This is a genomic window from Acidobacteriota bacterium (assembly GCA_016196065.1).
Lineage (GTDB): Bacteria > Acidobacteriota > Terriglobia > Terriglobales > Acidobacteriaceae > Acidiflorens.
This window is the reverse complement of record JACPYL010000010.1, coordinates 1,211,103-1,441,788: the sequence shown is the minus strand read 5'-3', so window position 1 is coordinate 1,441,788 and position 230,686 is coordinate 1,211,103. Positions and strand designations below refer to the sequence as shown.

General features: G+C 56.7%; 186 protein-coding genes, 2 tRNA genes and 1 other RNA gene (2 of these 189 only partly in view). 82 read left to right on the top strand and 107 right to left on the bottom strand.

From position 1 onward, the window contains the following. Positions 1-1,449, bottom strand: the 5' portion of a protein-coding gene (locus tag HY010_09270) for a patatin-like phospholipase family protein (GenBank protein ID MBI3475910.1). 759 nt of this gene lie to the left of the window's left edge; 1,449 of the gene's 2,208 nt are visible here — the first part of the coding sequence; it begins with the start codon at positions 1,447-1,449; its stop codon lies off the left edge, out of view. 156 nt (positions 1,450-1,605) lie between these two features. Then, on the bottom strand, positions 1,606-3,096 hold the full coding sequence (locus HY010_09265; protein MBI3475909.1) for a hypothetical protein: 1,491 nt from the start codon (positions 3,094-3,096) through the stop codon (positions 1,606-1,608). A gap of 115 nt (positions 3,097-3,211) precedes the next feature. Here HY010_09265 and HY010_09260 point away from each other — a divergent pair, with 115 nt between their 5' ends. From HY010_09260 to HY010_09250, 3 genes are all read left to right on the top strand, one after another. After that, a complete protein-coding gene (locus tag HY010_09260) occupies positions 3,212-3,409 on the top strand; it encodes a hypothetical protein (protein MBI3475908.1) in 198 nt (65 codons plus the stop codon). 83 nt (positions 3,410-3,492) lie between these two features. Further along, a tRNA-Arg gene (locus tag HY010_09255) sits at positions 3,493-3,569 on the top strand. An 81-nt stretch (positions 3,570-3,650) separates the two neighbouring features. After that, positions 3,651-4,373, top strand: a complete 723-nt coding sequence (locus tag HY010_09250) for a DUF4197 domain-containing protein (protein ID MBI3475907.1) — start codon at positions 3,651-3,653, stop codon at positions 4,371-4,373. A gap of 106 nt (positions 4,374-4,479) precedes the next feature. Here the strand turns inward: HY010_09250 and HY010_09245 are convergent, their stop codons facing one another. From HY010_09245 to HY010_09235, 3 genes are read right to left on the bottom strand one after another with little or no spacing between them, the layout of a single operon-like run. Further along, complete coding sequence (locus HY010_09245; GenBank protein ID MBI3475906.1) at positions 4,480-5,343, bottom strand: M48 family metalloprotease; 864 nt, start codon at positions 5,341-5,343, stop codon at positions 4,480-4,482. Continuing rightward, entirely contained in the window at positions 5,340-5,567 is a 228-nt protein-coding gene (gene thiS, locus HY010_09240; GenBank protein MBI3475905.1) for a sulfur carrier protein ThiS, read from the bottom strand. Before thiS ends, HY010_09245 begins: the two co-directional genes overlap by 4 nt. A gap of 57 nt (positions 5,568-5,624) precedes the next feature. Beyond that, positions 5,625-6,212 (bottom strand): hypothetical protein, encoded by a 588-nt coding sequence (locus HY010_09235; protein ID MBI3475904.1) that lies wholly within the window; start codon positions 6,210-6,212, stop codon positions 5,625-5,627. A 149-nt stretch (positions 6,213-6,361) separates the two neighbouring features. Here HY010_09235 and ndhC point away from each other — a divergent pair, with 149 nt between their 5' ends. The 13 genes from ndhC (at position 6,362) to HY010_09170 (ending at position 20,180) form a co-directional block, all read left to right on the top strand. Continuing rightward, complete coding sequence (gene ndhC, locus HY010_09230; protein ID MBI3475903.1) at positions 6,362-6,757, top strand: NADH-quinone oxidoreductase subunit A; 396 nt, start codon at positions 6,362-6,364, stop codon at positions 6,755-6,757. Next, positions 6,757-7,254, top strand: a complete 498-nt coding sequence (locus tag HY010_09225) for an NADH-quinone oxidoreductase subunit C (GenBank protein MBI3475902.1) — start codon at positions 6,757-6,759, stop codon at positions 7,252-7,254. Before ndhC ends, HY010_09225 begins: the two co-directional genes overlap by 1 nt. Before the next feature lie 3 nt (positions 7,255-7,257). After that, entirely contained in the window at positions 7,258-8,469 is a 1,212-nt protein-coding gene (gene nuoD / locus HY010_09220) for an NADH dehydrogenase (quinone) subunit D (GenBank protein MBI3475901.1), read from the top strand. A gap of 16 nt (positions 8,470-8,485) precedes the next feature. Continuing rightward, positions 8,486-8,968: an NAD(P)H-dependent oxidoreductase subunit E gene (locus tag HY010_09215; protein ID MBI3475900.1), complete on the top strand. Its 483-nt coding sequence runs from the start codon at positions 8,486-8,488 to the stop codon at positions 8,966-8,968. 79 nt (positions 8,969-9,047) lie between these two features. After that, on the top strand, positions 9,048-10,367 hold the full coding sequence (gene nuoF, locus HY010_09210; protein MBI3475899.1) for an NADH-quinone oxidoreductase subunit NuoF: 1,320 nt from the start codon (positions 9,048-9,050) through the stop codon (positions 10,365-10,367). A 56-nt stretch (positions 10,368-10,423) separates the two neighbouring features. Further along, positions 10,424-10,783 (top strand): four helix bundle protein, encoded by a 360-nt coding sequence (locus HY010_09205; protein ID MBI3475898.1) that lies wholly within the window; start codon positions 10,424-10,426, stop codon positions 10,781-10,783. 39 nt (positions 10,784-10,822) lie between these two features. Next, positions 10,823-13,177: an NADH-quinone oxidoreductase subunit NuoG gene (nuoG, locus tag HY010_09200; GenBank protein MBI3475897.1), complete on the top strand. Its 2,355-nt coding sequence runs from the start codon at positions 10,823-10,825 to the stop codon at positions 13,175-13,177. A gap of 36 nt (positions 13,178-13,213) precedes the next feature. Beyond that, on the top strand, positions 13,214-14,266 hold the full coding sequence (gene nuoH / locus HY010_09195) for an NADH-quinone oxidoreductase subunit NuoH (GenBank protein ID MBI3475896.1): 1,053 nt from the start codon (positions 13,214-13,216) through the stop codon (positions 14,264-14,266). A gap of 29 nt (positions 14,267-14,295) precedes the next feature. Then, positions 14,296-14,865 (top strand): NADH-quinone oxidoreductase subunit J, encoded by a 570-nt coding sequence (locus tag HY010_09190; protein ID MBI3475895.1) that lies wholly within the window; start codon positions 14,296-14,298, stop codon positions 14,863-14,865. Further along, positions 14,862-15,164, top strand: a complete 303-nt coding sequence (nuoK, locus tag HY010_09185) for an NADH-quinone oxidoreductase subunit NuoK (GenBank protein MBI3475894.1) — start codon at positions 14,862-14,864, stop codon at positions 15,162-15,164. Before HY010_09190 ends, nuoK begins: the two co-directional genes overlap by 4 nt. Then, entirely contained in the window at positions 15,161-17,131 is a 1,971-nt protein-coding gene (gene nuoL, locus HY010_09180) for an NADH-quinone oxidoreductase subunit L (GenBank protein MBI3475893.1), read from the top strand. The genes nuoK and nuoL overlap by 4 nt, the downstream gene beginning before the upstream one ends. Further along, positions 17,128-18,645, top strand: a complete 1,518-nt coding sequence (locus HY010_09175; GenBank protein MBI3475892.1) for an NADH-quinone oxidoreductase subunit M — start codon at positions 17,128-17,130, stop codon at positions 18,643-18,645. Before nuoL ends, HY010_09175 begins: the two co-directional genes overlap by 4 nt. A gap of 2 nt (positions 18,646-18,647) precedes the next feature. Continuing rightward, positions 18,648-20,180, top strand: a complete 1,533-nt coding sequence (locus HY010_09170) for an NADH-quinone oxidoreductase subunit N (protein MBI3475891.1) — start codon at positions 18,648-18,650, stop codon at positions 20,178-20,180. A gap of 16 nt (positions 20,181-20,196) precedes the next feature. On the opposite strand, the gene HY010_09165 is transcribed toward HY010_09170, so the two are convergent. After that, positions 20,197-20,907, bottom strand: coding sequence for a hypothetical protein (locus tag HY010_09165; GenBank protein ID MBI3475890.1), 711 nt, complete (start codon positions 20,905-20,907; stop codon positions 20,197-20,199). Between the two features lies 1 nt (position 20,908). Further along, positions 20,909-21,844: an ABC transporter ATP-binding protein gene (locus tag HY010_09160; protein ID MBI3475889.1), complete on the bottom strand. Its 936-nt coding sequence runs from the start codon at positions 21,842-21,844 to the stop codon at positions 20,909-20,911. Between the two features lie 144 nt (positions 21,845-21,988). Here HY010_09160 and HY010_09155 point away from each other — a divergent pair, with 144 nt between their 5' ends. From HY010_09155 to HY010_09120, 8 genes are all read left to right on the top strand, one after another. Further along, on the top strand, positions 21,989-22,156 hold the full coding sequence (locus tag HY010_09155) for a Flp family type IVb pilin (protein ID MBI3475888.1): 168 nt from the start codon (positions 21,989-21,991) through the stop codon (positions 22,154-22,156). Between the two features lie 217 nt (positions 22,157-22,373). Further along, positions 22,374-23,405: a 3-deoxy-7-phosphoheptulonate synthase gene (aroF, locus tag HY010_09150; GenBank protein MBI3475887.1), complete on the top strand. Its 1,032-nt coding sequence runs from the start codon at positions 22,374-22,376 to the stop codon at positions 23,403-23,405. A gap of 249 nt (positions 23,406-23,654) precedes the next feature. Further along, a complete protein-coding gene (locus HY010_09145; GenBank protein ID MBI3475886.1) occupies positions 23,655-25,661 on the top strand; it encodes a PAS domain S-box protein in 2,007 nt (668 codons plus the stop codon). A 2-nt stretch (positions 25,662-25,663) separates the two neighbouring features. Then, complete coding sequence (locus HY010_09140; protein MBI3475885.1) at positions 25,664-26,140, top strand: response regulator; 477 nt, start codon at positions 25,664-25,666, stop codon at positions 26,138-26,140. A 260-nt stretch (positions 26,141-26,400) separates the two neighbouring features. Beyond that, positions 26,401-27,318, top strand: coding sequence for a GHKL domain-containing protein (locus tag HY010_09135; GenBank protein MBI3475884.1), 918 nt, complete (start codon positions 26,401-26,403; stop codon positions 27,316-27,318). Beyond that, positions 27,315-27,749, top strand: coding sequence for a response regulator (locus tag HY010_09130; protein MBI3475883.1), 435 nt, complete (start codon positions 27,315-27,317; stop codon positions 27,747-27,749). Before HY010_09135 ends, HY010_09130 begins: the two co-directional genes overlap by 4 nt. 134 nt (positions 27,750-27,883) lie before the next feature. Further along, entirely contained in the window at positions 27,884-28,300 is a 417-nt protein-coding gene (locus tag HY010_09125; protein MBI3475882.1) for a rhodanese-like domain-containing protein, read from the top strand. A gap of 9 nt (positions 28,301-28,309) precedes the next feature. Continuing rightward, a complete protein-coding gene (locus tag HY010_09120; protein MBI3475881.1) occupies positions 28,310-28,828 on the top strand; it encodes a TlpA family protein disulfide reductase in 519 nt (172 codons plus the stop codon). 25 nt (positions 28,829-28,853) lie between these two features. On the opposite strand, the gene HY010_09115 is transcribed toward HY010_09120, so the two are convergent. From HY010_09115 to HY010_09070, 10 genes are all read right to left on the bottom strand, one after another. Continuing rightward, complete coding sequence (locus HY010_09115; protein MBI3475880.1) at positions 28,854-30,701, bottom strand: ABC transporter substrate-binding protein; 1,848 nt, start codon at positions 30,699-30,701, stop codon at positions 28,854-28,856. 5 nt (positions 30,702-30,706) lie between these two features. Beyond that, positions 30,707-31,189, bottom strand: a complete 483-nt coding sequence (locus tag HY010_09110; protein MBI3475879.1) for a hypothetical protein — start codon at positions 31,187-31,189, stop codon at positions 30,707-30,709. A 35-nt stretch (positions 31,190-31,224) separates the two neighbouring features. After that, the gene (locus HY010_09105) at positions 31,225-32,337 is read right to left on the bottom strand and encodes a regulator (GenBank protein MBI3475878.1); all 1,113 of its coding nucleotides are present in this window, start codon (positions 32,335-32,337) and stop codon (positions 31,225-31,227) included. Continuing rightward, on the bottom strand, positions 32,334-34,223 hold the full coding sequence (locus HY010_09100) for a beta-propeller fold lactonase family protein (GenBank protein MBI3475877.1): 1,890 nt from the start codon (positions 34,221-34,223) through the stop codon (positions 32,334-32,336). The genes HY010_09105 and HY010_09100 overlap by 4 nt, the downstream gene beginning before the upstream one ends. Continuing rightward, positions 34,224-35,855 carry a CRTAC1 family protein gene (locus HY010_09095; protein ID MBI3475876.1) on the bottom strand — a complete coding sequence of 544 codons (1,632 nt, stop codon included), beginning with the start codon at positions 35,853-35,855 and terminating at the stop codon, positions 34,224-34,226. It abuts the gene before it with no gap. A 1-nt stretch (position 35,856) separates the two neighbouring features. Further along, positions 35,857-37,209, bottom strand: coding sequence for a hypothetical protein (locus HY010_09090; protein ID MBI3475875.1), 1,353 nt, complete (start codon positions 37,207-37,209; stop codon positions 35,857-35,859). Further along, positions 37,209-38,054: a 3-deoxy-7-phosphoheptulonate synthase gene (gene aroF, locus HY010_09085; GenBank protein ID MBI3475874.1), complete on the bottom strand. Its 846-nt coding sequence runs from the start codon at positions 38,052-38,054 to the stop codon at positions 37,209-37,211. Before aroF (HY010_09085) ends, HY010_09090 begins: the two co-directional genes overlap by 1 nt. Positions 38,055-38,232: 178 nt before the next feature. After that, complete coding sequence (locus tag HY010_09080; GenBank protein MBI3475873.1) at positions 38,233-38,856, bottom strand: class GN sortase; 624 nt, start codon at positions 38,854-38,856, stop codon at positions 38,233-38,235. Next, entirely contained in the window at positions 38,853-40,949 is a 2,097-nt protein-coding gene (locus tag HY010_09075; GenBank protein MBI3475872.1) for a marine proteobacterial sortase target protein, read from the bottom strand. The genes HY010_09080 and HY010_09075 overlap by 4 nt, the downstream gene beginning before the upstream one ends. Before the next feature lie 256 nt (positions 40,950-41,205). Further along, complete coding sequence (locus tag HY010_09070) at positions 41,206-41,820, bottom strand: porin family protein (GenBank protein ID MBI3475871.1); 615 nt, start codon at positions 41,818-41,820, stop codon at positions 41,206-41,208. A 341-nt stretch (positions 41,821-42,161) separates the two neighbouring features. Between HY010_09070 and HY010_09065 the strand changes: the two genes are divergently transcribed. The 6 genes from HY010_09065 (at position 42,162) to HY010_09040 (ending at position 50,895) form a co-directional block, all read left to right on the top strand. Continuing rightward, entirely contained in the window at positions 42,162-44,216 is a 2,055-nt protein-coding gene (locus HY010_09065; protein ID MBI3475870.1) for a sigma 54-interacting transcriptional regulator, read from the top strand. Between the two features lie 175 nt (positions 44,217-44,391). Continuing rightward, positions 44,392-44,706: a hypothetical protein gene (locus tag HY010_09060; GenBank protein MBI3475869.1), complete on the top strand. Its 315-nt coding sequence runs from the start codon at positions 44,392-44,394 to the stop codon at positions 44,704-44,706. Then, positions 44,703-45,305, top strand: coding sequence for a hypothetical protein (locus tag HY010_09055; protein MBI3475868.1), 603 nt, complete (start codon positions 44,703-44,705; stop codon positions 45,303-45,305). The genes HY010_09060 and HY010_09055 overlap by 4 nt, the downstream gene beginning before the upstream one ends. A 138-nt stretch (positions 45,306-45,443) precedes the next feature. Beyond that, entirely contained in the window at positions 45,444-46,571 is a 1,128-nt protein-coding gene (locus tag HY010_09050; GenBank protein MBI3475867.1) for an efflux RND transporter periplasmic adaptor subunit, read from the top strand. After that, positions 46,572-49,655 (top strand): efflux RND transporter permease subunit, encoded by a 3,084-nt coding sequence (locus HY010_09045; GenBank protein MBI3475866.1) that lies wholly within the window; start codon positions 46,572-46,574, stop codon positions 49,653-49,655. A 214-nt stretch (positions 49,656-49,869) separates the two neighbouring features. After that, positions 49,870-50,895: a VWA domain-containing protein gene (locus HY010_09040; protein ID MBI3475865.1), complete on the top strand. Its 1,026-nt coding sequence runs from the start codon at positions 49,870-49,872 to the stop codon at positions 50,893-50,895. A gap of 90 nt (positions 50,896-50,985) precedes the next feature. Here the strand turns inward: HY010_09040 and HY010_09035 are convergent, their stop codons facing one another. The 10 genes from HY010_09035 to HY010_08990 form a co-directional block, all read right to left on the bottom strand. After that, on the bottom strand, positions 50,986-51,324 hold the full coding sequence (locus tag HY010_09035) for a P-II family nitrogen regulator (GenBank protein ID MBI3475864.1): 339 nt from the start codon (positions 51,322-51,324) through the stop codon (positions 50,986-50,988). Between the two features lie 79 nt (positions 51,325-51,403). Continuing rightward, a complete protein-coding gene (locus HY010_09030) occupies positions 51,404-53,026 on the bottom strand; it encodes an ammonium transporter (protein MBI3475863.1) in 1,623 nt (540 codons plus the stop codon). Then, positions 53,001-53,279, bottom strand: a complete 279-nt coding sequence (locus tag HY010_09025; protein ID MBI3475862.1) for a hypothetical protein — start codon at positions 53,277-53,279, stop codon at positions 53,001-53,003. The genes HY010_09030 and HY010_09025 overlap by 26 nt, the downstream gene beginning before the upstream one ends. A gap of 188 nt (positions 53,280-53,467) precedes the next feature. After that, positions 53,468-54,796 (bottom strand): outer membrane beta-barrel protein, encoded by a 1,329-nt coding sequence (locus tag HY010_09020; protein MBI3475861.1) that lies wholly within the window; start codon positions 54,794-54,796, stop codon positions 53,468-53,470. A gap of 461 nt (positions 54,797-55,257) precedes the next feature. Continuing rightward, positions 55,258-56,358 (bottom strand): ABC transporter permease, encoded by a 1,101-nt coding sequence (locus tag HY010_09015; protein MBI3475860.1) that lies wholly within the window; start codon positions 56,356-56,358, stop codon positions 55,258-55,260. After that, the gene (locus HY010_09010) at positions 56,355-57,308 is read right to left on the bottom strand and encodes an ABC transporter ATP-binding protein (GenBank protein MBI3475859.1); all 954 of its coding nucleotides are present in this window, start codon (positions 57,306-57,308) and stop codon (positions 56,355-56,357) included. Before HY010_09010 ends, HY010_09015 begins: the two co-directional genes overlap by 4 nt. Then, positions 57,305-58,162 (bottom strand): ABC transporter permease, encoded by an 858-nt coding sequence (locus HY010_09005; protein MBI3475858.1) that lies wholly within the window; start codon positions 58,160-58,162, stop codon positions 57,305-57,307. Before HY010_09005 ends, HY010_09010 begins: the two co-directional genes overlap by 4 nt. Continuing rightward, positions 58,162-59,115, bottom strand: a complete 954-nt coding sequence (locus HY010_09000) for an ABC transporter ATP-binding protein (GenBank protein ID MBI3475857.1) — start codon at positions 59,113-59,115, stop codon at positions 58,162-58,164. The genes HY010_09005 and HY010_09000 overlap by 1 nt, the downstream gene beginning before the upstream one ends. Positions 59,116-59,135: 20 nt before the next feature. Further along, positions 59,136-61,763 (bottom strand): FecR domain-containing protein, encoded by a 2,628-nt coding sequence (locus HY010_08995; GenBank protein MBI3475856.1) that lies wholly within the window; start codon positions 61,761-61,763, stop codon positions 59,136-59,138. Continuing rightward, entirely contained in the window at positions 61,760-62,323 is a 564-nt protein-coding gene (locus HY010_08990; protein MBI3475855.1) for a sigma-70 family RNA polymerase sigma factor, read from the bottom strand. The genes HY010_08995 and HY010_08990 overlap by 4 nt, the downstream gene beginning before the upstream one ends. Positions 62,324-62,534: 211 nt before the next feature. Between HY010_08990 and HY010_08985 the strand changes: the two genes are divergently transcribed. From HY010_08985 to HY010_08955, 7 genes are all read left to right on the top strand, one after another. Further along, complete coding sequence (locus HY010_08985; GenBank protein ID MBI3475854.1) at positions 62,535-63,938, top strand: galactokinase; 1,404 nt, start codon at positions 62,535-62,537, stop codon at positions 63,936-63,938. 125 nt (positions 63,939-64,063) lie between these two features. Then, on the top strand, positions 64,064-64,819 hold the full coding sequence (locus HY010_08980) for a DeoR/GlpR transcriptional regulator (protein ID MBI3475853.1): 756 nt from the start codon (positions 64,064-64,066) through the stop codon (positions 64,817-64,819). A 290-nt stretch (positions 64,820-65,109) separates the two neighbouring features. Further along, the gene (locus HY010_08975; GenBank protein ID MBI3475852.1) at positions 65,110-68,532 is read left to right on the top strand and encodes a TonB-dependent receptor; all 3,423 of its coding nucleotides are present in this window, start codon (positions 65,110-65,112) and stop codon (positions 68,530-68,532) included. A 158-nt stretch (positions 68,533-68,690) separates the two neighbouring features. Further along, complete coding sequence (locus tag HY010_08970) at positions 68,691-70,856, top strand: SUMF1/EgtB/PvdO family nonheme iron enzyme (protein MBI3475851.1); 2,166 nt, start codon at positions 68,691-68,693, stop codon at positions 70,854-70,856. Between the two features lie 40 nt (positions 70,857-70,896). Beyond that, a complete protein-coding gene (locus HY010_08965; GenBank protein MBI3475850.1) occupies positions 70,897-72,003 on the top strand; it encodes an alkaline phosphatase family protein in 1,107 nt (368 codons plus the stop codon). Positions 72,004-72,056: 53 nt separating this feature from the next. Beyond that, on the top strand, positions 72,057-72,896 hold the full coding sequence (locus HY010_08960) for a c-type cytochrome (GenBank protein ID MBI3475849.1): 840 nt from the start codon (positions 72,057-72,059) through the stop codon (positions 72,894-72,896). A gap of 20 nt (positions 72,897-72,916) precedes the next feature. Then, positions 72,917-74,506, top strand: a complete 1,590-nt coding sequence (locus tag HY010_08955; protein MBI3475848.1) for a PQQ-dependent dehydrogenase, methanol/ethanol family — start codon at positions 72,917-72,919, stop codon at positions 74,504-74,506. Between the two features lie 115 nt (positions 74,507-74,621). Here HY010_08955 and HY010_08950 read toward each other — a convergent pair whose 3' ends face one another. The 7 genes from HY010_08950 to HY010_08920 all read right to left on the bottom strand — a co-directional run bounded on the left by HY010_08950 (position 74,622) and on the right by HY010_08920 (position 82,203). After that, complete coding sequence (locus HY010_08950) at positions 74,622-76,199, bottom strand: hypothetical protein (GenBank protein MBI3475847.1); 1,578 nt, start codon at positions 76,197-76,199, stop codon at positions 74,622-74,624. Between the two features lie 32 nt (positions 76,200-76,231). Further along, complete coding sequence (locus tag HY010_08945) at positions 76,232-77,203, bottom strand: carbohydrate kinase family protein (protein ID MBI3475846.1); 972 nt, start codon at positions 77,201-77,203, stop codon at positions 76,232-76,234. Positions 77,204-77,317: 114 nt separating this feature from the next. Continuing rightward, positions 77,318-78,001: a bifunctional 4-hydroxy-2-oxoglutarate aldolase/2-dehydro-3-deoxy-phosphogluconate aldolase gene (locus HY010_08940; protein ID MBI3475845.1), complete on the bottom strand. Its 684-nt coding sequence runs from the start codon at positions 77,999-78,001 to the stop codon at positions 77,318-77,320. 38 nt (positions 78,002-78,039) lie between these two features. Next, positions 78,040-79,161 carry a sugar kinase gene (locus HY010_08935; protein MBI3475844.1) on the bottom strand — a complete coding sequence of 374 codons (1,122 nt, stop codon included), beginning with the start codon at positions 79,159-79,161 and terminating at the stop codon, positions 78,040-78,042. Continuing rightward, entirely contained in the window at positions 79,158-80,483 is a 1,326-nt protein-coding gene (locus tag HY010_08930) for an MFS transporter (GenBank protein MBI3475843.1), read from the bottom strand. Before HY010_08930 ends, HY010_08935 begins: the two co-directional genes overlap by 4 nt. After that, the gene (locus tag HY010_08925; protein ID MBI3475842.1) at positions 80,476-81,327 is read right to left on the bottom strand and encodes an IclR family transcriptional regulator; all 852 of its coding nucleotides are present in this window, start codon (positions 81,325-81,327) and stop codon (positions 80,476-80,478) included. The genes HY010_08930 and HY010_08925 overlap by 8 nt, the downstream gene beginning before the upstream one ends. Positions 81,328-81,426: 99 nt before the next feature. Beyond that, positions 81,427-82,203, bottom strand: coding sequence for an RraA family protein (locus HY010_08920; protein ID MBI3475841.1), 777 nt, complete (start codon positions 82,201-82,203; stop codon positions 81,427-81,429). Between the two features lie 119 nt (positions 82,204-82,322). On the opposite strand from HY010_08920, the gene HY010_08915 reads away from it, so the two are divergent. From HY010_08915 to HY010_08875, 9 genes are all read left to right on the top strand, one after another. Next, positions 82,323-82,790, top strand: a complete 468-nt coding sequence (locus HY010_08915) for a RidA family protein (GenBank protein ID MBI3475840.1) — start codon at positions 82,323-82,325, stop codon at positions 82,788-82,790. A gap of 229 nt (positions 82,791-83,019) precedes the next feature. Beyond that, positions 83,020-83,985: an SMP-30/gluconolactonase/LRE family protein gene (locus tag HY010_08910; GenBank protein ID MBI3475839.1), complete on the top strand. Its 966-nt coding sequence runs from the start codon at positions 83,020-83,022 to the stop codon at positions 83,983-83,985. A gap of 314 nt (positions 83,986-84,299) precedes the next feature. Continuing rightward, positions 84,300-87,938 carry a TonB-dependent receptor gene (locus HY010_08905; GenBank protein ID MBI3475838.1) on the top strand — a complete coding sequence of 1,213 codons (3,639 nt, stop codon included), beginning with the start codon at positions 84,300-84,302 and terminating at the stop codon, positions 87,936-87,938. A gap of 190 nt (positions 87,939-88,128) precedes the next feature. Beyond that, complete coding sequence (locus HY010_08900) at positions 88,129-90,027, top strand: hypothetical protein (protein ID MBI3475837.1); 1,899 nt, start codon at positions 88,129-88,131, stop codon at positions 90,025-90,027. Positions 90,028-90,184: 157 nt separating this feature from the next. Further along, positions 90,185-91,042: a c-type cytochrome gene (locus HY010_08895; protein MBI3475836.1), complete on the top strand. Its 858-nt coding sequence runs from the start codon at positions 90,185-90,187 to the stop codon at positions 91,040-91,042. 101 nt (positions 91,043-91,143) lie between these two features. Beyond that, on the top strand, positions 91,144-92,433 hold the full coding sequence (locus HY010_08890; GenBank protein ID MBI3475835.1) for an aminotransferase class V-fold PLP-dependent enzyme: 1,290 nt from the start codon (positions 91,144-91,146) through the stop codon (positions 92,431-92,433). A gap of 43 nt (positions 92,434-92,476) precedes the next feature. Further along, a complete protein-coding gene (locus HY010_08885; GenBank protein MBI3475834.1) occupies positions 92,477-93,733 on the top strand; it encodes a RidA family protein in 1,257 nt (418 codons plus the stop codon). A 205-nt stretch (positions 93,734-93,938) separates the two neighbouring features. Continuing rightward, the gene (locus HY010_08880) at positions 93,939-95,126 is read left to right on the top strand and encodes a hypothetical protein (GenBank protein MBI3475833.1); all 1,188 of its coding nucleotides are present in this window, start codon (positions 93,939-93,941) and stop codon (positions 95,124-95,126) included. After that, entirely contained in the window at positions 95,123-96,775 is a 1,653-nt protein-coding gene (locus HY010_08875) for a PQQ-dependent dehydrogenase, methanol/ethanol family (protein MBI3475832.1), read from the top strand. The genes HY010_08880 and HY010_08875 overlap by 4 nt, the downstream gene beginning before the upstream one ends. Before the next feature lie 494 nt (positions 96,776-97,269). Here HY010_08875 and HY010_08870 read toward each other — a convergent pair whose 3' ends face one another. The 4 genes from HY010_08870 to HY010_08855 all read right to left on the bottom strand — a co-directional run bounded on the left by HY010_08870 (position 97,270) and on the right by HY010_08855 (position 98,918). After that, positions 97,270-97,767 carry a hypothetical protein gene (locus HY010_08870; protein ID MBI3475831.1) on the bottom strand — a complete coding sequence of 166 codons (498 nt, stop codon included), beginning with the start codon at positions 97,765-97,767 and terminating at the stop codon, positions 97,270-97,272. Between the two features lie 383 nt (positions 97,768-98,150). Further along, positions 98,151-98,227, bottom strand: a tRNA-Met gene (locus tag HY010_08865). A 109-nt stretch (positions 98,228-98,336) separates the two neighbouring features. Next, positions 98,337-98,648 carry a peroxiredoxin family protein gene (locus tag HY010_08860; GenBank protein ID MBI3475830.1) on the bottom strand — a complete coding sequence of 104 codons (312 nt, stop codon included), beginning with the start codon at positions 98,646-98,648 and terminating at the stop codon, positions 98,337-98,339. 9 nt (positions 98,649-98,657) lie between these two features. Further along, the gene (locus tag HY010_08855) at positions 98,658-98,918 is read right to left on the bottom strand and encodes a redoxin domain-containing protein (protein MBI3475829.1); all 261 of its coding nucleotides are present in this window, start codon (positions 98,916-98,918) and stop codon (positions 98,658-98,660) included. Positions 98,919-99,093: 175 nt separating this feature from the next. On the opposite strand from HY010_08855, the gene HY010_08850 reads away from it, so the two are divergent. After that, positions 99,094-100,863: a long-chain fatty acid--CoA ligase gene (locus HY010_08850; GenBank protein MBI3475828.1), complete on the top strand. Its 1,770-nt coding sequence runs from the start codon at positions 99,094-99,096 to the stop codon at positions 100,861-100,863. A gap of 417 nt (positions 100,864-101,280) precedes the next feature. On the opposite strand, the gene HY010_08845 is transcribed toward HY010_08850, so the two are convergent. Genes HY010_08845 through HY010_08835 form a run of 3 tightly spaced genes read right to left on the bottom strand, consistent with a single transcriptional unit; the run spans position 101,281 to position 106,689 of the window. After that, positions 101,281-104,310, bottom strand: a complete 3,030-nt coding sequence (locus HY010_08845; GenBank protein MBI3475827.1) for an efflux RND transporter permease subunit — start codon at positions 104,308-104,310, stop codon at positions 101,281-101,283. Continuing rightward, the gene (locus HY010_08840; GenBank protein MBI3475826.1) at positions 104,307-105,407 is read right to left on the bottom strand and encodes an efflux RND transporter periplasmic adaptor subunit; all 1,101 of its coding nucleotides are present in this window, start codon (positions 105,405-105,407) and stop codon (positions 104,307-104,309) included. The genes HY010_08845 and HY010_08840 overlap by 4 nt, the downstream gene beginning before the upstream one ends. Next, positions 105,400-106,689, bottom strand: coding sequence for a TolC family protein (locus HY010_08835; protein ID MBI3475825.1), 1,290 nt, complete (start codon positions 106,687-106,689; stop codon positions 105,400-105,402). Before HY010_08835 ends, HY010_08840 begins: the two co-directional genes overlap by 8 nt. 17 nt (positions 106,690-106,706) lie before the next feature. On the opposite strand from HY010_08835, the gene HY010_08830 reads away from it, so the two are divergent. From HY010_08830 to HY010_08815, 4 genes are all read left to right on the top strand, one after another. Further along, positions 106,707-107,480, top strand: coding sequence for a thiazole synthase (locus HY010_08830; GenBank protein ID MBI3475824.1), 774 nt, complete (start codon positions 106,707-106,709; stop codon positions 107,478-107,480). A 216-nt stretch (positions 107,481-107,696) separates the two neighbouring features. Continuing rightward, a complete protein-coding gene (locus HY010_08825; GenBank protein ID MBI3475823.1) occupies positions 107,697-109,781 on the top strand; it encodes a DUF1929 domain-containing protein in 2,085 nt (694 codons plus the stop codon). Positions 109,782-109,917: 136 nt separating this feature from the next. Beyond that, positions 109,918-111,063, top strand: coding sequence for a histidinol-phosphate aminotransferase family protein (locus tag HY010_08820; protein ID MBI3475822.1), 1,146 nt, complete (start codon positions 109,918-109,920; stop codon positions 111,061-111,063). A gap of 57 nt (positions 111,064-111,120) precedes the next feature. Next, on the top strand, positions 111,121-111,978 hold the full coding sequence (locus HY010_08815; GenBank protein MBI3475821.1) for an FKBP-type peptidyl-prolyl cis-trans isomerase: 858 nt from the start codon (positions 111,121-111,123) through the stop codon (positions 111,976-111,978). A gap of 86 nt (positions 111,979-112,064) precedes the next feature. Here the strand turns inward: HY010_08815 and HY010_08810 are convergent, their stop codons facing one another. The 4 genes from HY010_08810 to HY010_08795 form a co-directional block, all read right to left on the bottom strand. Then, positions 112,065-112,820 carry a hypothetical protein gene (locus HY010_08810; GenBank protein ID MBI3475820.1) on the bottom strand — a complete coding sequence of 252 codons (756 nt, stop codon included), beginning with the start codon at positions 112,818-112,820 and terminating at the stop codon, positions 112,065-112,067. Positions 112,821-113,197: 377 nt separating this feature from the next. Continuing rightward, a complete protein-coding gene (locus HY010_08805) occupies positions 113,198-114,235 on the bottom strand; it encodes an aldo/keto reductase (GenBank protein MBI3475819.1) in 1,038 nt (345 codons plus the stop codon). Between the two features lie 349 nt (positions 114,236-114,584). Further along, positions 114,585-115,547 (bottom strand): Ig-like domain repeat protein, encoded by a 963-nt coding sequence (locus tag HY010_08800; GenBank protein MBI3475818.1) that lies wholly within the window; start codon positions 115,545-115,547, stop codon positions 114,585-114,587. Between the two features lie 266 nt (positions 115,548-115,813). Next, on the bottom strand, positions 115,814-116,611 hold the full coding sequence (locus HY010_08795) for a DUF11 domain-containing protein (GenBank protein MBI3475817.1): 798 nt from the start codon (positions 116,609-116,611) through the stop codon (positions 115,814-115,816). 438 nt (positions 116,612-117,049) lie between these two features. Between HY010_08795 and HY010_08790 the strand changes: the two genes are divergently transcribed. Beyond that, entirely contained in the window at positions 117,050-117,622 is a 573-nt protein-coding gene (locus HY010_08790) for a sigma-70 family RNA polymerase sigma factor (protein ID MBI3475816.1), read from the top strand. Next, on the top strand, positions 117,619-120,486 hold the full coding sequence (locus HY010_08785; protein ID MBI3475815.1) for a protein kinase: 2,868 nt from the start codon (positions 117,619-117,621) through the stop codon (positions 120,484-120,486). The genes HY010_08790 and HY010_08785 overlap by 4 nt, the downstream gene beginning before the upstream one ends. Before the next feature lie 18 nt (positions 120,487-120,504). Here the strand turns inward: HY010_08785 and HY010_08780 are convergent, their stop codons facing one another. The 3 genes from HY010_08780 to HY010_08770 are packed head-to-tail and all read right to left on the bottom strand — an operon-like array spanning position 120,505 to position 124,447. Continuing rightward, positions 120,505-122,718: a S9 family peptidase gene (locus HY010_08780; protein ID MBI3475814.1), complete on the bottom strand. Its 2,214-nt coding sequence runs from the start codon at positions 122,716-122,718 to the stop codon at positions 120,505-120,507. A gap of 44 nt (positions 122,719-122,762) precedes the next feature. Next, a complete protein-coding gene (locus HY010_08775) occupies positions 122,763-123,752 on the bottom strand; it encodes an ornithine cyclodeaminase family protein (GenBank protein ID MBI3475813.1) in 990 nt (329 codons plus the stop codon). Beyond that, complete coding sequence (locus HY010_08770) at positions 123,749-124,447, bottom strand: DUF1905 domain-containing protein (GenBank protein ID MBI3475812.1); 699 nt, start codon at positions 124,445-124,447, stop codon at positions 123,749-123,751. Before HY010_08770 ends, HY010_08775 begins: the two co-directional genes overlap by 4 nt. 356 nt (positions 124,448-124,803) lie before the next feature. Here HY010_08770 and HY010_08765 point away from each other — a divergent pair, with 356 nt between their 5' ends. Continuing rightward, positions 124,804-125,682, top strand: coding sequence for a hypothetical protein (locus HY010_08765; GenBank protein ID MBI3475811.1), 879 nt, complete (start codon positions 124,804-124,806; stop codon positions 125,680-125,682). Between the two features lie 13 nt (positions 125,683-125,695). On the opposite strand, the gene HY010_08760 is transcribed toward HY010_08765, so the two are convergent. The 3 genes from HY010_08760 to HY010_08750 form a co-directional block, all read right to left on the bottom strand. Then, positions 125,696-126,268, bottom strand: a complete 573-nt coding sequence (locus tag HY010_08760; GenBank protein ID MBI3475810.1) for an NADH-quinone oxidoreductase subunit B — start codon at positions 126,266-126,268, stop codon at positions 125,696-125,698. Between the two features lie 82 nt (positions 126,269-126,350). Further along, a complete protein-coding gene (locus HY010_08755) occupies positions 126,351-127,121 on the bottom strand; it encodes an enhanced serine sensitivity protein SseB C-terminal domain-containing protein (GenBank protein MBI3475809.1) in 771 nt (256 codons plus the stop codon). A 24-nt stretch (positions 127,122-127,145) separates the two neighbouring features. Further along, the gene (locus tag HY010_08750; protein MBI3475808.1) at positions 127,146-128,168 is read right to left on the bottom strand and encodes a zinc-binding dehydrogenase; all 1,023 of its coding nucleotides are present in this window, start codon (positions 128,166-128,168) and stop codon (positions 127,146-127,148) included. A 113-nt stretch (positions 128,169-128,281) separates the two neighbouring features. On the opposite strand from HY010_08750, the gene HY010_08745 reads away from it, so the two are divergent. Further along, on the top strand, positions 128,282-129,157 hold the full coding sequence (locus HY010_08745; GenBank protein MBI3475807.1) for an XdhC family protein: 876 nt from the start codon (positions 128,282-128,284) through the stop codon (positions 129,155-129,157). Between the two features lie 104 nt (positions 129,158-129,261). After that, positions 129,262-129,843, top strand: coding sequence for a class IV adenylate cyclase (locus tag HY010_08740; GenBank protein ID MBI3475806.1), 582 nt, complete (start codon positions 129,262-129,264; stop codon positions 129,841-129,843). Positions 129,844-129,896: 53 nt separating this feature from the next. On the opposite strand, the gene HY010_08735 is transcribed toward HY010_08740, so the two are convergent. The 4 genes from HY010_08735 to HY010_08720 form a co-directional block, all read right to left on the bottom strand. Further along, positions 129,897-130,367 carry a hypothetical protein gene (locus HY010_08735; protein MBI3475805.1) on the bottom strand — a complete coding sequence of 157 codons (471 nt, stop codon included), beginning with the start codon at positions 130,365-130,367 and terminating at the stop codon, positions 129,897-129,899. 155 nt (positions 130,368-130,522) lie between these two features. Continuing rightward, on the bottom strand, positions 130,523-133,522 hold the full coding sequence (gene secA, locus HY010_08730) for a preprotein translocase subunit SecA (protein MBI3475804.1): 3,000 nt from the start codon (positions 133,520-133,522) through the stop codon (positions 130,523-130,525). A gap of 94 nt (positions 133,523-133,616) precedes the next feature. After that, positions 133,617-134,039, bottom strand: a complete 423-nt coding sequence (locus HY010_08725; protein MBI3475803.1) for a PIN domain-containing protein — start codon at positions 134,037-134,039, stop codon at positions 133,617-133,619. Then, positions 134,029-134,250: a hypothetical protein gene (locus tag HY010_08720; protein ID MBI3475802.1), complete on the bottom strand. Its 222-nt coding sequence runs from the start codon at positions 134,248-134,250 to the stop codon at positions 134,029-134,031. Before HY010_08720 ends, HY010_08725 begins: the two co-directional genes overlap by 11 nt. Before the next feature lie 104 nt (positions 134,251-134,354). On the opposite strand from HY010_08720, the gene HY010_08715 reads away from it, so the two are divergent. Further along, positions 134,355-137,123, top strand: coding sequence for an AMP-binding protein (locus HY010_08715; GenBank protein ID MBI3475801.1), 2,769 nt, complete (start codon positions 134,355-134,357; stop codon positions 137,121-137,123). 126 nt (positions 137,124-137,249) lie between these two features. Here the strand turns inward: HY010_08715 and HY010_08710 are convergent, their stop codons facing one another. Together HY010_08710 and HY010_08705 are read right to left on the bottom strand one after the other, a co-directional pair. Beyond that, positions 137,250-138,296: a 2-oxoacid:ferredoxin oxidoreductase subunit beta gene (locus tag HY010_08710; GenBank protein MBI3475800.1), complete on the bottom strand. Its 1,047-nt coding sequence runs from the start codon at positions 138,294-138,296 to the stop codon at positions 137,250-137,252. Further along, on the bottom strand, positions 138,296-140,134 hold the full coding sequence (locus tag HY010_08705; protein ID MBI3475799.1) for a 2-oxoacid:acceptor oxidoreductase subunit alpha: 1,839 nt from the start codon (positions 140,132-140,134) through the stop codon (positions 138,296-138,298). Before HY010_08705 ends, HY010_08710 begins: the two co-directional genes overlap by 1 nt. Before the next feature lie 227 nt (positions 140,135-140,361). Between HY010_08705 and HY010_08700 the strand changes: the two genes are divergently transcribed. Further along, positions 140,362-141,222, top strand: a complete 861-nt coding sequence (locus HY010_08700) for a DUF1080 domain-containing protein (protein ID MBI3475798.1) — start codon at positions 140,362-140,364, stop codon at positions 141,220-141,222. Here the strand turns inward: HY010_08700 and HY010_08695 are convergent. After that, positions 141,219-142,178 carry an acetyl-CoA carboxylase carboxyltransferase subunit alpha gene (locus HY010_08695; GenBank protein MBI3475797.1) on the bottom strand — a complete coding sequence of 320 codons (960 nt, stop codon included), beginning with the start codon at positions 142,176-142,178 and terminating at the stop codon, positions 141,219-141,221. The genes HY010_08700 and HY010_08695 overlap by 4 nt on opposite strands. Positions 142,179-142,335: 157 nt before the next feature. Further along, positions 142,336-145,851 (bottom strand): DNA polymerase III subunit alpha, encoded by a 3,516-nt coding sequence (gene dnaE, locus HY010_08690; GenBank protein ID MBI3475796.1) that lies wholly within the window; start codon positions 145,849-145,851, stop codon positions 142,336-142,338. A 147-nt stretch (positions 145,852-145,998) separates the two neighbouring features. Here dnaE and HY010_08685 point away from each other — a divergent pair, with 147 nt between their 5' ends. After that, the gene (locus HY010_08685) at positions 145,999-146,241 is read left to right on the top strand and encodes a hypothetical protein (GenBank protein MBI3475795.1); all 243 of its coding nucleotides are present in this window, start codon (positions 145,999-146,001) and stop codon (positions 146,239-146,241) included. A 5-nt stretch (positions 146,242-146,246) separates the two neighbouring features. On the opposite strand, the gene HY010_08680 is transcribed toward HY010_08685, so the two are convergent. Beyond that, positions 146,247-147,875, bottom strand: coding sequence for a CCA tRNA nucleotidyltransferase (locus tag HY010_08680; protein ID MBI3475794.1), 1,629 nt, complete (start codon positions 147,873-147,875; stop codon positions 146,247-146,249). A 251-nt stretch (positions 147,876-148,126) separates the two neighbouring features. On the opposite strand from HY010_08680, the gene HY010_08675 reads away from it, so the two are divergent. Next, positions 148,127-148,654: a hypothetical protein gene (locus HY010_08675; GenBank protein ID MBI3475793.1), complete on the top strand. Its 528-nt coding sequence runs from the start codon at positions 148,127-148,129 to the stop codon at positions 148,652-148,654. Between the two features lie 3 nt (positions 148,655-148,657). On the opposite strand, the gene HY010_08670 is transcribed toward HY010_08675, so the two are convergent. Further along, positions 148,658-149,314: a hypothetical protein gene (locus HY010_08670; GenBank protein MBI3475792.1), complete on the bottom strand. Its 657-nt coding sequence runs from the start codon at positions 149,312-149,314 to the stop codon at positions 148,658-148,660. Between the two features lie 315 nt (positions 149,315-149,629). On the opposite strand from HY010_08670, the gene fliB reads away from it, so the two are divergent. Then, positions 149,630-150,856: a flagellin lysine-N-methylase gene (gene fliB, locus HY010_08665; GenBank protein MBI3475791.1), complete on the top strand. Its 1,227-nt coding sequence runs from the start codon at positions 149,630-149,632 to the stop codon at positions 150,854-150,856. 82 nt (positions 150,857-150,938) lie between these two features. Continuing rightward, positions 150,939-151,943 (top strand): UDP-3-O-(3-hydroxymyristoyl)glucosamine N-acyltransferase, encoded by a 1,005-nt coding sequence (gene lpxD / locus HY010_08660; GenBank protein MBI3475790.1) that lies wholly within the window; start codon positions 150,939-150,941, stop codon positions 151,941-151,943. 4 nt (positions 151,944-151,947) lie between these two features. Here the strand turns inward: lpxD and HY010_08655 are convergent, their stop codons facing one another. The 9 genes from HY010_08655 to HY010_08615 all read right to left on the bottom strand — a co-directional run bounded on the left by HY010_08655 (position 151,948) and on the right by HY010_08615 (position 161,941). Next, complete coding sequence (locus tag HY010_08655) at positions 151,948-152,661, bottom strand: 1-acyl-sn-glycerol-3-phosphate acyltransferase (GenBank protein ID MBI3475789.1); 714 nt, start codon at positions 152,659-152,661, stop codon at positions 151,948-151,950. 9 nt (positions 152,662-152,670) lie between these two features. Further along, positions 152,671-154,092 carry a UDP-N-acetylmuramate:L-alanyl-gamma-D-glutamyl-meso-diaminopimelate ligase gene (gene mpl / locus HY010_08650; protein MBI3475788.1) on the bottom strand — a complete coding sequence of 474 codons (1,422 nt, stop codon included), beginning with the start codon at positions 154,090-154,092 and terminating at the stop codon, positions 152,671-152,673. Between the two features lie 65 nt (positions 154,093-154,157). After that, on the bottom strand, positions 154,158-155,105 hold the full coding sequence (locus tag HY010_08645) for an LD-carboxypeptidase (protein ID MBI3475787.1): 948 nt from the start codon (positions 155,103-155,105) through the stop codon (positions 154,158-154,160). 12 nt (positions 155,106-155,117) lie between these two features. Then, positions 155,118-155,885, bottom strand: coding sequence for a diaminopimelate epimerase (gene dapF / locus HY010_08640; protein ID MBI3475786.1), 768 nt, complete (start codon positions 155,883-155,885; stop codon positions 155,118-155,120). Positions 155,886-155,905: 20 nt separating this feature from the next. Further along, positions 155,906-156,610, bottom strand: a complete 705-nt coding sequence (locus tag HY010_08635) for an MgtC/SapB family protein (GenBank protein ID MBI3475785.1) — start codon at positions 156,608-156,610, stop codon at positions 155,906-155,908. 72 nt (positions 156,611-156,682) lie between these two features. Then, positions 156,683-158,356, bottom strand: a complete 1,674-nt coding sequence (locus HY010_08630) for a hypothetical protein (GenBank protein MBI3475784.1) — start codon at positions 158,354-158,356, stop codon at positions 156,683-156,685. A gap of 94 nt (positions 158,357-158,450) precedes the next feature. Further along, positions 158,451-159,374, bottom strand: coding sequence for a sugar kinase (locus HY010_08625; protein ID MBI3475783.1), 924 nt, complete (start codon positions 159,372-159,374; stop codon positions 158,451-158,453). A gap of 132 nt (positions 159,375-159,506) precedes the next feature. Next, on the bottom strand, positions 159,507-160,367 hold the full coding sequence (locus HY010_08620) for an S-methyl-5'-thioadenosine phosphorylase (protein MBI3475782.1): 861 nt from the start codon (positions 160,365-160,367) through the stop codon (positions 159,507-159,509). 134 nt (positions 160,368-160,501) lie between these two features. Beyond that, complete coding sequence (locus HY010_08615; GenBank protein MBI3475781.1) at positions 160,502-161,941, bottom strand: hypothetical protein; 1,440 nt, start codon at positions 161,939-161,941, stop codon at positions 160,502-160,504. A gap of 86 nt (positions 161,942-162,027) precedes the next feature. Here HY010_08615 and HY010_08610 point away from each other — a divergent pair, with 86 nt between their 5' ends. Further along, the gene (locus HY010_08610) at positions 162,028-162,657 is read left to right on the top strand and encodes a class I SAM-dependent methyltransferase (GenBank protein MBI3475780.1); all 630 of its coding nucleotides are present in this window, start codon (positions 162,028-162,030) and stop codon (positions 162,655-162,657) included. 22 nt (positions 162,658-162,679) lie between these two features. Here HY010_08610 and HY010_08605 read toward each other — a convergent pair whose 3' ends face one another. Together HY010_08605 and HY010_08600 are read right to left on the bottom strand one after the other, a co-directional pair. Next, on the bottom strand, positions 162,680-162,997 hold the full coding sequence (locus tag HY010_08605; GenBank protein MBI3475779.1) for a hypothetical protein: 318 nt from the start codon (positions 162,995-162,997) through the stop codon (positions 162,680-162,682). A gap of 6 nt (positions 162,998-163,003) precedes the next feature. Further along, positions 163,004-164,074: a 3-isopropylmalate dehydrogenase gene (locus HY010_08600; protein MBI3475778.1), complete on the bottom strand. Its 1,071-nt coding sequence runs from the start codon at positions 164,072-164,074 to the stop codon at positions 163,004-163,006. Positions 164,075-164,143: 69 nt separating this feature from the next. Here HY010_08600 and HY010_08595 point away from each other — a divergent pair, with 69 nt between their 5' ends. The 5 genes from HY010_08595 (at position 164,144) to HY010_08575 (ending at position 168,891) form a co-directional block, all read left to right on the top strand. Beyond that, the gene (locus HY010_08595; protein MBI3475777.1) at positions 164,144-165,163 is read left to right on the top strand and encodes a folate-binding protein YgfZ; all 1,020 of its coding nucleotides are present in this window, start codon (positions 164,144-164,146) and stop codon (positions 165,161-165,163) included. A 70-nt stretch (positions 165,164-165,233) separates the two neighbouring features. Next, a complete protein-coding gene (locus tag HY010_08590; protein ID MBI3475776.1) occupies positions 165,234-165,818 on the top strand; it encodes a DUF1844 domain-containing protein in 585 nt (194 codons plus the stop codon). Continuing rightward, a complete protein-coding gene (locus HY010_08585) occupies positions 165,818-166,591 on the top strand; it encodes an MBL fold metallo-hydrolase (GenBank protein MBI3475775.1) in 774 nt (257 codons plus the stop codon). The genes HY010_08590 and HY010_08585 overlap by 1 nt, the downstream gene beginning before the upstream one ends. 38 nt (positions 166,592-166,629) lie before the next feature. Next, positions 166,630-167,574, top strand: a complete 945-nt coding sequence (locus tag HY010_08580) for a bifunctional riboflavin kinase/FAD synthetase (protein MBI3475774.1) — start codon at positions 166,630-166,632, stop codon at positions 167,572-167,574. Positions 167,575-167,604: 30 nt separating this feature from the next. Continuing rightward, positions 167,605-168,891 carry an MFS transporter gene (locus HY010_08575; GenBank protein MBI3475773.1) on the top strand — a complete coding sequence of 429 codons (1,287 nt, stop codon included), beginning with the start codon at positions 167,605-167,607 and terminating at the stop codon, positions 168,889-168,891. Here the strand turns inward: HY010_08575 and HY010_08570 are convergent. From HY010_08570 to HY010_08555, 4 genes are all read right to left on the bottom strand, one after another. Further along, positions 168,839-169,354 (bottom strand): DUF2569 family protein, encoded by a 516-nt coding sequence (locus HY010_08570; GenBank protein MBI3475772.1) that lies wholly within the window; start codon positions 169,352-169,354, stop codon positions 168,839-168,841. The two genes, HY010_08575 and HY010_08570, sit on opposite strands and share 53 nt — an antisense overlap. 54 nt (positions 169,355-169,408) lie before the next feature. Continuing rightward, positions 169,409-170,362 (bottom strand): EamA family transporter, encoded by a 954-nt coding sequence (locus tag HY010_08565; GenBank protein MBI3475771.1) that lies wholly within the window; start codon positions 170,360-170,362, stop codon positions 169,409-169,411. After that, complete coding sequence (locus HY010_08560; protein MBI3475770.1) at positions 170,359-170,760, bottom strand: OsmC family protein; 402 nt, start codon at positions 170,758-170,760, stop codon at positions 170,359-170,361. The genes HY010_08565 and HY010_08560 overlap by 4 nt, the downstream gene beginning before the upstream one ends. 105 nt (positions 170,761-170,865) lie before the next feature. Continuing rightward, complete coding sequence (locus tag HY010_08555; GenBank protein ID MBI3475769.1) at positions 170,866-172,287, bottom strand: cation diffusion facilitator family transporter; 1,422 nt, start codon at positions 172,285-172,287, stop codon at positions 170,866-170,868. Between the two features lie 127 nt (positions 172,288-172,414). On the opposite strand from HY010_08555, the gene HY010_08550 reads away from it, so the two are divergent. Both HY010_08550 and HY010_08545 read left to right on the top strand, forming a co-directional pair. Continuing rightward, positions 172,415-173,485, top strand: coding sequence for a peptidyl-prolyl cis-trans isomerase (locus HY010_08550; GenBank protein ID MBI3475768.1), 1,071 nt, complete (start codon positions 172,415-172,417; stop codon positions 173,483-173,485). Beyond that, positions 173,485-174,537 (top strand): NAD-dependent epimerase/dehydratase family protein, encoded by a 1,053-nt coding sequence (locus tag HY010_08545; protein MBI3475767.1) that lies wholly within the window; start codon positions 173,485-173,487, stop codon positions 174,535-174,537. The genes HY010_08550 and HY010_08545 overlap by 1 nt, the downstream gene beginning before the upstream one ends. A 66-nt stretch (positions 174,538-174,603) precedes the next feature. Here the strand turns inward: HY010_08545 and HY010_08540 are convergent, their stop codons facing one another. From HY010_08540 to HY010_08495, 10 genes are all read right to left on the bottom strand, one after another. After that, positions 174,604-175,272, bottom strand: a complete 669-nt coding sequence (locus HY010_08540; GenBank protein ID MBI3475766.1) for a ubiquinone/menaquinone biosynthesis methyltransferase — start codon at positions 175,270-175,272, stop codon at positions 174,604-174,606. Between the two features lie 83 nt (positions 175,273-175,355). After that, positions 175,356-176,450 carry a 3-dehydroquinate synthase gene (aroB, locus tag HY010_08535; GenBank protein MBI3475765.1) on the bottom strand — a complete coding sequence of 365 codons (1,095 nt, stop codon included), beginning with the start codon at positions 176,448-176,450 and terminating at the stop codon, positions 175,356-175,358. A gap of 95 nt (positions 176,451-176,545) precedes the next feature. Next, entirely contained in the window at positions 176,546-177,448 is a 903-nt protein-coding gene (locus HY010_08530; GenBank protein ID MBI3475764.1) for a TerC family protein, read from the bottom strand. Positions 177,449-177,956: 508 nt separating this feature from the next. Next, entirely contained in the window at positions 177,957-179,405 is a 1,449-nt protein-coding gene (locus HY010_08525; protein MBI3475763.1) for a M20/M25/M40 family metallo-hydrolase, read from the bottom strand. A 132-nt stretch (positions 179,406-179,537) separates the two neighbouring features. Then, positions 179,538-180,299, bottom strand: coding sequence for an ABC transporter permease (locus HY010_08520; GenBank protein ID MBI3475762.1), 762 nt, complete (start codon positions 180,297-180,299; stop codon positions 179,538-179,540). Continuing rightward, positions 180,283-181,218 carry an ABC transporter ATP-binding protein gene (locus HY010_08515; GenBank protein ID MBI3475761.1) on the bottom strand — a complete coding sequence of 312 codons (936 nt, stop codon included), beginning with the start codon at positions 181,216-181,218 and terminating at the stop codon, positions 180,283-180,285. The genes HY010_08520 and HY010_08515 overlap by 17 nt, the downstream gene beginning before the upstream one ends. Beyond that, complete coding sequence (locus HY010_08510) at positions 181,215-182,225, bottom strand: ABC transporter substrate-binding protein (protein MBI3475760.1); 1,011 nt, start codon at positions 182,223-182,225, stop codon at positions 181,215-181,217. Before HY010_08510 ends, HY010_08515 begins: the two co-directional genes overlap by 4 nt. Next, on the bottom strand, positions 182,218-182,715 hold the full coding sequence (locus tag HY010_08505; GenBank protein MBI3475759.1) for an Rrf2 family transcriptional regulator: 498 nt from the start codon (positions 182,713-182,715) through the stop codon (positions 182,218-182,220). Before HY010_08505 ends, HY010_08510 begins: the two co-directional genes overlap by 8 nt. Before the next feature lie 243 nt (positions 182,716-182,958). Continuing rightward, positions 182,959-183,717: a Stp1/IreP family PP2C-type Ser/Thr phosphatase gene (locus HY010_08500; GenBank protein ID MBI3475758.1), complete on the bottom strand. Its 759-nt coding sequence runs from the start codon at positions 183,715-183,717 to the stop codon at positions 182,959-182,961. Between the two features lie 190 nt (positions 183,718-183,907). Beyond that, the gene (locus tag HY010_08495) at positions 183,908-184,426 is read right to left on the bottom strand and encodes a hypothetical protein (protein MBI3475757.1); all 519 of its coding nucleotides are present in this window, start codon (positions 184,424-184,426) and stop codon (positions 183,908-183,910) included. 176 nt (positions 184,427-184,602) lie between these two features. On the opposite strand from HY010_08495, the gene HY010_08490 reads away from it, so the two are divergent. Further along, positions 184,603-185,184 (top strand): hypothetical protein, encoded by a 582-nt coding sequence (locus tag HY010_08490; protein MBI3475756.1) that lies wholly within the window; start codon positions 184,603-184,605, stop codon positions 185,182-185,184. A gap of 14 nt (positions 185,185-185,198) precedes the next feature. Here the strand turns inward: HY010_08490 and HY010_08485 are convergent, their stop codons facing one another. From HY010_08485 to HY010_08465, 5 genes are read right to left on the bottom strand one after another with little or no spacing between them, the layout of a single operon-like run. Continuing rightward, positions 185,199-186,080, bottom strand: coding sequence for a polyphosphate kinase 2 family protein (locus HY010_08485; GenBank protein ID MBI3475755.1), 882 nt, complete (start codon positions 186,078-186,080; stop codon positions 185,199-185,201). A 9-nt stretch (positions 186,081-186,089) separates the two neighbouring features. After that, the gene (locus HY010_08480) at positions 186,090-186,812 is read right to left on the bottom strand and encodes a hypothetical protein (protein MBI3475754.1); all 723 of its coding nucleotides are present in this window, start codon (positions 186,810-186,812) and stop codon (positions 186,090-186,092) included. A gap of 26 nt (positions 186,813-186,838) precedes the next feature. Next, the gene (locus HY010_08475; GenBank protein MBI3475753.1) at positions 186,839-188,428 is read right to left on the bottom strand and encodes a hypothetical protein; all 1,590 of its coding nucleotides are present in this window, start codon (positions 188,426-188,428) and stop codon (positions 186,839-186,841) included. A 58-nt stretch (positions 188,429-188,486) separates the two neighbouring features. After that, complete coding sequence (locus tag HY010_08470; GenBank protein ID MBI3475752.1) at positions 188,487-190,241, bottom strand: HAMP domain-containing protein; 1,755 nt, start codon at positions 190,239-190,241, stop codon at positions 188,487-188,489. A 35-nt stretch (positions 190,242-190,276) separates the two neighbouring features. Continuing rightward, complete coding sequence (locus HY010_08465) at positions 190,277-191,017, bottom strand: response regulator transcription factor (GenBank protein ID MBI3475751.1); 741 nt, start codon at positions 191,015-191,017, stop codon at positions 190,277-190,279. Positions 191,018-191,284: 267 nt separating this feature from the next. Between HY010_08465 and HY010_08460 the strand changes: the two genes are divergently transcribed. Continuing rightward, complete coding sequence (locus tag HY010_08460; protein MBI3475750.1) at positions 191,285-192,424, top strand: hypothetical protein; 1,140 nt, start codon at positions 191,285-191,287, stop codon at positions 192,422-192,424. Between the two features lie 33 nt (positions 192,425-192,457). On the opposite strand, the gene HY010_08455 is transcribed toward HY010_08460, so the two are convergent. After that, positions 192,458-194,911: an alpha-galactosidase gene (locus tag HY010_08455; GenBank protein ID MBI3475749.1), complete on the bottom strand. Its 2,454-nt coding sequence runs from the start codon at positions 194,909-194,911 to the stop codon at positions 192,458-192,460. A gap of 63 nt (positions 194,912-194,974) precedes the next feature. Here HY010_08455 and ssrA point away from each other — a divergent pair. From ssrA to HY010_08440, 3 genes are all read left to right on the top strand, one after another. Further along, positions 194,975-195,343, top strand: a transfer-messenger RNA (tmRNA) gene (ssrA, locus tag HY010_08450). 158 nt (positions 195,344-195,501) lie between these two features. Continuing rightward, entirely contained in the window at positions 195,502-196,065 is a 564-nt protein-coding gene (locus HY010_08445) for a TetR/AcrR family transcriptional regulator (GenBank protein ID MBI3475748.1), read from the top strand. 138 nt (positions 196,066-196,203) lie between these two features. Next, positions 196,204-196,974: an SDR family NAD(P)-dependent oxidoreductase gene (locus HY010_08440; protein MBI3475747.1), complete on the top strand. Its 771-nt coding sequence runs from the start codon at positions 196,204-196,206 to the stop codon at positions 196,972-196,974. A 154-nt stretch (positions 196,975-197,128) separates the two neighbouring features. On the opposite strand, the gene HY010_08435 is transcribed toward HY010_08440, so the two are convergent. The 13 genes from HY010_08435 to HY010_08375 all read right to left on the bottom strand — a co-directional run bounded on the left by HY010_08435 (position 197,129) and on the right by HY010_08375 (position 215,523). Then, entirely contained in the window at positions 197,129-198,670 is a 1,542-nt protein-coding gene (locus tag HY010_08435; GenBank protein ID MBI3475746.1) for a tannase/feruloyl esterase family alpha/beta hydrolase, read from the bottom strand. Between the two features lie 138 nt (positions 198,671-198,808). Continuing rightward, positions 198,809-200,401: a carboxylesterase family protein gene (locus HY010_08430; protein MBI3475745.1), complete on the bottom strand. Its 1,593-nt coding sequence runs from the start codon at positions 200,399-200,401 to the stop codon at positions 198,809-198,811. 62 nt (positions 200,402-200,463) lie between these two features. Beyond that, positions 200,464-201,426 carry a creatininase family protein gene (locus HY010_08425; GenBank protein MBI3475744.1) on the bottom strand — a complete coding sequence of 321 codons (963 nt, stop codon included), beginning with the start codon at positions 201,424-201,426 and terminating at the stop codon, positions 200,464-200,466. Next, on the bottom strand, positions 201,407-202,330 hold the full coding sequence (locus HY010_08420) for a creatininase family protein (protein MBI3475743.1): 924 nt from the start codon (positions 202,328-202,330) through the stop codon (positions 201,407-201,409). Before HY010_08420 ends, HY010_08425 begins: the two co-directional genes overlap by 20 nt. 51 nt (positions 202,331-202,381) lie before the next feature. After that, a complete protein-coding gene (locus tag HY010_08415; GenBank protein MBI3475742.1) occupies positions 202,382-203,899 on the bottom strand; it encodes a carboxylesterase family protein in 1,518 nt (505 codons plus the stop codon). Positions 203,900-203,953: 54 nt separating this feature from the next. Beyond that, positions 203,954-204,865, bottom strand: coding sequence for a carbohydrate kinase (locus HY010_08410; protein ID MBI3475741.1), 912 nt, complete (start codon positions 204,863-204,865; stop codon positions 203,954-203,956). A 27-nt stretch (positions 204,866-204,892) separates the two neighbouring features. Next, positions 204,893-206,071, bottom strand: a complete 1,179-nt coding sequence (locus HY010_08405; protein MBI3475740.1) for an esterase — start codon at positions 206,069-206,071, stop codon at positions 204,893-204,895. Between the two features lie 21 nt (positions 206,072-206,092). Next, complete coding sequence (locus HY010_08400) at positions 206,093-207,409, bottom strand: SGNH/GDSL hydrolase family protein (GenBank protein ID MBI3475739.1); 1,317 nt, start codon at positions 207,407-207,409, stop codon at positions 206,093-206,095. 16 nt (positions 207,410-207,425) lie between these two features. Continuing rightward, positions 207,426-208,220: a Nif3-like dinuclear metal center hexameric protein gene (locus HY010_08395; protein ID MBI3475738.1), complete on the bottom strand. Its 795-nt coding sequence runs from the start codon at positions 208,218-208,220 to the stop codon at positions 207,426-207,428. Between the two features lie 106 nt (positions 208,221-208,326). After that, a complete protein-coding gene (locus HY010_08390) occupies positions 208,327-209,190 on the bottom strand; it encodes a Nif3-like dinuclear metal center hexameric protein (protein ID MBI3475737.1) in 864 nt (287 codons plus the stop codon). Positions 209,191-209,256: 66 nt separating this feature from the next. Continuing rightward, on the bottom strand, positions 209,257-210,354 hold the full coding sequence (locus HY010_08385; GenBank protein MBI3475736.1) for an alpha/beta hydrolase fold domain-containing protein: 1,098 nt from the start codon (positions 210,352-210,354) through the stop codon (positions 209,257-209,259). 89 nt (positions 210,355-210,443) lie between these two features. Next, complete coding sequence (locus tag HY010_08380; protein MBI3475735.1) at positions 210,444-214,013, bottom strand: TonB-dependent receptor; 3,570 nt, start codon at positions 214,011-214,013, stop codon at positions 210,444-210,446. A gap of 403 nt (positions 214,014-214,416) precedes the next feature. Next, positions 214,417-215,523, bottom strand: coding sequence for a GntR family transcriptional regulator (locus HY010_08375; protein MBI3475734.1), 1,107 nt, complete (start codon positions 215,521-215,523; stop codon positions 214,417-214,419). A gap of 219 nt (positions 215,524-215,742) precedes the next feature. Between HY010_08375 and HY010_08370 the strand changes: the two genes are divergently transcribed. The 3 genes from HY010_08370 (at position 215,743) to HY010_08360 (ending at position 219,780) form a co-directional block, all read left to right on the top strand. Continuing rightward, positions 215,743-217,248 (top strand): sucrose phosphorylase, encoded by a 1,506-nt coding sequence (locus tag HY010_08370; protein MBI3475733.1) that lies wholly within the window; start codon positions 215,743-215,745, stop codon positions 217,246-217,248. Beyond that, positions 217,245-218,480, top strand: coding sequence for an MFS transporter (locus HY010_08365; GenBank protein ID MBI3475732.1), 1,236 nt, complete (start codon positions 217,245-217,247; stop codon positions 218,478-218,480). Before HY010_08370 ends, HY010_08365 begins: the two co-directional genes overlap by 4 nt. A 124-nt stretch (positions 218,481-218,604) precedes the next feature. Next, positions 218,605-219,780, top strand: coding sequence for a hypothetical protein (locus tag HY010_08360; protein ID MBI3475731.1), 1,176 nt, complete (start codon positions 218,605-218,607; stop codon positions 219,778-219,780). A 441-nt stretch (positions 219,781-220,221) separates the two neighbouring features. On the opposite strand, the gene HY010_08355 is transcribed toward HY010_08360, so the two are convergent. Next, on the bottom strand, positions 220,222-220,911 hold the full coding sequence (locus tag HY010_08355) for an SDR family NAD(P)-dependent oxidoreductase (GenBank protein MBI3475730.1): 690 nt from the start codon (positions 220,909-220,911) through the stop codon (positions 220,222-220,224). A gap of 342 nt (positions 220,912-221,253) precedes the next feature. On the opposite strand from HY010_08355, the gene HY010_08350 reads away from it, so the two are divergent. The 4 genes from HY010_08350 to HY010_08335 are packed head-to-tail and all read left to right on the top strand — an operon-like array spanning position 221,254 to position 228,626. Then, positions 221,254-224,424 (top strand): PSD1 domain-containing protein, encoded by a 3,171-nt coding sequence (locus tag HY010_08350; GenBank protein MBI3475729.1) that lies wholly within the window; start codon positions 221,254-221,256, stop codon positions 224,422-224,424. A gap of 4 nt (positions 224,425-224,428) precedes the next feature. After that, a complete protein-coding gene (locus tag HY010_08345) occupies positions 224,429-225,991 on the top strand; it encodes a DUF1501 domain-containing protein (GenBank protein MBI3475728.1) in 1,563 nt (520 codons plus the stop codon). Between the two features lie 46 nt (positions 225,992-226,037). After that, positions 226,038-227,504, top strand: coding sequence for a hypothetical protein (locus HY010_08340; GenBank protein MBI3475727.1), 1,467 nt, complete (start codon positions 226,038-226,040; stop codon positions 227,502-227,504). A gap of 30 nt (positions 227,505-227,534) precedes the next feature. Continuing rightward, positions 227,535-228,626, top strand: coding sequence for a 6-bladed beta-propeller (locus HY010_08335; GenBank protein MBI3475726.1), 1,092 nt, complete (start codon positions 227,535-227,537; stop codon positions 228,624-228,626). Between the two features lie 40 nt (positions 228,627-228,666). Here the strand turns inward: HY010_08335 and HY010_08330 are convergent, their stop codons facing one another. Further along, a protein-coding gene (locus tag HY010_08330; protein ID MBI3475725.1) for a PD40 domain-containing protein crosses the window boundary here: on the bottom strand, positions 228,667-230,686 show its 3' portion. Its footprint extends 218 nt past the window's final position; 2,020 of the gene's 2,238 nt are visible here — the last part of the coding sequence; its start codon lies off the right edge, out of view; it ends in the stop codon at positions 228,667-228,669.

Below are 230,686 nucleotides of genomic sequence, written 5' to 3'. Positions count from 1 at the left end.
TGCAACAAACCATCGACTCGTCGCCGCGAAGGGTCGATAGAGTTCAGTCGACACTCCATAGGTATTGCCAAATTGCACATCGGTGCGCCACTCGGAGCGATATCCGGCAATGTCCATGAACGTGAGTCGAGTGAGGAGCGTGAAGCTTACATCGTCATTTTCAGAGCCATCCACGCTGAACCCGACTTGCAGAATTGGAGGCGCGTAGGTCTTCTCGTGGACAGTGATGGTGAGGCCATCTTGTCCGTCACGATGCGCGAGAGCGTAGTCGGCCGAATCGTACTTGCCGATTCCGGTCAGGCGCGTCAGATATTGATTCAGGCGCGCACTGTTGACAGGTTTGCCGACCAGCGGCTGTAGAAATTTTTCTAAATTGCGAGCTGCTTCCGGATTGGTTCCTTCAACGCGCACAAACTGCGGGACGGCTACGGTCCGGCGCTCGCGTGCCTTTCTCGCCTGCAGATATTCCTGCCACGCGGTTTCGTCCATCGAATAGGGTTCCAGCACGCGAGCCTTGGCCGCAGCCGCTTCGGTGCCGATGCCAACGATGGATCCACCTTTGTTGTAGTCGAGCGAGTTGTAAGCTCGCAGATCAACATTCACGATCAGGTCGGCGTTTCGCATGCCTCGTATTTCATTGTCGCGAATCACAACATCGATCGAGCGCCCCAAGACTCCGAACACCGACTGAATCTGCTTGGGATCGATCGGTGTCGTATCCAGGTGCACGGCAATCACGATATCGGCGCCCATCGCGCGGACGACGTCGGTGGGCAGATTTCCGATCAATCCACCGTCAACATAGACTTTGTCACCGTCGTGCACCGGGGCAAATAAACCCGGTATGGACATGGTGGCGCGCAACGCGGTCTGCAACGAACCTTGCGAGAACACGACTTCTTTTGCAGACACCAGGTCAGTCGCTACACAGCGAAACGGAATCGGCAAGTCGTCAAAGGAACTAAGGCCGGAGTAAGGGAGTACTTCGCGATCGATGATCATGCTCACTTCGTGTCCCGCATTCAGACCGGAGGCCACTGAAAAACCGTTCTTCAAGCCAAGCTTGATCGCGTTTTGAAACGCGCGCACATCCTCTTTTCTTCGATACGAAAGATCCTCGTAGGCAGTGCGACCGGCAATGACCGTGTCCCAGTCCTGCTCTCGGACGAATTCCTCCATCTGCTTGGGACTCTGGCCGGTAGCGTAGAGCCCGCCAATCAAACCACCCATGCTCGTACCGGCGATGTAGTCGATCGGAATATGGTGCTCTTCGAACCAACGCAGCACGCCAATATGCGCGAAGCCGAGCGCGCCGCCGCCTTCGAGCGCCACACCGATCCGCGGGCGCCTTGGTTTTGCGGCTTGATCGCCGGGCGCGGCAATCGTCGCCGGGGGTTGGGCAGAAGTTTCTTGTTGAGCAAAACAGGCGGTCACCAGAAATACAAACATCCAGGCAAATGCAGTTCGAGACATGCGAACTCTCTCCCAACGCGGACAGAAGGTGTTCATGAAGATTGATGGGCAGACTATGGGGCAACGATACCATGCTGAATGCACGGCATCACGCGAAGCATGGCGAAGTTATTCCTGTATGCGGCGACAGAATTAAGGTTTGCCTGAACGTTTGGCCGCCTCGGCGACTCCCTGCTGGGCCGCTCGCCGTCCGGGCGCATTGACCAGTGCGGTTTGGAACTCCTTTGCTGCCAGATCCGGCTGCGCCTGCTGTTGCAACAGATCCCCAAGTTGCTCGCGCGCAGGGATAATCGGTCCCGGCGTTACAGGCAGCTTCTCGATAGCATCTTCTTCATCCGCTGCTTCGCGGAGCAACGCCAGGGCTTGATCGCGCTTGCCTTCCTTTTGCGCAGACCATGCCATCACTTCGCGCTTCATAACCCTTACCTGCGTGGCCCAATAGACATTGCCGGAAGCTTGTAGTTCTTCCTCGATCTTCTGCAAATCGGACATCGGCTGGAGAGTCTCGGCGTGTCCGCTGCGAGCGAGCCCGATTCCATGCGCCCAGATCGCAATCGCGATCACGTGAGGCGGAGCGCCTGCAGGGGGAGCCACAAGAGCCGCGTCTGCCCATTTCTGCCGTTCGACCAGGTATCGGATGGGCATGGCAGTCGAGGCGTAACCAATCTTGAAATCAGCCTTGTTCAGATTGGGCATGGACTTAAGTTGCTGGAGGAGTTGCGCCGCCTCAGCCTCTCGTCCGCTCTGCAAGTATGCGTAAACCAGATAGTCCATGGAGTGCAGTTCTTCTCCGGTATCGCCTGCTTTGCGGGCTGCGTCTTTTGCCGCAAGGTTAGAAATGATGGAGTCATCCCACAGGCCGAGTCGCGTGAAGATATGGCTGGGCATATGCAACGCGTGTGGTGCGGACGGCGCAATTCTGGAATACGCGCGGGCCATGGGAAGGCCTCGCGCAGCAAGTTCCGCGTTGTCGTAGGCATGGATCAAGTAGTGAGCGATACCGGGATGTTCTGGATAGGCACGATAGAGAGGCTCCAGGATGTCCGCGGCTTGTTTCTGCTTGCTGTGTGTCTTGTCGGCGGGTGATGCGTTGGCCAGCAGTGCGAGCGCGTAGAAAACTTGCGCTTCCACATTTTTGTTGTTCCCATTCGCAAGTTCCGCCATTGCATGTTCATAGTTGAGTGCCCGCACTGAATAAGGGACAGAACCTGCATCGCGAAACAGCCCAGCGGCCGCGTCGATGAACTTGTGTTCAAGCTCGGTGCCGGCGCGGATGCGCAGTGCCTGCTCGATTTCAGATTGGGCGGCAGCGATCGTACTGGGCAAAATGGCCGGCTCCCAGAGCTGGCGAAAGTACGCCATCGCACCGCCCCAGTGAGCGATCGCGCAGTCCGGATCTTGCTTCGCCACTTCTCTGAACACGTCCTCGGCAGCCGCGTAAGCAAATGAGTGCAGGAGCGCTACCCCGCGGTTGAACTCCGCGCGAACGCTGGCCTGGCAGGAAATCGGAAATGACACCGTCCCCAACTTCTCAGGCGGGTTATGAAGATGAGTCTCCTGCGCGGCCCCGAACGAAACGATCAGAAATACTGCAAAGAGGAGTTTTCGACATCCCTGAAACATGTGACTCCTTTTTGTACTGAGATAGTTTTCAGATTCGATCTTGCTCGCGGGTATTTCCATGGAAGATGGTCTGAAACTCAAAAGGAACAAGGCGGCCACTGAGAGACCGGCCAAAGTGCTTCTCCCACCACAGGTCCAACATGCCAAGCGCTTCTCCCACGGCGTGGGCGATCAGTTTGGTAAGACCGACAAGAAGCTCTCCGCCACCAACATCGACCACCGCGGGCACCTCGGAGTGAAATTGGCAATCGCTGGATTGAATCTTAACCCTTCCAGTGCCGACTTCGACAGTATTTTGCGGAAGGCAATTTGAGAGGCGTGGAATCACGTCACGGTGTCAACGTCGACCGCAGGCGTTGTAAACTGAGATCGGATCGAGAATTGCTTTCATCCCATGGCCCCGTAGCTCAGTTGGATAGAGCAGCGGTTTCCTAAACCGTTGGTCGGCGGTTCGACTCCGCCCGGGGCCTCCATTGAACTACTCCCTCATCTCCAGCCATCCTTTACAGGTATATGATCGCTACGCAGCACATCCTCCTCCCGGGAGAACATCTATGAGGATTCGCACTCGTGCATTTGGCGCCGTGTTGTTTTTTTCGGCCACATTCGGTTTCGCGCAACTCGGGGATATTGCCAGGGACCTTGGGCTGGGACAGCAAACCAAACTCAGCGACACAAAACTGGCGTCAGGATTAAAGGAAGCTCTGCGAGTGGGCGCGGACAAGTCCGTGAAGCTGACCGGACGCACAGATGGATACTTTGCCAATGAGGCGATCAAGATCCTGGTGCCGAAGAACCTGCATCCGCTCGAAACCGGATTGCGGGCAATCGGCTACGGTTCGAAAGTGGACGAGTTCGTGCTGAGCATGAATCGCGCAGCAGAGGCAGCCGCGCCGCAGGCGAGAAAGATTTTTGGCGATGCAATTCTGGCGATGACGTTCGAGGATGCGCGCAAAATATTTTCAGGCGGAGACACCGCCGCCACCGACTATTTCAAAAGCAAAACTACCGAGCAGTTGACGGCTGCATTTCGTCCGATCATTGAAAAGACCATGAACGCGAATGGCGTCACGCAGCAGTACAACACGCTGGTGGGGCAATATAAGTCGATTCCCTTTGCTAAAAAGCAAGACATGGACATCGACAACTATGTCGTGACGAAAGCCCTCGATGGCTTGTTCTACACGCTGGGACAACAGGAAAAGGAAATTCGGAAGAATCCAGCCGCGCGCACGACCAGTCTGTTGAAAGAAGTTTTTGGGAAATACAAACCCTGAGGAACGGTTCCACTCCTTGTTCGGAAAGTGGCGGCGGTAGAGTTACGCGATCCGCCAAGCCAGCGACGAAGCCGAGCGCGACGACCCTGGGACGGTTGTCAACCCTCTAGTTCTGGGGGGCTTGCGGCTTTGGCTTCGGCTCTTGGATCTTCGCCACGACTCCTTTCATTCTCTTGAACTCGCCGCTCTCGGAACCGTAGCGCTTTTGCGGCAGAGCCCGCGCTTCCTGCTGGATCGCACGCTCCCGATTGGCGGGATTAGGATGGTCGGACAAGAATTGAAGTCCATGTCCGCCTTGAGCGTTCAGTTTATTGAAAAAACGCGCCATCTCCATCGGATCGTAGCCGGATTCTGACATTAAGTGAGATCCCGTCAGGTCAGCCTCGCTTTCGGCGGTGCGGGAAAATTTCAGGAGAACGCCTCCCGCAAAGACTCCAATCCCCATTTGCTCGAGTTGCCCAACCAATGTTCCTTTATTTGTCAGCTGCGCCGCCAACGCCGGGCCCAACTGAAACAAGTTTCTTTTGGAAGCCTGGTTCGTCCCGTGGCGCAGGATCACATGGGACATTTCATGTCCCATCACGCCAGCAAGTTGGGCTTCGTTATCGACCGCGCGCAGCAGGCCGGTATTGATGAACATGGGGCCGCCCGGCAGCGCGAATGCGTTGATAGACGGATCGGCGACCACTTCGAACGTGAACGGAAACCCGCTCTCCTGCGCTTCACGGGAAGCCATGAGGCGCTTGCCGACTCGCGTGACATACGCAGTCAGAACGGGATCCTGAATGACGGTCATCTGCTTGCGAACTTGCGCGGCCGATTCCTGCCCGAGTTGCATATCTTGTTCCTTGGAGAAGAGATTGAACCCGGGCGAGAAGTTGTGCGCGCGCTGCGCCAACAGCGGAATGCCAACCGCCAAGAGGCTTGCGAGCAAAGCTGCCTTGAAAATTCTTGAGTTGGAATCACTCATACACTTTTCTCCGATTCTTTGCCAAGACCGCCACCTACGAAGTGCACGATCTCGAGGCGGTCTCCATCTCGCAGGCTGGTTTGCGACCAGCGGTCGCGAGGAACGATCTCACGATTCAATTCAATCGCAACGCGATCCGACTTCATGCCGAGCTGGTCGACTAGAACCTCCAGGGTTCCGGCGGAAGGGAGGGTACGAAGCTCCCCGTTGATGGTTAAGTTCATCTTGGCAATTTTCTCAGTACGGAGAGCAGGCGGCAAGGGCGCGGCGACTTTCGCGAATCAGTTGCCCGCGCGCAGGCGGAACTTTCGGGTGGCGGTGCGTCCAGAAAAATTGGCCTGTACCAGCACCGACGAATCAGGCAATGAAGACTCATCTACCTGAAAACTCATTTCGGCATTGCCGCTGGCGTCGGTCAGCACCTGGGCGTAGTACGGAGCTGAATCGGGACGGGCCAGGCGAAACGTGAGGCGCGCCCCTTCGACAGCGGCACCGCCATCCGTCACTCGCAGGTTCATGAGCAAACTGCCGCCTGTATGGACGGAAGCGGAATTGAGCCATTCCACTTCCAACTGCTTGACCGCAGCCAGAGTTTCCGGGGTCTCCCGCTTGTCGAGCAGTGAGTCAAGCTTCCCTTCCCGGATCGCGTCCAGCACCTGGCGGTGTTGTTCACGCAACATCTTCTCTTTGTGGGGATCGCCGCCTTCCACTTCGGAGGCAATCGAGGCGTAGGTGACGGCGCGTTTCCCAATGCAGCGGCCGCGAACGAACACCTGCGTCTGCAAAAGTTGCTCGCCTTCGCGGGCTTCACTTTGCACGTGGTAGACAGTGTCTTGGTGCTTGATGTCGGTATTAAAGCCAAAAATCATGCGTGATTAAACTTTCGCGGGCGTCAAAATGGGATCGCCGGAATTAAACCTCTGTTAAATATCGCAGTTTGCTTGACACGTCCGCTCGCCAATAACTAATCTAGAACGTTTACTGTAGTGCTTGGCGCAGATTATATATAGCTCTTCCTATGCCAGCCAATTATTTCGAGAGTTACCTGCCTCTGTTGTTGCATTTCGTGATCGCATTCACGGTCGCGGGCGCAATTGTGACCCTGTCCTGGCTGATCGGACAGCGGAAGCCGAACCGCGCCAAGATGTCTCCCTACGAGTGCGGCGTGACGCCGGTTGGCAACGCCCGGGAACGGTTTTCGGTCAAGTTTTACCTGGTGGCAATGCTCTTTATATTGTTCGACGTAGAAGCGGTTTTCCTCTATCCATGGGCAATCATTTTGCGTGAATTGAGGATGTTTGGATTCCTGGAAATGCTGGTGTACGTCGGCATCGTGCTGGTGGGCCTTTTCTACGTCTGGAAAAAAGGCGTGCTTGATTGGGGCGCGACCGGCGGCAAGCGAGGACACGTCTAATGGCGCTCACCCCCGCTATCACCGATCTCGAGCAGTTGAAATCGCATCCAGCGGTGGCGCGCCTGCTGGAATGGAACACTGCTGCCGTGCAAAGCGCCAAGTACGATCGCGATGAACTCACGATCTGGGTCGACAAACACCTGATCCGCGATGCGTGCGCGATTTTGCGTGATAATCCGGCTTGCCCATTCGATTACTTGTGTGACGTGACCGCGGTCGACTGGTTTCCTTCGCAGCCACGCTTCGAGGTTGTTTACCATCTCTTGTCGCTCTCGAAGAAGGAGCGCGTGCGATTGAAGGCCCGGCTGGATGATGAAGGTCCGGTGCTGGAGTCGGTCACGTCGGTATGGCCTGCTGCAAACTATTTTGAGCGCGAAGTATTTGACCTGTTCGGCATTCGCTTCACCGGCCATCCCCGTCTGGAACGCCTTTTGATGCCCGACGATTGGGAAGGCCATCCGCTGCGGAAAGACTATCCAGTGGAGGGATACCGGTAATTCATGACGCAATATCCCACATCCCCAGTGCTGGAACCGGTAGCCGGTCAGGAAAAGACTCTTGTTCTGAACATGGGGCCGCAGCATCCGTCGACCCACGGCGTTTTGCGGCTGGTACTGGAAATTGATGGCGAGACCGTGGTCCGCGTGATGCCGGAAATCGGCTTCCTGCACACCGGCATTGAAAAGACCTGCGAAGCGAAGTTCTACCAGCAAGTCGTCCCGCTAACCGATCGTATCGACTATCTCTGTCCGATGACCAACAACCTGACCTACTGCCTGGCGGTCGAGAAGTTGTTGGGCCTGGAAATTCCGCCGCGGGCGCAGTGGATGCGTGTCCTGATGAACGAACTGACGCGCATTAATTCGCACCTGGTATGGCTGGGCACCCATGCGATGGATCTCGGTGCGATGACGGTCTTCTTATATTGCTTCCGGGAACGCGAGGACGTGCTTCGACTGTTCGAAATGGTCAGCGGACAGCGCATGATGACCTCGTACTTCCGCATTGGAGGGCTCGCGCTCGATCCGCCCCTCGGATTCTTCAAGAAGGTGAAAGCATTTGCCGATCGTTTCCTCGGGAATGTGGACGAGTACGAAGGCCTGCTAACCGGGAATCCCATCTTCTTAATGCGCGTGAAGGGCGTGGCTCACTTGAGTAAAGAGGATGCCATCGCCTTGGGCGCTACTGGTCCGACACTGCGCGGCAGTGGAGTGGACATCGATCTGCGTCGCGACGCTCCCTACTCGAGCTACGAAAAATTCAAATTCAAAGTGCCGGTTTCCAACGGCGGAGACGTGTGGGCTCGTTACGTTTGCCGCGTACAGGAACTCCGCGAGTCGATTGGCATCGTGCAGCAGGCATTGGCGGGTATGCCGGAAGGGTCGACCAAGGCCGACGCGCCGAAAGTCGTCCTGCCTGATCGCGAAAAAATGAAGACGCAGATGGAAGCCCTCATCTATCACTTCAAAATTATTACTGAAGGCTTCACAGTTCCCGCTGGAGAGGTATATCAGGCAGTAGAATCTCCTCGCGGCGAAATGGGGTATTACATCGTCAGCGACGGTACCGCGAAACCGTACCGCGTTCATATGCGCTCTCCATCCTTTGCCAACATGCAGGTGCTCGCAAAGATGTGCGAAGGAAGGCTGATTGCGGACGTAATCGCCGCGATAGGTAGCATTGACGTGGTCGTGGGCGATATCGACCGCTGAGGCGACACAAAAGACCATGAAATTTTCGCAAGAATTCGAGAGCCGCTTCACCGAGATGCTCGGACATTATCCGACGAAGCGTTCCGTGCTCGTCCCGACTCTCTTGTACGCGCAGGACGAGGTCGGGTCGCTGACCGACGAAGTCATCCTGGAATTGGCGCAGCGCCTTGACTTGACCGAACTTGAAGTCCGCAATGTGATCAGCTACTACTCCCTGCTTTCCACGAAGCCGCGCGGGAAATACAACGTGCAGGTCTGCACAAACATTGCGTGTATGCTGGTCGGCGGAGAGCAACTTCTCGATCACTGCAAGAAAAAACTTGGCGTCCAACACAAAGGCACGACCGCAGACGGGATGTTCACTGTGGAAGAGGTGGAGTGCATCGGTGCCTGCAGTTGGGCGCCCGCGATCCAGGTCAACTACGATTTCCACGAAAACCTGACCATCGACAGGCTCGACCAGGTGCTCGATGAGTACAAGAAAAAGGGGAAGCAGTAGCAATTGGTAATTTTGCAATGCGAGGCTCGGTGGCCGCAGGTTTTTAAGTTACCAGATTACAAAATTTCCAAATTACAACATGGCATCTTTGGTCTCACATCCCGACGAGGTACGAGTAGTCTCGAAGCGCTTTGGCCAGGGAGCGACGAACATCGATCGCTACCTGGAACTGGACGGCTACAAAGCCGTGCAGAAAGCCCTCAGCATGCAACCGGACGCGATCATCAATGAAGTCAAGAACTCCGGGTTGCGCGGGCGCGGCGGCGCAGGATTCTCGACCGGGATGAAATGGTCATTCGTTCCCAAACAGTCGGCCAAGCCGAAATACGTTTTGTGCAACGGGGACGAGAGCGAGCCCGGCACCTGTAAAGACCGGCTGATCTTCGAACACGATCCGCATGCGGTGATCGAAGGCGTGATGATCGCCGCCATCGCCGTTGGATCCCACACCGGCTACATCTACATTCGCGGCGAGTATCGCTACCTGTCGATCATCATGCAGAAGGCGATCCGAGACGCCTACGCAAAAGGCTTTCTCGGCAAGAACATTTTTGGCAGTGGATACGATCTCGACATCTTCTGGCACGGCGGCGCGGGCGCTTACGAAGTCGGCGAAGAGTCGGCGCTGATGGAGTCGCTTGAAGGCAAGCGCGGCATTCCCCGCATTCGACCTCCCTTCCCGGCCGTGGTTGGACTTTGGGGCGGACCGACGGTTATCAACAATGCCGAGACGCTGGCCTCTGTGCCGCACATTATTCTGGGCGGTGCGGAATGGTTCGCGGGACTGGGTACGCCGAAGAACGGCGGCACGCGGCTGTTCTGTCTCGCGGGCAACCTGAACAAGCCGGGCGTCTACGAATTGCCGATGGGCTACAACCTCAAGAAGATGATCTACGAGGTCGGCGGCGGGATTCCGAATGGACGCGCGCTCAAGGCAGTTGTTCCTGGCGGATCAAGCACTCCGATACTAACCGCGGCCGAGATCGATGTGGCGATGGATTTCGATGGCGTCGCAAAAGCGGGATCCATGCTCGGTTCCGGCGGCGTGGTCGTGCTCGACGATTCCAACTGCATGGTCAAATTCGCGCTGCGCACGATGAAGTTCTACCGCCACGAAAGTTGCGGATGGTGTATCCCGTGCCGCGAGGGTACGGACTGGCTGGAGAAGACGCTGAAGCGCTTCCATTCCGGCGGCGGCGTGATGAAAGACATTGATAATATTTACTACCTCTCCGAAAACATGCTGGGCAAGACTTTCTGTCCGCTCGGAGATGCGGCCGCGATGCCGACGATGGCGTTCGTGAAGAAGTTCAGAAAAGAGTTTGAAGATCATTTGGAAGGCAAGCCGTGTCCGTTTGAAAAAGCGAGCACGCTCGCGCCGTTACCTGTTTTTGCGTAGAAGATTTTGTAACTTGGTAATCGGGTAATCGGGTAATTTTGTAATTTGTGAACCTGATGCCGTCACAACAAGAAGACCTTCGCGCTCGCACGAAAGCATTTGCAATTAGAATCGTTGGGGTTTATCGGGCGCTCTCGTTTAAGACGGACGCGCAAGTCTTGGGAAAACAACTTTTGCGATGTGGGACAGCGGTCGCGGCAAATTATCGAGCGACATGTCGAGCTCGATCGAAAGCAGAGTGGGTTGCCAAGATCGGCATTGTTGTCGAAGAAGCAGACGAGACGGTGTTTTGGCTGGAGATGCTTTCGGACTGTAACATCGTCCCGTTGAAGAAACTGGAACCGCTGCTGGCGGAAGCGCACGAACTGTGTGCGATTTTCACGGCGTCCCAGTTTACGGCTCGCGGGAATCGGTAGAATTTAGATTGCAAAATTACCCGATTACAAAATTACAAAATGCCTGATGTCACACTAACTGTCGACGGCAAGACCCTCACAGCTCCGGCTGGGACGCTGCTCATTGAAGCCTGCAAGAGCGCGGCCATCGAAGTTCCATCCTTTTGTTATTACCCCAACCTGTCGCTGCAGGGCGCTTGCCGCATGTGCGTTGTCAAAGTCGAGAAGATGCCTAAGCTGCAGACCGCCTGCACGACGGTGGTTGCCGAAGGCATGATCGTTACCACCGACAGTGACGAAATACGTCAATCTCGCAAGGCCATGGTCGAGTTGCTGCTGGGGAACCATCCGCTTGATTGCCCGGTGTGCGATGCGGGCGGCGAGTGTGAATTGCAGGACATGACGTTCTCGTACGGCGCCGCCGAGTCGAAGTTCATGGAGGCCAAGAACCACAAAGAAGAACAGCAGTGGTCTCCGGTCGTATTTTTCGATCGTCCGCGTTGCATACTTTGTTATCGCTGCGTGCGGGTTTGCGGTGAAGCCATGGATGTCTGGGCCCTGGGCGTCCAGAATCGCGGTGTCGGTTCCCTCATTTCTCCCAACCAGGACGATCATCTGGATTGCGAAGAGTGCGGCATGTGCATCGACATCTGCCCGGTCGGCGCGCTTACGTCCGGCGCGTACCGCTACAAGACTCGTCCGTGGGAAATGAACCACGTCGGCACGGTCTGCACGCATTGCGGAGACGGCTGTAAAACCACTCTCGGCGTTCGCCGCTGCGATACCGGCATGGAAATCGTGCGCGGTGACAACCGCGACAAGAGCGGTATCAACAACGACTTTCTCTGTATCAAGGGCCGCTACGCTTTTGATTTCGCCCATCACAAAGAACGCCTGACCCAACCTCTTATTCGCAAGAATGGCAAACTCAATCCCGCCACTTGGGAAGAAGCCTTCACCCTCATCGGCAAACGCTTTGCCGAAGTGCGGGACAAAGATGGCGGCTCAGCGATCGGCGTGATCGGATCGAATCGCACGACCAACGAAGAAAATTATCTGCTGTCAAAATTTGCGCGCGTGGTATTGAAGACGAACAACGTCGATCACCATCGCACTGCCGACTATGCGGCGCTGGCGGGTTCTCTGCACGGCAAGCCCGGAATGACAGCCACCATGCGCGAAGTCTTTGATGCGCCGGCTGTGTTGCTTCTGGGGAACGACCCCACCAATCAGCATCCACTGCTCGCTTACCAGATTCGCAACAATGTTCGGCTCCATCGGTCGCGGCTGTACACGATTAACTCCGCACCGATCAAGTTGCGCCGTCAATCCGCCGCATTCGGCCTGCTTCCCGCAGGAACGGAAGGAAAGGCAGTCGGATTCCTCTCCGGCGACGATTCCCTTCTCGATTCGCTCGTCACCGACATGACGAATCGCGATGCCTGGACGGCGCTGCGTGAGAAAGTTCGTGGCGAACAAAATCTCATCATCGCGTTTGGATCGGAAGTACGCGGCGCGGACGTCCAGAAGTTAGTTGCGTTGGCCTCGTCACTCGCAGGAGCAAAGTTGATCTGCCTGAGCGACTACGCGAATTCGCGCGGCGCGGCCGACATGGGACTCTACCCTGACTTGCTGCCAGGATATCAACCGGTTGCGGATTCCGTACAGTTCCGCGACGAGTGGGGCAACATTCCGCAGGACAAAGGTTTGAACTTGCCGGGAATGTTAGATGCCGCAGCGACTGGCAAACTGAAAGCACTCTACGTAGTCGGATCGAATCCGGTGGGACGGCTTGGCATTGATCCTGCTTCGTTATCCAAAACTTTCATCGTCGTGCAAGAGATGTTCATCACGGAAACCGCCACCCTGGCGGACGTTGTGTTGCCGGCAGCCAATGCCTACGAAAAGGAAGGCACGGTCACCAACACTTGCGGCGATGTACAGCTCGCCAAGAAGGCCGGGGACGTCAGCGGCACCAAACCGGATTTTGAAATGATCGTTCGCATCGCCGACGCGATGGGCTTCGATGTGCGCAAGCTGGTTCCCTTCGGACACGGTACTCGCGCCGACATGGGTCAGACCCGCGGCGTGCAGTCGGGCGAAGCCGACCGCCATGCAGTCTGGCTCGAAGCGCACAATCTTGAACCACGTATGACGCCGTTCGATCCGATCGCAATTCTGGATGAAATCCAGCGGGTTGTGGCGGGATACGATGTTTCGCGACTCAATCTGCTGGCAGGTAACGATCAACACACCGAGATTGCCAGTAGCGGTCCGAGCGCGTTGCACGCGCCGGAACTCATCGTTCCAGCGCACGACGATCTATTTAGCTCCGGAACTTTGGGGCGATATTCCCATACATTGAATTCGGTCATGGAAAACAAGTCGGCGGAAACAGAAATTGCGGCCGACTAGCACACAAATACCAGCACAGGGATCACGGACACTTCGTTGAATCAACTCGCGATCTTCGCCATCATCTCGATCATCAAGTCGGTCGCCGTGGTTTTTGTGCTGCTCACGGCGGTTGCTTATAGCGTCTGGCTGGAGCGCAAGGTGTCCGCGCGCATTCAGAATCGCTGGGGACCCACGCGGGTCGGCCCATTCGGCCTGCTGCAACCTTTAGCGGACGGCATCAAGTTCATCTTCAAAGAAGATCTCACGCAGCCGTACGTGTACAAGGCGCTGTATATCGCGTCGCCGATCATCGCGGTCGTGTTTGCCATCACGGCGATTTCGGTAATTCCGTTTGGAAATTCGATCACCGTTGGGCCGATCACGACTCAGCTGCAGATCACCGATCTCAACATCGGCCTGCTGGTCGTCCTCGGTATCACCTCCATGGGAGTGTACGGAATTGCTCTGGCAGGATGGTCTTCGAACAGCAAGTATTCCCTGCTCGGCGGACTGCGTGCCAGCGCTCAGATGATCAGCTATGAAGTTTCGCTGGGCCTGTCACTAATTCCGGTGATGATCCTGGCAGGAAGCTTCAGCTTGCGCCATATCGTGGAAGCGCAGGCGCACAAGCACTGGAACATCTTCTTTTTCCCGCTCGGGACGATCGCATTTTTTGTTTATCTGATTTCCGCATACGCGGAAACAAACCGTACCCCGTTCGACCTTCCCGAAGCGGAATCCGAATTGGTGGCGGGATATCACACCGAGTACAGCGCGATGAAGTTTGCCATGTTCTTCATGGCGGAATATTCCAACATGGTAACGGTAGCGTGTCTGTCGACGCTGCTGTTTTTCGGCGGATGGTCGGGTCCATTGTTTGGGCCTTACATCGTGCGAGCGGTACTACCCATTGTCTGGTTCTGTCTGAAAGTTTTCTTTTTCATGTTTCTGTACGTTTGGGTGCGCTGGACGCTTCCCCGTTTCCGCTATGACCAGCTCATGGCGTTTGGCTGGAAGTTCCTGCTGCCCGTTGCGATCGCAAATCTGGTCGCAACGGCACTGGTGGTGGCGTTGTATCCGAATGTGTTTTCCGTAGCAGCGAAGTAGTTGGAATCAGCACGAGAACTGCGAAACGAATGGTTCATCTCATACTATTTTTGTTCTTCGGCGGGATCTGCGTAGCGGGAGCGGTCAACCTGCTGGTGCAGCGTCACCCCATTAACAGCGCGTTGTCGTTGGTGGTGGTGATGGCCTCGCTCGCCGGCGAGTACCTTCTGCTGGGCGCGGAATTTGTCGCCGCCATCCAGGTCATCGTTTATGCGGGCGCGATCATGGTGCTGTTCATCTTCACCATCATGTTGCTGAACGCCGGCGAAGAAGAACGCGCGGGCGGGAGCCGGGTTGCCGTTTTGTTGGGAGTGCCGGGAGTCGTGATCGGGGCAGTATTGGTGGCATGGGTGTTGTTGCGTCACTCCGAGATGGGTTCGGTTTCGTTGTTTGCCCTGCCCGGAGTTCCCCACGATATCGCTCAATTGCTGTTCCACGATTTCCTGCTTCCGTTTGAAGTGACGTCCGTTCTGGTCCTGATTGCAATCATGGGCGCGGTAGTTCTCGCCAGCAAGCCCGAGTCGATCGCCCGCACGCATGAAGAACCGGCGGACAAAGAAACGCTCGAACTGGTGGGCGCGGGAAGGGAGCGGCGATGATTCCTCTTTATTACTATCTGGCATTGAGTGGAATCCTCTTTGTGTGCGGTGTGCTCGGCTTCCTCATCAAGCGCAACATCATCACCATCTTCATGTCGATTGAGTTGATGCTGAACGGCGTGAATCTCTCCTTCGTCGCCTTCGCCGCGCACTGGCATGCGCTGAGCGGACAGATCTTCGTGTTCTTTGTGATGGTGGTGGCGGCTGCAGAAGCCGCGGTGGGATTGGCAATCATCATTGCGGTCTACCGTACGCGCGAAACTTTGAATGTGGACCAGGTGAACCTGCTCAAACTATGACGCCGAACCCTTATCTCTGGCTCATTCCGGTCCTGCCACTGGCTGGAGCGGCGATCAACGGCATCTTCGGACGCCGGTCGTCGAAGACCGCAGTCACGACGATTGCGCTCGTCTTCTGTGGCGCTGCATTCCTGCTTGCACTCAAGATTGCGTTCGGGTTTTCAGCAGCAGAAGCTCCGTATGTCTTCGATCGGGGCATCCATTGGATGCGAGCCGGCGATTTTCAAGTCGACTTCGCTTTCTATCTGGACCAACTATCGCTTGTAATGCTGCTGGTCGTCACCGGGGTCGGATTCCTCATCCACATCTACTCGGTCGGCTACATGTGGGACGACGCTTCCTACTACCGCTTCATGTCCTATCTGAACCTGTTCATGTTCTTCATGCTGACGCTGGTGCTGGCGAAGAACTATCTGGTCATGTTCATCGGATGGGAAGGCGTGGGCCTGGCCTCGTACTTGCTGATCGGATTCTGGTTCACGAAAGATTCGGCGGCAGCAGCGGGCAAGAAGGCATTCATCGTCAATCGAATCGGCGACTTCGGATTCTTGATCGCCCTGTTCCTGATCATCCAGAATTATCACTCTCTGGACTTCACGAAAGTGTTTGAGCAGGTTGCAGGGAAACCAGTAGAGATGGCCGGAGTCGGATTATTGACTTCGATCGGATTGCTGCTGATGGTCGGAGCAGCTGGAAAATCCGCGCAGATTCCTCTTTATGTATGGTTGCCGGACGCGATGGAGGGGCCAACTCCAGTCTCCGCCTTGATCCACGCTGCGACGATGGTTACGGCGGGAGTCTACATGGTGGCGCGCTCGCACATGATTTTTGAACACGCGCCGGGAGCCCTGACAGTCGTTGCTGTGATCGGCACGCTGACGGCGTTGTTCGCGGCGACCATCGGCATCGCGCAGACCGACATCAAGAAGGTTCTGGCCTACTCGACTGTCTCGCAACTCGGTTACATGTTCATGGCCTGCGGTGTGGCAGCATTCTCGGCAGGCATCTTCCATTTGATGACGCATGCGTTCTTCAAAGGTCTGCTGTTCCTGGCCGCAGGTTCGGTGATTCACGGCGTGGGCGGCGAGCAGGACATGCGCAAGATGGGCGGCCTGAAGAAATACATGCCGGTCACGTTCTGGACGATGGCGATCGCCACGGTGGCGATTGCCGGTATTCCTCCTTTCGCTGGCTTCTGGTCAAAGGACGAGATTCTTTGGAAAGCCTATTCAAGCCCGCATGGAAGCTGGATTTTCTGGCTGATCGGCATCACCACCGCCTTCATCACCTCCTTCTACATGTTCCGCCTCCTCTACATGACGTTCTTCGGTGAGTACCGCGGAGCCGCCAGCCATGATGCGCACGGACACAGCAGCCATGACGATCATGGTCATGGACACGGCGATCCACACGAAAGCCCATGGGTGATGTTGGGGCCGCTCGTGGTTCTCGCGTTGTTATCCGTAATTGGCGGATTGGTTGGCTACCAGCATCGCTTTGAGCACTTCCTCGATCCGGTATTTCACGCCGGAGTGACCGAAGTGGCAACCGAGGCGGTGGAGGGCAACCCCAATACCGAACACCTGTTGATGGGCGCATCGATCGCCGTCGCCTTCCTCGGCTGGGGACTGGCATATTTTCTCTATTACAAACGCCGCGATTTGCCTGAGAAAATTGCTGCCAGTTTGGGCGGCTTGTACAACGCGGTGGTCCACAAGTATTACGTCGACGAAATTTATGCGGCAGTCTTTGTGAAACCGTTAGTGGATGGTTCCAGCGCTGTGTTGTGGAAGGGAGTGGATCAAGGCATGATCGATGCCACGGTGAATGGCGCCGCTGATTCGGCGCGCCACACTTCCGACAACATACGGCACATGCAGTCCGGCAACTTGCGGTCGTACGCAGGTTGGGTGGCCGCCGGTGGCGCTGCGGTAATTGCCTACATGGTCTGGATGGGGGTGCGATGAATACATCTGCTCTCAACCAATACATTCTCACGCTGGTAACATTCCTTCCGCTGGCAGGAAGCTTGTTGCTGCTGATCATTCCGCGGCGCGACCGGGACATTAAGGGCTTTGCGCTGGGCATTTCCCTGATTGCCTTTGTAGCGTCGCTGCATCTGCCGGTTTACCTGCACAGTGACCCCCACCCCTTCAAGTTCGAGATCAACAAGATCTGGATCACCACTCCTAACATTCACTACCACATGGGCATCGACGGCATTTCCGTGTGGCTGGTGGTGTTGACGACATTCCTTACGCCCCTGTGCGTGCTGATTTCGTGGACGTCGATTCACGAACGAGTGAAGGAATTCTTCATTCTGCTGCTGATTCTTGAGTCGGCGCTGATCGGCGTGTTCACGTCGCTCGACCTGTTCCTGTTCTACTTCTTCTGGGAAGCGACGCTGATCCCGATGGCGCTGCTGATCGGCATGTACGGCCACGGACGTCGCGTATATGCGGCCGTGAAGTATTTCCTTTTCACGATGATCGCGTCGGTGTTTATGCTGGCGGCGATTATCTGGCTCTACAGCAAGACCGGCAGCTTCGACTTCGTCGACATCCAGCATGCAATCCAGGCCGGCAATGTGGAGAACTTTGCCGCCGCAGCACAATGGCTCTTCCTCGGATTCTTTGTCGCGTTCGCCGTCAAAGTACCTCTCTTCCCTCTTCACACATGGTTGCCCGACGCTCACGTCGAAGCGCCAACCGCCGGATCGGTCCTGCTGGCAGGCGTGCTGCTGAAGATGGGTACGTACGGCTTGCTGCGCTTCAATCTCGGACTATTCCCCGAGCAAGCCCGGCGCAATGCACCCTGGATCATTACGCTTGCAATCATCGGCATTATTTACGGCGCGCTGGTGTCATTGGTGCAGCCGAATATGAAGAAGCTGATCGCCTATTCCTCGGTCAGCCACTTGGGATTTGTCGTACTGGGCACCTTCAGCTTCACGCAGGCTGGAGTCGATGGCGCGGTGTTCGTCATGCTGGCACACGGAATTGCGACCGGCGGACTCTTCATGCTGGCAGGTATTTTGTATGAGCGCCGGCATACCTATGAGATCTCCGAATTCGGCGGCTTGGCGACGGTGATGCCGAAATATGCAGCCTACTTCTTGTTCATCGTTCTCGCTTCCGTCGGGCTCCCGCTTCTCAATGGCTTCATTGGCGAATTCCTGGTGCTGAGCGGCGCGTTTCAGGCCAGCCCCATCTACGGAATACTGGCGGCCACGGGCGTGATCTGGAGCGCCGGTTACCTGCTCTGGATGTATCAACGCGTCTTCTTCGGAGTCATAAAGCACGACGAGAATCTGGCATTACCCGACCTGAACATGCGCGAGAAGGCGGCGCTCTTGCCAGCCGCAGCAATTGCCCTCGTCATGGGCGTCGCTCCGATCTTGTGGCTGAGTTCAATTGATCCCGCCGTACATTCGGCCCTGGCCAACATTCCGCAGTATGCCGCCAAACTGGTGGGGCAATGACCATGACGACGCTCGCTCACTTCTTGCCGACCTTACTGGCGCAGGCCCAAACCGTGCCGCTACCCACTGGCGCGGAGTATATGCGCATCCTGCCGGAAATCATTCTGTCGATCTTCGGCATGATTATCATGGTGGTCGACCCGCTGCTGGACGACCATAGCAGCCACAAATCTCTCGGCGCGATTGGGCTGATCGGAACGCTCGCTGCTCTTGCCTCGACCTACTTCATGGCCATGTATCCGGGCACTGGCTTCTGGAACATGGTCCGGGTAGACGGCTTCAGCATCTTCTTTCATGTTCTAGTGATCGCGATCGCGGCCGTCGTCATTTTGAGTTCGTACGAGTACATGGCAGTGCAGCGTATCCGTGCCGGCGAATACTACGGACTGATTCTGCTCGGCACCGTCGGCATGTGCCTGATGTCGTCGGCGATCGAACTCGTCCTGATTTTCATCGCACTGGAAATTTCTTCGATTGCCACCTATGTTCTGGCCGGCTTCCGGCGCCGGGAAGCGGCGAGCAGCGAGTCTTCGCTGAAATACTTCCTGCTGGGATCGTTTGCGACCGCATTTTTCCTTTATGGCGTGGCCATGATGTTCGGTGCCACGGGTTCGACCAACATTGACGCCATCGGGCGCGCGCTCGCAGCAGGCAACATACCGACGCTGGCCTATGTCGCGGTAGCGCTAATGTTCGTAGGCCTCGGGTTCAAAGTGGCATCGGCGCCCTTCCATGTCTGGACACCCGACGTCTACGAAGGTGCGCCAGCGCCGATCGTCGGACTGATGTCCACCGGTCCGAAAGCCGCTGCATTTGCCGTGCTGCTCCGCGTGATGTTCGAAATTGACGCCCCCTCACGGTTCTGGCTGGTCTGGATTTCTGCTGCGCTCTCCATGACCATCGGAAACATCAGCGCGCTGGTACAGGACAACATCAAGCGCCTGCTAGCCTACTCATCCATTGCGCACGCGGGCTACATGCTCGTGGCGTTCGCCGCTGCCCCTGAACTCGGCACGACGGCGGTCATGTTCTACACCGCCGCTTATGCCGCGATGAATGTGGGCGCGTTTGCGGTGGTAAGCCATTTTGCCAATGTGGGCGAGAAGTACCTGACACTCGAAGACTATGCCGGGCTCGGCCGGCGTTCGCCGATCCTCGCAGCCACACTGACTTTCTTCCTAATGTCGCTGATTGGGATTCCAATCACGGGCGGCTTCTTCGGAAAGTTCTACATCTTCAGCGCCGCCCTGAAAGCGAATCTGGTCTGGCTGACGGTCATTGGATTGGTGAACAGTGCGATTGGAGCCTACTACTACCTGCGCGTCATCGTGATGATGTACATGCGCGAACCGCGCGGCGAAGTGCCCGTCACTCCCGTTCCCATGGCGACTGGATTGGCGATCACTGCGTGCGTGTTAGCGACTCTCTATCTGGGAGTGTTCCCGGGACGCGTGCTGGACTACGCTACTCAGTCAGCACATGACTTTCTGCCCGGCATTGTTGCGTCCACTACTACGAACGCGACCGGGCATTAAGAGATTTCCACTTTCTCTACTCCACCGCCACCGACAGATCGCGTCGCGAGAAAATCCACGCAGCCACAAACCAGAAGGCTGCGGTTTCCACCCATCCGAAAGCAATCATGCCGATGCTTGCTTGCCATGTATAGGTAAAGTCCGCCCGGATCGACGGCTCCAGCAATCCATGCACCGGAATCACATACTTTGAAAACACGTCTCCGCGCATTGCGAGGAGTGCGGGAATTCCCGCGATTGTGCCCGCCCCGATCGCAGCAAACATGGGAGGCATGAAGGCCGCAAGAGACAGCGTTAAGGATGCGGTCAGCAGGCACGCTGTCCAAAGCGCGAGTACCCCGAACCACATCGCACCTAGGCTGAAACCGTAACGGCCCAGCAGCCAGCTGGCGGTAAATCCCATACACAGGCAAAACACGCCCAGCACCAGGGCGATACCCAGGAGCAGGCCGAACACATATTGGCGGCGCGAGATCCCTTTGGACAGCACGGCAAGGATGCGACGGGACCTCTGGTCGGCCTGGATCGCGGAACTGCCAAAGAACACTCCGAACGTGACCGAATACACCGCAAGCTGACGGAAAATCAGTAGCGCGTCATCCGGTCCCGAGCGCGGATCAGCCAGAACTCCAAACAATGCCCAACCGAGCACCCAGAGAAGCAGGAAGAAGAGTGGCCAGCGTTGTTCGCGTGCGAAGTTCTGTGCGATCAAGAAGACCGGTCTCATCTCAGTTCAGTTCTCCCGCTTGCTTTCGGGCAGTGCCATTTGGTTCCGGGCCGGTCAGTTCGAGAAAAAGTTCCTCCAGGGAACGCCGCGCGGGATTCACGCTGACCACTTCCCCGCCCGCAGCCCAGACTCTTTCAATAGAATTTCGCTGTGCGCTCTTAGGAACCGTGAACCGGACCCGGGTACCTTCGACGATGGCGTGGTCGAACTGGCGCAGGGCTTCGCCTTGCGCAACGATCTCAACCTGGTCGCTGGCTTCGAGCATCGAACTGAGCGAACCCGTTCGAACTACTTGGCCGCGGCTCAGTATCGCCACGCGGTCACAGACGAGTTCCACTTCCGAAAGCAGATGCGAGCTGAGGAAGATCGTTTTCCCCTGACTTCGTGATCGAAGCAATAATTCGCGAACCGCGACGCGTGCCGCCGGATCGAGCGCCGAGGTCGGTTCATCGAGAATAAGTAACTCTGGGTCACTTACGAGTGCCTGGGCCAGACCCACCCGCTGCACCATTCCACGCGAAAACTGCGCCAGATTGCGTCGGGATTCCGACTGTAGGTCAACGGATACCAGGGCGGCGCGCGCGGCACTGGCAAGTGACACGCCATGCATTCCGTTCAGGCCACCGTAGAATCGGATCGCCGCCTCGGCCTGGCGATGGTAAAGCGCGACATTTTCAGCTAGAAATCCGACGCGGCGGCGGGTCCCAGCGTCTCCAAAGGGCTTCCCCAGCATTTGGCCCTTACCAGAGGAAGGCTGCATGAATCCCATGGCGAGGTGGATGGCGGTGCTTTTTCCCGCGCCATTCGGTCCGAGAAAACCAAAAATCTCTCCCTGTTGCACAGAAAGAGAAAACTCTTGCAGCGCCTGAACCCGTTTTCCTCGCGGCCACGAGCGGTATTCCTTGGTAATTGCTTCGAATTCCAAAGCGACAGGCATGGACTCTTTTGATTCTACTTGGCGCCTCGTAAACCTGTGAAAAATCCATCGTACAGGTGGATTGACAATCACGATTGGAGTCGGCATTATTGTTCCCTAGTTTCGTTTTGGGAACGCTTTCAAAACGACGGCTCGGAGGATGGAATGCTTCAGATTTGCCGCAACTTGTGGTCGGACGAGCAGGGGCAGGACATTGCCGAATACGCAGTCATGCTGGCGGTGATCCTGGTATTGGTGATCGGTACAGTACGTCTGATCGGCGGCAATGCAAACAACGCGTTTTCCAGCGTTGCCAGCTCTTTGAGCCAGTAGAGCCGGTTTTAGTGCAGCAATGACATTTCTCGAAGGAATCGTGATGACTCGATTTAGCGCCTCCAGCCGATTTAGCCGCTACTGGTTTAGGTACGCGGCGGAGGTTGCCGTCTGGAGCGAGTCCGGAAAATAGAGACAGCTCAAGATTTTGCACCGACGCCGCGATCCAAGGATCGCGGCGTTTTTATTTTTGGATTCAACTACGAAAGGACCTCCCATGATCGTCAACATGTCCGACAGCGCCAGTCCTGAGCAGATCGAACACATCATCCAGCGAATCCGGGAAGCGGGATTCACACCTCACGTTACCCGCGGAACGGAACGCACGATCGTGGCTGCCGTCGGTAGCGGAGGGCGCCGGCACGAGATTGAAGCGCTGTCGGTCGCCCCGGGTGTCGATAACGTCGTCGCCATCGCTCAGCCATTCAAGTTGGTAAGCCGGCAAACTCGACCGACCTCATCCATCGTGGATGTGGGCGGGATCAAGATCGGCGGCGAGGAAGTGGTGGTAATCGCTGGACCGTGCTCGGTCGAATCCCGGGAACAACTGCTGGAAACTGCTCATGGCGTGAAGAAGGCCGGCGCCAACATGCTGCGCGGCGGAGCCTACAAACCGCGCACTTCGCCCTATGAGTTTCAAGGGTTGGGGATCGAGGCGCTCAAAATTCTCCGCGAAGCGCGCGAGCAAACTGGACTGCCGGTCGTCACCGAAGTGATGGGTACCGAGGACGTGGACCTGATCTGCGAATATGCCGACATGCTGCAGGTCGGCGCACGCAACATGCAGAATTACGCTTTGCTGCGCCGGTTGGCCCTCGCCAACAAACCTGTACTGCTGAAGAGAGGTCCTTCGGCCAGCGTGAAGGAATGGCTGCTGGCGGCGGAGTACCTGCTTTCCGGCGGAAATCAGCAGGTGGTGCTTTGCGAGCGCGGGATCAAGACCTTCGAGACGGGAACCCGCAACACGATTGATCTTGGATCTCTCGCACTGGCGAAAGAACTGACCCACCTGCCGGTGGTCGCCGATCCTTCGCATGGAACGGGCAAACAGAGCCTGATCGGCCCCGTTTCACGAGCATCGCTCGCGGTGGGCGCCGACGGCATCATCGTCGAAGTGCATCCCTGTCCGGAACGCGCACTTTCCGATGGACCGCAGTCGCTGGACCTGGCGCAATTCGAGAAGGTGATGCGTGGATTGCACGCCCCGCTGCGTCCCCTTGCAGTCAGAAAATCCGAAGCGGTCGCGTAGTTGACGCCACCGCTTGCCTGAGGCTCTAGCATGCTGCGACGGGCGGCCCCGTCGCAGATCCAAGGCCGGCAGTTGATCACTGCTGCAGACCACTACCGGAGGCCTCCCCCAAGGGGCAATCCCTTCCGGTGCAGTTTCTTCCCTGCTTCACAGCGCCGACATCGTTTTTCTCTCCTGAAGTTTCCCGCCGCACTGACGATGGTATGGACGGGGTGAACGTGTGCTCCCGTGTCGCCATTGTGATCGCGCATGATCGCTCAATCTGCTTCCGATCTGTCGGCCGTGGTGAACATTTCCTTCCGGCTCCCGGACTTCATGCCCCACGGATATTGCTATCTCTGGGATCCGACGACTCTGTGGCTGAATGTGATTTCCAACAGCGTGATCGCGCTGTCTTATTACTGCATCCCGCTCACCCTGATCTTCTTGATCCGCAAGAACCGCCGGTTGCTGTCGAACCGGTTAACGTGGATGTTCGCGATCTTCATTCTGGCCTGCGGAACCTCACATTGGATGGAAGTTTGGAACGTCTGGCACGCGAACTACATCCTCGCCGGCGTGATGAATGCGATTACAGCCATCGCGTCGGCCATCACAGTTGCACTCCTCATTTCAGTCGTTCCAGAATTCATTGCCGACCTCGACAAGAACAGCAGAGCGCTGAAAGATCTGGCCGATCAACAATTCGCCATGGACCAGCACGCCTTCGTGGCGATAACCGATGTTGATGGCACGATTACCTACGTCAACGACAAATTCTGCGCGATCAGCAAATATTCCAGAGCGGAACTAGTTGGCCAGAACCATCGCATTCTGAACTCCAGATTTCACTCAAGAGAATTCTTCACGGGCCTATACCGCACTGTCGCCAACGGCAGGGTTTGGCACGGCGAGATCAAGAACCGCGCCCGAGATGGCTCGATGTACTGGCTCGATTCCACCATCGTTCCGTTGTTCAACGAAGATGGAGACGTACGGCAGTATGTTGCCATCCGTACGGATATCACGGAGCGCAAACAGACAGAAGAGAAATTGGCAGCACAGGCGGAGGAGTTGCGGCTGTCACGGACCGCGTTGCAGGCTCAAACGACCCTATTGCGGTCCGTGCTCGACAACATTGGCGAAGGTCTGGTTGCGGCCGATGAAAATGGAGACTTTGTACTCTGGAATCCTGCAGCGAACGCAATTGTGGGCATGGGGCCCACGAAGATTCCAATGCAGGAATGGGCGGAACACTACCACGTGTTCAAGCCGGACCAGGTGACGCCTTTCCCTGAAAGGGACAATCCCCTCGTGCGCGCCGTACACGGAGAAGCAAGCAGCGCAGAAATGTATCTGCTCAACCCAGCCGTGTCCGGCGGCGTATGGATCGAGGGCAATGCCTGGCCCTTGCTCGATGAGCAGGGAGTCCGGCACGGCGGAGTCATCGCCTTCCGCGACATCACAAAGCGAAAACTCGCCGAACGTGAGATCCAGCAGTTGAATCGCAACCTCGAGCTACGCGTCCAGCAACGCACCGCCCAATTGGAGGCGGCCAACCAGGAACTGGAATCTTTCACGTATTCCGTCTCTCATGATCTTCGGGCACCCCTGCGCCATATCGCGGGTTTCTCCGGAATCTTGGTGGAGGAGTTTGGCCCTTCACTCGATGTTCAGGTCCGGCACTACCTCAATCGAATTCAGGAAGGGACTCAGAAGATGGGGATATTGATCGATGAGTTGCTGAGTCTGGCTCGAGTCGGGAGGCAGTGCATCGACGTCCGTAAAGTGGATCTCAATAGGATTGTCGGAGAGATCGTAGCGTTGCTCAAGCCCGAATGGGAAGGCCGCGAAGTCGAATGGAAAATCGCGCCTCTTCCGCAATTGGAGTGTGACGAACCCCTCATACAACTGGTTTTTCAAAACCTGCTGTCGAATGCGCTCAAGTATTCGCGCCCGCGACACCCGGCAGTGGTCGAAGTGGGCGCAAGCGAAATCAGCGGTGAAACGGTCATCTTCGTTCGCGACAACGGCATGGGATTCGACATGACGTACTACGACAAGCTTTTTGGGGTTTTCCAACGACTGCACCGTTCCGAAGAATTTGAAGGCACCGGTGTAGGCCTTGCGACCGCCCAGCGGATTATCAAAAAGCACGGAGGCCGGATTTGGGCCGAGGCTCAACTCTACAAGGGAGCGACCTTCTATTTCACAGTGGACTCCCCCACGTCGCATGAAAATGAAACGATCGCCGCTCGTGTCGGCGCCGGAGTCTGACGATGATCGGACAGGTGGATATTTTGATCGTGGAAGACGATGTAGACGACATCACGCTCGCTCTGCGCGCATTGCAGCGGGAGCATCTCGCGAACCGGATCTTCCTCGCTCGCGACGGCGAACAAGCCCTCGACTTTCTTTTCTGCCGTGGTGACTATGCCGGGCGATCAGCGGACGCTCTTCCTAAACTGGTGTTGCTGGATTTGAAGCTACCAAGACTCAGCGGCATCGAAATCCTCAAACAGATCAAGGGAGACACGCACACCAGGGGAGTGCCCGTGGTGATCCTTACTTCGTCGAAGGAGGAACGGGATTTGATCGCCAGCTATAACCTGGGCGCAAACAGCTATATTCAGAAACCTGTCAACTTCGAGCAGTTCCGCCAGACGATAAAGACACTCGGCATGTACTGGCTGGTCGTGAATCAAGTGCCCGCGTTTGCTGGCGAGAAGCATCCCAAGGAAGCTGGGCACGTATGACCGAAGCCGCGACTGCACCGGCGTTCGCCGGCCATCTCGCTGTCGAGAGCGGCCCGGCGCTTCGCTTTCTCCTGGTTGAGGACAGCGTCGCGGACAACGAATTAGTCATCCGCGCCCTCCACAACGGTGGCTTCACCTTCACCAGCACAACGGTCGAAACTGCCGAGCAATTTCGCCAGCACGTACGCGCCCATCGTCCCGACATCATCCTGGCCGACTACAACCTGGGTGACTGGCGCGGACTGGATGCATTGAACATTCTGCATGACGAGGGTTTGGATATTCCCCTGATTCTGGTCACGGGCGCTCTGGGCGAAGTAACGGCAGTCGACTGCATCAAGCAGGGCGTGTCGGACTATGTTCTCAAAGGCTCGCTGACGCGTCTCCCACTGGCGATCCGCCGAACTTTGGAAGCGCAGAGAGCGCGCGAACAACGCAAACGCAGTGAACATGCACTGGCAGAAAAAGCAGAAGAACTGGCACGCTCGAATCGCGACCTGGAACAGTTTGCATCCGTGGCTTCCCACGATTTGCAGGAACCGTTGCGCATGGTGGCTGCCTATACCCAGCTCTTGTCCGAACGGTACCGCGGGAAAATGGATGCGGACGCTGATAAATACATGGGCTACGCCGTAGAGGGTGCCCTTCGCATGCAGGCAATGATCCGCGACCTGCTTGCGTTTTCGCGCGTCGGACGCGACGCGAAGCAGGGCAATGCGGATTGCAATATTGCATTGGCGGGCGCGATCCTGAACCTGCAAGCGGTGATTGAAGACAGCGGCGCCCGCATCACTCATGATTCACTCCCAACCATTGCCGCCGATCCGACGCAATTGATCCAACTCTTTCAGAACCTGATCGGCAATGCCATCAAGTTCCGGGGTAAAGAGAAACCTGCGATCAAGATCTCTGTGGAAAGGCAAGGTGAGGCGTGGGCTTTCTCCGTCGCCGACAACGGCATCGGCATTGCACCTGAACATCGCGATGTCATATTTGTCATATTTCAGCGTTTACATTCGCGTGAAGAATACGCTGGAAATGGACTGGGGCTGGCGATCTGCCAGAAGATCGTCGAGCAAAACGGAGGCAAACTCTGGGTGGAATCGGAGCCAGGCGTTGGATCTACATTCCGCTTCACTTTGCCAGCAACACGACTGCACGAACAGCACGCCGAATGAACTCCCACGTCAGACGCGAAGTCCTGCTGGTGGACGATAACCCAGCCGACTTAGACTTGATTCGTGAAGCGCTTTCCGGTGTCGATCACAAACCTGCAGTCAGCATCGTCCAGGACGGCGAACTTGCCATTGCCTTCCTCACGCATTCAGGGCAGTTCCGTGGGGTATCCCGTCCCGATCTTGTGATTCTTGACCTGAATCTGCCACGAAAAGACGGCCGGGCGGTGCTGGCCAACGTCAAGGGCGATCCGAACTTGCGGTCGATTCCGATTGTTCTTTTTACTACCTCCGGATCGCGGCAAGACGTGATCGATTGCTATGCGTTGGGAGCAAATTGCTACGTCAGCAAACCCGGCAGCCTGGATGAATTCCGGAAAGCCGTGCAGTCGATCCAGCGCTTCTGGCTAGCAGTAGCACGCCTTCCGGAATGAGGAGCAATCAGGTCCCGCCGCAAATCCTCTTGGATCTTGCCGTCAACCTAATCCGGAATTGATAATGTAGTAGGACTTATATGAATCTTCTTTTGAAATCTCGCATGCTCCCGTTGGCCCTGGCGACCGTATGTATGGTCTTGGCTGGAGTGGCGGTCGCTGATCAGGCAAGCCTCATCCCCAAAACACAGCTCATCAACCCTGACGAACTGGTCAAGATCCTTCAGTCGAAGGGTGCGCAGCCGCTGATGATTCAAGTTGGCTCCCATGTCCTCTTTTCTCAGGCGCACATTCCCGGTTCCGAGTACATCGGTCCGGCATCGAGCGAGAGCGGACTCCAGCAACTACGCAAGCGGGTGGAATCTCTCCCTAAAAACAAGTTCATTGTCATCTATTGCGGTTGCTGCCCCTGGAACCATTGCCCAAACGTAGAACCGGCGGCTAACGTTTTGCACGCGATGGGATTTACCAATGTGAAGGTGCTCTACATCGCGGGAAATTTTGGGATGGACTGGGTGGAGAAAGGTTATCCCGTCGCAAAGGGGGATTGACCCGACACCGTGAACATCAAGAAAGTCATGCTGGGAGTTGCAGTGGTTCTACTTGCGTTCGGGATTTCTGTCATCGAAAAACGTTTCCGATCCGGTCAGGTACATCGGGCACCTGCGGAAAATGCCGTGGCGCCGGATTTTTCCTTATCCGATATGGACGGGCATCCGTTGACCCTCTCCTCGTACCGGGGCAAGGTAGTGCTGCTCGACTTTTGGGCGACGTGGTGTGAACCGTGCCGCGAAGAGACTCCAAGATTTGTGGACCTGCAGAATAGGTATGGCAACCAGGGCTTACAAATTATTGGGGTTTCCATGGACGATAGTTCCGAGCCTGTACGCGAGTTCTATAAGAGCTTCACGATGAACTATCCGGTCGTGATGGGCAACGCCGGGATCGGCACGCAATACGGAGGAGTTCTAGGGCTGCCCATGGCGTTCCTGATCGGGCGTGACGGACGCATTCAGGCCAGGTACAGGGGCGCGATCGACACTGCCGCACTCGAAAGAGAAATTGGGGATCTGCTCTAAAACGAAAACCAGAAACAGCGCTTCCTCAGAACTGTAACTCGCCCGTCTTCGAAAAGCTTAGACCTGCCATCGGAGTACCTGACGACAACAGATCCCGAACTTTTTCACGGTTGGGGCCGACTCGATGGATCGCATCGGCCAAACAACGGACAGCCTGATCCAAAGAAGCATCCTTCGGTAGTCGGAAGATCCATGGAATGTTGGTGGTCGTGAGAGTACGGTCGGAAGAAATCGCTAGTACCGGGAGAAAAGATTTCACCGCGATCTGTTCCGCCAGGTGACTGGACGGCCGGTCCAGCGCAATCAAAGCGACCGCATGATCCTGATAGACGGCCTTCACCAGTTGTTGCGATGCTTTGCCCCAGGAGAGTTCGGATGGAATTGCCAAGAGACTGAGGGCACTTCCCTGTCGGTGAATCTCATTCAGCAGGCGAACGATCTCCGGAGATTGGATCACCTGATCTGCGTGGGGACCGAAGATGCCGATCTTAAGTGAGCCCTCCGCTTGATCGGTCAAGGCCGGGCCAGCATACTCCGTTCCATTTTCGCCTACCTGCGCATACGGTTTCTGCATCGTGATCGGGCGATACTCAATACTTGCGTTGTGAACGCGAGCAAGGAACAACGAAGCAATATTCTTGCAGTTGGGATCGAACACCATATTGCCCGTCACACCCTGATAGCTGGTGATCCCTGTCATCGCATCGCGAATGCGGCCTTTATTCAGGCCGGCGCGACAAATCGATTTCAGCAGAGCCTGCATCGCGTCATAGGCGAGCGCGGCGAAGTGATCAGGCTTCTCGTGGAACTGCGCTTCATAGTTGGCATTGAATTCCAGCCAACGTGGATCAGTGCGATTCGGCTCGTATGGGAAAACAGCTTCGAACCCTTCCGCGGCGCTCCCGGCTAGCTTGATCAGTTCGTCTCCCACCGTGCGGTGGCTTCCGAAGACGCGCTGCTTCATGCCGAGTTCCTGCATTTGCTTGAGGATCATCGCAGTAGGAGCGACGTCGGTCCAAAGCACGATGCCGTCCACGCGTGAGTCCTGAATCACTCGCAACTGGCGGCGGAAGTCGGTGTCACCGGGAAAGAACTTCTGTTCGACGGCAACAGGATGCTCTAACCGTCGGGAAGCATCGCGGAATTTCAGCACACCAAAGCGCCCGTAACGATCGTTGACGCGCAGGATCGCAATCCGCTTCAGTCCCAGTTCCGTGTAGATGTGACGTGCCAGGGTGTAGCCCTGCACGCGGTCGTCCTGCAGGTCGGTGAAATACCAGGGAATGATCGTCTCTGGAATCGTTGGATCGGTGGATGCACTATTGATGAGCGGGGTCTCCGCTTTCAGGGTGACGCGCAACGCAATGTGGGTCGTGTCTCCACTGATCGAGCCGAACATCGCCCAGACTTTCTCGTCGTACACCATCTTCACGATTTCGTTGCTGGCTGCGCCCCAGATGGCGGAATCGTTGTGCAACATCAACTTGAACGGTTTGCCGCAATAGCCTCCCGCAGCATTAGCTTCGTTGATCGCCATCGTGGCGCCCTGCAGCATGCGATTGCCGAACACCTGATCCCGGTGGTCGTAGAGCGGTCCGATGAAGCCGATGAGGATCTCACTCAAATCGTCCAAATTCGGATCAGGCACTTCGCGAGCTGCGCCGTTGTATTCAACCAAGTTCTGATAGTGCTCGTAATAGGGGGCCGTGTACTTCGAAAATGGCCGCAGATCGTCCGGCGCGCCTGTGTAGGGCTTCAGAGAACGTGTGGGAGGCGGTCCAGAAGGATTCCTTCCACACGCGCAGGGGGCAGATGTCTGCCCCCAGGCGGTACACGTCAAGGTGAGCACAACCATTGCAAGGCAGCGGCGCATGACCATTACTCCTCGTGAGTCTTTTGACGGAACATGGCTATCGCCTCAATCTCGATGAGCAGATCGGGGCGGCAGAGAATCGCCTGAATGCCAGTCGATGCCGGCAGGGGATCTAATTTCTGTTCCCTGTAAAAATCGGCACGCTCCTCATTGAACGCTTTGTAATCGCGCTCGATGTCGCGCATATAGCAGGAGGTGCGCACAATGTCGTGCCAGGTGGCGCCTTCGGCGGCAAGCAAGGCAGTAATGTTGTCGAATGTGCGACGAGTCTGGGCGCGGAGATCGCCCGCATGCACGGTGTCTCCCTTTTCGTCGATGCTCGCGGTTCCCGAGATGAGCAGGACGATGATGCCGTTCAGATCGAGCCGAATGCCCCGAGAAAATGCGCTCCCGTAGTCATACGCTTCATTGAGAACCGAGTGGTTGGTGATCGCCCGTTTCACAATCGGGGCGGCAGTAATTTCTGAGAGTAGATCTTGTACATTCATCGCGCTGCTCCTTGGTTGGTACCTTATTTTGGATATCAATTCGTTTTGCTGACCGCGGCGCCCGCCTTGGCGGCATGCGTCGCAGTTTGTACTCGTATTCCGTGGCTCAGCCCTTTCGCGGTTGCAACCCATAGATCGTCGCCTTGAAAGTCCACCGCTAACACATAGTTGTGCGCCGGAGCGGTCTCGACTGGGACGCTGGTCACGTGTCCATCGGCATCGCGAACCAGCATTTCTGGCTTGTGCGTATCGAGTGCTGGGCGGTAGACAGCCCAGTTCGCGCCGTCGTAGTAGGCCAAACCCTTGTCAGTTGAAAACCAGGCGCGATCGCCATCCACGCCCTTGACCTGGCTCATGAAGTTGCTGGGCAGGCCACTATCCTTCTGCAGGAAGTTGTGCCAGTAGCGGCCATCGTAGCGACTCGCTCCGAAGTAGGTCGCGACCCAGAGAATTTTGTCCACGTAGCTCACAGAGGTTGTGATCTCGTGAATCAATCCCTGATCCTTCATGAGGACCATTTCCGTCTCGCCGTCGGGATCGTTGTAATCCTTCCAGTGCTCGGTCTTCGTGTCGTACTCGAGCACGCCCCCGCCCCACACCGCGTAGTAGACCTTGTCCTCCGCAGGACTGACAGCATAGGTCCAGATTTCATACATGGGCGTATTGCGCTCATTGAAGAGAGCCCATTGACCGGTGCGGGTATTTCGGCGACTGGCGCCGGCCGCGGTCGCAGTCCAGACGAAATCACCTTGCACGCCGACTCCATACACAATGTCGTTGCTCAGACCGGAATTGAGTTGCGTGAAAGTATCAATCCGTCCGGCCGACACGCGGCTAAGACCGCCCATTGTGCCCACCCACAAGTCTCCGGTGCGGTGATCGAGTGCGAGGGACAGGACAGCCTGGTGCGCCAAGCCATCCTTCGGGCGAAAGACTTTCCACGCGCCGCTTTCGTACAGGGCAAGGCCGTCTTCCGTCCCTACCCACACACGGGCGTCATCGACCAGGACGCAAAATACGTGGTCGTTGGGCAGTCCGTTCGCGGTCGTGAAGTTCTCCCAACGGAACATGGGCATTTCTTGCGACACCGCGGCCACAGAGGCCGCGAGGCACAACAGCAGCGCGAAGACACAGATTCTCGGCTTCATAACGTTTTCAGATACTCGATGAGATCGTTCAGTTCGTCCTTGGTTAGATCGTTGGTCACGCCATGCTTGTCTTTGGGATTGAATACCGTCCAGATTTCCTCTAACGACTGTGCCGAGCCATCGTGCAAAAAGGGGCCGGAGTACACGACATTGGAAAGCTGCGGCACGTCAATCAGCGGAGAGCGATCGGTAGGCTTGCCAGTGCCAACATCCAGTTGTTGCCGGTTCGTATATTTCGGGCCGTTATGGCAGAAGGCACATTGGTTGCCTTCTGGAATTGCCTTCTTGTTCTTGTATTTCGTTCGTTCGAAGATTGCTTTGCCACGTTCTTGAGCGGGAGTCAGTTCGCCATTGGGAAGGCGTTCACGATTGGGCCGATAACGCAGAGAGAAAACAAAGGTGACGAGGTCAGTCAGTTCTTCCGGGCTGTAACTCTGCGAACGGAAGAAATATTTCTCCACCCGCGGGCCGCATTCCGTAGGCAGGTCAGGATTGCCGCCGTTCCATTTGAACGGCTCCGTGCCAGAGAGTTCCTCCAGCAGCCGGTTGTCGACGATGTCTTTCCCGAAACCATCGGGTTCGAGGTCCCATTGCAATCCGTCGATCGTGGCGTCCAGGTGGCAATTGGCGCAGCCGAACTGTCCCTGGAACGCATAGTCGGACTTGTAGAAAGTTCGTTCGCCTCGGCGCAGGGCGTTGACAGTCTTCGGGCCGCCAAGATCGATAGTCGATATGACCTTATTCCGATTGGTATCAATGACCGAGATGTTGTCATCCAAGCGATTGACGACATACAGACGCCGGGCATCGGGGGAAAACAGCAAACCACGAGGCTCGCGGCCAACCGGCATCCTTGCCTCGACATAATCCGCGGACGCCGACAAATCGTTCGTGATACTGTGACCTCGCGCACGCACAGAGGCCATCAGCTTCGGCACTCCAATGACGGAGACGCTATCCGAGCCTGACGTCGTGACGAAGATCCTGGATTTATCCGGCGTAATCGCCACGCCCCAGGGGCGAGAGTAGTAGCGGTCCAGTTCATCGATTGGGATCTGAACGGTACCGTCGATGTCGGCACCAAACAGAGACAGCGAATCGCCGAACACCCACCCATGCTCCACGTGCGCGAGTGGGATGAGATTCTTGGGGCGAAGTTGAGTAGCCACGCCGAGTTTGCCGTCAGCCGAGAGGGCGACATGAAATACCCCGGCTGCGTTGACCAACGGGCGACGGGCTACAACTACTTGCCGCGCCGTATCAATCACCGTGATCTCTGACTTCGGCTGCGCCTGAAAAGTTCCCGCGTTCGGGTAGATATGCGTGCCGTAGATCCATTTGCCATCAGGCGATAAGGCAAGATAGCTTGCGCCACGGCCGGCCAATAGGCGTTTTATTTCGTGGCCGGTCTTGACGTCGATAACAGAAATGTCATCGCTGAGGCGGTTGGCGACATAAAGCATTTGACCGCTGCGATCCAAAACGATTCCAGTTGGTTCCGCACCGGTGCGGAGTGTTGCGGTGACTTTCAGCGTCGCAGCGTCGATCACGGAGACGTTGTCTGTCCATGAATTGGTGACGTAGAGTTGCCGGCCATCAGAGGAAGCAACGATTCCGCGTGGCTCATGACCGACGGGAACGCTGGCGACAACCCTCGCTGACTGTGTGTCGACGACACGCACTTCGTCGGTACCTTCGCACACCACGAACAGCCGGCGGCCGTGCGGCGACATCACCATTTCGATGGGAGACAAATAACGCTCGAGCTGCGATCCGGCCTGCGACGAAGAAGGTCTAGCGATCGCCCCGGCGAGCAGTAAGGCAGCGATGGGAACAACCTTGGCTGCCACCTTGCACCACTCGGGGATGCGGAGGACCGGTCGCATCTACGGCTCCTCCACGGTCAGAACATGATCAACCGGCGGATTGTCCACAACCTGATCTCGCCCACTTGGCCAATGGATGGTGAGTTTGTCGGCCTTCGCTGCGATACCGAGTCCAAAATGGACACGACCGTCGTCTTGCGAAAGATAGCCGGAACCGGCGACACGCTCAGCAATCTGCTTGCGTCCTGCGGCGAGCAACTCGAGGTGCGCACCAATTCCGTCCCGATTGCTCTTTTTGCCAATCAACTTCACGGTGAGCCAGTGGTTGGTGTTCTCGCTGGCGTTGTGGAGCAGAGTGCCCCGTCCGCCCAGATTCTGGACGAAGGCGTCTATTCTGCCGTCGTTGTCGTAGTCTGCGAAGCAAGCACCGCGTGAGACCGTCTTGGCCTCGATCGGCGGACCCGCATCGCGAGAAACGTCGGCAAACTTTCCATTCCCCAGGCCGCGAAAGATTGACTGCTCCTGCGGCACCATGTGGACGAGGCCACCGTGGAAGATCAGAATGTCGAGCCAACCATCGTTGTCGAAGTCGTAGACCCCGGTTCCCCAACTGGTGTATTGAGCACTCGCTACCGAGATTCCGGAACTCGGCCCGATATCTTCGAACCCGTTGCCGCCTGTGTTGCGCATCAGGCGGTTATATTTCGAGTCGGTCACCCATAGATCCACGCGCCCGTCGCCATCGACATCGGCAAGCACCGGACCCATGGCGGAAGTGTTCTCGCCGTTTTGTCCGTAGGCAACACCGCGGTCTCCGCCAATTTCCTCGAATGTTCCATCATGCTTGTTGCGAAAAAGGAAGCTCTCGGTTTTATCGTTGGCGACAAAGATATCGGGATAGCCGTCGCCGTCGATATCCGCAGCAGCCACGCCCATCGCGCGCCCTTTGTATGCGCCGATGCCGGACTTGTCGGTGACGTCCGTAAACGTGCCGTTGCAGTTGTTGTGATAAAGACGGCTGGTATCGGCTTCATAATCGAGCGGGCCAGGATAGTTGTCGGCGGGATAGAAGCTGCGATACTCGGGATCAAACTGCACGTACCGTCCGACGAATAGATCGACACAGCCGTCGCGATCGTAGTCGAGCCACGCGGAACTGATCGACCAACCAGAGACGTTGACGCCAGCCTTCACTGTGACATCTTCGAATGTTCCTTTGCCATTGTTGCGATACAGAATGGCGCGACCGTAGCCGGTGACAAAGAGGTCGACGAATCCGTCGTTATCGAAATCGGCTGCTACCGCCGCGATACCGTAGATGTTCGCGGCAACGCCAGCGCTGTCGGTCACATCCGTGAATGTGCCGTTGCCATTGTTTTTGTAGAGATGATTGTGCGGAGCAACTGCCGGCTGCTGCTTGAGGGGATACGGATGAATCCCGGCTTCGAGCGGTTTGCCGCTGACCACGTAGAGATCCACGAATCCATCGTTGTTGTAGTCGAACCAGACGCAACCTCCGCCCGTACTCTCGAGCAGTGATCCCAGCTTTTGCGAACCGAAGCTATGTGTAAATTCAATGCCGGCCGATTGTGTCGCGTCCTCGAAGCGGATCTTGCCGGGCGCGGACGCCGATGGGTTCTGTGCACAGAGTGCGCTCGACAGCAACAAGAGGAGTAGGAGTCGCTTGATCAATTCAGTGTCCTCCTGCGGAACTGTGGACAACAGGGTGGGTCATGTCCGCCGGAGTGGTGGACTTGAGCAGAATCAAGGGGACAGCATTCTCAGGCGCGGTCTCCGGACCAGCGTGGCAACCCACGCAGACGCGCTGTTCACCGCGGCGCATCCAGAAAAATCCCGTCTCGCGCTTCAGGGTCTTGCCTGCAGCGTCGAGAAGTTCGATTTGCAGAGGCTGGTCGCCCGGAATCTGGACGTAGAACGATCCATCGGCTTCGACGGGCGCCACGCCCAAAAGCTGCACTGCGCCTGAGGAGTCTCTCGTATATACCTTGACCGAACGGATCGAAGCAGCGGGAAAGTCGTACTTCGAGGTGTAAGCATTCAGGCACAGAAGATTTCCAACCGACCAATCATGCAACGCCGAGGGATGCCGTTTCGGCACCAGTCGCGAACTCACGAGGACTGGCTCGATAATGTGCGCACCCCGCTCTTGTGTTATTGGTAGAAGAGCTCCATGCCCCGGCTTCCACTTCATCAGTTGGAAGAAACCCTTTGCATTCGAGCGCCACGGAAGGAACCACTCTCCCGCAGGAGACTCGGCGATGCCGCCGGCGTATTCACCGTCCGGCGCGGAGACAGGCATCTCTTTCGCACGGGAGGATGTAAATCGAGCCAAGCCACGTTCCTCGGCAAAGATGATGTCGCCCGAGCGCACCTGCTTCCCGGAGTAGCGTGCGTGCCCATGATCGCAGCGATAGGTCTCAACGCCGCTTCCGTCGGAGTAGACCGTGTAAATTTCAGGGATCGGGCGACCTTCCACTCGCGTCGTGGACTCGAACAGCACGCGGCCATCTGCGAGAACATCCGTAGGAAATGCGCTGTCAGTCCCGTACGTCAGTCGCAGTGTGTGGCCGTCTGCCAGCGCTGCGGTTTGAACGACAAATCGCCCATTCATTTTTTCTGCATAGACGATGCGCTCTTCCGGTAGATAAAGAGGGCGCACGCAATCTGCGGGACAGTTTGTAATTTGCTTTGGATTGCCTCCACGGACGGACACTTCCCATATCTGCCATGGATCGCTTGCGGTCCGCTTGCCCGCGAACAATACCCTCTTGGCATCAAATGAAACAGCGGGATCGGCCGACGCTGCGAAAGCGGGGAGCAATGGATGGCGTCCACGGCCATCAACCACATAGACGGTCGCGCCGGCAACAAACCGTTCTTCACCTTCAACCCACGCCAGCGCGTCATAGTGTTTTGCCGACGTGTAAAGAACGGCAGGCGATCCGGATGGCGAAGAGAGAACTTTAGCCGTGGGCACCAGGGCCAGGGCGACGAACACAAGCATAGCGACGGAGACAGGCCGCACTAGTCTGCCCCCCGCGCTTCTAATAATTGTGGGCCAGGGCGAACAATGTCTCTCCGGATGGCGAGGTAAGGTTGCAGGTCATCCATCATGTTGCGGAATTCGGGGAAGTTCAGTGACTGATCGCCGTCGCTCCATGCTCGCTCAGGCGTGGGATGCACCTCGACAATCATTCCATCGGCCTCAACGGCCACGGCCGCGCGCGCCAGAATCGGAACCAGGCATCGCACCCCCGCGGCATGGCTGGGGTCCACGATCACCGGCAGATTGGAAACGGTTTGCAGTACCGGCACAGCGGCAATGTCCAGCGTGTTTCGTGTCGCAGTCTCAAAGGTCCGAATACCGCGCTCGCACAAAATGATGTTGGGATTGCCGTTCATCGCGATGACTTGCGCCGACCGCATGAAATCTTCGAGGGTCGCGCTCATCCCGCGCTTCAGAAGGACCGGCCGGCCGCATCGCCCGAGCGCCTCCAGCAACGCATAGTTCTCCATGCTCCGGGTCCCGACTTGCATGACGTCGGCGTATTCTGCGATCACATCCACGTCCGTCTCGGTCATGACCTCCGTGACAATGGCCAGGCCGGTGTATTCCCGGGCCTTGCGCAGAATTTTCAGGCCTTCCACTCCCATGCCCTGAAAGGAATAGGGGGAGGACCGGGGCTTGTAGGCGCCTCCACGAAGAATGCGAGCCCCTGCTGCGGCAACGAACTCCGCTGTCTCCAGAATCTGGCGTTCGGATTCGACTGCGCACGGGCCGGCCATGACGACAAATTCGTTGTCGCCACCGATCTCAATGTCCCCGATTCGAACCACAACACGGGGCTGATCACCAGTTCTGGCGACCAGATCAAAACACGAGAACTGCCCGTTCCACTTGGGGTTAGAGTTCACCGCGGTCAAGGGTAGGGTTGAAAGATTGCAGTATCGGTGACCAGGGTCACATCAGGCTGTGCGTTAGACACCAAAATGTCACAATGAGGGTGCGACGACATGCACGAATGGGAAGGTCAATAATATATTTCAATTAGAAATTGTCGCTCTGCGAACCTGAACTCCGTGCGAGCCAACTGCTTCCGGCGGGCGTCGCGCGGACGATGAAGCGCTGCGGAGAAGTCGGACTACTGCCAAAAGGGTAGCAAGTGACGAGCGTCAACTCATCTTCCGAGGTCGGCGCCAGCAAAGTTACATCCTGTGGATCCACCACTCGAATTAGAGTGACGGTATAGTCCCGCTCTCGCAATTTTCTTTCCCGCGAATCAAACCAACCGACTTGAATGGAGTCTCCCTGCGAGATGCGTTCGAGCGACCGGAACCAACTGGTGCGGTGACCTGCCAGCAGCAGGTTTCCCGGTTCGCCGAGTGCAGCGCCGCTGAACAGACGGGCTGGACCAAAGGCCAACGTTCGTGGAGTCGCGCCCTCCAGAACAATTTCGTCGTAACCCAACCGCGGGATTCGCAGCCGCGCAATCGGATGAGTGTCCGCCCATGGCCAGGGCGCTCGATGCTCACCCGATACCAGGCTCTCGTCCCACGCTCTACGAATCAGAATCCCCGCGAGCTCTGCCTTCGCATGCATGTACAGTGCGCGAGCTGTGAGAGATGTTCCCACGATGAGTGCGAGTGCGCATGCCAAGCGTAGGGCCTTCACGACAACGCTCCTACTCTCACTCGGCGTAGCACAAGTGATGACAACAGTCCGGCGAACAGAAGTGCGAGTCCGAGAGTTTGAAGAAAATCGTCGGCAGTTCCGGTTGCTGGAGCACCGAACACTTTCTCCATTTGCCAGCCAGCCGGCAACTCCGTCGGCACTGGAGACTTGTTGGATTGGCCACTGGTATTGACGACTACTTCCTCGACCGCGACCAGCGAAGTGAAGCGCGTGACAAGCCGGTAGCGGATCGCATGAGCAATCACGCTGGAACGAATCTCGGACTGTCCTTTCTCATCCGAGTGCCGCCAGTGGTCCATCAAGTCTTCAACCCGCTGCCGCGCCCACAAAGTCGTGATACCCGGATGGAACGTGGCTTTCGACGCATCGAACGCAATGCTCGTTTCGTACGGTTGATTCCCTGCACGGCCGGTCAGATGCACAGTACCCGTGCTGCCTTTGGAGATACGCCCGAAGATGAGAAGCGGCTGGTGCAGGAACAGATCTGGAATACGCTCTGGATAGACTTGGTCTACTTCGACTCCAGTGAAAGTCAACTTCACGTCGGTCAAGACTGGACTCTCGATGCTCTCGAAAAGGCGGGCCATCTGTTCGCGGATCTCATTGATGTCGGCAATGTGAGTAAACGTTCCGCGTCCAAATTGTGCCATCTTGGTAGCCAGGAAGAAATTTGGAGCGCTACCAATGGCAACCGTGTACAGCCTTGCGTCGCCGAGATCAGAGCGGAGCGCGGAGAATATCTGCTCTTCGTTGCCAAGATCGCCATCAGTCAAAAGGATGATGTGGCGCAGGTAGCCGGGAATCTGAGGTTTCTTCATCAAGTGAAGCAAGGCGGGAAGCATTTCGGTGCCGCCATTGGCTTCGAGGTGCCGCACGTAATTGCGCGCCGCATCCAGGTTTTCTGAGGTGGCCTGTAAAGGTTCTGGCGCAAATTCGTGATAGCCACTGCTGAACTCGAGGATTCCGAAACGATCGCTCGGCCGCAGACGGTCGAGAGCCTGCAGCAAGGCTCCGCGAGCCTGCTCGATCGAAGTACCCGCCATCGATCCTGACACGTCGATCATGTAGAGCATTTCCACCGGCATGCGCTCGCTGGACTGCACCGTCGGAGGCAGTGCGGCTAACAGAAAATGAGTTTCGCCGGAGTCGCTGGCAGGAGATAAGAAGAGAGCCGTTTTGGGTGTCTTACTCTCAGCCTCCTGCACTTCGAGCACGAAATCCTTATTCGGAAGAGTGGCTCCCGTAGCGAGTTCGACGCGTTGCCGGCCATCCTCCAAGTGGCGCACATTCACCACATGCGAAATGCTCTTGATCGACCCGGTATCGAAGCCGGTGTCCAGATCAACGGTCAGGGAAATGTCGTGACCGGACCGGCTGTCTGGATTGCGAACCGGTGGCGTAATTCGCGAAGCATCGGCGACGTCGTTGGTATCGGCGGCCCAACCCGTTCCGGCGTGGCCCGCGGCCTGTGTTCCTGGAATGTAGCGTGGACCCACGACCGATGGAACGACTAGCCGCAGCCGCCCGTCTTCCCAGCGCAGCGGCTCCACATAGCGCAGACGGACATCGATGCGGTCGCCCGGCATGATGTTTGCGACCGACATGGTGAAGATATTCGGACGCTCCTGTTCCATCAAAGCAGCGTGCTTCCCTTCAGACTTCGCGGCCTCATACACGTGTTTGGCTTCCTCGCGTTCGCGAATCGAGCTGCGGATCAGGCGGTCTCCGATCCTGATTTCCATGTCGTAGACTGCTGCGTCATGCGGAAGAGGAAATACGTAGATGGCTTCTATGGGCTGAGCGCTGGAGTTGGCGTATTGCTGGGTGACTGTCGCCGCGGCAACCAGACCGCGCACATCGACGGCGACATCCGTGTGTAGGAGCGGGACGGTTTCATAGCGCCCCGAGAGCGGAGATCGACAGAGAAGGGTCCCTTCCCCGACCTGCGGGAGGGCTTTCTCCCCTTGTCCAGCAGATGCCGGCGCACAGAGGAGTCCGGCGAGCGCAACGAGCGCCAGAATAAAACGTGGACACAATGCATTCCTAAACCAGTTCGCAACCAATCCTGACATATTGCCTCCACCGCAAAAGGGCTTCGCCATGGTGAAAGGCACGGGACAGGCCACCCCGGCTGGAAAGGCAAGCACTAATTTCCTGAATGAGTTAGCGACGGGCCTCTGGCGATCGATCAGACCAAGTTGTGGCCCAATGACCACGGGTGTGGTTAGCCGGCCACGCAGTCTCGTTGCTCACCGATCGGGCAAAAAAAGGGGTGCGCCGGTTGAGCGCACCCCCTGGAAACAAGGCACTCTCTACTGCATGTTCAAATCAGAAGTGAAACACGATTCCAGCCGAAGGCTGAACCGCATGAGTAATCTTGTCGGTATTCAGCGCGCTGATTCCGAAGTCGGGGGCGTGGTATACCAAACCGCGATATTCTGCCCGCAAAGAAACGTGCTTTACGAGTGGGAAGTCCGCTCCGCCACCGTAGGAGAAGACACCGACAGTTTGCTTCTGCGCGCCAGCGACTGATCCGAATGCGTTGTTTGTCGGATCAAACACCAAGGCTCCACCTTCCGCCAGCACATAAGGATGGATTCGGAACCTTGCCGGCGCCGGCACGTTTACTACGAAGCCTCCGGTAGCCTGATGGACGTTCGACTGGATCCGGGAAAGTCCCGCGGCCGAAAAGAACTCCTGCGTGTTGCGTCCGTACCCGTAAACGCCCTCGCCGGCAAGCCAGCGGTTAATGTGATATCGATAACCGACCAAGAACCCACCGGCGTCGGTCGCGCGCTGAGTCGTTCCCTGTCCGGTCGAGTCTTTTGTAAAGAGGCCAGTTCCCTGCAAACTGATTTCGGAGCGGGATTCCTGAGCGAGTGCGCTCATTGCCAGAACCAGAACCGTAATCCCAATTGTCAGTGCTCTTACTGCTTTCCGCATTGTTAACTTCTCCTTTTGGACAAATCGTCATGCGCCCGCCTCGCCGTGTTGCAGATGGGCTCAGCCAACTCACTTTTCCTTGGTATTTGCACCAGCCGAGCCAAAGCGTGGAGACCCCGCAAAACCATGGATTTCAGCAGGTTTCAGATGGATCCGGGCATGGATTCGGTCCGGTCTGTCGGGTTCGTCGGAGCGCTTTCGACTAATGTCGACTTTTTCGACACTTTAAGAAGCGTTCCTCAAGATCAGTGCATCTGATTAGAGATCAGTGGACTTTTCAAATTCGCCCGCAATACGGGCGCGCACGTCGGTTCACGAAGTCACGGGAGTGACCAGCATTGATGTCGGGGAAAGCAGAGCTATACCCGCAGGTTGAAGAAGAGCGCTACCTGGCGTTACTGCGCGCCGCAAGTGTGATTGCGAACAGTAATTGCGACGACGCTCTGGATACGCTCACCGCTCAATTGCGCGACGTTACCCCCTTTGAGTATTTACATTCCGTTGCCTTTGATGAAGGCACCAAAAAGCCGCTCTGGTTTCTGTGTGAAGTAGGCGGCAAGAGAATCGACAACCCTCACGATCCTGCCGTTTCCATAGCCGATAGTCCGATGGAGTTCGTGCGGGACTCAGGACTTCCATTGGTGACGGATGACTGGAGTCGTGAAACGCGATTTCAAAAACACCGACATCTCCTGAACGAGCTCGGCATTGCGTCGACCTGTGCATTGCCGTTGAAGCGGGGAGACCGTTTCCTGGGCGTGTTGACGTTCGGCAGGTCTTACCCCAACGCCTACGACGAAGAAGAAGTTCGCTTCCTGTCGCTGGTAGCGGATCAGATCGGCCTCGCCATCGATGCTGCGATGAATTTCTGCGTTTCGCAGCGCGTAAAAGATCAACTGAAACTGATTCTCGATCTCAATAATCAGGTGGTATCGAACCTGGAGTTCGATGAGTTTCTGCATACCACTTCGTCGAGCGTGCGACAGGTCATGCGATGCGAAGCGGCTGCAGTCATGCTGGCCGATGCGGAGGGCAAAAATTTAAAAGTCCATGCCCTGGATTTCCCTGAGAGCCGGGGAATATTCGCTGAAGGCGCCGTCATTCCTGTCGAAGGAACGATGCCGGGCAGCGCGTTTCGCACTGGAACGCCGATCGTCGTGAACCGGCTCGATCCCGCCGAGATCCCTCCTGAGATGTATCGCAAGGCAGTCGGGGAAGGATTGAATTCCTTCTGCGACGTACCTCTCATCAGCAAGGGACGATTATTAGGCATTCTCGCGGTGGCGCGGCGGGACGAGAATACATTCGATGCGGAAGAAGTCTCTTTCCTGACGCAGGTAGCGAACCAGGTGGCGATCGGAGTCGACAATGCTCTCGCCTACAGCGAAATCGCCGATCTGAAAAACAGGCTGGCGCAGGAGAAGCTTTACCTTGAGGAAGAAATTCGCGGTGAATTGGATTTTGAAGGAATTGTCGGCCAGAGTTCCGCCCTTCGCCACGTTCTTCAATTGGTAGAAACTGTAGCTCCCAGCGATTCGACGGTGTTGTTGCTGGGTGAGACTGGTACCGGCAAAGAATTGATCGCGCGAGCGATCCACGATCGCAGCCGCCGCAAACAAAGGACCTTTGTAAAGCTCAATTGCGCTGCGATCCCCACCGGCCTGCTCGAGAGCGAACTGTTCGGACATGAACGCGGCGCATTCACCGGGGCAATCTCGCAGAAGGTCGGCCGCCTGGAGCTGGCGGATCAGGGGACACTGTTCCTTGATGAGGTGGGAGACATTCCACTTGAGATTCAACCGAAGCTGCTGCGCGCTTTGCAGGAACGCGAGTTTGAACGGCTGGGCAGTACGAAAACAAAGAAAGTGGACATCAGGCTGGTGGCCGCGACCAATCGCGATCTGGGCAAGATGATTGAAGACCGTGAATTCCGCAGCGATTTATATTACCGGCTGAATGTGTTTCCCATTCGAATCCCGCCCTTGCGTGAACGCCCGGAAGATATTCCATTGCTCGTGCGCTACTTCGCGCAGAAGTACGGACGCCGCATGGAAAAACAAATCGAGTCCGTGCCCGCTGCAGCGATGAAGAAATTGTCGAGCTGGCACTGGCCCGGCAACATTCGAGAGTTGGAGAACTTCATCGAGCGGTCCGTGATTCTGACGCACGGTTCTGCCCTCCAGGTCCCTGTCAGCGAACTGACGAACGGCAGCAAAGACGCTCCGGCAACGGGAACTTACGATACCAGTGAGCGAGACCAGATTCTGCAGGTCCTGAGAACGGTTCGAGGGCGAGTAGGCGGACCGGATGGCGCGGCGGCTCTCCTTGGCCTCAAGCGCACAACTCTGATCTCACGGATGAAGAAATTAGAGATCGATCCCCGTCGCCTGTCGTAGTGCGTGCCAACACAACTCTAATCCGCGGGTAGGGCTAGTTCGACACTGTCGGTCGACACTTTTCGACACTTGCCAATCAACAGCGCACGATCCCCTGATTTTTCATTCGCTTACGTCCACTTAAATCTCTGTCAACGTGGCCCGCGTATTGCAACTGTCGAAGTGTTCTCGCGCAATGCTGAAAATCTCAACCATCAATAAACCTTCCGAGCGCCGGTTGCTCGTGGAGGGGAAACTCATTCAACCATGGGTCGGCGAACTGAGCCGGACATGGCGGGACGCGAATGCGCATCTTGACGGACGCAAACTCGTCATCGATCTGACGAATGCGACCGTGATCGGGCGCGAGGGAGAGGATGAACTCCTGAAGTTGATGAGAGAAGGTGCGAAGTTCTCTTGTTGCGGAGTGCTCACCCGGTACGTATTGAAACAGCTGTCCCACAAGTGTCGCGGGCATTTTGCAGTCAAAGCGAAGCAACCGGTCGAGTGAAAGCACCAATTCCCAAGGGAGGCATGATGACACTGGCGTTGCAATCCTCCAGAGTTTCGGCGACACCCTACGCGATAGGGAGCGATTTTTGCCGGATCTTCAATACACAGATGAGCGGGCTATACCAGTTGTCCTTTTTGCTTACGGCCAATCCGACTATCGCCGAACAATGCTTTGTTTCCGGCCTGGAGGATTGCGCGGGCGCGAATCGGATATTTAAGGAATGGGCCGCGTCCTGGGCGCGCCGTGCGATTGTCCAGAATGCGATCCGGCTGATTCAACCGAACCAGCAACAAAATGTCCCAGTAGCGCCGAGTTCCCCGGAAAACGGACCGGAGGCATCTAGCTCTCCCTCACTCCTCAGTGGAGTGTTCCAGCTGACTGTATTCGAGAGGTTTGTGTTTGTTATGTCTGTGCTGGAGCGGCACTCCGACCAGGACTGCAAAACGCTACTGCGATGTTCCCGGCGGGACATTGTGCGGGCGCGAGCGCATGCACTTTTGAAAATGGCGTCGTTTGGCGGCAACCAGGAGCATGGGGCTACTCCTGTTGCAGTCGACCTCCTCACAGCACCACGCTTGTTGGCGCAGACGGCTTGATTCAGATATCCGCAGACGGGCGCAAAAAAGCGATTGTTACAACTCAAGAAGATATTGGGTCTTTGTCGATTTGATGGATGTCTATTCGACGAGTAGGTAGATGACAGTAATTCTCGCAGTCGATCTCAAGAGGTAATTATGGCAAGAAGAATGATCCTGACGGTGGCGGTGATGTTGGTTCTGATCACAGCCCTTGGCTTCGTCAAATTCAAGCAAGTTCAGACAGCGATCGCAGCTGGCTCCTCCTTTCAACCGCCCCCGACCGCTGTAACAAGCCTGGTTGCCAGCCAGGAGCAATGGGCTGGATCTTTGAGCATGATCGGTACTGTCGAAGCCGTCCACGGGGTCACGGTTAGTGCTGATCTCCCGGGAATCGTCGACAAAATCACGTTCGAATCCGGCCAGGCCGTTCACCAGGGAGATGTGCTGGTCGAATTGGACACACGTCAGGAACACGCGCAGCTCGCTTCTCTCGAGGCGCAGCGCGAACTGGCGAAAGTCAATTACGACAGAATGGACGGTCTGGTAAAGGCCGGCGTCATCTCGCGAATGGAGTATGACCAGGCAACCGCACAGCAAAAATCGACGATCGCCAACGTAGCGGAAATCCGCGCCACGATCGCGCGCAAGACGATCCGCGCACCTTTCTCAGGCGTTCTCGGCATTCGCAAGGTGAATCTTGGCCAGTATCTCGCTGGTGGCGGGGCAATTGTTCCTCTGCAATCGCTGAATCCAATTTATGTAAACTTCGGCGTTCCGCAACAATCCGCCAGCCAGATTCGGGCGGGACGCACTCTGCGTGTCACGACCGAAGATATTGCCGGTCAGGCGTTCCTTGGCCGTGTCACTGCAGTGGATTCGGTGGTCGACGAAACAACCCGCAACATCCAGGTGCAGGCTACGCTTTCGAATCCTGACGGCAAGCTGAAACCGGGAATGTTCGTCCAAATAGAAGTGGCGTTGGGCGCGCCGCAACCGGTGATTGCGTTACCGACCTCCGCGATCAGCTATGCGCCCTACGGCGACTCGGTTTATGTCATCACCGACTTGAAAGATCCAAAAGGTCAGACCTACCGCGGCGTGCGTCAGCAGTTCGTGAAAGTCGGGGCATCCCGCGGCGATCAGGTCGCAGTCATTTCGGGCATCAAGGCCGGAGACGAAGTGGTGACCTCGGGCGTGTTCAAGCTTCGCAATGGCGCTGCCGTTCTGGTCAACAACAAGGTTCAACCTGGAAACAATCCGGCTCCCAAGCCTGAGGACAGCTAAATGAAGTTCACCGATCTTTTTGTTAAGCGGCCGGTCCTGGCGATTGTCGTAAACCTGGTGATCGTGATTGCCGGGCTCCAGGCCATTCGTTCGCTGAGCGTTCGTCAGTACCCGCGCAGCGACATCGCCGTGGTGCAGGTGACGACCGTGTACGTTGGCGCGAACGCGGACCTGGTTCGCGGATTCATCACGACGCCCTTGGAGCGCGTGATCGCGAGCGCCGACGGTATCGACTACATGGAGTCGTCGAGCGCGCAGAGCTTGAGCACGATCACCGTGCATCTGAAGCTCAACTACGACACGAACGCCGCGCTGACGCAGATCCAGGCAAAGCTGGCGCAGGTGCGCAATGATCTGCCGCCGGAGTCGCAGGCGCCCGTGATCGACCTGCAAACTGCGGATAACCAGTTTGCCGCGATGTATCTCGGCTTTTCGTCCGCAAGTTTGGACCAAAATCAGATTACCGACTATCTGACGCGCGTCGTGCAGCCCAAGCTGAGCGCGGTCAGCGGCGTCCAGCGCGCCGACATTCTCGGCGATCGCACGTTTGCGATGCGAATCTGGCTGAAGCCCGACAAGATGGCAGCACTCGGCATTTCCGCTTCTGCGGTGCGCGACGCGCTGTCGAAAAACAACCACCTGTCTGCACTCGGTCAAACAAAGGGATCGATGGTGTCGGTGAACCTTATCGCCAACACTGATCTGCGGACGGCAGATGAGTTCCGCCAACTCGTCGTTAAGGAAGACAAAGGAGTCGTCGTCCGACTCGGCGAAATTGCCGACGTCGTCCTGGGCGCACAGAATTACGAGCAAGACGTTCGCTTCAACGGAGAAACCGCGACGTTCATGGGCGTCTGGGTCCTGCCCACGGCAAACTCGCTGGATGTGATCAAGAAAGTCCGAGCGACATTGCCGGAGATCGAGGCGCAATTGCCTCCGGGCATGAAGGTCGGCGTTCCTTACGATTCGACTGCCTACATTCAGGACGCCATCGACGAAGTGCTCAGCACTCTCACTGAGACGTTACTGATTGTGGTTGTTGTCATCTTCCTGTTCCTCGGATCGTTCCGGTCGGTTCTGATTCCGGTGATCGCCATTCCGATTTCGTTGATTGGCGCGGTCTTCTTAATGCTGGTGGCAGGCTTCACCATCAACCTGCTGACGCTCCTAGCGATCGTGCTCTCGGTCGGGTTGGTTGTCGACGACGCGATCGTGATCGTCGAAAACGTCGAGCGCCATCTGCAGATGGGCAAGACGTCGATACAAGCGGCCAAAGATGCGGCCCGCGAATTAGTTGGACCGATTATTGCGATGACCATTACGCTGGCGGCGGTATACGCACCAGTCGGAATTCAGGGCGGCCTGACGGGAGCTCTCTTCCGGGAGTTCGCGTTCACGCTGGCGGGAGCGGTGATTGTGTCGGGCATCGTCGCCCTGACTTTGTCACCCATGATGGGGTCCAAGCTGCTCCGAGCCGGCGACAACAACCGTGGCTTCGCGGGCATGATCAATCGCCACTTCGAGATAGTACGCAATGCCTATTCCCGAACTCTCGCTGGAACACTGCAATATCGCCCCGTCGTTCTCGTGGTTTGGGCGATTGTGGTTGTGCTGATCGTTCCCTTCTACATGTTCTCGCAGCGCGAGTTGGCGCCTGCTGAAGACCAAGGTGTAGTTTTCGGAGTGATCCAGGGATCCGCAAACTCGACGATCGATCAGACGAACTTGTTCACGCAGCAGGTCTATGACGTGTACCACTCGTTCCCTGAAAGCGCGAGTGTTTTCCAGATCACATCTCCGACCGGCGGGTTCGGCGGCATGGTCACTAAGCCGTGGAGCCAGCGCACCAAGACTGCGCAACAACTGCTGGTACAGTCCGTTGGGCCGTTGTCGAAAATTCCCGGGATACGGGTGATCCCCCTGACGCCGCCTCCGCTACCCGGCGGTGGAAACTACCCGGTTGAATTCGTGATTACTTCGGCGATGGAACCAAGACAGCTCGACGCCTTTGCGAAACAGCTCGTGCAAAAAGCGTTCGCCAGTGGCCTGTTTATTTTTGCCGACGCCGACTTGAAGTTCGACCAGCCCCAGGCCGAGGTCGTCTTTGATCGCGACAAGCTCCGATCGCAGGGAGTCGACCTGACCCAGGCAGGGCAGGATCTATCGACCATGCTGGGTGGCGACTACGTAAACCGGTTCAGCATTCAGGGCCGGAGCTACAAGGTGATCCCGCAGATCAAGCGCGCGGAACGCCTGACTCCGGATCAGCTCTCGAAGATCTACGTCAAGGGATCCGCGGACAAGCTCGTACCGCTGTCCACGTTCGCTACGGTTAAGACCACTACCGAACCAAGAGAACTGAAGAAATTTCAGCAACTCAACGCCGTGACCATTCAAGGCGTGATCCCGCCGAACGTACCTCTCGACAAGGCGCTAGGATTCCTGGAATCGGAAGCCAAGACGATCCTGCCACAAGGTTTCACGGTTGATTACGCAGGCGAGTCACGCCAGCTTCGTGTGGAAGGCAGCAAGTTCCTCGGAACGTTCCTGTTATCCGCCGTGCTGATCTATCTCGTTCTGGCCGCACAATTCGAGAGCTTCCGCGATCCGTTCATCATTCTGGTTGGCTCCGTGCCTCTCGCAATTTCTGGTGCGTTGATGTTCTCTTTCCTGGGACTCACCACGCTCAATATTTACAGTCAGGTCGGCCTGATCACGCTGGTGGGATTGGTGTCGAAGAATGGCATCCTGATTGTGGAGTTTGCCAATCACCTGCAGGAGACCGGTCTAAGCAAGCTGTCGGCAGTCATTGAAGCGGCCAGCACCAGGCTAAGGCCGATTCTGATGACAACAGCCGCCACGGTGATCGGTCACTTCCCGCTCGTCCTCGCGAAGGGCCCGGGAGCCGGAGCGAGAAATAGCATCGGTATCATGCTGGTCAGCGGCATGATCATCGGGACTCTATTCACGCTGTTCGTGGTGCCGTCGATCTATGTACTCGTAGCTCGGACGCACGTCGCGGAGTCAAAAAAGGAATCTGCGATGGAAGACCTGTTGCCGGAGGCGGCTGAAACGGCAGCGTAGCAAAACCTGCCGCCGAGAGGAGCACTGAAGGGATTGACAACCTTCACCTCCTCTCGGCAGCCCAGGGTAAAGACTCCGACGCACCGGCGTATCTCCTACAGTACCGATTCCCTGCTGGTGAGCATCTTGAGTCGTGACGTGCCTATCGCATAGGTATAGCGTTATTCTGGAGTACGATTATGCCCAGAAGAGTCTGATGGTCAATGTAGGGGCCATGTCGTCCTCAATTGCACGTCAACCGGACATTTTCCATCCATTCAAAATCTCTATCCGCAGCACCCTGCAACGTTTTCTGTTTTTCTCGGTTGCGCTACTCGCTGTCCCCATTTGTGTGGTTGGACAAATCGGAATCAATGAAGCACACGTCCTTCCGAGTTCCGACTCCACTGCCCGGCTTCCCAAAGAGCACGCCCTCCGGGCCGACGTCGACCTCGTGATGGTCAACGTCACCGTACTCGATCACGCTGATCGCGCAATCACCGGACTGGCCGCGTCGAATTTTGCGGTCATAGACGACAAGCATCCTCAAGTCATCAAATACGTTTCCAGCGTCGACGAACCGATATCGTGGGTAGTGGTTCTGGATGCGAGCGGGAGTATGGCCGGGAATATCCAGAAAGCCCGAAACGCTTTTGCTGATCTTGTCGATACGTCCAATCCACTCGATGATTTCGGGATGATCGTAGTGGGTGACACGCCTCGCATCGCGTTGCAGTTTGGCGATTCCACCGATGACATCCGGCGGGTCACGGGACCACTCGAACCGAACGGAGCAACCGCGCTCTGGGATGGCATGGTCCTGGGCATCGAGGAACTGAAGAAAGCACATCATCAGAGAAAAGCAATGGTGGTGATATCCGACGGTGGTGACAATCACAGCCGGCATAGCGAGTCGGAGTTGAAAGCGCTGCTGAAAGAAGCCGATGTGCAGGTGTATGCCATCGGCATATTCAACCGATATGCAACCCGGCACGAGGAAAGAGTCGGTCCCCTCCAACTTGATGAGGTCACATCGATCACGGGAGGGCGAGTTTTTTCGGTACACGACTCGACGGACCTCTCCCGCTCCGTCAATCAAATCAGCCTGGAACTGCGCAATCAATACGTGCTTGGTTATTACCCGAGCAATCGAAGTCGAGATGGCAAGTGGCGGAAGGTGAAAATTCATTTCATGGGGCCGCCGCCTGAAAGTAAAGTCCGGATCTACGCGCGGAAGGGCTATTACGGACCGGCCGAATGAATTGCCTGCTTCCGTGACCTGGCCTCAAGAGTTGCAAAAATGCGAGGACGCGCGACCTGGAGCGTCCCCGCTCCCCATAAGACACTGGCACTACAACGCCGCCACACCGCGTTCCTGATTGCGGATGCGGATCACTTCGTCCACTTTCGACAGAAAGATCTTGCCGTCGCCGATCTTCCCGGTGGAAGCGTTCTGGATTATGGCGTCGACCGCGCCGTCCGCCAGTTTGTCTTCGAGGACGAGTTCGATCTTGATTTTTGGCAAAAGATCGACATCATATTCACGTCCACGGTACTTCTCGGTGTGGCCTTTTTGTCGGCCGTGCCCGCGAACCTCGGAGACTGTCATGCCCTCGACACCAATTTCCATCAGGGCTTCCTTTACGGTCTCGAATCGATTGGGCTGAATGATTGCTTCAATTTTGATCATGCTTGCCTCCATGGCATAAGAAGATGGCCACCAGCCCCGGAGCATCTGCTCCGGGATCCGGTGGGACTCATTCGCGGGCTTACGATACCGCCTTGTCGAGAATGACACGCGGAGCAGTCGCCACTGCGCGCTCCGGTTCCGCTTGCATGTGCGTCACTCCGGCAGGCGAGCCCAGTGCTGAAATCACGTACTCCGGATACGCCGGGATGCCGTGCTCGTGCAAGTCCAGCCCGTAGAGTTCGCCTTCCGCCGACACGCGGAGCGTTCCGGTGGCGTTCACGGCGTACATCACGGCCAACGCGACCGAGAATGTTGTTGCCGTAACGATCAGGCTGCCGATCGCCTGTGCTTCCAGCAAGCGAAAGCCGCCGCCGTAGAAGAGTCCCGTGAGCGGTGCGGAGTTGTCGGGCGCAAGGGGCCCGGTGGCTCCATACTTGCCGCATGCGAACAGTCCCAGGGACACTGTTCCCCAGATGCCGCAGATGCCGTGAACCGGCACCGCGCCGATGGGGTCATCGATGCGCAGCCACTCCAACAGTTCGACGCCAGCGACCACGACTACTCCCGCGACGCCGCCGAGCAGGATCGCTCCTGTTGGACTTACCCAATAGCAAGGACAGGTAATCGCAACCAATCCTGCCAGGAATCCGTTGACGGTGAAACTGACGTCCCACTTCTTGGCCATGGTGTACGCATAAGCCATGGCGGTTAACCCGGCAGCGCAAGCCGCGAGTGTAGTGTTCGCCGCTACGCGTCCAATACCTTCAAAGTCCATGGCGGAAAGCGTGCTGCCAGGGTTGAAGCCATACCAACCGAACCACAGAAGCAGTCCGCCAGACGCCGCAATCGTCAAATCGTGAGGCAGCATGGGACCACCGCCGTCGCGCTTGAACTTCCGACCGAGACGCGGACCGAGCACGATCGCTCCGGCCAACGCAATGAATCCACCGATCGTATGGACGACGGTCGATCCCGCGAAATCGTGGAAACTAGTCCCAAGGCCGGGCAGGAAGTGCCCCTCACTGCCCATGAGTGCGAGGAAGCCGTCTGGTCCCCACGCCCAGTGCCCGACGATTGGATAGATGAAGCCAGAGACGGCAACGCTGTAGAGCAAATCGCCGACGAAGCCGGTGCGGCCAATCATGGCGCCAGAGGTGATGGTCGAGCAGGTGTCGGCGAAAGCAAACTGGAATAGCCAGAAGGCGAGAAACGCGACGCCGCTGGCTTCATACGTGGCAGGCGCGTCACGGAGGAAGAACCAGTGATATCCGATGAAGCCGTTGCCATGGCTGAACATGAAGGCGAAGCCGAATGCGAAGAACAGCAGGCCGCACAGGCATGTGTCAACAATGCACTCCATCAGTACGTTGACGGTCTCGCGGGATCGGCAGAAGCCGGCCTCCAGCATGGTGAATCCAACCTGCATGCCGAATACGAGAAAGGCCGCAATGAGCGTCCAAACCGTGTTGAGTGGATTGATGACGTCAGCCGCCTTCACTTCGGCATCTGCGGCTCGCACAACGGTGAAGAACAGTCCAGAGGTGACCGTGATGATGAGGAGCACGGCAATCACACCCAGAGCCTTGCCGGCGAGTAGGAGTTTTCCGTATCTGCGCCACTCGCTGTCTTTCAGGCGAGTGCGGAGACGAACAAACTTTTCTGACATTGAAAGTCTGCTAGCGTTGAGTGTTCGGCCTGACATTCGTGTTCTCCTTGTCGGGGAAGCTAAATCGCCTCCGCAGTGTGTAAGTCGATTTACAAAGCTTGGGATACTCGCTAACTCTTACCGGTGCTCCAGGCAATCCGCCTGCCGCAAACATCAGGATCCCCATTGCACCGAGGATGATCAGGACCGCGGACAGTGGCCCCGTGTCCAGTTCCGTGAGTCCTGCGAAAAGGCTGGCACCAGCTGCGAGCGCTAATGCGACACTCCATGCCACGCGCATGCTGTTCATCGGGATCTCCGATGCCGGCAGACAATTCCCTGATGTCCGGCGAACGGCGCGAGGAACTCGTGGGGGGCGGCGAGGGTGCTAGCACCAGGGGACTGGGATTGAACCCAAGCCGCCGATCCCCATTGAACGGACGGCAGTTTCACCGGCTGTCCAAAGTCATAATGTCTTGTTCGTGCAGTGCGCATTCTCTATTTGCCCTCTCGGCTGTCAAAGGTGAATACCAACCCAGCAGTCAGCGTATTTTGCGCAGTGACTGGGTTCTCACCTTTCAGGAAGGCAGGCCGATTCGACATGTCGCGACGAAATTCAAACCGGCTGATGATGTGGTGCGCCACCACCCGTTCCAGGGTCGTCGTGAACTCGTTGAAATGCTGCGCCGTTCCGGTCGTAAAGCCGTCGTGGTCGTCGTAATACTCGTAGCGGGCGACGAACGCCGAGCTGCTCGTGAATGCGTACTTCACATATCCAGCGACGCCGGTCCAGTAGACGGGATTCGAGAGTCCACCTTCGCCCTCGTCGATCCTGTCGCCGCGTCCGTAGTCGCCGTTGACCACGAACGACAGCCTGCTATTCGGTGAATAGGTGACGACGGTGTCGCTCAGCTGCCGCCAGCTGGTGTTGATGCTGTTTTGCTCGGGGCCCGCCATGTAGTTCTGGACGACTCCGAACTTCCTGTTCGGATTCCAGGCAAAACTCATGCCGTAGGTTTTTCCGGTGTTGTTATCGACCACGTTGTTCCAGCCGTTGACGAAAAATCCGGTCAGCGAGTATTTGTCGTTGAACGAGTATTTCGCCCGCGCTCCGAAGTGGTAGTACGGAATGGCGTACGAGAACAAAATGCCGCGGGAGTAATTCCAATTATCCTTCGTCTCAATCACCTCGGCGCCATGAGGAGTAACAAACTTCCCGACATCGATTTGCAACCCCTTACCGACCGGCGCGAGATAAGAGAAGTAGGCTTCCTTCAAGTACTGGTCGAAGCCCAGTCCAGCCTGTGGTTCAGAGCCGTTGACGGCATTCATCGCTTGTCCGAATCCAAAAGCGAGGTGGTAGCCGGTGCGGCTGTTCGAGACGTCGGGCGCCTTGTCCACGACTAGTTCCACCAGATTTAGTCCGAACTGGTTCGTAGCTCCGTCGAAGAAACGCAATCCATTGGTGCGCCCCGAGGGATTGTTAAAGTTCTGGCCGTAGTAGATATCTACGAAGCCGCTCACGGAGGTGGGGCCGAGCAGACCTGCCAGAGAAGGTGCAGGCGTAGCCGGTGGCGCGGCGGCGGGCGTGCTGCTGACCAGACCATTTTGGGGAACCTCGGCGGCAGTAACCACCGGCTTGTCGGAACTCTTGAGCGTAGTCACTTCAGCGCGCAGTTCCTTGACCTGCTGTTCGAGTTCTTCCATGTGTTTCAGGATTGCCTCATTTGTTGGTGCCGCCGTGCTGGCCTGGTCCTGCGCATAGCCCGCAGACAGCAATAGACTCACGATCGCGATTACAGCCCCTGTACAGGAGCGACCTCTCATATGGTTGCCGCTTTCTCCCCTGGTGCATGCATCGAACGACCGAGCGCGTCCGTTGCCAGCACGCCGACAGTACCGACCTGCAACTGCGCAGTCCAACGCATAGTTTTTGTGACGCTCATCGTTTTTTCAGTTGAGAAAATAAAGTTATGAGGTCGATAAGGAATTGCGACTACTCTCAGCACGTCGGAGGGAGTTAGTGCAAGTTAGGAAGGAATGCGACAGACAACATCGATCTCCTTTAAGTAATGCGGTCAGCAGAAGAGGACGAAGTAGTTGTGATTCGCGGGATCAGAGCACGGCTGATCGGCTGTTTCTAGCCGATCGCCTCCACATCATTCTCCGTGGCTTGCCAGAAGCGATTCGGCGCATCGATATTTTCCATGACTTCGGCATGGGAGTTTGAAGTCGAGGGCTATCGGCAGGGGGTTCGTATCCATTCGAATAGGAAGGCAGGCGCGGAACTATTCCGTCGTGTAATTGATTTCCATGCGCCTGACCTGACGACTCGAAACATAGAGCGCCAATAATGCCACGCCCACCACACCTAACACCGCGACGGGCGCGGATACAAGATCGGAGTTCGAGATCAGCAGCGCCAGCAGGGGGGGCATTCCGGGCGGAGTGGGAATCTCCACCGGGCAAAGCGATTTGAGGTAATAGATGACGCTGAACTGCTTGAGCAATGATGGCAAAAATGGATTGATCCCTTCCCAGATCAAGATCGCCGCCGCCGGCAGGATTGGATTCCTGAACAGCATTCCTGCAACCAGAAAAAAAGCTCCATAGCCGATGCATGCCAGCACGGTCACTCCAAGATACGCTGCCGCATGCTCAAGTCCATGATTGTGGTACAGGTAAAGGTCGCGCACGTTCGGCGGAAAGTGCCAGAGGAATGCAATCGTCTGCAGGATCTCGCTCGTCACAAAGATCGCACAGGTGGCCAGAAGTCCGGCGAGAAACTTCCCCACCATCAGGACGTCGCGGCGCATCGGAGCGAGAAAATAGAAATGAAGGCTTCGGTCGAGGATCTCGCCGCGGAACAGGTTCATGAATATTCCCAGGCAACCAAAGAACACTGCGAGCCGCAGGAAGAAGAACTGAAAAACTCCCGCGTACATCACCGCGTCCTGCCCCGGATCGTTCCCCTCGCGAACGCTGATGCCCTCAACCTTCCCATCCGCCAGTTCCAGGAACAGATCGTTCTGCCCGTCAGAGTAGTGGTAGCTCTCGCGTAGAACGTCGCCAGGTTTGCCGGCATCTGTCTCGCGCGGTTCCTTCCACTGAAACTTGATCGGCGGTCTCCCGAGGATTGCCATCACCTCCTGCTTTGCCATGCCGGACTTAATTGCCAGCAATTCCTGATAGGTCAGCGTTTTTTCACCCTGCCGCGCGACCCGGGCACTTGCATTTTGCTGGCTGGAAGTGCCGACGGCGTATGCCACGAAGAGCAGAATCGGGAGGGCCGCAAGCACATAGATCCAGAGGCCGCGTCGTGCAAAAAACGTTTTCCTCAACTCCAGACGGATCACTGCCCTGATTTGCGCTAACCAGAGATTCGTCATCGGACGACCTCTTCGTTTCCGATCAGGTACTCGTAGACGGAAAGCACATCGTCATCAGCCGGGGCAACGGATTCGATCTCGATCCCGTTCAATGCGATCTCATTCAGCGCCAGATAAAACTGGTCAGCATCTCGCGTTTTCAGCAGCAGACCGCGCTCGTCTTTATGGATGGCAATCTCAATCGTGTGCTGGCTCTCCATCATTTTGGCGGCTAGTTCGCGCGGCCGATTGCAACGGATCAAGATCTGCGTCGGATGTTCCTGAATCTCGTTGCGTACGCTGTGAATCTGGCCCTCCGCGACCACGTAGCCGTTGCTCAAGAGGATGACCTGGTCCGAAATGACATCGACTTCGTGCAGAATGTGGCTGGAGATGATCACATAGCAGCCGTCCGCCGCCGATGCCCGGAACAACGCGATCATCTCCGATCGAGCCAGCGGGTCCAGTCCGTTCAGCGGTTCATCCAGCACCAGCACCCTCGGTTCGTGTGACAGAGCCTGCGCTAACCGAATTCGCTGCCGCATTCCCTTGCTGTAGGCAGCGACGTTGCGCGCTGCTGCGTCAACCAGGTTCACACGCTCAATGGCTCGCCAGGCAAGCTCTTCCGCGCTGCGCGTATCTCTGCCTGCCAGGCGCAAGTAAGAGTACACAAACTGAAATCCTGTCAGCCCCTTGGGAAAGGCGTCGAATTGCGTGCTATAACCCACAACCTTAAATAGGTTCTCGGGATCGTCCGTGTCCAGTCCTAGAACTCGAATCTGCCCGCGGGACGGTCGCACCAGCCCCGTCATGAGGTTCATCAGCGTGGTCTTGCCAGATCCGTTCGGACCTACCAGGCTCGTGATACCAGGTGGAATCGAGAGATTCACGCGATTCACTCCCAGGATCTCCCCATAGAACTTCGACACATCTTCGAAAACGATGCGATCGTGCACTTGAGCGGTGCTCATCGGACTACCTCGTAGGCGCGCACTTTGCGCATCAGCAAGCCGAGGCACACTGCACAGTAGATGAGCAACGCAATCCACGCCTGCGCCACCGAGAATTCGGTTCCGTTATCCACCTGGAACAGAGACTTCCAAACCGTTCCCATCAAGTACGCTACATTGAAAAAATGGCCCGCATTGGTCCGCATCACTGCGTTGATCGCCTGCGCGAAGCCCGCCCCGAAAAACAGGAATGCCAGCAGCAGAGCGCCGGCGACAATCCTCCACTTCACCCACGCCGAGAGGGCCATCGCCAGGAGAGACAGAATCGCAATCCAGATGAGTGAAGAAAGAATCAGGCTGCCCGCAATCCACAAGTGACTCCAGGTCCAGCCGGCGCCGGCGAGACTCCCCTGCACTGCGAACAAAATCAGTCCCGGTATCCACGTGATTTGTGAAAGCAGGATCGCCAGCACCGAGGATTTTCCGAGCACATACTCCGCGCGGGAAAATGGGCGGCAGAAGTACAGCGGCAGTGCGCCATTGGCGAGGTCCGGCGAAATCAGGCCCGGCCCGGCGAATGCGGTCACCAGGAACGCCAGCACACCCTGCACATTCATGAAGTAGAAGAAGAATTTGTTGTCGATCGCAATCAACTGGCTCGCTGCGCCTAGCTTTTCAAGAAAGCTCAGGTTATGAGCAAGATAAATCGAGAGCAGACACACGGTCGGGAAGAAGAAACAAGCCACAAACAATCCGGTTTGAAATTTCGACCGAAACAGGCTTCGCCGGGAATACCGGAAGAAGACGAGAAATCGCGACCATGCTGGAGTGAGCGATCCCGTGTACGCTGTGTAAGTGCGTCGATAGACCGCCATTAATTCTCCATGGCCTTGAGGAAAATATCCTCAAGCGTGTCGCGCCGGCAATTGAGCCGCCGGATGCGCACCTGGCGTTCCGCCGCCAGCCGGTAGATGTCGCGAGTCTCCACGCCATCCGCCAGAATCATCTTCATGCGATTGGACGTCACCGCGCACTCGCACCCGAGCTTTTCGATCGCGGCAGTGAAGTCACCATTGGCGCCGTAAATCTCCAGTTCCAGGAAACGCTTGTTGGACTGGCGCTCTACGTTGAGATCCGAGTAGTGGGCGATGCGCCCCTGTTTCAGGATCAGCACCTCGTCGCAGGTATCCTCGACATCGCGCAGCAGGTGGGAACACAAAATAATGCGCAGTTCTTGGCCGTCTCGAATTTCGCGGATCATGCGGATCATGCGCTGCCGCGCCGAAGGATCAAGGCCGTTCGTGGGCTCATCGAGGATCAACAACTTTGGTCCGTGCACGATCGCCTGGGCCAACTTCGCCAGTTGCTTCATGCCCAGCGAGTAGGTCCCCACCTCGCGGTAACGCGCTTCGGCAAGGCCAACATAGAACAAAGCCTCGTGGGCGCGTTCCAGCGCCACAGGCGCGGGCAGACCCGAGAGTTCTCCCATCATCTGGACGAACGATACCGCACTCATTTTCGAAATGAACGCGTCGTTCTCCGGCATGTATCCAACCAGGCTGCGGATTTTTGCTGTTTCGGTCCTGATGTCGTAGCCGAATACTCGCGCGGAACCAGCAGACGCTTTGTAGAAACCGAGGAGAGTATTGATCAGTGTAGATTTGCCCGCGCCATTTGGACCCAGCAGCCCGATCGCGCGTCCCCGGAGCGAAGTGGTCAGGCCATTCAGGATCTGGCGGCTTCCGAACTTCACCGAAAGTCCCTGCAGTTCGACCAGAGGTGTCGATGAAGCAGCAGGCGGCGTTTGATTCCCTTCGCCGTCTGCCACTTCGGTTTGTGTCGTTGTACTCACTGAGTTTGAGAAGGATGACTCAGGGCTTGGCCCAGCATCATCTGCGGCAGGAAGGGCCCATTATCGCCCATCGTCAGCAGTGTGCCCAGATCAAATCCCATGAAGCCCGTGTTACTCGCCACGACGATCCGGTCCGGTTCGCCGTACACATAAATCAAGCCGGGAGCCGAATTTGCCGTGAGCGCGTCGATCGATTGGCGCTGCTGCGGAGTCAGTGCTCCGCTTGCCTTCAACTGCTCAGCAATCGGGCCCACTACCGGGCCTATGTTGTGATAGAAAATTGCCGAGAAGTTAGTGTAGCCATCATTCGGAAGCAGCGCTTGAAATGCCGTCGAGTGGGTTAACGCATATCCCGCCTGGCGAGTTTGAATGGCTCGCGAGATGGTGTTGATGTCGGGTGCAGCAATCAGATAACTGTCGACAAAGGTATAGTCCACTTCGGAGTTCAGCTTGTTGGAACTGTTGATGATGAAGTAAGTCTGCGAACCCACTTTCCGCGTCGACAACCGGAGCGAGTGGCCCTGCGTGTTCCCTTCCCGATTAAAACTATCCACCAGTTTTGAGATTGTCGCTTGCAGCGTTGCCGGGTCGTACACTTCGAAAATCAATTTCCAGCGCGGCGTTGGCAACACCGGGCCGTCAAACGCCATGGTCACCTCGCCGCCTAGAGGAGCCGCGATGTCGTCCAGCACACGCACTCCGCTCTTCGCTTCGAATTCGGCCAGGTGTTGAGAAAACTCTCCGTTATTGCCACCGACCATCTGGAAGAGATCTTCGATGATGCTTCTGGGATTCTTGATCACCGCAGACGTCACCATGCTGGCCTCGGGCGAAACAAACTCCAGCGACCCCATGGAAGCAGGTGCGGCCAGCCACGATGCAACCCCTTGCCGTTGCGAGGCAAACGACAAGGCGGCCTGATTCTCCGTCTTGCCGCCGACTTCGCGATGTTCCATGGTCAAGTAGCGCACGTCCCCGATCCCCGGCGGCAAACTGCTATTGCCATTGCTATCCACATGTACGTTCTGGACCACGATTTGTTCCATGTCGGCGCAGAAAAGCCACTCCGCTCCCTGCTGGTAGGCGTGCGCAATCTGCTGGTAGAAAGCCGTTTCAGCAAAATGGCTGCTGTTGCCTTGCTGTGTGCGCATCACGGCACGCTGCAGTTCCGCCACGTCGGAACTCGCGATCATCAGTCCATTATTTACGTAAACCAGTAACGGTTTGTTAGACACCGGCACCACTGCCCATGGGTTGCGAACGACTTGCAGGGCAGGCTGCGATGGATTGGAAGTCAGATGGCGGCTCTCACTCTTCAGGAATCCTTCCAGTCCCGACTGCCGCACTCTCGCCAGCACTACCGGCTCGGTATAGGTCGTACCCGTCTTTCCCGCAGCGAACACGATCTCGTCTCCGAGATAGCTGCTGAGTGTCTTCAGCTGATCGAGGACATCTTCGAGTTTCGGCCCGTTTCCTTTTTGTTGCTGCTTCCACCAATTGCGCAGCGCCGGACTCTGCTGCAGGCGATCCTGGAAAAGCCGGTTGGCCTCACCGAGAGTGCTGGCAAGATTCGGGATCGCGGCATAGACCACGGTGTTGTCCGGAAGGTACGGCAAAAGATCGGAGCTATAGCGCAGTCCCGGCCCCGGAATCGCCGCCAGCTGTTTCTGCAGGATGGAGAAGTCTCCAAGCAAGGCAAGGTACTTCGCTGAATTCCTGCTCCACGCAATTTCGTTCTGGATCGATACCTTCGAAACACTGGCGTTGGAAGTTGCCTGATCCCCGGCGCGCAATTCGTCTGTGCGTTCTGCGTAGTCGACCCGGACCACGCCTTCGATCACCGCCACGCGTGAGCCTTTGGTCCCATGATTCACAGAGAAGATTGTTCCCTTCACCGCGACCAGGCAATCGGCAGTTGCGACGTACAGGTGACCCGAACGTTGCTTCGCTGCCTGCACAATGACCTGACCGCCATCCAGATGGATGGTCGTTCCCCTCCAGGCGCGCGATACCGAGAGTTCGGCACGTTCGCCCATCTCGACCAACGAGCCATCCAAAAGTCGAACGACCGCCGATGATCCCTTCGCCGTGCGGATCTCGTCTCCGTTCCGGATCTCATAGCCCGCTGGAACAAGGCGCATTTCCTCGCCCGATACTGCATAGAGCGAGCCGTCCACCGTCTGGACCGAAGCGCGAACGGGATGTTGGCCGGGAAGAAATCCGTTGCTGTAAGCCAGCACCGCGAAGGCGACTGCAACCACCGCGGTTGCTCCCATGGCCCAAGACCACGCCAGCGGTGAACGACGGCGCCTGCTATCCGCCCGCCAAACCACTTGCGACTCGCCTGTACGCGCTCGTTCAACGGCGTGGCGGCACGCTACACACGCGTGCGTATGATCTTCCAACAACATGGCGCGGGCCGGAGCGAGTTCCTTCCCAAGATATGCGGGGATCAGCTCTTGAAAATCTTCGCAGCTGCGCAGAGTGTGTTTTCCGAGTTCCGCGGCAGGAGACGAGCCGGCAATCGACTGCCAAACATGGTCGCTGGCATGGGCAACAGTCTCGTCGTCCACGTGCTCGTTGCGAATTGCCGACAGCAAACGGTCAAACTTTTTGTCCTTCATGGCCGGTCTCCTAGATAAGAACTGAGCTCCTTCCGGAGCTGTTGCCGTGTGCGGTAGACAATGACCGCCACGAATACTTGCGAAATGCCTAGCGTTGTCGCGATCTGCGCATTATTCAGGCCCTCGAGGAAACGCAGGGCGAAGACCTCTGCCTGCTGGGGCTTGAGTTGTGCGAGCGCCCGAACCAACGACTGCCGCAGTGCAGGCCTGACCTCGCCGTCGCTGTGATCGGCGGGTTCCTCGGGCATTTCTGACAGCCCGATTGTGCGATCCCACTGCCGTATCCGAATTACATCCAGGGACGCATTGATTGCCGCCCGACGCAGGTAACTCTCTTCGTTTTCAATTCCTTCGGCGAGCGATCTGCTTCGCAGCAGGCGAAGAAATACCGTCTGCAGTACATCCTCGGCATCCGCCGAGTTTCCCGTGATCCGGTACGCTGTGCGGAACACCATTCCGTGCTGCGTCCGAAACGCCTGCTCGAATTCGTAGGGAATCGCGATTGCCGGTTCCTCTGCCAGTATGCTTTGCAGGTTACGCCTCCGAAGACTTGCTTTCATAACTAAAGACGGCCCGCCGGCGGGATTATTACAGGGGGCCGTGAATATATTTCCACGGACCAGATTCTTTAGTCAGGCTGGCGACCAGGCGCCTGTCCCAGGACCAGGTCCAGGGGGCGGTTAGCTGGTTCGACTATGGCGACAACTACGCAGATTCAATCCTGATATCCTCTTCGTCCATGACTGGAGCCAGCATGATCAGGGAGGTAGTGTGACCGCCTTCGAGGAAACGGTAGCCCGCTTGCGTGGAGCAGGCACCTTTTTCTGCGCGGGATCGGCGATTCACATCAGCCGCGCACCCGGCCGCCTTGATCTGATGGGGGGCAACGTGGACTACACCGGCGGCTTGGTGTTTCAGTCAACCATCCGCGAGGCAACTTGGGCGGCCGTCCAACGACGGAAAGACCAACGTATCGTTTTCTGGAATCCACAAATGAAACAAGAGGGCTGGCTCGAGCGAGTGGATTTCGATTTCTCCTGGTTGAAAGATGAACCGTCAGTCCGGGAACTTGTAAACCGCACACCCGAATCACGCTGGACTGCATACGTGCTAGGGGTGTTCTACCTGCTGCGCTGCAAGTATCCATCACTAGTCACGAGCGGAGCCAATATTTATCTGGAGTCTGAAGTCCCGCTCAATCGCGGGGTCGGTTCCTCGGCGGCGATCGAAGTCGCGGTGATGAAGGCTGCCTCCGCCGCCTACGGCATTCACTTGCAGGGAGTCGAGTTGGCGGAAGCCTGCCAATGGACGGAGAACGTTATCGCCGAGTCTGCCTGCGGAATCATGGATCAAGCTGCCTCTGTGCTGGGCGACGAATGCGGACTCTTGCCTCTTCGCTGCCAACCCTGTCAACCGGGACCGCTCGTGCCGCTGCCGGCGGGGCTACGGTGCTGGGGGATCGATTCTGGAGTACGCCATGCGGTGACGGGTATTGAATATGAGGCAACTCGTGCCGCAGCTTTTGTGGGATACGAGATGATCTGCGAATGGGAGGATTTGGAGTTGACCCGTGACGAAAGCGGCAGAATTTCCCGATTCGTCGAGCCGCGATGGAATGGCTACATCTCGAACATTCCGCCTTCACTTTTTCGGTCGCAATATGAAAATCGCCTGCCGCTTCTTATCTCAGGAGAGGAGATACTTGCGCGCGGGAAGACCCATCCCGACGCGTTTACGGCGATACGTCCGCAAGTGCAGTACAGAGTGCGCGCATGTACGCGCTACGCGGTGGAAGAGAACCACCGCATAGAAACATTTGTGGAACTGGCGCGAGCAGCCGATTCGGAAGAGACCGAGGAACGCTTTCGCCTCATGGGCGAGTTGATGTTTCAGTCCCATTGGTCCTACACAGAATGCGGTTTGGGATGTGACGCCACGGATTTATTGATCGAGTTGGTGCGAGACGAATGCGGCCCTGGCAAACTATTGGGCGCCAAGATTACCGGCGGCGGAGGTGGCGGCACGGTGGCGGTGTTGGGGAACGAGGGCGCCGAGGAATCGTTCCGAAGAGTCGTGCGCCGCTATGCCGAGGCTCGCGACTACGAGCCACATGTCTTCGAGGGAAGCTCAGCGGGCGCGGACCGCTTCGGCATCCGCAACATGTCGGGAGTCTGACCTGGAAAGAACGTTTCTCCACTCTTTATCTTTTCGGGCATACGCAGAAATACCTTGACTCGATTCTCGGAACTATGGTCTGTTACTATTTCACATTTTTTGTGAGCATTTGTAACAGCACGCATATGCCAGTGATCCAGGATCGGCAGCGCGAAATTCTGCTGTTCATAAAGGAGAGGGCGACCGCCTCGATCGCCGAGACAGCGGCCCAATTCAACGTGTCCGAAATGACGATACGGCGCGTGCTTCATAAACTTGCGGACGCGGGACTGGTGATCCGGACGCCGGGCGGCGCGATGGCAACGCCTTCGGGTTCCATGGAAAAGAGTTTCCTGGAACGCTCCGCAAGGATGTCTGGCGCTAAGGACGCAATTGGGCGCGAAGCGGCCCGGTTGGTACATGATGGCGAAATCGTAGTGCTCGATTCCGGAACCACAACACGATACGTGGCGCGCTACCTCGCGTCGAGGCGCGACGTCACCGTCGTGACGACATCGCTGGCGGTGCTGGAGGAACTGGCGGGCAGTCCGGGTGTGCAAGTACGGCTGACTGGGGGGAAATACCGCCGGAGCAGCCACGACCTTTACGGCAATGCTGTGGTGGAGGCTCTCTCGGGCGTCCATGCTGACAAGGTATTTTTTGGGGCAGCGGCTTTTTCCTTTCAGAAAGGCGTAATGAACTACGACGGGGAAATGCCCACGGAGTTCTTGCGAGCAGGCCGAGAGCGCGTGCTCGTAATCGATAGCACCAAGATCGGGACGGAGGCGCCTTACCGGTTTTGCGCAGTAGAAAAGTGCGACATGGTAGTGACGGACAGTGGCATCAAGCCGGCCGACGCGGTGCGGCTTCGCAAATTGACCGGCGTGATGGTCGCCCAGTAAGCAAAGCTGTGGCGAGGTGGGTATCGGCTAGCGTGCTTTTCGTGGGGGCATGTCTTCGATCTGAGAGTTTCAGTGCAAGATTGTTGTTGCAGTGATTTGTTCGCCAAGCTCGGGTTTTCAATCCGGCGAGCCAATTCAATCTATCCAAAGCGAGGGGTGTTATGGTTCCGAACTTCAGACTGTCAAGTGCGAAAGCTCTGCGCGTGAGTGTGTCAATGGTCCATTCGAAGCTCCGCCAGCCTGCGGTTTTGTGGCGTGCAGTGGCCGGTGTCACCGGCCTGCTCTGCTTGATGCTTCTCGTCCATCCCACCGTAATGGTGGCGCAATCGACCCACGGTACTTTGCTGGGGACGGTGAAAGACCCGGGCGGGAGTGTGGTGCCGGACTCGGAAATCACGATCAAGAGTATCGAGGAGGGAGCCAGCCGCGTTGTCCGCAGCGACGCTGAAGGCAACTATCGGGTTCTCGATGTCAAGCCAGGACACTACCGCCTGGAAGCGCGCAAGGCTGGGTTCAAAGCACAAGTCCTGGAAGGGGTTCAGTTGCAGGCCCACCAGGAGCTTCGTGTGGACTTTCAGCTCAACGTCGGAACGGTCGCGGAAACCGTGGAAGTAAACGGGACTTATACGGGAGCCATTAACTCGGAGACGCCCGCGATCGGCGCCAGCCACAGTACCGTCGAAGTCCTGCAACTGCCTGCGAACTACCGCGCCAGCGGTTCCAGTACCAGCCCGCTGACTCTGGTGCAATCGCTGCCAGGCGTGCAGCCGGACAGCGACGGCAAGTACTCCGTGCAGGGCGGGCTGCCGTTCATGTCGGAAACATCCGTGGACGGCATTACGACCCAGGACACGACCTCAAACAATCCGCTGCGGAATGCCTGGCCTTCCGCGGAGTCGATTGGCGAATTGCGCGTGGATGGAGTGGGCAACAATGCCGAGTTCGGCCAGCCCGGCGAGATCACGACAGTATCCAAGAGTGGCACGAATTCCTATCACGGGGCTTTGTTCTGGTACCACCAGAACCGTGCCTTGGATGCGACTCCTTACGGCGCCGGTGAGGACGGGAAACCGCAGAAGATTGGAAATGACTACGGCTTCACCGTGGGCGGCCCGGTGCGGATACCGGGACTCTACAACGGACACGACCGCACCTTCTTCTATGGGACCTACGAGGGTTTCCAATTCCCGAAAGGAGACATCATCCACGATACCGTCCCGACACAGGCCATGCGCAACGGGGACTTCTCCAATGCTGGAATCGAGAACCTGAACAACCCGTTCACCGGCGGTTCTTATGGTAACCAGATTCCCACCGACGAGATCAGTTCGGCTGCAACCAAACTGATGACGCTGTTTCCTCTCCCCAATGTCGGCGATGTCAATTTGTTCGACGGCACCAGCAACTACACTGAGAATGTAGACAACAGCTACTATTCGAAGCAGTTCGATATTCGTGGTGATCAGTACCTCGGCAGCAAGATGCAGATCTTCGGCCGTTTCAGCTGGAAGAACATCCATCAAAACCAGCCTACGAATCTCGTCCTCCCTACCAGCGACTTCATCGACCAGTACCGGATGTTAGTGGTATCGGGAACCTACAACTTCAAACCGAACCTGCTCAACGAGTTTCGTTTTGGCTTCACACGGAACCACACAGGAAACACCAATCCATTTGACGGGCCCGGATTTGCCAAGGACCTCGGTCTGAACAATATCGGGGACAACAACCTCTTCTTTAATGGGGTCACGCAGATATCTTTCGAGAGCAGTATCAGCAATATCGGAGTGGATCGGCTGAGCAGCGTTTCCCAGTCCAACACCTTTCAGTACACCGATACGGCGACCTGGACGAAAGGGCGCCACAACATGAAATTCGGTTTTGACGTGCGCCATCTCGAGTCGATCACGCCGCTTGGTTTCAGTGGCGCCGATAACTATGGCAGCTTTGACTTCACATCGACATTCACGGGTTACGATTTCGCTGACTTCCTGCTTGGCCTTCCCACGAATACGTTCTACGACACGGTGCAGCAGGACAACCGCGGGATTTCCACTCACTACAATTTCTACGGGCAGGACACATGGCAGGTCACGCCGCGTTTCACTCTTTCCTACGGACTGCGCTACGAGTATCACCCCGGCTACCATGATTCCTCAGGAAACATCGGCAACTTCGATCCCTCGGTGCCGAAATCAGGTCGGGTCATCTATCCGGATGGCCATGCGTCGCTGCTTAATCCAGGCTTTCTGGCCAACTTCAACGCCTGCCCGAATCTCACCGATCCTGGCCCGGTAATTAACGGAGCCCCTTGTACGCAGGTTCTTTCGGCCAGCCAGGCCCACTTACCGCAATCGCTTCGTACCGCGGAAAAATTGCGGTTGATGCCCCGAATCGGAGTCGCATTCCGTCCGTTCAACAACAACAAGAGCGTGATCCGCGCTGGGTTTGGCATGTATAACATCACCACCCTGGGAGCCATCTTCTTCGCGCTGACCGGCACCCTTCAGTCCGGAACACAGGTGTTTGGAAACCAGCAAACGGAAACGGGCCCGCTTTACCAGTGGCCGCTCATCAGCGGCGGAGGCTCGGGATTCGGCGAACCGGATTACAACGCGGACTACTTTGGGACGGCAAACGATATCCACTTCAAAGATCCGCTTTCCTCTCAATGGAATGTTTCTTTCGATCACGAACTGCCGCACGGAATAGGGGCGCGAGTCTCCTACATTGGAATGAAGACGACGCATCTGGTCTGGGCGCCCAGTTACAATGACATGTCTTACTCGACCACGACGGCAGCCATCGACCGTCCCCAGAGCGATCGCCCCTTCCCCAACTGGGTGGCGGTCAACAACCGTGCAAGCAGCGCAACGGCCACCTACAATTCACTGCAAATGGAGGTCAATCGCCGTTTCCACAACGGCCTCTCGTTCAATTCGGCTTATACCCTGGCTCGGAGCATGGCTGACAACCAGGCACACCAGCAAAGCTTTGCCGACGAGAACGGCGGTTCCCGCGCCACCTATTTCTTCGATCGTCATCTCGATTACGGCAGGGTCTATGGAACCCGACGCCATCGATGGATATCGACCGCCATCTATACGCTGCCGATTGGCCGGGGACACGCGCTCGGCAATAACTGGGGCAAATTTCTGAACGGTGCCGTGGGCGGATGGCGCTTGTCCAACATCTTCCTGTGGCAGAGTGGTCCCTATCTCACCCCGTTCTTTGACAGCGGGGATCCATCGGGCACCGGTTCGGGAGACGATCGGCTCGCATCCCGCTCGCAGTATCCGGACCAAGTCGGCAATCCTGTCCCCGCACATCAGAGCGCTGACCAGTGGATCAATCCGGCAGCATTCGTCTGTCCCGGCGATCCGGACTGGCAACCGGGAGGGGTAACCTCTTGCAATATCGGCACCGGCGGCAGCAGTCTAGCTCCGATTGGACGCTTCGGTAACTCTCGCCCGGGAGCAGTCGTGGGTCCTGGCACCGTGAACCTCTCGACTGGCTTGATCAAGGAGTTTGCTTTGACGGAGCACGTGAACCTGACTTTCAACGCGAGTTTTACGAACGTGCTCAACCACACGAACCTGTCCGACCCCGAAATGAATATCGACAGCGGGGACTTCGGCCGCATAACATCCTCGCGCGATGCCGATTTCGGAGGGAACCGCACTGGCCAGGTCTCACTTCGCCTGGAGTTCTAACCGGCTGGGCTTTTGCGGGGAGGACGGCCCTCCTCCCCGCGCAGCATTAAACTACTCATCGAGTTCGCGCACAAAAGAACTTCGCACGGCCGGAGGAGACTATTGCCGCTGAGACCAGGTCTCGACACTTGCACATCACTTACGGAGGGTATTGAGTAATGGCGAGATTTTTTCTTCGCACTATTCTCTGTTTGTGTTGTGCGTTCTCGGCAGCTCTGCTGGCGCAAGACGTCAAGAATCCTCCGCAAGCCGAACAGTTTCCCGGACCAGACTGTGGTGGCTTGCCGTCTCTTTGGTTGCAACCGCCACGGCCTTGCCAGGCACGCGACATCCAGGAATGGCTGGCTGATCTGGAGCACTGGCGTCGTGAACGCATGGTGCGAATCGGCTTCGATTCGTCTGAATACGACCGTCCCGAACTGAAGTGGACCCAAAGCAGTTTCATTCAGCCGCAAATGATGGTTCACGAACGCTATTTCTACGATCCTGCCCTCCGCAGGTATACCGTGGACCGCTACCTGGATGATTTGGATCGCCGCTACGGCGGCATCGACAGCGTGCTGATCTGGCACCCTTATCCAAATCTAGGAATTGATGACCGCGACCAGTTCGATCTGTTGCGTGATTTGCCGGGAGGTTTGGAAGGCGTTCGAAAAATGGTCGGCGACTTTCATCGCCGTGGCGTGAGGGTGCTGTTTCCCATTGTTCCCTGGGACCAGGGCACGCGGGATGAAGGCGCGAACGAATGGACTATCACAGCAAAACTGATGGCTGACGTTGGAGCGGATGGCATCAACGGCGACACCTTCGAGGGTGTCCCGCGCGCCTTTCGAGTGGCCTCCGACGCTACCGGCCATCCCATCGCTCTGGAGCCTGAAGGTGGGCCCGAAGATGAGGCGGTCCAGTGGAACAACCTGACTTGGGGGTTTTGGGATTATCAGTTTGTTCCTGCCGTGTCCCGCTACAAATGGCTGGAACATCGCCACATGGTGAACATGACCGACCGCTGGGCTCAGGACAAGACGGAAGACCTGCAAGCCACGTTCTTCAACGGGATCGGCTACGTGAGTTGGGAAAATATCTGGGGCATATGGAACCAGATCACTCCGCGTGACGCTGAGGCATTGCGACGCGTGAGCAAGATTGAGCGCGCGTTCGCGGATATGCTGATCAGTCCGGACTGGGAGCCGCACACGCTGACTCTCAACTATGGCGTCTTCGCGAGCAAGTTCACGATGGGCGATCGCTCACTGTGGACGATCGTCAACCGGAATCCGTACGGAGTCGGCAATGTCGGGCAAGTGCGAACACCGTGGAAGGAGGGCGCACACTTCTTCGATGTTTGGCACGGCGCAGAACTGACGCCGCGACATGATGGAGACGCGGCAATTCTCAGCTTCGAATTAGAAGCGAAGGGGTTCGGAGCAGTGTTTGAAACTACTGCGCCCCTGCCAGAGAACCTCAAGCGAGTGTTGTCGGAGATGGCGCTTCTTTCGAAGCAGCCGCTCAGCAACTTCTCGCATGAATGGAAACCGCTACTCCAACAGATCGTAGCGATTCCGCCTACCAAGCCAGCCGCAGCCACGCCGGAGGGCATGGTCCAGATTCCGGAAGGTGACTACGCATTCAACGTCGCCGGCATCGAGATTGAGGGCTCCAACAATTTGGGCGTGGATGTGCAGTATCCGTGGGAAGCGGCGCCGCAGCGCTATCACCAGCACGGCCTCCACATGAAGTCCTTCTATATCGACAAGTACCCGGTCACCAATGCGCAGTTCAAGAAGTTTCTCGATGCCGCTCACTATCGCCCGGCTGACGATCACAATTTTCTGCGAGATTGGAAAGGCGGCAATTTTCCGCAAGACTGGGAGGACAAACCGGTGACGTGGGTTTCGATTGAAGATGCGCGCGCTTACGCGGCATGGGCGGGAAAGCGTCTGCCTCATGAGTGGGAGTGGCAATACGCAGCGCAGGGCACGGACGGACGCCTGTATCCTTGGGGCAACGAATGGGACGCGACGGCTGTACCTTCTCCAGACAAGAGCCGCCGGATGCGTCCTCCGACAGCCGTGACCGAGTTCGCCAAGAATTCCAGCCCCTTCGGTGTTCGGGATCTTGTCGGCAACGTGTGGCAGTGGACGGATGAATTCACCGATGAACGGACGCGCGCCGCGGTTCTCAAAGGGGGCAGCTACTACCAGCCGCAGGGGGCCATCTGGTATTTTCCGCAGGCTTACAAACTGACCGAACACGGGAAATACCTGCTGATGGCACCCAGCTACGATCGCTCCGGCACTGTGGGGTTTCGTTGCGTACAAGACTGAAGAAATCGAACCTGTTTCCGGGAGTAGGATCAATCCGATCATGACCATCATTACTCGTTGCATAGCAACACTCGTTCTCACGGTTTTCTGCGCCGTTGCTGGCTCGGCTCAGTCTACGGAGGTACGCGCCACTCAAAACATCATCATGGTCATGACCGACGGCCTACGATGGCAGGAAGTTTTTCGTGGGGCGGAAGCGTCTTTGATTACAAAACAAAATAAAGTCAAAGATGCGGCTGCCTTGAAAAAGGCCTACTGGCGCGACACTCCTGAAGCTCGCCGCGAAGCGCTCATGCCCTTCCTTTGGAGAACGATTGCCAAACAGGGACAGATCTATGGCAATCGCGACAAGGGGTCCGTTGCCCACGTCACCAACAAATTTTTCTTTTCCTACCCCGGCTACAGCGAAACGCTCTGCGGATTCGCCGATCCCGGTGTCAACAGTAACGACAAGGTTCCGAACCCGAACATCTCGGTCTTAGAATGGTTGAACAAGAAAGCGTCCTATCAAGGCAAAGTTGCCGCGTTCGCTGCGTGGGATGTGTTTCCTTCCATTCTCAACGCGCCGCGTGCTGGGTTTCCGGTGATCGCGGGATACGATCCGTTAACTACGCTGCCGGATAACCCTCGGGTCGACCTTCTCAATCACCTTAAGGTAGAAACGCCGCGCTATTGGGACGAGGAGCCCTTCGACAACCTCCCGTTCTATACGGCGGTTGAATATCTCAAAGAGCGTAAACCGCGAGTGCTTTACATCTCGATGGGAGAGACCGACGATTGGGCGCATGACCACAACTACGCCAACTACCTCGATGCAGCGCACCGTGTCGATGAGTACCTGCGTGTCCTGTGGGAGATGGTGCAATCCATGCCCGAGTATCGCGGCAAGACGACATTGATTTTCTCTCCGGACCACGGTCGCGGGAGTGGTCCCAAGTGGACGGAGCACGGGAGTGAGGAACCGCCATCAAAATTTATCTGGATGGCATTCATGGGGCCTGATACCCAAGCTCTTGGCGAGCGTTCCCATGTCCCCGTAGTAACGCAGAATCAGATCGCTGCAACCTTGGCGACATTTCTCGGGGAAGACTACAACACCGAAGTGCCCAAGGCTGGAAAGCCGATTGCGGACGTGCTGAAGCACTAGGCGTAATCGATCCAGAACAAGATCCGTTGTTGTATACAATCGAGTGCACTCTAATGACTAACGCTGGTCGATGGTCGCTGCTCTACTTCTCTCTAAGCATGTTTGCGCTAGCCAACGTGGCTACCGGACAAGAGTCCAACCCTTTTGCCGGCGATTCCAAGGCTGCACGGGCCGGCGAGTATGAGTTCCGCATCAATTGCGCCTTCTGTCATGGACTCGGCGCTCGCGGCGGCGGACGCGGACCTGACCTGAGCAAGGCCGTCAAACGTCACGGGAGTTCCGACGCTGACATCTTCCACACCATCAGCGGTGGTGTGGCCGGAACCGCCATGCCTGCCAATGGCACGAACGGCCAGGGCGTCGGAATGACCGACGCAGAGATCTGGCAAATCATCACGTATCTGCGAAGCATCGAGGTGAAAGCTCCCGCAGCATCTTCGGGAAGTGCGGCGCATGGGAAGCAGCTCTTCGAGGGTGACGCGAGTTGCTCCAACTGTCATATGGTGAATGGAAAGGGAGGACGCCTCGGACCTGATCTCAGTGGGGTATCGATCTCGCGGACGACTTCTGCTCTCAGCGAGTCGGTTCGCAATCCCAGCCAGCATCTAGCCTGGGGGCTCACTGAGGCGACAAAAGAATTTGCTCAGGAGTATCGTTCCGTCACGGTAGTGGCCGAGGACGGCAAACAGATCAAAGGCGTCACGTTGAACGAGGATCAGTTCACCGTGCAAATTATGGATATGGCTCAGGGGATCCATTCTTTCGATAAGAGTAAGCTGCGCTCGTTCCGAGAAACTCGCGAATCGCTCATGCCGGCGTATAGCGAAAAGGATCTCTCCGAGCAGGATCTGAAAGATATTTTGGCCTACCTGGCAAGCCTTGGAGCCGAGTAACGAATAGCCTCGATATGAAAATGAACCGACTTCTCCGTCACGGTACCGTATTCGTCTTCCTCGTCCTCGCTTGCTGTACGTCCAAAGCGCAGGTCACGTCCGAACGACTGGTGAACGCTGCGCGCGAGCCGCAAAATTGGCTGACCTATTCAGGCGACTATTCCGGACGGCGCTTCAGTGGGCTAAAACAAATCAACGTCGCCAACGCTTCTTCGCTGGTCAGCAAGTGGGTCTATCAGACTGCGGCTACCGGCAAACTCGAAACCACTCCTTTGGTGATCGATGGCATCCTCTATGCGACTGCGCAGGAGGATCGCGCCTTTGCACTGGATGCTCGCACTGGCCGTCCGATTTGGATATTCCAACATCCCCTTCCCAGCGACATCCGACCTTGTTGCGGCCGTGTCAATCGCGGCTTCGCAGCTTCCGGGAACAAAGTGTTTCTTGCCACTCTGGACGCACGCGTGATCGCGCTTGATGCCAAAACCGGCAATGTCGTTTGGGATGTGGAAGCAGCGGACTACAAAACTGGCTACAGCTTCACTCTCGCGCCTCTGGCAGTAAAGAATCTTGTCATCGTGGGAGTCTCCGGCGGGGAGTACGGCATTCGCGGTTTCATCGATGCCTACGAGGCGGAGACAGGTCGCCGCAAGTGGCGTGTCTACACGACTCCTGAGCCGGGAGCAGCCGGTCATGATTCGTGGGAAGGAGATTCATGGAAAGTAGGCGGGGCTCCTGCCTGGATGACCGGCACGTATGATCCGGAGACCAATCAACTGTTCTGGCCCACTGGCAATCCGTCTCCCTCCAATCGCGGTGAAGGACGGGCGGGTGACAACTTATTCAGTAATTCCCTGCTGGCGCTCGATGTCGACTCCGGCAAGATGAACTGGTTTTTTCAATTCACCCGCCACGACGAGCATGACTGGGACGCCACACAGGTGCCCATCCTTATTGATGTGCAGGGCAAACATCTGATCGCGCAGGCCAACCGGAACGGCTTTTTCTATGTGGTGGACCGCACGACCGGCAAGCTGCTCTCGGCCGAAGCGTACGCGCACATCACCTGGAGCGATACGAAAGATGCCGATGGCCGGCCAGCCCCGAACGCAACGAGTTCTCCAACTCTCGAAGGTCGCACCGTATGCCCCGGCGCGCTGGGCAGCACCAACTGGATGTCCCCCAGCTTCAATCCTGATACCAGCCTTTTCTACGTCACCGCTCGTGAGCAATGCGATGTCTTCAGCACGGCTCCTCAACCGTATGAAGCCGGACACGCTTACTACGGCAGCGCCTACTTCCCGTCGGACAAGGCGGAGCCTTACCTGGGTGCACTGCGCGCGCTCGATCCCACAACTGGAAAAATGAAGTGGGAGTTCCGGCATGTGTCACCAACGTGGTCGGGTGTTCTCTCGACTGCTGGTGGGCTGGTTTTCACTGGTGACGCCGAGGGCAATTTCATCGCGCTCGATGCCGCGGACGGAAAGCCGCTTTGGCATTTTCAAATGGGCGGAGCGGTTTACTCCTCGCCGATTGCCTACGCGATTGATGGAAAACAATTCGTGACCATCGCAGCGGGGAGCGCCATCTTCACATTTGCTCTGCCTTGAAATCGAGGTTCAACTCAATCGTCCCAGGATTTTTTTCTTGCCGTGGCGGGTGTATTAAGCGACCCGCCACGCACAAGAACCTTCTAGCCGCATTGCCGATCGCGGCGTTTCTTCGTTACACGTCCTGGCGGAGGTTGGCCCGCAGGGTAAGCGAGCCATCATCGTTCAGTTTCTGGTGACACGCCCATCGAACCGGATAACGCATTCCCTTCACCTCAATTTCGGCTCTCAGTTTCAATCCCTTCCAATCTGTCACGTTTGGCAACACGAATTGTGCTTGTCTGATCTTGCCCGGCAAGGGGTAGCCGGCATCCAGGCAACCACTCTTGAGGATTTTTCCGTCCTGGCTCTCCACGTTCACCCTCAATACGCCCGGGACGCCCGTGATGCCATCATTAGCAAAACCGACGATCAGCCCCTGGCAACCGCTGTCTTTATAGCTCCAGATGTATGACGGCCTTACCCGATAGCCAATGCGGCGATTAATCCGGTCGAACGCGGCCGGATAGGTCTGGTAGTAGTTCATCAGGTTCTTGGCGCTGATCTGGTGAAAGTTCCAAAGCGACCAGTAATTCGCGCCGACATCGATCACGTGATCGATCATGTTTTCTGCCGGGGAGATCCCTTCATGCGCTGCCTTGGGGTCAGGAGGCTTGCCGGGAAGCCCTTGCTCAAGCAGAGCGGCTACCCAGGGCGGCCGGTTGCTGAGTGCTTCAATCTGCTCGTTCTCGATAAAGATGGTGTCGCTCCGAATCCAGTTGTAGCTGCGGACCGTGCGGTCAACCAGTTCTGAATTGCCAACCCGGCTGTAGTCCGGTTGAGTATTCGTGAGCAGCGGGGTCTTCTTGAAGTTCTCGATTTGGACTTCGAGCATATTGACCCAGGTGCGCTCCGCTGTCAGAGAGTCTGGGAAAGGATTGTTGGCAAATGGCCAAGTGTGCCCTTCACCCCAGAAGCCGTACATGAAGGTGTCAATGAATTCGATTTGAGGGTTGCCATCGAATTCCGCCGCCAACGCTTCAACCAGTTCTTTGAATGCCTGCTGAAAAAAAGGATGGTCATATCGGGGTTGATAACGCGAATGCGGGTTCTCCAAATATCTTTTTGCTGATGCGCTGCTTTCCTGGTCGCTAAGAATCAGGTCGACTTTCGGCACTTTATCCAGGACAAAATCGGGGAGGGCAGCCTGGTGGGTATAGTCGGGAGCGCACATCTGAATTCGCAATCCGACGCGTTTGCTGTTCTTCTTCGCCAGTTCAAAAACAAGCTTGAGGTAATCGGGCAGATCCAGGCGTCCAGGCCGCGGCTGAACCTCTCGCCACGTCGGGCGAATGTAGAGCTGCTGGCCCAATGGAAATCGAACCAGATCTTCAATCGCCTGGGGGATGTTGTCTGCCTTGATTTCGTCCGTGCCACTGTCGGCCGTGATATAGGTGATCAGCCCCTTGCCATAGTTCGGTACAACGTCTTCCGTGGAAGTAGTGGTCATCACCACATCGTCAGTGGGGATTACCGCGTCCGGCGCATACTGGGGAAAGGGGCCTTGATTCAGACGGTCTTTCACGGGTGGGCCAGAACCAAAGTCGAAGCTACCCCAGTTATGACTTGGGACAACCGCGTGAGCCTGACCGGTTCCGAGTTCGGCAGCTACCGCCAACGCCACACTGCTTTTTATAAAGTCTCTGCGCTGCATCGATGTCCTCTCCTTGCGTGTCACCTTCACACCTAGATTCCAAGCTTTTGAGCGTCTCGCCCCGTTGCAATCCAATGTTGCCGGACAAAGGCAAGCATGTTGGATCGATTCACGAAAGCCTCCGTACCACCTTCTTTGGTGACAGAACAGGCAGCCGTGATGTTTGCAAGAGTAAGGCAGTCCTCGAGATTTCCTCCTCGCAGGTACATGTGAAGAAAGCCCGCGTTGAATGTGTCTCCCGCGCCCACAACGTCTACGGGGTGCTCATTGGCAGGGGGCGCCACGCTCCACTGTTCTTCCCCGGAGCGGCAAATGGATGCGGCAGAACCGCGCTTGACCGCAACGACCTTCACGAGACCGGCGAGAACATTCAGAGCCTGAGAGAGATCAACTGTGCCAGTTACCTTTTTTGCCTCGCGGTCGTTCGGCAAAAAAATGTCGACATACTTCAACACCTCCAGAAGATCGCGGCCCCATTTGTTCTCCGGATCGTCATTGGTGTCGAGCGATGTCGACAACCCGGCGTCTTTAGCCTGACGGAACAAGTCGACGATCCGGGGACGCAAGGCGCGATGCAGAAAGAAAGACGAGACGTGCAGATGGCGCGCAGCCCGTACGTATCCCATATCGATGTCGGAAAATTGCATCTCGAACATCGTTCCCGGATAGGTAACGATGTAGCGAAGCTGCCCATGTGGCATGATGACGGTTAGACCCGTCAATGTCCTGGAAGTGCTGCGCTTGACCTGGGAAACATCGACATTGCCAGCCGCTAACCGCTCCAGTGCCATCTTTCCAAGAGGGTCGTTTCCGATCTTGGAAACGAAACCGACTTTCGAACCAAGCATCCCCAGATTGTGAGCACAAATGGCGGATGAACTGCCCAGCGTCATCGATGCATCCGTGGCCAGCAACTCGCGCTCCAACACCAGTTCTTTGGGCAGGCCACTGAGAATGATGTCCATGTTGATTTCACCGACGATGCAGACATCGACTTTCGCCATCGCAGCACTCTCCCTTCAAATTCGAACATGCTGGTTCATTCCAGCCCTGGAAACCTGGAGAGCACGGCCATCCGGTGTCGATACGGGCCGTGCTCGCGCCATCGAAGCTTGCCTCTACAAACTGGTTGCAGGTGTGTTGTGAACATTAGGTTGAACTCGTGCCGCCAGCACTGCCTGCACTAGATCCAGAGCGGCTTGCGTGATCTTCGCCCAATTTCCATCTTGCATCGCAGTTGCATCCACCAGATCCGCACCCACTCCAAGGGCGAACGCGCCTGCCCGGAAGAACTCGGCGGCATTGGAAGCGTTCACTCCACCGGTAGGAATAAGCGCTGCACCTGGAAAAGGCGCTTTTAGCGCCCTGAGGTACTTGGGCCCCCCCATGTTCCCGCACGGAAATATCTTGATCACCTTTGCACCTTTGTCCTGTGCACTCATCAATTCGGTCGGCGTCAGCGCCCCTGGAATCGCGAGCTTGTCGCAGGCCAAGGCGGCCGAGAGAACAGGGATTGAGAGCCCTGGGCTCACAACAAATTCCGCGCCGGCATCGATGCATCGTTTCGCCTGCTCCGCCGATAGCACGGTACCGGCCCCGACCAAAACGTCGTCCCCATACTGGCGTGCAACGTCGTGAATAACCGCCGGGGCATCCGGGACGGTCATCGTAATTTCCACAATTGAAATACCACCCAGACGAATTGCCTCAACAGCGCGCAGTGCTTCCGTACTCGTGGTTGCGCGGACGACGGGTATGATTCCAACTTCTCCAATCCTGCGAACTACTGCATCCATCGCCATTAATTCACCACCCTTGATGACCTCTGAGGACATTGCGTTCACCGCGCGATGCGCGCGGGCTGCCCCTTCATTTCTTGTAGGACTTCCTGCAAAGTCGCCATCGACGTATCGCCAGGAGTGGTCATTGCAAATGCTCCGTGAGCGGCGCCGCAATCCACCGCCCATTGCGGATCCTTCCCTGACAAAAAGCCGTAAATCAATCCTGAAGCAAACGAATCGCCGCCCCCGACGCGGTCGTAGATTTCCAGATTCTCCCGTACGCGAGCTTCCCAAAATTGACCATCGCAGTGACAGACGGCACCCCAGTCATTGATGGTCGCGGTCCTGGCGTGGCGCAGGGTTGTCGCGACTACCGAAATGCCTGGAAATTTCTGCACTGCCTCACTCACAGTCCCTCGAAAGTTGGCGACCATCCGGGAGATGTTATCGGCGTCGAGCCGTGAAAGGTTCCCTTCCGTGCCCTGCTCCATGAATCCGAGCGCAGCTCCGAAATCTTCCTCATTCCCCAACATGACATCGACCAGCGGCGCCAACCGCCGGTTCACTTCCTGAGCCTTCGCTTTGCCGCCAGTTGATTTCCAAAGTGAGGGCCGGTAGTTCAGGTCGTAGGAGACGATCGTGCCGGCACGTTTCGCAGCCTCCATTGCCTCGCGCACTACGAGTGGCGCAGTTTCGGAGAGGGCAGCATAGATACCTCCGGTGTGAAACCAGCGGGCGCCCTCTTTCGCGAAGATCGTATGCCAGTCGATGTCACCCGGCTTGAGTTGGGATATCGCTGTATGTCCGCGATCAGAGCAACCGCGGGCGGCCCGGATGCCAAAGCCACGTTCGGTAAAGTTCAACCCGTTGCGCGTGGCGCGCCCGATGCCGTCATATTCAACCCATCTCACATGGCTCTGATTGACTCCGCCCTGCAGCATCAGATCCTCGAGCAGGCGACCGACAGGATTATCCGCAAGAGCGGTCACCACCGCCGTATCGAGTCCAAAACAACGCTTCAAACCGCGAGCCACGTTGTACTCGCCGCCGCCCTCCCAAACGCGAAACTCGCGCGCATTTGCGACACGGGTATCTCCGGGATCGAGCCGAAGCATTACTTCTCCCAGGCTCACCAGGTCCCAACGGCATTCATCCTTTGGCTTGATCTTGAGTGCCGTCATACGCTCGATTCCTCCAGTTCCATGCTATTGAGTGATCCGGTCAGGCTGTGCTGGGGATCCACGGCAATCCACAAAACCGCACCAACTGCGCACAGTCCAGCCGCCACAAGAAACGATGCGGTCCAACCAAAACGAGCAGCGATCACTGGAGTCAACGACGCCGTAAGCATTCCGCCAAGCTGGGCACCCATGTTCATGAAACCGGACACCGATCCTGAAGACGAACCCGCGAGCCCGGCAGTGACAGACCAGAACGAACTCTGCGCAAAGTACAGCGCTCCGGCACCACCCGCCAAAACAACACTGGCCAGTCGCGCGCTGGCTACTTGCGAACCGAACGCAAGGAAAATAGCCGCCACACCAATGGAGACGCCGGCCACACCACAGCGGCCGAAGCGCGCGCCCCGCCACTTGGTCAGGCGGTCACTCAGGATTCCACCCAGCGGACAACCCACGGCCATCGCGAGAAACGGCAACATGCCGTAGAAGGCGCTCGCCTTCAAATTGAGCCCTCTGACTTTTGCCAGATAGATATAAAACCAGCTGAAGAAAATCCAGGCCACGTAGCCATAGCAGAAGTAGCTACCTGTCACAGCCCATACATCCCGGCTTCGCAGCACTCGTGCCCATGGAACTAAGGTCGCCGCGGACGATCCAACTTTGAAAACATCCGGTTGGGGAAGCCCTTGCCGAATGTGATTGAGTTCCGAAGGGGAGACGCGGGAATGCTGCTCCGGCTTGTCACGAGCGGCGAGAAACCAGATCGTTCCGGCAACGATTCCGATCGCGGAGCACACCCAGAAAGACGATCGCCAACCGTAGTGCAACATGACGTACGTGATGAGTGGCGGCGTGAACCCTGCGCCGGCACCGACTCCCGCAAAAATGACTCCATTCGCGATTCCCCGTTCCTGAGTAGGAATCCATTGCGAAATAAACTGGTTGGACGCTGGATAAACCACCGCTTCTCCCGCACCCAGCAAGAAACGAATTGAGATGAACAGGAACAGTGCATGTCCCAGCCCGGTTGGCACCGCCGCGCTCAGGGCAGTGAAGACTCCCCACCAGAGGACTCCTCCTGCTAAAACTCGCCGGGATCCGAGGCGATCCGCGAGCCGCCCTCCTATGGTTTGAAACAGAGCGTAACCCGCCAGAAAAGCGCTGAATACATAACCGAGCTGGATGTTGGTCAATCCGTAGGCTTCGGCGATCGAACTACCTGCAATCGAGATGTTCACTCGATCAAGAAACGCAACCGCGCTGAGAACAAACAGCAGGAACACCAACTGCCAACGCACGTGACTTGTTTTTCTGTCAGGCATGCAATCTCGGTTTCGGCGTCTCTCGCAATAACTTTCCGATATGTCCGGGAGCTGCCTTGTCACTCTTGCCCATGTTGTAGCCAAGCTCCCTTGATATCTGCAAACCTGCATCCTGAATGAGTGGCGCTAGTTGTCGCAGGCGTGCGACCGGCATGCGAACAAGTGGCACGGTGATGCTCAAACTGGCATGAACGGCGCCGGTGTGGTCCCAAATCGGCGCTGCAATGCAGCGGATGTGCAATTCATTTTCTTCCATGTCGCAGGCATAGCCGTTCTTGCGAACCCGGAAGAGTTCGGTTTCCAGTTCCTGCAGACTCCCGATCGTATTTGCGGTCACGCGTTTGAGTTCGATCTGGCGCAACACGTCGTGGCGTTCGGCGTCGGGCATATAACTGAGCATTACTTTGCCCACCGCGGTGCAGTAGAGCGGAACCGACGCGCCGATCCGCGAGTGAATCCGGAGCGGCTCTGGTGAATCGATTTTTTCCACATAGACAGCGGCGAGCCCGTGACGAACCGTGAGGTGTATGGTCTCGCGCGTCCGCTGATTCAGTTCGAGAAGATAAGGAAGGCTCAGGCGGCGGATATCCAGCTGACCCAGAGCTGCCTGGCCCACAGCGAAACATTCAAGCCCAAGGTGGTAGACGCCATTCACGCCGCATTTCAAGAAACCCGCTGCCTCCAGGTTCACCAGGAACCGGTGCACCGTACTGACCGGCAGACCGGAAAGCTTGCCAACTTGGGTGGCCGTCAACCCGCGCTCCGACTGCTTGAAAAATTGCAGCATCCGGAGTCCGCGTTGTAGTGCGGTAATGTTGTATTTGCGCTTGTGTGTCTCAGCCATGAGGTGTTGACTTCCCCTTCACTCAATTTTCCCTGGTTTCACGAAACTATCTGCTTCACGAGGGGGCTTGCCCGTCAAAAGCCGGCGGCCTCCGGAAAATCAGAGGCGGCCAAACTGTTTTACCGCCTCCTGAATTGATTTCAGTTTCTCAATGACTGCATACATCGAATGTTCCTTGAAATCCATCTGCTCCGCCAGCGCCAGAACTTCTGCCGCGCGGGCGCGTGGAACAACGGCCACTCCATCACTGTCGGCGACAATGATGTCCCCTGGGTTCACCGTTACTCCATCGCACTGAATCGGAACCTGCGCTCCCGCGAAACGATAGTGATGAACAGAGGTAGAAGGAACAATTCCGGTTGCATAAACCGGAAAGCCAATCTTGCGCAAGTATGCTACATCTCGCACCCCACCATCGATGACAGCGCCCGAATAGCCTCGTGCTGCCATTGCCGTACCCATCAGGCCGCCCATGCCAGCGATATCCGCACCATCTTCTACGGACATCACGTAGACAGAATTTGCCGTGCCTTCATCAATCGCTGCGAGCATCCCGCTCAACGCGGCGGGATCGGTGTTGCCTTCGTCTTTCTTCAGCTGGACTGTGCGGGCGAGTCCAGCAAACTTTGTGGTAAAGATCGGAACCATGCGATGACTCATATACATACGCTTTCCAACGAGTTGCTCGATGGCATCGGACACAGACGCCACCTCAACTCTGCGGAAGGCCGCAAGCAGTGCGCTGTCATCCGAAACCGTCGCACCGCCCGACACCGATTGCGCTGCCAGGAGCCACGCTCCAGCACACACGATCCCCAAAACGATCAACCATCTTGAAAGAGCCGAATTCGAGCGGAGTTTCTGTGCACGATGCATTCTGTCCCTTTCGCTCCGGTCAACACATTTCTGTTTGCAATTCCATGCGCGGACTGTAACACTGTCCGCGGCTTGTTGGGAAGAGCCAAAATTCATTCCATGCAAAAGGAAATCACAAAATGAAAACACGATGCCGTCTGTTTCCCACTGCACTTTTCGTCTGCGCACTGCTCGGGATGGGACTGTCCGCCAGTTCGAACTGCTTCGCTGAAAAACACAAGGCAATAAATTTATCCGGCGGCAAAGGACTTCCCTTTAGCGACGGGGTGATTGCAGGCAAGACTTTGTATGTGGCTGGGCAGGAAGGGGCCGACGAACAGGGCAAACTCGCACCCGGCGGGATCGCCGCCGAGACCAAGGCGACGCTGGAAAACATTCAGAAAGTCGTGAAGGCCGCTGGCTACGAGATGGCCGACATCGTGTCTGTGACTGTCTATCTGGCAGACATCAAAGAATTTGGAGACATGAACAAGGTCTACAAAGAAATCATGCCCGATCCCAAACCGGCACGCGCAACGATTCAGGCGGCGGCCCTGGTCAACAATGCGCGTATCGAAATCTCAGTGATTGCGGTTAAACAGAAATGAATCAACTCCGAGTTGCCCTAACGCGGTATCGAGGGGGCGATTGCGGGCCAAGTCGATCACAGTCGCTTCCGTCTCGATTCTCGAGGATTGAAGGAACTGACTAGCGCTACGCCAGGGTTTAGGGACGGCAGAAGGCCCTGCAACGTCTCATGCTTTCACTGTCACTGGCATGCTTTCATCTAGCGAAATATTTCTGACGAATTCAGTCGTTTTGAATGGTGGCCAATTCATGAGACGCAAACTTTTGGTTCTGGTTCTTGGCCTGACGTTTCTCGCATTGTCCAGTTCAAGCGTGGCACAGCAACGGGAGCGAGCATTCGCCCTTGATGCGCTTGATCCTGCATTCTGGAGCCTCATCGGCCATGACGCAAAATTGGCAACGTTGGCGGGAGGATTCACCTTTACTGAAGGCCCCATGTGGGATCCGAGCGGTTTTCTCTATATCAGCGACGAGCCCAAAAACAAGATTTATCGCATCTATCCGGACGGCAAGAAGGAACTAGTCATCGAAATAGGAGATCCAGATGGAAACACCTTTGATCGTAAACATCGTCTGATTAGCTGCTCCAGCGTCCTGCGTGCCGTCGTCGAAATCACCCCCGCCGGAAAATACAACATCCTGGCAAACCGCTACGAAGGAAAGAAGCTCAATACTCCCAACGATGTTACCGTCGGCCCTGACGGCGCCCTATATTTCACGGATCCAAATATGGACCTGGTAGCCGGCGAGACGCAAGAGCTCGCTTTTCAAGGCGTCTATCGATTGGAGGAAGACGGAAAAGTGAGACTCCTGACCAAGGACTCGACGCAACCCAACGGCCTGGCCTTTTCTCCCGACGGCAAACATCTGTACATCGACGACAGCAAACAGAGGAACATTCGCGTCTACGATGTCACTGCCGATGGCTCGCTTACGAACGGCCGGATTTTTGGCGAAGAACCGGGAGAACATGGCGCCGGCGTTCCCGATGGCATGAAGGTTGACGTGGACGGCAATCTTTACGTCACCGGCCCAAAGGGCATTTGGGTGTGGAACGCCAAGGGACAGCACCTGGGAACAATTGCTCTTCCAGAGCAACCGGCCAATCTCACTTGGGGAGATCGCGACTACAGAACTCTCTACATCACCGCCACCACCTCCGTCTACCGCCTCCAAACAAAAACCAGGGGCCACATTCCATACCTAGCGAATTGAGCTGGTGAAAATTCCCAAGAGTGAGCGCTTGCTCAGTCTGCGCGATCGCTCTCGCGTTCTCTGCAATCGCACTCGTCGTGACGGCAATGTCTTGCATTTTCACCTGACGAAAACGCACTTGCACTTCTGAAATATTTAATTGACACTGCCCAATCGCGGGTGTATCAGGGGTGACCAGTATTTTCCACCGTGCTACTGAACGGAATGTTTTCGCATTCATTTCCATAGTGGCGCTTTGTGTCATGCACTTACTGTACGGGCGGAAAGCGGCTCGCTTGAGCCGCCTCCTGCAAACCTAACGTTGGGGGTGGTGGATGCGTATTGCACTTCAAGACTTTCAGAAATGCTGCGGACTAGCGGTGGCACTGATTCTTCTCGCTTTGTGGGTGAGCATCCCCGTTGCAGCCCAATCCACGTATACCTCCCAACTGACTGGTGTTGTCAGCGACGCATCGGGGGCGGTAATCCCCGGAGCAAAGGTAACGCTCACGGATGAGGCGACCAACATTGCCCTGACCAGCGTATCCAACGGAACCGGAATTTATCTGTTTACTGGATTGCGACCTGGAACGTACAAGATTCGGGCGGAGGCTCCCAACCTTACTCCGCAAGAGCACAAAGCCCTGAGACTTGCAGTGAGTCAACAAGCCACGTTGAATTTCACGCTAACGACTTCCACCGTGCTGGAGACCGTAACCGTCTCCGACCAGGCGCCCCTTCTCGATACGGGAGACGCGTCGCTCGGTACGGATGTAACGAATGAATATGTTCGCGACATTCCGCTCTCGAATCGAAGTATGTTTGGGCTCGTCTTTCTGTCAGGTGGTGTGACAGAAACGGCGGGACAGGGTACGCAGGACTCCTATCCAGCAGGAACAAATTTCGTTTCCAACGGCCAGCGGAACGCAACGGCAGAGATACGCGTCGACGGGGCTCTCACGAGCGCTCCGGAACAAGGTGAGGGGGCCACCACAAACACGTATTACCAGCCATCCGTAGAAATTGTCCAGGAATTCAAAGTGGAGAACAACAGTTTCTCCTCCGAGTACGGCAACAACGGCGGCACGGTGGTGAACATTGTATTGAAGGAGGGCGGAAATCGCCTGCATGGTAGCGGGTGGTGGTTCGGACAGCGTTCCGCACTGGATGCGAATGAGTTCTTCCGAAACGGAAACGGAATACCCAAACCCGACCACGCACGCGATCAGTACGGATTTTCGCTGGGGGGGCCGATCCAGAAGGACAAGACATTCTTCTTTGTCGATTTCGAAGCGCTTCGACAAAATGACCCGCTCAATATTGACGCGCTCGTGCCGACTGCCCTGGAGCGTACCGGCGATTTCCGCAACCCGGATGGGCTGAAGCCGGTTTTCAACCCATTTGATGCAGAGGATGGTGTTCGCGCGGACTTTACCACCCCGAACGTGATCGACGCTGGCTTGATCGACACGATCGGGCAGAAACTTATTAATTTGTATCCGCTACCAACCGATCCAAACGCACCCTTCGGGCAAAACAACTTTCATAAAGCGATCCTCAACAAAACGACCGGCCGGCAATTCGATATCAAGGTCGACCACCACTTCTCAAACAGCAACCGGCTCTCGGGTCGTTATAGCAATCTCCATGCGGCCAATGACATTGCCACCATATTTGGAGACGGCGATTTCAACGACGGGTTAAGCAGCACCACCGACGTGCACAATGCCGCGATCGAAGAGAATTGGAGTCCGAATTCCAATATTGTTTGGACGAACCGCTTCGCGCTGGATCGAGCCGTTTCTCCAGTAACGGAAGACTACCCGAAGTTGGACACGGTGTTCGACCAACCGGGTGATGCCATTCTTGGGCTGGCAAACCATCTGAGCCGTTTTCCTACGATTCAGATGGATGAAAACAGGACTTCCCTCTTCAATCAATGCTGTACGGACACAACGTTTGCGCACACGCTCTACTCGTATAGCTCTTCGCTGTCATGGGCGAGGGGCCGGCAAATTTGGAAAATTGGCGGAGAGCAGAGACTGTTCTTCAACAACTTCTTCCAGCCGGGCAATCCAACCGGAATATTCCAATTCACACAAGGAGTGACCGAGCAGATTGTGGGCGACGGCAACACGGATCAGGGAAACGCTTTCGCGAGCCTGCTGCTGGGATACGGCGACAACGATGGTTCCAGTCTCGATACTTCCGGCCCCGTAGCCAACAAGTCCAAGGAAACAGCTTTCTATTTTCAAGATGACTGGAAAGTGACATCGAAACTCACCGTGAATTTGGGACTGCGCTACGAATGGAGCACCCCGTATTCGGAGCGGAACAATGTCATCCAGTTCAGCAACTTTGGTGGTGACAGCGGAATTGCCGTGCCGATCAATATTGTCGACCCTAACGGGAGTGTTGTTCTTCTCAATCGCACGGGCAACCTTGCTGGAACCACTGAATTCCCAACTTCTAGCCGCCGCAACATACCCGTGGATCGAAACAATTGGGCTCCGCGAGCTGGTTTTGCCTACGCGTTAAGTTCCAACACCGTCGTTCGCGGTGGCGCCGGCATTTACTATGGCCTCAACGTCGCGACAAACTACCAAACCCCCAGCCCAGCTTTTGGCAACTCGAATCCCATTCTCTTTTCGAAAGACGACTTCGCAACCCGGTCTGCCACACTTGCGAATCCATTTCCAGACGGATATGCGGCTCCGCAAGGCGATACCTACGGAAAACTCGCGATGTGGGGGTACAACAACAACAACACACTGGCTACAACCCCCGCCCGAAACGCCGAGATTTATCAGTGGAACATCGGAGTCCAGCACTTATTCCCCGGCGGAATCACGATCGGAGCCGACTACTCAGGAAGTCAAAGCAGACATCTGCCTTTCAGCTCAGGTTCAAGAACCGGCAATCTGAACTTCTTGCCCAGTCCTATCCGAAAACAGATCGTAGCGGATTTTAACGACTGTGAGCTTGCACCACCGCCCGGGGGCTGCGAGAGTCCATCAACCGTGCTCAACGAATTGGTCGATAACCCGTTCGTGTCTCTTTTCAACGGGCCGGAAGCAATCTTTAACGAGCCCTCTTCGATCTATAACAACGCGCAGATTCCACGCATCAACCTGCTGCGTCCATTTCCGCAATTCGACGGGCAGTTTTCCGGCCTGACCGCGCTGGCCGCCAGCGCTTCCTACAATTCGCTGCAGGTGCGCTTCCAGAAGCGTCCCAGCCATTACGTGAGCTTCGAAGGCAATTACACGTATGCGAAGGCGATCGACGATTCCTCATCGGGCGCGAATTCCTTCATCACCGATGCTTTGAGTTCCGGCCGACGGCCGCAAGAGCCAGACAACATCAGAGCGGAGCGTTCGATCAGCGCCAACGATGCAACGCACCGCATGGTCCTGGCGACGATCCTGAGCGTTCCGGTGGGCCGAGGATTGTTGGTTGGCCACGACATGAATCGAGTTCTGGATACGATTGTCGGCGGTTGGTCCATCGCTACAATTTTGACCCTTCAATCCGGCACGCCAATTCATATTGGAATGGACTCGGCGCGACTGGCCGACGGCAGACAGCGACCCGATGTCACATGCCCGCAGGTCTCTTCTGGAGTCAGCTATCACCAGGCTGCGGTCAATCTTGTGCACGGTGAATCGGAAGGCTTGTCCGTTTTCAATGAGGCTTGCTTCGCAGACCCCGGCAGCCAGGTCGCCGGGAATTCACCGCGATATTTTTCGAACCTTCGCACCGACGGCGTTCACAACCTGGATCTTTCTTTGAGTAAGGAGATCACCATCCGGGAGGGTATGAAACTCCAGCTTCGCGGAGAGTTCTTTAACTTCACCAACACTCCGAGATTCGGTCTGCCAGGAATAGCGTTTGGCGGTTCGGATTTTGGACAGGTGACCGGGACACTCAATTCTCCCCGCCGGATGCAATTTGGATTGCGGTTCCAGTTCTAACGAATGGGACATTGCCGATGAGTGCTACACAAACTGGAACGCGGCGAGTGACTGCCAGCCATGTTCCTCTGAACAACAGCCTCGCCCGGTGCTTCGGAATCGTGGCGACCACAGAATAAAAGTTGAGAGCTTAACCCTGCGGCCAATCCGCTGGCATAATTGCATTCTCAGGATACAGGAGGTGTTGGGTATGAAGCTCTCATGGATATTCAGTTCCCTTCTACTGGTAGGCGTTGTTTCGAATAGCTCGGTCGGTCAGGAACCCAAGCAAAATTGGACCCACACGGTGCGCATTGCTGCATACGGTTTGAACCACAATGATGCGGATCAGTCCGTACGAAAGGCGGTTGAGGACCATGTCTTTGGCATTGAAGTAGACAATGACATTCCCGGACGCTACGAAAGTTTTCTCGACCCCACTGCCAAACTCAAGGTTCTTCGAGAGGTAGCCGAACAGGCGCACAAGGCCCACAACAAGGTCTTTGTGTACATCGCAGGTACGGAGTGCATTACCGCCAACGCGGACAAATCCGCGCACACCATATTGAAAGATCATCCCGATTGGCTACAACGAAAACTCACGGGCGAGCCCGCAGTGTTTACGGGCGGCGCCGCGTTCTGGATCCGAGAGGGTGATGAGGATGTTTGGATCACCCCCTACGCGAAAGAGTGGCGGAAGCAGTACATGCAGCGGGTGCGCGAAATCGCGTCCACAGGTCTGGACGGCATTTATGTGGATATCCCTTACTGGATGACGCACTTCGATGGATGGGAGCAGAGTTGGGCTAGTTTCGACGACTACACAGTTGCCGCCTTTCGGGAAAAGACCGGGCTGGACGCAAAAAAAGATGTGAAGCTAGGCGACTTCCAGGACGTCAATTTCCGCAAGTGGGTTGATTTTCGAATCGAGACCATGACGGACTTCGTGCGGGAAATTCGCGAGAACGCCCGCGCCGTAAATCCTGACATCATGCTGATTCCTGAGATCTATCCGGGAATCGAGGAAGAAGCGACGCGGGTCGGGGCAGATGTCTACGAGATGTACAACGTGATCGACGTCATTGCACATGAATACGAGTTCGGTAACGGCGAGCACATGGCCGCGTCGCGGTCGCAGGTGGACTGGTTCTTGTATCAGGCAGGCATGCTCTCGTTTCGAGCTTTTGCGCAAGGCAAGGCTAGCTGGATTCTCAACTACTCGTGGGACGGCGAGAAGGGCGTAACCGCGCCGGAGCCTATGAAGAATCTCGCTAACTCCATCGTGATGGCGGGAGCAAATTTCTGGGATGCTCCGGGGCACTCGATGGCCGGCTCGAATGATCTCGCGACGCGCAAGCAAATTTTCGAGTGGATCGAAAAGAATGAAAAAGCCCTGTATTTGCCCCGGACCCCGATCCATCCCGTGGGCGTATATTTTTCTCCGAAGAGCCGCGACTATGCCGCGAAAGAATTCCTTCCCTCGTATCGAGGTGCACTCGTCCTGCTCATCCAACAGCATCGTTCCTTGCAGGTGGTCACGCCCAGAACCCTGGCTGACTTTCACGGGGAGACGCTGGTCCTGCCGAGCGTCAGCGTGTTGAATGACACCGAGCGGAAGGAGATCAAGGCATTCGTTGACCATGGTGGACGACTGGTTGTCTTGGGAGAGGATTCTTCCGCGATTCCGGCGTCGCCGCAAAAAATAGTGTTGCCCTCGGATCCGGCGCGCGCGTACTACAACGCGTTGCAGAGTGACTTCACAACCGGCTCGGCGAATCCGCCTGCCGATCTACTGAATGCTCTGGGTAAGAATGGCGGCGTCCAGGTTGACGCTCCCACAACCGTGGCGGCGAACTTCGCGATGGTGAGCGGAACACCGCATGTGTACCTGTCTAACTTCGGCGGGTTGGTTCCGGGCAAAGTAGTAGTTCCAACGCCAGTCGCTGCGATCCATGTGCGGGTTCCCGCGAAAATGGGAGATTCTCTGGCGTATCTTCCCTTCCTCGGCGAACAGCAGGTTGTTCATGGCGTGAAACAAGGAGATCTCATGGAGTTCACGCTGCCGCCGCTGGAGCGAGGCGCGGTGGTATGGGTTCCGGGAAAAAACTAAAGGCACCACAATGTATTCTCGTGCCTTGCTGAGTGATTCGCCCCAAGTCGAAGGAACACCAGGAATGCTGCGAATTCTCTACGACAGGCTAAGCCTCGGGTCCAAACTGTCAATCAGGACTTGCGTCACAGTCTTTCTCCCCCAGAAGAGCGGCCCCATGCAGCCATTCGAGATTTCTCGTTGGGTGCGAATGGGTGGGGTCGCCCTTGCTCTACTTCTTCTATCCCACTCGGTTGAGGCACAGACTCTGACCCCGAAAGTCGCGCCCAACTCTACTGCATCCAGCAAGGGCAAAGATCTCTTTGAATCTTCTTGTTCCGTCTGCCACGGAATGGACGGCGATGGTGGGGAGCACGCGCCTGGCATTGGTCGTACCTCCCGTTCAAGAGCCATGCCGGATTCGGAACTGACTCGAATTCTTCACGATGGAATTTCCAGCAAAGGAATGCCGTCATTCAGCACCTTGGGCACTCTCGAGATCCAATCCATAGTTTCCTACATGCGGTTCCTCCAGGCGAACGGCGAAGGCCGGGCAAGCACTGGAGATTCCAAAGAAGGCAAGAAAGTATTCTTTGGCAAGGGTGGATGTACCGGCTGCCATGCGATGCACGGAGAAGGGCGTTTTCTGGCGACCGACCTGAGCGATTTCGCTTACGACCACGACGCGAATGACATCCGCGCTGCCATCATCAATCCGCAGGAACAGAAAGCATCGACCCTCTCCCTCGCCCATGTCACGACCAGCACGGGCCAGCAGTTCTCTGGTGTCATCCGTAACGAAAACAATTCTTCGATTCAAATACAGGATGCGGATGGGCAGTTCTATCTACTCCTGAAGTCCGACCTGCAGTCCATCGAGCGGTCGCGCACACTCTCCATGCCGGTCGACTTTCGCCAGAAACTAACCGCAGCCGAGGTTGAGGACCTTGTGAGCTTCATCGTCCAGCAATCGCCAGTCGCGAAGGACCCAACCTCTCGATCTGCGGATCGCAGAAAGGAAGATCGAATTGACTGAGGTTTAACCGTCGACCCTTGGGGGGCACCTCGCGTGGCTCCCGTGAATTTGAGAAGGAATCTTCACACACTCTTAAGCGGAGGCTAGTTCAAATGCCAGTCATGCCTGATTTCAGCCGGCGCCATTTCATCCGATTCGCAACCGCCGTACCACTGCTCAGCCAGATTTTCGCGAAAAACGTGTACGCGAGCGCGGCCACGGCAGTGGGTAAATCGCACGCCAACGTCTATTCGCGTATCGGCGTCAAGACGGTTATCAATTGCCGCGGGACGTGGACTTACCTCAGCGGCTCATTGGAGTTCCCCGAAGTACAAGCCGCACAGCGGGAAGCATCGGAACATTTCGTCAACATGTTTGAATTGCAGCACGGTGCAAGCCGCCGGCTTGCGGAACTGACGGGCGCCGAAGCTGGAATGGTGACTTCGGGCGCAGCGGGGGCGATGGCATCAGCAACGGCGGCCTGCATGGCCGGTACCGAGCCGAAATTCATCTGGCAACTTCCCGACACCACCGGCTTGAAACACGAAGTCATCATGATGGGAGGAAGAAGCGCCTTTGACAACGCCATTCGGCTAACAGGGGCCAAACTTGTTTTAGCGGAAAATACGCAAGAACTTGCCAGCGCAATCAACGACAACACGGCAATGATCTACACCACCCATCTGGGCGACGATTTGGAAAAAGAAAATGCGGTTGCGAAGCAATACAAGATTCCAATCTTGCTGGATGACGCCGCCGGCATTCCTCCCATCGAAAACATCAAGCTCTATGCAAAACTAGGCCTGGACATGTACGCATTCTCGGGTGGAAAAGGACTTCGCGGGCCACAGTGCAGCGGTTTGCTACTGGGCAGGAAAGACCTTATTGAGGCAGCGATGCGGAATACGAGTCCGTGGGAGGGTTCCGTGTGCCGCGCCATGAAGGTAGGCAAGGAAGAAATCATCGGTATTCTCACAGCCGTCGAAACTTGGCTGAAGACCGATCTCAACGCACTCAACCGCGAATGGAAAGCTCGTGTCGATCGCATCGCCACGCTGGTCAAGACGGTGCCAGGTGTTGAAACCGATATCTCGATACCTACCGATGGCAATCGCTACCCGACTCTTCATATTTCCTGGGATGAAGCAAAGTGGGGATATACCATCAAGGACTGTGTGCAGGCACTGCGCTCGGGTGATCCAGTAATCGAAGTGGCTGGTGCAGACAATCCCAGTATCGTGACTGCGGTTCGCGAGGGAAATCCAAAGCCCCATAAGAAAGGATCGTCGTCAGGATCAAGCAGGCTGGAACTTGTTTCTTCAACCATTCAGCCGAACGAGGTCCTCATCGTGGGGCAGCGGATCCGCGAACTCCTGAGCGCCGCGCGGAAAGCAGCGCCTTCTGCAGCGTAGTCTGCACTGCGTCAAGCACTCAGAGCCAAGGAGATGGTTCCACATGCGCCAGTGCCTTTTGGGATTTGCTTTACTTGCGGCAGGCGCCGCTAATGCTCAGGTGAGTCCATCGGGAACGGGAGCCAACCCGACCGTTCCCGCATCGAAGTGCACCTCAACAATGGAGGGGGACGGCTACCTGTATGTAGCAGCGCAAGGCTCCAACCGGCACGATGGCAGCGTAGCCGACAATTTCACTGCGCAAGCCACCCAGTCGCTCGACAATGTAAAAGCAACTCTTGGCAGATCGGGCCTGACGATGGAGCATGTTGTTTATGTCCAGGTTTATCTGGAAGACATGAGCAACTATCCGTCATTTGAATCGATCTTTAAGAAGTACTTCCCTGGTGTTCCGCCCGCCGGAGCCGTACTGGGCGTTGCGAAGCTTCCCCGCCCAGGTATTCAGATCAATGCGGTTGCTGTTCGCAGCCTGACGGAACGCAAAGCCGTCATTCCTCCGGACTACAAATCAGGTGGGCTATTTTCACCGGGGATCCTGACGGTTGACCGGCTGTTTGTGTCCGCAATGCAGGGACTCGACCCCAAAACCGGCAAGCCACCGGACGATCCTGGAGCGCAAACTGATTTTGCCCTGGATGGACTGAAGGCTGTAGCGGAAGCTGCCGGACTAACCATGAAGCATTATGTCTTCGTGAATCCTTATTTAACGGAAAAAATACCTGGCAAGGTTATGAATGAGCGCTACGCGCGGCGCTTTGAATTTGGCAACACGCCAGGACGCGCCACGATCGAAGTGACTTCATTGCCGATGCAGGCACAAATTGAATACACGGGAGTAGCCGTGCGCGATCTAGTCCTGCGGCGCTCCATCCGCCCCAGAAACATGCCGCCAAGCCCAACCGCGAGTCCGTGCGTGTTTGCCGGCGAAACGCTTTATTGTTCCGCCAAGAGCGGATTTATTCCGGGCCCTCACGGTGGTGTGTTTGGCAGCACAACCGGAGCGCAACTCCGGCAAACCATGCGCAATCAACTCGACAACCTGCAAGAAGCAGGGATGGATTTCGATCAAATAGTCAGCACAACCGTCTACCTGGATAACCTTGCGGATCGCGACGCATTTGACAGAGTCTATTCCCAATATTTTCCGGGTACGCCGCCCGTGCAGACGCTGGTTCAGCAACGGCCCCCGGCGACGGAGCGCTCCCCCGACGCAGAGGGACACTATCCGGATCTGGAACAGATGTCGCTGATCGCCGTGAGAAATTCTAAAATCGTATCTTCGGGCTGCACGAATGAATAAACGATGGACATTCCGGATCCTGCGATTTCTCGCGCTCTTGTCTTTGCCATGGCTTGTTCAAGAGGAAGGCCATGCGCAAACGTCGCTTGCTTCCGCCACCGCAAACTGCAAGATCGAAGCCGTCAATTACAAAGGCTGGCAAGCGCAGCAGGTTTCCAACTCCTGGGTAAAACTGATTTTTGTACCGCAAAACGGCGGGCGCCTCATGCAAGTCGTTTTTGACGAGCACCCATTCCTATTCGTTAATCCAAAACATGCGGGCAAATACGTGCCGCCCTCGAACAGCGGGTGGGTTAACTATGGCGGCGACAAGTTGTGGGTGCTTCCCGAAGGAAATGATGACGAACAGCACTGGGTCGGAGGCTCTGACATTCTGGACGACGGTCCGTTTGCTTTCCGCGCCCTTTCGCAGGGGGAAAAATGCGAGGTCTCGCTCACCGGGCCTGCGGATCCAAACACAGGGCTCCAATTCACACGCACAGTGAGCCTTGATGCGAACTCTCCGCGCATCCGTTTTCACACGGTGTTTTCGAACGCAAGCGGACACCCCATCGAATGGTCCGTACAATCGGTAACACAATATGACACCTCGGATCCAAAAGATCCGTCGCACCACAATCGGGAGATTTGGGGATTCAGCAGCGCAAATCCAACTAGCGCCTACCTCAACCGATACCATGTGAGGTTCGGACCCGCGGAGAACTCTGCCGTCAAGGTCAACAAGGATGGCCTCTTTTCGGTCCACTATGTCCCGCTCGCGGCGGAGTTGTGGCTGGATTCGAGGGATGGATGGTTGGCGGTGGTGGACGGCACCAGCCAGTATGCGATGGTCGAGCGATTCCGTTACGACGACACCAAACAATACCCAGGAAAAGCTTCCGTTATTTTCTGGACCAATGGACCAGAGATTCGTCAGGCTGCGGACGGCACGGTGACCTTTGGACGCCCCGACAAAGAGCCCGCTCCGTTTTATATGGAGGCTGAGTTGAATTCTCCGATGGTGCGGCTCTACCCAGGGGAATCCTACAGCTTTGATACGGAGTGGTTCCCTACTCGTGGCGACGGCAGTTTCCAGAGCGTGAGTGACGCGGGCATAATCTTCAAACCTTTGCGCGCCGTTGAAGGCGCCAGTGCAGGAAGGATCGACATCTCGGGAACCTTCGGTGTCTTCTTCGCCGGACAACTAGTCGCCCATTTTTACAGTTCCAGGGGATCACCGATGGGTACGCAAACTCTCGCGGAATCAGATCCTCGGAAGATTGTCTCCTTGCAGAGTTCGATATCGTTTCAGGGGCATCCCGGTCGAGTCTCCCTGCACCTGGTCGACTCCAGCGGATTGGACCGTGGCTCGCTGGGAGAGGTAGAGATAGAAAGCTTGGGCCGAACTCAATGATGAGGAAGTCTTGGCCTCGCAGGTTGGCCGTCGCAAGCCTTGCTTGCTGCCTGGGTGGGAATGGCCCGTCAGCGCGCGCTCAAGAACTGTCGAAAGCCGCTAGCCAAGGCAAACAGGCCGTCGTAGAAGATGTGACTGCCAGCCCGAACGGAAAGAATTGGACGTCTTACAACGGAGACTACTCCGGGCAACGGTACAGCAGCCTGAGTAGCATCAACGCAACCAATGCTTCGCACTTGCGGGCCGCGTGGATATTCCATGCCGACAACACCACGAAATTGGAGGTCACGCCCGTCGTCTACAACGGGGTCATGTATGTGACCGCCGCAAATACCCTGACTGCATTAGACGCACGTACGGGGCGTGAATTGTGGAAACACGAACGCGCCGTGAGCAGCGGATTGCTCGATGACGCTGCCGCCCACAAGAATCGAGGCGTGGGTCTCTGGCGAAACCGCGTCTATATGGAAACCGACGATGCCCGCCTGCTTTGCATGGATAGCCGCTCGGGTCGTTTGCTTTGGGATGTAACGTTCGCCGATATCAGAAAAGGTTATGGCGCGACCAGTGCTCCACTCGTTGTCAAAGACGAAGTCATTGTTGGCTCTTCGGGCGGCGACAGCGGAGTGCGTGGCTTTCTTTCGGCCTTCGATGCGGAAACGGGTACATTGCGATGGAAGTTTTGGACGATACCGTCCCCCGGAGAACCTGGCTCTTCCAGCTGGCCAGGCGACGCCTATCTCCATGGCGGCGCCACGACTTGGATGCCAGGCACGTACGACCCTGAACTCAATCTCCTCTATTGGACCACCAGCAACCCCGCACCGGATTTCGCTGGAGAGTCGCGTCCGGGAGATGATTTATATACGGATTGCGTTTTGGCCATAGATGCCGATACCGGAAAGTTGAAGTGGTACTTTCAATTCACTCCGCATGATCTGTTCGACTACGACGCGAACGAAACTCCTGTATTAATTGACGTCGATGATCATGGAGTGCGGCGCAAGCTGCTCGTACAGGCCAACCGGAACGGCTTTCTGTATTTTCTCGACCGGACAAATGGAAAATTCCTCAAGGCGACACGGTTTCTAAACGAAGTAACCTGGGCCAAGGGGATCGATGACACTGGCCGCCCCAATCTCACCGGGCTCATCCCGACGCCAGACGGCACACGCATCTGCCCCGGCATAGAAGGTGCGACGAACTGGTATTCCCCTTCCTATAATCCCGCGATTCGGATGTTCTATTTCCTGGCGCTAGAGAATTGCGACATGTTCTTTTCGAAACCTTCGGAGTTCAAAGAGGGAGAGACCTACTACTCCACCGGTACAAAGCGAATCCAGACGGCAGAGCGGCAGAAGATACTCCTGGCTTATAGCATCCCTGATGGAACCCAGGTTTGGCGCTATCCCCAGATCGGGAAAGGGACGTCCTGGGCAGGAACCTTGGCGACCGCCGGCGGCGTTGTATTTTTTGGGGACGACTCCGGATCGTTTGCAGCCGTCGATGCACGCACCGGTCATCCGCTGTGGGATTTCAACACCGGCCAAACAATCCGCGCTTCTCCGATGAGCTATGAGGTGGACGGAGTGCAATATGTAGCGCTAGCTGCCGGGAGCACCGTCGTTTCCTTCTCGCTACCGCACTGAACGGATACGCTCCGGCCTCGGAGCTCAAACAGGGGACGCCCTCAAATAGGGGGACAGACGGATGGGGTACACTTCATCCGTCTGTCCCCAAACTCCCGGAGTCATAGCTGTTAGCGCCAACTCCTGAGTACCGCATCCAGTTCTTCGCTCATTGAGAGCCCAAGCACACCGCTTTGTCCCGCCGTGCGGACTTCCGCCGCATGAATCCTCAGATAGCGGCAGTCAGATCGCTCCGGGGATTCCAAGCTGCGATCGATTGGGCGCAGACATACTGTGTATTCTTGGTGCTCGACAGTCGGGAACATTTCCGCAACGAAACACCGATAGCGACTTCGGGAATAGGCATCCACTAGTTGGAAGAACTTTGTTTCGTCCGAAGTCATCGCGATCACCTTTTGCCGGGGGCCCCAAGTCAGCGTCCCAAAACCTGGGTATGCCGTGGGTCTGAATTGAAATAGGGGCGCGAACCTGGGGCACCAGGTGGACTCACCAGATCAGATCGTACCCGCATCCTCGTCAGCGTCGAGTCTAGATACGAGTAAGGAGTTCTGTCCATCTACGCGACAGACAGCGATCTCTCTAAGTTTTTCACGAGTAGCACGTCCGAATTCAGAAGTCAGTAACACTTCTTTCTTAAGCAATGATGCGATGTCGGTCATGACCCGAAACACTGCCTCGGCTTTTTCTACCGAGTTCACCTCCTCTGGCAGCAGGTTCATTTGGATCTGGCCGACGTCAAAAAACTGACAATTTAGGCTGACGCCGCAAATCATCGCTGCCACTAGGAACGACACATTCCTAGGGCCTTGCCAGATTGCCGAAGCAGTTGGTAGAGGAGCCGTAACGCCATCTTCTGAAAATGAGACCAGGTAGTTTCTCGTCAAATGGTCTAGGACGATCTGCCAATCTGCGATTGTTGTGTCAAATACCCTTATCTCTAGTAGGCTGCGGTTGTCCGGCGCGAAGATTTGTTCATACGTTTCCCTTTTCAAAATGCACCCCGTTCATGTCGCCTGAACCGTGAGTCGAGTATAAATCTTCGCCCGGTGCCCCAGGTTCGCGCCACCGTACGAACGGCCGATTTCCGATGATCGGTTCTCGGGGCGCTAACCTGGGCTTAGAAAAATTGGCCGCATTCCTAGTATCCCTACAGATCGCGTGGCATGGTGAGAAAACTGCGCCCGCAGTTGGGCGGTCGCGTCGTTTAGCTATGGCCCAGGTTAGCTCCCCAAAACCTGAGTATTCGTGTGGCTGAACTTGAAAACGGGGCGCGAACCTGGGGCACCAGGCGAAAAACTAGGAAACTCATGACCGAAGGAACGCTCCCAACTCAAATACTCTAGGCGACTTGCGGGGAGACGATCGTGGAGGGTTTTGGTTGCGGGGAGAGGATTTGAACCTCCGACCTTTGGGTTATGAGCCCAACGAGCTACCAGGCTGCTCCACCCCGCATAAAAATCATATCAGCGGGGGAGTGGGGGGTCAAACTTCCATGCCAGTTAAGACGCGATTATTTCTCGTCCACCGGCGGCGAGTGGACGAGAAATAGTCCGAAACCAGATTATCGATTCAGTTTCTTGCGCTCGCACGCATCCACAATTTTCGTTGGATCGATGGCGGAGTCGTCCAGTTGCTCTTCCAGAATCTTCCCGTCTTTGCCGATCAGAAAATTAATCCTGCGCGGCGCTTTGTATTTGTCCAGGTAGATGCCGTATTGGCGGGTGATGTCTCCTCCCCAGTCGCTCAGTAGCGGGAAGGTCACGCCGATGGAGTCGGCGAAGGCTTTGTTGGCGAAGGCGCTATCCATGCTTACACCCAGAACCTGGGTGTCAGTGGCTTCCAGCTTCTGCAAATTCTGCTGGAAAGCCTTCATTTGCGCGGTTCAACCACCGGTGAACGCAAATATATAGAACGCCAACACGACGTTCTTCTTGCCGCGATACTGGCTCAGGGAAACTTCTTTCAGATCGTTTCCGTCGAAGTAGTGCAGTTTGAAATCGGGCGCCGTATCGCCGACTTTTAGTTTCATCGGCGCGGGCTGTTTATCGTCGGCTCGCAGTTGCGGCGCGAGTCCTGGGGAAAGAATGGCCGCCGCCGCCATCAATCCAGCGCTCAATAGTTTCACTACGGACTTTCGCTTCATCCTTGCGCACCTCCACACTGTGCTTAGGCTACCCTGAGTCGCAAAGAGAGGCAAAGCAATTTGTCGTTTGTATGCGCGGAACCCCCACGAGAGCGCTGAATTGAACTGCTGAGCGGTTTTACGGTTCGTTGTTCCCATGGCTCTGTACAATGTCTGCGGGAACGCGTTTCTCGGGATGAGCCTCCAAACTCTCAACGACATCTTGCTGGCAGTCTCCAACCAGGCTCGCGACCGCGTCATGATGGAGCGGAAAGCCCTCGGATGGATCCCCATCTCATCCACCGAACTCTATCGCAATGTGGTCGGCATGGCTCGAGCGCTTGAGTCATGGGGAATTCGCAAAGGCGATCGAGTCGCCATCCTGAGTGAGAATCGTCCGGAATGGACGATGACAGATTTCGCCATCCTCAGCCTGGGCGCAGTCACGGTACCGATCTACTCCACGCAAACTGCCGAACAAACTGCTTTCATCCTCAATGACAGCGGAGCACGGGTTATCGCAGTTTCCACTGCCGCACAGCTTGCAAAAGTTCTGGCGATCCAGTCTCAAACGCCTGTCGAACGGATAGCGGTGATGGATGCGGTAGAGACGGCGCATGCCATCCATATGCAGCCTCTCATGATGAAGGGGCCCACGGAGGCTGATCGGGATTTTGACGCGCGCGCCCGCTCTCTCCTGCCGGACGATCTGGCCACGATCATCTATACATCGGGCACGACCGGCAACTCCAAGGGAGCGATGCTCACGCACGGCAACATGGCGTCGAACATCGCCTGCTCTCTGGACGGCTTTGCACTGGGCGACAACGCAGTGAGCATTTCGTTCCTGCCACTCTCGCACGTTACGGCACGGCATGTCGATTTCTCGATGCTGTATCGGGGAGTTGCGCTCGCTTATTGTCCGGACATGGCCAATCTGGAGCAAGCTCTTGGGGAGGTTCAGCCCCTGGTCTTTGTCGGGGTGCCGCGGGTCTACGAGAAGATCCGGAGACAGGTCATTCTCAAGACTACGGACTTCCCCAAGAGCGCCATCTATCGTTGGGCGCTGGCGGTAGGACACAAACATCGCGACGAGACGCTGCGAGGAGCTCAGCCCCAATCGCTCGACTGGTCGATCGCAAATAGTCTCTTGTTTTCGAAAGTGCGAGCAGGCATGGGTGGTAAAGCAGATCTGTTTATCTCCGGAGGCGCGCCGCTGGGCCGCGAACTTGCGGAATGGTACGCCAACATTGGCATTCGTATTCATGAGGGCTACGGGCTCACGGAAACATCGCCGGTCATTGCCGTAAATACTCCGCTTGCACACAAGATTGGCACGGTCGGCAAACCGCTTCCTAACGTACAGGTCCGCATCGCAGACGACGGCGAAGTTCTGGTTCGCGGACCGTCCATCTTTCAGGGCTACTGGAATCGCCCACAGGATACTCATGATGCATTTGTCGACGGATGGTTCAAGACGGGCGATATCGGAAATCTCGACAGCGATGGGTATTTGTCGATTACCGACCGCAAGAAAGATCTGATCAAGACCTCGGGCGGAAAATTTATTGCACCACAGCCGATCGAAAATTTGCTCAAGTTGAATCCGCTGGTGGGGACAGCGGTGGTGCTCGGAGACCGGCGCAAGTTTCCAGCAGTATTGATCTCGCCGCACTTCCCTGTTCTCGAAGATTGGGCGCGCGCCAACAAGGTGGCTTTCTCGTCGAAAGCAGAATTGGTTGCGTCCGGCAAAGTGCAGGCACTTTACGACGGTATTATCGAAGAAGTAAACAAAGACCTGGCGCGCTTTGAAAAACTCAAACGAGTATTGCTCGTCCCCGAGGAGTTTTCCGCCTCCGACGGCACTCTTACCCATACCATGAAGGTGCGCCGCCGAGGGATTGAAGAACGCTACCAAGCCATGATCGATACGATGTACAGCGAAGCCGATGCCGGTCCTGTTTAGGGAATCAGGAGACAATCTTTTTACAATTCAACCCAGAGATAACTAGCAAAAGCAGGCACAATCGAGCGATACTACGCTACCGGCGGCCCCACGCTGGCTTGGTTACGGGGGTAATCAAATGCCTGAGTCAGAGTATTTCTGGGTTGTCCGCTGCAAGAATCACCGGTTCCACAAGAAGCAAAACCTCTTTTTTGAGCACAAAATTCCGCTGGCTGAGACTGACGCATTTCTCCCCCCACCACCAATTGACGGCTCGTTGATCGTGCGTTGTGACGATTGCGGCGAGGAATATACCTACCAATCGAAGGACTTGCTCAGGCTCGAACTCGAGTGTCCCCGATCCTTTACGCCGCACCCGCTGTTTGAACAAGCCTAATCGCGGTTGATTCGAGGATGGGCCGTACCGTTCCCTCCCTTTTACGAACGCTGCCGCCGCACGGTGGCATATAGGACCGGCATAATCACCAGCGTCACCAACATCGACAGACTCAGTCCCCCAATCACAGCGATCGCAAGTGGCTTTTGCAGTTCCGCTCCCGAGCCAATTCCCAACGCCAGCGGTAAGAGGCCGAATAGCGTGCACAAGGTAGTCATGAGGATGGGGCGCACGCGGATTCTCCCTGCTTGCACGAGCGCTTCGGTGACGGTAAGTGATCCGTGAAGATGTTCGAAGTATTCGAACAGGATGATGCCATTCTTAACGACCAGGCCCACCATCAGGATGATTCCCATGAAGGACGAAACATTGAGAGGTGTCCCAGTGATCAGCAGCAGCAGAAACACACCGGCCATCGAGAGCGGCGCAGCCGAGATAATTACCAGCGCGGGAGTGAAGGCGCGAAACTGAATCACCAGCACGGCGAACACGGCCGCCAGGGCCAAGGCCAACACGAACAGCAACTCGCGAAACGAACTTTGCTGGCTTTCGTATTGGCCGCCAATTTCGTAAATGTAGCCAACCGGAAAGCTCGTGGCGGCGAGAACTTTCTTGACATCTGAAATTGCGCTCCCCAGGTCACGATTCTCCAGTCGGCCCGTAAGGGTCACCATCAAACGCTGGTTCTCGCGCAGCAACTCATTCTGACCACGGTCCTTGGCGATGGTCGCCAGCGATTCCAAAGGAACAATCTGCTTGGCGGGCGTAAGGATTGGGAAATGCCGGATATTCTGTTCCTGGAAACGGAACTCGTCGGGATAGCGCACGCGAACCGGAACGAAACGATCGGCTTGGCGCAATTCGGTGGCGTTGGCCCCCAGAAGGCCATCCTGTATTTGAAGAGAAACTTGATCGACTGTAAGGCCGACGTGGGCGGTGCGTGCGGGATCGACATTGATGACCAATTCCGGATTGCCGCGACGCGGTCCTTTGAAGTCGACGATGCCAGCGATTTTCTGGATCTTCGGTGCAAGATCGTCGGCGATCCGATTCAGCTCATCGGCGTTGCTGCCGAAAAGTTTGATCTCGACCGGCTCCGGGGATCCTTCCAGGTCACCGAGCATGTCCTGGAGCAACTGGATGAATTCGGTGTCGACTCCAGAAATGCTGCGGCTGATCTGGCCGCGTAGATCTTCAATTACCTCTTCGGCGCTCCTGTTGCGCTCCGATCGCGGGTTGAGTTTGACGAGAATATCGCCCTTATTTTGCTCCGTGGCGAACAGCCCAAGCTCCGCTCCAGTGCGACGCGAGAACGCCGACATCTCAGGCAGGCCGGCTACCTTCTGTTCCAGTTGATGTGCGAGGGCATTGGTCTGTGATAACGAAGTTCCGGCGGGAGTGAGATAGTCAACCACAAATCCGCCTTCGTCCATCTCCGGAAGGAACCCGGTGCTCAAACGAAAATAAGAGAGTACCGGGAACGTGATCAGCGCTACTACGGCGAGACCAACCAACCTCTTATGGCCTAAGGCCCAGCGGATTCCTTTCTCGTAGAACCGGTTTACTGGCTCGATAAAGCGCGACGACGACTCGCGAAAGTGCGAATTGGCCAACAAATTTTCTGCCAGTAACGGAATCAGCGTAAGCGAGAACAATAGGGACAGTAGAACGGACGCACACAGCGTGAGGGAAAGAGCTGAAAAAAAATCGCCGACGGTTCCCTTCAAATAGCCAAGCGGTAAAAACACCACCACCGTGGTGAGCGTGGAGCCCACCACCGGTCCAATCAGTTCGGACGTTCCCTTGTCCACAGCATGGCGGATATCCTCCCCGGCGCCGAGGTGGCGATAGATATTCTCAACCACAACCACCGAGTCGTCGATCACGAGTCCAATGGCGACGGCGAGCCCGCCCAGAGACATCAGATTGAGGGTGCCCCCGAGCAACTTCACGAAGAAGAAAGTTGCCACCACGGTCAGGGGAAGAGTGATGGCGGCAACCACGGTGATCCGAATCTGCCGGAGGAATACAAAAAGGATGGCAATCGCAAGAAATCCGCCCAGGATGACGGCATCCCGAACGCTGGCAATCGACTCTTTCACAAATTCCGCCAGGTCGTAGACCGTAGAAATGTGCAGGGCCGACGGGATGACATTGCGACTTTCGAACGCCAGCGCCTTTACCTCGTCCGAGATGGTGACAATATTTCCGCCAATCTGGCGGGTGACGTTGATGACCGCAGCCGGGCGACCATTGCCCGTCACCAGGACTTTTCGATCCTGCACGTCCTCACGAACTACGGCGATATCTCTCAACCGGACGGGGCTCTGTGGATCGCCGCCGATGACCACGTTGCCGACGTCCTCGGCACTCTTGAACTGGGAATTGGTCAGGACGAGAAACTGCTGGTAATTGCTGTCCAGTCGCCCGACGCTGTTCACGTTGTTGCTGACTCGCAAGCGCTCGGCAATATCCGGCAAGCTCAGACGGTGCGCGAGTGCTTTCTGCGGATCCACAATCACCGACACTTCGCGGACGTCGGAGGCATCGACTTCGACGCGGCCGACGCCGGGCACGCGGCTGAAATAGGGCTTTAAGTTGTAAACCGCAAAGTCCCGCAGGTCGACGTCCGGGACGTTCCCATTCAACACCAGGCTCAGAATTGGAAAGACAGCAGGCGTGACGCGTTCGACTTCAATCTCGGTTTCCGCTGGCATGGACGACCGCGTTTCGTTCACGCGGGCTTGCACCAGTTGCAGCGCCTGCTGCATGTCCATGCCCTGGCTGAACAGGACCGAAATCTCAGCGCCCCCACGAATCGTCCGCGAACGTACGCGTCGTACTCCCAATACGGTGCTGACCTGTTCTTCGATCGGACGCGTGACCGTGAGAAGTGTGTTGTCCGGCGAGAGGTCGCCTGCGTGTACGAGAACAACAATGCGCGGAAAATTCAGTTCAGGATAGATATTGCTGGGTAGTTGAACCAACGCCACCAATCCGGCAAGCGTCAGCGCCGCAACCATCAGAAATACCGCGCGGCTGTTCTGTCGACACCAGCGGACAAAGTTCATGGCTTCACGCGTACTTTGGCCTTTTCCGGAAGACCGTAGCCGCCAGCCAGGATGATGGTCTCGCCCTCCTGAATCCCGTCCAGAATCTGCACCTGATCTTTTGTCTGCGTGCCTACCTTGACAGGCACGAACGCAGCATCCTCACCACTCACTTTATAGACATGAGGCTCACCTGCTTCGTCGGGATACACAGCCTGGCGGGGGATCACCAGAACATGAGCGCTCTCAGAGACCGGTAGGTCGATCGAGATAAACATTCCCAACTTGAGCAGATTGCGGCTGTTCTTGATTCGAATCCGCACCGTTCCGTTGCCCGTCGCCGGATCGACCGCGGGAAGCACGTCGGCTACTTTTGCCTGGAATGTAACACCGGGAACTTCTGGAGTCTGAAAGCTGAGATCGACATTCGCCTTGATCGTGGAAAGGCGCGAGCCTGGTACCGTGCCCAACAGTTCGAGCGGATCAATTTGAGCGACTTCCACGACCGGTTGGTTGCTGGTCCCATCCACTTGTTCGCCCACTCCCAGGAAACGGTGGACGACGGTGCCTGCAAAAGGCGCGCGCAGCACCGATCTTGCAACCTGCGTCTGCGCGGCCGAGAGCGCCGCCTCGGCATTTTTCAGAAGCGACTCGTTGACCGCCAACAGAGTTCGCGCATCTTCAATTTCCTTCCGGGCTGCGATGCCACGCTCAAATAGTCCTGCAACACGTTCCGCAGACACGCGGGCATTCTCGACGTTGGCTTTGGCTTGTGCGACCGCGGCTTCCGCCTGCCGCATCTGGTCGTGCAGGGACGGGTTATCGAGTTTCGCCAGTTCTTGATTTGCCTGAACCTGCGCTCCTTCCGCCACCAGCACTTCCGCGATGCGTCCCGGCACGACAGCGGAGACCTTCGCGTCACGATTCGGCAATGCCGACAGATTCCCGCTCACTCGCAAACTATCGTTCAGAGGAGCCTTGTGGACAACCGTGACCGTGACCTCCGGCACAATTGCAGCCTCGGTCGCAGGATCCTTCTTGCTACAACTCATTGACAGCAGCGTCGCGCAGATCGCTACGGCAACTCCGGTTCGCGAAAGGAAACGATTCTTAGTCAAGCGGGGCTCCCACCACTTCCTCGAGAACAGAAAACGAGCTTTGCACGGAAAACAGACTATCCAAATAAGTCTTGCGCGTCTCGCTCAACCGGCGCTGCGCATCGATCAGGGTGAGGAGATTGCTCTTGCCCGATCGGTAACTGTCTTCTGCCATTTCTTCGAGCTTCACGGTCTGCGGCACGATGCGCTGTCCATACTGTGTGCTCTGTCCAGACTTGGCGGCGTAGTCGTAATACGCAGCAATCACCTGCACGGACGCATTGGTGCGCTGCGCTTGCAGGGAAAATCGCAACAGTTCGAGTTTCGCATTGGATAGTGCGACCTCTCCTTGTCCTCGATTGAATAGCGGCAGTGCGACTGCAATCTGTCCCCGCGGACCAACATTGAAGTCCGGCGGCGCGTTTAGATCAACACCCGCCTGCAGATCAACATTCGGGATGCGAAGAGCCTTCGCTAACCCAAGTCGGCGCTCTTCCGTCGCCAATTCCTGCGTGGTTCGCAGGACGTCGCCATTCGAGTTGAGGGCTTTTTCAGTCAAAGCCACCAGTGACTCTGGCTTGGGCAATTCATCCAGCCGTCCACGAAGACTTAGGGCTTGGTCCAGCGGTCGATTCAACAATGCCGCCAGCTGTGCATCGGCGATTTTCTGCGTCTGGAGCGCCGCATCGTAGTCCGCGGAGGCGCGCGCAGCCTCCACCTCGGCCTGGATGACTTCCAACTGCGCCACATCTCCTGCCTCAAAACGTTGACGGACAACTTCCGCGATACGAGCCGCCAGGCTTAATGCAGTCTTCGACTGTTCCGATTGGGCGCGGGTCAGGAGTACACGATAGAAACCATCGCGCGTACGTTGGCGAATCTGCCGGGCCAGTAATGCGATATCAATCTCTGTCGTCTTCTGTTCTTCAGACGCGAGCGCTCTTCTCTTGCCGCGCTGGCCGCCGATTTCAAGAGGCTGGTCCCACATCAGACTCTCGTGGGGCAGATCACGCGCCGCAGCGAAACTGATTGTTGGATTCGGAATCTGGCCCGCGATTTTCAGACCGGCCAATGCAACCGCGCGCTGCTGTCGAACTGCTCGCAGTTCGAGATTGCCCAGATCGGCCGCCGTGAGGGCTTGCTGCAGATCGAGAGCGCCGTCCTGTGCAACCACCGTTCCGGCCAAGCACCAACTCAGCAGCCACGGAATGAGGAGAGAAATTCGCATCAGCCTCGACGAGACAGCAACATTGTAGTGGGGAAAGTACTTGGCCGTGGCAAGGCGTGGCAGAGCGCGTTCCATCGCTTTACAATAGTCTCATGACAGACCCACTGATCATTGCAGGACGCGAGTTCCGTTCCCGGCTCATTGTCGGCACTGGCAAGTACCGCTCCTTTCAGGAAAATGCGCGCGCACTCGAAGCCAGTGGCGCAGATATGGTCACCGTCGCCGTGCGGCGTGTGAACCTGGATCGCACCAAGGAATCTCTCCTCGATTACATCGATCCCAAGAAATACTTTCTTTTGCCCAACACGGCAGGCTGTTACACGGCGGATGAAACTATCCGTACCGCCCGCCTGGCACGCGAAGTTGGACTTTCAGACTGGGTCAAGCTGGAAGTGATCGGCGATCAGGCCACTCTCTTCCCCGACGTCCAAGCGACGCTTGAAGCGACCCAGGTGCTGGTGAAGGAAGGCTTCACGGTGTTGGCGTACACGTCCGATGACATCGTGTTTGCAAAACGGCTGGTCGACGCGGGAGCCTCGGCCGTCATGCCATTGGGAGCACCCATCGGCAGTGGGTTAGGAATTCAGAATGCCGCCAATCTGCGTATTCTCCGGGAGTTGATTACGGGAGTCCCGCTCATCGTCGATGCGGGCGTAGGCACCGCTTCCGACGCCGCGATTGCCATGGAGTTGGGCTATGACGCGGTCTTGATGAATACCGGTATTGCAGCCGCACAGGAACCGGTGCTCATGGCCGAGGCAATGAAAAATGCCGTGCTTGCTGGGCGCCAAGCCTATCTCGCGGGACGGATGCCGAAAAAGCTCTACGCTACCGCCAGTTCGCCGCTCGAAGGCGTGGTGCGTTAGAAGGGCGAGCCGAAGCTCGAGAATGGAATCTTACGACATCAAGTTTAAAGTGATAGTTCGATTGTAATACATTCATTAATAGATACTTAAATAACATCGCTTCCCCGACTGCAAAGCCTTGACTTCGTCCATCAGGCAGGCGATACTCATGCAGTTTTGGGCCTTCCCCGGGCTCAAGGGAAATCCTTTAAATCTCCTGGGTACAAGGAATCTGCGATGCGCCACATCGTTGCGCGAGCCTCCCGGCTCGTTGGGATGTTTCTGTTTGCCGTCTTCGCAACCGTTCACGTCGCTGCGCAGGCCGACAAGTTTGGCCAGTGGACGACGCTACCGGATTTGATGCCCATCAATCCTGTGCACGTTGCGATGCTCCACAACAACAAGGTCTTGATCGTGTCCGGATCCGGAAATGTGGCGGGCAATACCAACTACCAGGCGGGGCTGTTTGATCCAGCCACCGGATTGGTCACGACCCAACCGATCTCCTGGGACATGTTCTGCAACGGTATGGTGATTTTGCCCGATGGGCGGCCCCTGATCGTAGGTGGCACGTTGCAATATGACCCGTTTCATGGCGAGACCCGGACCGCCGTCTACGACCTTGTGACAAATAGTTTCAGCAACGTTCAGCCGATGGCTGTCGGGCGTTGGTATCCCACCGCAACTGTCATGGGCGATGGCCGCGTGATGGCTTTCTCCGGACTCGACATCAACGGTGGTACGACACCGGCAGTGCAATTCTTCACGGCAGACGGCGGTTGGTCTTCACCAGTGAATGCTCCGTGGACGCCCCCTCTCTATCCGCGCATGACCTTGCTTCCTAGCGGCAAAGTCTTCTATTCGGGACCGGGGGCCGGTTCCGCGCTCTTCGATCCAATTGCGCAGACATGGGCACAAAATGTCGCGCACACCAAATATGGCGGGTCTCGTGGTTACGGAACAACGGTCCTGCTGCCGCTGACGCCGGCGAACAACTACACGCCAAGCGTGATGATCATGGGTGGCGCCAGTCCCTCCACCGCCACGACCGAGATCATTGATCTGTCCCAACCAACGCTCACATGGAATTTCGGACCGAGCATGAGCCAGCCGCGCATCGAAATGGACGCAACCATCCTGCCCAGCGGCAAGGTACTGGCGCTTGGCGGATCGCTGAATGACGAGCAGGTCAGTTCCGCCAGTTTGAATGCAGATTTATACGACCCGGTCAGCAATACGTTTTCATCGGCGGGCGCAAACGGTTTTGCGCGGCTCTATCATTCCGTATCATTGTTGTTGCCGGATGGAACCGTCTGGGTTGCCGGCGGCAATCCTGCGCGCGGTACTTACGAACAGAAGATTGAAATCTATCAACCAGCCTATCTTTTTACCAATGACGGACAAGGCCACGTTATACCAGCCGTGCGGCCGACGATCGGGGACGCTCCCGCAACCGCAGCCTACGGGTCAGCCATCGCGGTCAGTACTCCGGACGCAAGCAACATCAGTTCGATCGCACTGATCAAAGCGGGCGCGGTTACGCACGCTTTCGACATGGATCAGCGCATGGTTGGCTTGAACTTCACCGATCAGGGCAACGGCACGCTGCTGGTGAACGCTCCGGCAAATGGCAACCTCGCGCCTCCGGGATACTATTTGCTGTTCCTGGTGAATTCTGCTGGTGTGCCGTCGTTGGCAAACTGGGTCCAGGTGCTGTCATCCGATTTCTCACTGGGCGTGGCCCCGGCATCGCAACAGGTTCCGCCGGGAGGCAGTACGACGTACACAGCGACCGTCACACCGCAAAATGGATTTACCGGCACTGTCCATCTGGGAGTCAACGGATTGCCTCCAGGCACAACAGCAACTTTCAGCGTACCGACGCTGACCGGAGGAGATTCCACTCTGAATGTCGTGGTCGGCAACACCGTAGCACCCGGGTCTTATCCTTTTACGATCAACGCAGTGAGTGGCGCGATCACGCACACCACCAATGCAACGCTGGTTGTGAGCACTGTCGCGGGAAGCTTCACAGTGACGATAACGCCCGCGTCACAAACGGTCACACGGAACTCCACTTCAACGTACACAGTCACAATCACACCATTGAAGGGGTTTCAGGGGAACGTCAGCCTTGCGGGTAGGGTCTCGGGCACGCACATTACCATGAGTCTGAATCCGCCCGTAGTCGGTCCCTCCGGGACGTCCACACTGACTGTGAACGTGGACGGCAAGGCGGGACGTAGTTTGCACAGGCTGAAAGTAATCGGAACCAGTGGTCAACTCTCGAAGACGGGCCAACTGGCGCTCACGGTACAGTAAAACTCTGCGGGATGAGCGCCGCGCGATTCGCGCTCATCCCGACTCTCCTCCAAGCTTCAGACACCCGCGCCTCTGACGATATTGTCCGGTGGATGTGATGCGGGGCACAATCATCCATTCATGGCAGGGAGGCAATATGGCGTTTTCGCGCAGGGGATTTCTCCGCACGCTCACGGCAGGGACAGTTGCAGGTTCGCTGAGCACATGGTCAGGCAAGGCGCTGGCAGGCGTATCGGCTATAACCGCTCGCCCCGAGAGAGATGCAGAAGGATTTCTGCTACTCGACAGCAACGAGAATGTCTATGGACCTTCCGCGAAGGTTGTATCCGCGGTGCAAGAGTCGCTCAGCCGGGCGAACCGCTACCCATTTCGCGAATACGATGCCCTCACCCAGGACATCGCCCGTTCTCACAAAGTCGATAGCAACCAGATCGTGCTCGGCTGTGGTTCGACGGACATCTTGCGCGTGTGCGCGGCGGCGCTGCTTGGTCCCGGCAAAAGAGTCATCACAGCGTCACCCACGTTTGAGGATCTGGCAATGTATTCGCGCGCAATCGGAGCGGAAGTTGTCACCGTGCCGCTCACTCCAACCTTCGCGCATGATCTCGACGCGATGCTGGCGCGGATCGATGACACGGTCACACTCGTGTATCTATGCAATCCCAACAATCCAACAGCCAGCATCACTCCTCGCGTCGACATCGAAGGGTTTCTGAGCAAGCTGCCGCCATCCGTCTGCGTGCTGGTCGATGAGGCGTACCACCATTATGTAAATGCGTCAGCTCGATATGTTTCGTTTCTGGATCGCCCCGTCAATAACGAGCGAATGATCGTCATGCGGACATTCTCCAAAATCCACGGGATCGCAGGCCTCCGCCTGGGGTACGCAGTCATGGATCATCGCCTGGCCGAGAAAATGCGGACGTACCTCACCGATGTTGACGTGAATTGCACCGCAGTGGCGGCAGGTCGGGCATCGTTGGCCGATACGGAGAGCGTCCAGCTTTTTGCGAAACGAAACCGGGACGATCGGCAGGAATTCTTCAATCAGGCAATGGCACGCATGTTGAAGCCGATCGACTCCCACACAAACTTCGTCATGATGGATGCGCACCAACCGGCCGACGACGTCATCGCGCATTTCCTCAAAGACAAGATCCGCATCGGAAGACACTTCCCTCCCCTGACTCACCACATTCGCATCTCGTTGGGAACGCCGTCTGCAATGAATGAATTCTGGCGGGTTTGGGACCTCTTACCTCAATCAAAGATGTCCATGTAGCGTCACTTTGCGCTGCGGCACAGGCAATGGGACAATATAGCCATGCGAAATTTCACGATGGCAGTACCGATATTGGCGGCGGGAATCCTGCTCCTTGGCAGTGCGCAGGCGCAGGAAACTCCGGCCGCGAAAACTGAACCAGCCCCGGCAGCCAAGGCTAAGACGGCTCCAGCCGCGAAAACAGCGAAAACACCGCCAGCCAAGGCTGCTCCGGCCAAGCCCACTGCAAAGGCCCCCGGTGCGGCGGCCAGCAAAGGCGCCGGCGTAACTACCCTGAAGACGACGAAAGAAAAGTTCAGCTACGCCCTGGGAATGAATCTGGGCGCGAACTTCCATAAGCAAGCCGTCGATGTGGATCCGAACCTCGTCGCCCAGGGGATTCGAGCAGCCATGGCCGGCGGCAAGACTCTGCTGACCGAAGCGGAAGCACAGGCAGCGCTAACGGAAGTTCAAACCGAACTACGAAAGAAGCAAATGGAGAAGATGCAAGTGACCGGCGAAGCGAATAAAAAAGAAGGCGACTCATTTCTGGAAGCGAACAAAGGCAAAGAAGGCGTGACAGCGCTGCCCAGCGGGCTGCAATACAAGATCCTCACCGCAGGCACCGGTCCCAAGCCGTCGGCCACCGATTCGGTCGTCTGCAATTACAGAGGAACACTGATTAACGGCAAAGAATTTGACAGCTCCTACAAACGCGGCCAGCCAGCCACTTTCCCTGTCAACGGTGTCATCAAGGGCTGGACGGAAGCTCTCCAACTCATGCCGGCAGGATCGAAGTGGCAACTCTTCATTCCTTCGTCACTTGCCTATGGAGAGCGCGGAGCGGGCGGCGATATTGGTCCGAATGCGACGCTGATCTTCGAAGTTGAGTTGATGTCGATCCAGGAGAAGGCCAAGACGGAAGACAAGAAGTAACCACACCAACCCTCCGGATCAGCAGGAAGACCGCCAGCGCAAATGCTGGCGGTCTTTAGTTTTTGCGAAATGCTCGATGCGGAAAGTTAGATCGGCCGATAGACGGCGGTCACTGTTTTCTTGCCGTTCTTGGGAACCGTCAAGATGTAGGCAATCGCCAGGGAGCCGTTTCCCGTGAATGCACCCGTCGACATGCTGCCGGTGTAGTTACAGGGATGCACACCAGCAGGGACATTCTGGACGAGTGACAACGGGTGCGCTTTCGCGCTGTCACGCAACTGGATCCCGACTCCCAGGAAATTCGACCCGAACGCCGAGAACGCCGTACTCTGGAACAAGTTGCTCTTCCCGCCCTCGACGTCGACATCCGCAAAACGCACCAGATAAGCACTCTTGGACACAGCCGTCTGGTTGATCAGTTCCATTTGGATTTTCACCGCGCGGCTGGGCACATCGCGAGTGAATGTCTGCCTGATTTGCCAGAGCCCGTCAGATGTCGTGCGAAACACTGTCAAGGGGAAGGTGTTCGGTCCATTCGGCTGCGTCACCACCGAGTTAAGCCAATTGAAGGTAGCGCCCCCGCCCGCATAGTCCGCGTACTCGACACCGCTGGCGACATCGCAGATGCCATACCCTTCACTGCCCGTGCCGATGTGCTCGATTGCACTTGGGGTCGCGTACTGAGAGATGTTGCCGTTTCCCGTCACGCAAAACTTGAAGTCAAAGAGTCCCGCACCAGCCGTGAATGTCGACTGGCAAACGGTGGTGGCTTGCGCCGAAGCCAATGAGGTCAGGGCCATCAGAGCCAGTAGGGTAACTACGAGAGAGAGTGTTTTTGTCATGATCATTTCTCCTGAAAGATTTTTTGGGTTTGGTTTCTGAGAGCGTGCCCTCAGAGAACTGGGTGCACTTTGCCGCTGATCATGCAAATGGACAATGGATGGCTCGTCCCCGTTAGGTGACTTTCTTGTTCCCGATAATGGTCTTGTTTTTTCAACATCTTGCGAGCAACAACTGAGGGGCCTCAGTGGGCGCCGACAAGACCGTTGACGCGACTTGCTTGTAAGACAGAAGGAGAAAAAGCAGCGACCTGCTCGGGGCGAATCGGGGCTTTCCACTTGCGTTAACGAAAAAAGACCCCATCCTTTTCTTCAAATCGCGAAAGGATGAGGTCCAGATCGAATCAGCCTACTTCTGACCGTCAGCTCCCAGCCCGTTCTTACGACCAGCGCCGGAAGAAGAGCGCTTGCCGCGCGACCGGCTCCGCCTTTTCGGCGAGCGAAGCAAGTTGGTTTTCGCTCAGCGGCGTAAAGTCTCGTGCCAGTCGCACATTTTCTTCGAGCTGGGCAATCGTGTCGCAGCCAATGATGACGGTGCTGACCGGGAGTGACAGCACGTAGTAAAGAGCCTCTTTCATCGCCAGCGTCCCGGGACCTTTCGCAGTGCCCGTCCAGCCTCCTTGCGGGCCTTCCGGCTTCCAACTGGAGAGAATCCGGCCGCGGGCGGGAATCTTCATCCCGATGATCCCCATCTGCTTTTCCACCGCGAGCGGGAGAAGTTTCTCCATGAAACTCAGGTGATGTTTGTCGGCAGCATTCAGCGCCATCAGGATCTGATCAAACGGAAAACGCTCCACGCACTGAATCAGAAAATTGGGATCGGTGTGTCCGGTCACTCCGAGGTAGCGGACCACCTTCTGTTCCTTCATTTGCTGGAAGGCTTCGATGGCGCCGCCTTTCGCGAAGATGGTGTCAACATCGTTCTGATTGTCGATGTGATGCAGCTGCCATGCGTCCAGGTGATCGGTATTGAGCAACTTCAGGGACTGTTCGATCAACTTCAAGGAACCGTCACGAGTGCGGTCGTGGGTCTTCGATGCCAGATATACCTGGTTCCGGCGGCGCTTCATGACCTCGCCGATGTAACGCTGGCTCCAGCGTTGTTCTCCGCCATACATCGCCGCCGTATCAATGTAGTTGACGCCGAGATCAATGGCGCGCTCGATGATGGGCACTGCGACCGCTTCGTTGTTGGGCTGCTCGATCGCGGCCTGCCCACCCAGGCTAAAGATGCCTACGCGATAACCAGTGCGTCCAAGGTTGCGCGTGGGCATCGCTTTCTCGGTAACGGGATTAGCGGGTAACGGGGGAAGCACGCGAGTAGTGGTACTGGTTACACCGCTCGTGACAACGGCAGCACCGAGGACGCTGGATTGTTTCAGGAAATCGCGGCGGGAAGAATTGCGCTTCTCGGACATGGAAACCTCCGGACAGGAAATGGTATGCCCGAGGCCGACGAGTAGTAAATAGCTTCGCTGCGATATCTAGATTTGATTCGGCACCGACGGATCATCCGGGTCGATCACTGGAGATCGCGGCACCTGCGGATCATCAGGCGGTTCTTGAATGGGCGGAATCGTGGGCTCGGGCGACGGCGGATTCGGATTGGGGAAATTGGGTCCAACCATATTGCCGCTATGATGCAGTGCGCGGCGGAAAGGTCGTCTGCAACGCAAGGAAGGCCTGCGCTCTGTATCCGTCCAACGCGTAGGTTGATTTCAACAAACCCCCTCACCCGGTCCGGCGATGAGGGGATTAACCACCAATTTACGGATTTACGATCTGGTTTAGCGGCGCAGATTTGCTGGCAAAGTAGTTCACGTCACCAACATATTGCGCCGTGACCTTGTGAGTACCCGCCTTGATCGTCGAGGTTGTGACGCTTGCGCTTCCTGCAACCAGCGGCACCTTCGCCAGGACCTTGTTGCTGACCTTGAACACAATCAGTTCTCCGTCAGGGGGAGCGCCTTGCACGGATGCGGCGTTCGCAGTGAAGGTGACGCTTTGCCCGACCTGAGAAGGATTCGCCGACGATGTGAGCGAGATCTTCACCGCCGGGGTCAGGACACGACTCCTTGCGCTCGCCCGAACCAGAATCTGGCCTGCGTCATTGATCGCAACTGCGGACCAACCGTGTACCAGTTGCGGCACCAGGTGCCGACCGCCAGCATGTGTCCAAAGAAACGGTCTCCCCGACAAGTCGTCGCCGAGAACCTGGCCGAACTTGTTCACCGACGTCCCCACTCCAACTCCCAGATCCTCAAGCCCTCCGTTTACGGTCCAGAAGAAGGCATTTAGTCCCGTAGGAGTTTGGTAGTAGCCAGTGATCGCCCCAGAATCGTTGATGGAGAAAGGATGTACCTGATTGCCGAGGCCAGTGAGTTGCAACCCACCCAGTGGGCTCCAAATGAAAGTATCGCTACCGCCCTTTCCATCGCCGATCTGGCCTGTCACGTTTCCATTGCTGCTAACCGCGAAAGCACAGCTCGTATCGTTGATATCCGGATCAATGTCCTGAATTCCTGACCCCGAGAACCCCACAAAAGCATTACGTGCACCTGCGCCGGTATCCGCACATCCAACGACTTGCCCCAAGTCGTTGATGCCGTCCACGATACTGGTGGGCCCGCCAAATGTTCCAAGGTCCTGCAGGCCGTCGTTAGCACTCCACACAACCGCGTGCTGGGATGCTATGCCGGCAATCGTGCCGCTGGCATTGAGGCCTGTCACAAGGACTGGCTGGCCGATCGCAAGATTAAGATCAACGATCCCCCCGGAACGGGACCAAAAGAAGGTATGGCTCACGTTGCCAGAAGTAAGGCTAGCGCCCGCCACGTCTCCTTTGGAGTTCAGGGCAGAGCCAGCGGTATGCCCTCCCCCCAGGGAGGGCAAAGACCGCGGGACATAATCTTGACCAAGCGAGGGGAGCCCAGCCAGCAACAATGTACCAAGGATGCTCCTAAATACTCTCTTTTTCATGACTATGCTCCTCTTAGTTACGGGTTGATCCAGATGCTGTTGGCAGAACTGTTGTTGGTGAAGTCACGATCAGGAGTGGTGAGTCGAACTCCGGCGGTGGCCTGTGCCCATCCAGACACGGTAGGCAGCACGGTGATGGTGACCGTCTTGCCGGTCCCTGGGCTCATTTGACCGAGTTTGCAGGTAACGAGGACGCCGTGCGTACACCCCTTGGTCGCCGAAACAAAAGTCGTGCCTTTCGGCAAAGCAAGGATGGCGAATACATTCCGGGCGTCGTCGTCCTGAATGTTGACCACGGTCACGTTATAGACCAGCGCTTCTCCGACTTTCCCCGGGTTTGTGGAACTCATGGTGACCTGCATTTCGGTGAGTCCAACTCCCGTGATCTGGCTGGTAACGAAGGCGCTCACATCGTCAAAACCTGGAGCGTGCGCAAGTGCTGTGACATCCTGCGGCGCAGTATCCACCGGATGCACTGCGATAACGAAGTCATGCGATTGATTCGAACCGAGGTTCGAAAACGTGCAGACCGCAGTCAGATGAAACGGTCCCGGTGTAAAGAGGCAGCCTCCGCTGGGAGACGGCGAAATCGGAAGTTCGCCAACCGGCAATGTGTATGTGACCGTCAGAAGTGGAATGTTGGCGAGGCTGGTGTTGCCAACACTAGCGGTGTAGGTCGGTTCGCCGTTCGGATCGGTGCCGGGTGCAAGTCCAATCGTGAGTCCGGCCTGTGCGTTGGCGATACCGGTTGCGAAGAGCGCGAGTGTAAGAACGGTGAGAATGAGAACAAACCGTTTAACGATTCTGCGAAGCATGTTTCCTCCTGGAGTCTAGTTGTGCGCGGGCGCGCGAAAACGTTTCATGGGAAAGTCTCTTTAGAAAATATTTCGACTGAATCCGTCGTTCGGCGCTTGAGGCTGTGTGATTTTTGTTCGCCGGACAATCGAACGATGGCGAGGGCAGCCCTCCCCTAGAACCACCCTGCCAATCTTGGGAAAGCGTTCGCGGTCTGTGGGTACCTGACGCCCGCTTCCTTAGCTAGTAATGCGAGAACTAAGAAAAAAGTGGCTCACAAAAACTCGTACCATCTCTCAATGGAGGCAACAATGTCTGACGCCACTTCCCCACGTGGGCGCGGCATCTGACTCTAACCCCTGTATTTTCAATTCATTGACATAATGATAAACAGAAGATATGCTTCCCCAAACATAGTGGACGGTCCCCCGTTCCGCTGAGCTCGAAATCTTGTGCATCTGGACCATCCCAATCAAGTTACGGAGTTACTCGTTCGTTGGCGCGAAGGTGATCGCGAAGCCCTCGAAGCACTGATGCCGCTCGTCTATCAGGAGCTGCGCCGCCTTGCGCATCACTATTTGAGTCAGGAACGGGGCGACCACACTCTGCAAAGCACAGCCTTGGTGCACGAGGCGTATATCCGGCTGGCGGGACAGAACCCTCCCCAATGGCAGAACCGGGCCCACTTTTTCGGTATCGCGGCACGGGTCATGCGGCAAATTCTGGTCGAATACGCGCGCGGCCGAGGGGCCGCCAAGCGGGGCGGCAACGTTTGCACGCTCACGCTGGACGAGTCGATCGCACTACCTCAGCAACTCGACGTCGACGTCGTGCAACTCGACAAGGCTTTGACCGAACTTGCGGAGTTGGATGATCAGCAGAGCCGGATTGTGGAACTCCGCTTCTTCGGTGGCCTGACCATAGAAGACACCGCCGAGGCTCTGCGGATATCCCCCGCGACCGTAAAGCGCGACTGGGTCACGGCGCGAGCATGGTTGTACCGCGCCATGACGGGAGAATCGCCGGCATGAACTCCGAGCGCTGGCAACGAGTCAAGCAATTACTGGAGGAAGCAATTGCACTCGATCCCGACCAGCGTTCGTCCTTTCTGGATCGTGCGTGCGAGGGCGATTCCGAACTGCTCCGCGAGATCCATTCCCTGCTCTCCTCTCACGAAGAGGCGGGCACTGGTTTTCTCAAGAAGCCGGCCGTCGATCTAAAGGCATCGTTCCCTTCGATGCCCACGCGAACGGGCCGCCGGATCGGCGTCTATCAGATCATCGAGGAAATTGGTCACGGCGGGATGGGCGAGGTTTATCGTGCTGTCCGCGCGGATGGTCAGTACACCAAGGAAGTGGCCGTCAAGCTGGTACGCGGCGGATTCGATTCTGCATTCGTACAAGAACGATTCCGCAATGAGCGCCAGATTCTCGCCTCCCTCGATCATCCCAACATCGCGCGACTGCTCGATGGAGGCACCACGGAAGACGGAGTGCCCTACCTGGTCATGGAGTTGATCGAAGGCGTGCGCATCGACCTTTACTGCGATGAACTCAGCTTGCCGATCACGGACCGATTGAAACTATTTCGACAGGTGTGTAGCGCCGTGCAATTCGCGCATCAGCGACTCGTCATTCATCGCGATATCAAGCCGAGCAATATTCTCGTGACGAAAGAAGGCGTCCCCAAGCTATTGGATTTCGGAATCGCCAAGATTCTGGATCCTACCGGAGAGCGCACCGAGACCACGATCGCGCGATCTATGACTCCCGAGTATGCGAGTCCCGAGCAGATTCGCGGCGAGCCCATCACGACCGCTTCGGATGTGTACTCCCTCGGGGTAGTTCTCTATCAGATACTGACGGGGCGCTCGCCGTATTCCGGAGACACGCGGAGTCCCCACCTATTGGCTCAAGCCGTGTGCGGCACGGATCCGGGGAAGCCGAGCACGGCGGTGCTCAAGCCATCCACGGTGCGCAATGGCGATCAGGTCGAACAAGTAACGGCCGAGTTGATGAGCAGGTCGCGCGAAGGGACCCCGGTCAAGTTGCAACGGCGACTGGCGGGCGATCTCGACAACATCGTCCTGATGGCTTTGCGCAAGGAACCGCAACGGCGCTATGCCTCGGTAGAGCAGTTTGCTGAGGACGTTCGGCGCCACCTGGAAGCCTTGCCCGTGTCGGCGACAAAAAGCTCGTGGCGATATCGTGCGGGAAAATTTGTACTTCGCCACAAAGCAAGCGTGGTAGCCAGTGCGGTTGTCCTGCTCGCGGTGATGGTAGGTATTGGAGCAACGGTGCGCGCTGCCCGCATCGCGCGTCAACAAGCAGAGATTGCCCGCTCCGAGCGGGAGCGCGCGGAGAAGCGCTTCAATGACGTGCGCAAGCTGGCCAATTCCCTGATCTTTGAAATTCACGATTCCATCCAGGATCTTCCGGGAGCGACTCCGTCGCGCAAACTGTTGCTGGATCGCGCCGTGGAATACCTCGACAAACTCGAGCACGATGCAGCCGGCGACGTCGACCTGCAGCGCGAACTGGCATGGGGATATCAACGCTTGTCTGCGGTGCAGGGCGACACATCGCAATCGAATCTCGGACAGGTCAGCGCCGCCGAAGTCAGCATCAAAAAGTCGATAGGACTGTTCGAAGCTGTAGCGAAAGCAAACCCCCGCAACACTACAGACCAACTGAATCTTGCGATGGCCTACCGGCGAAGGGCATTCACCGACATCTTCGAGCACACTGGCCCTCAGGAGATTGACCAGGCGCTGGCAATCACCACACCGCTGATGCAAACGGACGCAACCAAGCCGGAAGTTCGAAACGAGCGATCGCTTGAACTCCAGATCCTGGCGTCAGTTCAGGACGCGAATGGGGAACGACTCAAAGCAATCGATAACTTCCAGCAGTACCTCGATCTCCGCCAGGATATTTTGCGGACAAATCCCGAATTCAAGGGGATCCGGCAAAGTGTGGCACACGCGAACATTGCGTTAGGCTACCAAATGGGCCGCTTCGCAGACCGGGAACGAGCGAACCAGTACCTGAATCAGGGCATCACTCTCTTCGAGGCCCTGCTGAAAGAAGGCGATAATTCGTCCATGACACGGGAACTCGCTGCCTCGCAGTTGCGCCGGGGGCAAATCAATTTGATGGGTGGTGATTCTGGGGGAGCCCTAGCCGACTTTCGTCGCGCCCGCGAAAGCACTGCACGACTCGTCGCACTCGACCCCAAAAACACAATGCTGCAGTCCGATATGTGCGGATTCGATTTCGAAGAAGGTCGGGCGCTGACCGCAAATGGTCAGCCTGCAACTGGATTACCTCTACTGCAACGAAGCATGAAGTGCTATATCGGTCTACACATGGAAGCCGATACCGGCCCCGGTATGGGTACCATGGAATCTTGGACGGCAGAAGCTCTAGTGCAGATGCATAAGCTGCCCGATGCATTGCGACACTATCAGAATGCGGCCAAGGCTCTGTCTGGCGATGTCGACAAGTATGACGATGCGCGTTGCGATTTGGCAATGGTGCATACCAAGATTGGAACCACTCTATTCGCGCTCCGGAAGCCACAGGACGCGACTGCCGAATTCCAAAAAGCACTCGACCTTGCCAAGCTTGATTTCTCCGTTGAACGCCACGATATTCCGGCAATCATTGCCGCTGCCGACGCATACGCTGGCCTCGGCGACATTGCTGCGGAAAAGGCACGCAAGTCACCAGATCCCGGCCAACGGTCCAGATTTTCGAACGAAGCGCGCTTGCAATACGAAATGAGCCTGAAAACTGCGAAAGAGATTGTGTACCCGTCGCGCATTGCCGGCAACGGATACCGCACACGCGATCCAAAAGACACCGCTGTTCGCCTGGCAAATCACCCACGTTGAAATCCGGCAGTCGACCGTCTATTCCGTTTTGACCGCCTGCTTTTCCGGATGCACGTCGTACTCGGGGTGCGGTACTCCCATCAAATATTTATCGAACCAGCCGACGATGTGATCCAGCCGCTCGATGCGATGCCAGGGTTCGCCCGACCGCGATAACTCGTGGCTCTCGCGTGGGAAGACGACCATAGCGGTGGGGCGCTTCAAGTATTTCAGTGCACGGAATATTTGTTCGCCGCCAGAATCCTGCGGCGTCCGGTAATCCACTTCGCCGAGCACGAACAGGATCGGCGTGTGAATGTTTTTCACGAAGGTAATGGCAGAGCGGTTGGCGTAGTCCTCCGGGTCTTCGAAGGGCGGCGCTTTGAACCAGGCGGGCTGGAAGAGTGTAAAGTCCGCGGTATACCACCACGATGACCAGTTGGAAATGTCACGCTGCGACACCGCGGCGGCAAATCGATCGGTATGCGTGACGGCCCAATTTGTAAGTACGCCGCCACCGCTGCCGCCAGTAACTCCGAGTTTCTTCGCATCAACGTAGCCGCGCTTCAGAAGCTCGTCGACACCGATCATCAGGTCGCGATGGTCGTCTCCCGGATAGTGGTACTGAATGATGTTCCCGAAATCCTGACCGTAGCTGGTCGAGCCACGCGGATTCACGTAGAGGACTACATAGCCTTTCGCGGCCATCCACTGAAACTCGTGATTGAACACCCAACCGTAAGCAGCGTGCGGACCGCCGTGGATATTGAGGATGAGCGGATATTTCTTGTTTGAATCAAAATCCGGCGGCTTCTGGATCCAGCCTTGGATATCCCTACCGTCAAAACTCTTGTAGTTGATCTCTTCAGGCTCAGTCAGGTTGAGCTGCGACCAGAGATTCTTATTCGGATCGGTGAGGCGAACCTGGCTCCCGTCGGCCCCGATCGCGAACAGGTCTCCGATCATGACCGGAGTGGAAACAAGCGCGACAGTAGTGCGAGAGTCCGGCGAGGTCGAATAATCCAAAACCGCTTGATTGCCACGGGTGATCTCGGTGACGGCGCCGGAGTGCACATCCACGCGGACGATCGGGGTTCGCCCCTGCTTTGCACCCAGGTCGAAGATCGAACGGCCGTCGGGGGACCAGTGGAGACTGCGCCCGTTGCCGCCGCGCGGGGCGGCATTGTCTCCGAACACGGAATCTCCCATGTCGAAATCGTAGTTCGCTGTGAGATTGCGAGGTTGTGCATTCGGCGTGAGATCCATCACCCATAAATCCGGTTCCGAGTAAGATCGCACCGGCTGGGTGACCGAACCATGGAACGCGGCGCGGCGGCCATCCGGACTGAGGGTGAAATCGCCGATGCCCATGGAAATGGTCGTGAGCTTCTCGGATGCGCCACCATGCGATGGGACGGAGTAGATGTCGGTGGTGGGCTGTTCGTAGTATGGCTCGTCGACATGCGACGTCAGGAAATAGATTCGTGCGCCGTCGTTGGTCCAGCGTTGATCGCCCTCGTCGTAATCTCCGCTGGTTAATTGCATGGGCTTGGTTGCATCGTCCGAGCTCGAGGGAACATCCAGCACCCAGATGTGTTCGTGCCGTTTGGGATCAAGATAGCCTTCCTCGTTGTCCCTATACACGGCTCGACTGATCACGTGCACATCGGACTCATGGTCCATGCCGGCAGGCGCAGCATCTTTTTTTGTCTCGCCGACCTTCGCCGCTTTGTCAGCGTTCTTCTCTTCAGCCTTCTGGATATCCTCGGGCGTAGTCGAACTCAGAAATGCGATGCGCTTGCTGTCCGGCGACCAGATCGGATTCTCCGCGCCTTTGGGAAGGTCGGTAATGATGCGCGCTTCCCCACCAGCAAGAGACAGGACCGCAATCTGCGCAGGTTTCGGTTTTCCCGCATCGTCTTTTTCACCGGCGCGAATGAACGCCAAACGCTTCCCGTCCGGCGACCAGCGCGGCTGGGCATCATGCTTGCCGTTGGTCAGGCGGATCGAGGATTCCTTGCCCGAGGTTCCAACGCTCCAGATCGACGTTTCGTACCCGGTACGCTTTTCGTCGACGACCACGCGTGTGAACGCTACGTGAGAGCCGTCAGGAGATACCTGCGGGTTCGCGACCCAGACGAAATCAAAGAGGTCCTTTTCGGTGATGGAACGCTTTGCATAGGAGGCATTCTGCGCAAAAACAAAAGCCGAGATGGCAACAACGAAGATCGCAAAAACAAGTCTGAGTTTCATTCTTACCCTCGTAAGAGATTGCAACGAACCGGTAATGTGCTCTTCTACAGCGGTAACCAAGTCCCAATTTCCTGCTTCAACGCGCGCTGATAAATAAGTGGTGCAGTCGCGATATCGTCCAACGCTAGCCCAAGATTACAGGCGATCGTGCGCTCCTCGGGCTTTTCACGGCCGACCTTTCGCCCCGTCACTAGCTCCCCAAGATCGGCGTGGATGGCCGGAATGTCCTGAAAATATCCAATGTCGCGATAGTGATGGAGTTGCGGAACATCGTCGGTGCAAAATTTATCCACTGCGTGCAGAGCCGTAGGATGCCAGTAGGAATCGAAGTCCACCAGGGAAGCGAACGCGCCTTCGCGCAACCAACCGCGCTGAATCGTAGCGTGCGGCTTGCGCAGGATCGGTCCAGCGGTGACGACGATATCGCTATGGACGACCGCTTGTTGCGGTTCGGTTACGGGAATGATTTCAATCTGCAATTGAGAGGACAATTCCTTCGCGTAGCATTCCGCGCGATCGGCATGGGTATCGAACGCAAATACCTTCTTCAGTGGGAACAAGACCTTCAATGCTTCCAGGTTGCTACGACCCTGCACGCCGCATCCGAGAATCCCCACCGTTGCTGAGTCCGGCCTCGCAAGATATTTTGCCGAGATCGCCGTGGCCGCTCCGGTACGCTGAGCGGTGATCCATGTGGCGTCCATCAGCGCGATCGGGATACCCGTGTCGTAGTCGTTGAGAACGAGCACACCTGTGATGTAGGGCAATCCGCGTTTGCTGTTTTCGGGATACCCGCCGACCCATTTGAGGCCGGCAGCCTTTTGCGCAGGGATCGCGGCGGGCATGGCGTGGATGAATGCGTCCGGTGCAGGATGAATGCCGATCTTCGGCGGCATCTCAACCCGGCCTTCGCCCTTCTCGCGAAACATGGTTTCCAGGGCGGCAATGATCTCGGCCATGGTGAGGCCGGCCGTCGCCACCTCGGCCCGCGAAAGATAGAGAAGCTTCTTACCCAAATGTTCTGTCGACGTCATTGTTTGGAGGACTTCCTCTCGGCAACCGCGGCGGCTCCATCGATTACTTTTGCGAGGCGGCGCGCACGTGATTCTGGCGTGCGGTAATAGAAAATCGCCAGCAGCTGTCCGCGGCGAGCCGAGTCGGACATCTGATTCCAGCCTTCCCGCGCCCGAGGGTTCCTTGCGAACGCGAGTTGCAGCATGGGTGGGAGTTCACGCTCCGCCTCCATCGTAGACAACAACTGCTCGGCTACCTGCTCCGAGCGTCGCACGCGCGCCTCTGAACTCTTGACGTCGGTGATCCAGTCGGTGACCCATTTGCGCGTCGAGTAATTCAGCTGGTCGAACCACCGCAGCACGGATCGGTCCTCAGAGAGAATCCGCTTCAACTCCGCTGGGATGGCAACTGTGCGCTCTTCGGTATCGGGCTCCAAATGGAAACGCGCCACCGTACCGGCCACCGCGTGTGATCCCTTCTGCATGCGTTTGTTGATCAGAAGAAAGTGCCTGCCTTCGCGAGTGGGAAAGAGGGATGTCCGGAAGGCAAAACCGTTGATGTCGCCTTTCACTTTGAGCCGTCCCCGGCTGCCCCACACTGTGGTGGCATCGAATGGTAAGCGCGCGATGACCCAGTTCAGACCCGAACTCATGCGCTCCAGTGGCGCTGAGAACGACTTCGCTATCGGAGCACCCTTCTTGGGAGACTTGGCCATGGGTTGCACGAGTCGTGGAATTCTAATATGAAATTGACGTTCTGTTCTGCAACCTTGCGTGTGCGCCAGACAACGCGGCCAGCAGGCGCGGCATCTTTCCGCTGTCAGGTTGCGTTTCAGAGTTACACTCTAGTAAGGAATGTGGAGAACGCCCAGTGGTTTGTCCGAAATGCGGTGAGGTCAATTCAAGCAATTTTCTTTTTTGTGGGATGTGCGGGACGATCCTCGAACCCGCTCGCCGGGCAACGGCTTCGGCTCCGCCTGTGCGCCCTGCTGAGAATCCGCCCCAGGCAATCCACCCTGTCGCGCCTCCACCTGCGGTTCAGCAGCCGGTAGTGCAACAAGCGGCTCCGCCGATGCCTCCCCGAAATGTGCCCACCGCTCCCGCTCCTCCCATCGGAGGGCCTTCCCTGCTGGGGCTTGATCAAACTGAGTTGCGGCAATCCGGCAATGTGGATGATTTTCGCGACCGGGCTTTTTCTGGGCTCGCATCGTACGGAAGCCCGGAAGAGTCGAAGAGCGGGGGCAAGCAGATCCTGCTGACGGTTGTCCTGCTTGCTGCACTCGCCGGAGCGGGCTGGTGGACTTACAAAAACTACATCAACGTCACGGACGGCCGTAAGCCCGTCGCAGCAGTGCCCTCCAGTCAGGCCGCTGCCAACAATCCGCCCGAAGATCCTGCTCCAAAACCGGCAGAAAAGAGCGCCGCAAAGGAAGCGCCACCGGCAGCCGTACCCGAACCGACACCGGAGACGACAAGTGCCGCTCCGGCGGCGAAGCCTGTCGAAGACCCTGCGCCGCCTGAAGCAAAGCAAGCCGTGGAACCAGAGTCGAACAATGTACAGAAGGCGCAAACTCCGGTTCCGACACCTGCCCGCCACGAGGTCAGTGCGACGCGGATACCTGCTCCCAAGCCCGCCCCGGCAGTCGATACCGGGGATGCACTGTTCCGCCGCGGCGAAGCTTATCTCTACGGACGCAACGGCACCGAGGACTGTGGCAACGCTCTCAAGTTTTTGAAAATGGCATCAGACAAGCAGCACGCCAAAGCCCGGAGCACAATGGGGACGATGTACGCGACCGGACACTGCGTCTCTCGCGACTTGCCAAGCTCCTATCGATGGTTTGCGCTGGCGCTGCAGGCGGATCCGAACAATTCGATCCTGGAAAAAGATCTGAGCGCAGTATGGAATCAGATGACGCCGCCGGAACGGCAGCTCGCAACGAGGAGATAGCGGCTATCGAGCCTTACTCGCCTGCAGGCACAAGATTCAGAGCCTTCTTAATCGTGCCACGCTCTGTCATGATTTTCTGCTGCAGCAAAGTGATGGCGTAGATGAGTTGCTCCGGGCGCGGAGGGCATCCTGGTACATAGATGTCGACTGGGATAACCTGGTTCACGCTCTGCACCAGCGCGTAGTTGTTGAACACGCCGCCGGACGTCGCGCACGCTCCCATCGAGATCACCCACTTCGGCTCGGGCATCTGCTCCCAGAGCTGGCGGATCACGGGGGCCATTTTGTTGGAGACGCGTCCGGCAATAATCATCAGGTCAGACTGGCGAGGAGACGGGCGAAACACTTCCGCGCCAAAGCGAGCGATATCAAATCGCGACGCACCCATCGACATCATCTCGATCGCGCAGCACGCCAGACCGAACGTCATCGGCCAGATCGAATTCTTGCGCATCCAGTTGATCGCCGAATCGAGTGTTGTCAGGACAATGCCTTCCGGTACCGCATCACCGAAAGTCAGTTCCTTGACGATCTTCTTGCCGTTTTCGATATCGACGTAGGGGCCGTAATTGATCTCTCGCGCCATAGAGATATTCTAACTTAAGAGGACTTTTTGGCCATAGAGATTGCGGCACGAGGGTGAATTTAGGCTAGAGCAGCATTCGTATTCAGAACAGACCCATGAAGCGACGCTCGTAGAAAGGCTCAGCATTTTTCAGGAAATAGTCTTCGATTCCTCCACTCCGTCCAGTGATTGGTGTGAGGTCGAGGGGTGGGTCGGGCATATAGACGTTGCTTGCCACGATACCGACCTCTGCTGCGATCTCATCGTAGCCACCAGAGGTTTCGATGGCGACCAGGGTGTGAGCAGTCTTGTCTCTTTCTGGATTGAGAAAGTGGGCCAGCCATGCTCGTTCTACTTGCTTCTTTCTCTTGAAAAAGCGGGTGAGGGCCGCCACAAGTTCAGTGGGATAGTTCGCCGGTTGTCCGATCATGATTTCCGTTTTTTTCTGCGCAACAAACCGTTCGGTTGGCTGCCAGATTGAGCCATCAAGAATCGACGATGCCTCCTTCGCCGTTATTTCCTTTCCGTAGTCGGAACCGGGATTGAGAAAGAGCGGGGAACCCTTTGTGAGATTCAACAATTCAAGCGCATTCATTCCCAGGTAGGCCACTTCATTGTCCAACGTAGCTCGTAATCTAGTAAGGGACGAAAAGACCGGTATGTGCGGTCTGCCGTTGTATTCGATGTTCTGAATCTGAATTGTCTCGCCCGCCTCCATTATCGTGCTCTCCGCTTTCTCGGAATGCTGCTTGCCGTGCTGAATAATGAAGACGTCGGCTTGAGCGAAATCCGTATAGAACTGCGGTGCGAATGCTGGATCGTTGGCTGCCTTCATTAGGGATCGCTCAAGAGCGTTTTCTGCGTCAAAGCTCACGGCAGCTCCTCGTCATGCGCCGAACTACGGGTTCAACACGATTTTGCCGAACATCTGGCTTTTTTCCAGGTACTCGTGGGCGATCCGGATGTCTTTCAGCGGGAAGATGTGGTCGATTACGGGCTTGAGTCTTCCCGCAAATACGTGGCCGAGCACTTCGTGAAGTTCGCTCATGGTCCCCATATACGAGCCTAATAACGACAGTTGCCGCGAGAACAGGAACCGCAGATCCACTGCCGCGTTCGGTCCGGTTGTGGCCCCGCAAGTCACGAGCGTCCCACCGGATTTCAATGACTTCACACTTTCATCCCAGGTGGCGGCACCCACGTGCTCGATGACAATGTCTACACCGGCGAAGTTCGTAATCTTACGTACCTCCTGCGAGATCTTCTGCTGGTAGTGATTGATCACGTGATCGGCACCCAATTCGAGTGCCGCAGCCATCTTGCGCTCGTCCCCCGCGGTGGTGATGACAGTGGCGTGAAACATTTTTGCGATCTGGATCGCGGCAATGCCGACGCCTGAATTCGCGCCCAGAATCAGCACGGTCTGGCCGGGACGGAGAGCACCGCGTCCGACCAGCATGTGCCAGGCGGTCAGAAACACGAGCGGAACACTGGCTGCCTGGTTGAAATCGAGTCCGTCGGGTATGGAAACAACACTCACTCCCGGCACCGCGATCAATTCGCAATTGCCACCGTCGATGGCGTTGCCCCGTACAGTGAATTCACGACACTGATTCTGTAATCCGGCGACGCATTTCGGACAGTGATTGCAGAAATGAAGCGGGGCCACGATCACACGCTGTCCCGGCTTGATCCGGGACACATATTCGCCCACTTCAACGATCTCTCCCGCAATATCGCTGCCGAGAATGTGCGGCAGGTTCACGCCAGGCAGTCCCGTCCGCACAAACAGGTCGAGATGGTTCATCGCGCAGGCCCGGACGCGGACCAGCACCTGATCTTTCCGAGGCTTGGGGTCGGGAACGTCTTCGTAGGTGAGTACTTCAGGTCCACCAAATTGATGGATGCGGACGGCTTTCATGGCAGGCGCTCCTCGAACCTTTTAAGCTAGCACAGCGGCCGACAAATTCTCACCCAATGCGGATGGTACCCGCTGCAATTGACCTATCGCGATCGCCGTCCCATAATCACTCTGTGGATATCTACGAAGAAATCGTGCGTCTCCGCCGGAGTGGCTTGCGCGGCGCGGTCGCAACCATCGTCAATGTGCGCGGATCGATTCCCTCTTTCAAGACGGCCAAGATGCTGGTGCGGGACGATGGCTCGATCGTGGGCACAATTGGCGGAGGTTGCGTCGAAGCGGAAGTCTGGCAGGCGGCTCGCGAGGTGATGGAGTCGGAGAAACCTCGGACGCTCAATTTTGATCTGAATCAGGATCCCAAGAACGACACTGGCCTGGTTTGCGGCGGCACGCTGGAGATTTTTATCGAACCAATCCTGCCTCCAGCAGAACTTTATGTATTCGGCGCAGGCCACGTTGGAACAAGCCTTTGTAAAGTTGCGCATCTGGCTGGGTTTGACGTCACAATGGTGGATGACCGCGAGGCCTACGCGAGCCGCGAGCGGTTGCCTGAAGCGCAGGAAGTGATTGCCGAGGACTTCGACCAGGTCATGGCCCGCCTCCAGATCAGCGAATTGGCCTACATCGTGATTGTCACCCGGGGACATCGCGATGACATGCGCGTGCTCCGTTGGGCCGTAAAGACCCCAGCACGCTACATCGGAATGATCGGATCGAAACGCAAGATCATCACGATATTCAAGGAACTTCAGCAAGAGGGGCTGGCGGCGGAATTGTTCGAGCGCGTACACGCTCCCGTGGGGCTCGATATCGGGGCCATTACTCCTGACGAGATTGCAGTTTCGATCGCGGCGGAACTGATTGCCTCCCGACGCAAAGTCGAACGCGAATTGCCGCACATGAGCTGGTTTCACCGCCGATCTCGACAGACAGAACTCGATCCAACCACGAATCCAGAAATCGCGGAGAAACTCGATCAGGACATCTGATAGCCCTCGTTATGCCCTCATCGTACTTTTGCAGTCCAGTACGCGATCATCGATTTTGTGGCTTCCCCGCAGCCGTACCTCTCGCGGCAGTTTAGTATTTCCCAATGGCCAAGGAAGTCGAAATCAAATTCCGCGTTTCCGATGAGCAGGCGCTCACTCGCGGACTGAAGCGCTCGGGCTTCAAACAGATCACGCCCTCTACGCACGAGATGAACACACTGTTTGATCTTCCCGGACAGAAGTTACGCAAGCGAGGCGACATGCTCCGACTGCGTCAATACGGAACGAAATGGACCGTTACCCACAAAGCGAAAAGCATTGATGGACGTCACAAAGTCCGCGCCGAGCGCGAAACGGTCGTCGACAACGGCAAGCAGATGGAAAGCATTCTCCTGGCACTGGGCTACCTGCCAACTTTCCGCTACGAGAAATATCGCGCCGAATGGAGCGATGGGACGGGGCACGTCGTCGTGGATCAGACTCCGATCGGCAACTTCGGCGAGATCGAAGGCCCGGCACGATGGATTGACCGAACCGCGAAGGCCTTGGAAATTGCGCGCACCGATTACATCACGCAGACGTATGCTCCGATGTTTTTTGAATGGAAGCGCAACACTCGCAGCACCGCTAATGAGATGACCTTCCGGGCGGTGGGCGTGAAAATCCCTGCGCGCAAGCGCCGCTAAAGAGCAGAGGCTGGCCAACATTAGCGAGCCAAACTAAATCGAGTTCCCAATCCTCATGCGGAACGCGACGAAGCGACTTGATCCAACTCGTGTTCCTGCCAGTAGCTTTCGTATCCGATGGTCGCGAAATAAACGGCCTGGTCGAAGAACTGGTCCATCAACCGGAGCAGTTCGAATCCGCCGAGAATTTCGAGCGGCTTCTCGCTCATGCCTTCCATCTCCAGGAAGTCCCAGAGATTTTCTTCGGTCATGATGAGCGCCCAGCAGAGCGCACTCAACGGCACTCTTTGCTCAGCGCGACGCCGGCCGAGAGGTTTGTAAATGCGCTCGATATCGTCGTCGGTTTTGGTGAGAAGCCAGTCGCTGAGGTTGCGATACACCTCGGAAGCCCGCTCCCGGATTTCACGCCCCGGAATCCTGCGGAGATCCGCCACCCGGCTGGACCGTTCTAATTTGTGAAGGAGACTTTCAGCAAGTTGATCGGAATGAGTTTCAATAAGACGGACAAGGCGAAGGGCAATCATGCAACACCTCCTCGCGAACCACTACTAATATTGTAGTCCTGCGCGTGCAGAAAGAAACGCAAGAATGCGAGGAGCGACCCACTCCAATTTTTTGGAGACTTCCAGGGATTCAATCAAAAACGGCAGGCGGACAAGAGTGCCCGCCCACACTCTCATCAGCCGTGGCACTTCTTGTATTTCTTGCCACTGCCGCATGGACATGGATCGTTGCGGCCGACCTTGTCTCCGGAGCGAACGATCTGCTGCACGGTTTGCATATCGCCGGAACCAGCCATGCGAGCCTGGTCGAGTTCGCGCTTCTTTTTGCGCTGGAATGCTTCTTCGATATCGTCCACTGAAGTTGCAATCTGGCGAGGCGGACGGCCATTTCCGCCGCGACCACCGGTGATCAGTGACGGCACGCCAGCGTCCGGACCCTCGCCGGACGGCCCATCTGGTCCGTGACCGAGTGCGTCGCCAGAATCGGGCGGGCGTTCCAGGATTTGCATCAGGTAGAGAATTCGGACCGTCTCTTCCTGGAAGCGCTGCATCATCTCCTCGAACATGTCGAAGGATTCTTTCTTGTATTCGACCAGCGGATCATGCTGCCCGTATCCGCGCAGGCCGATGCCTTCCTTGAGGTGGTCCATGCTAAGGAGATGGTCCTTCCACTGCGTGTCGATCACGCTAAGCATGATGGTGCGCTCGTGGTAACGCATGGCTTCGGGGCCGATCAGCTTTTCTTTTGCATCGTACCGTTCTTTCAGTTTTTCGAAGATCGCATCGCCCAATTCCTGGCGGCTCATCTCCTCTGGCTTCAAGCCTTCTGCATAGATGTCGACGCCGAACCTTGCGATGACTGCATCCTTCAATCCCTTTAAGTCGAAGTCTTCCTCATGGGATTTTGTCGGACAGTATTGTTCGAGCAAATCGCCGAGCATGCCGGAAACGTAGTCTTCGATGATCAGATCTTTCTGGTCGAGTCCTTCGAGCAGGCGGCGGCGCAGTCCATAGACCGCCACGCGCTGCTTGTTCATGACGTCGTCGTATTCGAGCAGGTGTTTGCGGGATTCGAAGTTCTGGCCTTCAACCGCTTTCTGCGCAGCTTCAATCCGGCGCGTAATCATGCGCGACTCAATCGGCACGCCTTCTTCCATGCCGAGCCGCTGCAGCAAGTTGGATACCCACTCCTTGGCGAAGATGCGCATCAGGTCGTCTTCGAGGGAGAGGTAGAAGCGCGACGACCCGGGATCGCCCTGGCGGCCCGCACGCCCGCGAAGCTGATGGTCGATACGGCGCGCTTCGTGGCGCTCGGTGCCAAGGATATGCAATCCGCCCACATTGGTGACGTCTTTATGGTCCTGCTTGGTATCGGCCTCGTAGCGCGCCAGAGTCTCTGTCCACTGATCAGTCGGGACCGCGTACTCGTTGCCGGCGTAATACCAAAGCGTGCGGTTGGAGTCGTCTGCATCGGCGCCGACCTTGCCTTGCGCGGCACGGAGGGGCTGGGCAATTCCCTTCTTCACGCATTCCTGCTTGGCCATGAATTCCGGATTACCGCCCAGCAGAATATCGGTACCGCGGCCCGCCATGTTGGTCGCGATCGTGACCATGCCCTTGCGTCCGGCTTGCGCGACGATTTCCGCTTCGCGTTCGTGATACTTCGCGTTCAGAACGACGTGCTTAATGCCCTTCTTCTTGAGCATGTCCGATAGACGCTCGGACTTCTCGATGGACGTCGTGCCGACCAGCACGGGCTGTCCGGTTTCGTGCAGCCGCTGGATTTCGTCGGCTGCCGCGAAATATTTCTCTTTCTCAGTGCGGTAGACAATGTCTGCATTCTCAATGCGCAACAACTGACGATTCGTTGGAATGACGCTGACTTCAAGCCGGTAGATCTTGTCGAATTCCGGCGCTTCGGTTTCCGCTGTACCGGTCATGCCCGCCAGCTTGTTGTACATGCGGAAATAATTCTGGAAGGTAATCGTCGCGAGGGTCTGGTTCTCGCGCTCGATCTTGACGTTCTCCTTTGCCTCGATCGACTGGTGCAGGCCATCGGACCACCGGCGTCCGGGCATAAGGCGTCCCGTAAATTCGTCGACGATGATGACTTCTCCGTCTTTCACGACGTAGTCAACGTCCTTGCGATAAATGGCATGCGCCTTGATGGCCGTTTCCACGTGATGCTTGAGCGCCCAGTTCTCGGGATCGGCAATGTTCCCGATACCCAGCAGCTTTTCAACTTTTTCCCAGCCTTCTTCCGTGACTGTAATGTTGCGGTGTTTCTCGTCGACCACGAAGTCGCCGGTAAGGACCTTCGGCTCGCCGGGAGCGGTGTCTTCTTCCTCGCCTTTTTCAAGCTTGGGGATAATCCGGTTCACTTTGTAGTACTTGTCGGTCGATTCCTCACTGGCGCCGGAGATGATCAGCGGAGTACGCGCCTCGTCAATCAGGATGGAATCGACTTCGTCGACAATTGCGAAATTGTGTACACGCTGCACGCAGTCGCGCAGGTCGAACTTCATGTTGTCGCGGAGATAGTCGAATCCAAATTCGTTGTTCGTTCCGTAGGTGACATCGGCGCTGTAGGCTTCCTTCCGTTCCTGGTCATCGAGTTCGTGAACGATGACGCCAACGCTCAGTCCCAAAAACTTGTAGAGCTTGCCCATCCATTCAGAGTCGCGCTTGGCCAGGTAGTCGTTGACAGTGACAACGTGGACACCGCGTCCCGCGAGGGCGTTGAGATAAACCGGCAGGGTTGCGACCAGCGTCTTGCCTTCGCCGGTTTTCATTTCGGCGATCTTGCCTTCGTGCAGAACCATTCCGCCGATTAACTGCACGTCAAAATGGCGCATGTTCAGCACGCGCCATCCAGCTTCGCGGACGACGGCAAAAGCTTCCACGAGCAATCCGTCCAGAACGTCTTTGATCACCAGATTGCGGTCGGTTTCAATCTGCTTCTGACGGTCGGGATCAGCGTCCGGCTCGTCGGCAATGTGGTCGATCCGCTCCTTGATGCGGGCGCGGAACTCTTCGGTCTTGGCGCGCAGCTGTTCATCTGAGAGCTTTTTGATCTCCGGTTCGAGCTCGTTGATGGCCTGGACGCGCGGCAACATGCGCTTCACTTCGCGCTCGTTCCTGGTCCCGAAAACCTTACCTAACAGGGCGTTAATCAAAAGCGAATTCCTTTGCCGGACACTCGTCCTAAGTCTATGACTTAAAGCCTAGCATATTAGATGCGCGAGGTTTGGGAACGGGCTCTATCCGAAACTATAGAAAGGGGTTTTGGACGATGAGGTCGCCGAAGCGACGGCCATGCTGCAAGTCTTCTGTGTAAAGAATCTTGCAGTCATCTTGCAGGGCTGCCACCACAATAAGCGAGTCGTACCAAGCAAGTTGATTTGACGCCTGCATTTGGAGTGCTTCCATGAATAACGAGGCCGAAGACTGGATCCGCATCATGGGCAAGAGGACTCGCAAAAAATATCGTTCCAGTTCCACGGCCGTCATGGTCGCCTTGAACTTGCGCAAACCGACATTCATAAATTCCTGCACAACCTGGGAACTAATCGTGCCCAGTCCCGAGGTCGCGGCCCGAGTGACCAGTTTCTGAGCGGTCAATGCCTTTCGCGGATCAGCCGTGTCGAACGAGTAGACGATGATGTTGGTGTCGAGAAAATATCTATCGCTCATTCATCTCATCACGGGTGAATTTGCGGCCAGCATTTACGTGCCGCAGGCTGCGGTAGAGTTCTTCAATTTCTGCGGTGCTGACCCGCCGCGAGCCATACTGAATCAACCATTCTCGAAACGCGTCGTTCAGAGTCTTATGCTCACTGCGCGCAACTTCACGGGCGCGCTCGATCGCCTGCTCATCTGCGCTCAGTGTAATGTTTTTTTTCACTATTTCAGTGTACACGACAATAGTGCACACAGCAACAGGTCTTATGAGGGTGAGTCGAAGTTGTTTCACCTGGCCTCCCCGTCCCTGTATCATTTCGCCGACCCATGCCTACCTTTTACGAGCGTTTCCAAGAGTCAGCCAGCAAGTTCCCAAACAAGATCGCCCTCGAAATTCAGCGACAAGACAAGATCGAAAGCCTGACTTTCACTGAACTTGAGCAGATCGCGGAAAGCGTCGGCTCGTGGTTGGCCGGTCGGGTTGAAAGGGATGCCCGGGTGGCGATTCTGGCGGCGAACCATCCGCGATGGGTGGCGGCCTACCTCGGCATCATCTGCGCGGGGCGCACCGCTGTGCCGCTCGATACCGCCTTCCACGCCGACCAAGTGGCGAAACTGTTGAAGGACAGCGGAGCGACGATGCTCCTCTGCGACGACAAGCATTTGGCGGTGGCTCAAGAGGCGGTCAAGGAATTGCCGGTCGGCATCGTCATGACGTCGCCAGCCAGCGAGCAAACTTCCGCAGGCGCCCCCGGCGGTGCCAAGCCGGTGGCTGATCTGGATTCGATCTTCGCCGCCGGTTCGCGGGGATTTACGCCTGTTGTCGCCCAGGAAGGCGATCTCGCGGCTTTGCTTTACACCTCGGGGACCACCGCCGATCCCAAGGGCGTAATGCTGACGCATGGAAACCTGGTGGGGGAAGCGAATGCCGTCCTGCAAGTGGTCCACATTGGGACCGACGACGCGCTGCTTGGAATCCTGCCCATGTTCCATGTGCTGGCGCAGATGGCAAATCTATTTCTTCCCCTCTTCAATGGCGCGCGCGTCGTATACCTGGAAACCCTGAATACGACAGAGCTGCTCCGCGCCCTGCAAGAGCGCGGGATCACCGCATTTTGCGTGGTGCCGCAATTCTTCTATCTGATTCACGAAAAGATCTTCAAGGAACTCAACAAGCGCGGGAAAATGACGGTCCGGTTGGTGCGCACGCTGATGGGAATCAACCACCTGCTGCGATCCGTCGGCATCAATGCCGGAAGACTCTTCTTCGGCAAGATTCACGCCACTTTCGGCAAGCGCATGCGCTATCTGGTCACCGGCGGGTCGCGTTTCGATGCCGCAATCTGGCGTGACTTCCAGGATTTTGGAATCGATTTGCTGAATGCCTACGGCCTGACGGAAACGACTGGCGGGGCCTTCGTCAATCGTCCCGGCAAAGTTGTCATTGGCTCAGTCGGGCCGCCCTTTCCCACCGTGGAAGTTAAGATCATCGACCCGCAACCAATGGAGAAAGGCGCCATACCGGTCGGTGAAATCGCGCTTCGCGGGCCGATCGTCATGAAGGGCTACTGGAATCGTGCAGACGCGACCGCCGAAGTTTTGCGCGACGGCTGGTTGCATACCGGAGACCTCGGATACCTCGATGCGAGTGGAAATCTTTTTATCACCGGACGGGGCAAAGAAGTAATCGTGCTTGCTAACGGGAAGAATGTCTATCCCGAGGAGATCGAGGCTCACTATCTGAAGTCGCCGTTCATCAAAGAGATGTGCGTGATGGCGCTCGAAGCGCGCCCGGACGATCCGACTTCCGAGCGTCTTTATGCGGTGATCGTACCGAATTTCGAAGTGCTGCGCGAGCGCAAAGTCGTGAACTCAAAAGAAGTCATTCGATTCGATATCGAAGCCCTGTCGCACAAGATCGCCTCCACCAAGCGGCTAGGCGGTTACGAAATCTGGCAGGACGATCTTCCGCGCACGACGACTCGCAAACTGAAACGTTTCCAGATCGAAAAGAAAGTGCGGGATCTGCAAGCCAAGGGCGGCCCCGGCGAGTCAGAAGTAGGGACGGAAAAGCCGCTCGCCGAAGAAGATCGCACTTGGTTGGAACGCGATGACGTGAAGCAGGCGCTCGACGTCGTTCGGGAGTCGGCGCGTAACAAGCTCTCGGCGATCATGCCAACTCACAATCTGGAACTCGATCTCGGACTCGATTCCATGCAGCGCGTCGAACTGCTCACGGCACTCGAGCAGCGACTCGGTGGAGATGTCCCCGAAGCGCAACTGGCGGAAATCTACAGTGTCCGTGATCTTGTGGATGCAGTGCTTGCGAGTGCAAGACGAGGCGAAGGCAGCACAAAAGCGGCCGCACCGGCATGGTCGACCATCCTCGCCGAACCCGTTACCGACTCCGAAGTGCTCAGCCTGGCACGCCCCCAATGGGTGGCGGAGATTTTCTTTTTCATGCTGGGCCGGTTTCTCCAACTACTGTGGCTCGACCTCTTCCACTTGAAAGCCAAAGGGATAGAGAATCTGCCCGAGAAGGGTCCGTATCTGCTGTGTTCGAATCACCAAAGCTACATCGATCCGGTCGTGATGGCGTCTCTGCTGCCCTGGCGTTTGTTCCGCCAGACGTTCGCGCTGGGCACGAGCGATATTTTTGGTAAAGGATTCATGCGCAGGCTGGCGCGCTGGATTCGGGTCGTTGTGCTCGATCCCGACGCCAACCTCGTCCCCGCAATGCGCGCAGGAGCCTACGGACTGCGCCAGCGACGCATCCTGGTGCTGTATCCAGAAGGCGAGCGCTCCGATACCGGCAAGCCCAGAGTCTTTCGCAAAGGTGCGGCGATTCTCTCGATCCACGAGCAGGCGCCGATTATTCCAGTCGCGATCGAAGGATTTTATGACGCCTGGCCACGACACCAGAAGTGGCCGAAGTTCAAGAATCTAAGTCTGGTCTTTGGGAAGCCGATTGTCCCGCCGCCGGTAAGCGAGGCCAGCGAAGCAGCGTATGAAAAGCTCACATCAGACTTGAAGGCTCGCGTCGTCGAGATGTGGCAGGAACTACGCCGGGAAGCCGGCAAGCCTCCGGAAGATTGATCGGCACCCAGACCACAGTGCCAGATGTAGAGACGAGGCTTGCCTCGTCTCTGTTCGTAGCGGCCATGCTTCCGCAAGAAGGAGACGCGGCAAGCCGCGTCTCTACAAAAACTATCTAAGAGCCGTCTAGCGCAACTCGTCCATGCATTGTTCGAGCACTGCCCTGCTCGGACGGACAACGCTCTCTGGCAGCGTTGCCAAGGGTTGGTCCGCAACGTTTAGCATATCGATGAACGACGGAGCCTTGGCATTGAGGTAGAAGACTCCGGTCAAGACTTCGCCTTTTTGCTGCGACTCCATCAGACGGCTAACGGCAGCCACTTTGTCGGTGGGGTTGTAGTCCTCTTCCAGTTTCCGCAGCCGGAGATGCGAACCATCGTGCATCTGCACCTCGAAAGCCGTGCCCGGATCGTAGTCAACGCTGATGTTCTCGAACGAAGGCACGAAATCCAACTCGTGCAGCCGTTCTTCATGTTCCAAAACATATTTGTAAGACTTCGTCGAACCCTCGTGATCGTTGAACGTCACGCACGGTGAAATCACGTCGAGCATCACCGTGCCGCGATGGGCAATCGCCGCCTTCAGCATCGCGTGCAACTGCTTCTTGTCGCCGGAGAATGAACGTCCGACAAACGTCGCACCGAGTTGGATCGCCATCGCGCAGGTGTCGACGGGAGGCAGATCGTTTGAAATTCCACTCTTCAACGTTGATCCAAGATCAGCAGTGGCCGAGAACTGGCCCTTGGTGAGGCCGTAGCAGCCGTTGTTTTCGATGATGTAAATAATCGGCAGATTGCGCCGCATCAGGTGAACGAACTGTCCGGCGCCGATGGAAACGGTGTCGCCGTCGCCGGTAACGCCGAGCGCAAGCAGATTCTTGTTCGCGAGCAACGCTCCGGTCGCTACCGAGGGCATGCGTCCGTGGACCGAGTTAAAACTGAACGAGCGGCTCATGAAGTACGCGGGCGTCTTCGAAGAACACCCGATGCCGCTGAACTTTGCCAAATGCTCCGGCTTGATGCCCATCTCGTACATGGCATCGATGATGCGTTCGGAAATCGCGTTGTGGCCGCAACCGGCGCACAGCGTGGTCTTGCCGCCACGGTAGTCGAGAACTTGCAGGCCGATCCGGTTTACTTTTGGTGCAGGCGTGCTGGTGGGTGTGGTTGCCATTACTTCCCCTCCATCGTCATGAGTTCGTCAGTTACGGAGCGAGCGTCGATCGGCAGTCCGTGGATGTGGCAAATTGACCGCAACCGAGGCGTCAACTCAGGTTTGATGTCGAGCTTGAGCAAGGTCGCCATCTGCGCGTCGCGATTCTGTTCGACAACGTAAACCCGGTCGTGCCGCTCGATGAAGTCGTGCACTTCCCGGGTGAACGGGAAGGACCGCAACCGCATGTAATCAGTCTCAACCTTGAATTCGTTGCGCAACTGATCGCGGCATTCGGTAATTGCCCAATGTGTTGTCCCGTACGCGATGATCCCGATTTTCGACTTGCCGTTTGCCACCATTTCGGCCCGAGGCACAAAGGAGCGGGCGGTTTCAAACTTCTTATCGATACGCTCCATGTTCATTTCGAAATCATCAGGACGCTCGGTGTACTGTGCCTTTTCATTGTGGCCGCTGCCTCGCGTGAAGTACGCGGCGGCGGGATGATCCGTGCCCGGCAGGGTGCGATACGGGATGCCGTCGCCGTCCACGTCTTTATAGCGGGCGAAGCCGCCCAATTTATCGAGTTCTTCCTTGCTCAGCACTTTGCCGCGCTGGATCGGCTTGTCGGGATATTCAAATGGATCCGCCATCCAGTTGTTCATTCCCAAATCAAGGTCTGACATGACGAACACCGGCGTCTGAAATTGCTCCGCGAGATCAAACGCGTCGTGCGCCATCGTGAAACATTCCGCAGGAGACGCCGGCAACAGCATGATGTGCTTGGTGTCGCCATGACCCAGAAACGCGGTGAAGAGAATGTCTCCTTGCGAAGTCCGCGTCGGCAAACCGGTCGACGGGCCAACGCGTTGGATGTCCCAGATCACTGCTGGCACTTCGGCGTAATACGCCAGTCCGGTAAACTCCGCCATCAGGGAAATGCCGGGGCCTGCGGTCGCAGTCATAGCGCGCGCTCCCGCCCAACTGGCGCCAATCACCATGCCGATCGCGGCCAACTCATCTTCAGCCTGCACGATCGCGAAGGTCGCCTTGCCGTCAGGACCGACGCGATGTTCCTTCATGTACTCGATCATGGTCTCGACCAGCGAGGACGAGGGAGTAATCGGATACCACGTCACCACGGTGCAACCAGCAAACATGCAGCCCAGAGCCGCGGCTGAGTTTCCGTCGATGATGATCTTGCCTTGCGTCTTGTCTAATTTCTCAATGACAAACGGGTCCTGCTTGGTAAGATTCGCCGCCGCATAGTCGTAACCGGCCTTCACTGCTGCCAGATTAAGATTCGCTGCCTTGACCTTTTTCGCAAACTGACGACGGAGCGCCTTCTCCACTTCGGCCATGTCGATGGCGAGCAACTGCGCAACTACGCCGACATAAATCATGTTCTTGACGAGTTTGCGGAGCTTCGCTTCCGGACAGACCGGTGCGACCAATTTGTCATAAGGCACGGAGTAAAACGTGAGGTCGGTACGGACTTTATCAAGTGCCAAGGGTTCGTCAAACAGAACGCTGGCTCCGGGCGCGAGCGACTTGACGTCATCCTGCGCGGTCTCCGGATTCATGGCAACGAGAAAATCAATTTCTTTCTTGCGCGCGATGTAACCGTGTTTGTTGGCGCGAATCGTGAACCAGGTAGGAAGTCCCGCGATGTTCGACGGAAACAGGTTCTTTCCGGAAACCGGTACACCCATCTGAAAAATACTTCGCAGAAGAACATTATTCGAACTCTGCGAACCCGAACCATTTACGGTCGCAACCTGGATACTCATGTCGTTGACGACACGTTTTGGCCCCAGTCGGCCGGTCGACTCCTGGGGCACAACATCAGTAGTGGCCATCCCTAACCCTTTCTGAACGTGGCTAAGCGACCCCTTCGCTCAGCAGCTTCGCGGAATGAGGTGTGAAAACCCCTAATTATACAGGCAATTGCGAAGGCCCTGTTGACGGTGGGGGTCCCGAGGGCGGGCATTCCTCTCGCCGTTCTCAGAGCTTGGACAGAGCCATCGGCATATCGATTCGATATACTTGGGGCTCTGCACCCGCCACTCCGAAAGGAACATTCCACGTGCGAACAAAAGTATGGACAATCGCAGCCGTCCTTCTGCTGACAGGGTTGGTCTCCGCGCAGGAAGCCGCATCGAAAGCGGATAAGGCTGACTGGATTCAGTTGTTCAACGGAAAGAACCTCGACGGATGGACCGTCAAGATCGCCAAGCACAAAGTTGGGGACAATTTTGGAGACACGTTTCGAGTGCAAGACGGGCTGCTCAAGGTTGCCTACGACAAGTACACAACGCTCGACGGCCAGTTCGGCCACCTTTTCTACAAAGATAAGTTCTCTTACTACCTGGTTGCCGTCGAATATCGATTTGTCGGCGAGCAAGTCAAGGGCGGCCCCGAATGGGGATACCGCAACAACGGAATCATGGTCCACTCGCAATCCGCGGACAGCATGGGATTCGATCAGGACTTCCCTGTTTCAATCGAGGTGCAACTGCTCGGTGGCGATGGGACGCACGACCGTCCGAACGGAAACGTGTGCACGCCGGGAACGAATATCGTGATCGATGGCGCACTCTACACTCCCCACTGCTACGAACACTTCTCTGCCAAGACGTATCACGGCGATCAATGGGTAAGAGTCGTAGCGGAGGTGCTCGGATCCGAGCGCATCACGCACTTCGTTGAGGGGACCAAGGTTTTGACCTATACCAATCCGCAATTGGGTGGCGATCTTGGGACGCCGGAATTCGCCAAAAGAGCGGGCGAACTTCTAAACGAAGGCTACATCGCATTGCAGGCGGAGAGCCATCCGACCGAATTTCGGAAAGTGGAAGTGCTCAACCTGGTGGGGTGTATGGACAAGAAGGCTTCCAACTACAAGCCCTACTTCGTGAAGGCCGACAGCGGTTCGTGCAAATACTAGGCTTCGACCTGGTAGAACTGCGCCATGTTGCGGAACTTCGCATACCGCGCATTCAAGAGGTCGGTGACTGACAACCGTTTGAGTTCCGTCAGCTTTTGCTGCAGCACCGCGTCGAGCAAGTCAGCTGCCTGCGCATGGTCTGTATGTGCGCCGCCCGGAGGCTCCGTCACAATGCCGTCGATGATTCCGAGATCAGTAAGATCGTTGGGCGTAATCTTCATTGCGGCTGCCGCAATGTTTCGCTTGGACGGATCACGCCACATGATGGACGCACAACCCTCCGGCGAAATTACTGAATAGATGGAGTTCTCCATCATGAGGACGCGGTCTGCCACGGCAATTGCGAGCGCACCGCCACTGCCGCCTTCGCCCGTGATTGTGGTCACGATCGGCACTTCGAGCCGCACCATTTCACGGAGATTGTAGGCGATAGCTTCCGCCTGTCCGCGCTCTTCCGCGCCTAGTCCGGGATACGCACCGGGAGTATCCACGAACGTGAAAATCGGACGGTGAAACTTGGCCGCGATCTGCATCGCCCGCAACGCCTTGCGGTAGCCTTCCGGATTTGGCATCCCAAAATTGCGATACACCTTTTGCTTGGTGTCGCGTGCCTTCTGGTGTCCGACGATGAGTACTTCTTCGCCGTGAAAACGGGCCATGCCGCACACAATGGCTGGGTCGTCGGCGAAGCCGCGATCGCCGTGAATCTCGCTGAAATCGGTAAACATGCGCTCAATGTAATCGAGTGTGTAAGGCCGCTGGGGATGGCGTGCCATCTCGGCTCGCTCCCAGGGATTCAGATGGGACGACACTTCACGGCGCAGGTCATTCACGCGATCGTGCAGTTGCTGAACCTGCCGGCGTGTTTCCTCATTTTGACCTTCGAGCGCTTGCAGGCGCTCAATCTGCTGCTCGATCTTGCTCAGTTCCTGCTGCGCTTTGAGTCCAGAATCCATCGTCACTACATTCCCATTCCTGCGGACGCGATGCGCTTCCACAATCGAGAGCAGAAATTCGGTTCCCACAATAGCGGGATTTCCCGCACTGTCCTCGGATTGTTCCGCTCGCACTATTTTCGCTCTTTTCAATACCGAACCTGTTAACGGGCAGGGATCAGTTGATAACACGCACGCTGCCGCGCCCGCACAGCTCTTCCACGCGGCCAATGAAGTTCCGGTCCGGCATCACATTATAGCCTTCGGCTTCCATCACCACCATGAAATCGCCCTGCCGCTCGATGTCAAACAACACTTTCGCCTCCCCGGCCCGTTCTCGGAACAGACTGTGCAGAGCGCCCACCGTGTCTTCGGACGCACTTTCCAGCGGCACGCGGATACGGAGTGCCTTGGGGAGCGGGACTTTGGCATCGTCGAGCGCGATGATCTCGTTCACTGTCAACTTGGCGTTGGCGCCATCCTCAACTCGCACGCCGCCGCGAATCAGGACAGGGACTTCGAGCTTCGACTTCTCGCCGAGTTTGCGGAACGACTCCGGGAAAATCAGCAACTCGACCTTGCCGAACATGTCTTCCAGCCCGCCCTGGGCCCACAGTTCACCGCGCTTTGACTTAGCGACGCGCAAGTTGGTGATCAACCCTGCAGTTGTGATGTTCTCGTCCTTGCCGGTCGACCGCTTCATCGCATTGATGTCTTCGGTCGACAACGCATTCAGATCGCTGAGCTTGTCTTTGTATTTTTCCAGCGGATGTCCCGTGATAAAGAATCCGAGAATTTCTTTTTCCGCAGCCAGCCGGGTGTGCTCGTCCCAATCGGGAGTGTCAGGGAGCGCGTTGTTGTCGTGAGGCGCGGGTTCGTCAGCGAATACTCCGAACAAACCATGCTGTCCAGATTCTGCATCGCGCTGCGATTTCTGGGCCCGGTCAATCGCTTTATCGAGTGACTGCATCAACGGAGCACGACGGCCGAGAGAATCCATGGCACCGCTCTTGATCAGAGACTCCACTACGCGTTTGTTGAGCAAGCGCAAATCCACTTCTTCACAAAATTCAAACAGGGATTTGAAATTTCTTCCCAGTTTCTTGCGCGCTGCCACAATCGACTCAATCGCATTTCCGCCGACGTTCTTCACGGCTGCCAGTCCGAAGCGGATCGCAGCACCATGAGGAGTAAAGTTTGCATCGCTGACGTTGATATCCGGTGGCTCGACCGCAATCCCCATTTCACGGCACTCGTTGATGTACTTCACCACGTCATCGGTGCTGCCCGTTACCGAGGTCAACAACGCCGCCATGAACTCGACCGGATAGTGCGTTTTCAAGTACGCCGTGTGATAAGCCAACAGTGCATATGCGGCAGAGTGCGACTTGTTGAACCCGTATCCGGCAAACTCCTTCATTAAATCGAAGATCTTCTCGATCTTCTTCGCGGGAAATCCGCCCTTGACCGCGCCTTGCGCAAAACGCTCGCGCTGTTTGGCCATTTCGTCGGCATCTTTTTTGCCCATGGCCCGTCGCAACAGGTCGGCTTCACCCAGAGAGTATCCGGCGAGTCGGTTGGCGATCTGCATCACCTGTTCCTGATAGACAATGACACCCAGCGTCTCGGCAAGAATTTCTTTCAACTCGGGGAGTTCGTATTCGACCTTACGGCGACCATGCTTGCGTTCGACGAAATCATCGATCATTCCGCCCTGGATTGGCCCGGGACGGTACAACGCGTTCAGTGCCGTGAGGTCTTCAATCGAATTCGGACGGTAACGCCGCAGCACGTCGCGCATGCCGTGCGATTCAAACTGGAACACGCCGGACGTAAGTCCGCTGTGGAAGACCTTTTCGTAGGTCGTCTGATCTTCGAGCGGGATATCTTCGAGCGTGAACCGCTTGGTGTGGGTACCATCGCCCCCGTCGGTGCCATGCGCCTGCGCGATCAACTTGATCGTGTCATCAAGAATCGTCAGCGTCGTCAGCCCAAGGAAGTCCATCTTGAGCAGGCCCATCTTCTCGATCGCCACCATGTCGAAGGCGGTAACAATTTCGTCGTTTTTCGTTTTGTGCAGAGGCACCAGTTCAATCAGCGGCCTCGGAGAAATCACCACTCCCGCTGCGTGAACGCCGGAATTGCGAACCATCCCCTCCAACTTGCGGGCGGTATCCAGCAACTGGCGCACCTGCGGATCCTTTTCGTAGGCCTCCTGCATTTGCGCGGATTCCTTCAGCGCATCTTCCAGATGGATATTGAGCGTGGTCGGAACCATCTTGGCGATGCGGTCCACGTCCGCGTATGGCATGTCCATGGCGCGCCCGACGTCTTTGATTGCAGCCTTCGCGGCCATCGTGCCAAACGTGATGATCTGAGCCACGTTCTCGCGACCGTATTTCTCTGTGACGTACTGAATCACTTCCCCGCGCCGGTTCATGCAGAAATCGATGTCGATGTCAGGCATCGAAATACGTTCTGGATTCAGGAAACGCTCGAACAGAAGCGCGTGCTGCAGCGGGTCAATGTCCGTAATACCGAGTGAGTATGCGACCAGCGCACCTGCCGCCGATCCACGGCCCGGTCCCACCGGGATGTTGCGCTCTCGGGCATAGCGAATGAAATCCCACACAATCAGGAAATATCCGGAAAACTTCATCTGCTGGATGATCGCCAGTTCGCGTGCCAGTCGCTGTTCGTAGTCCGATAACGGATGCTTCAACCGGCCTTGTTCGGACAATCCGCGCAAAACTTCCAGCCTGCGAGCAAAGCCTTGTCGGGTGACATGCTCGAAGTAGCTGTCAATCGTGAAGCCGTCCGGCACTTCGAAGTGCGGAAATGGAGTCGGAATCTTTTCCAGTCGCAGGCTGCATCGCTCGGCGATGTCGAGCGTTCGCGTCAGCACTTCGGGAGTGTCTTTGAACACGCGGTACATTTCGTCCCGGCTCTTGACGAAGAACTGCGTGCCTTCAAACTTCATCCGGTTGGTTTCCTGAATGGACTTCCCGGTCTGAATACACAACATCACGTCTTGCGCGTGGGCATCTTCCTCGCACAGATAGTGGCTATCGTTGGTGGCGACCATCGGCAACGCGAGGTCTTTTTCCAACTGGAGGAGTCCCGCACGAATGCGGTGTTCCTGCTCCAATCCCTGGTCCTGAATTTCAAGGAAGAAATTCTCTTTGCCAAATAGATCGCGATACGTGGCTGCCGCCTGGCGTGCAGCGTCGTAGTTGTTCTCCATCAAACGCTCGGCGACTTCACCTTTCAGGCAGCCGGAGAGTGCGATCAGTCCCTTGGAGTGTTCCGCGAGAAACTTCTTGCTGACGCGAGGCTTGTAGTAGAAACCGTTCAGCGAAGCTTCTGAAGTGATCTTGACCAGGTTGCGGTAGCCTTCTTCATTTTCGGCCAGCACCAGCAAATGGTTGTAGGTGTCGTTGTCGGGCGGAGTGCGCTTGATGTTGTGATCGTCTTTTTTGCAGACGTAGAGTTCGCAGCCGACGATCGGCTTCACGCCCTCTTTGTGTGCGGCGTTCACGAAGTGCACGGCGCCGAAAATATTGCCGTGGTCGGTCATCGCGACCGCCGGCATGCCCATTTCCTTGACGCGCTGGGCTAGCTTTTCGACGTCGCAAGCGCCGTCGAGCATGGAATAGTCGGTATGTAGGTGGAGGTGTACGAATTGCTCATTCATGCGGGAACAGGACCTGGGCCAGACATTCCCTCTATTCTATCGACTCAGCGGGGATGCGCAACGCCGCAGAATGGTGCAACTTCGGCCACCGACGCGGCCAGTGATACGATACTCGCAATGAGAATGTCGGATCAAAATCGCGGAGCCATGGCTCGTAGGAGAGCGAAATCAGGCACGCCTTCCCTAGGCCCAAAGAAACGCCAGCCGCGTTTCGTGACGTGTGTCCGCAACGATGTAAATCCGGCCGCGTTGAAGTTGCGCAAGGACTATGAAGTTGTCCCCGACGGCAAGGCCACCAAGAATCATATGATCAGGGTCGTGGACGAGTTGGGCGAAGACTATCTCTACCCGGAAGCGTACTTCGTGGCCGCAAAGAAGTCCGCGCGCTAACCGGACTAATGTTTCTTCTTCGCCGCTTTCGCCGGTGACTTGCTCTTCGCTTTGGCGGCTTTGGAGGCTGGCGCCTTATGGGCGGGCTTCGCAGCCTTGGCCGGGGCCTTCTTGGCAGCTACTTTTTCCGGTTTCGCTGGTGTCGGAGCCTTTTCCACCTTACCTTTGACCGCGATAGCGGCTTTCGGCGCAACGGCTGGCTTCGCGGGAACAGCCACAGGCGGCACAGCCACAACGGCAGCCTTCCCTTTACCTTTGCCCGCTTTCACAGGTGCAAGCGGAACTGCGGGAGTTGCCGCGACTGCAGCTGCTTTACCCCGTCCCCGTTTTGCCGGGGGCGGTGGTGGAGGCGGAGGTGGCGGCGGCGCGAGCGGTTTCAGGTACTTCAAAATTTCCGTCCGCGACCGTAGCTTGCCATCGAGCAGAAGCAGGAACACATCATGCGCTATCTTCGGATACGCCGGCATCTGCGGCGTGATGTGCAGTTCCGTCATCTCGAGCAGTGGCACCTTCTGCTGTACCTGACGCCACTTAGTGAAGAAGTTCTTGATCTTCAACTGCACAGCCTGTTGTCGCGCCGTGATCGAGAGGAACAAAATCATTTCGGGACGCGCCGAAGAAAGCAACGTCCACGTCCGCGACGGAGTGGCCGCCTCTTTTCCCGACAGCCGCTTGGCCAAATCTTTCGCGTGATCTTCCAGATCCTTCCAGGCCGCAACCAGATCCTTGCGGGGGATCGCCTTTCTAATGTCGGCGACATCTTTGTCCCCTAGTCTCGCGGTCAGGAAATAGAGTACGGCGGGAGCGACATCCGGCGTGTATCCGAGATCATTCATCTGCTGACGAGTCTTCATCAGCGCGCTCAACCCGGCGGTATCCGCCTTGGCTGAACTCCAGTGATCGTTCAAGATCTTCAGCCACCCCTCTTTTTCGTAAACCTTCAGGATGTTGACGGGATCGTCTTCATAAGCAATCTGCTCGATCTCATGACCGATCGCCACGCTGCGTATGTATTCGATGTAGCCGTTTTCTTTGGCGGCGTCATAGCGCTGCTGGGTACGCTCTTCCATCGGCCAATGAAAGCGAGCCGCAAAGCGCGTCGCCCGGATCAGTCGTGAAGGATCTTCAAGGAACGCATAGTTGTGCAGCACGCGAACCAGCTTGGCTTCGATATCGGCCGCGCCATTGAACGGATCCATCAGCAATCCGCGCGAGCCCTCGTTCAGCGAGAGCGCCATCGCGTTGACGGTGAAGTCGCGACGCCTGAGGTCTTCGATAATCGTGGCGGGAATGATTTGCGGCGGCTTGCCAGTCTTTTCGTAGCGCTCGGCCCGTGCCATGGCAATCTCGGCACGCACGTTGCCCGGCAGGGTCACCAGGAGGGACTTGGTTTCATCGTCCGCGTGGCCGATGACCGCACCAATGCGTTCCAGTTCTTTCTGGAGTTTGAGGGCGTTGCCCTGCACCGCAAAATCCAAATCACGGATCGGAAAACCGGTAATGATGTCGCGAATTGCGCCGCCCGTAAGATACAGGTTCATGTCCGCCACTTTGGCGGCTTCCTGTACGAGGGCGACAGCTTTTTGCTGGTCCGGCGAAAGCCGGGTCTCCAGGGTGTAGATGTAATCGGCCATGCCTTCCTAGTCGCCGCGCCGCGGGCTGGAACGGTCTTTATTCACAAGTTTTCCACAGGCGGGCACAATGGGCCTGTTGAGACTGCCCGACCAGCAGAATCTAACTCTTTCTAGAGATTAGACTTATACAAATAGCCCTATATGACGGCAAGCTACAGAAAATAACACAAAAGTTTACCGTTTGGCTACTACGAACGGACAATCTCGCCTATTTCCCCAGGAAAGTGCGAGAATTCAGCGAAGCCTTTCTCTTGGCGGAAAAGATCCCGGTCTGTCCGTCGGTAGGAAGTGTGTCTCCAGCCCACATGTCGTCGACGCATAAGAAAGTCATCGTCCGCAAGTCCGACCGCGACTCGGTCAACGGGTTCGTCGCCCCAGCGAACTTCGTGGTTGAAGGCAAGCTGGAGTTACTCAATACCACCGGTAACGTGGTCGCCATCGATCTGCGAGACATCAAGGCCGTCTACTTTGTCCGCGAGTTCACCGACGATGTGATGAACCGGAAGACGTTCACAACCCGGCCACGGACCGAGGGCTTGTGGGTTCGGCTGAAGTTCAAGGACAATGACACCCTCGAAGGCGTCATGCCCAACGACCTGACCCAGAATCCCGATGAAGGATTCCTGATCAACCCTCCCGACCTGCGTTCCAATACCCAGCGCGTATTCGTGCCCCGCGTCGCGCTTTCGGCAGTGACTGTGATCGCAGTGATCGGTGCGGGCAAGCGTCGCCGCAAAGGCGATCCGGACACGCGACAAGTCACCTTGTTCGAGCCCTAGCCCCTAGCATCCGTCCCAACCAATCAGTGCCATGAAAATGCTGACGGGTATCCATACGGGTGCCAGCAGAATGATTTCGGCCCATTCCGCGGGCTTGACACCGCGTACTCCCGCGATGCTCCGGTCGTTGTACTCGGCTTTGGCGTTATGCTCCGCGACGTCGACCGGAAGGCCGACCGATAGTTCTTGGGGATATGAAATGCCCTCGCGGCTTACGACCTGAAAGTGCAGCTTCGCCTTCAACACGTAGTGACCAACCGGGACATCGGGAGTGGACCGAACCTTAAATCGAAATCGCAGGTTGCCGCCATCCGGTTGCAGAACTTGGAACGGCTTGTGGTCGAACGAGAACATCTCTTCCCGCAAGTCGGGGTAGTGCACCCGCGAAATGCGAAAACCTTCCATGGGCTCGATCTCCAGCCGTGTTGGCATCAAGCGCGAGTCCCTGCCATCGGGACGCCCCAGCGAGACTCTCTGGGACGCACTCAGACTCACCTCGGCATACTCTTCTGTTCCTTGCCGCAGTTTTTCGTACTCAGAACTGGATCTGATATTGAGTTGTAGTGGGCCAACGGTGGACCGTGACAACTCCTCAAACGTCATGACTTGTGCATTGGCGACCGCCGTTGACAAGATCAGGGCGAAAAGTGAGCTTCTCATGTGCTCCTCCTGAACGCGGTTATGCAACGGCAATTCGTCCGAGGCAATGCACCCTGTCTCAATCGGAAATCATTCTTCAATTCAATTTGTTTTCAAGAACCTGCGGACCGTCATCAACTGCGAAGTTTTGATTCACCTTCCACACTCCGGAGTAATCCTCGCGGATTGCCCTGCGCCCAGGTTGGCATGAGAGATGCTCTCCTTGCAGCGAAGGCACCTCCGCATTCTCATCTGGCTCCAATGTAGGAGTGTCTTCGTGCCGGCAAGGCGACGTATGGGTGTACTTGCCAACCTGGCTACTCGAAGGAGTCGACTGTGTCGGACCTGCAGCCCCGTTACGACAAAGAATTCCGCTGTATTGGTCCCGAGTGTGAGGACTTGTGTTGCCGTGTCTGGAATGTCTTTATCGACAAGGCGACGTACGACAAATACCAGTCCATCCCGAAGTTGCGCCCGCTGGTCGATGCGCACCTTGTGCAGATCACGAAAGCACAAACCAATTCCAAATTCGCCCAGATCAACTTTCCTGCTCCGGCACATACCTGCCCGTTTCTTGCTGAAGATCAATGGTGTGGAATTCACAAAGAGTTCGGTCCCAGCTACCTGTCGCCAATTTGTGACACCTATCCAAGGGTGCAGGAAACACCAGAGGGGATCACGACGAAGCCTTTGTACTTGTCCTGCCCGGAAGCGGCACGGCTGATCCTGTTCCAACCAAACTTCGTGGAGTTTGAGCGGAACACCAACGACGACCGACCCAGGCTCCAACAATTCTTGCGGATGGCTGACCAGCCGCAGAAGAATAATGGCACCGCCCGCAAACACTTCTCAAACGCTCGGACATTCGCCTTGCTGCTGATCCACGATCGTTCCTATCCACTCTGGCAGCGGCTCTTTCTCCTCGGACTGTTCAGCAAGCGGCTCACGGAAATCTTCGCCGCCAAGCAGTTTGAACTTTTGCCGCAAGTCTTCACCGAATATGCCCAGATCGTCAAGAATGACCGGCTCCGTCCGGTAATGGAAATGGTTCCCCAGCAAACACCGGCGCAACTGAGTGCCGTGATTCAAGCACTCCACCGATTGCAGACCGAACATGCAGGATTTCCCCGCATTCAGGACTGCATTCGAGACTTCATGAAGGGCATTCAGTACGACGCCAGCACACCCATCGAAACCATGTCCTCCACCTATACGGAGGCGTACGAGCGCTATTACCAGCCTTTTATCGAGAGGCATCCCTTCCTTATGGAGAACTACCTCTCCAACTACATCTTCCGTACTCAATTTCCAAGCGGTCCCGTCCCCGAAGGTGAGCCCAACAATCCCACCACCGCCTACTTCCTGATGTGTCTGCAGTATGCGGTGATCAAAGGCGCACTGATCGGCATGGCTGGACATTATCGCGAGGCATTCGGAGCTGAGCATGTCGTGAAGCTGGTGCAGAGCTTTTCAAAATCCGTGGAACACTCTTCGATGTTCCTGCGCGGCGTGAATCACGATCTGACCGGCGCCGCTGGGATGGCACTACTACTCAAGAACTAAGGCTCTCAATGTGACGCCGTAGTCCGCAGCATTACCCCCGCCGGCATTCCGATACAATCTTCCTGCTTACCAGTGGACTCCTATGAAACTTTCTCAGCTCTCCCAGGCGCTTGGCACGAAGATTGAAAACGGCTCTCCCGACGCGGAAATTCAGGGCGTTGCAGGCATTGAGCAAGCCGGTCCCGGCCAGCTTACGTTCGTCTCCAACCCAAAATATGCAGCGGCGGCCAAGACTACGAAAGCTTCCGCCGTGATTGTTGCCGAGGACTTCCCTGCCATCCCGACCGCGATGCTGCGCAGCAATAACCCATACCTGGCGTGGGCAAAAGCTCTGGCGCTGTTCCACCAACCGCCCCACTATGCTCCCGGCATCCACCCCACGGCGGTGGTCCATCCCACGGCGAAGATTGGCAAGAATGCTCACCTGAGTCCGTACGTCGTGGTCGACGAAGGAGTTGAAATCGGCGACAACGCCGTATTGCTGGCTCACGTCGTGATTTACCGGGGAGCAAAGATTGGCAGCAATTTTTTCGCGCATGCGCACGCCATGGTACGGGAGTTCTGCGAGTTAGGGGACAACGTCCTTCTGCAGAACGGAGCGATCATCGGCTCGGACGGCTTCGGCTTCGCCAAGGACGACGTGGGACATTGGCACAAGATCGTTCAGCCGGGAAAAGTCGTCATCGAAAACGATGTTGAAGTGCAAGCCAACGCATGTATCGACCGGGCCAGCGTCGGCGAGACTCACATCGCGCGCGGCGCCAAGATCGACAACATGGTCCATATCGGCCATAGCTGCACGATTGGCGAGGACACGCTCCTCTGTGCACAAGTGGGTCTGGCTGGGACTACCGATGTCGGAAAGAATGTCATCCTCGCCGGACAAGTTGGAGTTGCGGGGCACTGCACCGTCGGCGATGGAGTCATCGCCATTGCCCAGAGCGGTATCCCACACGATGTGCCGGCCGGAAAGATGATCAGCGGGGCACCAGCAATCGATTTCAAATTGTGGCTGAAATGTTCAGCGATCTATCCCAGGTTGCCGGAGATTGCCAAGGCAGTGCGGAAAATTTCAGAGCGGGAGTAGCCTTCTACGGCGCGGATCGCAATGCTTCGGGCAGCCCGCTGTCGATGACTTCCCGCACTTTCGCCATCAGACATTCTCGATCGCCGAAGTCCGCCGGCTCGATGGGTGCGTGAAACTGAACGGTCACCGTTCCCGGCTGGATGGCAAAGCGCGCTTTCGGCATCACTTCTTGCGTGCCCGAAATCGTGATCGGCACGACCGGCACCTTGCATTCTTCCGCCAGATAGAACGGCCCCTTCTTGAAACCCAACAAGCGGCCATCGAAGGAGCGTTTTCCTTCGATGTAGATGGTCATGTTGAGCCCCTGCTGGATTGCTTTCACCGCTTCGCGCACGGCTGAGATTCCGGCGTCGCGATTTCCGCGATCAACCGGAACGAGCGAGCCGATCGACATGATCTTGCCCAGGATTGGATAGCTGAACAATTCTTTCTTCACCATCACGGATGTACGTCGCGGGATCAGCGGCAGCGTGATGGGTGGATCAAGGTTCGAGATGTGATTCGACATGAAAATGTAGGTCCGTGTCGGATCAATCTTCTCCAGCCCAATCGTTCGTACTCTCACGCCTGCAATGCGCACCCCCGTAAAGGCGGCCCACATGCACATGCGATAGAGAAAGCTCACGTCTTTCGTGAGGTAGGTCCATGGAAATCCGAGCAGCGCCGCCACCGGCAGAGCCGCGGTCCAGAACGCCAGCATGAGGATTGTGCGAAACATGCGGTTGGCTTACGCCCCGCCACTCAACTTGCGCAAGCGTTCGGGCAGCTTCTCATAAATGCCGCCGAAGCCGCCATTCGAGAGGATCGCTACCACATCGCCGGATCGTAATTGCGGGGCAATCGCAGTAACGATGGCGTCGGCATCGGGCATGATCTTTACGATGCGCCCCTTCTTCTGAATCTCGGCGGCAACCTGATTCAGGTCGAGGCGCTCGGCTTCCGGAATGGCTTCCGACTTGAAAACGTTGGCGATGATCACTTCATCCGCCAACGCGAGGCTACTAGCGAGCGCGTCCTGAAGAACATTGCGGCGCATGGTGTTCGAGCGCGGCTCGAGCACCGCCCACAAACGTGCTGAAGGATATCGCGCACGCAGCGCACGCAACGTCTGCTCGATGGCAGTTGGGTGATGCGCGAAATCGTCGATGATGGTGACGCCTTTTACTTCCGCTTTCACTTCCAGCCTGCGCCTGACACTTTGAAATGTTCGCAGGGCTTCGGCGATGACTTCTTTCGGAACTCCATAGTCAGCAGCCATCGCGGCCGCTGCCGTCGCGTTCCAGACGTTGTATTCGCCTGCCAGCGGAAACTCGAATTCCGCCCAGGGCCGTCCTTCACAAAGAACGGTCCAAGATGTCTTGGTGGTATCGAACTTGAGGTTCGCAATCTGCCACGTCGCGCGTTCGGTGGAGCCGTAGCGCTCCAGCGGACAAAGCGATTTTTCCAGGCAGCGATTCACGCTGTCCCCGGTATCAAACGCAATAATCCTGCCGCGCCGCGGAATCAGGTTGACGAGACGCTTGAATGCAGTCTCCACCGCGTCCAAATCCTTGTAGATATCCGCGTGGTCGAACTCGATCGACGTGAGGATGACTGCGTCCGGAAAGTAATGCAGAAATTTCGGGCCTTTGTCGAAGAACGCAGTGTCGTATTCGTCGCCTTCGAGGATGAAGTAGCGTCCGTCGCTCAGGCCGAAACTGCTGCCGAAGTTTTCGGCGATCCCACCAATCAGAAATGAAGGCTGCAAATCAGCGGTCTTGAAGATCCACGCCAACATCGATGTGGTCGTCGTCTTGCCGTGCGTACCGGCGACGACCAGTACTTCCTTCCCAGCTAGAAATTCGTCATGCAGGATTTGCGGCAGCGAACAAAACGGAATGCGTTCGTCGAGTACATGCTCCAATTCCACGTTCCCGCGTGAGATTGCATTACCCACAACCACCAGATCCGGACGAGGAGCCAGATTCGTTTCAGCGAAGGGCTGAGCCAGCGGTATATTGAGCGACGCCAGAAACGTCGACATCGGCGGATAAGCCGCAGCATCCGAGCCAGTGACATGAAATCCGCGCTGCTTCAGCATCCCCGCCAGCGACGCCATCGCCGTGCCGCAGATGCCGATCAAATGAATGTGTTTTGGATTCGCTTTCATTTTGAATCTTAGTAAGTGTAGCGGATGTAGCCGGAAGTCCTTTGTGACTTCCGTGTCGCTTGTGTTTAGGCCTTTTCCGTAGCTGATTCAAGAATTCGCAGCGTGACGTCGTTTCCAACCGCCAGCCGCGCCCGAACCCCAATCGGCAGCGTAATGTTCGCACGCGAAACATGCCCTGACCGCATCCCGAATGCAATCGGAATCCCAAGGTCGCCCACGACGCGCAGGATAACTTCTTCGAGCGTGTAGCGTTGGTCTGCACTCTGGCGGCAATCCTGCATTTCGCCGAATATGATTCCGCGCACATTTTTCAACTTTCCCGCCAGCTTCAGATGCATCAGCATGCGATCGATCTGGAACGGCTTCGCCGCAATATCTTCCAGGAACAAGATTGTCCCGTCAGTATGAATCTCGTACGGAGTACCCAGCGACGAGACCAGGATCGAAAGGCATCCGCCGTATAGAATCCCCTCCGCTTCGCCCGCCACCAATGGCCGTGCGTCGGACTCTCCGATCTCCCACTCGCTCTCCCCGTTGACAGCGCCTTGCCACGACGGGAAATCAACACCATCTTCTACGGCGAAATCTTTGGTGACCATGGGCCCATGAAACGTCACGATCCCGGTTGCATCGGCAACGTAGGTCAGCAGGCTCGTCAGATCGCTGTAGCCAACAAAAATCTTGGGGTGAGAAGCGATCTTCCTCATATCGAGGGCATTCAACAAGTAATTCGACCCGTAGCCGCCGCGAGCACACACAATGGCGCGCACATCATCCTGCAGGAACATGGCTTCCAGTTCCCGCGCCCGGCGTTCCACCGAACCAGCGAAATACAGATCCTGATCGAGGATGGAATCAAAGTAAAACGGCTCGTACCCGAGGAAGGTCAGTTCGTCGCAACCGCGCTCCAGCAAATCCTGTTTGATGTTTGACGCGGGGGCGACAATACCCACCTTATCCCCGGGACGGAGCGCCGGAGGCTTGATTCGCGGGAGTGGCGAGTGCGAGGCCATGCTGTTTCGATCTTAAACGAAGAATTCTCCCCGACAGACCAGTGTCGCCGGGCCGCGCAAAAAAACACTGCCTTCCCAACGAACCGTTTGCGTCCCCCCAGGTGCTGTGACACGCACCGGAGACGAAACTCGCTTGCCGGCAATCGCCGCAATGGCCGATGCGCAGGATCCCGTGCCCGACGACAATGTTTCGCCCACGCCGCGCTCGAAGAGTCGAATATCGATTTCATTCGGTCCGCGTACAGCGACATACTCGACATTGGTCCCGTGCGGGAATTCAGGTTGCGCTGCAATCTGTGCCGCTAGCCGTTGCCAGCCTTCTTCGAAACTGTCCACAAAGATCACAAAGTGGGGATTCCCCATTGAGACCTTAGTTCCAACCAGTCCCCCAATTGCAATCGTGGTTTCTCCATCCACGACGGGCGCGCCCATGTCAGCTTCGAATTCGAATGTTGCACTCTGCCGTCCAGTGAGGCGGCATGCCTTTGTCCCGGCTCCGGTCAGAATCGTTACGTCGGTTTTGCCGGTTTGCGAACTGAGCCAGGCGGCAACGCAACGCGTGCCATTGCCGGAGACTTCTGCCTCGGATCCATCGGCATTGAACAACTGTGCTCGAACATCGGCCGTGGAATCGGGAAAGAGCCACTCGACTCCGTCGGCGCCGACTCCGTTATGCCGATCGCAGAGGCGGCGGCTGATCTCGCCCATGTTGCCGGACACCGCCGCACCTTGCACAATCAGAAAATCATTGCCACAAGCTGCAGCCTTGGTAAACGAAATGGTCTGTGGAGAAGACGAGGTCATTCGTGTTCCGTGCTGCCGACAGCCTTTACGCTGCCGAACACGTTCGATTCGTGCAATCGCAGAGTCAGCAGATTCCGATCCTCACTTCCGGCGTCGACTCCAAAAGTGAGTCGAGTATGACCGTCTGCCGAGGCGAGATGTACATTCTGCATCGTCAATTTTGCATCTTCCAGAATGCGGTTTACTTCGCGCAGCATCGCTTCCACGTTCGTGCCGGTAGCTTCATATGTTGTCAATGCCGTCTTGATCGCGAAGTCGCGCTCCAATTTTCCGAGCACGGCCAGTGCCATCAAAATCAGCACCGTCGCAAAGACCGCGGTGATATACAAACCGCCGCCGACAGCCATCCCGACCCCCGCTACCACAAACAGCGTCGACGCTGTGGTCAAACCAGTCACCGAGCCGCGCGAATGCAGGATGGAGCCCGCGCCAATGAAACCAATACCCGGAATGATCTGCGCCGCAATGCGCGCGCTGTCCGCTTCCGTTCCCGCCAGTTGTCTTGAAAGGACCGTAAACATCGCCGCGCCGAAACAGATAAACATGTTCGTCCGCAGCCCCGCCGGCTTATGGCGCAACTGCCTTTCCAAGCCGATCAATCCGCCGAGGATCGCCGCCACCAGCAATCGCACCAGCGTAGACGAGAGCACATGCCCCATCTCGTGGAATATCGGGTCCATCATGGAATGGAGCGTCGGCATAGGCTGAAACCAATTTTGAGCGGATTCTATCACCGCAACGCACCCCTATTTACGTAACCTGCGCCTGCTGGGTTAACGCGATTGATTCAGGACCTTGCCCACCGCATAGATGCGTGCGCTCGGTTGTCCAGATGCATGAATCTCTTTGTAGAGGGTAAGCCCAGCTCGATTGACGGCTTGATCCACGGCATCGCCTTCATAGGCGATCACAAAATCCACATGACGAGAGGGGTCAGCCAAAGCTAGCTCCCACAAGCCATCAGGGTCAGAAGGCCTTTTCCACGGACGATGATTCCCCTCGTTAATAACTTGCCGCAAAGGCACTCCCGCCTGTTGAAATGCTCCGACATGATCGCCGATATACATAAGGTATCGCGCATCCCGCGGAAGCATAGCGATGGATCGGGACACCGAAGATTCCAGGGCCAGTTTGGTGCGCGAGTTGACCCATGCCTCCGTGAAGCAGAGAGGCTGCGTGTGCCAAACGGAGAAGTAGCTCAACGCAAGGATCACCAGCACCGTTACCGGCCCTGGCAACGCCTGCCAATGTTTTCCTGCAGCAATTGCACGCACGACGCCGGGGAGAACATCGAAAGCAACGAACGCTCCCGAAATCGCGAAGAGCGGCAGCAACTGCACACCATAGCGCAGGTTGTACCAGGTGAACGGCCACCAAGTCGGGAGAAAAAGCGGGACCCCACTGTAGGCAATGGAGAGAGCGTAAAAGACGAGTGGCACCGCCAGCAGGAGAAACAAAAGTCGAACACGAAGTTGAGTTGCGGCGTAGGCGCCGGCCAGTGCGATCAGGATCCAGATCCTGCCCCAATTCCCTTCCGCCATATTCAGCTGCGCAGACTTCAGAAAGAAACTGCCCGCTGTGATCACGTTGCCCGCACCGGGATGGGCGGGATATCCGGGCTGCGCCGTCTTGCGTTCGATAGCCTTGGCGGAATAGGGACCGTTCGCGAACTCCAAAGCATTGCCATACACCGCCGCGTTGTAGCCAAGCCACAAGATAGGGGCAACGGCGATAGCCAGCAAAAATTTGAATGCTGTTGCTCGGAACTTACGATCCTGCCAGCGTCTGCGCAGAAGAACCAACATCGACGTCCCAACTACTGCACCAAGAAACCATCCGTCGTAGCGCGTAAGTTCGGCACCGGCGAGGCACAGCGCACAGCGATACAGAGAGCGCTTGTATTGATTGGCCTGGATCGATTCGTCCGCTGAAAGTCGCAAGAACGCCGCGAAGTACACTGCTGCCCATATGAACAATGCGAGATAGAGCGGTTCCGTCATCGCAGTCGCCTGGAGATAGAGCAGGTTGGGATTAGCCGCGTAGATCAAGGCTGCGAACCATGCTGCACTACCCGCGACCGATCGGGTCCGCTCATGATTCGTGAAGAGGTCACGCGTCAGGCGAAATATTCCGATCACGCCCAGTACATACGCGATCATGGACGGAATCGATCCGCCCAATCCCGTTTGCCACATCCAATCGGAGAAAATGAACGGTAGCGTCAACAGGTGAGGAAGAGGAAGCCAAACGGTTCCCAGCTGCAATAGTCCTGGAGTTTGCGAGTCAAAGACTCGACGCGCGATGTTGATGTGCGCAACCGCGTCGCCGTACAACAGAATCTGTCCGCGCTGAAAGTAGAAGAGAATGGAACCCAAGGACATGGCGGACGCGATCGCCGCGACCAGCTTGAGGTCAGACTCGGACTTGTGTTGGGTCGGAGAATTCACGGCGCGATTACAAAAATCAAACGCAGTATTGCCCAAGAGACATCGCCGGTACGCGGCGATTTAACCTCAGCATTCTGACCTCAAACCTCTGCCCTTATTCCAGGTGCGTCAACTCGCGGAATATCTGAAAGCGAGCGTCAATTTCTTCTCGCGTCAAGTTCTGGAGCCGCTCGGTTCCAAATCGTTCCACCGCGAACGATCCCATCACGCCGCCATAGAAGAGGGCTCGCTTCAACACTTCGCGGTTGACCTCTCCCTGGGAAGCGATGTAACCCATAAATCCACCCGCGAATGAATCTCCAGCGCCGGTCGGATCTTTTACTTCTTCAATGGGTAGGGCCGGGGCACGAAATGGATGACGTCCGATACCAAAGGCGCCTTCCCGGAAGAAAATCGTTGCACCGTATTCGCCGTGCTTCACAACGAGAGCCTGTGGACCCATCGCCAGCACTTTACGAGATGCTCGCAAGAGATTTGTCTCGCCCGCAAGCATTTTGGTTTCCGTGTCGTTAATCAGGAGCACGTTGACCAATTTCAAGGTCTCGGCCAGTTCCTTCGGAGTTCCTTGAATCCAGAAATTCATGGTGTCGCAGCCGGTGAGGCGCACTCCATCCATCTCCACGCGCACAGCTTTTTGCAGCGTGGGCTGAATGTTGGCCAGGAATAAAAACTTCGTGTCCGCGTACTCTTTCGGAATGCGGGGCTGAAATTTTTCGAAGACGTTCAGTTCCGTGAAATCGGTTTTTGCCTCATTCAGGTTGTCAAGATATTGACCGCCCCAGCGGAAGGTCTTGCCCGAAGTACGCTCAATTCCACGTGTATCCACACCACGCTTCTTCAGGACAGTCTCATGCTCGGCCGTGAAATCAGCTCCGACAACAGCAACCATGCGAACGTCGGTGAAGTAACTGGCAGCCAGTGAAAAATACGTAGCCGCTCCGCCAAGAATGTTTTCCACTCGCCCGGAGGGCGTGGCGATCGTATCAAACGCAACCGAACCAACTACCAGTATGCTCATGAGTCTCCAAGGGTAATGTCGATGGTCCATGGTCGCTTGTCGTTGGCAAAGATCACCAAACATGCTTCGCCCCATTTGCTTGGTTGCGAACGACGAACGACGAACGACGAACGACCAACGACCAACGACTGCTTACACGTACTTTCCAACAATCAGCTTCAATTTCTCTTTGGTTGCCGCCGGAATCTTTCCGCGCTCCGTGAGGATGGCATGCGCCAAAGCCGATCCGCACTTACAGGACCTCGTCTTTGGCAATCCCGCAACCGTCGCGCGAACGACCTTCGCCGCATTTTCAGCGTTCTTCACCAGCACGGCGACAATCTGATCCACCGTCACCGAATCATGGTGCGGATGCCAGCAGTCGTAATCCGTCACCATGGCAACCGTGACATAGCAAATCTCGGCTTCGCGAGCGAGTTTCGCTTCCTGCAGATTAGTCATACCGATAACATCCGCGCCCCAACTGCGATAAACGTTGGACTCCGCCTTGGTCGAAAACTGCGGACCTTCCATGCAGACGTATGTCCCGCCCCGCTTGCCATTCACCGCAACGCTTTTGCATGCGCCTTCGACCACGCGAGCCATTTCGCCGCATACCGGATCGCCGAAGCCCACATGAGCCACCAGGCCATCGCCGAAAAAAGTATCGACGCGATGCCGGGTGCGGTCGAAAAATTGGTCGGGGATGACGAAGTCGAGCGGCTTATGCTCTTCCTTCAACGATCCCACCGCCGACACCGACACGATCCGTTCCACGCCGAGTTGCTTGAATCCGTAAATATTGGCGCGAAAATTCAGTTCGGTGGGGAGCAACTTGTGTCCACGGGCATGGCGCGCCAAGAATGCCACACTGCGCCCTTCTAGTTTGCCAAGAATGTAGGCATCAGAGGGCGAACCAAAGGGAGTCTCCTGTTGGACCTCACGCGCATCCGTGAAACCAGGCATGTGGTACAAACCACTGCCGCCGATGATGCCAATCTCCGCTTGCTGCAAGCGCTCTCCTGATGATTGTGGAAGTGACTGCAGAACCCGTGATTATACAAGGTCAGCGCCGAGGGCAGAGGTTAGACGTAGGATTGCAGAGGGCTAAATCCGTACGACGTCATCGATACAAACCCATTTTCCCGCTACTTCTTTTTTTCCGTCGTTCCGTTCCAGAAGTCTTCCGTAACCCGCTTCGTCGTGTCCTGATCCAAACTCTCGCTGATCAATACAGCATCGCCGCGGACTTCGATCACCACTGGTCCTTCTTCCGTCAGCCATGCATGACGGCCGCGCAGCGTGCGCCAGGAATCGACGGGCGGAGCGTTGTCGCTGACTTTGCCATCCGCGCCCAAGGCCCGCGGACGCTGGTAGCGCTGCGCCAGCGCCTTTGCATACACGGCCGCGAACTCGGCAGCCTTTTCGGAACTGGACCAGCGCGAGGCATACAGAAGTCCCAGCGGCGCAGACTTGTCGCCTTTCGGACGACCGGCGAAGTAGTACCCTCCGCGCCAGTGTGGATATAGTTCCCGCGCTTTGTCGCCACCGGCGTACTGCTCCACCAGGACCGCGACATCGAACTCGCCGATCGCGCCGATATCGAAGCGGGCGTAGTTTTTGAAATCCTTATCAAAATCGAGCATTTTGATGGGATCGAGTTTCTCGTGCGCGAGATACGTGTCGGGCTCCATGATCTCGCGCGTACTGTGAGGGGGATTGTTGAGTGCTCCGGCGAATGCCAAGCCTTTCCCTCCGGCTTTCAGCAATGCGGCAGTGAAGTCCATCCCGTAACGATAGGGAAATGTCATCGTGTCTTTCAGAAAAATCGGCGCGCTCTGGAAGGTTGGAGTGTCGGCGGTTCCGACCAGCATGCCTTGCTTCAGGGCGTCGGCAATCTGTGGCAAGTCGAGCATGGTCTTGCCGGTAGGCGCCAGCGTGTAATCCAGAAGCGTCACCATCGCCTGTCCTTCGACCACCGCCTGCCGCGCTGTCTGGACCTCGTCCGTAACGATATCCTCCGGTGAGGGCTCACTCGCGTGGCCGGAATCCGGCACTCCTGCTCGCATCCATTTTTCCAAACCAAAGGACTGGTCCTGCAACGCGTGCGTCAGCTCATGCGCCAGCACTGGACGCTGCACCTCCGCCTCGACCCAATTCAGCAGGTTCACCGTCCTGGTCTTGGGATCGTAGTACCCCGCGACTTGCTCTTTGAGCAGCGCGATCAGGAATGTTTGCAGATCGAAATTGCGAGGCAGCAATCCAAACTTCTTCAGCACGACCTCCGAACGCTGCAGGCGCTGTGTGTCCTTGTCCTCCTTCATGTTTTTCTCTACGAAGGCCTGGACCTCACCGCGGTCCACTAACCGCCGCTTTACTTCATCCTTGATGGGGAGCTTCGTTTCTTCGCTGGCAAACTTCAAGATCTCGTCGACCGACTTGAAGAGATCCGTCGCGTCTTGCGGAGAGATGGTCGTCCCGGGAACGGCAGGAGCGGGTTGCGCAGAGCGGCGGTCGGCGGGAGGCTCGCCCTGGGGACCAGCATCCCCGAGCCCTGCTTGACCCCAGAGCGCGCCCGCAACAAGCATGGGTAGAGCGAGGCTAAGACAGAATCTTCGGGAGCTTTGCGAGAATCTTTTGGCCAGGTCCATGGAATGCGAGTTTATACTTTTCCATGGCCGTCAACCTCTGGAGCCAAACCGAACACGCCCTGGAATATCTCGAACGAGCCGACTCGATTCCTCACCGCACCGAGGGCGAATCGTGTTTGATCGAGTTCCTTACCCCCCGCGTGCGCCGCATTCTCGACTTGGGTACGGGAGATGGGCGACTGCTAGCTCTGGCGAAACATAGACATCCGGAGACGGAAGCGGTCGCAATTGACTTCTCGCCCGCCATGGTAGAAGCCGCCAAGGCGCGCTTTGCCAACGACCGTTCCGTTGTCGTCGTACCTCACAACCTCGATGGCCATCTGCCTGAGCTGGGCAAGTTTGATGCCGTCATTTCCAGTTTCGCAATTCATCACGTTGGTCACGAACGCAAGCGAACCCTCTATTCCGAAATTTATGGATTACTGAACCATGGAGGCGTTTTCTGCAATCTGGAGCACGTCGCCTCCCCGACGCCAAAGCTGCACGATGAATTCCTGCACCGGATCGGAACCACACCCGAAACGGAGGACCCGTCGAACCAGCTTCTGGATGTAGAAATCCAATTGCGATGGCTGCGCGAGATTGGATTCATAGACGTTGATTGTCATTGGAAATGGCGGGAACTGGCTCTGCTGGCGGGTAGCAAGACGTAAGTACATACTCCGCACTGGTGCCTTACATTTTCTCGACAGAAAAAGTGCGAGCGCTGATTTCCAGCCTGGAGTCACCGCCCTCATCGTCTGGCATGTAGGAGTTGGCGAAGTGGAATCGGCGCAATGGCATGACTGCCTCCATTTCGCACAATGCGTAAAGCAGCATGCCTTCGGGGTTGTGCGATACGACCGATTCGACTCCCGCAAATCGAGTGATGTATACGGCACCGCTGTGCCCGACAATCTCGACGCATACTTCCGTGAGGTCCGAGCGAACTACCTTGATAGTGCCATCGTGGAAGTCGGGGTCACCAACATAGGCTCTGAATTTCCCAGTCATTGAGTTTTAGCTCTGCGCCACGCGCTGCGCCACCCAGTCGCCCGCTTCGCGCGTCCCCAACGGTCCGCCGATATCGACCGTGGTCTTCTTCTGGCGCACCGCCTCGAGAACCGCTGCTTCGATCTTTGCCGATTGCGCAGGGAATCCCAGATGCGCCAGCATCATCGCGGCAGTCAGAATCGCGCCGAACGGGTTTGCAATATTCTTGCCTGCGATCGGAGGCGCCGACCCGTGCACCGGCTCGAACATCGACGTCCGGCCGGGATGGAGATTTCCGCTCGCCGCCATTCCGAGCCCGCCCTGCAACCCGGCCGCAATGTCGGTGATGATGTCGCCGAACATGTTGTTCGTGACGATCACATCGAACCCGCGCGGATCGCGGATCATCTGCATGCACAGGGCGTCCACGTACATGTGCTGTTTTTCAATTTGCGGAAACTCGCCGCCGACTTCCTTAAACACGCGCTGCCACAATCCGCCTGCATGGGTCATCGCATTGCTCTTGTCGCAGAGCAGGACGCGCTTGCGAGGCGAGCCGTCTAGCTTCTTATTTGCAACACAATACTCAAATGCATACCGTAGGATGCGCTCCACACCCTTGCGGGTATTGACGTCTTCCTGGATCGCGATCTCGTCCGGCGTTCCCTGTTTGAATACTCCGCCCAGATCGCCATACACGCCCTCGGTGTTTTCCCGGATCACAACAAAATCGACGTCCTTCGGCTCAACGCCTTTGATCGGGCAAAGCGCAGCATCCATGAGGCGGACCGGGCGCACGTTCGCATACAAATCCATCTTGAAGCGCATCCCCAGCAGTATCTCTTTGGCGTGGATGTTGGAGGGCACGCGGGGATCCCCGAATGCACCCACGAGGATCGCGTCGAAATCTCGCGCCAGCATGGCAAAGCCCTCTGGCGGGACAGTCGTCTTGTCGGCCAGGTACCGGTCTGCGCCCCAGTCGAACTCGGTGAACGCCAGGTCGGCACCCACGGCATCCAGTACCCGCACGGCTTGCGGAATGACTTCTTTGCCGATGCCGTCGCCGGGAATTACGGCAATTCGTTTCTGAGTGCTCACCCGCACGAAGATATCAGAATCGGCCTGCGATACCTACCTCGACAGTCCGCTATAATCGTAAGAAGACGCGTGAAAACTGCCTTACAAGACGATTCGAAACTGAGCTCCGTCGAGGGCTCTGGCGACGTCCGCGCGGAATTCAACGCGCTGCTCTCCGGTTGCGGCCTATACGACCTCAGTGATCGCGCCAAGATTGCGCTCTCCGGCGGGGACCGTACACGATGGCTGAATGGCATGATCTCGAACAACGTTCGCGATCTGGCCGCTGGACATGGGGTTTATTCGTTCCTGCTGAATGCGCAAGGACGCATCCAAGCCGACCTCTATGCCTTTAATCGCGGCGAATCGTTGCTCATCGATATGGAGCGCAGCCAGCGCGACAAGGTCTGGGAACTCTTTGACCACTACATCATCGCGGACGATGTCGAAATGACCGATGTCAGCGAGAAGATTGCAGCCATTGGCCTGACTGGTCCCGAGTCACGCGCGGTGCTGGAGCGTGCCGGCATTCCTGTACCAGAACTCTCTTACCTGCAATTTGGGGATGCGCAATGGCAGCAGGCGGCGGTCACGGTTGTGCGGGCGGGAGAAGAAGCGAAAGAATCGTGGCAGGTGTGGGTTGCTCCGGAACATTCCAGCCGACTCTGGGACGTGCTCGTCAAAGCAGGTGCAGATCCGACCAGTGCTGCCGCGCTGAATATGTTTCGCATCTCGCGCGGGATCCCGCAATTTGCTACGGACATTCGCGATCGTGATTTGCCGCAGGAAACCGGCCAGACTCGCGCCTTAAATTTCACAAAAGGCTGCTATCTCGGACAGGAAATCGTGGAACGGATTCGGTCGCGAGGCGCGGTTCATCGACAGTTCACCGCTTTTGCTGTGGAAGGTCCGCTACCGGAACCGAGCAGCAAGATTCTCGCGGATGGAAAAGAAGTGGGCGAAGTTACGAGCAGCGTTGTGCTGCCTTTTCCCGGTGGAGATTTTGCTGCTGCACTCGGATACTTGCGACGCGAAGCGGCGGGAAAAGAAATCACGGTCGGTGATAGCCGCCTGAGAGTTGTACCGGTTCCAATCGTATCCGCATCGTGACCCGTTCGTTGCGGCATTTGTTTACGTGGCACGAGACGCGGCGAGCCGCTTGTCTACGGAGAATTTAACTATGGTCGAACGCAAGAAGGATTCTGAAATCAAGGTTAACGACCGACGCTTATTCACATCGGATGGCGAACTCCGCACCGAAACGACAGAAGAAGTTGCTATCCCGGCAGTCGAAGTTTCTGCTCCGGCTCCAGTCGCGACGTCTCCAGTCGTCACGGTTCCGACGACCCCCGCCGAACCGGTGGCTTCCGACGTGCCGCCATTGCCGAGCGCGAGCGAGCAAAAGGCGCAGCACGATGCCTACCAGCAATCCGCGCGCGAACTGGATGCGCGCGTCGAACAAAGCGGCCACTCGGCAAAGGAACTCCAAGTCAGCTTCGAGCGCTTCATGGCTTCGCTCTACATGACCGCCATGATGCAACTCGGCCTGATGGTGGAGCAGGGTGGCTCGCCGCAGGTGGACATCATCGGCGCCCGCCAGACCATCGACACGCTCAGTATGATGAGCGATAAGACCAAAGGAAATCTCAACGCGAAAGAGCAGGCTTTCATGCAGAACGCGCTCTACGAACTCCGCATGGCTTACGTGGAAGTGACCAACGCGCTCGCGCACCCGCCCAGCCCAATCACAGGAACCAACGGCTGATGAAGGCGACACTGACGGTACTTGGCAGCGGCACGTCGATGGGGGTTCCCACGATCGGCTGCGACTGCGCCGTCTGCCGGTCTTCCGATCCCCGCGACCGGCGCACCCGGCCGTCAGTGATGGTCAGCTACAGCGGGCACAATATTCTCATCGACACGACACCCGACTTTCGCGAACAGGCGTTGCGGGAGAACCTGACCAGCGTCGATGCCGTCTTCTACACGCATACCCACGCCGACCACATTCTTGGGATCGACGATCTGCGGCCTTTGAGTTTCAAGCACAAGCCAGGAAGAATGCCGCTTTTCGCTGACCCGGCTGCGGTAGATTTTCTGCGAAAAATGTTTCGTTACATTTTTGACGCCGACTACAAATTCGGCGGATTGCCCCAGGTGGAAATGAAGCCGATTGAAGGTCCCGTCGATTTGTTCGGGGCGCGTTTCGAGCCCGTAACCGTGATTCACGGAGAAACACCAATCATGGGATTCCGTTTTGGATCGGCCGCGTACCTGACCGATCACAGCGAAGTGCCTGCCGGTTCACTGGACCAACTGCGTGGCCTCGACATCCTGTTTCTCGATGCACTGCGCTACAAACCGCACCCGACGCACTCCACGGTGGAGCAGTCGTTGAAGATTGTTGAAGAAGTGAAACCAAAGCGCGCGTTTTTTACGCACATCTGTCACGACTTGCCGCACGAGGAGACCGATGCATCGTTGCCGACCGGCGTGCAACTCGCTTATGACGGCATGAAATTGGAATTCGAAATTTAATCAGCATTACCGAACGACCAACAACGATCGACGCCTCCATGCAAGTCTTCCACAAACTCGGCGACATCCCCGGCGACTTCGGGCCGACGCTGGTAAGCGTTGGCAACTTCGACGGTGTTCACCGCGCTCATCGAGCCGTGCTTGGCGAGATCGTCTCCCGCGCGAAGACCAATGGCGCCAAATCGGTGGCTGTCACGTTTGAGCCGCATCCGATGCGCATTCTGCGCCCGGACAAGAATTTAAAATTGATCACGCCCTCGCCGGAAAAATTGCGGCTACTGTCTGCCACAGGAGTGGATGCGGTTCTCCTGCTTCCCTTCTCACGCGATCTATCGCTGATGACGCCTCACCAGTTTGCGCACGATATTCTGAAAGCGAAGTTGCGAACCTGCGAAATCCACGAAGGGTACAACTTCCATTTCGGACACAAAGCATCCGGCAACATCACTACCCTGCGCGAGTTCGGTGGGGAGATGGGGTTCGCTGTACACGACTATCCCGAAATGCGATTGCGCGGAGAACCTGTCTCCAGCAGCCACATCCGGCACCTGATACAAGAGGGGCGCGTCAGCCGAGCCAGGCATTTGCTGGCTCGTCCCTTCAGCATTCTGTCCACAGCCGGTCGCGGACGCGGCTACGGAAGCAAGTACACCGTTCCCACGATCAACCTGGCTCGCTACGAGGAACTCATTCCCAAAGACGGCGTGTACATCACTCGCACCCGCGTCGGCAACGAATGTTTCGATTCCGTGACCAATGTTGGCAACCGCCCGACGTTTGGGGCTGACTCGTTCGCAGTCGAAAGCCACCTTCTGAATTTCCATCCCCTCGATGTCACCGCTGAAACCGAAGTCGAACTCCACTTCCTCGACCGCCTGCGCGACGAAATCAAATTCCCGACCGTCGACGCCTTGAGAGCGCAGATCGGGCGGGATGTAACACGAGCGCAAAAGTACTTTCGACGGCTAAACACCCATTCCTGATCACTTCTCTGCTGCTACAATCGCCCGCGCATGGCCATTGGCCCCATCCGGCTTCTCCGTCAGGCCACTCCCGGACAGCGTCGCACCCTCCTCGCCGCTGCCCTCGGATGGATGCTCGATTCCTTCGACGCCATGCTCTACGCGCTGGTACTGGCGCACGTCATGCGCGATTTCGGAATGTCGAAAGCGACCGCAGGCCTGCTCTATACGCTCACTTTGGTCGCTTCCGGAATCGGTGGCGTGCTGTTTGGATTCATCGCAGACCGCATCGGACGCAAACGCGCGTTGATGCTTAGTATTCTGACGTATTCCCTCTGCTCGTTCGCTTCCGGACTATCCACCGGCGTGGTTTCTCTGGCGATCATACGTTTCATTCTCGGTCTCGGAATGGGTGGAGAATGGAACACGGGAGCAACACTCGTTGCGGAAACATGGCCTGACGAACTTCGCGCCAAGGCGATTTCTTTGGTGCAGAGTTCGTGGGCGATTGGCTTTGCGATGGCGGCGCTGGTCGCGGGGATCGTCTTGCGATATGCAAATTGGCGCGCCGTGTTCTTTGTCGGGATCCTTCCAGCGCTGCTCACACTCTGGATTCAAAGCCGCGTGCCGGAATCAGAGATGTGGGAAAAGCAAAAGCTCCTACAAGCGACTTCCCAAGGCACGCAGACAAATCCGGACGACAGGACATCCTCTCGGAAAAATGGCTCCTCATTCTTCACCATTCTGCGCCCGCCATACTTGAAGAGCACGCTGACTCTGCTCTTTCTGAATTTCTTCGGGATGTTCGGGTGGTGGGGATTGTTTACGTGGCTGCCCCCGTACCTCTCGCTCCCGGTCGAACAAGGTGGCCGCGGCTTCGGCGTGATGGGAACCACTTCCCTGCTGGTTGTTCTGAATCTTTTCGGCATGTTTCCTGGATATGCCAGTTTCGGATGGGTTGCCGACCATCTTGGCCGCCGCCGGTCTTTCATGTTGTATACCTTTGCAGCTGCCCTATTGGTCCCCTTGTATGCGATGGCTCGCTCTCAGGCCGTTCTGCTGGTCCTGGGCACCGTCGTCGCCTTCTTTGCCACCGGATTTTTTTCCGGCTCGGGGATTGTCGGCAGCGAAATTTTTCCTACACGGGTTCGCGCCCGAGCTTTGGGTTTTACCTATAACGGAGCACGGACGATGAGTTCACTCGCTCCGCTGACCATCGGTTGGGTAGGACAGGTGAAGGGCTTGAGTTGGGCTTTCTATCTCTGTGCCGCGGCGTTTTTTCTGGCTAGCCTGATGGCGACGCAACTTCCGGAAACGCGGGGGAAGCAACTGGACTAGGCGGCTCGAACGGCTCGTATGTTTGTCGCACGCGTTCAGAGGTTGACAGATAGGCATACCAGCACACTGCTGGACCGAGTCGGCCGAGGATAACCTGGTATAGATCGACGTGTATCCCGATCATCGACACGATGCAATAAAACGCAATGACTAGAACGGGAGAGATCACCAGGTAGGCCTTCGTAACCGTTGGACCGCGCGGATTCTCACTCCACAACCGGATGCCGCACACCGCGCTGAACAGCGCCAAGCCAGAGTAGATGACAAACATCACAATGAGTCGAAAAAGAGTGGCTTGCGCAAGGAGTCCAGGAGACAAGAGGCTCTTGAGTGGTATCCATGCAAGGCGCAGCTGAGTGATAGGAGCAAAAATTGTCAGGCTCACGCAAAAGAAAGCCAGCCAACCGCCCACCCCACGCAATTGCCGGGTTGGATGATCAACGGAATTAGGCAGTGCCGTCATACTCGGACTCACGATTCCCGGGCCCGACTCCAGACGTACGATGCAACTGGTATCTTACTCGATCGGCTCGACGATCAAGTCTGTCTCTCGCCCGGCCGGTTCCGGCAACTGGATCAGCACAATCGCAACCAGCACCACCACAATTCCAATTGTTTGCAGCGGTCGCAACAGCTCTCCCAGGGCGATCGCGGCGATGACGATGCTGAATACCGGCTCCAGGCAACTGACCACCACGGCGCGCGTCGGCTCCAGATATTGTAGACCCGCGAAATAGCAGGAGAATGGCCCGAATACCGACACCAGCGAAAAGACGAGCATGAAAACCCACTGCTGCGGGCCATAGTGAGCGGCCACGATTTTCCAGGGTGGGTTGACGAAAAGCCAGAATGTCGCCGCGGACGCGATCACCCAAAGAAGCACTTTCCAGCGGTCATAGCGCGCGAGCACGCTGTGGCCGCCGACGTTGTAGAACGCGAACGAAAAAGCCGCCAGCAGCGCCGCGATTACACCCACGGAATCAAGCCTTAACTGTCCCGAACCAACGAAGCCCACGGCCAGCGTGCAGCCGGCAACGGCCAGCGCAACCGCCGCACTTCGTCGTAGTGACGGTTTCTGGCCTCCCCGTAAGACCGTATAGAGCAGCACCCAAACCGGCGCAGTGTATTGCAGGATGATCGCAGTGGCAACATTCGTCCGCTGAATGGCCAGGTAGTAGAGATAATTCGAGGCGGCAACTCCGAGCACGCCAAGCAATAGGAACCGGAGAAGGTCCCGTGCTGGCACGCGTAGTGACAAGGCCCCTTGGCGCAACAGCAACACGGGAAGCAGGACTAGGAACGACAGCGTGGTCCGGGTTTGGGACAGAATGAGCGGATCAATCGCACCGAGTTTCAGGCCGGGCACACGTCCGGTAAACACCGCGCGACCCAGCGTCGCGGCGATTCCCCAAAACAATGCGGCCGCCCCAATATAGAAGTAGCCGCGCAACTGATGGGCACCAGGTTTCACTCGGCATACTCGATCGTATGAGTTATCTTCGCCGTCTTTTCCAGCATGGCGGACACCGAACAGTATTTTTCCTTCGACAGGCGCACCGCATCTTCCATGGCCTTCGCAGCGACCTTTCCGTGAACGCGATAGGTGAGATGGATCGTCGTAAACACCGTCGGATAGTCCGTCGTGCGCTCCCCCTTCGCCTGAACCTCGAGTCCGGTAAACGGTTCACGCTTCTTCCGGAGAATGCCGACCACGTCGGACGCGGTGCAGCCGCAGAGCGCAATCAACACAAGCTCGACCGGACTGTTCGCGGTCTTTTCCTTACCAGCATCAACCACGATGGCATGATGAGAACTGGCTTGTCCGATGAACTGATCTTGGGTCGCCCAATTTGCCGATGCTTCGATCATGTTGCCTTTCCTTCGCGACGGATCTAGTACGCAAGATTCTACAGGTGATGATTTGATGAAGAGACCTATCGTTGCGGTGCACAAGGAACGAAGCTCCGCTGCACCCTACCTTCGGTTGTCGGTGATCGGCTCGGGATGAATCAAAACACGAAACAGTTCTGGCGCTTCCTGCTTGAAGCGAATTTCGAGGGCGGTCTGTACGTCATGGACGTCCGACAGGGGCATGTCGTCCGGCAGTGTGCAATGGCAGGAAACGTATAGCCGTTCGCGGATTTTCTTAAACTGAAACTCATGCACGTCCACAACTTCCGGGAATTCTCTGATTATTTGCTTTAAGTGCTGTTCAAGCCTCGGTTCCTGCACAATTTGTTCACCCCGTTCAATCGTCGCAGGTTCACTTTCAATGTGAGTGAGGATCGTCGTGATCTCGGGGACGTCGCGGCGCATCTCGTTTTCGAGGCGTGTCACCTCGTCATGCGCATGCTTCATACTCATCTGTTCGTCGAGTTCCAGATGCTGTTCTACGTGGAGCTTGCCATTGAGATCCTGGACGCTTACGTCGTGCACGTTGAAATTGTGTTTTGTGGCCACGGCACGGATCCGGTCAAAGATGTTTTCCGACCGGCGGGCGCGTGGCACCGAGTGCACCATGACGTCGGCATCGGGCAAAATCTGATGCACCTGCGCCGTGACTTCGTCGGCAATCTGTTCGGAACGCTGAAAGGTCAGGTTGCGGGAGAGACCCACCGAAACATCCGCGAAGTACCGATTGCCGGCTCGACGAATCCGCGCGCGATCAACTTCGAGTACGCCATCGATCTTGCTGATCCTCTCCAGTATCTGGTTGCGGACTCCTGCGGGAGCAGCGTCGATGAGTGCGTCGAATGTTCTTCGCGCCAGTCGCCAACTGACAGTGACAACCACGCCTGCCACAAACAGCGCAGCGACCGGGTCTGCCCTGCTGAGCCACTCCAGTTGGTAGGTGCGGCCGAGTTGGACGAGCCCCAGGCCGAGGATCACCACCGCGCTTGACCAGATGTCGGTTGAGAAGTGCAGGGCGTCGGCTTCCAGCGCCTGGCTGTCGTACTTCACCGCAATGCGGCCCAGCGCCCGTGATCGCCAGGCATCCACCGCAATCGAAAGGAACATGACCACAAACGCCCAGGCGCTCGGTTCGATCTCTACGCTATGAAAAAAGAGTCTCTTGACGGCTTCGGAGATGATCCACACGCAGGTGAGGAGGAGTAGCCCGGTCTCGACGAAAGCGGAGAAGTTTTCTACTTTGCCGTGTCCATACTGATGATCGGCATCGGCCGGCTTGTCGGAAACGCGAACCGAAAAATAGGTAATGATCGCCGCGACCAAATCCAGTCCGGAATGAGCGGCCTCGGAAAGAATGCCCAGAGAACCGGTTGTGAATCCCACGACGATTTTCAATGCCGTGATTCCCAAGGCTGCGATAACCGAATTTCCCGCAACCCCGCGCTTCTCGTTGCGCATGGAAGTGGGGCTGAAAGCGGCCGGCATTTTGGGCATGAAGTATTATCGCTTTCCAATCCAAAACGCGCCAACTCTACTCCTCGGTTACTGCCGGTAGCGGGTGCGTCATGCTAGGATGGCTCTTCGTAATAATCCCTTCTGGAGGAATAATTTCATGCGTACCAGGTGGCTTCTGTGTCTGTTGTTGGGAGGTCTTGTCTACGGACAAACCACGCCGCTCCCGCCCACTCATCCCCGTAATTCGGCGGCAATGAAAGCCGCGCCCGGGGCGGATGCGGATGACAAGGCGGCCTTGGCCAAGATCAGCCCTACCGATCCCGTGATTACGGTGAAGAGCGGTTGCACCGATCCCGCGAAGAAAGCCGATACCTGCGAAACGGTGATCACCCGCGAGCAATTCGAAAGACTCGCCGATGCCCTCCAACCGAACATGGCGCCACCCATCAAGGTGCGCCTGGCAAATGCCTACTCCCGCTTGATCGGCATGAGCCACGAAGCGGAGAAGCGCGGGCTCGACAAGCAGCCCAAGTTCGAAGCCAACATGGGCTTCGCGCGCATGCAGATTCTCTCGCAACAGCTGACCGGTACCCTGCAGGAAGACTCGCAAAAAGTCACCGATGCCGAAATCGAAAAGTACTACCAGGAAAAAGTTGACACCTACCAGGAAGCGAGCCTGGAACGGCTTTACGTACCGCGCACCAAGCAGATCGCGCCCCCGAAGGCAGTGCCCGGCGTGAAGAAGGACAAAGCTACCGAAGAGAAGGAAGAAAAGGCGCGACAGGAAGCTGGCGAAGCGGCGATGGCCCGGACAGCAGCTGCCTTGCGCGCACGCGCCGCGAAAGGGGAATCGTTCGCAGCTCTGGAGAAAGAAGCCTACCTGGCTGCTGGGTTGAAGGGGAATCCGCCCTCCTCAAAGATGGACAAGGTGCGACCGAACACTCTGCCTCCTGCCCACCATACGGCGCTGGAACTCAAGGCTGGCGAAATCTCCTCTGTGATCTCCGACCCCACCGGTCACTATGTATACAAGCTGGTTAACAAGCAGACGCTACCCCTCGATTCTGTGAAGCCGGAGATCAAGAACATGATCGCGTCACAGCGGTTTCGTGATGCGATGCAGGAATTTCAAGGCACCTCGCAACTGAACGATGCCTACTTCGGGATCAAACCCAAGCCGCCCACGCAGCCCGGTAAAGAACCGGATGCGGATGTCGACCCCGACTGATGGATGGGGCGAAACCAATTGTCGTAGTCACGGGAGTCTCAGGCAACCTCGGGCAGCGGTTGGTGCCGATGCTCGGGGATTGCTCTGTAGTCGGCATTGACGTCACTCCTCCATCCATTCCGGTCGACCGATTCATCCCGCTCGATCTTGGAAAGGAGGACTCCACTCGCGAACTGTTCCTGTTGCTCCGCGAGTTGCAACCGGCATCGGTCGTGCATCTCGCGTTTGTCATCGATCCCCAACGCTCCGGCGTCCTCGACATCGAAAAGATGTGGCAGATCAACGTGGCGGGAACGGCCCGTGTGATCGAAGCGATCACGGAGGCCAACCGGAACGCGGGCGCCAATATCCGCCAGTTTATCTATCCCAGCAGCGTGTCTGCCTATGGGTCCGACATGCCCGACTCCCTTACTGAGGAATCGCCTCTCGCAGCCCATACCCTGCCCTATGCGCTCCACAAGAAAGAGAGCGACATGGTCGTGCAGCAAAGAGCGCCCGCGTTGCGCGGTTGCAGCGTATTTATTCTGCGGCCGCACATTTTTGCCGGAGCTAGCGTCGAAAACTATCTGATTGGAGCCTTCCGCGGAACTCCGAACGGTAAGGGCTCGCGTGCAGCCCGCATGCGTGAGCGCGGCACGCGCCTTCCGTGCATGCTGCCGTTTGGAAGGCGGTATCTTAACAACAAGATCCAATTCATTCATGTGGACGACATGGCGCGGTTGATCGCATGGCTGCTGCAACGGGAACCGGAAGCGCAGCGCTTGACGACCCTTAACGTGGCGGGCCGCGGCGACGCATTGACCTTCGAGCAATGCATCGAGATGGCGCAAGCGAAATTGCTGCGGGTACCGGGCCAGTGGAGCATGCGCAAAGTCCTCCAATTATTGTGGCAGACGAAGATTTCTGCGATTCCACCGGACGCTGTTCCCTATATGACCGGCCAATACATCATGAACACCGACCGTCTGAAGAAATTTCTGCGGATGGACTATGAGCACGTCATCCGCTACTCGATCGCGGATGCCTTCGCGGATTCCTTCAAGAAGATGTAACCGCCCGGACGCCTAAATGACATTTCTCGGCGGACTCTGCGTCGCGGCCGTGGGAATGTCCTGCCGCTACTTCACTCCGCGATACAGTCCCGCAACCCCGAACGTGTAGGGTGTCCACGACGCTTCGCGGAAGCCCGCCTCGCGCATGCGGTCCAGCATCTCGTCTGGCGGGGGAAAACGTTCCACCGAAGCCGGCAGATATTTGTAAGGCCCCTGCACACCCGAGATTACAGTCCCGACGGCAGGTAGCACGCTTTTGAAATAGATTCGATAAAGCTTGCCCAGCATTCCCCGAGGCTCGCCGAAATCCAGAATCCCGCATTGTCCGCCAGGACGCAGCACGCGCACGATCTCGCGCAGCCCCGCATCGTAGTCAGCCAGGTTTCGGAACCCGAACGCCGCAGTGATCAGGTCGAAGTGCGCGTCGGGAAACGGCAATCGGAGCGCGTCCGCTTCGATCCAGCGTAGATCCGTGTCTTGTCCCTTCACCGTCGCCCTCTGCAACATGGCGTGCGAAAAATCGGCGCCGATAATCTTCGCGCTGCGGTATTTTGCACGCCGGCGCAGTGCGAAAGTCATGTCTCCCGTACCGCAACACAGGTCAAGAACCCGGGCATTAGGACTCTTCAGAATGGAATCAAATGTCCGCGCCGCGCGCCACCACCAGAAGCGATCCGTGTTCAGGGACAGGAGATGATTGGCGAGATCATAATGGGGCGCGATCGCAGTGAACATCTCGCGGACAGCCCGTCCGGCGGACTCCGTATCGCGTGCACCGATCGGAGCAGCGCCCACGATCCGGCTATTGCTCTCCCGGCTCACTGTCGTGCCAGCTTTCGGATTTCATCGACCGCTTCGCGGACCGCAACAACCGGCACATCACTTGTAATTTCCACTCTTCCGATCTGCGTAGGCAGGACAAAGTGCACGACACCCTGCCGAGTCTTCTTGTCGGATTGCAGCCGCTTCATAACGCTGGCGGTTTGCATCCGCATGCCCGGGAGTTTTCCAAAACCGAGAATGGCAGTCGTCATCCGCTCCGCAGTCGCCGCGTCCAGCCTGCCGGTAGAAGATGCAATACGGGTCGCCCCGATCATCCCCCAGGCCACTGCTTCTCCGTGCAGTAGTTGTGTATAGCGCGTTTCCGCTTCCAGCGCGTGGCCGATCGTGTGCCCGAAGTTCAGCACCTGGCGTAGGCCGCCTTCGCGTTCATCGGCGCTCACAACGCGCGCTTTCAGGCGCACAGATTCCGCGATGACTTTCTCGATGACGGTACGATCGCGATCCAGAATCGGGCGGCGCTCATCCTCGAAGAGACGGAACAACGCCGCGTGGCCGATGATGCCGCACTTTAGCGACTCAAAAAGTCCAGCGCGATATTCTCGCGACGGAAGACTGGTCAATACATCCGGATCAATCATCACGGCAAGCGGCTGATGAAATGTTCCCAGTAAATTCTTGCCGGATCGAAGATTGACGCCCGTCTTTCCGCCAATGGCAGCGTCCACTTGCGCCAGCACGGTTGTCGGTATCTGGATAACTTCCACTCCGCGCATGTACACAGATGCCAGAAATCCGGTGACATCACAGGTCACTCCCCCACCGAGTGCGATCAGCGTGGAGTTACGATCAGCCCCCAGTTTGACGAGACTCTCAGCCAGCTTCTCCAGCGTGGCGAGGCGCTTGAAACGCTCTCCGTCCGCCATTTCCAGGGTGGTCGCCTCGACGCCGGAATCTTTAAGAGACTGGAGAAGAATCTTGCCCCACCGACGTCGCACCGGCGGCACAGTTACGACGAATACACGCCGTTGTCCCACGAGTTTCGCGACATGGTCTCCTGCTTGGCCAAGCAGGCCACTGCCCAACAACACGTCGTAAGACCGCGAAGGCGTACGTACGGGGATTCGAATCATGAATATTCATCATAGCCTATTGGACTTTACGAAAGGGCGCAGGGAGACTTCCTGGCGGCACCGTTACGCGATCGATCATGCAAGGTTCGCCGCTCTTAACTTTTCTTGGGCCGGAGCGCCGACGCGAGCACCGAGGTTCCCAGCACTCCGATAACAATCGCCAACGCCCACACTGTCGGAATGTGGATGTAATGCGCCCCCAGCATCTTCAGTCCAATGAACATGAGCACGATCGACAAGCCGTAATGCAGGTAGTGAAAAACTTCCATCATGCCCGCGAGCGCAAAGTACATTGATCGGAGACCGAGAATGGCAAACACGTTCGAGGTGTAAACGATGAATGCGTTCAGGGTGATCGCGAGCACGGCAGGAATCGAATCGACCGCAAAGAGCACATCCGTGGTTTCGATCACGAGCAGCACCACGAACAGGGGCGTGGCATAGAGTCCGGGGCGCCGGACAAAAAACTTCCCGCCTTCATAGTCGTGAGTGACCGGAAGAATCTTGCGAAACATCCGAAGCACCGGATTCTTCTCGGGATGGATCTCGGTTTCCCCTTGCCGCAATAACTTATAGCCCGAGTAGATCAGAAAGGCTCCAAACACGTATGTGATCCACTCAAACCGCCGGATGAGCGCCACGCCTGCGAGGATAAACACGCCGCGCATCACCAGCGCGCCAATAATTCCCCAGAACAAAACCTTGTGTTGCTGACTCTCTGGCACTTTGAAATAACGGAAGATAACCAGAAAGACGAAGAGATTGTCCACGCTGAGCGAGAGTTCGATCACATAGCCTGTAACGAAATCCAGCGCAACGGCGCGTCCCTGCCAGAAGAAAACGAAAACAGAGAAACAGGCAGCCAGCGCAATCCAAAAAACTGATAATGCCAGTGCCTCGCGAAATTCGACGCGGTGGGACCTGCGATTCAGCACTCCCAAATCGAGGCCGAGCATCGCCAGCACAAAAACGTTGAAGAGAATCCAGAAAAGCAGCACTACGGAATCTTACGACATGAGAGCCGGTCTCAGGTTCCAAGTTCCAGGTTTCAGGTTTCAGGTTTCAGGTTTCAGGAAAGGCTTGGCCAGGCTGGTATGGCGGCCAAGAAGAGTCATACCTTCTACAAAGCCACGGCCTACCTCGCAAATGCAACACGTAGGTTATTTCCAAACCCAGCTAGAGCTGCGACAAGCAACACCGCCGACATGATGGTTCGTGACTTTGTACAATATGCTACGAACGTCTCCGCTTTCTGCTTGGGCACATAGAGCAGGTAGTGCAAGCCAAAACAAAGGTACGGAGCCCCCTGGAACCAGGATCCCTTCCACATGTTCAGGAGCGAGACTGCGAACATGAGGCAGGCCAGGCCAATTCGCACCCAGAGAGGGAGAAAAACTGGCGGTGCGGAAAGAGTCGATTCCTGCACGAACACCTCCACGGGCCACTTAGATTTCCAGCAAAAGCGCGGCATTACGATTCATCGTGATCTGTAACCCGCGACTTCGTCTACTTGATCCTTCCCCGCTTCCCACTCTCCCAATCGTCCCACATGCCCATGGATTTCAGTTCTTCATCGAAATGAAGGTCTCGCATGGACTGGTCGATCTGCGCACGACTCAGCCGTGGCCCCACGCGCTCAGCGGCATTCGCCAATGCAAAACTGAGGTAGGCGCCTTCCGCCACGTGTTTCTTGAGTTGTGGGAAATCAACCTTGTCGTAGGTATCAGAAGTAGCGTGATAGTTCACGAGGTAGTTGGCTTCCTCCTGGTCGGCTACAAATGTGGGCACGCCTTCCAGCATGAAATCAAAGTGGTCCGTGCCCGACTCGGCCGAAGGAGTGAGTTTCGCCGCACCGAATTGCTCTAACGGCGCCAGTAGCGGCAAAGCTGATGCAGCCACATCCTTGCGTCCTCCAGTGGAAAAGCCAGTCGTCTTGCCGGTTCCAGAATCGAAAATCACAACACCGGCCGCGTTATCAAGTTCATTGCGATGCGCGACCGAGTACATGCGAGATCCGATGAGTCCCTCTTCCTCACCGGAAAACAAGATGAAACGGATGCTGCGGCGCGGCTTCAACCCCGACGCTTTGATGGCTCGCAACGCGTCGATGACCAGCGCGGCATTGCAGCCGTTATCGAGCGCGCCCGTTCCCAGTTCCCACGAATCAAGGTGCGCACCCAGAATGACAAACTCGTTCGGCTTCTCACTGCCACGAAGTTCGGCAACCACATTCCAAGTCTTGATCGGCCCGCCAATGTGATTTGGGATTGCAATATCCGCCCACAGCGGATTGGCCGAAGCCAGCAACCTTGCCATGCGTTCGCCATCTTCGCGGGCGATCACCAACATCGGCAGTTTGTCGATTTCACCCGCCACCGCATTCGTGTGCCGGTAGAGGATGTCATTCTGGCGAGTCGCCATGAACGCGATCGCCTTGGCTTTTCCTTTGACGGCGAGTGCGATCACTGCCGGAGCCTGTTCATACTCGCCAAAAAGATCAGCCCACGTAGCCAACACCCTGGTGTGGACCAGCAGCAGCTTCCCGGAGATGTCTCCGGCTTTAGCAAAGTCGGACTCGGTGCCCTCACCCACATCCATCACCGGGACATGCTTCACCGCCGCCAGTGCGGGCGCCCATGCAATGGATACCGCGCGTACCGGGAATGCAGTGCCGGAATAGGTGGCCGCGTTCATTGAAGTGGCGCCTTCCGCCCAGGAAGCGGCGATGGAGAACTCCTCGGTGTGAACGCTATCCGCGCCCGCCGCCTTGAATGCGGCTACTCCCCAATCAACGGCGCGCTGCATCGCGGGAGTTCCAGGCACACGCCCTCCGACTTCATCAGTCAGGCGGCGCAGATTCGACTCCAGAGGCGAAGGCTTCAGTGCTTCCTGAATGAGCCGATCGGAATCGTTGTCAGCAGCAAACATCACCAGGGAAAAGAGAGGCAGGCCCAAGCACGCAAGTTTTCTAAACATAGCGGGAGCATTAGAAATGAAATTCCGGGAAAGGGGAAGAGGAGGACGGGTCACAGGTCAGGGGAGGTGACTCCCTGCCCCGTGACCTGCAACCTAAGAACCTTGGACTTTCTATGCGGCTGGAACCAGTCCCCAACGCTCCTGGAGTTTCCGTTCCATGGTGCGGAAGACAAGGCCGTCGATGATGAAACCAAGAATGATAATCAGGATCATCACCGCGAGCACGAGGTTCATATCGTTGAGGTCGCGGCCCATCATCAACTGCTGGCCGAGGCCCAGGCTCAGGAAGATCATTTCCGCCTGGATCAGTGAGCGCCATCCGAAAGCAAAGCCCTGTTTCAGGCCGGAAACGATAAATGGCAGACTCGCAGGCAATAGCACATACCAGAACAGCTGGAAGCCAGTCGCTCCGAGGTTGCGTCCGGCCATCGCGTAGATTTTCGGCATCTGCTTGCGGCCGTCTTCCATGGCGATGGTGACGGAAAGTAACGATCCCATCAGCACCACGAACAGGATGGCTTTCTCCGTGAGTCCGAACCACAGCACGGCGAGTGGAATCCAGCAAATGCTGGGCAAGGACTGCAAACTCACAAGCAGCCCTCCGACCGTGTCCTCGAGAAACTTGTAGCTGCCGATCCCGATCCCGAGGATGATCCCAAGGAAGACCGCGAGACTGTAGCCCACCAGCATGCGCTTCATGGTGACGCCAATCGCGATCCAGAAGCTGTGATCCTGAAAACCGGCCCAAAGCGCTTCTCCAACGCCCCACGGCGGTGGAAACAGGTACGGAGGCCAAACATGCAACTTCGCAAGCAGGGCCCACAGACCGATCAACGCTGCGTAAAAGATAATCCGTCTACTTAGCTTTTTCATCGGCGTACTCCACTTCCAGGGACTTGTTGATTTCATCGCGCAGACAAGCCAGAACCTCGCCAGCCGTTCGAGCCACATCGGTCTCTTCCATATGTCGAGGACGCGGCAGGTGAATCGGAAATTCCTGTTTTACGCGGCCCGGACGAAACGTCATCAGCGCCACGCGATCTCCGAGTCGTACGGCTTCTCGGACGTTGTGGGTGACGAAAATGATGGTGCGGCCGGTTTCAGACCAGATCCGTTCGAGTTCATCATGAAGAAGGTCGCGCGTCTGCGCGTCCAACGCCGCGAATGGCTCGTCCATTAACAGGACATCCGGTTCGGTCGCAAGTGCACGCGCCAGGGCGACTCTCTGCCGCATACCACCCGAAAGCTGGTGGATGTAGCTGTCGCGGAATTTGGAGAGATGAACGAGTTTCAAGTAGTACTGAGTTTTCTCTTCGCGCTCGGCTTTCGAGATGTTCTTCATCTTCATGCCGAACTCGACGTTCTGTCCTACCGTCAGCCACGGGAATAGTCCGAGTTCCTGGAAAATCAGGATGCGGTCCGTACCGGGTCCGCTGACAGCTTTACCGTCGATCAATACTTGGCCAGAAGTCTGGTTGTGCAGGCCGGCAATCAAATGGAGCAGGGTCGACTTGCCGCAACCCGACGGCCCTACGATGCAGAGGAACTCGCCTTGCTGGACCTGAAGGCTAATATTCTCGAGGGCGACCAAGCTGCCCTTGGCATTCGTCTTGTAGCTGAGCGAGATGTTGTCCAGTGAAACCTTGGGGATAACATTGGCCCCCGCTTCATGCCGTACCGGCAGAACGGTCACCGACGAAGCCGGCTTGCCGCGCAGCACGCTTGCCCGCCCGGCTCCCCGATGGTCCTGCGGAAGCGACGATGGGTAAGTATTTTGAGGACTGGTGCTCATTGAATGGCCTTCTTTCCCTTTTCCGCAAGAACCTGGTTGAGCAGCGATAAGTCGTAGAGGTTGGAAAGATCGGGCATCTGGCGGCCGAGGAAACCGGCGTCAAATGCTGACTTGGCCGCCGTCATCAGCGACGTTCGCAGCGGATCATAGGTCGACGTCATTCGCCCGAAGGCCTCGTCGAGAAGAGCGTCCGCTAACGGCTTGCCAGTCTCTTTTTGGATCTGCTGATTAAGCAACTTCTTGGCTTCGGGCAAATGAGAGCCGATCCAGTCCGTCACTTCCACGTGTGCGCGGATCCAGTCCTTTACGAGATCGGGATGCTCTTTCAAAAACTGGGTGCGCACAATCAAGTGCGCGGTAACGAATTGTCCATTTGGCCAAAGCTCGCGCTCGTCTAGAAACAGGCGGCCATTGCCTTCCCGGATCAGCCGTGTGGCCCAGGGTTCCGGTGCCCACGCCGCGTCCAGATCTTTCTTCATGAACAGAGTGAGTTGATCGGGATTCGCGAGTGGAATGACCTGGACGTCTCCACCCTTGTCGGTCGACTTCATACCATGGGCGATCAACCACGCGCGCAAAGCGACGTCCTGCGTATTTCCCATCTGGGGCGACGCCACCTTCTTGCCGTGAAAATCTTCGGGTTTCTGAATTCCTGAGTCGTTGCGGACTACCAAAGCTGCTCCACCACTGGTCGCGCCGGCTACGATGCGCAGCGCTTCTCCATTCGATCGAACGTACCCGGTGATTGCCGGATTCGGTCCGATGTATGTCATGTCAATCGCGCCCGCAAATAGAGCTTCGATCGCAGACGGTCCGGCATTGAAGGATTTCCAGTCGATCGTGACTTTCGGCCCCATGCGCTTTTCGAACCAGCCATTGGCCTTGCCGACCATGGCTTGCGAATGAGTGATGTTTGGAAACGCACCCACATGGATGACGGTTTGTGCCGAAGCCGCAATCCCGAACAACAATAAGAAAAGTCCAGCTATAAAAACCCGCTTAGTCATGGCCCTCTTTCCCTCCAGCGTGCAGTTGCATCGGGAGCACACTGGTTTCTCCCTTTTTCTTTTTGCCACGCCGCCCGGCTGGTCCGCGGTTCAGCAGGTCCGCGAGCGTGGTGTTGTCGAGAATTTTGGCGGCGGCATCGCGCACATCGAGAAATACCTGGTAGAGCGCGCGGTGGTCAGCGTCGCGCGTGATCAGGCTGCGGAGTTGCTCCGCGTCGCCGAACGGCGCCAGCGGGCCGTCTACGAGACGGATGATTTCGCTGAGCCGAATCTCGGCAGGCGGACGCCTTAGGGCGTAGCCCCCCTTGGCTCCACGCACGCTCTCCACAATGCGTGCGTTCTTCAGTTCCAGGAGGATCAATTCCAGAAACTTTTCTGGAAGGCTCTCCTCATACGCGATATCGCGTATGCGGATCGCTCCCTGGTTATAGCGGCGCGTCAGCATCATCAGCGCTTGTAGGGCATACAACCCTTTTTGAGAGACCTTCATTGGATGCTCCTGTAACAATCCCTATCGGACTAATAGGCATTATAGGCAAAGCAAGCGTCTTGCCAAACGAAATATTGACAAAAATCCGCACACGCCCCATGGATTCAATGTCTTACGGGACTTAACTACTAGTGCAGGTAGGAGACAAGTGCAGGTCTTTTCACTCTTCCGTCGGTAGGCCTGCGCACAAAACAATGAAAATACCGTGCGCCGGGAAAGATTCAGAACATCTGGAGATTTGGGCTAGCTGATACGGAGGACTTGCAGAGTGATGTTATCGGGACCGCCCCGCTCGCGTGCGAGGTCGATCAGTTCCCTTCCCGCTGCTTCGGGATCGTTGTTTGCCACAGCTTGCAGAATTTCGGCGTCCTGCACTTGCCCCCACAAGCCGTCGCTGCACACCACCAGCACATCGTGGGGAAAAAGCACTTCCGGCTGCGCGGGCGCGTCCATGATGAGATCGGCGCTCGTGCCCAATGCGGCCGTCAAAATATTTCGTTGGGGATGTTTTTCCGCTTCTTCGCGGCTGATCACACCGGACTCGACCAGTCTTCCGACATAGGAATGATCGCGCGTAATCTGAGCGATCTGTCCATTCCGCACCAGGTACAGGCGCGAGTCCCCGACATGGGCAAAGTACAGTGCGTTGCCAACCAAGGCGATCGCGGTGCACGTGGTTCCCATGCCGCGCAGTTTCGGATTCGCAAATCCGTGCTCCCGGACGCGATCGTGCGCGGCTTGCAACGCCTCGTTCAAAGTCTGCTGTGGGTCACTGCCGTTGCGATCGCGGTAGAAGGAAGAAACGGTCTCAACCGCCAAACGACTGGCTTCCTGGCCGCCCTCGTATCCACCCATGCCGTCGGCGACGATGGCCAAGCGGCCTTTACGGAGAAATTGCTCGTCATCTTCCGGCTCCCAATAGCCGAAAGAATCCTCATTGTTCTCGCGCTGGCAGCCAATATCGGACTGACCAGAGACTTCAACTCCGGGGCGAACTTTCATCAGGGTTTCAACAGTGCCGGTCGGGTCCGTGGACAGGGACAACCCGCATGCAGGCCGATCTTTATGATTATAAGGGTCAGGGGCGGGATGCTCAAACGATCCCTCTGTGAAGAACGAAATGCTTCAGAAAAGCAAAAGAGGACGACATTGTGACTGTCGTCCTCTAGTGCGTAATTCGGAGTCTAAAGGTCTACGAAGGGCCGCATTCTCCGGTCGGGGGCGGACCAGCTGCCGAAGCCACACCTACGAAAACGGGTTGCGAGGTGATTCCCTGAAACGTGGCCGTCACTTTATAGGAACCGGTGAGCACCCAAGACGGGTCTTTAGTAGGATCTGGCTGCACGTTCTGCCACGTGCAAACGGCAGGATCCACCGCAGTCATCAGGCCGGTCGGGCTCAGGGTGACGGTCGTGGGTGGTGCCGGCAACGGGAAGAACTGAACATTGCCAGCGCCGTCGTCGATGACGTAATCGCCATCCGGGACAACCGTGTACGTGACCACGTTCGTGAGATCGTGAGTCTTGGTGCTGCTGTAATTCCCGGTCGCTTTCAACTGGAGCGTTCCGCCGATGCCCGCGACGTTAAAGAAGCCGCCGTTACCGCCAATCCCCAGTGTGATCGACTGTAACTTGTTGGAGCCTCCGCACCCCAAAAGGGTGGTGGCTAGAAGGGCGCATCCCAATGCGGTAATAAAGGTTTTGCGATTCACCGCCGAATACCTCCAAAAGAAATCTTCGGTATCGTGGCAGCAATCGTCACCCCCGACAAGGTAACCAAAGTCATGGGCCGCAAGTCCCGTTCTCGGCACCCCGGGCAAACCATCAGTGTTAGTGGGTGGGCGGGGGAGTCTAGACCCTCATTCCGAGTACAATGATGGCACTATTTATGCCTGATGCTACGCCTCCCCCGCCGCCCTCTGGAATACCTCCGACTACACGCACCGATTTCCGCATTGGAGAAGAATTCGGCACCGCCCGTCGCAACTTGCCCCCGGCTGGAATTGTCCTGTTGTGCATCGCCGTGGTGGCCGCGGTTCTGGGCGCGTTCGCCTTCTTCAATCGCCCGACGCCCCAAGGCGGGGGCTCCCTTGATAACGTTGCCGCGGTCGAAATCCCGGGCCAGAACAGCACGATGGTTGCGATTACGCTGACGTTACAGAACAGCGGAGCGAGGTCGTTTTGGATCCACACGGTGAAGGCCCGTCTTACCGACGCGGACGGCAAAACCTACGACGACGATGCTGCTTCCTCCGTGGATTTCGAACGCTACTTCCAGGGCTTCCCTGCTCTCAAGACGAATTCGCAACCCGCACTCGCGCCGGAAATGAAGCTTCTGCCCAGAACCGAGCAAAAAGGCACAATCATTGTGAGCTTTCCGGTCAGCAAGGAAGCGTTCGATAAGAGGAAATCAGTAGCGGTAACGATCCAGCCTTACGATCAGCCGCTGCCAGTGGTCTTAACCAAGTAGAAATTGAACTTCATCTACTCCGCCAGCAATTCCTTGCGTGCCGCATCCAGTTCAATTTTCTGTTCCCCACTGATCTTCGGATAGGCAAGCTTCATGCTCTTGAGAGCGTCCACGACCGCGGCTCCGACCACCAGTCGAGTGAACCATTTGTTGTCGGCTGGAACCACATACCAGGGTGTATCCGGACTCGAAGTGTGCCGGATCATGTCTTGATAAGCCGATTGGTAGTCATCCCAACAGGCCCGTTCTTTCACGTCGGCAGTCGAAAACTTCCAGTTTTTGTCGGGATGGTCGAGTCTCTCCAGAAAACGCTTCTTCTGTTCCTTCTTGGAAACGTGCAGGAAGAATTTGAGGATCGCGATGCCGTTGCGGCTGAGGTAACGCTCCATGGCGTTGATGTCTTCGAAGCGCTCGTCCCAGATTCGCTTCGTCACTAGCGGCGCCGGCAATTTCTCTTTCGCCAGGAGGTCCGAATGGACGCGGACCACCAGAACTTCTTCGTAGTAAGAACGATTGAAAATCCCGATGTCGCCGCGTTCAGGAAAATGCTTCATCGTGCGCCAGAGAAAGTCGTGGTCTTGTTCTTCGCTGGAGGGCGCCTTGAACGAAGTAACCTGCACGCCCTGCGGATTTACGCCTGACATCACGTGCTTGATCGTTCCGTCCTTGCCCGCAGCGTCCATGGCCTGAAATACCAGCAGCAGGCCCCATCGGTCCTGCGCCGCAAGAATATCCTGCAATTGCGCCAGTTCCTCGACGCTCTTGGTGAGCATCTCCTTGGCCTGCGGCTTAAACTCGGATTTCAAACCATGCGTGTCGGCAGGGTCAAAATCTTTCAAGCGAAAATGTTTCCCGGATTCGATGCGGTAGCGTTTGAGTATCTTTTCAATTTTCATGAGCAGGCCTTACGGATGATAAACGGGATTGTCCGGTGCGGGAGCTTCGTAGTCACGGCCATACTTGTTCTTGTGCGCCAGACTCTGCCCGTTGATGGCCGGAACCCGGACGACTAGCAGTTTCGGTTCACTTTCCCCGATGGTGATCTCGCGGCCCTCGGGCTGGGTGTTTTCGGGGCCGGTGCCTTCGCTCCACGAGTTGAGGCGATAGCGTCCGTAGGGGATATTAGAGAGTTCGATCTGACCTTCGCCGTTGAAAACCGAATAGAACGGCGTGTTGAGGGTAATCACAACGCCGCTCATCTCCGGATGGATATTGCAGAAGATGTAGCTGATCCCTGGCCGGTCGAAGTGCACAACCCGCGAACTGCCCGCTTCGTACAGTCCAAGATCGAAACGTTTGCCTTCAAACAACGAAAACACATTGTGGAAGAACGGGTCACGATTCGGGAATTCCACCGCTGTCCCCGCTGGAACGACCAGCACATGAGGATCAAATTTCTTGTTCTTCTGTGTAAGGCGCACGGGAGCGGAAGGAGGAAGCGGCGCGCCGTTGACCATGGTTCCAGCCACTGGCGCCAGCCAGACAACGGTTATCGGCAACGGTGAGCGTGCTGGTTTCGCACTGCCTTCGACTTCCACGCGCACTCGCACAGTTGCAACCTGGGCGCACAATCCAGTCACGCTGAAGCACAACGTCAAAACAGCGATCCATGTTCGCCGGTCCGTCATGATTCAGTCCTCTTTGCTTAAAGTCCTTAAAACAGCACACCCATCATAAGGTTGACGTGGTCTGCATTGGAAGTTCCGTTATCGATTGTAAAAGTCTTCAGATGCCGGTATTCCGCCGAAAACAACAGGTCGGAGCGAGGCCGGAAAATTACGTTCACCATGCTCCCCTGATTCTTCGTCAGCGTCGGATCTCCATAGGACTGGGGGTTCGGAAATGCCCGGAGGTCCGCCGCGTAAGGACTATCTTGTCCGAACGCTCCGTTGAACTCAAGTTTGCTTGCAGGACGGTACTTCAATTGCGCCCATCCACCGGCCGAGTTCAATGCGCGAATCTCTGTGTAGAGCGACTGGGGATCGCCGCTGAATAGTACGCTGCGCCCGATGCCACCGCCTAGGCCGCCCAGGCCCTTGCCGCGATAGAATTTTCCGCTCAATGAAAACTGGCGTCCCAAAGGCAGGTCCACATCCGTCATTCCTGACCAGGTATCGATGTTGCGATCGAACCAGTAGTTTTGGCGGCCGTAATAGCCCGCTACCCCGATGCGCAGGGGCTGTCCGAAAACAGTGCGCGTCCACGCCACACGCGTTGCGTACGCTGGTTGACGTGACCTTTCACCCGCCTGTGGTGTTCGACGAGTATCGAATAGGGGCGCTTCTCCACTCTCGGAATCGAGAATCCCGCCCTGCAGCAGGAGGTTCGAGTTTTCTCCCAGCGCAATCCGGTGTTCGATTCGCACTTGCGGAATCCATCCCCAGAGATTGCCGGTATACGAAAACGCCGGAACCGCAAGCGACGCAAACGAAGTAGGAGAACTGGGAGAGAAGAACAATCCGTCCTGTCCGGCGATGATAGAGGTGTGGGCCCAATCCATGCGCACGATGCCGGTCCGCAAACGAAGCAGGCCAAAATTAACTCCATTGAGCACTCTTGGAAAACCGCCGCCAAGGTCCAGTTGCAGGTCGGCCTTGGTGCGCGCACCCGCCAACTGGGGTCCGAAGACTTCCAATCCGATCTGCGACTGCCGTAGAGTGCCGCCAAAGCTTCCATCCGAACCACCCGGCGGACGCCCAGACGCGAGTGCGGGGATATCAACACTATCGACCGTTCCCACATTGCTAAAGAGATTGAGCAGCACGATTCCTGAAAGGCGCATGCGGTACTTGGACGCGCTCTCTACCTTGGTCTGATATTGTTCATCGATTTTGCCGCTGAGCAGTTGATACTCTTCTTCCAGGGTGGAGGTGTGCGACAGGGATTTGTCCGCCTGAACATCAGTCGGATCCGGCGAACTGGCAGGCACCATGGGACCATTGCTGCTCTCACCCTTGGCCACAACGGCCGCTGGTTGCCCGTTTCCAGGGGGTGCCGTGCGCATCGCATCCAGTTGCCGCCGCAATTCCGTGGTCTCTTCGCGGTAGTGTTGTGACTCCGATCGGATTTCGGTCACGGCGGATTGCAGTTGCCGGACTTGCTCGCGAAGTTCGCGAACTGAGTCGGCGAGAGAGGCGGAGTCCGATGGGCTTGCCGGTTCCTGCGCGGCACTCACCCCTGTCCAGACCAAAACACCCGCCAGCATTGTGGATCGCAAAACAGTGTACGGATACCTCGTACTCATGTTGCCTCCTGCCACACTGATCCCAGGGAAAATTTGGGTCTCTAATCTTGCTTGCAGTCTAGGTTACGTGTTTCGCCGCCATCGCCTGTTGGGGCGAAGCGCTGAGCGGGACACGGACTCTGAAGGTTGTCCCCTCCGACGAAGTCTGTTCCACCGCCACGTCGCCGCCGTGGTCTTGCACAATTTTCTGCACGACCGTCAAACCCATGCCCGTGCCATTTTCCTTACCATAACTCACGAAAGGCTCAAACAGGTCGCCGCGCACAGCCTCTGCGATTCCGGGGCCATTGTCGCTGATTCTGATTTCCAGATTTTGTCCCTTGCGGCACAAGTGCACTTCGATATGACCCCGGCCAGACGGCACCACTTCGCAGGCGTTGAGCAGCAAGTTAATTAATGCGCGCTCCAGTTTCTTGAAATCAAACCAGCCTTCGGTCGTGCCATCCCAGGTGATTCGAATCGGCACTTTCTGGAATTCCGGATGGGCTTTGAGCGCTTTGATTGCCGACTCCACCGCTTCCCGCACATCGCCATGAGAAGGATGCAGTGACTCCCGCGTCCGCGAGAATTCCAACAAGGACTCGATCAGATCCGTCATCTGTTTCACCGCCACTCGAATCTCGGCATAGAGATCCTCACGCTGGCTCGATGACAAGTTGCTCTCGCATAAAAATTCCGCATTGGCCATCACCGCGGCGAGCGAATGCCGCAGATCGTGAGAGATTGAACTCGCCATCCGGCCAATCGTGGCCAGACGCTCGGCATCCAGCAATTCACGCTGTGTCGATTGCAGATCAGTACGCATCCGGTCAAATGCGCCGGTCACTTCTGCGACTTCATCTCCTCCGCGGGCCTCTAGAGGATATGCGAAATCACCTCGCCCGAGAGCCCGTACGCCCGCGACCAACGCGTCCAAAGGACGAGTAAAAGTGTGCGAAATCAGGTATACGAGCAAGCTCCCTGCTAGAAGGGCCGCCAAGCCGAGCGCCAACAACAATTCGTTGAGGCTGCTCAGGAACGCCGTGGCCTGATCGAAAGACTTCAGGACCCACAACCGCAATTCCGGAGTCCCCGAACCAGACAGGTCCACGGTCGTAGCCAGAAAACGTTCATCGCCGAGACGGATCTCATCGGGCGTCGCCGCAGTTTTCTGCATGCCTTGCTGCATCTCTTCTTCCTGCGCGGGCTTCAGGGTGCTGCGAACAATCATATTTCCCGACCGGAATACGACTTCGCTGGCGGCGACCTGACTGACTTCGTGTGCGACTCGGTCGTCAATCTCATACCCGAGCACTAGGTATCCCAGGATCTGTTGACCGCTAGCCGGGCCAAAGTAAATGTCCTGCAAAAACACTTCGTAGAGATGTCCTTCGACATACCACCAGTGGCGCGTCTCCGAATGCGACACAATTCCAGGAACAAAATCCTGTGCCTGACGAACAGTGACTTCGCGTGGAGTCGCCTGTAACGCCATCACTTTGCCGGACGGGTCCGCCAAAACCAGCAAGTCGCTTCCAGAGAGAGTCCAAAGATCGTGGGATTGGTCTTGAATGGTGGCGACATCATGTGTCGTCATCAGCGCCCGGACATTCGGCAAATCGGCGAGCAGGGCTGCAGATCGTTCCAGCGTCAGCTCTCGTTGTTTTTGAAAGTTGCGGAAGGCAGAAACTGAATTCTGAAGGTCGCGTTGAATTTGGGTGCGAACCTGCCGCTGCACCGTATGTCGCACCACATACAGCGTGGTAAACGTCAGCGCCGCAGATACGGCAACCATGGACAGCAGGAACTTGGTACGCAGCCGAAGCCCACCCATGGCTCTCCTTCCGTTGACCATTCAGCGCAACTTTCCTACGGAACGAACTTGTAGCCGGCGCTGTGCACGGTTCGGAAGTGCACGGGATTAGCGGGGTCCCGCTCCAGCTTTTGGCGCAGCTTCAGAATATGGTTATCCACTGTCCGCGTGCTCGGATAATTCTTGTATCCCCACACGTGATTCAGCAACTCTTCGCGGGACAGCACGCGTTCGGAGTTCTGAATCATGAATTTCAGGACCTTGAATTCCTGTGCCGTCAACTGCACCACCGCGCCATTGCGGTGCAACTCCATTTTCGAGAAATCGACTTTCGAATCTCCAAAAGAGTAGTTGTCCGAGATCGGCGTGCGCGTCGACCGCCGCATTGCCGTTCGCACCCGAGCCAGCAATTCGCGCGGACTGAAGGGCTTCGTCACATAGTCGTGAGCGCCCAACTCGAGCAGCAGGACTTTATCCATCACGTCGGTGCGGGCACTCAAAATTATGATCGGCAGCGAAGGCGCGGCCGCGCTGATCTCACGGCAGACATCCTGCCCCAGCATTCCGGGTAGACGAAGATCCAGCAGCACTACCGATGGGACGGAGCCACGAAACAGGTCCAGTCCTTCTGCACCGTTGCCAGCAACGTCCACCTGGAATCCTTCGCCCTCGAACAAACGCCGCAGGGCCTTCTGCACGCCGCGATCGTCTTCGATCACCAGGATACGTTCATGGCTGACCGGCGGCGCCTCTACCGGAGTGTTTTGCGAGATCACCGATTTGTCTTCTGCTGCCATAATCATTGCAACCAAATCATACCCCGAAAAATCACGTTAGCACGCGAATCGAGCCGAAAACAGGCCCGAATTGACAGGAATTTGACAAATGTCAGGCGCTTCGTCTTTTTCGGCTATTCGGCCGCTAGAAATCCCATCCGCTCACTTTATCCCTCTTTGCGAGTCTCACAGCGACGAGGTGAGTGCGAGATGGTCAGACTGGGAATCGTTGTTCGCGGCCTTTTCGAGCTGCGTACCGCCAACAGAATGTATCTGGATCTCCGAGCAATGTTGTGGTCCCTCTCTCTAGGTGCACTTGTTCTTCTGTTTGTATCCGCAGCCCAATCGCAAACCGTCCCGATCGCTCCCGACTCCCCACGCTGGGAACTGGAAGGCGAAGCCAAGGCGACCGAATATCAAGGACGCAAGAGCCTCCTGCTCAATGGCGGCGCAGCAACCGTAAAGGACTTTGAAATGCGCGACGGCGTCATCGACGTCGACGTCGCAACACCTGCGCGACGGGGATTCTTTGGCATTCAATTTCGGGGCGACAGTGCTGGACTCAACGGCGAGTGGGTCTATCTTCGCCAGCATAAATCAGGGCTTCCCGATGCGATGCAATACACGCCGGTCCTCAACACCGGACTCAACTGGCAACTCTACAACGGACCCGGCTTCACTGGGGCAGTCGAAATCCCGAGTGACGCATGGTTCCACTTACGCCTGGAAATCACCGGCGCACAAGCCAAACTTTACGTCAGCGACATGGACACACCCGCACTCGTAATGAACGACTTGAAGAGCGGCATTCAAAGAGGCCAGATCGCGCTCGCCGTCCTGATCGGCGAAACCTATTTTTCGAATTTTGAAATGCGGGCAACGCCAGACACGCCCTGGGAGCGCCACTTGCCTCCTATGCCGCCAGGTACTCTGTCGAAGTGGAGTATCTCCCCTGCGTACGACGCGCTCGCTCGCAATCTGGAACGTCCGCTGACGGCCTCCGAAAGCAAAGCGATCCAGTGGCAGGATGTGGAAGCGGAGCCACCCGGGCTCGTGGCGCTCTATCGGTACCGTACAGCGCCGCATCCGAGGGTCTCGTTCGCGACCGACTTTTCCAAACGCCTTGACCCGCAGCCCGGGATGAAGGTCCTCTATGCGCGAACCACCATCGAGTCCGATCGCGACCAGGTGAAAAAACTCTACCTCGGCTATAGCGACGACGTCAGCGTCTTCTTAAATGGACAGATACTCTACCGCGGACGCAGCGCCCAGAACTTCCGCGATCCCGGATTCCTCGGCATCGTCAATCCGGAGAACGACGCGATCTACGTCCACTTGAAAAAAGGCAGCAACGAACTTGTGCTCGGGTTGAGTGAACTGGGTGGAGGTTGGGGATTTATCTGCAGGTTGGCGGAGCTGGACAACTGAACTTGGCGAACCGCGGTTGGGCCGAAGAGAAACCTAAGCCTTGCGGGCGAACCTAACCTGCCACATCGTCGAAGTGCCAGCATCAAAACGAGCCCGGACACGCAACAAATCCGATTGTATCTGTCTGATGGAAAACGGCCCTGATTCCTGAAAGTAGTCAGGACGCTCATTGTCCCATCTGTATTCGCGCGGCATGTAGATGCTGATGTTGTGCGCCGTCCCTGCAGGTCCCAGTGAAGTACCGCTCAGGGTCTTGGAGTCCGCGTCCCACATCACATTCTCAAGCTCCACCGCTCCCTGTGTGAAGTGCCGGTCGGTCGAGACTACGCGCGGGATTCCCGTCTGCGGATGAATACTCAGCAGTGCCACCGATTCGGGATCAACACGCACTGCAAGTTCTCGATCAATTTCTCCGAGCAAGCGTTGACTCCAGAATTCAAACGCGGTGTAACTCTTGGCATCGGGAAGACGCAAGCGGTGCAGGGGAACGCTCTTCGTCACGATCGCATCCGTATAGTTAAAGAGCGCCACGACCGACCACTGCGCGAACTTCGTCTTGACCGCAATCTCGAAAATCTCCGGCTTGTCCCGTTCAAACAAATCAACCGGACGCGCCGCCACCCCATACGATGGGTACACTCTCCGTAGAATCTCCAACCGGTCGGGATCGAGATCCACCAAGCGATCACCCGAAATCATGGTGCCGCCCGAAAGCGCGATGATCGATGCCGCCGCTCGCGCCTGACCCAGCGTCAACAGAGCGAGTCCCAGATGGTCGGCGTCGTTGGTCCAGGTCTTCCGGTTGAAGTAGTACCGCTTCGCCATCGCGGGACCGTTGCTATTGAAATTTGCGGTGTACTGTTCCCACGTCAAGTGAGGCAGATCAACTTCGATGCGAGCGCTGTCCAGTAATCCGACGGTCGTGTTCATGGGACCACAATCGAGCAGATGACGGCGCGGCCCAATCGCGTCGCGCATCACTTCAAATCCCTTGCGATAGGCCGCCGCTTTGCTGAACGTCGGATCGTGATAACGATCCGCGCTCAGGATGGTCCACTCAACGAAATCAATCTTGATGAAATCGTAGCCCCAGTCGTCGGCTGCTTTCTTGAACACGCCGTGCATCCACGCCGCCGCATCGGGATGAGTCACATCAAGACCATAAATTTTCTTCATCAGGCTCGGGATGCCATACGCGCCGACCTGCGGAGTGCTCAAGCCGCCACCACACTGTCGAGGCTTGCCTTGATCATCGGTGAGGAGCCAGTCTGGATGCCGCTCCCGCACTTCTGTACCTTCCGCAATGCAATAGGGTGCAAACCACAGCCCGGCGCGGAGACCCTGCTCGCGAATTTTTCCCGCCAGCCATTTCATGCCATGCGGAAAATTCTGATTCCCTTCCCAGTCTCCGTAGGTGCGAAACCAGCCCGCATCAACCTGGACATACTCCAGCCCATACCCTTTCAGCGTCCGCGCCGCGAATTCCGCATTCCGCAGAATCTCGTCCTCGTTGATGTACTCGTGCGAGTAGTACCAGTTGCACCATCCATTGATGATCGGGTTCAGCCGCACCTGATGAACATCCGCCACGGCTTGCGCGTAACTTTCGAGAGCTGTGAAAGGGTCGGGGCCAATATTGAAGATGAACTTTCCCGACGTCGCACTCGCGCCCGGCCGCAACACGCATTCATTGCAGAGCGATTCCGCCGTCAGAGACATGCTGCCGTGCGCCTGAAACAATTCGAGCGTGCGGTCGTACAGCGCAGAGATGCGTCCGGTGGCGGCGTTATTGTCGAGGTAGCCGACGACGAGCGCTTCTTCTTGCGGCCCGCGATAAAACCCCATGTTCCACATGCTCGTAGTCGCATGGAGGTTGGACATTTCCTCGACCCGGCCCGGGTCGGGATACATGTAGCCGTTGGTGAGCGCTTTGCTGGCGTCGCCCCAACCGCATTCGCCTCCTTCTTCCAACACCGCGCGCACCGGTTCAATCCGTGTAAGACGCACGTCTCGGCCAGAAGCGTTGCGGCAAATGACTTCAACCACCAGCGCATTCCGACCGTCGTACAGGCTCAGCAGGATTTCAAAATCCACCTGCTTTCGCCGGTCGAAGCACTTTGCCGAAATCTGCCGCCCATTCCCGAGCGCATCTTGCACGGAGCGGACCGACACCGACCGTTGATATTCCGAATCCGCCGTCGACCGCACCGAGTTGCCAAAAGCCGCGCGTGCCACCACATTCCGCAGGAGAATCGGCCCGCCTTTGCGATCCACATGGATTCGACCCGTGGCGCTGTCGAAGCGGGCAGTCAGAAACTGGTTCTCGATCTGTTCCGCGGCGCCAGCGGTCCGGGCTTCCAAAGACCAGGGGCCGGTAGCGTAGAGCACAACCCCTCCCATGGACACTGCTTTCACGAAGTCGCGGCGGTTCTTCACGATGCAGGGATTGTATCGTGCAAATGATGGACGAGAGGGGCCCTTCGGCATTTGACATCCCGGCCGGGGGTGCGACAATAGAGGTAGTTCTTTGAAGGCCAATCCCACCAAGTTGGGGGCGTCACGGTTTCGACGGAGATGCTTGCGGCCAAGAGGCATGCCGGGGTGCACACACCCGTGATCGCGTGCAAAATGATAATTGCCAATCAACAGATGGCATACGCAGCCTAACTAGTTTAGGCAGCCGTTCCCGGAAGCTTCGCCCGTGGGCCTCCGAAGGACGTCGCACAGCGGGCTGCTCTTCTCTTCTACGTCTGGGGAGAGAGGTTAAGATCTCAGGCTAGCGGCAACCGTTTCTTGTCCGTTCTGAGCGGCGGTCGCGAACGTCCCAGGGTAATGCCTGGGGCATGAACGTGAATAAGCATGTAGTCTCTTGACCAGTAACACTTTCGGACGCGGGTTCGACTCCCGCCGCCTCCACCACTATATCGTTTATTATCAATCATTTACAAACACATTTTGATTTCGTACAATAGTAGTCTGCAGAGGCGGGTTCTCCGCCGACTTCCTTTAAACAGTCTTCCTTCTGACTGAAATCTTTGAATCTGAGGATTATATATATAATCCAATGAAGAACCGATATGCGTTACGAACCGGAACACAAGACGCAAACGCGCGATCGTATCGTGCGGAACGCCGCTCGCAAGCTTCGCGCTCAGGGGCTGAGCAGCCCTGGCGTCGCCAGTGTGATGAAAGCCTCGGGCCTGACCGTCGGCGGCTTTTACAAGCACTTTCGGAGCAAGGACGAGCTTCTCGCTGAGGCCATTGCCCAGGCATTCGCGGAATCTAACGAGAATATCCGTTCCGCCCTGGAACACGTGCCGCGTGAGGACAAGTGGAAGGAACTCGTTCGACTGTACCTCTCAACCGAGCACTGTGATCATCCCGACACCGGTTGCCCGGTTGCGGCGCTGGCGCCTGAAATCGCTCGTGCCAAGCTTAGCGTCAGAAAACGAATTGCCGGCCTGATGAACGAGTGGGTGGAATTCATGCCAGGAGCAACGGCAAGAGAGCGAGAACGAAACCTTTTCGTCATCTATAGTGCGATGGCCGGTGCTATATCCATCGCCCGTATTCTTACCGACCCTGCCGACAGGCAGAAACTATTGGCCAGTGTTCGAGATCACCTTTTGCAGAGCTGGTGATTTTTTTGCATCCATAGGATTACATTAATAATCCTACACCACTAACGCGGGATCGAAAGATGAACTCGTGGGGACTGAAAAGTTATCCGGTCCGTAGAACTCAACGCGTCTCCCTGGACAGGGTGACGAAAGGACTTTATGAAACTCACTAATCGCACCATCCTCATCACCGGGGGCTCCGCCGGCATCGGCCTCGCTTTCGCGCTCAAGTTCGTCGAACTCGGCAACGAGGTCATCGTGACTGGTCGGCGCCAGGCGGTGCTCGATAAGGTGAAGGCAAAGTACCCGAAGATTCACACCATCCAGAGCGACGTCGCGGATCCCGCTCAGATCGCCGCCCTCGCAGCACGCGTGAAAGCGGATTTTCCCGGGCTCGACGTGCTGATGAACAATGCCGGCATCATGCTCTACAAGAACCTCAAGGCCCCGGCGGCCGACCTGGCTGGGCTAATGGCGGAGCTGAACATCAATGTCGGCGGCGTAGTCGGCATGACCTCCGCGTCCATCGACATCCTCACGGCCAATAAGGGTACGGTCATCAACGTGTCGTCCGGGCTCGCCTTCGTGCCGCTGCCGGCCGCGCCGATCTACTGCGCTACTAAGGCAGCAATCCACTCGTACACCCAGTCGCTGCGGTTCCAATTGGAGGAAACCGGCGTCGAGGTCATCGAACTCATGCCCCCAGCGGTGAAGACGGACATGACAGCAGAAATTTCGGAGGGCGGCGGCAGCGTGATCACTACTGACGAACTGGTGAAGCAATCCTTCGGATCCCTGAAGGCGGGCGCCCTCGAAATCCGCCCTGGACAGTCGAAAACACTCGCGTGGATGCGCCGCCTCGCCCCTGGTTTCATCAACAGGCAGCTCTGGAAGGCATCCAAGAAGCTGGTCCCGGTGCAGGTGGGATAGCTGGCATACGGAAGGAATGGAAAGGGGTGACTTGCGGGGTCGTAGGAACTGGTGCTTTTTCCCAATCCATCGCGGCGAATCCGTGGGATACTGTGGTGGCTACGAGTGTCCCTTGGACCCCAGAGCCAAAAACATTTTCGTACAATTCTTTGATTTACCGGCACTCGAAGCTACTGGCGTCTCCGGTGTCGCCCTGACCCTTGTAGTGGGTGTGTTTGGGATGAGCACAAAGCGGACGGCTACGTCCGGGGAACGCCTTGCCGGTCGCAATCACTGATGTCGGCTCGATTCCCTTCTCCACCCAGTCGACCATGGCGCCTAATAAGTCAAACTGATCCAGCGCCTGACCTCCCGCACAGTGGCTCATCCCCGGAACAAAGTAGAACTGACTCCACTTCGATACTGATTCCATACCGCCGTTGGCAGCAGCCATGTCCTTGTAATAGCCAAACGTGTCGAGCGGTGAGAACCACGGATCGCTGTCGCCGTGGTAGAAAATTAGCTTCCCGCCGTGACTGGAGAATGTAGTCAAGTTCGTGGACATTGAGTCCACCAGAGGCTGGATGTCCGCCAGTGCTTCCTTATCAACATCCAATGACATGTCGGTAGTCGCAGGTCCGAAGATGCCGGGTCCGGGAGACAGCAATCCGCGGAAAGGGGGTCCGCTGGTGATGCCCCTATCGTAAAGGAACGCAGGATACACCTGTGTTCCGGTCGAGGTTTTCGGGCCGCCAAGGGCCTTCTTGATGGCTGCCGCTTTCTCCGGCGCCAAACAGGAGTCGCTCTTCGCGCCCGTGCACGACAGCATCTCAGGATCGAAATCGCACGCGAGAGGATCCGAGATCAGGCCGTCGGCGACTCCGTCTTTTGCATCGCATCGCTTGAGGAGAGCGTCGTTGATCAGTTTGCGGTCGTTGTCAGTAATGGCCTGCTCGATGAGTGGCTTTCCATTCGCGTCTTTGGGCGCGATCTGATTGAAGGAAATGGGTATCCATCTCCCGATGGTCAAGTTGGAAAGCCCGGTCCGCATGGCCGGATCGCCGGAGATGATGCCATCGAACACCGTGGGATAGCGTTGCGAGAGAACCATCCCTTCGCGGCCGCCGGTGGAACATCCTGAGAAGTAGGAATGGGCGGCGGACTTTCCGTAGTACTGAGCGATGAGTTGTTTTGCAACCGCAGCGACCTGAGCGTTGGCGAGATAGGCGAAATCCAGATAGGCCTGCTCGTCTTTCATGAAATCGAAGTCGAATGGTCCTCGATGGCTCTTATGACCGGTATCGGTGCTGACCACGGCAAAGCCACGCATCAGGGCCGGCGTGTCTCCCGCGGCGTTGAGACCAAGCGGAGCCATCACGACTCCATTTCCGCCACCTCCACCTTGCATCAGGAAATCGGTATTCCATTTATCAGGCATCGCCAGGGCGAAATTGATGCCGAACTCCTCGCCGCCGACTCCAGTGCGCCGATTGATCACGCCTTCGACCCGGCAATAGGCAGGGATTGGCGCGCTGTGACCCGGCCCCCACGGGTTCGGCTCCGTGGTTCCGGCGGGAATTGGAACGGATTTGGTAATTTCCACGCCGGGATTCTTGAACTTCGTCAGAGCGGCGCATGAGTCTATCTGCTGCGCCGAAGCACAGGCAGACAGCGCGCTAAGGATCCAAACTAACCTTCGGCCGAATTGGGAATTCATGTCGCCTCACGTTTCTGTACCGCCAGAGCCTGCGGGCAGTTCGCTTAAGGATTTGGGCTGCTATTGAAGGCGATTGGCCGCACGCACGAGTTATTCCAAGTCATTCGGGAACCAACCAACGTTAGAACGAACTGTAACCTAATGCGGTGCAGCGGTCACTTCATCCGTTCGGCGCCAGGAAAAATAGTCGTCCAGTACCTTCAGCCCATTTTCGTTAACCATTGGCCCGGCCTTGGTATTTCCCGCTTCAATGTGCAGCATCTGCGGGGTGGCATCGCTGTAAACTGGCCACTTCGGCAAGCCGGCACCGTTGGGATCGCCGGTTTTGGCGAAATTGGTCCAATAGGTGCGCAGCATGTCCGAAAGTGCTTCGTCTTTTTGGGTGGGAGCGGGGCGATTGTGTTCCGTGAGTTGGCGGAAAACATAGGGAAGCTCCGAAGCGTGTCGCGCTCCGTAGCCAGCGGGGTCAGATCCGGCAGGAAGTTCAGCTTTTTCATCAAAGTAATAGACGAACACGTTGGACTTCCCTGTTTTCGTTTGCAGACGAGCCCATACCCAGGTGTTCCAGCCAAACGACGAGTCGCGCATCAGATTGCGCGCCGTCCACTTTTCAGCAAGGCTTTCACCACCGGAGTAAACAGCGAGAATCTTGTCGGCAAACTCGCGGTACCGTTCTCGCACACTCTGAACGTAGGCTGCTTGTGACTTAGGATTTCCGAACAATAAACCTTCGTCGGAGTTGTAACCGACCAGAACCGGGACGTCGTTGTATTGGCCTGACTGGTAGAGTTTGTATTGATCTCCGGCAATGACCCATCCATCCATATTTGGGCGAGCCCAACCGAATTGACCCGGTATCATCGTTTGCAACTTCTCAGCCGGGATCTTCCGCAATTCCGCGACGTTGGCGACTCCTGCGGATGATAGCCAGTCGACGGTTCTCTTCTCAGCGCTGGCCAACGGTTCCGATTCGCCGAAAGACGCATCGACCCGCACCGGCCCGAAAGAACCTCCGCTCTCGGCGATTGCGCCGCGAAACAGGCCCTTCGTAAGCGGCGATGCGCAGAGGATGCTTACCGCAACCGCGCCTGCCGATTCGCCCTGTATTGTCACCCGCTTTGGATCGCCGCCGAACGCGGAAATGTTCCTTTCGACCCACTGCAATCCGGCGATCATGTCGAGGAGGCCGTAGTTGCCCGATACATGGTGGGGACTTTCGGCGCTCAGTTCGGGGTGTGCCAAAAAACCAAACACGCCCAGGCGATACCCAAGGGAAACTACGACGACACCCTTGTGAGCCAACCATTCGCCGTGGTAAAGCTTCTCTGCGGGCGCGCCTGCAACGAAACCTCCACCATGAATCCAGACCAGAACTGGCAACTTCTCCCCTGCGCTCTTGGCGGGCGTCCAGACGTTCAGGTACAGACAATCCTCGCTGGGGGCGGGCAGATCTGCGATTGCCGCATTTGTCTGAATACACGCGCGGCCGAACTCGTCCGCGGCGCGAACTCCATTCCACTTCGAGGCAGGTTGAGGCGGCCGCCAGCGAAGGTTGCCGATCGGTGGAGCAGCGAAAGGAATTCCGCGATAAACGCGGAGCCCGTCCTCGACAGTTCCCTGGAGCAGGCCGCCTTCCACCTTGACGGTTTCAGCAAAAGCGGCACTCCCGACCAAGCCCAATAGAGTCAGACCCAATAGCCCGACTGCAACCCTACACTGCGAAGAAATCATCTTCTCGCTCTCCTTCTCCTTGTTGCCAGGTACGCTACCGCCGTATATCGGGCCGCCGCGGATCAAGGCAGCAGATCGTTGAACTTCGGGATCAGGTACTCACGCGTAAACCGGTCGTGGTCCCGCAGGGATTGCGCGATCCTATTTATGTCTGCCATCTTGACCGCGGCGTCGATCGTGTCCGAGCCTTCTTTTGCCCAGGCGGCTCTTTGCTCGGCCGTGACCGCTTGCACGGGCGCGCCGGATTCGTCCTCAAACCCGAAGAACCCCACGGTGCCATTTCGGGCGCCGCCACTCACCCTGAGCGCTTGAAGCGTGCGGAGTCCCTGATCGATGGCGTGGTTCGGAATCTCGGGCCTTAGATTCAACGGAATATCATCGAGCCGGCCCACGATGGAGTACGCCCCAAAGAAAACTTTGTTCATGTCCGCCTTCACCTTCTGAAGCAAAATGTCTCCTTCGAGGTAAAGCGCGGGTGTTCGCGTCTCGTAGAAGAACTCGAGTGCCAAGGGGCTGACGGTTTCCGGTCCCGCCGCATTCCCGACTGTGATGTATATCTGGCGCTTGAAGCCTTGCCTCAGTAGAGAACGCGCAATGGGCTTCAGATAGGCGATGGCCTGGGTGGAGCTGACCTGCACCGTTCCGCGCCCAATCATTCCATCTCCGGGATAGGTGAATTGCAGATTGGGAAACACCAGGGCATTAGTTTCTTCGGCCAGTTTCAGGGCGAGTGCCTCGGCGGCGACGTACTCACAGTCAACCGGCAACACGCCATGCGCCTGGATATTTCCAATCGGAACGAAAATGAGATCGTTGTACTGGAGGTATTTCTCCACTTCGACGTTGCTCAAGCTCGTAAAGTAATGGGTCCGCACCGGCGGTGGAGGCACCGGCTCCGGGGCCAGGAAGGGAGGTGTAATTGGCGGTGGGGCCAGAGGCGCAGCCGTCTGTGCGTTCACTGCTCCAGCAAGACTTAGCCAGAGAAGCCCCGATACAATCCACGCCCTAGTGTTGATGAATGTCATTGGATTTCTCCCCTCCCGCTTGATTCGGAAACATCCAGCCATATTGGGGAAGGATGTGCTCCTGGGTAAATTTGTCATGATCTCGCAAAGCCCCGAGGATGCTCTTGATGTCGATACTCTTCACGGATTCATCGATCATCTCCGCGCCTTCCTTGCCCCACTGGGCGCGTTGTTCGGCCGTAACGGCCTTGGCAGGGCCGATATGGTCGGTGTAGTGGCTCATATAGAAGCCGATGGCCCCGCTTTGCGGCCCGACGGGAAATAGATTGTTAATGCCCGGATCGGCGGGATGTTCCGGCACCGGCTCAGACAAATTGACCGGAATGTCCTCCAGCCTGCCGGCAATGGCGTAAGCGCCATAAGTCATCTTGGCGAAATCTGCAAAATCCGGCGGTTTGGTATCGCTCCTTGGGCGGTGAAACATCGCCGACTCCAGATAAAGAATGGGGACGTGAGTCTCGTCATAAAACTGCCTCACCAGCGGGCTCACGGTCTGCCAGGATGGCGCATGGCCGGTGATATAAACCTGTCTGTGAAACCCCTGCCGCAGAAGTGAACGCGCAATCGTCAGCAGATAAGCAGTGCCTTCCGACGGGGTCACGTGCACAGCACCTCTTCCAACCACCGTTGCATCGGGAAAGAAATAGGCCAGCCCTGGCAGGACCAGGCCGTCTCCCTCCTCCGCAAGTTTCATGGAGTACGCGAGCGGGCCAACATACTCGGCATCGATCGGCATCTCCGCGTGTGGCTCAACCGTTCCCACGGTTACGAAGATCACGTCGTTGCGTTTGAGATACTGCTCGATCTCCGTGTTGGTCATGTGAGTCAGAATGCGCGTCCGCATTTTGGGGGGAGCTTGGCCCAAGAGCGTGGAGCTGAACAACAGGGCGATCACCAGAATCATGATTCGGCGCATGCAAAGCCTCCATCGTTTCCAAAAGGTTGATGTGCTGGACTATTTCACTCCGTGCGTGCGAAGGAACTCCACCTGCCCCGCGCGGGGATGCGGCCTCATGCTGGGATTCTTGTCCACAATCATGATGGGACTATGAAGTCCCTTGAACACTTCCCAGGCGGGCAGGCCTTTGCCATTCGGATCCACGTCCTTAGCGAAATTCGTCCAATACTGCATGACAATGTTTTGCAGTTTGAGATCCTGATCGGGGACGGAAGCTCTCCAGTGGCTCATCAGGCCGAACACATAAGGAAGTTCCGCACCGTGGTCCGCTCCGAGGCGCAGGCCGAGAGTGGGGGGCTCGCTGTTGTAGCCTCCCTCGTCCAGATAGTCGAAATAGTAAAGATAGACATTTGACCCGATGCTGGTCATCGATGCTGCGAGGTTTTGCTCCCCTAGAGCCATGCGATCCGCAAACATGCGTTGCTGAGAGGCCTTGGAAGCCTCCTCGGAATCGTTGGGATACAAGCTCAGGAATTTGTCCGCGTCTGCGCCGTACATCTTGCGTGCCTGCTCGGCATATTCGCCGGCCGGCACTGGCGAACGGAAAAGGTGCTGCCCCTCATCGGAGTTCGAGCCCACGATCATGGCGACTTTGTTCTGCTTGCCCTCGTTCAACAAGGTGACCGGGCTGGCCGGAAAAAACCGCCCATCCACGTTCGATTCCGCCGAGCCGTCGGACAACATCTTTTCGGCCGGCATTGCCCGCAAGTCTGCCAGGGAGTGGGCGCCGACAGAGTCCGCAAACTTGACTCCGGCTTTTTCTCCATCCTCCAAAGACAGCAGTTCAGTCCTAGCGAATCCTGCCCCAACTCCGCCGCTTTCGACGATCGCTGCGCGGAACAGGCCCTTCGACAGCGGACTCACCACCTGAGAAGTCACCGAGAACGCGCCTCCGGACTGTCCGAAGATCGTGACCTTGTTGGGATCACCGCCAAACGCAGCGATATTGCGATGCACCCACTGCAGCGCGGCATTTTGATCGAGCAGCCCATAGTTTCCGGAGGTGTGGTAGGGAGATTCCTTGGTCAATTCCGGATGAGCGAAGAACCCGAGAATGCCCAGACGGTAGTTCAGAGTGACGACGACAATCCCCTTTTTGGCCAGTTCTTCGCCGTCGTACAGGGCCTCGCGCGCGGAGCCTACGCGCAGACCGCCTCCGTGGATATAAACCATCACGGGCAGCGCGGCCTTGTCCTTCGCCGGAGTCCACACGTTCAGATAGAGGCAGTCTTCACTCTTCGGAAAATCGCCTTTGGGAAAGTTCTGGATGCAACCGTCGCTGAAATGATCGGCTTTGCGGACTCCCTCCCACTGGCGAGGAGGGCGTGGCTCAACCCAGCGCAAGTTCCTCACCGGAGGCTCCGCATATGGAATACCTTTGAAAGCTGTGATACTGGGATCTCTGCCCGGTACGCCGCTGACCAGACCGCTCTCTGTGCGAAGCGACTGCTTGATCTGCGAATAGCAGGTTGCCATCATCAGAACAGTCGACAAAACTGCCCAGAAAGTCTTCACGACGCCCCCTATCATCTGTTGGCGCGGGCATGTCTGCGATCCCCCCTGCAATCTCTAGTGGAGGGCAGGCCCGGCAAGAATGTTCTGCAATTGCTCTGGACTGATGGGCGGAGTCGCGCCCCGCTGGGTTGCCACCCATGCCGCAAAACGGTTCGCGGCCTCACTCGTCTCCTTCAGGGAACGCCCTCTCCAGTAATGGTGCGCCAGGCAGGCAGTGAAGGCGTCTCCCGCGCCAATAGCATCCTCCACTTTCACGCGGAAACCCGCATGCTCAACGGTCTCGGCGTCCGAAACCAGCACGCTTCCGCGGTCTGCTCGCGTAATGCAAACCAACCGCAGGTCGAATTCCGCCAGAAGCCGTTCGGCAAGTGCCTGCTCGCCTCCATTGCCCAGCCCTAACAAAGACGCGACCCTTCCCACTTCTTCTTCGTTGAGTTTCACGATGTCGGCATGCTGGAACGACCGGCGGAGAACTTCGGTACTGTAGTAGGACTGGCGGAGATTTGCGTCGCATATGCGCAGACCGGTCTTGGGGACGTTTTTGAGAAAGCGCTCGATGGTAGAAGCCGACATCGGAAAACGCTGAGCGAGCGAACCAAAACAGACCACGTCGGCCCGGGCGGATAATTCTTCCCAGTCCGGTGACCATTGCAGCGAGTCCCAAGCGACACACTCCTTGATCAGGAACGTGGGCTGGCCACCCGGACCGATACTTACCACCGCGGTCCCGGTTGCGTTACTTTCATCCTGCTGAACGTAGTCTATGGTCAGGCCCAGTTGTTGCATGACCGTGCAGGCTTCACGGCCCAGATCGTCGCTGCCCACTCGGCTGGCCACGATTCCCTGGTCTCCAAGTACGTTGGTCATGTAAGCAAAATTCGCGGGTGCGCCACCCAACACTCTTCCTGTCGGTAAAATGTCCCACAAAACTTCGCCCACCCCAATCATCACTGCCGGTTTATTCATGGCCTTATCCAACATCGCGCCTGCTGCTTATTGAAAGAGCCGGGGCGCAAAATCGGCGAGATACTTGCGCCATACTGTCCAGACATGCGCACCGGAACTCGCGACCCAGACGTGTTTAATCCCAGCCTTCTCCAGAGCCTCGTGAGATTCCTTGACCGGCGCGTGTAGAAAATCCTCGTTGCCGATTCCGAGCCACAAGAGACGCAATTGCCGGTTTAGCTTTGCGGGATCCGCCATAATTCCGTCATAGTCTTTGTCCGTGTCGGTGATGGCGATGGCGGGACTAAAGGCGCCGAGAAATGCAAACTGGTCGAGATGGTTGAACCCGATGCGCAATGCCTGCGCACCCCCCATGGAAAGTCCCGCAAGCGCCCGGTGATCGCGGTCGGGAATGGTGCGGAAGCGTGAATCGATGAACGGGATCAGGTCTCGGGAAATGATCTGGTCCAGGGTTGCGTATCGTTCCTCCATGAAGAAACGCACCACGCCACGCGGTGGCGGAGGAGGATTTGTCCCCGGTCGAGGCGGAGGGGGCGGTTGAAAATTCACGCCTGTCAGTCCGTCCTCGTTGACAATGATCATCGGCCTGGCTTTGCCGGCCGCGATCAGGTTGTCAAGAATGAAATTCTCATGACCCTGGTCGCTCCAACCGGCTTCGTCTTCCCCGTAACCGTGTTGGAGGTATAACACTGGATAGCGCGCGGCGCTCCCGTCGTATCCCGGCGGCGTGTAGACGAAAATTCTTCTGGTTTCGCCTGTCGTTTTAGAGAAGTACCATTCGATTCGTACGTTGCCATGCGGAACATCTTTCACCGCAAAGAACTCTGATTCATCGCCCGGGACCTCAAGCCCGCTTACTTCCTTGCGTGCGGCAAAAAACGTCCGACTCCCGGGATCGTTGGCGATGAAACCATCGATCGAAATCCCATAGTAGTAAAAGCCAGGCGCCAGCGGCTTGGTGGTCGCCTCCCAAACCCCGTCCGGTCCCTTCACCATGTCATACACGGACTGGCCGAAACCCAATGACACCTGAAGTTTCTGCGCCTGTTCCCCTTGAACTCGGAAGGTAACGCTGGAATCGGCGTTGATCCGCGGAAAGTCCGCACCGGGGATATTGGTTGAGGCGGGATGGGATGGGGCGGTTTGTCCCCAGCATGCCGCAACCGTGAGAGCCAGTACGACGATGATCTTTCCGAATGTTGTCATAGTGCAAGTCCAGCCCAACCGTCACTTCTTCGCTTTCGACTTTTCGGCCCCTCTCAACCGGGCGAGGTCCACAGCGTCGGCCATCGCCTTGTAGCCAATCGCGCTGGGATGAAGGTGGTCTCCCGAGTGATAGCCTTCGCGAAATTGCGATGGATGGTTCGGATCACGAACGGCTGCGTCGAAGTCGAAGACACCATCAAATGCGCGACTGGTGAGAATCCAATGATTGACCGCTTGACGCGTGGCCTCTCCGTCTTCGCTGTAGTAGTCGGCGCCCTCGTAGGGCGTAAGCGTCGCGCCAAAGACACGGATTCCATGCTGATGAGCGCGGTCGATAATCTGCTTGAGTCCGACGATCAGGTCTTCGGCGCTCACCAGTTCGTGGACGAATGGCGGGTCCTTCAGCGTCTCGCCATTCGGCAGCCGTGGTTTCATATGTGGCCAGCCGATGTCGTTGATTCCCTCGAGCACGATCACGGCCGAAACTCCAGGTTGCGCCAGAACGTCGCGATCGAAACGTGCGAGGGCGCTGATTCCAGCGCCCTCATGCAGAATTCGGTTTCCCCCGATGCCAACGTTGACGACAGACAGCTTGGCGGATTTTTTTTCAAATTGCAGCCGCAGAGCCAATCTATCTGGCCAATCCTCGTACTCCCCTTGCTTGGCTCCGACTCCGTCTGTGATCGAATCTCCCAAGGTCACAACAGCAGTGGCTTGATCGGAGGTCCAGACTTCGACGTCGGCGAGCCAGTACCACGCCATCTGTGTCACCCGGTTCGGCATTTCGGCTTGCGCCGTTAAGTCACCGGGACCAGATACATAGGTTTCATGTTGTGCCCAAAAGTGGGTGCTGGAACCAGTAGCGCTGGCGGGCAGATAGATGCTTACCGCGATCTCTGTCAAGGCAGCAACCTTCAGATCAACCGGGTCACTCAACACCGGTGCTCCCGGAGGAATGGTGACAGAGGCCCTGCCCCCGAAGGTCAGCGCCCGATCAGACTCGGGCACGATTTTCGCCCCCTGTTGCACAAGAGCCACGTGCGCAGCGCCAATCGTTAGCGCCGCATTTCCGAATGCATTCGACAATCGAACCCGCAGGCGCCCCCCGCCGATTGTGGGTTTCACCACCATCCGGAGTGTTTGATTCTCGAACACCGGCGTTGGCGGTAATCCTGGGAATGCGAGTGGCGCGTGAATCGCAGTGCTCCAGGCGCTGACCCAGTATCCATCATGAGAGGGAGGCGTTTGCGCGCCAGCAACTGAGCTAACCAGCAGCCCAGCCAGCATGAGGACAATCATCATGAGTCGTGCTTTCACCACGTTTTCTCCACGTTTCACAGTCGTTCGATCCTCTCTATACCGGTATCCAGAACGGATCACCGGATGGAATGAACTTGATTGGCACCTCACTGACAAAAGCCTGCAGCCAGCGAGCGCACTCGTCCATGCCCGCTTCCTCTCCTCCCTCATGCGGGAGCTGGATGAGCGCTTTCTTCTCGCCGGCGGCGATCGCATCGCGGATGTATTCCGGGGCTTCCCATTCCCTCCCTTCGAACACGAGAAGAACATCGACCTTTGGCAACTGGGGCATGCACTGGAGAATGTAATGACCTCCGTTGCCAACACGAGTGACGCGCAGCTTTGGATCACCGACCAGGCGCATACTGCGGAGCTTCAACTTTTTTTGCATGTCCCGCGCTAACTCTTCAAAACTGGTCTCCGGGATCAAATACTGAATCGAGAATGGGTTGTCGCTTTTGACGTGGTAGTCTTCCCACCCCATCGATCGATTCCATCCGGCAAAGATGCCATCGCTCGGTCGCCGGGCGTGCCAGTGATCGTGGAACCGCCATACCACCATCTTGTGCTTCTCGATGAAATTCACCTTTTGCCGATAAAGTGAATCGTCCCTCAGATCGGAGACCACATCGGCGGCGCTCCAGAATGTGGGTTCGTGCGTGATCACGAAATTGTTTCCCGCCGCTGCCGACCGCTCCAGCAGATCCAGCGTTGACATGAAGGTTGTGGTAATTCCTGTGATCGGCGCATCCGGGTCGCCGATTTTGAATTCGTCCGCGGTGGGAGTCCTCCACGGCACTCCGACATTCTTTCGGATTCGGTCGACGACCTCACGAGCTGTCAGTGGCATCGGGGACGCTTGGCCGCGCATCAGTGATGGCCCGAGGAGTAGGCTGCTGCTAGCCAGCTGACAGAAACGCCGACGCGACAAAGTTGTCTGGTTCACGACTTCCCTTCTAAGACAGCACCCAAAATGGTTCCCCGGCGGGGATCCACTCGATTGGAACTTCACTGATAAAGCTCTTCAGCCACTCGGCCATCTCGCCACTGCCCGGCTCCTCAGAAGCTTGCTGCCCAATGAGAATCAGTCCTTTGACCTTCCCCGCCGTGACTAGGTCCGCAAAACATGGCACGGCCTCCCATTCGACCGCATCGCCTGCGATTACGACATCCAAACCTTGCTCGCGCAGCATTCGTTCGCTATCCGCCACCAAAAGCAAGCCGTGGGTGAGTGCGATGTTGCTGACGCTGGACGCTGCGTCACCGATGACACGAACCCCGTGAATCTTCAGCTTTATCTGGAGTTCCTGAGCCAGGCGCCCGAGCGAACGCTTTGGAAGCTGAAAACGAACGTTTCGTGGGTCGTACTCATCGAGGCTCTTGGCTGGAAAGTGGAACTTTTCCCAACTCAGGGCGCGAACCAATCCGCGAAGCTGGCCGTCGGAGCGACGCGCATCCCAGTTCTCGACGAGACGCATGATGACCAGGTTGTTCTGGGTGATGAAATCCTGCTTGGCGCGACAAACCGGATCGTTGTCGGTCATCTCCTTGGGAGGAGCAGGACTATTGCGCCAAAACAAAGGGGCCCGCTCGCCGCGGCTATAGAAAGGAGCCTCGCGGCAGATGACGGTGTTCTTATGGGAAGCGACCGCGCGCCGGAGAACTTCCAGGGTCGGGGTAAATGTGGTCACAATCCCGGTAACAGAGGTGTCGGCGCTTCCATGCAGAATGCCGTCTGAAAAGCCATCCGATCGCTGGCTCTGCCAGGGAACTCCTACGTTCTTCTGAATTCGCTCGAGTAAGACCTGACCAGTAAGCATGGGTAAAGCCGCAAACTTCCATCAGATATGAATGCGTCGCTGCATACAGCCTACGAAGCACCAACTTTACTTTCCGTCCAAATGACGATCAAAGAACTTGATGATCACATTCAATGCATCTTTCGACTCGGGCACATCCACGTTGTAGAAAAATCCGTGGAACAAGCCTTCCCAGACGTGGAGCTCGGTTTCCACTCCCGCCTTCACCAGTTGCTCATGGGAGTAAATCGCGCCACTCAGTTCAAACCCGCGCGTGCCGGTGATCATCAGCGTTGGCGGAAACTTGGCGAGAACTTCCAGTGAACTGACGGGGGAAACCAGAGGGTCCTTGGGATTGGTCCCGCTGAAATACCCCAGCGGCGGCCCGTCGGAGGGACGCGGTGGCATGGGCGGCGCGAGTCGCGCTTCGCCGAGCGGCCAGGCGGTGTACAGCGCGTCTCCGCCGAAAGCGCCCCCCGCACCAGCACAGAAGATTCCAATTGCCCCCGGCGCCGGAAGGTTGTGGGCCTGAAACCAGGCGACGGACATCGCGGTCTGCATTCCCCCAGCCGAGCAGCCGTATATACCGATGTTTTGCGGCTTGTGCGTCTTCAGAAGTTCTTGATATACGGCGGCAACGTCTTCGCTCGCAGCGGGAAATTTATTGTCCGGGCCTTGACGATAATCGACACTGACTACTTCAATCTGTCCCAAGGCCGAAATGGGAATCGATTCGAGTTCTGCGCAACCAGGCCAGCAGCCTGAAAAGCCGCCGCCGTGCAGATTGACCAGGACCCTATTCTTGTTCCTTGCTGAGACTCCAGACTTGGGCGTGTACACATACACATGCACGCCGCCGACTCTCTGGTCTTTCTTCTCGACTGCAAATAATTCGTAGTCGCGGGCCAGATATCCCTTCATGAAGCGAGGTACTCCAGCATCCTGTTTCAGGATTTCCGGATCCTGCATGTCTTTCAAATGCTGCGTGACGTATGCCTTTGCCTCCGCACTGAGAAATGGGGACATGGGCACGGTCTGAGCAGGAACTTCCACGGTGCCATCGGCGTGCACCACGACTTTGGATGGTTCCGAGGCGGGACGATCCTGACCAATGACTGGATTGGGGGAGAAGATGCCTAGAAGTGTTGAACACAGCAAGAGCAGGATGAGACGCTGGTTCGACATAATCGCGATCCCCTTACCATAAGCTTGAGTATGCTCGCGCTGATTAGAATGTGGGCACCGGCCATTGCTGGCCGGTGCCATAGAGATGATCAGAAGCCGAGCAGCAGACCGAACTGAATCGCACGCGGCGGGTTCACCTGCGAAAGCACAACACCGAAGTTCGGATTACCTATCTGCTCGTTTGGTGTGCCGAATCGCACATGGTTGAACGCATTGAAGAACTCCGCCGTAAATTGCAGGTAGACATTCTCGGTGATGTTGTTACGTTTTGAGATGGAAAAATCCCAGTTGTTGATGTGGTCCATGCGGACCGCGTCAAGGTTGCGGGGTTCGTTGCCGAACCTTACTTCGGCGCCCGCATCCACAGCCACAAAGCAATCCGTGTTAAACCAGCCAGTTGCCGCCCTGTGCTGACGAGAGCCCGACACTTTCAGGCTACAGCTTGGGTCCAGATCAGGACGCATCCATAGACCTTGGGCGCCGAAGTATCCCTGCCCCCCGCCAAAGTTGCTAAGGGCCGTACCGGGGAAGAACTGGTACACGCTCATGGGGACACCACTCCGGAAAGTGGTAATGCCGTTGACCCGCCATCCACCAATGATGCCGTTCAGCACGCCGGTTGCATCCCCCATAAAGCGCTTGTTGCGGCCGAAAGGTAAGTCAACCCCGTACCCAATGGACAGGTTGTGAGGAACGTCGTAAGAACTGATCGAATACTCTTTTTCCAGGTGGTTATTGTCCTGAGTCGAGCCTCCGAAGATGAAGCCTTCGTCCAGGAATGCACTGGAGCTATCCGTGTTGGACTTCAGTCGTGACCAGGTATAGGCCACGCTGAGAATGCCCTTGTCGCCAAAGCGCTTCTTGTAGGAGGTCTGTAGCGAATTGTAGTTGGATCTACCGCGGTGAGGATCCAGGAATAGAACTCGCCGGTATTGTGGGAACGGCAGCAACAACTGGCCTGTGGCAATCGTGGGTCCCGAGAACGGGCCACTCGTAATGATGCCAGCGAACGGATTTGGCACCTGTGCCTCTAAAGCCGTCGGCCCCATAGAAAAATACTGATCGGGTAGCTGGTTAAGATTGATATTCGATACGGTTGCCCACCCCTGCAGAAGGAGGTGGGTACCCTTCGAACCAGCGTAGGCCACCGTAATGGAGGAATCCTTGCCGACCTGCCGTTCGAATGCTGCGTTCCACTGCTGCACATATGGCATGGGGTCGCCCGGCACGCGCATGGCAAAGACGGGCAGTCCATAGAAGTCGTCCGGCGTCGCGTTCCGCCGCTTTGGCTGCGGGAGACCATCGGGAAACGGGTTGGCTACTGTGGAGAACGCATTGCCGGCACCCTGGGCTGCATTGATGGGCGAGAGATTGGGTCCATCCTGGCTAAGCGTAGCGGGCGGATAGGAGATCCCATACGCCCCGCGCAATACCGTTTTGTCGGTGAGCCGGTAAGCGAATCCGAGGCGCGGCGAAAACAGCTTCCAGTGCAGATTGTCTTCTCGTTGTGATTTCCAGGCCGGACTGTTCACCAGAGCCACATTCCCCATCACTTGTTGCGTCTGGCCGGTGACCGGATTATCGATAGTTCCGATCGGACTGGCTTGGTTGGGCAGGAACACGGTGTCATTATTACTGGCTTCCGAGAAGACGCTGGGCTGATCCCAGCGCAGACCGGCTGTGATGGTGAGTTTTCTGGTCGCCTGGAAGGTATCGTCGATGAAGAAACCGTAAGACGTGAAGTAGGCTCGGGAGCCGCCCACCATTCCAGACGCTACCTGTGAGCCTTGTCCCCCAAGAATGCCAAGCAGTGAGGAGGCCACAGCGGAGCCACCCGCGCCCTCGGAGTCCGCAGTAGCGTTCTGATCAAAGTTCAGCGAAAGTACCCCGTTTTGCGGGGCAGAAATCCACTGCACATGGCGACCGGCACCGCCAAACTTGAGCTGATGGCGGCCGATAATCTTAGTGAGAGTCCCCGACAATCCGATTACGTTCTGGGTCCAAAACAGCTGCGAACCAATGCCATTGCTGCCCGTGGTTCCAGAGTTATCGTTGAAGGCCATTGCGGGATAGTTCGCTGGTGCCAGCAGCTGGCTGGTCAGACTTGCCCAGCCGGGACCGAATTGGGAGAGGTCAACGCCCTCACTGTCGGGGAACTCATGTTGGAAAACCCGCAGAAAAGAAAGCCGCAAATCCAGAATCGTCGAGGAGTTGATGGCGTGAGTGTCCCCGAGGACAGCCGAATGAGTGTAGACACCCGTGTGACCCTGGCCCGACGTGTGGGTTCCCCAAGCATCATAGGCGTCACTATCTGCCTTCCAATAGGTGTAACGCGCAAACAGAGTGTTCTTGTCGGAGAAATGATGGTCAACACGGGCGTTGTATTGAGCGTTGATTCCTCCAGTGGCCATATTCGTAATGAAGTTGTTCGATACACCGGGCCGGTTGGGAGCAGGGTAAGATTTCGCAAACAGAGCCAGAGCGGACGAATCCAGCCTGTCTGGGCAGATTACGTTTAATACTCCATCACATTCGAATTGCGGGCTTCCATCCTGGCTGTGGTCATAAATAGCAGGGAGAGCGGGGTCCGAGAAGTCACCCGCCAACATGTCGGTTGTAGGCACTGTATTGGTAACGGGCGTTCCGGTCTTCAGCACTTGACGCTCGAACCCGAAGAAGAAGAATGTCTTGTCCTTCAGTATCGGCCCGCCGATCGTACCACCAAACTGATTCTGCCTGAGTGGAGGACGAGCAAGCGCGGTTCCACCCGGACCATTGTGGTTGTTGAAGTAGTCGTTCGCGTTCAAGACTTTGTTCCGCAGGTACTCGTATGCCGTCCCATGGAACTTGTTGGTTCCCGACTTCGTCGTGAGGTTAATGATTCCTCCCGCGTAGCTGCCATACTCGGCCGCAACATTGTTCGTCACGACGCGGAACTCTTGCACGACATCCTGGCTGGGAATCAGGGAATTCAAATTGCCGGCTGGCGCGTTGGACGCGACGCCATCGATGTAGAACGAGCTCTGGTTACCGAAGCCGCCACCGATCGCGTAGTTTCCGAAACCGATGGCATTGGTTCTAGCGCCACCTGCCTGATTGGAGACTGCGTTGCCGTACGTGCCACCTTGGGCGACGACACCTGGCACCAGCGTCAGCATGTTGTTTACGTTTCGTCCACTGAGAGGAATGCTCTCCACTTCTCGCAGTCCGACGGTTGTACCCAAGGACGCGCTGTCCGTCTGCAACGGCGGCGCCTCGGTGGTCACGACCACACTCTCGGTCACATTGCCGACCTGCAAGGTGGCGTCCACACGCGTAGTGACGTCCACCTGAACCTCGACGTTTTGCTGGGCAAAACGCTTGAAGCCAGCTTGCTCAACCTCGACCCGGTACAAACCCGCACTGACGTTGGCAAAGGCGTAGGTGCCGGCACTACTGGTCGGCATCGATCGATTCTCGTTCGTGCCGACATTGGTGAGGGTCACCTTCGCGCCTGAGATGGTTGCACCGGTGGGGTCGGAAACACTTCCGACTACGCCGCCGAACCTGACCTGGGCATTGGCCGGCAGACATGATCCCACGACTCCAGCGAGAACCAGAACACTCATCAGCCGCACAGCAACGGATCGCGGAGTCGAGAAACCTGCGACTCTGGACATGAAGGTCTTTGCGAAATGAAAGGAGCAGTTGGAAAACTTCGAGAAAGCGGCAGGGACAGCGGTCAGAGTCTTACGCATCTTGTTACCCCTCGACTTGGAAAGGCAAAATTGTTTTGAGCTCGCTGCCGGGCGCTAAAGTGAAGCTTCGCCACGCCCGAACACGAACGTCGCCTCAACTCGACTGGCGACAATCGGCGAGCAGTTAGGACGAACTAACTAGAAGCTTTGGCGTCTTGAGTTGTCAAGGCAAATTGCAGACAACTATAAAGAAGTTGTCTATACCATCGCGAGAGAACACACTTCCAGAAATGGTATTCCACGTATCCATGGAGAGAGACTGACGGGGTAACTGGCGGAAGTTTGGGTGGGCTTCGCGTCGCGCCGTACAACTAACTAATATCCGCTAGTGCCGACTACTTTTCTGTACCTGCATGCCGCACGATTTGCGCACGATCAGTTCGCAGCGGAGGAGCACATCTCGCGGCGGCAGATCAGGATTCGCAATTCTGTCGAGCATGACCGCTACCGCGATCCTTCCGATGTCACGGCAAGGCTGGTGCATGGTTGTGAGCGGCACCGGAAGCAGCCGCGCATATTTCACATCGTCAATCCCGACGATGCGAATGTCGTCAGGAATGCGCTGGCCGAGAGATAGCAACGTATGCATGAGATTTCCGGCTGTAAGGTCATTGGCGCACACGAAGGCATCCGGCCGATCTTTTTTCAGCAGGGACTTAATGAACTTCGGATCAGAAGCATCTCCGGTCCGGACCAGATCGCGAGCGGGCTTCCCCCCCTGCAACAGCAGAGCCTCCCGATAGCCCGCAATGCGAGCATCCACGGTCGGCGCCGAATTCGGGCGGGCGAAAAACATGATGCGTTTCGCCCCGGCCTTGAGCAGGTGGTCCGTGGCCAGGAAGGCTGTGCGCCGGTTATCAATCCCCACGAGGTCGTACTTGCTGCGTTGCGGATATGGCTCCAGACAGCGATCAAGGAGTACAACCGGAATCCGAGCTCGATCAAAAGCCGCAACGATCCTGTGGTTTGCCTGAAACCTGTTTGTACTGAACTCCACCGGAGCGAAGAATACTCCGGAAACCTTGCGCGAAATGTAGTGTTCGCAGAGTTGCTCTGCGGCCTGCTCTTTTTCGTGTTCCTGAGGCGATGCATTACCCCACAGCAAAGCGTGATGCATGGCCTCTTGCGCTTCCATCATGCCTTTGCAGATTGCCTCAAAGATTTCGGTCTGCCCAAGTTCGGGAATCAGCAGGCCAAAGACGTGGCTACCTCCCTTTGCATTGGAAGAGACGAACGTACCGGACCCCACACGCCGAGTGACCAGTCCCAACAGCTGCAATTCGTGCATGGCACGAAAAACAGTCATGCGGGAAGCACCGAAACGCCTCACCAATTCCGCTTCGCTTGGCAAACGTTTGCCCGACTTGTACCGGCCTGCCGCAATATCTTCCTGAAGTTTTTCGAGGATCTGGCGGTATTTGTGATGCGCCATCGTGGTCTCCCGGTGTTCAGCGAGCTGTCTGCGACCCGAACGACCGGCTCCTGAACACGACATCTTACTCCTGCGACAAGCTGAGTTACCATATACAACTTTGACGCTATAGACCGGCAAAATGCTTGACGGTGAAGTCGCGGCGCCTTAACTATTGTGGGTTGCGCGAAGCTCGGTTCTCCTTGCCCCGTGCGTCTCGAAGGCCAGAATGGCGCGATCGTGAAGAATCAAGTTCAACTTATCACGTACGTTGATCGACTCTGTGGCGACCTGAAACGGTTGCAATCCCTGTTGCAAGGTCGATTCCGCGGACTTTTCGGTGGAGTGCATCTTCTTCCTTTTTTTCACCCGATCGACGGTACAGACGCTGGATTCGACCCCGTGGATCACACCCAAGTGGATGCACGGCTAGGCGATTGGAAGGATGTGCGCACATTGAGCGAAGAGGCCGAGGTGATGGCGGACCTCATCGTCAATCACGTGTCGACGGCCTCGCCGCAATTCCAAGACTTCTCGCGTAAAGGCTTGAGTTCTCCGTTTGCAGGCATGTTTCTTACCTACGATCGGGTGTTCCCGACGGGTGCCCGCGAAGAAGAATTGCTGCGCATTTATCGCCCGCGCCCCGGGCTTCCCTTCACCAATGCCCTGCTGGACTCAGGAGAGCGCCGACTCTTGTGGACTACATTTACTCCTCAACAGGTCGACATCGATGTGCAACACCCGCAGGGCGAAGTATATCTGCAGACGATCCTCCGCACCTTTCAGGCTGCTGGCATACGCATGATTCGGCTGGACGCTGTAGGCTATGCAATCAAGAAGGCGGGAACAAGTTGTTTCATGATCCCGGAGACGTTTGGCTTCATTGCAACGCTTGCCTCTCAGGCTCACGACCTTGGGATGGAAGTCCTGGTGGAAATCCATAGTCACTATTCTCAACAACTTGAAATCGCACGACAAGTGGATTGGATTTATGACTTCGCACTTCCTCCGCTCATCCTGCATTCGCTGTTCGCGCGCGAGTGCAAGGCGCTGGGACATTGGCTCAGCGTCCGCCCGAAAAACTGCATTACCGTGCTCGACACTCACGACGGCATTGGAGTCATCGACGTCGGCGCCGGCGCATCCGGCGAGCCGGGCCTCCTCGAACCGGCAGAGATCGACAGCCTCGTTGAGACCATCCATTCCCGGAGCAAAGACCAGAGTCGGAAAGCCACCGGTGCGGCGGCAAATAACCTCGACCTGTATCAAGTGAATTGCACTTTCTACGACGCGTTAGGGCAGAGCGGGAACGAGTATCTCATCGCCCGAGCCGTGCAATTTTTTGTCCCCGGGATTCCGCAGGTCTATTACGTCGGACTTCTCGCCGGCACTAACGACATGGAACTCCTTGCCCGAACTCAAGTCGGCCGCGACATCAATCGCCACTATTACAACTCGACAGAACTCGAAGAATCGCTGCAATCGCCTACGGTGCGAAAGCTGATTGAGCTCATTCGCTTGCGCAACAGCCATCCTTCTTTTGCCGGAGCAGCAAACATTGAGACTCCATCCGATCAAGACCTGATAATCACATGGACGAACGATCGACACTGGACAAAGCTGGACGTGGATTTCGCAAAGGCGCACGCGGTGGTGACCTACTCTCGAGAGAGCCGTGAAGGTGACCAGCAGAGCGGACATTGGGAATCACGGGAAAACGTCAGCCCTACGAAGGTGATGCAATGAAGGATAACCCCAGTACAGTACAGAATTTGTCCGCAATCAAATGGCTCACATTCCTGATGTTTATGATGTTTGCAATGACGACGGATTCCGTCGGCGTCATTATTCCTGAGGTCATTAAAGAGTTTCACCTGAGCATGACCGTTGCAGGCGCGTTCCACTATGCTGCGATGTCAGGGATCGCGGTCGCGGCTTTCTTCCTTGGTTATTTGGCTGACAAGCTGGGACGAAAGAGAACAATTATTTTAGGTTTGGTTCTTTTTGCGCTGAACTCTTACCTGTTCGCCATTGGCAGGTCTTTCGTTTTCTTCATCGTCCTGCTCACGATTTCGGGCGCGGCAATCGGCATTTTCAAGACCGGGGCACTTGCCCTTATTGGCGATATCAGCACATCCACGACACAGCACACCGCAACCATGAATGCGGTGGAGGGCTTCTTTGCCGTTGGGGCTATCATCGGCCCCGCGATTGTGACCCACTTTCTCGCGGTTGGTATTTCGTGGAAGTGGCTGTACGTGATCGCGGGCAGCATTTGCGTGCTCCTGATTGTGATCAGTTCGTTGGTCCGCTACCCGCAAACCACAACAAGCACAGAAGGCGTTGACCTGCGGCGGACCGTGCTGATGATGAAGAACCCGTACGCTCTCGGATTTTCGGCAGCGATATTCCTGTATGTGGCGGTGGAAAGCGCAATTTATGTATGGATGCCGACACTACTCGGCGGTTACCACGGCCCGGCGGCCTGGATGGCGGCTTACGCGATCTCAATCTTCTTTGTTCTTCGCGCAGCGGGAAGATTTATTGGCTCATGGATGCTCGCGAGGTTGAACTGGGCTGCGGTTGTAACCGTGTTCAGCCTGGCCATATTTGTCTGTTTCGTGGTGAGCACAGTTGGCGGAATTGGCATCGCCGTATTCCTATTGCCCTTGTCCGGTTTGTTCATGTCTGTTCTTTATCCCACCATCAACTCCAAAGGCATAAGCTGTTTCCGCAAGTCAGAACACGGCGCGGTGGCGGGCGTGATTCTGTTCTTCACTTGTCTGTCGGCAGTGTTGGGACCACTTGCAATGGGTGCGATCAGCGACACCTTTGGCGATCCGAAATACGGATTTATACTCGCCACTGCTTTTGCGGCTGTCCTCTTCGTTGGACTGTTGCTCAATTGGATTTTCAATCCCGCGCGGTCACTTCTACAGAAACTCGATGCCACGGAATACCAGGCAGTTCGCGCTTAGGACATAACGCGCAGTCTCAGTGATAGTCGCCCGACTCGAACCCCTCCTTGAAGCTCGGCGGCCTTTTCAGAAGTGGCATTGGCCTGCTATAAAGCCGTCACACCACTTCTGAGGAAGTGCCGAATTGCCTAGTCACAAGCGCACACAGTCCGTTGTTCATCATTCGAACATCCTGGATGGCCGGCCTGGCTTCCGTATTCACGGCAAGTGGGGCTATGTCTCAGTTCTTGAAGGTGGGGGCCACATCTGCGAATTGATCTTGCACAGTGCTGGTGATGTCAATCCAATGTGGCGGCCTACCTGGAAAACAATCGATCCGGAGTGTTACAAGCCGCGCAAGCACCTCCGCACTTACGGCCCCCCGCCTGAAGGCAAACTGCTCGCCGGGATCGCGGGTCACAGCATCAGCTTCGATTATTTCGGACCGCCGTCCCCGGACGAAATCGCAGCCGGACATACCACGCATGGTGAAGCTCCCGTAGTGACATGGCATCGAAAACTTACTCGCGGATCGCCTGCCGGGAGCCTACTTTACGTGGCCGATCTTCCGAAGGCCCAAATGCGTCTGCAGCGTGTAATTGCTCTTGATCGCGAATCACCGACTATCGATGTTGAAGAGACCGCCTTCAACCTTGGCACCTTTGACCGGCCCATCTCCTGGAACCATCACGTGACCTTCGGCCCGCCATTTCTGGAGCCGGAAATCACTCTGTTTGATATGCCCGCGACACGCAGCAAGGTCTGTCCCGCCACATTCAGCACCAAGATGTCGCTGCAGCCAGACGCTGAATTCCGCTGGCCTAAAGCTCCCAAGAAGGGTGGAGGCTTCCTGAACCTTCGTACCAGTGAAGAGGGCCGATACGGACATTACACTGCGCATTTGCTGGACCCAGCGCACAAGACCGGTTTTATCGCCGTGTGCAACCCAAAGATGGGGCTGCTGGTCGTATATCTGTTCAATCGAAATGACTATCCGTGGGTCGGCAATTGGGAGGAATCTTACAATCGTGTTCATGCGCCGTGGAAAGGACACGAATTCTGCCGCGGATTTGAGTTCAGCACTACTCCCTTTCCCTTCCCTCGACGCGAGACGGTCACAAACGGACCGCTATTCGGTGAGTCTACATACAAGTGGTTGCCTGCACGAGCTAAAGCAAAATCTCAGTATCGGATTTGCATGTTTGAGGTCCCACAAGATTTCCAAGGAGTCGCTGCCATTGAGGTCGACCGTGGTTCCCTGAAATTGCAAGAGAAGACAAGAGGTCGAACTTTTTACCTGAGCACGAGGAGTCGTCTCTAGCCAGATTAGATGGTATTGGGCGGCTCAATTTTTATAAAGAACCGCAAACTATGGGATACTCAGCTTCCGACGAGGTCTGATGTCGATCGCGGCGCGGACAGATTTTCGTACAATAAACGTACAATGGATCCGGCATTGGGGCCTTTGTAGCCGTTGTGGCACTTCACAGGATCAATAACTTCTGTCGCATCAACACGCTGAAAAGTTCGACTCCCGCCGCCTCCACCACTCTTCCTTTACAGTTCAAGCAGTGCCTCTTCATTTCGTCGCAAAACTCTGCTGTTTCGGCCCCTATCGCATCCCGCCAGGAGTCGCTCTGCCTGACCGTGGCGCCCCTGCCTAGTTTCGGAGAACAGATACCGTCGCTGGGAGGGGCAGCTCAAATGTGCGCTGAGGCTGGCAGGTCGCGGTGAATAGAGAGGAAATCCCGGCACCGTCTTCTCAAGCATCTTTGCCATACACCGGGATTACCGCCCCATTAACGTCTTTGCCGTCATTGCTCGCCAGCCAGGCGAGCAGTGCGGCAATCGTTGCGGGCTGAACCCATTTGGAAAAATCCGCAGTCGGCATGGCCTTGCGATTCGCCGGAGTGTCGATGGTGCCCGGCAAAATTGCATTCGCCGTGATACCCGCGTCCTTGTTTTCGAGGGCAATCGTCTTAATCAAGGAGACCATGGCCGCCTTCGACGCACTGTAAGCGCCCACTCCCGCGCCCGGTTCCAGGGATGCCCGACTGCCGATTGCAATGATTCGCCCGCCGCCGGCTTTCCGCAGGACCGGAATCGCCGCTCGTAAGAGAAAAAAGGTGGCGTTCAAATTCAAGTCCAGCATGTTTTGGAATGTGTCATCATCGGTTTCGGCAACGGACTGCCCGCCTGCAAAACCGCCGACCGTGTGCGCAACCACATCAAGCCTGCCAAACTGGCTGACGATGTTGTCGACTACACTCTTCGCACCAGAAGCTGTCGAAATCTCTCCGGGCAACGCCGTAAACGCGGGACTGCTGAAATCCGTTTGTTGGATTTTGCGCGAGACCCCTACCACCGTAGCGCCCGTGTTCAGCAGCGCTTCGGTCACGTGTTTGCCAAGGCCTCCATTGGCCCCGGTCACAAGAACAATCTTGCCTTTCATCGTTTAACTCCGATCTACTGTCAGCGGTTAGATTCCGGCACTCCCGAAAAAGTGACGGAAATTGAGATTGTGCCCGGAAACTGATCTCGAGACGATTCCACGTTGGCACTGCGCGCGGCCGCGCAAGGATCGTTGGCTATGCCTGCACAAGTAAAATCAGACCGTTGTGGGATCGTTCCCATGTTGATTTCTAGCGACTGAGAACATCTTGACACCGAATCTGCCAGGTCGTTACCATCGAGGCCAAAGCGGGATGGAATTCTCCCAATGAATTCCTTAACCATAGCAGTTTTTGCCAGCTGACCTTCGCAACGTTTCATGAGGCCGACGTAGTCGTTTTCCATGGTCACGAACACCGCATCCCGTATCCGCGGCCTTGGACTGGCAGTTGTCGTTGCGATCGTGGTCGTGGCTGGATGGGCGAACCGGGCCCGTTTCGTTTCCCTCTTCTCTTCACACCAGCCGGTAGATTTCAGTCGCGACATCCGGCCGATCCTGAATCAAAATTGCACGTCCTGTCATGGCGGAGTCCGGCAGAAAAGCGGCATCTCATTTATCTTTCGCGAAGAGGCGCTGGGCACGGGCAAATCTGGACGACGGACAATCGTTCCTGGTGATCCCGATGGCTCTGAGCTGATCGCGCGCGTCAGTTCGAAAGATCCAGAGATTCGCATGCCCTATCATGGGCCCCCGCTCGCGCCTGAGCAGATATCGCTGCTGCGGCAGTGGATAAAGGAGGGAGCGAAATGGTCCGACCACTGGGCGTTCGTTCCTCCTCGATCGCAGCCGTTGCCGGTGGTCAAGCGTAGCGATTGGGTTCGTCAACCACTGGACCGGTTCATCCTGGCGCGCCTGGAAAAGGAATCACTCACTCCATCCCCGGAAGCGGATAGAGCCGCCTTGCTACGCCGGGTGTCGTTGGACCTCACCGGACTGCCTCCCACCGCGGAAGAGCAATCGGCATTTTTAGCCGACCATGCTCCGGACGCTTACGAGAAGCAAGTCGACCGGCTGCTCGCATCGTCTGCCTACGGAGAGCGATGGGCGTCCATGTGGCTCGATCTCGCGCGCTACGCGGACTCCTTCGGATATGAAGCCGACAATCTTCGCCTCGGCGTGTGGGCCTATCGTGATTGGGTTATCGATGCTTTCAATCGCAACGTGCCCTACGACCAGTTCGTGACCACGCAATTGGCGGGAGACCTTCTACCCAACACCACCTTCGAAGATAGAATCGCAACTTCCTTTCATCGGCAAACTCCCAACAACCAGGAGGGCGGAACCGATGACGAAGAATTCCGCATGGTCGCGGTCATGGACCGGGTCGCCACCACGTGGTCCGTGCTAAATAGCGTGACCATGAATTGCGTGCAGTGCCACTCGCATCCTTACGATCCGATCCGCCACCCGGACTATTACAAGTCGCTGGCATTTTTCAACACGCAGCGCGACGCCGACCGCGATGACGATTTCCCAAATCTGCGAGTTCCGAAAGACAAGGCTCGCTATGCGGAAGCCTCACAGATGCAGCAGGAGATTACTCCCCTGCTTCATTTGGTCGTGTCGTCTGACCGCGATCTGGTCGACAGAATTGAATGGAAACCCGCGCCGATCCAGTCTGCCGGGGCGAACGAGATCCCGGCCCTGATCGAACGTTTGCCCGCAGACCTTGAGTACCTCGCGCAATTGCGAAAAGATAAAGGTCCAGCCGCCGCCAAGGCCGAGTCCATCAACGATCAACTCGAACGAATCAAATCTGTGCAGAATCGCCTCGCCAAGGCACGCGCACTTGGCGTTCCTGCCAAAACATTTCGACTGGTGAACGGAGAGGCCTTCGCTGATCCGGAGACTCCGCCACAGTCGTATTACGAACTGGTTGCTCCGAGTACGTCCCCGATAGTCACGGCGATTCGAGTCGAAGTGCCTCCCGTCGACGCGGACAAGTCGCGTCACACTCCAGAGGATGGCTTTGCGGTAGATCGGGTTGAAGCATTTGTCGTACACGCAGACGGGCAAAAGCAGAGGCTTGCATTCCGCTGCTTCATCCAGGACTCGGAGGAGAATCTCGAAGCGGCCGTCACGCCGCCGTTTGACGCGAAGAAGCATCCCAAGCTCGCGGCACCTGCGGATGGTTTTGCGTCCAGTCCGAAACTTTTTGGCACGCGCTGGATTGTCGGCATTCTTGCGGAACCCTTGCGATCCACACCCAACACCCGTATTGAAGTTGCTCTCAAACAAGTCCGCGAAATCGACTACAAGCCGGTGCCGATTAAGCGCGTTCGACTGTCGCTGAGCGGCGATGCGCGCCTCACTTCTCGAAGCCAGGAACCTGAGCGCGTGCAAGCGATCGCCCGGCTCACTGATCTTGAAAAGCGCCTCGCCAAGATTCCCAGTGTCAATGTTCCGGTCATGTCGGAGCAGGAACCTTACGAACGAAGGACGACGCTTGAATTCGAGCGTGGAAACTTTCTGAACAAGATCGGGCCGGATCTCGCGCCTGATGTGCCGGCAATCTTTCCGAAATTTCCGGACGGTGTTCCCCGCAACCGTCTCACGCTTGCGCAGTGGTTCTTCATGCCAGGGCAGCCTCTGACAGCACGAGTCGCTGTCAATCGATACTGGGAGCAACTATTCGGGACGGGAATTGTCGAGACTCTCGAGAATTTCGGAAGCGTCGGCGAAGGGCCGAGCCATCCTGAACTTCTGGATTGGATGGCGCTCCACTTTCAGAATGACCTGCACTGGGACATGAAGGCTCTGCTTCGCGAACTCGTGACCAGTGCGACCTATCGTCAGCGAGCGACAAGCACTCCCGCCCTTACAGAAAAGGATCCGCGCAATCGACTCCTGGCGCGTGGCCCCCAGCAGAGACTAACGGCCGAAATGGTTCGCGACCAGGCACTTGTAGCCAGCGGCCTGCTGAGTCGCACGATCGGTGGACCTCCAGTCATGCCGCCACAACCGCCCGGCATTTGGAATTCGGTCTACAACGGCGACAAGTGGAAAGATGCGGTTGGTCCGAATCGCTATCGCCGTGCCATCTATACATTCGTGAAGAGGACGAGCGGGTATCCGAGCTTTCAGATTTTCGATGGATCCGACCGCGCGACCAGCCTGCCGCGCCGCATCCCCACCAACACGCCACTGCAGGCACTCGTGACTCTGAATGATCCTGTCTACGACGAAGCGGCCGCGGCGCTTGCGGCACGGACGGTGAAAGAGGTCGCTGCGAAGGGAGCGCACGGATCGGCCGGAGAAGACACGCTTGCGGAACGACTTCGACACGAGGCTCGACTTGTCTTGTCTCGCGATCCTACGCCGCAAGAACTCGCGGCATTACGAACGCTATTCGAACAATTGATGAAGACTCCGGGCAAGCCGGTTCTTAAGCAAGCGAGCCTGAAAACCGTGGAGAACTCCCCGCGCGCTACGAACATCTCTCCGAAGGAGTTTGAGGCTTTGCAGGCGATCGGTAGTGTATTGCTGAATCTGGATGCGGCAATGACCAGATAACTTTATGACCGACGGCAAGAAACAAAAGTCACGGCGACGCGATCTCGGGCTCTCCAGTGAGCTGCAACGTGAAGCGCAGCTCGCGAACATACAGGCACAGACGCGCCGTCATTTCCTGCGATCGATGACGGGCGGCCTGGGCTCAATATTCCTGGGCACGATGGCTTCCCGCTCGGCATGGGCAAGTGGACTTCAACTTTCGACGGATGGCACACCTCGTCTCGATTTGAAGCGTGATCCACGCAGTCCATTGTCCGCATTGCCACCTCAGTTTGCTGCCCGTGCGAAACGCGTCATCTACCTCCACATGGCAGGTGCGCCCAGTCAATTGGAGCTTTTCGAATACAAGCCCGAACTCGTCAGGCTCGACGGTCAGGATTGTCCCGCGTCGTTGCTGGCAGGCAAGCGCTTCGCATTCATCACGGGCGTACCGAAGTTGATGGGTCCGCAATATCCATTTCATCAAGTCGGACAAAGTGGTCATTGGATTTCCGATCGCCTGCCGCATCTCGAAAAACATCTCGATGAAATGTGCTTCATCAAGTCGATGCGCACCGATCAATTCAACCACGCGCCGGCGCAATTACTGGTACAGACCGGCAATGCGCGCCTTGGGTATCCTTCGCTCGGGTCGTGGGTTGTGTACGGCCTCGGAACCGAGAATCAGAATTTGCCTGGTTTCATCGTGCTTATCTCCGGTGGAAATACGCCTGACGGCGGCAAGCAACTCTGGGGCACAGGATTTCTTCCGAGCGTCTATCAGGGTGTGCAATGCCGTTCGCATGGTGAGCCTGTTCTGTATCTCCAGAGTCCCGGCCACGTGAGTGTCCCGGCACGTAGAAACATGCTGGACGCGATCGACGAACTCAATCAGCAGAACTACGCGGCATTCGGAAATCCAGAAACGGTGACGCGGATCGCGCAATATGAAATGTCCTTCCGCATGCAGATGGACGCGACTGATGCCATGGACATTCACAAAGAACCGGAAACTGTCCGAACAAAGTACGGATCGAAGATCGGCGAATCGAGTTTCGCCAATAATTGCCTGGTGGCTCGACGCCTGGCGGAACGCGGTGTTCGCTTTATCCAGCTCTACCATTGGGGATGGGATAGCCACGGATCGAGCGCCGGCGATTCCCTGAATTATGGTTTCGTAAAACGCTGCGCAGAAGTGGATCAGCCGATTGCCGCTTTGCTATCCGACCTGAAAGATCGCGGCATGCTGGAAGATACGCTGATCGTTTGGGGCGGTGAATTTGGCCGCACATCCATGCGTGAAAATCGCAGTGGGCAGGTCACGAAATTTACCGGCCGCGACCATCATCCGGGAGCCTTCACAATTTGGATGGCGGGAGGCGGCGTGAAACCCGGCATCACTTATGGCCAGACGGACGATCTGGGATACGAGATCGTCAAGGATCCCGTTGAGGTCCGCGATCTACACGCGACGATTCTCTATCTCCTGGGATTCGATCACCACAAGCTCAATTATTCGTTCCAGGGCTTGGACCAGAAATTGACCAGCGTAAAACCGGCCCACGTGGTCGGCGAGGTACTGGCATGAACATTGTGCGAGCAAGCTTTCTTCGCCGGCGGGGTTCCCAAACTTCATGATCCAGTGGATTCGTGGTGCCTCGGCCCGAGTCTTGTTCGGACTAGTGACGCTTGCGCCGATCGTGGTGCTGCTGAGTCTCTTGGCGTTCGCGCCGCCTGATGGCAACGAACGTGCCCAGTTCATGCAATTCCTCGGGCGCTTTCACCCGCCCTCGGTACACATTCCGATCGCACTTTTGTTATTGGTGCCCCTGCTCGAACTGGCAGGACGGAATCGGCGTTTTCCATATCTTCTTCCGGCTGCCGATTTTGTGCTCGGAGTCGCGACATTGGGCGCAATTGGAGCCGCCAGTCTCGGTTGGTGCCTTGCTCGTAGTGGCGGATACACCGGTCCACTCGTCACGCAGCACATGTGGTCTGGCGTTTGCGTCGCGGGAGCGGCATGGCTGTGCTGGATTTTGCGCGGGAGTGAGAACGCTCTCGCACGGGAGCGCATTTACCTAGTGGTTCTGGCAGGTACGGTGGGCCTGGTCTCCTTTACTGGATACCGCGGTGGCCAACTGTCGCAAGGAGAGAACCACCTGACGGAATTCATGCCGGCGCCGTTGGGCAGACTGCTCGGAGTTGCAGACGAAGAACCGGCATCCAACTCGCTCAACGGGGGGCCAAATACTTTTTACGGTGCACGAATTCAGCAGGTCTTCTCCAGACAGTGTGTCACCTGTCATGGAAGGAGCAAACACAAGTCGAACCTGCGGCTCGACAGTTTCGATTCCCTCATGCGCGGCGGCAAGCATGGCGCAGTCATTAAAGGTGGCGAATTCAAGAGCGAACTCTTGCGCCGCATCAAGCTGCCTTCATCGGACGATGACGCCATGCCTCCCGACAATCGGCGCTCCGTGCCAGCGGCCGATGTAGAACTCATCGAACAATGGATCGCATCCGGAGCCTCGGGAACGATAGCGACCGATGCCATCAAGAACGTGGCGCTGACGTCGACCAGTTCCGCTCCAGTCGATGTAACGTTCGAAGAAGTTGATCCTGCAGCGGTGGCGAAGCAGCGTGCGAATCTCGCGCCGGCCGTTGCGCAAGCACAGCAGCGATTGCCCAATGTGGTGGACTACCAGTCGCGGGTGTCCGGCGACATCGTTATTAATGCGGCATGGATGGGCGCCAAGTTCGGCGACACGGAGTTAGCAGCGCTCTCCCCACTGGGCGACCGTATTGTGTCTGCAGATTTTTCAAATACTGCGATCACCGACAAGTCGTCAGCGACGATCGCTGCCATGAAGCATTTGCGAGTGTTGCGCTTGATGCATACCAGAATCGGCGATCCGACTGTGCTGAGCCTCGGATCGTTGGATCAACTGGAGTCGCTGAGTCTATTCGATACATCAGTGACTCCCTCTTCCCTGCCCGCGTTAGTCCACCTGTCGAAACTGCAGCACGTCTACGCCGGCAACACGAAAATTTCGGCGGCAACGTCGATACCTGACGAGATCAAACAGAAGCTCGTGTTTTGATTTGGCCTCGACTCGTGCCCTGGAGCGCTTATGACCAATCGCACTGTTCTATCGCGCCGTTCCCTCTTGAAGAACGCAGTTGGCCCGATGGCTGCTGCAGGAATGTTGACGATCGCCGGAACTGGCGAGCTATTCGCCACCACCACTCCATCAAGAAGCAACGATGACTGCGACGGTGAAATTCTAGGCCAGGGAGAGTTCCGCTACCGCGCACACCGCCACTGGGGGCAACTTGATCGCGCTCACTACCCGGTAAAAGACTGCCACGGCATCACCGAAGACCGGCACGGCCGCATCGTGCTCCTCACCAACGACACGCACAACAACCTGATCAGCTATGAAAAGAACGGGAAATTCTCAGCCGCGTGGGAATCGCGTTTTCCAACTGCGCATGGCTTAGAGATCGAGGATCACCACGGCGAAGACCGCTACTGGATCACCGATCACGACGTGCAATGTCTTTCGATCAACACTGCCGATGGACGAGAACTGCGTCGCATCGGGCCTGACGCAGTAGCTTCCAAATATCCGAGCCTGAGCAACTACCATCCGACGAACTCCGCCTTCACTCCGGACGGAGACTTCTTCATCAGCGACGGTTATGGATCGAGCTTCGTTCACCATTTCGATCCGGAAGGAAAATACATCTCCAGTTTTGGTGGGGCCGGCAACACTCCTTCAAACCTGAGTGAACCGCACGCGGTCTGGATCGACAACCGCTCCGGCAAGCCGTCAGTCCTGGTGTGTGATCGTGGAAACGAAACGCTGAAGTGGTTCTCGCTCTCGGGCGAACTGCAACGCGTTGTGCCTGTGCCCGGCGCTCGTCCCAGCAACGTCGCGCAATTTCACCGATCGTCTTCGGGCCAGGCTGACAACCACATCGCCATCGCCAGTTTGAACGGAATGATCCTGATTCTCGACGGGTCGGATCGTGTTGTGTCGGCAGTCGGTGGCGAGCCGCCTGTTTACATCGATGGAAAGTTGCAGCCGCTGCAGGTATTCAATTACACCTTCAATCATCCGCACGACGTATACGTCGACTCCTCCGGCGCGCTGTATGTGCCGCAGTGGTGGTCGAATCAAACCTATCCCATCAAACTGGAACCGGTCGGCAAGGGCTGACGGTCCTCGTGTCACGCGATGATCTCGCTGAAAGGCGAGCTCAGTGAAAATTGTCCAGCACCATCACGTGGCTTGCTTCACTGCCCGGTAAATCGAAGAGCACCGAAGTTCCATCGGCCGGCGCGCCCAACCAGAAAGGAGGTTCCGGAAAGATAGTGATCGGCCGAATGGTCAAGCTGGTGAAATCGAAAAAACTCAAGGTAGGAACCGGCTGCGGCCCGGTCCCGACGAAAAAGATTCCTTTGTCAATCGTGGTCCAAGCGCCCCAGTCCACGGGCTGAACCCGGGGAAACACGGGGGCTTCGGTACCGCCGCCGACCGGCACTCTCCAGAGTTCTGGATTTTCGTCGCGATGTTTTGAATAGTAGAGGTAGTGGTCTGATGCCTCCCAGGCCGCGAACCCGCCTTGAGTTGTGACCTGCGTTGCGGTGCCGCCATTCGACGGAATCTTCCACACCTGCCAGGCTCCGGATCGGTCGGAGGCAAAGTAAATCCATGCGCCATCGCGCGACCAACTCGGAACTGGGTTGTTGAAAGCATCCTGCACTAATGCTCTGGGTACGCCACCGACCGCATTCACCAGGAATATGGCCCGAGGCTGCCGCCAGTCCGGACCGAGGCCAACATCGAAGGCGATCGTCTTGCCATCGGGAGACCAACGCGGAGTTCCCGCAGTTCCTACCGCGGTCAGTTGAACGGGATTCTCACCGTTGCGATCACTGACCCAGATATCCATGGCACCGGATCGGTCGGACATAAACGCAAGGCGTTTTCCATTGGGAGAAATTTGTGGCCCGGCATTCTGACCGCCGACCGATGTAATCAGTCCCCGCGCATTCTGCCGAGCGGTATGCAAATCAATCTGTTGGATACTCCGGGCGTTACTCAATCGCAGGTAGGCAAGGCGAAATCCCCGTTTCGAGATTGCCGGACTCCATGCCGGCGAGCCGACCTCTGCAATCTGAGTGGGAATCCCGCGCGTAACGGGAACCCGCCACAACCGGTAAGAATCCGATTCGCGCGCAGCGAAGACGAGCGCGGACCCGTCTGCCGTCCAGGCTGGCAAGCCGTCGACCGGTTGCGGATCTGTAGTCAATCGCCGGACTTCTCCCCCCGCAGCCGACATCAGCATGATGCTGGCAGGAAAACGTGCTCCGCTCGCGCGAAGAAACGCGATTTGCGTTCCGTCAGGAGAAAACGCTGGACCCCAATCACTATCCGGCGGCATCGGCGAGGTCAACTGTCGAGTCGTGCCGTCTTCCGTCGATAGCAGAAAGATGGCGGACCCTCCGCCGGCAATGTCCCCGACAAGCGCAATGTTTCCGTCGGGCGACCAGTCCAATTCACCGTGCTTCGAAGTCAGGGGCGCCGAGTAGAGCCGTTCGGGCGGACCACCTTTTTCAGACACCCTGTAGATGGTCCTCTCCGAATTTGAGAATCGTGAAAATGCCAGAGTATGTCCGTCAGGCGACCAGACTGGACAGCAATCACCCGTGTCACTCGACGTAATCTGGGTGAGTTCCTCGGTCCCGATTTGCTTGACCCAAATCCCAGAGGTGCCGGGAACAAATCCATTGCGGCGGAATGCGATGCGGTTTCCGTCCGGAGAGAATGCCGGATCGCTGGTCGGGTCCGATAAGCCTGTGAGCAACATCGGCGCCCTCGCCCTATTCTTTTCCGCCAGCAATTTTTCTTGCTGCTCGCCGCTCGGGTGAAGGCTGCTTCCCACCAGCCAAGCAATCCCGGCGAGAACAACCACCGCCGGAACCAGGTAGCGCAGCAGTCTCTTCTTCGGATAGCGGCCAGATCTTTCGAGTGTTGCGGACTCCGCAACTGCCTGTGGCTGGACGGGGGCCGACACGGACGGCAGGTCGACAATGGAAACCTTCGTCCCTTCCACTTCGGCAACGGGCGAGTTCTTTGCCGGTGACTCTTCGGAGACAGCGCGCTCTACCGTTGCGATAAACCGGTATCCCCTGCGGGGCAAGGTTTCGATGTACTTGGGATCCTCGGCAGAATCGCACAGCGCGTCCCGAAGCTTGTTCACGGCGGCGTTCAAA

Bases quoted from the DNA above. Each gene is read 5' to 3' on its own strand.
- HY010_09265 (MBI3475909.1), bottom strand. From the start codon at position 3,096: ATGTTTCAGGGATGTCGAAAACTCCTCTTTGCAGTATTTCTGATCGTT.
- HY010_09250 (MBI3475907.1), top strand. From the start codon at position 3,651: ATGAGGATTCGCACTCGTGCATTTGGCGCCGTGTTGTTTTTTTCGGCC.
- HY010_09245 (MBI3475906.1), bottom strand. From the start codon at position 5,343: ATGAGTGATTCCAACTCAAGAATTTTCAAGGCAGCTTTGCTCGCAAGC.
- thiS (MBI3475905.1), bottom strand. From the start codon at position 5,567: ATGAACTTAACCATCAACGGGGAGCTTCGTACCCTCCCTTCCGCCGGA.
- HY010_09235 (MBI3475904.1), bottom strand. From the start codon at position 6,212: ATGATTTTTGGCTTTAATACCGACATCAAGCACCAAGACACTGTCTAC.
- ndhC (MBI3475903.1), top strand. From the start codon at position 6,362: ATGCCAGCCAATTATTTCGAGAGTTACCTGCCTCTGTTGTTGCATTTC.
- HY010_09225 (MBI3475902.1), top strand. From the start codon at position 6,757: ATGGCGCTCACCCCCGCTATCACCGATCTCGAGCAGTTGAAATCGCAT.
- nuoD (MBI3475901.1), top strand. From the start codon at position 7,258: ATGACGCAATATCCCACATCCCCAGTGCTGGAACCGGTAGCCGGTCAG.
- HY010_09215 (MBI3475900.1), top strand. From the start codon at position 8,486: ATGAAATTTTCGCAAGAATTCGAGAGCCGCTTCACCGAGATGCTCGGA.
- nuoF (MBI3475899.1), top strand. From the start codon at position 9,048: ATGGCATCTTTGGTCTCACATCCCGACGAGGTACGAGTAGTCTCGAAG.
- HY010_09205 (MBI3475898.1), top strand. From the start codon at position 10,424: ATGCCGTCACAACAAGAAGACCTTCGCGCTCGCACGAAAGCATTTGCA.
- nuoG (MBI3475897.1), top strand. From the start codon at position 10,823: ATGCCTGATGTCACACTAACTGTCGACGGCAAGACCCTCACAGCTCCG.
- HY010_09190 (MBI3475895.1), top strand. From the start codon at position 14,296: ATGGTTCATCTCATACTATTTTTGTTCTTCGGCGGGATCTGCGTAGCG.
- nuoK (MBI3475894.1), top strand. From the start codon at position 14,862: ATGATTCCTCTTTATTACTATCTGGCATTGAGTGGAATCCTCTTTGTG.
- nuoL (MBI3475893.1), top strand. From the start codon at position 15,161: ATGACGCCGAACCCTTATCTCTGGCTCATTCCGGTCCTGCCACTGGCT.
- HY010_09175 (MBI3475892.1), top strand. From the start codon at position 17,128: ATGAATACATCTGCTCTCAACCAATACATTCTCACGCTGGTAACATTC.
- HY010_09170 (MBI3475891.1), top strand. From the start codon at position 18,648: ATGACGACGCTCGCTCACTTCTTGCCGACCTTACTGGCGCAGGCCCAA.
- HY010_09165 (MBI3475890.1), bottom strand. From the start codon at position 20,907: ATGAGACCGGTCTTCTTGATCGCACAGAACTTCGCACGCGAACAACGC.
- HY010_09160 (MBI3475889.1), bottom strand. From the start codon at position 21,844: ATGCCTGTCGCTTTGGAATTCGAAGCAATTACCAAGGAATACCGCTCG.
- HY010_09155 (MBI3475888.1), top strand. From the start codon at position 21,989: ATGCTTCAGATTTGCCGCAACTTGTGGTCGGACGAGCAGGGGCAGGAC.
- aroF (MBI3475887.1), top strand. From the start codon at position 22,374: ATGATCGTCAACATGTCCGACAGCGCCAGTCCTGAGCAGATCGAACAC.
- HY010_09145 (MBI3475886.1), top strand. From the start codon at position 23,655: ATGATCGCTCAATCTGCTTCCGATCTGTCGGCCGTGGTGAACATTTCC.
- HY010_09140 (MBI3475885.1), top strand. From the start codon at position 25,664: ATGATCGGACAGGTGGATATTTTGATCGTGGAAGACGATGTAGACGAC.
- HY010_09130 (MBI3475883.1), top strand. From the start codon at position 27,315: ATGAACTCCCACGTCAGACGCGAAGTCCTGCTGGTGGACGATAACCCA.
- HY010_09125 (MBI3475882.1), top strand. From the start codon at position 27,884: ATGGTCTTGGCTGGAGTGGCGGTCGCTGATCAGGCAAGCCTCATCCCC.
- HY010_09115 (MBI3475880.1), bottom strand. From the start codon at position 30,701: ATGCGCCGCTGCCTTGCAATGGTTGTGCTCACCTTGACGTGTACCGCC.
- HY010_09110 (MBI3475879.1), bottom strand. From the start codon at position 31,189: ATGAATGTACAAGATCTACTCTCAGAAATTACTGCCGCCCCGATTGTG.
- HY010_09105 (MBI3475878.1), bottom strand. From the start codon at position 32,337: ATGAAGCCGAGAATCTGTGTCTTCGCGCTGCTGTTGTGCCTCGCGGCC.
- HY010_09100 (MBI3475877.1), bottom strand. From the start codon at position 34,223: ATGCGACCGGTCCTCCGCATCCCCGAGTGGTGCAAGGTGGCAGCCAAG.
- HY010_09075 (MBI3475872.1), bottom strand. From the start codon at position 40,949: ATGTCAGGATTGGTTGCGAACTGGTTTAGGAATGCATTGTGTCCACGT.
- HY010_09070 (MBI3475871.1), bottom strand. From the start codon at position 41,820: ATGCGGAAAGCAGTAAGAGCACTGACAATTGGGATTACGGTTCTGGTT.
- HY010_09065 (MBI3475870.1), top strand. From the start codon at position 42,162: ATGTCGGGGAAAGCAGAGCTATACCCGCAGGTTGAAGAAGAGCGCTAC.
- HY010_09060 (MBI3475869.1), top strand. From the start codon at position 44,392: ATGCTGAAAATCTCAACCATCAATAAACCTTCCGAGCGCCGGTTGCTC.
- HY010_09050 (MBI3475867.1), top strand. From the start codon at position 45,444: ATGGCAAGAAGAATGATCCTGACGGTGGCGGTGATGTTGGTTCTGATC.
- HY010_09045 (MBI3475866.1), top strand. From the start codon at position 46,572: ATGAAGTTCACCGATCTTTTTGTTAAGCGGCCGGTCCTGGCGATTGTC.
- HY010_09040 (MBI3475865.1), top strand. From the start codon at position 49,870: ATGTCGTCCTCAATTGCACGTCAACCGGACATTTTCCATCCATTCAAA.
- HY010_09035 (MBI3475864.1), bottom strand. From the start codon at position 51,324: ATGATCAAAATTGAAGCAATCATTCAGCCCAATCGATTCGAGACCGTA.
- HY010_09030 (MBI3475863.1), bottom strand. From the start codon at position 53,026: ATGTCAGGCCGAACACTCAACGCTAGCAGACTTTCAATGTCAGAAAAG.
- HY010_09025 (MBI3475862.1), bottom strand. From the start codon at position 53,279: ATGAACAGCATGCGCGTGGCATGGAGTGTCGCATTAGCGCTCGCAGCT.
- HY010_09020 (MBI3475861.1), bottom strand. From the start codon at position 54,796: ATGAGAGGTCGCTCCTGTACAGGGGCTGTAATCGCGATCGTGAGTCTA.
- HY010_09015 (MBI3475860.1), bottom strand. From the start codon at position 56,358: ATGACGAATCTCTGGTTAGCGCAAATCAGGGCAGTGATCCGTCTGGAG.
- HY010_09010 (MBI3475859.1), bottom strand. From the start codon at position 57,308: ATGAGCACCGCTCAAGTGCACGATCGCATCGTTTTCGAAGATGTGTCG.
- HY010_09005 (MBI3475858.1), bottom strand. From the start codon at position 58,162: ATGGCGGTCTATCGACGCACTTACACAGCGTACACGGGATCGCTCACT.
- HY010_08995 (MBI3475856.1), bottom strand. From the start codon at position 61,763: ATGAAGGACAAAAAGTTTGACCGTTTGCTGTCGGCAATTCGCAACGAG.
- HY010_08990 (MBI3475855.1), bottom strand. From the start codon at position 62,323: ATGAAAGCAAGTCTTCGGAGGCGTAACCTGCAAAGCATACTGGCAGAG.
- HY010_08980 (MBI3475853.1), top strand. From the start codon at position 64,064: ATGCCAGTGATCCAGGATCGGCAGCGCGAAATTCTGCTGTTCATAAAG.
- HY010_08975 (MBI3475852.1), top strand. From the start codon at position 65,110: ATGCTTCTCGTCCATCCCACCGTAATGGTGGCGCAATCGACCCACGGT.
- HY010_08970 (MBI3475851.1), top strand. From the start codon at position 68,691: ATGGCGAGATTTTTTCTTCGCACTATTCTCTGTTTGTGTTGTGCGTTC.
- HY010_08965 (MBI3475850.1), top strand. From the start codon at position 70,897: ATGACCATCATTACTCGTTGCATAGCAACACTCGTTCTCACGGTTTTC.
- HY010_08960 (MBI3475849.1), top strand. From the start codon at position 72,057: ATGACTAACGCTGGTCGATGGTCGCTGCTCTACTTCTCTCTAAGCATG.
- HY010_08955 (MBI3475848.1), top strand. From the start codon at position 72,917: ATGAACCGACTTCTCCGTCACGGTACCGTATTCGTCTTCCTCGTCCTC.
- HY010_08950 (MBI3475847.1), bottom strand. From the start codon at position 76,199: ATGCAGCGCAGAGACTTTATAAAAAGCAGTGTGGCGTTGGCGGTAGCT.
- HY010_08945 (MBI3475846.1), bottom strand. From the start codon at position 77,203: ATGGCGAAAGTCGATGTCTGCATCGTCGGTGAAATCAACATGGACATC.
- HY010_08940 (MBI3475845.1), bottom strand. From the start codon at position 78,001: ATGGCGATGGATGCAGTAGTTCGCAGGATTGGAGAAGTTGGAATCATA.
- HY010_08935 (MBI3475844.1), bottom strand. From the start codon at position 79,161: ATGACGGCACTCAAGATCAAGCCAAAGGATGAATGCCGTTGGGACCTG.
- HY010_08930 (MBI3475843.1), bottom strand. From the start codon at position 80,483: ATGCCTGACAGAAAAACAAGTCACGTGCGTTGGCAGTTGGTGTTCCTG.
- HY010_08925 (MBI3475842.1), bottom strand. From the start codon at position 81,327: ATGGCTGAGACACACAAGCGCAAATACAACATTACCGCACTACAACGC.
- HY010_08920 (MBI3475841.1), bottom strand. From the start codon at position 82,203: ATGCATCGTGCACAGAAACTCCGCTCGAATTCGGCTCTTTCAAGATGG.
- HY010_08915 (MBI3475840.1), top strand. From the start codon at position 82,323: ATGAAAACACGATGCCGTCTGTTTCCCACTGCACTTTTCGTCTGCGCA.
- HY010_08910 (MBI3475839.1), top strand. From the start codon at position 83,020: ATGAGACGCAAACTTTTGGTTCTGGTTCTTGGCCTGACGTTTCTCGCA.
- HY010_08905 (MBI3475838.1), top strand. From the start codon at position 84,300: ATGCGTATTGCACTTCAAGACTTTCAGAAATGCTGCGGACTAGCGGTG.
- HY010_08900 (MBI3475837.1), top strand. From the start codon at position 88,129: ATGAAGCTCTCATGGATATTCAGTTCCCTTCTACTGGTAGGCGTTGTT.
- HY010_08895 (MBI3475836.1), top strand. From the start codon at position 90,185: ATGCAGCCATTCGAGATTTCTCGTTGGGTGCGAATGGGTGGGGTCGCC.
- HY010_08890 (MBI3475835.1), top strand. From the start codon at position 91,144: ATGCCTGATTTCAGCCGGCGCCATTTCATCCGATTCGCAACCGCCGTA.
- HY010_08885 (MBI3475834.1), top strand. From the start codon at position 92,477: ATGCGCCAGTGCCTTTTGGGATTTGCTTTACTTGCGGCAGGCGCCGCT.
- HY010_08880 (MBI3475833.1), top strand. From the start codon at position 93,939: ATGCAAGTCGTTTTTGACGAGCACCCATTCCTATTCGTTAATCCAAAA.
- HY010_08875 (MBI3475832.1), top strand. From the start codon at position 95,123: ATGATGAGGAAGTCTTGGCCTCGCAGGTTGGCCGTCGCAAGCCTTGCT.
- HY010_08860 (MBI3475830.1), bottom strand. From the start codon at position 98,648: ATGAAGGCTTTCCAGCAGAATTTGCAGAAGCTGGAAGCCACTGACACC.
- HY010_08855 (MBI3475829.1), bottom strand. From the start codon at position 98,918: ATGAAGCGAAAGTCCGTAGTGAAACTATTGAGCGCTGGATTGATGGCG.
- HY010_08850 (MBI3475828.1), top strand. From the start codon at position 99,094: ATGAGCCTCCAAACTCTCAACGACATCTTGCTGGCAGTCTCCAACCAG.
- HY010_08845 (MBI3475827.1), bottom strand. From the start codon at position 104,310: ATGAACTTTGTCCGCTGGTGTCGACAGAACAGCCGCGCGGTATTTCTG.
- HY010_08835 (MBI3475825.1), bottom strand. From the start codon at position 106,689: ATGGAACGCGCTCTGCCACGCCTTGCCACGGCCAAGTACTTTCCCCAC.
- HY010_08830 (MBI3475824.1), top strand. From the start codon at position 106,707: ATGACAGACCCACTGATCATTGCAGGACGCGAGTTCCGTTCCCGGCTC.
- HY010_08825 (MBI3475823.1), top strand. From the start codon at position 107,697: ATGCGCCACATCGTTGCGCGAGCCTCCCGGCTCGTTGGGATGTTTCTG.
- HY010_08820 (MBI3475822.1), top strand. From the start codon at position 109,918: ATGGCGTTTTCGCGCAGGGGATTTCTCCGCACGCTCACGGCAGGGACA.
- HY010_08815 (MBI3475821.1), top strand. From the start codon at position 111,121: ATGGCAGTACCGATATTGGCGGCGGGAATCCTGCTCCTTGGCAGTGCG.
- HY010_08810 (MBI3475820.1), bottom strand. From the start codon at position 112,820: ATGACAAAAACACTCTCTCTCGTAGTTACCCTACTGGCTCTGATGGCC.
- HY010_08805 (MBI3475819.1), bottom strand. From the start codon at position 114,235: ATGTCCGAGAAGCGCAATTCTTCCCGCCGCGATTTCCTGAAACAATCC.
- HY010_08795 (MBI3475817.1), bottom strand. From the start codon at position 116,611: ATGCTTCGCAGAATCGTTAAACGGTTTGTTCTCATTCTCACCGTTCTT.
- HY010_08785 (MBI3475815.1), top strand. From the start codon at position 117,619: ATGAACTCCGAGCGCTGGCAACGAGTCAAGCAATTACTGGAGGAAGCA.
- HY010_08780 (MBI3475814.1), bottom strand. From the start codon at position 122,718: ATGAAACTCAGACTTGTTTTTGCGATCTTCGTTGTTGCCATCTCGGCT.
- HY010_08775 (MBI3475813.1), bottom strand. From the start codon at position 123,752: ATGACGTCGACAGAACATTTGGGTAAGAAGCTTCTCTATCTTTCGCGG.
- HY010_08770 (MBI3475812.1), bottom strand. From the start codon at position 124,447: ATGGCCAAGTCTCCCAAGAAGGGTGCTCCGATAGCGAAGTCGTTCTCA.
- HY010_08765 (MBI3475811.1), top strand. From the start codon at position 124,804: ATGCCTCCCCGAAATGTGCCCACCGCTCCCGCTCCTCCCATCGGAGGG.
- HY010_08760 (MBI3475810.1), bottom strand. From the start codon at position 126,268: ATGGCGCGAGAGATCAATTACGGCCCCTACGTCGATATCGAAAACGGC.
- HY010_08750 (MBI3475808.1), bottom strand. From the start codon at position 128,168: ATGAAAGCCGTCCGCATCCATCAATTTGGTGGACCTGAAGTACTCACC.
- HY010_08740 (MBI3475806.1), top strand. From the start codon at position 129,262: ATGGCCAAGGAAGTCGAAATCAAATTCCGCGTTTCCGATGAGCAGGCG.
- HY010_08735 (MBI3475805.1), bottom strand. From the start codon at position 130,367: ATGATTGCCCTTCGCCTTGTCCGTCTTATTGAAACTCATTCCGATCAA.
- HY010_08725 (MBI3475803.1), bottom strand. From the start codon at position 134,039: ATGAGCGATAGATATTTTCTCGACACCAACATCATCGTCTACTCGTTC.
- HY010_08715 (MBI3475801.1), top strand. From the start codon at position 134,355: ATGCCTACCTTTTACGAGCGTTTCCAAGAGTCAGCCAGCAAGTTCCCA.
- HY010_08710 (MBI3475800.1), bottom strand. From the start codon at position 138,296: ATGGCAACCACACCCACCAGCACGCCTGCACCAAAAGTAAACCGGATC.
- HY010_08705 (MBI3475799.1), bottom strand. From the start codon at position 140,134: ATGGCCACTACTGATGTTGTGCCCCAGGAGTCGACCGGCCGACTGGGG.
- HY010_08695 (MBI3475797.1), bottom strand. From the start codon at position 142,178: ATGGATTCTGGACTCAAAGCGCAGCAGGAACTGAGCAAGATCGAGCAG.
- dnaE (MBI3475796.1), bottom strand. From the start codon at position 145,851: ATGAATGAGCAATTCGTACACCTCCACCTACATACCGACTATTCCATG.
- HY010_08685 (MBI3475795.1), top strand. From the start codon at position 145,999: ATGGCTCGTAGGAGAGCGAAATCAGGCACGCCTTCCCTAGGCCCAAAG.
- HY010_08680 (MBI3475794.1), bottom strand. From the start codon at position 147,875: ATGGCCGATTACATCTACACCCTGGAGACCCGGCTTTCGCCGGACCAG.
- HY010_08670 (MBI3475792.1), bottom strand. From the start codon at position 149,314: ATGAGAAGCTCACTTTTCGCCCTGATCTTGTCAACGGCGGTCGCCAAT.
- lpxD (MBI3475790.1), top strand. From the start codon at position 150,939: ATGAAACTTTCTCAGCTCTCCCAGGCGCTTGGCACGAAGATTGAAAAC.
- HY010_08655 (MBI3475789.1), bottom strand. From the start codon at position 152,661: ATGTTTCGCACAATCCTCATGCTGGCGTTCTGGACCGCGGCTCTGCCG.
- mpl (MBI3475788.1), bottom strand. From the start codon at position 154,092: ATGAAAGCGAATCCAAAACACATTCATTTGATCGGCATCTGCGGCACG.
- HY010_08645 (MBI3475787.1), bottom strand. From the start codon at position 155,105: ATGGCCTCGCACTCGCCACTCCCGCGAATCAAGCCTCCGGCGCTCCGT.
- HY010_08635 (MBI3475785.1), bottom strand. From the start codon at position 156,610: ATGCCGACGCTCCATTCCATGATGGACCCGATATTCCACGAGATGGGG.
- HY010_08625 (MBI3475783.1), bottom strand. From the start codon at position 159,374: ATGAGCATACTGGTAGTTGGTTCGGTTGCGTTTGATACGATCGCCACG.
- HY010_08615 (MBI3475781.1), bottom strand. From the start codon at position 161,941: ATGCTTGTTGCGGGCGCGCTCTGGGGTCAAGCAGGGCTCGGGGATGCT.
- HY010_08610 (MBI3475780.1), top strand. From the start codon at position 162,028: ATGGCCGTCAACCTCTGGAGCCAAACCGAACACGCCCTGGAATATCTC.
- HY010_08605 (MBI3475779.1), bottom strand. From the start codon at position 162,997: ATGACTGGGAAATTCAGAGCCTATGTTGGTGACCCCGACTTCCACGAT.
- HY010_08590 (MBI3475776.1), top strand. From the start codon at position 165,234: ATGGTCGAACGCAAGAAGGATTCTGAAATCAAGGTTAACGACCGACGC.
- HY010_08585 (MBI3475775.1), top strand. From the start codon at position 165,818: ATGAAGGCGACACTGACGGTACTTGGCAGCGGCACGTCGATGGGGGTT.
- HY010_08580 (MBI3475774.1), top strand. From the start codon at position 166,630: ATGCAAGTCTTCCACAAACTCGGCGACATCCCCGGCGACTTCGGGCCG.
- HY010_08575 (MBI3475773.1), top strand. From the start codon at position 167,605: ATGGCCATTGGCCCCATCCGGCTTCTCCGTCAGGCCACTCCCGGACAG.
- HY010_08570 (MBI3475772.1), bottom strand. From the start codon at position 169,354: ATGACGGCACTGCCTAATTCCGTTGATCATCCAACCCGGCAATTGCGT.
- HY010_08560 (MBI3475770.1), bottom strand. From the start codon at position 170,760: ATGATCGAAGCATCGGCAAATTGGGCGACCCAAGATCAGTTCATCGGA.
- HY010_08555 (MBI3475769.1), bottom strand. From the start codon at position 172,287: ATGCCGGCCGCTTTCAGCCCCACTTCCATGCGCAACGAGAAGCGCGGG.
- HY010_08550 (MBI3475768.1), top strand. From the start codon at position 172,415: ATGCGTACCAGGTGGCTTCTGTGTCTGTTGTTGGGAGGTCTTGTCTAC.
- HY010_08545 (MBI3475767.1), top strand. From the start codon at position 173,485: ATGGATGGGGCGAAACCAATTGTCGTAGTCACGGGAGTCTCAGGCAAC.
- HY010_08540 (MBI3475766.1), bottom strand. From the start codon at position 175,272: ATGTTCACTGCGATCGCGCCCCATTATGATCTCGCCAATCATCTCCTG.
- aroB (MBI3475765.1), bottom strand. From the start codon at position 176,450: ATGATTCGAATCCCCGTACGTACGCCTTCGCGGTCTTACGACGTGTTG.
- HY010_08520 (MBI3475762.1), bottom strand. From the start codon at position 180,299: ATGAAAAAGCTAAGTAGACGGATTATCTTTTACGCAGCGTTGATCGGT.
- HY010_08515 (MBI3475761.1), bottom strand. From the start codon at position 181,218: ATGAGCACCAGTCCTCAAAATACTTACCCATCGTCGCTTCCGCAGGAC.
- HY010_08510 (MBI3475760.1), bottom strand. From the start codon at position 182,225: ATGACTAAGCGGGTTTTTATAGCTGGACTTTTCTTATTGTTGTTCGGG.
- HY010_08505 (MBI3475759.1), bottom strand. From the start codon at position 182,715: ATGAAGGTCTCTCAAAAAGGGTTGTATGCCCTACAAGCGCTGATGATG.
- HY010_08500 (MBI3475758.1), bottom strand. From the start codon at position 183,717: ATGAAAGTTCGCCCCGGAGTTGAAGTCTCTGGTCAGTCCGATATTGGC.
- HY010_08490 (MBI3475756.1), top strand. From the start codon at position 184,603: ATGCCTGATGCTACGCCTCCCCCGCCGCCCTCTGGAATACCTCCGACT.
- HY010_08485 (MBI3475755.1), bottom strand. From the start codon at position 186,080: ATGAAAATTGAAAAGATACTCAAACGCTACCGCATCGAATCCGGGAAA.
- HY010_08480 (MBI3475754.1), bottom strand. From the start codon at position 186,812: ATGACGGACCGGCGAACATGGATCGCTGTTTTGACGTTGTGCTTCAGC.
- HY010_08475 (MBI3475753.1), bottom strand. From the start codon at position 188,428: ATGAGTACGAGGTATCCGTACACTGTTTTGCGATCCACAATGCTGGCG.
- HY010_08470 (MBI3475752.1), bottom strand. From the start codon at position 190,241: ATGGGTGGGCTTCGGCTGCGTACCAAGTTCCTGCTGTCCATGGTTGCC.
- HY010_08465 (MBI3475751.1), bottom strand. From the start codon at position 191,017: ATGGCAGCAGAAGACAAATCGGTGATCTCGCAAAACACTCCGGTAGAG.
- HY010_08460 (MBI3475750.1), top strand. From the start codon at position 191,285: ATGTTGTGGTCCCTCTCTCTAGGTGCACTTGTTCTTCTGTTTGTATCC.
- HY010_08455 (MBI3475749.1), bottom strand. From the start codon at position 194,911: ATGCCGAAGGGCCCCTCTCGTCCATCATTTGCACGATACAATCCCTGC.
- HY010_08445 (MBI3475748.1), top strand. From the start codon at position 195,502: ATGCGTTACGAACCGGAACACAAGACGCAAACGCGCGATCGTATCGTG.
- HY010_08440 (MBI3475747.1), top strand. From the start codon at position 196,204: ATGAAACTCACTAATCGCACCATCCTCATCACCGGGGGCTCCGCCGGC.
- HY010_08435 (MBI3475746.1), bottom strand. From the start codon at position 198,670: ATGAATTCCCAATTCGGCCGAAGGTTAGTTTGGATCCTTAGCGCGCTG.
- HY010_08430 (MBI3475745.1), bottom strand. From the start codon at position 200,401: ATGATTTCTTCGCAGTGTAGGGTTGCAGTCGGGCTATTGGGTCTGACT.
- HY010_08425 (MBI3475744.1), bottom strand. From the start codon at position 201,426: ATGACATTCATCAACACTAGGGCGTGGATTGTATCGGGGCTTCTCTGG.
- HY010_08420 (MBI3475743.1), bottom strand. From the start codon at position 202,330: ATGATTCTGGTGATCGCCCTGTTGTTCAGCTCCACGCTCTTGGGCCAA.
- HY010_08410 (MBI3475741.1), bottom strand. From the start codon at position 204,865: ATGAATAAACCGGCAGTGATGATTGGGGTGGGCGAAGTTTTGTGGGAC.
- HY010_08405 (MBI3475740.1), bottom strand. From the start codon at position 206,071: ATGACAACATTCGGAAAGATCATCGTCGTACTGGCTCTCACGGTTGCG.
- HY010_08395 (MBI3475738.1), bottom strand. From the start codon at position 208,220: ATGCCACTGACAGCTCGTGAGGTCGTCGACCGAATCCGAAAGAATGTC.
- HY010_08390 (MBI3475737.1), bottom strand. From the start codon at position 209,190: ATGCTTACTGGTCAGGTCTTACTCGAGCGAATTCAGAAGAACGTAGGA.
- HY010_08385 (MBI3475736.1), bottom strand. From the start codon at position 210,354: ATGTCGAACCAGCGTCTCATCCTGCTCTTGCTGTGTTCAACACTTCTA.
- HY010_08380 (MBI3475735.1), bottom strand. From the start codon at position 214,013: ATGTCCAGAGTCGCAGGTTTCTCGACTCCGCGATCCGTTGCTGTGCGG.
- HY010_08375 (MBI3475734.1), bottom strand. From the start codon at position 215,523: ATGGCGCATCACAAATACCGCCAGATCCTCGAAAAACTTCAGGAAGAT.
- HY010_08365 (MBI3475732.1), top strand. From the start codon at position 217,245: ATGAAGGATAACCCCAGTACAGTACAGAATTTGTCCGCAATCAAATGG.
- HY010_08355 (MBI3475730.1), bottom strand. From the start codon at position 220,911: ATGAAAGGCAAGATTGTTCTTGTGACCGGGGCCAATGGAGGCCTTGGC.
- HY010_08350 (MBI3475729.1), top strand. From the start codon at position 221,254: ATGGTCACGAACACCGCATCCCGTATCCGCGGCCTTGGACTGGCAGTT.
- HY010_08345 (MBI3475728.1), top strand. From the start codon at position 224,429: ATGACCGACGGCAAGAAACAAAAGTCACGGCGACGCGATCTCGGGCTC.
- HY010_08340 (MBI3475727.1), top strand. From the start codon at position 226,038: ATGATCCAGTGGATTCGTGGTGCCTCGGCCCGAGTCTTGTTCGGACTA.
- HY010_08335 (MBI3475726.1), top strand. From the start codon at position 227,535: ATGACCAATCGCACTGTTCTATCGCGCCGTTCCCTCTTGAAGAACGCA.